196 protein-coding genes, 1 tRNA gene, 2 rRNA genes, 1 pseudogene and 1 CRISPR repeat array (2 of these 201 cut by a window edge) are annotated in these 230,686 nt (G+C 30.3%); of the genes and pseudogenes, 37 read left to right on the top strand and 163 right to left on the bottom strand.

Going from position 1 to position 230,686, the window contains the following annotated elements:
- From VJY38_RS08455 to VJY38_RS08350, 22 genes are all read right to left on the bottom strand, one after another.
- Positions 1 to 19, bottom strand: the start of a protein-coding gene (locus VJY38_RS08455; RefSeq protein ID WP_353680256.1) for an NADH-quinone oxidoreductase subunit M. 1,508 nt of this gene lie to the left of the window's left edge; 19 of the gene's 1,527 nt are visible here — the first part of the coding sequence; it begins with the start codon at positions 17 to 19; the stop codon falls past the left edge of the window.
- 37 nt (positions 20 to 56) lie between these two features.
- Entirely contained in the window at positions 57 to 2,003 is a 1,947-nt protein-coding gene (gene nuoL, locus VJY38_RS08450; RefSeq protein WP_353680255.1) for an NADH-quinone oxidoreductase subunit L, read from the bottom strand.
- A 6-nt stretch (positions 2,004 to 2,009) separates the two neighbouring features.
- Positions 2,010 to 2,318, bottom strand: coding sequence for an NADH-quinone oxidoreductase subunit NuoK (gene nuoK, locus VJY38_RS08445; protein WP_353680254.1), 309 nt, complete (start codon positions 2,316 to 2,318; stop codon positions 2,010 to 2,012).
- Positions 2,319 to 2,333: 15 nt separating this feature from the next.
- The gene (locus tag VJY38_RS08440; protein ID WP_353680253.1) at positions 2,334 to 2,849 is read right to left on the bottom strand and encodes an NADH-quinone oxidoreductase subunit J family protein; all 516 of its coding nucleotides are present in this window, start codon (positions 2,847 to 2,849) and stop codon (positions 2,334 to 2,336) included.
- A gap of 1 nt (position 2,850) precedes the next feature.
- Positions 2,851 to 4,149 carry an asparagine--tRNA ligase gene (gene asnS, locus VJY38_RS08435; RefSeq protein ID WP_353680252.1) on the bottom strand — a complete coding sequence of 433 codons (1,299 nt, stop codon included), beginning with the start codon at positions 4,147 to 4,149 and terminating at the stop codon, positions 2,851 to 2,853.
- A 128-nt stretch (positions 4,150 to 4,277) separates the two neighbouring features.
- Positions 4,278 to 5,828: a Ppx/GppA phosphatase family protein gene (locus VJY38_RS08430; RefSeq protein ID WP_353680251.1), complete on the bottom strand. Its 1,551-nt coding sequence runs from the start codon at positions 5,826 to 5,828 to the stop codon at positions 4,278 to 4,280.
- 2 nt (positions 5,829 to 5,830) lie between these two features.
- Positions 5,831 to 6,928, bottom strand: coding sequence for a glycosyltransferase family 9 protein (locus VJY38_RS08425; protein WP_353680250.1), 1,098 nt, complete (start codon positions 6,926 to 6,928; stop codon positions 5,831 to 5,833).
- Positions 6,928 to 7,131, bottom strand: coding sequence for a hypothetical protein (locus tag VJY38_RS08420; protein WP_353680249.1), 204 nt, complete (start codon positions 7,129 to 7,131; stop codon positions 6,928 to 6,930). Before VJY38_RS08420 ends, VJY38_RS08425 begins: the two co-directional genes overlap by 1 nt.
- Positions 7,132 to 7,133: 2 nt before the next feature.
- Positions 7,134 to 7,778, bottom strand: a complete 645-nt coding sequence (locus tag VJY38_RS08415) for a deoxynucleoside kinase (protein ID WP_353680248.1) — start codon at positions 7,776 to 7,778, stop codon at positions 7,134 to 7,136.
- Between the two features lie 8 nt (positions 7,779 to 7,786).
- Complete coding sequence (gene folK, locus VJY38_RS08410; protein ID WP_353680247.1) at positions 7,787 to 8,290, bottom strand: 2-amino-4-hydroxy-6-hydroxymethyldihydropteridine diphosphokinase; 504 nt, start codon at positions 8,288 to 8,290, stop codon at positions 7,787 to 7,789.
- On the bottom strand, positions 8,280 to 8,648 hold the full coding sequence (gene folB, locus VJY38_RS08405) for a dihydroneopterin aldolase (protein ID WP_353680246.1): 369 nt from the start codon (positions 8,646 to 8,648) through the stop codon (positions 8,280 to 8,282). Before folB ends, folK begins: the two co-directional genes overlap by 11 nt.
- A 2-nt stretch (positions 8,649 to 8,650) precedes the next feature.
- Positions 8,651 to 9,562, bottom strand: a complete 912-nt coding sequence (locus VJY38_RS08400; protein ID WP_353680245.1) for a DMT family transporter — start codon at positions 9,560 to 9,562, stop codon at positions 8,651 to 8,653.
- On the bottom strand, positions 9,562 to 10,302 hold the full coding sequence (gene pgeF, locus VJY38_RS08395) for a peptidoglycan editing factor PgeF (protein ID WP_353680244.1): 741 nt from the start codon (positions 10,300 to 10,302) through the stop codon (positions 9,562 to 9,564). The genes VJY38_RS08400 and pgeF overlap by 1 nt, the downstream gene beginning before the upstream one ends.
- Positions 10,303 to 10,335: 33 nt before the next feature.
- Positions 10,336 to 11,649 (bottom strand): trans-sulfuration enzyme family protein, encoded by a 1,314-nt coding sequence (locus tag VJY38_RS08390; RefSeq protein ID WP_353680243.1) that lies wholly within the window; start codon positions 11,647 to 11,649, stop codon positions 10,336 to 10,338.
- Between the two features lie 104 nt (positions 11,650 to 11,753).
- Complete coding sequence (locus VJY38_RS08385; protein WP_353680242.1) at positions 11,754 to 12,731, bottom strand: PLP-dependent cysteine synthase family protein; 978 nt, start codon at positions 12,729 to 12,731, stop codon at positions 11,754 to 11,756.
- A gap of 62 nt (positions 12,732 to 12,793) precedes the next feature.
- Positions 12,794 to 13,696, bottom strand: a complete 903-nt coding sequence (gene fmt, locus VJY38_RS08380; RefSeq protein ID WP_353680241.1) for a methionyl-tRNA formyltransferase — start codon at positions 13,694 to 13,696, stop codon at positions 12,794 to 12,796.
- A gap of 23 nt (positions 13,697 to 13,719) precedes the next feature.
- Positions 13,720 to 14,268, bottom strand: a complete 549-nt coding sequence (gene def / locus VJY38_RS08375; protein ID WP_353680240.1) for a peptide deformylase — start codon at positions 14,266 to 14,268, stop codon at positions 13,720 to 13,722.
- Between the two features lie 9 nt (positions 14,269 to 14,277).
- Positions 14,278 to 15,168, bottom strand: a complete 891-nt coding sequence (locus VJY38_RS08370) for a hypothetical protein (RefSeq protein WP_353680239.1) — start codon at positions 15,166 to 15,168, stop codon at positions 14,278 to 14,280.
- Positions 15,165 to 17,144, bottom strand: coding sequence for a M1 family metallopeptidase (locus VJY38_RS08365; protein WP_353680238.1), 1,980 nt, complete (start codon positions 17,142 to 17,144; stop codon positions 15,165 to 15,167). The genes VJY38_RS08370 and VJY38_RS08365 overlap by 4 nt, the downstream gene beginning before the upstream one ends.
- A gap of 108 nt (positions 17,145 to 17,252) precedes the next feature.
- Positions 17,253 to 17,645 (bottom strand): Hsp20/alpha crystallin family protein, encoded by a 393-nt coding sequence (locus VJY38_RS08360; RefSeq protein WP_353680237.1) that lies wholly within the window; start codon positions 17,643 to 17,645, stop codon positions 17,253 to 17,255.
- Positions 17,646 to 17,671: 26 nt separating this feature from the next.
- Entirely contained in the window at positions 17,672 to 19,585 is a 1,914-nt protein-coding gene (gene dnaK, locus VJY38_RS08355) for a molecular chaperone DnaK (RefSeq protein WP_353680236.1), read from the bottom strand.
- Between the two features lie 57 nt (positions 19,586 to 19,642).
- Positions 19,643 to 20,077 carry an Hsp20/alpha crystallin family protein gene (locus tag VJY38_RS08350; RefSeq protein WP_353680235.1) on the bottom strand — a complete coding sequence of 145 codons (435 nt, stop codon included), beginning with the start codon at positions 20,075 to 20,077 and terminating at the stop codon, positions 19,643 to 19,645.
- A gap of 259 nt (positions 20,078 to 20,336) precedes the next feature.
- On the opposite strand from VJY38_RS08350, the gene VJY38_RS08345 reads away from it, so the two are divergent.
- The gene (locus VJY38_RS08345; protein ID WP_353680234.1) at positions 20,337 to 21,104 is read left to right on the top strand and encodes a biotin--[acetyl-CoA-carboxylase] ligase; all 768 of its coding nucleotides are present in this window, start codon (positions 20,337 to 20,339) and stop codon (positions 21,102 to 21,104) included.
- Between the two features lie 12 nt (positions 21,105 to 21,116).
- Entirely contained in the window at positions 21,117 to 22,271 is a 1,155-nt protein-coding gene (locus VJY38_RS08340; RefSeq protein ID WP_353680233.1) for a cysteine desulfurase family protein, read from the top strand.
- Between the two features lie 204 nt (positions 22,272 to 22,475).
- Here VJY38_RS08340 and accD read toward each other — a convergent pair whose 3' ends face one another.
- The 7 genes from accD to VJY38_RS08305 form a co-directional block, all read right to left on the bottom strand.
- Positions 22,476 to 23,315: an acetyl-CoA carboxylase, carboxyltransferase subunit beta gene (accD, locus tag VJY38_RS08335; RefSeq protein ID WP_353680232.1), complete on the bottom strand. Its 840-nt coding sequence runs from the start codon at positions 23,313 to 23,315 to the stop codon at positions 22,476 to 22,478.
- 2 nt (positions 23,316 to 23,317) lie between these two features.
- Positions 23,318 to 24,049, bottom strand: a complete 732-nt coding sequence (locus VJY38_RS08330; protein ID WP_353680231.1) for a DUF1573 domain-containing protein — start codon at positions 24,047 to 24,049, stop codon at positions 23,318 to 23,320.
- Positions 24,042 to 24,695 carry a tRNA (adenosine(37)-N6)-threonylcarbamoyltransferase complex dimerization subunit type 1 TsaB gene (gene tsaB, locus VJY38_RS08325; RefSeq protein ID WP_353680230.1) on the bottom strand — a complete coding sequence of 218 codons (654 nt, stop codon included), beginning with the start codon at positions 24,693 to 24,695 and terminating at the stop codon, positions 24,042 to 24,044. Before tsaB ends, VJY38_RS08330 begins: the two co-directional genes overlap by 8 nt.
- Positions 24,688 to 25,116, bottom strand: a complete 429-nt coding sequence (gene tsaE / locus VJY38_RS08320; protein WP_353680229.1) for a tRNA (adenosine(37)-N6)-threonylcarbamoyltransferase complex ATPase subunit type 1 TsaE — start codon at positions 25,114 to 25,116, stop codon at positions 24,688 to 24,690. The genes tsaB and tsaE overlap by 8 nt, the downstream gene beginning before the upstream one ends.
- Entirely contained in the window at positions 25,116 to 26,690 is a 1,575-nt protein-coding gene (gene porX / locus VJY38_RS08315) for a T9SS response regulator signal transducer PorX (RefSeq protein ID WP_353680228.1), read from the bottom strand. Before porX ends, tsaE begins: the two co-directional genes overlap by 1 nt.
- Before the next feature lie 26 nt (positions 26,691 to 26,716).
- Positions 26,717 to 33,511, bottom strand: a complete 6,795-nt coding sequence (sov, locus tag VJY38_RS08310) for a T9SS outer membrane translocon Sov/SprA (RefSeq protein ID WP_353680227.1) — start codon at positions 33,509 to 33,511, stop codon at positions 26,717 to 26,719.
- Positions 33,512 to 34,052: 541 nt separating this feature from the next.
- A complete protein-coding gene (locus VJY38_RS08305; protein WP_353680226.1) occupies positions 34,053 to 34,445 on the bottom strand; it encodes a hypothetical protein in 393 nt (130 codons plus the stop codon).
- A gap of 195 nt (positions 34,446 to 34,640) precedes the next feature.
- On the opposite strand from VJY38_RS08305, the gene VJY38_RS08300 reads away from it, so the two are divergent.
- From VJY38_RS08300 to citF, 8 genes are all read left to right on the top strand, one after another.
- A complete protein-coding gene (locus VJY38_RS08300; protein WP_353680225.1) occupies positions 34,641 to 35,153 on the top strand; it encodes an O-acetyl-ADP-ribose deacetylase in 513 nt (170 codons plus the stop codon).
- A gap of 101 nt (positions 35,154 to 35,254) precedes the next feature.
- Positions 35,255 to 36,433, top strand: coding sequence for an isocitrate/isopropylmalate dehydrogenase family protein (locus VJY38_RS08295; RefSeq protein ID WP_353680224.1), 1,179 nt, complete (start codon positions 35,255 to 35,257; stop codon positions 36,431 to 36,433).
- Positions 36,434 to 36,519: 86 nt separating this feature from the next.
- On the top strand, positions 36,520 to 38,154 hold the full coding sequence (locus tag VJY38_RS08290; protein ID WP_353680223.1) for a carbon starvation CstA family protein: 1,635 nt from the start codon (positions 36,520 to 36,522) through the stop codon (positions 38,152 to 38,154).
- Positions 38,155 to 38,168: 14 nt separating this feature from the next.
- On the top strand, positions 38,169 to 38,699 hold the full coding sequence (locus tag VJY38_RS08285) for an HDIG domain-containing metalloprotein (RefSeq protein WP_353680222.1): 531 nt from the start codon (positions 38,169 to 38,171) through the stop codon (positions 38,697 to 38,699).
- A gap of 32 nt (positions 38,700 to 38,731) precedes the next feature.
- The gene (gene lysF / locus VJY38_RS08280; protein WP_353680221.1) at positions 38,732 to 40,711 is read left to right on the top strand and encodes a homoaconitase; all 1,980 of its coding nucleotides are present in this window, start codon (positions 38,732 to 38,734) and stop codon (positions 40,709 to 40,711) included.
- 200 nt (positions 40,712 to 40,911) lie between these two features.
- Positions 40,912 to 42,345 carry an MmgE/PrpD family protein gene (locus VJY38_RS08275; RefSeq protein ID WP_353680220.1) on the top strand — a complete coding sequence of 478 codons (1,434 nt, stop codon included), beginning with the start codon at positions 40,912 to 40,914 and terminating at the stop codon, positions 42,343 to 42,345.
- A 45-nt stretch (positions 42,346 to 42,390) separates the two neighbouring features.
- Positions 42,391 to 43,620 (top strand): aldolase/citrate lyase family protein, encoded by a 1,230-nt coding sequence (locus VJY38_RS08270; protein WP_353680219.1) that lies wholly within the window; start codon positions 42,391 to 42,393, stop codon positions 43,618 to 43,620.
- 41 nt (positions 43,621 to 43,661) lie between these two features.
- A complete protein-coding gene (citF, locus tag VJY38_RS08265; RefSeq protein ID WP_353680218.1) occupies positions 43,662 to 45,218 on the top strand; it encodes a citrate lyase subunit alpha in 1,557 nt (518 codons plus the stop codon).
- Positions 45,219 to 45,264: 46 nt separating this feature from the next.
- On the opposite strand, the gene VJY38_RS08260 is transcribed toward citF, so the two are convergent.
- From VJY38_RS08260 to glgP, 4 genes are all read right to left on the bottom strand, one after another.
- Positions 45,265 to 46,182, bottom strand: coding sequence for a Gfo/Idh/MocA family protein (locus tag VJY38_RS08260; protein ID WP_353680217.1), 918 nt, complete (start codon positions 46,180 to 46,182; stop codon positions 45,265 to 45,267).
- A gap of 53 nt (positions 46,183 to 46,235) precedes the next feature.
- Entirely contained in the window at positions 46,236 to 47,612 is a 1,377-nt protein-coding gene (locus VJY38_RS08255; protein WP_353680216.1) for a nucleotide sugar dehydrogenase, read from the bottom strand.
- Between the two features lie 210 nt (positions 47,613 to 47,822).
- Positions 47,823 to 48,713: a hypothetical protein gene (locus VJY38_RS08250; protein ID WP_353680215.1), complete on the bottom strand. Its 891-nt coding sequence runs from the start codon at positions 48,711 to 48,713 to the stop codon at positions 47,823 to 47,825.
- 13 nt (positions 48,714 to 48,726) lie between these two features.
- Positions 48,727 to 51,294 (bottom strand): alpha-glucan family phosphorylase, encoded by a 2,568-nt coding sequence (gene glgP, locus VJY38_RS08245; RefSeq protein WP_353680214.1) that lies wholly within the window; start codon positions 51,292 to 51,294, stop codon positions 48,727 to 48,729.
- A 187-nt stretch (positions 51,295 to 51,481) separates the two neighbouring features.
- Here glgP and VJY38_RS08240 point away from each other — a divergent pair, with 187 nt between their 5' ends.
- The 5 genes from VJY38_RS08240 (at position 51,482) to groL (ending at position 56,907) form a co-directional block, all read left to right on the top strand.
- Positions 51,482 to 52,120 (top strand): glycerol-3-phosphate acyltransferase, encoded by a 639-nt coding sequence (locus tag VJY38_RS08240; RefSeq protein ID WP_353680213.1) that lies wholly within the window; start codon positions 51,482 to 51,484, stop codon positions 52,118 to 52,120.
- A complete protein-coding gene (locus VJY38_RS08235) occupies positions 52,113 to 53,297 on the top strand; it encodes a S1C family serine protease (protein WP_353680212.1) in 1,185 nt (394 codons plus the stop codon). The genes VJY38_RS08240 and VJY38_RS08235 overlap by 8 nt, the downstream gene beginning before the upstream one ends.
- Positions 53,294 to 54,598, top strand: coding sequence for an adenylosuccinate lyase (gene purB / locus VJY38_RS08230; protein ID WP_353680211.1), 1,305 nt, complete (start codon positions 53,294 to 53,296; stop codon positions 54,596 to 54,598). The genes VJY38_RS08235 and purB overlap by 4 nt, the downstream gene beginning before the upstream one ends.
- A gap of 336 nt (positions 54,599 to 54,934) precedes the next feature.
- On the top strand, positions 54,935 to 55,234 hold the full coding sequence (gene groES, locus VJY38_RS08225; protein WP_353680210.1) for a co-chaperone GroES: 300 nt from the start codon (positions 54,935 to 54,937) through the stop codon (positions 55,232 to 55,234).
- A 44-nt stretch (positions 55,235 to 55,278) separates the two neighbouring features.
- The gene (groL, locus tag VJY38_RS08220; protein ID WP_353680209.1) at positions 55,279 to 56,907 is read left to right on the top strand and encodes a chaperonin GroEL; all 1,629 of its coding nucleotides are present in this window, start codon (positions 55,279 to 55,281) and stop codon (positions 56,905 to 56,907) included.
- A gap of 252 nt (positions 56,908 to 57,159) precedes the next feature.
- Here the strand turns inward: groL and VJY38_RS08215 are convergent, their stop codons facing one another.
- From VJY38_RS08215 to VJY38_RS08175, 9 genes are read right to left on the bottom strand one after another with little or no spacing between them, the layout of a single operon-like run.
- Positions 57,160 to 58,107: a UDP-glucuronic acid decarboxylase family protein gene (locus VJY38_RS08215; RefSeq protein ID WP_353680208.1), complete on the bottom strand. Its 948-nt coding sequence runs from the start codon at positions 58,105 to 58,107 to the stop codon at positions 57,160 to 57,162.
- Between the two features lie 3 nt (positions 58,108 to 58,110).
- Positions 58,111 to 60,339 (bottom strand): GumC family protein, encoded by a 2,229-nt coding sequence (locus VJY38_RS08210; protein WP_353680207.1) that lies wholly within the window; start codon positions 60,337 to 60,339, stop codon positions 58,111 to 58,113.
- Positions 60,340 to 60,349: 10 nt separating this feature from the next.
- Positions 60,350 to 60,877 (bottom strand): SLBB domain-containing protein, encoded by a 528-nt coding sequence (locus VJY38_RS08205; RefSeq protein WP_353680206.1) that lies wholly within the window; start codon positions 60,875 to 60,877, stop codon positions 60,350 to 60,352.
- Positions 60,878 to 60,900: 23 nt separating this feature from the next.
- The gene (locus VJY38_RS08200) at positions 60,901 to 61,761 is read right to left on the bottom strand and encodes a cell division protein FtsX (protein ID WP_353680205.1); all 861 of its coding nucleotides are present in this window, start codon (positions 61,759 to 61,761) and stop codon (positions 60,901 to 60,903) included.
- 5 nt (positions 61,762 to 61,766) lie between these two features.
- Entirely contained in the window at positions 61,767 to 62,240 is a 474-nt protein-coding gene (locus VJY38_RS08195) for a nuclear transport factor 2 family protein (protein WP_353680204.1), read from the bottom strand.
- Positions 62,241 to 62,256: 16 nt separating this feature from the next.
- Entirely contained in the window at positions 62,257 to 62,817 is a 561-nt protein-coding gene (locus tag VJY38_RS08190) for a hypothetical protein (protein WP_353680203.1), read from the bottom strand.
- A gap of 20 nt (positions 62,818 to 62,837) precedes the next feature.
- Positions 62,838 to 63,572: a class I SAM-dependent methyltransferase gene (locus tag VJY38_RS08185; protein ID WP_353680202.1), complete on the bottom strand. Its 735-nt coding sequence runs from the start codon at positions 63,570 to 63,572 to the stop codon at positions 62,838 to 62,840.
- Entirely contained in the window at positions 63,572 to 64,168 is a 597-nt protein-coding gene (gene recR / locus VJY38_RS08180) for a recombination mediator RecR (protein ID WP_353680201.1), read from the bottom strand. The genes VJY38_RS08185 and recR overlap by 1 nt, the downstream gene beginning before the upstream one ends.
- 2 nt (positions 64,169 to 64,170) lie before the next feature.
- Positions 64,171 to 64,497 carry a YbaB/EbfC family nucleoid-associated protein gene (locus VJY38_RS08175; RefSeq protein WP_353680200.1) on the bottom strand — a complete coding sequence of 109 codons (327 nt, stop codon included), beginning with the start codon at positions 64,495 to 64,497 and terminating at the stop codon, positions 64,171 to 64,173.
- A gap of 120 nt (positions 64,498 to 64,617) precedes the next feature.
- Here VJY38_RS08175 and VJY38_RS08170 point away from each other — a divergent pair, with 120 nt between their 5' ends.
- From VJY38_RS08170 to gatA, 6 genes are read left to right on the top strand one after another with little or no spacing between them, the layout of a single operon-like run.
- The gene (locus VJY38_RS08170; protein ID WP_353680199.1) at positions 64,618 to 65,271 is read left to right on the top strand and encodes a phosphatidylserine decarboxylase family protein; all 654 of its coding nucleotides are present in this window, start codon (positions 64,618 to 64,620) and stop codon (positions 65,269 to 65,271) included.
- Positions 65,264 to 65,983 carry a CDP-diacylglycerol--serine O-phosphatidyltransferase gene (gene pssA / locus VJY38_RS08165; RefSeq protein WP_353680198.1) on the top strand — a complete coding sequence of 240 codons (720 nt, stop codon included), beginning with the start codon at positions 65,264 to 65,266 and terminating at the stop codon, positions 65,981 to 65,983. The genes VJY38_RS08170 and pssA overlap by 8 nt, the downstream gene beginning before the upstream one ends.
- 17 nt (positions 65,984 to 66,000) lie before the next feature.
- The gene (gene purS / locus VJY38_RS08160) at positions 66,001 to 66,252 is read left to right on the top strand and encodes a phosphoribosylformylglycinamidine synthase subunit PurS (protein ID WP_353680197.1); all 252 of its coding nucleotides are present in this window, start codon (positions 66,001 to 66,003) and stop codon (positions 66,250 to 66,252) included.
- Positions 66,249 to 66,953, top strand: coding sequence for a phosphoribosylformylglycinamidine synthase subunit PurQ (purQ, locus tag VJY38_RS08155; RefSeq protein WP_353680196.1), 705 nt, complete (start codon positions 66,249 to 66,251; stop codon positions 66,951 to 66,953). Before purS ends, purQ begins: the two co-directional genes overlap by 4 nt.
- Positions 66,954 to 66,968: 15 nt before the next feature.
- Positions 66,969 to 67,172 carry a twin-arginine translocase TatA/TatE family subunit gene (gene tatA / locus VJY38_RS08150; protein WP_353680195.1) on the top strand — a complete coding sequence of 68 codons (204 nt, stop codon included), beginning with the start codon at positions 66,969 to 66,971 and terminating at the stop codon, positions 67,170 to 67,172.
- Complete coding sequence (gene gatA, locus VJY38_RS08145) at positions 67,169 to 68,587, top strand: Asp-tRNA(Asn)/Glu-tRNA(Gln) amidotransferase subunit GatA (RefSeq protein WP_353680194.1); 1,419 nt, start codon at positions 67,169 to 67,171, stop codon at positions 68,585 to 68,587. Before tatA ends, gatA begins: the two co-directional genes overlap by 4 nt.
- Before the next feature lie 94 nt (positions 68,588 to 68,681).
- Here the strand turns inward: gatA and VJY38_RS08140 are convergent, their stop codons facing one another.
- The 4 genes from VJY38_RS08140 to VJY38_RS08125 are packed head-to-tail and all read right to left on the bottom strand — an operon-like array spanning position 68,682 to position 71,709.
- Entirely contained in the window at positions 68,682 to 69,344 is a 663-nt protein-coding gene (locus VJY38_RS08140) for an SGNH/GDSL hydrolase family protein (protein ID WP_353680193.1), read from the bottom strand.
- Between the two features lie 7 nt (positions 69,345 to 69,351).
- Entirely contained in the window at positions 69,352 to 70,509 is a 1,158-nt protein-coding gene (gene pelA / locus VJY38_RS08135; protein WP_353680192.1) for a pectate lyase, read from the bottom strand.
- Positions 70,510 to 70,522: 13 nt separating this feature from the next.
- Positions 70,523 to 71,329 (bottom strand): alpha/beta hydrolase, encoded by an 807-nt coding sequence (locus VJY38_RS08130; protein ID WP_353680191.1) that lies wholly within the window; start codon positions 71,327 to 71,329, stop codon positions 70,523 to 70,525.
- Between the two features lie 26 nt (positions 71,330 to 71,355).
- On the bottom strand, positions 71,356 to 71,709 hold the full coding sequence (locus VJY38_RS08125) for a cupin domain-containing protein (RefSeq protein WP_353680190.1): 354 nt from the start codon (positions 71,707 to 71,709) through the stop codon (positions 71,356 to 71,358).
- A gap of 132 nt (positions 71,710 to 71,841) precedes the next feature.
- On the opposite strand from VJY38_RS08125, the gene sucD reads away from it, so the two are divergent.
- Genes sucD through VJY38_RS08110 form a run of 3 tightly spaced genes read left to right on the top strand, consistent with a single transcriptional unit; the run spans position 71,842 to position 74,335 of the window.
- Complete coding sequence (gene sucD, locus VJY38_RS08120; RefSeq protein WP_353680189.1) at positions 71,842 to 72,813, top strand: succinate--CoA ligase subunit alpha; 972 nt, start codon at positions 71,842 to 71,844, stop codon at positions 72,811 to 72,813.
- Positions 72,814 to 72,838: 25 nt separating this feature from the next.
- Positions 72,839 to 73,273 carry a nucleoside-diphosphate kinase gene (gene ndk / locus VJY38_RS08115; RefSeq protein ID WP_353680188.1) on the top strand — a complete coding sequence of 145 codons (435 nt, stop codon included), beginning with the start codon at positions 72,839 to 72,841 and terminating at the stop codon, positions 73,271 to 73,273.
- Positions 73,274 to 73,309: 36 nt separating this feature from the next.
- Entirely contained in the window at positions 73,310 to 74,335 is a 1,026-nt protein-coding gene (locus VJY38_RS08110) for a DUF6263 family protein (protein ID WP_353680187.1), read from the top strand.
- 68 nt (positions 74,336 to 74,403) lie between these two features.
- Here VJY38_RS08110 and VJY38_RS08105 read toward each other — a convergent pair whose 3' ends face one another.
- The 50 genes from VJY38_RS08105 to pduL form a co-directional block, all read right to left on the bottom strand.
- A complete protein-coding gene (locus tag VJY38_RS08105; RefSeq protein ID WP_353680186.1) occupies positions 74,404 to 75,714 on the bottom strand; it encodes an NfeD family protein in 1,311 nt (436 codons plus the stop codon).
- A gap of 173 nt (positions 75,715 to 75,887) precedes the next feature.
- A complete protein-coding gene (locus VJY38_RS08100; protein ID WP_353680185.1) occupies positions 75,888 to 76,484 on the bottom strand; it encodes an HNH endonuclease in 597 nt (198 codons plus the stop codon).
- Positions 76,485 to 77,285 carry a DNA-methyltransferase gene (locus tag VJY38_RS08095; RefSeq protein ID WP_353680184.1) on the bottom strand — a complete coding sequence of 267 codons (801 nt, stop codon included), beginning with the start codon at positions 77,283 to 77,285 and terminating at the stop codon, positions 76,485 to 76,487.
- A 32-nt stretch (positions 77,286 to 77,317) separates the two neighbouring features.
- On the bottom strand, positions 77,318 to 78,208 hold the full coding sequence (speB, locus tag VJY38_RS08090) for an agmatinase (RefSeq protein ID WP_353680183.1): 891 nt from the start codon (positions 78,206 to 78,208) through the stop codon (positions 77,318 to 77,320).
- A 67-nt stretch (positions 78,209 to 78,275) separates the two neighbouring features.
- Complete coding sequence (yajC, locus tag VJY38_RS08085) at positions 78,276 to 78,587, bottom strand: preprotein translocase subunit YajC (protein ID WP_353680182.1); 312 nt, start codon at positions 78,585 to 78,587, stop codon at positions 78,276 to 78,278.
- 3 nt (positions 78,588 to 78,590) lie between these two features.
- Positions 78,591 to 79,739 (bottom strand): tRNA guanosine(34) transglycosylase Tgt, encoded by a 1,149-nt coding sequence (gene tgt / locus VJY38_RS08080; RefSeq protein WP_353680181.1) that lies wholly within the window; start codon positions 79,737 to 79,739, stop codon positions 78,591 to 78,593.
- Positions 79,740 to 79,807: 68 nt separating this feature from the next.
- Positions 79,808 to 81,043: a hemolysin family protein gene (locus VJY38_RS08075; RefSeq protein ID WP_353680180.1), complete on the bottom strand. Its 1,236-nt coding sequence runs from the start codon at positions 81,041 to 81,043 to the stop codon at positions 79,808 to 79,810.
- Between the two features lie 5 nt (positions 81,044 to 81,048).
- Complete coding sequence (locus VJY38_RS08070; protein ID WP_353680179.1) at positions 81,049 to 81,921, bottom strand: decaprenyl-phosphate phosphoribosyltransferase; 873 nt, start codon at positions 81,919 to 81,921, stop codon at positions 81,049 to 81,051.
- 20 nt (positions 81,922 to 81,941) lie between these two features.
- Positions 81,942 to 83,783: a DNA mismatch repair endonuclease MutL gene (gene mutL / locus VJY38_RS08065; protein WP_353680178.1), complete on the bottom strand. Its 1,842-nt coding sequence runs from the start codon at positions 83,781 to 83,783 to the stop codon at positions 81,942 to 81,944.
- A 12-nt stretch (positions 83,784 to 83,795) separates the two neighbouring features.
- Positions 83,796 to 84,275 carry a dihydrofolate reductase gene (locus VJY38_RS08060; RefSeq protein ID WP_353680177.1) on the bottom strand — a complete coding sequence of 160 codons (480 nt, stop codon included), beginning with the start codon at positions 84,273 to 84,275 and terminating at the stop codon, positions 83,796 to 83,798.
- Positions 84,276 to 84,449: 174 nt separating this feature from the next.
- Positions 84,450 to 85,370: an FAD-dependent thymidylate synthase gene (gene thyX, locus VJY38_RS08055; RefSeq protein WP_353680176.1), complete on the bottom strand. Its 921-nt coding sequence runs from the start codon at positions 85,368 to 85,370 to the stop codon at positions 84,450 to 84,452.
- A gap of 14 nt (positions 85,371 to 85,384) precedes the next feature.
- The gene (locus VJY38_RS08050) at positions 85,385 to 86,542 is read right to left on the bottom strand and encodes a glycerate kinase (RefSeq protein ID WP_353680175.1); all 1,158 of its coding nucleotides are present in this window, start codon (positions 86,540 to 86,542) and stop codon (positions 85,385 to 85,387) included.
- A complete protein-coding gene (locus VJY38_RS08045; RefSeq protein WP_353680174.1) occupies positions 86,532 to 87,050 on the bottom strand; it encodes an HIT family protein in 519 nt (172 codons plus the stop codon). Before VJY38_RS08045 ends, VJY38_RS08050 begins: the two co-directional genes overlap by 11 nt.
- A gap of 60 nt (positions 87,051 to 87,110) precedes the next feature.
- Positions 87,111 to 89,207 carry an elongation factor G gene (fusA, locus tag VJY38_RS08040; protein ID WP_353680173.1) on the bottom strand — a complete coding sequence of 699 codons (2,097 nt, stop codon included), beginning with the start codon at positions 89,205 to 89,207 and terminating at the stop codon, positions 87,111 to 87,113.
- A gap of 29 nt (positions 89,208 to 89,236) precedes the next feature.
- Entirely contained in the window at positions 89,237 to 89,620 is a 384-nt protein-coding gene (locus VJY38_RS08035; protein ID WP_353680172.1) for a DUF948 domain-containing protein, read from the bottom strand.
- A gap of 3 nt (positions 89,621 to 89,623) precedes the next feature.
- On the bottom strand, positions 89,624 to 90,043 hold the full coding sequence (locus tag VJY38_RS08030; protein ID WP_353680171.1) for a YtxH domain-containing protein: 420 nt from the start codon (positions 90,041 to 90,043) through the stop codon (positions 89,624 to 89,626).
- Positions 90,044 to 90,308: 265 nt separating this feature from the next.
- Positions 90,309 to 92,159, bottom strand: a complete 1,851-nt coding sequence (locus tag VJY38_RS08025; protein ID WP_353680170.1) for a glycoside hydrolase family 2 protein — start codon at positions 92,157 to 92,159, stop codon at positions 90,309 to 90,311.
- Positions 92,160 to 92,255: 96 nt separating this feature from the next.
- The gene (locus VJY38_RS08020) at positions 92,256 to 93,380 is read right to left on the bottom strand and encodes a PKD domain-containing protein (protein ID WP_353680169.1); all 1,125 of its coding nucleotides are present in this window, start codon (positions 93,378 to 93,380) and stop codon (positions 92,256 to 92,258) included.
- An 11-nt stretch (positions 93,381 to 93,391) separates the two neighbouring features.
- Positions 93,392 to 94,789 (bottom strand): glycoside hydrolase family 28 protein, encoded by a 1,398-nt coding sequence (locus tag VJY38_RS08015; protein ID WP_353680168.1) that lies wholly within the window; start codon positions 94,787 to 94,789, stop codon positions 93,392 to 93,394.
- A 149-nt stretch (positions 94,790 to 94,938) separates the two neighbouring features.
- On the bottom strand, positions 94,939 to 96,210 hold the full coding sequence (locus VJY38_RS08010) for an L-rhamnose isomerase (RefSeq protein WP_353680167.1): 1,272 nt from the start codon (positions 96,208 to 96,210) through the stop codon (positions 94,939 to 94,941).
- Between the two features lie 24 nt (positions 96,211 to 96,234).
- On the bottom strand, positions 96,235 to 97,275 hold the full coding sequence (locus VJY38_RS08005) for an L-rhamnose/proton symporter RhaT (protein WP_353680166.1): 1,041 nt from the start codon (positions 97,273 to 97,275) through the stop codon (positions 96,235 to 96,237).
- 18 nt (positions 97,276 to 97,293) lie between these two features.
- Positions 97,294 to 97,608: an L-rhamnose mutarotase gene (rhaM, locus tag VJY38_RS08000; RefSeq protein WP_353680165.1), complete on the bottom strand. Its 315-nt coding sequence runs from the start codon at positions 97,606 to 97,608 to the stop codon at positions 97,294 to 97,296.
- 63 nt (positions 97,609 to 97,671) lie between these two features.
- Positions 97,672 to 98,916 carry a glycoside hydrolase family 88/105 protein gene (locus VJY38_RS07995; RefSeq protein WP_353680164.1) on the bottom strand — a complete coding sequence of 415 codons (1,245 nt, stop codon included), beginning with the start codon at positions 98,914 to 98,916 and terminating at the stop codon, positions 97,672 to 97,674.
- 29 nt (positions 98,917 to 98,945) lie between these two features.
- Positions 98,946 to 100,292, bottom strand: a complete 1,347-nt coding sequence (locus tag VJY38_RS07990) for a TolB family protein (protein ID WP_353680163.1) — start codon at positions 100,290 to 100,292, stop codon at positions 98,946 to 98,948.
- A gap of 107 nt (positions 100,293 to 100,399) precedes the next feature.
- Complete coding sequence (locus tag VJY38_RS07985) at positions 100,400 to 103,762, bottom strand: exo-rhamnogalacturonan lyase family protein (RefSeq protein ID WP_353680162.1); 3,363 nt, start codon at positions 103,760 to 103,762, stop codon at positions 100,400 to 100,402.
- Positions 103,763 to 103,846: 84 nt separating this feature from the next.
- Positions 103,847 to 105,952, bottom strand: a complete 2,106-nt coding sequence (locus VJY38_RS07980) for a T9SS type A sorting domain-containing protein (RefSeq protein ID WP_353680161.1) — start codon at positions 105,950 to 105,952, stop codon at positions 103,847 to 103,849.
- Between the two features lie 198 nt (positions 105,953 to 106,150).
- A complete protein-coding gene (locus VJY38_RS07975) occupies positions 106,151 to 109,054 on the bottom strand; it encodes an exo-beta-1,4-galactosidase (protein ID WP_353680160.1) in 2,904 nt (967 codons plus the stop codon).
- A gap of 126 nt (positions 109,055 to 109,180) precedes the next feature.
- Positions 109,181 to 112,090, bottom strand: a complete 2,910-nt coding sequence (locus VJY38_RS07970) for a glycosyl hydrolase (RefSeq protein WP_353680159.1) — start codon at positions 112,088 to 112,090, stop codon at positions 109,181 to 109,183.
- A 32-nt stretch (positions 112,091 to 112,122) separates the two neighbouring features.
- Entirely contained in the window at positions 112,123 to 113,412 is a 1,290-nt protein-coding gene (locus tag VJY38_RS07965; protein ID WP_353680158.1) for an oligogalacturonate lyase family protein, read from the bottom strand.
- Positions 113,413 to 113,503: 91 nt separating this feature from the next.
- The gene (locus VJY38_RS07960) at positions 113,504 to 115,132 is read right to left on the bottom strand and encodes a right-handed parallel beta-helix repeat-containing protein (RefSeq protein WP_353680157.1); all 1,629 of its coding nucleotides are present in this window, start codon (positions 115,130 to 115,132) and stop codon (positions 113,504 to 113,506) included.
- A gap of 154 nt (positions 115,133 to 115,286) precedes the next feature.
- Positions 115,287 to 117,392, bottom strand: a complete 2,106-nt coding sequence (locus tag VJY38_RS07955; RefSeq protein ID WP_353680156.1) for a TIM-barrel domain-containing protein — start codon at positions 117,390 to 117,392, stop codon at positions 115,287 to 115,289.
- Between the two features lie 148 nt (positions 117,393 to 117,540).
- Positions 117,541 to 120,582 carry a rhamnogalacturonan lyase family protein gene (locus VJY38_RS07950; RefSeq protein WP_434968562.1) on the bottom strand — a complete coding sequence of 1,014 codons (3,042 nt, stop codon included), beginning with the start codon at positions 120,580 to 120,582 and terminating at the stop codon, positions 117,541 to 117,543.
- Positions 120,583 to 120,659: 77 nt separating this feature from the next.
- Entirely contained in the window at positions 120,660 to 121,487 is an 828-nt protein-coding gene (locus VJY38_RS07945; RefSeq protein ID WP_353680155.1) for an alpha/beta hydrolase, read from the bottom strand.
- Positions 121,488 to 121,672: 185 nt separating this feature from the next.
- Entirely contained in the window at positions 121,673 to 123,373 is a 1,701-nt protein-coding gene (locus VJY38_RS07940) for a T9SS type A sorting domain-containing protein (RefSeq protein ID WP_353680154.1), read from the bottom strand.
- A gap of 93 nt (positions 123,374 to 123,466) precedes the next feature.
- Entirely contained in the window at positions 123,467 to 126,424 is a 2,958-nt protein-coding gene (locus VJY38_RS07935; RefSeq protein ID WP_353680153.1) for a TonB-dependent receptor, read from the bottom strand.
- A gap of 332 nt (positions 126,425 to 126,756) precedes the next feature.
- Positions 126,757 to 128,247 carry a rhamnulokinase gene (locus VJY38_RS07930; protein ID WP_353680152.1) on the bottom strand — a complete coding sequence of 497 codons (1,491 nt, stop codon included), beginning with the start codon at positions 128,245 to 128,247 and terminating at the stop codon, positions 126,757 to 126,759.
- A gap of 257 nt (positions 128,248 to 128,504) precedes the next feature.
- The gene (locus VJY38_RS07925) at positions 128,505 to 129,515 is read right to left on the bottom strand and encodes a LacI family DNA-binding transcriptional regulator (RefSeq protein ID WP_353680151.1); all 1,011 of its coding nucleotides are present in this window, start codon (positions 129,513 to 129,515) and stop codon (positions 128,505 to 128,507) included.
- A gap of 305 nt (positions 129,516 to 129,820) precedes the next feature.
- Positions 129,821 to 132,034 (bottom strand): LUD domain-containing protein, encoded by a 2,214-nt coding sequence (locus tag VJY38_RS07920; protein WP_353680150.1) that lies wholly within the window; start codon positions 132,032 to 132,034, stop codon positions 129,821 to 129,823.
- Between the two features lie 2 nt (positions 132,035 to 132,036).
- Complete coding sequence (locus VJY38_RS07915; protein WP_353680149.1) at positions 132,037 to 132,567, bottom strand: LUD domain-containing protein; 531 nt, start codon at positions 132,565 to 132,567, stop codon at positions 132,037 to 132,039.
- Positions 132,560 to 133,735 carry an acetate/propionate family kinase gene (locus VJY38_RS07910; protein ID WP_353680148.1) on the bottom strand — a complete coding sequence of 392 codons (1,176 nt, stop codon included), beginning with the start codon at positions 133,733 to 133,735 and terminating at the stop codon, positions 132,560 to 132,562. The genes VJY38_RS07915 and VJY38_RS07910 overlap by 8 nt, the downstream gene beginning before the upstream one ends.
- A 2-nt stretch (positions 133,736 to 133,737) precedes the next feature.
- The gene (locus tag VJY38_RS07905) at positions 133,738 to 134,526 is read right to left on the bottom strand and encodes a class II aldolase/adducin family protein (protein ID WP_353680147.1); all 789 of its coding nucleotides are present in this window, start codon (positions 134,524 to 134,526) and stop codon (positions 133,738 to 133,740) included.
- A 44-nt stretch (positions 134,527 to 134,570) separates the two neighbouring features.
- On the bottom strand, positions 134,571 to 134,846 hold the full coding sequence (locus VJY38_RS07900) for a EutN/CcmL family microcompartment protein (RefSeq protein WP_353680146.1): 276 nt from the start codon (positions 134,844 to 134,846) through the stop codon (positions 134,571 to 134,573).
- A complete protein-coding gene (locus VJY38_RS07895) occupies positions 134,846 to 135,109 on the bottom strand; it encodes a EutN/CcmL family microcompartment protein (protein ID WP_353680145.1) in 264 nt (87 codons plus the stop codon). Before VJY38_RS07895 ends, VJY38_RS07900 begins: the two co-directional genes overlap by 1 nt.
- On the bottom strand, positions 135,106 to 135,390 hold the full coding sequence (locus VJY38_RS07890; protein ID WP_353680144.1) for a EutN/CcmL family microcompartment protein: 285 nt from the start codon (positions 135,388 to 135,390) through the stop codon (positions 135,106 to 135,108). The genes VJY38_RS07895 and VJY38_RS07890 overlap by 4 nt, the downstream gene beginning before the upstream one ends.
- A 2-nt stretch (positions 135,391 to 135,392) precedes the next feature.
- On the bottom strand, positions 135,393 to 135,668 hold the full coding sequence (locus tag VJY38_RS07885) for a BMC domain-containing protein (RefSeq protein WP_353680143.1): 276 nt from the start codon (positions 135,666 to 135,668) through the stop codon (positions 135,393 to 135,395).
- A 24-nt stretch (positions 135,669 to 135,692) separates the two neighbouring features.
- The gene (locus VJY38_RS07880; protein WP_353680142.1) at positions 135,693 to 137,108 is read right to left on the bottom strand and encodes an aldehyde dehydrogenase family protein; all 1,416 of its coding nucleotides are present in this window, start codon (positions 137,106 to 137,108) and stop codon (positions 135,693 to 135,695) included.
- Positions 137,109 to 137,118: 10 nt separating this feature from the next.
- Entirely contained in the window at positions 137,119 to 137,415 is a 297-nt protein-coding gene (locus tag VJY38_RS07875; RefSeq protein WP_353680141.1) for a BMC domain-containing protein, read from the bottom strand.
- Between the two features lie 9 nt (positions 137,416 to 137,424).
- Entirely contained in the window at positions 137,425 to 137,706 is a 282-nt protein-coding gene (locus tag VJY38_RS07870) for a BMC domain-containing protein (protein ID WP_353680140.1), read from the bottom strand.
- Positions 137,707 to 137,748: 42 nt separating this feature from the next.
- The gene (locus VJY38_RS07865) at positions 137,749 to 138,042 is read right to left on the bottom strand and encodes a EutN/CcmL family microcompartment protein (protein ID WP_353680139.1); all 294 of its coding nucleotides are present in this window, start codon (positions 138,040 to 138,042) and stop codon (positions 137,749 to 137,751) included.
- Positions 138,043 to 138,044: 2 nt separating this feature from the next.
- Positions 138,045 to 138,743, bottom strand: coding sequence for a phosphate propanoyltransferase (gene pduL / locus VJY38_RS07860; RefSeq protein ID WP_353680138.1), 699 nt, complete (start codon positions 138,741 to 138,743; stop codon positions 138,045 to 138,047).
- 309 nt (positions 138,744 to 139,052) lie between these two features.
- Between pduL and VJY38_RS07855 the strand changes: the two genes are divergently transcribed.
- The 6 genes and pseudogenes from VJY38_RS07855 to VJY38_RS07830 form a co-directional block, all read left to right on the top strand.
- On the top strand, positions 139,053 to 140,093 hold the full coding sequence (locus VJY38_RS07855) for an NAD-dependent epimerase/dehydratase family protein (protein WP_353680137.1): 1,041 nt from the start codon (positions 139,053 to 139,055) through the stop codon (positions 140,091 to 140,093).
- 64 nt (positions 140,094 to 140,157) lie between these two features.
- Complete coding sequence (locus VJY38_RS07850; protein WP_353680136.1) at positions 140,158 to 141,201, top strand: 1,9-bis(guanidino)-5-aza-nonane synthase; 1,044 nt, start codon at positions 140,158 to 140,160, stop codon at positions 141,199 to 141,201.
- Positions 141,202 to 141,316: 115 nt separating this feature from the next.
- On the top strand, positions 141,317 to 141,517 hold the full coding sequence (locus VJY38_RS07845) for a hypothetical protein (RefSeq protein ID WP_353680135.1): 201 nt from the start codon (positions 141,317 to 141,319) through the stop codon (positions 141,515 to 141,517).
- Between the two features lie 57 nt (positions 141,518 to 141,574).
- Entirely contained in the window at positions 141,575 to 142,165 is a 591-nt protein-coding gene (locus VJY38_RS07840) for an HNH endonuclease (RefSeq protein ID WP_353680134.1), read from the top strand.
- Positions 142,162 to 142,389, top strand: coding sequence for a hypothetical protein (locus VJY38_RS07835; RefSeq protein WP_353680133.1), 228 nt, complete (start codon positions 142,162 to 142,164; stop codon positions 142,387 to 142,389). Before VJY38_RS07840 ends, VJY38_RS07835 begins: the two co-directional genes overlap by 4 nt.
- A 10-nt stretch (positions 142,390 to 142,399) precedes the next feature.
- A pseudogene (locus VJY38_RS07830) lies at positions 142,400 to 142,654 on the top strand (hypothetical protein); the annotation flags it as partial.
- A gap of 326 nt (positions 142,655 to 142,980) precedes the next feature.
- Here the strand turns inward: VJY38_RS07830 and mdh are convergent.
- The 6 genes from mdh to VJY38_RS07800 all read right to left on the bottom strand — a co-directional run bounded on the left by mdh (position 142,981) and on the right by VJY38_RS07800 (position 149,923).
- Entirely contained in the window at positions 142,981 to 143,946 is a 966-nt protein-coding gene (mdh, locus tag VJY38_RS07825; protein WP_353680132.1) for a malate dehydrogenase, read from the bottom strand.
- An 81-nt stretch (positions 143,947 to 144,027) separates the two neighbouring features.
- Complete coding sequence (locus VJY38_RS07820; RefSeq protein WP_353680131.1) at positions 144,028 to 144,441, bottom strand: ATP-binding protein; 414 nt, start codon at positions 144,439 to 144,441, stop codon at positions 144,028 to 144,030.
- A gap of 58 nt (positions 144,442 to 144,499) precedes the next feature.
- Positions 144,500 to 146,434 (bottom strand): hypothetical protein, encoded by a 1,935-nt coding sequence (locus tag VJY38_RS07815; RefSeq protein WP_353680130.1) that lies wholly within the window; start codon positions 146,432 to 146,434, stop codon positions 144,500 to 144,502.
- Between the two features lie 3 nt (positions 146,435 to 146,437).
- Positions 146,438 to 147,433, bottom strand: coding sequence for a fibronectin type III domain-containing protein (locus VJY38_RS07810; protein ID WP_353680129.1), 996 nt, complete (start codon positions 147,431 to 147,433; stop codon positions 146,438 to 146,440).
- Positions 147,420 to 148,817, bottom strand: coding sequence for an MBL fold metallo-hydrolase RNA specificity domain-containing protein (locus VJY38_RS07805; RefSeq protein ID WP_353680128.1), 1,398 nt, complete (start codon positions 148,815 to 148,817; stop codon positions 147,420 to 147,422). The genes VJY38_RS07810 and VJY38_RS07805 overlap by 14 nt, the downstream gene beginning before the upstream one ends.
- A 47-nt stretch (positions 148,818 to 148,864) precedes the next feature.
- Entirely contained in the window at positions 148,865 to 149,923 is a 1,059-nt protein-coding gene (locus VJY38_RS07800; protein ID WP_353680127.1) for an AI-2E family transporter, read from the bottom strand.
- 150 nt (positions 149,924 to 150,073) lie between these two features.
- Here VJY38_RS07800 and pta point away from each other — a divergent pair, with 150 nt between their 5' ends.
- Entirely contained in the window at positions 150,074 to 151,057 is a 984-nt protein-coding gene (gene pta / locus VJY38_RS07795; protein WP_353680126.1) for a phosphate acetyltransferase, read from the top strand.
- A 45-nt stretch (positions 151,058 to 151,102) separates the two neighbouring features.
- On the opposite strand, the gene VJY38_RS07790 is transcribed toward pta, so the two are convergent.
- The 7 genes from VJY38_RS07790 to VJY38_RS07760 form a co-directional block, all read right to left on the bottom strand.
- Positions 151,103 to 152,437: an asparagine synthase-related protein gene (locus tag VJY38_RS07790; protein ID WP_353680125.1), complete on the bottom strand. Its 1,335-nt coding sequence runs from the start codon at positions 152,435 to 152,437 to the stop codon at positions 151,103 to 151,105.
- 51 nt (positions 152,438 to 152,488) lie between these two features.
- Complete coding sequence (locus VJY38_RS07785; RefSeq protein ID WP_353680124.1) at positions 152,489 to 154,120, bottom strand: cobalamin-dependent protein; 1,632 nt, start codon at positions 154,118 to 154,120, stop codon at positions 152,489 to 152,491.
- Positions 154,121 to 154,132: 12 nt separating this feature from the next.
- Entirely contained in the window at positions 154,133 to 155,233 is a 1,101-nt protein-coding gene (locus VJY38_RS07780; protein ID WP_353680123.1) for an NAD/NADP octopine/nopaline dehydrogenase family protein, read from the bottom strand.
- 221 nt (positions 155,234 to 155,454) lie between these two features.
- Positions 155,455 to 156,189 (bottom strand): 23S rRNA (guanosine(2251)-2'-O)-methyltransferase RlmB, encoded by a 735-nt coding sequence (rlmB, locus tag VJY38_RS07775; protein ID WP_353680122.1) that lies wholly within the window; start codon positions 156,187 to 156,189, stop codon positions 155,455 to 155,457.
- Positions 156,190 to 156,207: 18 nt separating this feature from the next.
- Positions 156,208 to 156,726: a hypothetical protein gene (locus VJY38_RS07770; RefSeq protein WP_353680121.1), complete on the bottom strand. Its 519-nt coding sequence runs from the start codon at positions 156,724 to 156,726 to the stop codon at positions 156,208 to 156,210.
- Positions 156,727 to 157,989: a histidine--tRNA ligase gene (gene hisS, locus VJY38_RS07765; protein WP_353680120.1), complete on the bottom strand. Its 1,263-nt coding sequence runs from the start codon at positions 157,987 to 157,989 to the stop codon at positions 156,727 to 156,729.
- 19 nt (positions 157,990 to 158,008) lie between these two features.
- Positions 158,009 to 158,482: a PTS sugar transporter subunit IIA gene (locus tag VJY38_RS07760; RefSeq protein WP_353680119.1), complete on the bottom strand. Its 474-nt coding sequence runs from the start codon at positions 158,480 to 158,482 to the stop codon at positions 158,009 to 158,011.
- A gap of 143 nt (positions 158,483 to 158,625) precedes the next feature.
- On the opposite strand from VJY38_RS07760, the gene VJY38_RS07755 reads away from it, so the two are divergent.
- Complete coding sequence (locus VJY38_RS07755) at positions 158,626 to 160,326, top strand: short-chain dehydrogenase (protein ID WP_353680118.1); 1,701 nt, start codon at positions 158,626 to 158,628, stop codon at positions 160,324 to 160,326.
- A gap of 412 nt (positions 160,327 to 160,738) precedes the next feature.
- On the opposite strand, the gene VJY38_RS07750 is transcribed toward VJY38_RS07755, so the two are convergent.
- The 45 genes from VJY38_RS07750 to hisG all read right to left on the bottom strand — a co-directional run bounded on the left by VJY38_RS07750 (position 160,739) and on the right by hisG (position 213,409).
- A complete protein-coding gene (locus VJY38_RS07750) occupies positions 160,739 to 161,122 on the bottom strand; it encodes a NifB/NifX family molybdenum-iron cluster-binding protein (protein WP_353680117.1) in 384 nt (127 codons plus the stop codon).
- Between the two features lie 16 nt (positions 161,123 to 161,138).
- Entirely contained in the window at positions 161,139 to 161,420 is a 282-nt protein-coding gene (locus tag VJY38_RS07745; protein WP_353680116.1) for a DUF5320 domain-containing protein, read from the bottom strand.
- A gap of 274 nt (positions 161,421 to 161,694) precedes the next feature.
- Positions 161,695 to 161,973: a DUF134 domain-containing protein gene (locus tag VJY38_RS07740; protein WP_353680115.1), complete on the bottom strand. Its 279-nt coding sequence runs from the start codon at positions 161,971 to 161,973 to the stop codon at positions 161,695 to 161,697.
- A 671-nt stretch (positions 161,974 to 162,644) separates the two neighbouring features.
- On the bottom strand, positions 162,645 to 162,737 hold the full coding sequence (locus tag VJY38_RS07735) for a T9SS type A sorting domain-containing protein (protein WP_353680622.1): 93 nt from the start codon (positions 162,735 to 162,737) through the stop codon (positions 162,645 to 162,647).
- A 107-nt stretch (positions 162,738 to 162,844) separates the two neighbouring features.
- On the bottom strand, positions 162,845 to 164,590 hold the full coding sequence (locus VJY38_RS07730; RefSeq protein WP_353680114.1) for an adenine nucleotide alpha hydrolase family protein: 1,746 nt from the start codon (positions 164,588 to 164,590) through the stop codon (positions 162,845 to 162,847).
- A 1,406-nt stretch (positions 164,591 to 165,996) separates the two neighbouring features.
- Positions 165,997 to 166,152 (bottom strand): SDR family oxidoreductase, encoded by a 156-nt coding sequence (locus VJY38_RS07725; RefSeq protein ID WP_353680113.1) that lies wholly within the window; start codon positions 166,150 to 166,152, stop codon positions 165,997 to 165,999.
- Positions 166,142 to 166,546 (bottom strand): SDR family NAD(P)-dependent oxidoreductase, encoded by a 405-nt coding sequence (locus VJY38_RS07720; RefSeq protein WP_353680621.1) that lies wholly within the window; start codon positions 166,544 to 166,546, stop codon positions 166,142 to 166,144. Before VJY38_RS07720 ends, VJY38_RS07725 begins: the two co-directional genes overlap by 11 nt.
- A gap of 299 nt (positions 166,547 to 166,845) precedes the next feature.
- Positions 166,846 to 167,340 (bottom strand): c-type cytochrome, encoded by a 495-nt coding sequence (locus VJY38_RS07715; RefSeq protein WP_353680112.1) that lies wholly within the window; start codon positions 167,338 to 167,340, stop codon positions 166,846 to 166,848.
- Between the two features lie 946 nt (positions 167,341 to 168,286).
- Positions 168,287 to 168,787 (bottom strand): GNAT family N-acetyltransferase, encoded by a 501-nt coding sequence (locus tag VJY38_RS07710; RefSeq protein WP_353680111.1) that lies wholly within the window; start codon positions 168,785 to 168,787, stop codon positions 168,287 to 168,289.
- 79 nt (positions 168,788 to 168,866) lie between these two features.
- Positions 168,867 to 169,688: a CPBP family intramembrane glutamic endopeptidase gene (locus tag VJY38_RS07705; protein ID WP_434968568.1), complete on the bottom strand. Its 822-nt coding sequence runs from the start codon at positions 169,686 to 169,688 to the stop codon at positions 168,867 to 168,869.
- 98 nt (positions 169,689 to 169,786) lie between these two features.
- Positions 169,787 to 170,359 (bottom strand): GNAT family N-acetyltransferase, encoded by a 573-nt coding sequence (locus tag VJY38_RS07700; RefSeq protein WP_353680109.1) that lies wholly within the window; start codon positions 170,357 to 170,359, stop codon positions 169,787 to 169,789.
- 125 nt (positions 170,360 to 170,484) lie between these two features.
- On the bottom strand, positions 170,485 to 172,002 hold the full coding sequence (locus VJY38_RS07695; RefSeq protein WP_353680108.1) for a M1 family metallopeptidase: 1,518 nt from the start codon (positions 172,000 to 172,002) through the stop codon (positions 170,485 to 170,487).
- 647 nt (positions 172,003 to 172,649) lie between these two features.
- Entirely contained in the window at positions 172,650 to 173,954 is a 1,305-nt protein-coding gene (locus VJY38_RS07690; RefSeq protein ID WP_353680107.1) for a hypothetical protein, read from the bottom strand.
- Positions 173,955 to 175,955 carry an ATP-binding protein gene (locus VJY38_RS07685; protein ID WP_353680106.1) on the bottom strand — a complete coding sequence of 667 codons (2,001 nt, stop codon included), beginning with the start codon at positions 175,953 to 175,955 and terminating at the stop codon, positions 173,955 to 173,957.
- Complete coding sequence (locus VJY38_RS07680; protein ID WP_353680105.1) at positions 175,952 to 176,779, bottom strand: DNA adenine methylase; 828 nt, start codon at positions 176,777 to 176,779, stop codon at positions 175,952 to 175,954. The genes VJY38_RS07685 and VJY38_RS07680 overlap by 4 nt, the downstream gene beginning before the upstream one ends.
- Before the next feature lie 111 nt (positions 176,780 to 176,890).
- Positions 176,891 to 177,454, bottom strand: coding sequence for an HNH endonuclease (locus tag VJY38_RS07675; protein ID WP_353680104.1), 564 nt, complete (start codon positions 177,452 to 177,454; stop codon positions 176,891 to 176,893).
- A gap of 175 nt (positions 177,455 to 177,629) precedes the next feature.
- A complete protein-coding gene (locus tag VJY38_RS07670; RefSeq protein ID WP_353680103.1) occupies positions 177,630 to 178,118 on the bottom strand; it encodes a tyrosine-type recombinase/integrase in 489 nt (162 codons plus the stop codon).
- Positions 178,119 to 178,275: 157 nt separating this feature from the next.
- Positions 178,276 to 179,202 (bottom strand): M28 family peptidase, encoded by a 927-nt coding sequence (locus VJY38_RS07665; protein ID WP_353680102.1) that lies wholly within the window; start codon positions 179,200 to 179,202, stop codon positions 178,276 to 178,278.
- 724 nt (positions 179,203 to 179,926) lie between these two features.
- Positions 179,927 to 184,160: a CRISPR direct-repeat array (repeat unit 30 nt; unit sequence GTTTCAATTCTACTATAGTTCGATTAACAC).
- A 100-nt stretch (positions 184,161 to 184,260) separates the two neighbouring features.
- Positions 184,261 to 184,524 carry a CRISPR-associated endonuclease Cas2 gene (gene cas2, locus VJY38_RS07660; RefSeq protein ID WP_353680101.1) on the bottom strand — a complete coding sequence of 88 codons (264 nt, stop codon included), beginning with the start codon at positions 184,522 to 184,524 and terminating at the stop codon, positions 184,261 to 184,263.
- A gap of 60 nt (positions 184,525 to 184,584) precedes the next feature.
- Entirely contained in the window at positions 184,585 to 185,676 is a 1,092-nt protein-coding gene (gene cas1b / locus VJY38_RS07655) for a type I-B CRISPR-associated endonuclease Cas1b (protein ID WP_353680100.1), read from the bottom strand.
- A gap of 400 nt (positions 185,677 to 186,076) precedes the next feature.
- Entirely contained in the window at positions 186,077 to 186,577 is a 501-nt protein-coding gene (gene cas4 / locus VJY38_RS07650) for a CRISPR-associated protein Cas4 (protein WP_353680099.1), read from the bottom strand.
- Positions 186,577 to 189,252, bottom strand: a complete 2,676-nt coding sequence (gene cas3, locus VJY38_RS07645) for a CRISPR-associated helicase Cas3' (RefSeq protein ID WP_353680098.1) — start codon at positions 189,250 to 189,252, stop codon at positions 186,577 to 186,579. The genes cas4 and cas3 overlap by 1 nt, the downstream gene beginning before the upstream one ends.
- On the bottom strand, positions 189,249 to 190,049 hold the full coding sequence (gene cas5 / locus VJY38_RS07640; protein WP_353680097.1) for a CRISPR-associated protein Cas5: 801 nt from the start codon (positions 190,047 to 190,049) through the stop codon (positions 189,249 to 189,251). Before cas5 ends, cas3 begins: the two co-directional genes overlap by 4 nt.
- 86 nt (positions 190,050 to 190,135) lie before the next feature.
- Entirely contained in the window at positions 190,136 to 191,209 is a 1,074-nt protein-coding gene (cas7i, locus tag VJY38_RS07635) for a type I-B CRISPR-associated protein Cas7/Cst2/DevR (RefSeq protein WP_353680096.1), read from the bottom strand.
- Positions 191,210 to 191,212: 3 nt separating this feature from the next.
- On the bottom strand, positions 191,213 to 191,707 hold the full coding sequence (locus tag VJY38_RS07630) for a hypothetical protein (RefSeq protein ID WP_353680095.1): 495 nt from the start codon (positions 191,705 to 191,707) through the stop codon (positions 191,213 to 191,215).
- A complete protein-coding gene (locus tag VJY38_RS07625; RefSeq protein ID WP_353680094.1) occupies positions 191,704 to 192,777 on the bottom strand; it encodes a hypothetical protein in 1,074 nt (357 codons plus the stop codon). Before VJY38_RS07625 ends, VJY38_RS07630 begins: the two co-directional genes overlap by 4 nt.
- Positions 192,774 to 193,481 (bottom strand): CRISPR-associated endoribonuclease Cas6, encoded by a 708-nt coding sequence (gene cas6, locus VJY38_RS07620; RefSeq protein WP_353680093.1) that lies wholly within the window; start codon positions 193,479 to 193,481, stop codon positions 192,774 to 192,776. The genes VJY38_RS07625 and cas6 overlap by 4 nt, the downstream gene beginning before the upstream one ends.
- Before the next feature lie 501 nt (positions 193,482 to 193,982).
- Entirely contained in the window at positions 193,983 to 195,869 is a 1,887-nt protein-coding gene (locus tag VJY38_RS07615; protein WP_353680092.1) for a pectate lyase family protein, read from the bottom strand.
- Positions 195,870 to 195,886: 17 nt separating this feature from the next.
- The gene (locus VJY38_RS07610; RefSeq protein ID WP_353680091.1) at positions 195,887 to 197,425 is read right to left on the bottom strand and encodes a right-handed parallel beta-helix repeat-containing protein; all 1,539 of its coding nucleotides are present in this window, start codon (positions 197,423 to 197,425) and stop codon (positions 195,887 to 195,889) included.
- An 86-nt stretch (positions 197,426 to 197,511) separates the two neighbouring features.
- Entirely contained in the window at positions 197,512 to 198,366 is an 855-nt protein-coding gene (locus VJY38_RS07605) for a T9SS type A sorting domain-containing protein (protein WP_353680090.1), read from the bottom strand.
- Positions 198,367 to 198,412: 46 nt separating this feature from the next.
- Complete coding sequence (locus VJY38_RS07600) at positions 198,413 to 198,565, bottom strand: hypothetical protein (protein WP_353680089.1); 153 nt, start codon at positions 198,563 to 198,565, stop codon at positions 198,413 to 198,415.
- Positions 198,566 to 198,873: 308 nt separating this feature from the next.
- On the bottom strand, positions 198,874 to 199,461 hold the full coding sequence (locus VJY38_RS07595; RefSeq protein WP_353680088.1) for an HAD family hydrolase: 588 nt from the start codon (positions 199,459 to 199,461) through the stop codon (positions 198,874 to 198,876).
- On the bottom strand, positions 199,458 to 200,954 hold the full coding sequence (gene araA, locus VJY38_RS07590) for an L-arabinose isomerase (RefSeq protein WP_353680087.1): 1,497 nt from the start codon (positions 200,952 to 200,954) through the stop codon (positions 199,458 to 199,460). The genes VJY38_RS07595 and araA overlap by 4 nt, the downstream gene beginning before the upstream one ends.
- 9 nt (positions 200,955 to 200,963) lie before the next feature.
- Complete coding sequence (locus tag VJY38_RS07585) at positions 200,964 to 201,665, bottom strand: L-ribulose-5-phosphate 4-epimerase (RefSeq protein ID WP_353680086.1); 702 nt, start codon at positions 201,663 to 201,665, stop codon at positions 200,964 to 200,966.
- Positions 201,666 to 201,669: 4 nt separating this feature from the next.
- Positions 201,670 to 203,373 carry a ribulokinase gene (locus VJY38_RS07580; protein ID WP_353680085.1) on the bottom strand — a complete coding sequence of 568 codons (1,704 nt, stop codon included), beginning with the start codon at positions 203,371 to 203,373 and terminating at the stop codon, positions 201,670 to 201,672.
- Positions 203,374 to 203,387: 14 nt separating this feature from the next.
- Positions 203,388 to 205,142 carry a sodium:solute symporter gene (locus VJY38_RS07575; protein ID WP_353680084.1) on the bottom strand — a complete coding sequence of 585 codons (1,755 nt, stop codon included), beginning with the start codon at positions 205,140 to 205,142 and terminating at the stop codon, positions 203,388 to 203,390.
- A 24-nt stretch (positions 205,143 to 205,166) separates the two neighbouring features.
- Entirely contained in the window at positions 205,167 to 206,222 is a 1,056-nt protein-coding gene (locus VJY38_RS07570) for an aldose epimerase family protein (protein WP_353680083.1), read from the bottom strand.
- A gap of 454 nt (positions 206,223 to 206,676) precedes the next feature.
- Positions 206,677 to 207,294: a bifunctional phosphoribosyl-AMP cyclohydrolase/phosphoribosyl-ATP diphosphatase HisIE gene (hisIE, locus tag VJY38_RS07565; RefSeq protein WP_353680082.1), complete on the bottom strand. Its 618-nt coding sequence runs from the start codon at positions 207,292 to 207,294 to the stop codon at positions 206,677 to 206,679.
- Positions 207,291 to 208,046, bottom strand: a complete 756-nt coding sequence (gene hisF / locus VJY38_RS07560; RefSeq protein WP_353680081.1) for an imidazole glycerol phosphate synthase subunit HisF — start codon at positions 208,044 to 208,046, stop codon at positions 207,291 to 207,293. Before hisF ends, hisIE begins: the two co-directional genes overlap by 4 nt.
- Positions 208,036 to 208,755: a 1-(5-phosphoribosyl)-5-[(5-phosphoribosylamino)methylideneamino]imidazole-4-carboxamide isomerase gene (hisA, locus tag VJY38_RS07555; RefSeq protein ID WP_353680080.1), complete on the bottom strand. Its 720-nt coding sequence runs from the start codon at positions 208,753 to 208,755 to the stop codon at positions 208,036 to 208,038. Before hisA ends, hisF begins: the two co-directional genes overlap by 11 nt.
- Positions 208,749 to 209,336, bottom strand: coding sequence for an imidazole glycerol phosphate synthase subunit HisH (gene hisH / locus VJY38_RS07550; protein ID WP_353680079.1), 588 nt, complete (start codon positions 209,334 to 209,336; stop codon positions 208,749 to 208,751). The genes hisA and hisH overlap by 7 nt, the downstream gene beginning before the upstream one ends.
- Entirely contained in the window at positions 209,333 to 210,217 is an 885-nt protein-coding gene (gene hisB, locus VJY38_RS07545; protein WP_353680078.1) for an imidazoleglycerol-phosphate dehydratase HisB, read from the bottom strand. The genes hisH and hisB overlap by 4 nt, the downstream gene beginning before the upstream one ends.
- Positions 210,214 to 211,260, bottom strand: a complete 1,047-nt coding sequence (gene hisC, locus VJY38_RS07540) for a histidinol-phosphate transaminase (protein WP_353680077.1) — start codon at positions 211,258 to 211,260, stop codon at positions 210,214 to 210,216. The genes hisB and hisC overlap by 4 nt, the downstream gene beginning before the upstream one ends.
- Positions 211,257 to 212,543 (bottom strand): histidinol dehydrogenase, encoded by a 1,287-nt coding sequence (gene hisD, locus VJY38_RS07535; protein ID WP_353680076.1) that lies wholly within the window; start codon positions 212,541 to 212,543, stop codon positions 211,257 to 211,259. Before hisD ends, hisC begins: the two co-directional genes overlap by 4 nt.
- On the bottom strand, positions 212,540 to 213,409 hold the full coding sequence (gene hisG, locus VJY38_RS07530; protein WP_353680075.1) for an ATP phosphoribosyltransferase: 870 nt from the start codon (positions 213,407 to 213,409) through the stop codon (positions 212,540 to 212,542). Before hisG ends, hisD begins: the two co-directional genes overlap by 4 nt.
- 197 nt (positions 213,410 to 213,606) lie before the next feature.
- Here hisG and VJY38_RS07525 point away from each other — a divergent pair, with 197 nt between their 5' ends.
- Positions 213,607 to 214,419 (top strand): metallophosphoesterase family protein, encoded by an 813-nt coding sequence (locus VJY38_RS07525; protein WP_353680074.1) that lies wholly within the window; start codon positions 213,607 to 213,609, stop codon positions 214,417 to 214,419.
- Here the strand turns inward: VJY38_RS07525 and VJY38_RS07520 are convergent.
- Positions 214,411 to 217,611, bottom strand: coding sequence for a PEP/pyruvate-binding domain-containing protein (locus VJY38_RS07520; protein ID WP_353680073.1), 3,201 nt, complete (start codon positions 217,609 to 217,611; stop codon positions 214,411 to 214,413). The genes VJY38_RS07525 and VJY38_RS07520 overlap by 9 nt on opposite strands.
- 128 nt (positions 217,612 to 217,739) lie before the next feature.
- Positions 217,740 to 219,026, bottom strand: a complete 1,287-nt coding sequence (locus VJY38_RS07515; protein ID WP_353680072.1) for a Glu/Leu/Phe/Val family dehydrogenase — start codon at positions 219,024 to 219,026, stop codon at positions 217,740 to 217,742.
- Positions 219,027 to 219,399: 373 nt separating this feature from the next.
- On the opposite strand from VJY38_RS07515, the gene VJY38_RS07510 reads away from it, so the two are divergent.
- From VJY38_RS07510 to VJY38_RS07500, 3 genes are all read left to right on the top strand, one after another.
- On the top strand, positions 219,400 to 221,505 hold the full coding sequence (locus VJY38_RS07510; RefSeq protein WP_353680071.1) for a prolyl oligopeptidase family serine peptidase: 2,106 nt from the start codon (positions 219,400 to 219,402) through the stop codon (positions 221,503 to 221,505).
- A gap of 44 nt (positions 221,506 to 221,549) precedes the next feature.
- Positions 221,550 to 221,759, top strand: a complete 210-nt coding sequence (locus VJY38_RS07505; RefSeq protein ID WP_353680070.1) for a PGPGW domain-containing protein — start codon at positions 221,550 to 221,552, stop codon at positions 221,757 to 221,759.
- Between the two features lie 146 nt (positions 221,760 to 221,905).
- Positions 221,906 to 221,979: transfer RNA gene (locus tag VJY38_RS07500), tRNA-Ile, on the top strand.
- A gap of 196 nt (positions 221,980 to 222,175) precedes the next feature.
- On the opposite strand, the gene VJY38_RS07495 is transcribed toward VJY38_RS07500, so the two are convergent.
- The 4 genes from VJY38_RS07495 to lon are packed head-to-tail and all read right to left on the bottom strand — an operon-like array spanning position 222,176 to position 227,457.
- A complete protein-coding gene (locus VJY38_RS07495) occupies positions 222,176 to 222,874 on the bottom strand; it encodes a LamG domain-containing protein (RefSeq protein WP_353680069.1) in 699 nt (232 codons plus the stop codon).
- A gap of 2 nt (positions 222,875 to 222,876) precedes the next feature.
- Positions 222,877 to 224,493, bottom strand: coding sequence for a DNA polymerase III subunit gamma/tau (gene dnaX / locus VJY38_RS07490; protein ID WP_353680068.1), 1,617 nt, complete (start codon positions 224,491 to 224,493; stop codon positions 222,877 to 222,879).
- A 4-nt stretch (positions 224,494 to 224,497) separates the two neighbouring features.
- On the bottom strand, positions 224,498 to 225,013 hold the full coding sequence (locus tag VJY38_RS07485; RefSeq protein WP_353680067.1) for a GAF domain-containing protein: 516 nt from the start codon (positions 225,011 to 225,013) through the stop codon (positions 224,498 to 224,500).
- A 41-nt stretch (positions 225,014 to 225,054) separates the two neighbouring features.
- Positions 225,055 to 227,457 (bottom strand): endopeptidase La, encoded by a 2,403-nt coding sequence (gene lon, locus VJY38_RS07480; protein ID WP_353680066.1) that lies wholly within the window; start codon positions 227,455 to 227,457, stop codon positions 225,055 to 225,057.
- Between the two features lie 328 nt (positions 227,458 to 227,785).
- Here lon and VJY38_RS07475 point away from each other — a divergent pair, with 328 nt between their 5' ends.
- Positions 227,786 to 228,562 (top strand): inositol monophosphatase family protein, encoded by a 777-nt coding sequence (locus VJY38_RS07475; RefSeq protein WP_353680065.1) that lies wholly within the window; start codon positions 227,786 to 227,788, stop codon positions 228,560 to 228,562.
- On the opposite strand, the gene VJY38_RS07470 is transcribed toward VJY38_RS07475, so the two are convergent.
- From VJY38_RS07470 to VJY38_RS07460, 3 genes are all read right to left on the bottom strand, one after another.
- Positions 228,559 to 229,593 (bottom strand): homoserine dehydrogenase, encoded by a 1,035-nt coding sequence (locus VJY38_RS07470; protein WP_353680064.1) that lies wholly within the window; start codon positions 229,591 to 229,593, stop codon positions 228,559 to 228,561. The genes VJY38_RS07475 and VJY38_RS07470 overlap by 4 nt on opposite strands.
- 99 nt (positions 229,594 to 229,692) lie before the next feature.
- Positions 229,693 to 229,809, bottom strand: a 5S ribosomal RNA gene (gene rrf / locus VJY38_RS07465).
- An 88-nt stretch (positions 229,810 to 229,897) separates the two neighbouring features.
- Positions 229,898 to 230,686 (bottom strand): 23S ribosomal RNA (locus VJY38_RS07460) (it continues 2,225 nt past the right edge of the window).

The following is a 230,686-nucleotide window of genomic DNA, read 5'->3' as shown; positions in this document are numbered from 1 at the left end:
GAATTAAATTTTCCTGCATATAATTTTAATGTTCAAAAATTTATGAATAAATACATTTAATTAATACTCAATATTACCCAGAAAAGAATTAATGCAATGCCTGCAACGATTACAAGAGCATAAAATTGAGCAACTCCAGTTTGAATTTTTCTAATAAATCCAGAAACTAATCCAATAATTCTGGCAACGCCATTTACTATTCCATCAATTATAAATGCATCAGTAAATTTCCATAAAACTTTTTCTGAACCTATTTTAATTGGATTTACAATTGCTGCATCATAAATTTCATCTACATAGTATTTATTTAATAATAGATTATAAAGCTTTTTAAAATTGTTTGATAAGTTTTCTGCTATTGTTCTATTCTTTGTATAAACATGAATAGCAAAATAGATTGCACTTAAAGCAAGTACTACAGACACAAACATTAAAATAATTTCCAGTGTATGAGAATAAGTTTCTGAATGCATTAATAATAATCTTTCTGCAGGCTCATAAATTGGAGCCAGCCAGCTTTCGAATAAATTTCCATTTTCACCAGAAAATACTTCAGGGATTCCAACATAACCACCAATAACAGATAAAACTGCAAGTATAATTAATGGAATTGTCATAACAGATGGCGATTCGTGTGGATGAATTTTATGATGATCAAATCTTTCTTGACCAAGAAATGTAAGAGAAAATAATCTAAAAATATAAAATGCAGTTAGCATAGCAGTAAAAGCACCAACCAACCATAAAACAAATCCACCATTTATAAACGAATACCATAAAATTTCATCTTTGCTAAAAAATCCTGATAAACCTGGAAAACCTGAAATAGCAAGTGCGGCAATTAAAAATGTCAAATAAGTTTTTGGCATATACTTTTTAAGGCCACCATAATTTTGAATATTTTGTTCTTCGTGCATGCTATGAATTACAGAACCAGCACCTAAAAAAAGAAGAGCTTTGAAAAAAGCATGAGTCATAACATGAAAAATAGATGCACTAAAAGCTCCCACACCTGCAGCCAAAAACATATAACCAAGTTGGCTTATTGTTGAATAAGCTAAAATCTTTTTAATATCGTTTTGAACAAGACCAATTGTTGCTGCAAATAAAGCTGTGAATACTCCTATTATGGCGACTATCAACATTACTACTGGTGCAGAAGCAAATAATATAGAAGCTCTCGAAACCATGTAAACACCAGCAGTAACCATTGTTGCTGCATGAATTAAAGCAGAGACTGGTGTTGGACCTGCCATTGCATCTGGTAACCAGACATACAAAGGAATTTGTGCAGATTTTCCAGTGGCTCCAATAAATAAAAATAATGCAATAAAACTATAAGTAGCTTCACTTATTGAAAGTGTTTGAGCTTTAGAAAATACTTCATTGAAATTAAGTGAATCAAATGTATAATAAATCAAAAACATTCCAAGTAAGAAACCAAAATCACCAATTCTATTGACTATAAAAGCTTTCTTAGCTGCATCTGCTGTAGTACTTTTTTCAAATTTCTTATCGTACCAGAATCCAATTAATAAATATGAACAAAGACCAACGCCTTCCCATCCTAAAAACAAAACAACAAAATTATCTCCTAATACTAAATTCATCATTGCAAAGATGAATAAATTTAAGTATGCAAAAAATTTCCAGAAACCTTTATCACCATGCATATATCCAATTGAATAAACATGAATTAAAAATCCAACTCCAGTAACTATTAAAGACATAGTTAGCGAAAGCTGATCAACGAGATAACCAAATTTTATATTTAATCCAGCAACAGAAAGCCAGGTAAATAATTCAACTACATTTGATCTTTGATTTACTGGAAGTGATATAGTTTCTACAAATGCCAGCAAAGAAATTATAAATGAAAATCCTACTGTTAAACTTCCAATTAATCCAATTATTAATTCACTTTTAATTTTTCTACCAAATAGACCATTAATTAAAAAACCAGCTAAAGGTAGAATTATAGCTAAATAGATATAATTAATCATTCTTAATTACCACTTAAAAATATTTATTTCGTCAATGTTAACAGTAAGTTTATTTCTAAAAATTGCAATAATAATGGCTAAACCAACTGCTGCTTCGGCAGCAGCTACAGTCATAACAAAAAATACAAATACCTGACCTATTGGATTTCCAATGTATGACGAAAAAGTTACCAGTGCCAGATTTGCTGAGTTTAACATTAATTCTATACACATAAAAACAACTATTGCATTCCTTCTGATTAACACACCTGTTACACCTACTATAAACATAAATGCACTGAGTATTAGATAATATTCAATTGGTATTGACGACATAGTTTTAAAAATCCTTTATTCAAATTTTTTCTTAGCAAGAATTATTGCCCCAATTGTAGCTGCCAGTAATAAAAATCCAGCAACTTCAAATGGGATGATATAATCTGTGTACAATTTTTCACCAATAGATTGAATGGTTCCAATTTTATTAGCTACATCTTCTTGTAGATTCAAATTTTTTGATGGTCTACCATAGAAAATTAAAAACGCAATTTGAAAAAATACCAGTGCACCTATAGCAACTGATAAATATTTTAAAACTTTATTACCACTAAAGATTGTCGATTCATTGTCTGTTCTGAGAAGCATAATTACAAACAAAAATAAAACCATAATTGCTCCTGCGTACACTATAATCTGAACCACTGCTATAAATTGTGCATTCAATAGTAAATAAAGACCTGCAAGAGCAAAGAAATTAAGAATAAGAAAAAGAGCACTTATAACTGCATTTTTCCTTGTAATCATCATTATAGATGATATTGCAGAAATTAAAGAAAGGATTATAAAAAGAATAATTTCTAAACTCATATTAAGGTGTATTCCTGTAAATCATTCTAGGGAATGGGATTGCTTCTCTCAAATGTTCCAATCCACAAATCCAGCTTACTGTTCTTTCAAGACCGAGTCCAAAGCCTGAGTGAGGAACTGAACCATATCTTCTTAAATCAAGATACCATTCAAAATATTGTTGAGGTAAGTTATGTTCTTTAATTCTTTCGATTAAAAGATTCAGATCATCTTCACGTTGACTACCACCAATTATTTCACCATAACCTTCTGGAGCCAGCACATCGACTGCAAGAGCAAGTTTAGGATTTTCGGGATCGCGTTTCATATAAAAAGCTTTAACTTCTGCAGGATAATGATGTACCATTACAGGTCTATCAAATTGTTCCGAAATTATTGTTTCATCTGCACCACCAAAATCGTTACCCCATTGAAAATCAACACCATTTTTTCTTAATATTTCTACTGCTTCATCGTATGTAATTCTTGGAAATGGGCGAACTACTTTTTCAAGTTTAGATGTATCTCTTTCAAGTTCTTTTAATTCTTCTTTTTTATCTTCAAGAACAGTTTGAACAACATATTCGAGAAATTCTTCTGCTAAATCCATATTATCATTCAAATCATAAAAAGCCATTTCTGGTTCAACCATCCAGAATTCTGTAAGATGTCTTCTTGTTTTTGATTTTTCTGCACGAAAAGTTGGACCAAACGAATATACTTTTCCGAGAGCCATTGCACCACTTTCTGCATACAATTGACCTGATTGAGTTAAATAAGCTTTACCCAGATCAAAATAATCCATTTCAAAAAGTGTTGATGTACCTTCGCAAGCATTCGGTGTAATTATTGGTGGATCGAATAAAGTGAATCCATGAGAATCAAAAAAATCGCGAATTGCTTTTACAATTCTATGACGAATCTTAAGAATTGCAACCTGTTTTTTTGATCGCACCCAGAGATGTCGGTTATCCATTAAGAATTCGATACCATGCTCTTTAGGTGTAATTGGATAATCATGGGAAAGTGAAATTAACTTAAGGTCTGTTACATCAAGTTCGTAACCACCAATAGCTCTACTTTCAGCTCTTACTTTTCCTTTAACTTCAAATGAAGATTCTTGAGTTATTTTGTCGGCTATTTCAAAAACTTCATCGCTAACATTATTCTTCACAACAACACATTGAACATATCCTGAACCATCACGTAAAATTAAAAATTTAATTTTACCACTCGATCTTTTATTATAGAGCCAACCTTTAAGTGTTACTTCTTCCCCGTTATGTTTGGATAAGTCTTTAATATAAACAGTAGGTCTCATTATCTGGAAATTCTCGAAATTTATTTTTTCAAATATAAGTAAGTGGTTATCTATTATGCAAAATAAAATCTGAATACAAAAGTAAATTTGTTATGAAAACATTTAGTTATTCAAAGATCAAAAACAAATTATAATTCGACTTTAATTTTCTTTTTAAAAACTTCTTCGAACAATCCTTTTCTTCTTTCCAAATTCCATAATTCAATATCGGGCATTATATTTTTATCGTGCTCAATTTTTATAATAACAGAATTCCCCTTTAACTCTGACTTTATTGATTTAATTATCTGCTTATGAGTTCTATCAAGTGAATCAGCAATTCTTAAAATAGATGATAATTTTTTTATTACCTGTTTTGTTTTATCTGATAATTCTTCAAATTCAGAATGAGATGGTTTTGGATGACTTTTTCGATGATATCTTGCAGTATGAGCAATGATATCAATTTCATTTTCGTTAAATCCAAGTAACTCACTATTTTTTATAAGATAATAACTATGATGATGATGATTTGCATAAGAGATATTATAGCCAACATCGTGAAGAATTGCTGCTGCTTCTAGAAGTTCTCGATATTCAGTATCAAGCTTATGAAGGTTGATTAAATCATCATAAATCTGTAGTGATAATTTTGCTACATGTTCAGAATGCTTTTTATCGTAATTACATTTTTCAGCTAAATGGAAAATTGATTCTTTTCTAATATCCGAAAGTACTGGTTTATTAATTTCAGAAGCATGTTTCTGTAGAGTATCGATAACAATACCTTCTCTTAAAGCATAGTTAGAAATTGTCATCTCATTAATATCAAGTAAATCAAAAATTGTTTGTAATATTATTATTCCAGCTGGAATTATATCCGCTCTCTTCTCGTCCATTGCAGGAATTTTTTTACGATCACCTGGTGTTTTTCTTTTAAGTATCTCTTCAGAAATTTTTTCTAATTCTTTTTTATTAAAAACAAAATTATTCAATGGTGTGATTGAGTTTGTTGTGCCCTTTTTTATTGCATTAATCATTTGTCCAGTAGACATAATTGTTCCAGAAGAGCCAACAGAAATTTCAAATCCTTCTTTCTTTATATGTTCTACTATTGGAAAAATTTCTCCTTCGACCCATCTCCTACATTCTTCAAGTCTTGATTTTGTAATAATATAATCAGGGAAAAATTTTTGTGATAATCTTACTGCACCAATTTTAAGACTTACCGAATAAATTGGATTTCCTTTTTTCCCTATTAAAAATTCTGTACTACCACCACCAATATCAATAATCAATGCTTTTTTATTATAAATAGGTAGAGCTTTTAAAACTCCAAGATAAATTAATCTCGCTTCTTCAAAACCACTAACCACTTCCACATTAATTCCAGTTTCATTATATACTTTTTGAATGAAATCATTTTTGTTGTGTGCTTCTCTTACAGCACTGGTAGCAACAGCTCGAATTTTTGCATTATGTGCTTCGGCTATTCCCTTAAATCTTTTTAGACAGCTTAATGCACGTTCGATAGCATCTGGAAGAATTAATTTTATATCACCAGCACTTCCTTCTCCTAATCTTATAACTTCTTTCTCTCTATCAATAATTTCAAATCCACCATTATTTTTTATTTTGACAATTATTAAATGAAACGAATTAGTACCTAAATCTATAGCAGCTAAATTTTTCCCGTTCATAATCAGTTCTTCTTATGTTTTTCAAATATTGAACAACATAAATTAAATACTTCATCTTCAGTAATATCAGAAATTAATTCAGATTTTCTGATGAAATATTTTTCTTCTCCTATTGGAGCCCAATTATATGGATTTGTGGGACCAAATAAAGAAATTTGTGGAGTTTTTGTTGTGCCTGCAACATGCATTACACCTGTGTCGTTAGTTATAAATAAATCACTTTTAGAAATTAAAGCTGCCAGTGTAGAAATTGGTTGATTAATAAAATAAGCAGCCTGAAAGTTTAAATTCTTTTTCATATAGTCAATCTCATCTTTATCTGATGAACTTCCAGTAAAGTATATTTTTATTTTATAATGTTCTTTTAATTTCATAATCAGATTAATATACTTTTCTAATGACCATCTATTTTGAGGTTTTCCAGCTCCAACATGAAATCCAACTAAATAATCATCTTTCGCTAAATTAATTGAATTAATAAATTCTTCTGCAGCTTTCTCATCTTCTTGATCATATTCTATAGATGAACTAAAATTTTTGGTTGATAAACCAAATGGACGAACTATATCCATTATAAAATCTGAAACATGAGCATCTGGATTCTTTTTCCAGTTAAGTTCAATTCTGTAATGAAACAAAAATGAAATATCATTTTTTTGACCATTCAAAGATTCTGGACCAATTTTAATTTCTGAATTTGACAGTGCAGCCAATATGCAGCTTGTTTTAGAAATTGCAACAGTAGCTGGCACAATTGCTACATCATATTTTTTTCTTAATACTTGCTTCAATTTTTTTAAATAGACAAAATTGAAAAACTTCTTTTTATTAAATATGAATAGCTCATCTATATATTTATTCTTTGTAATAGCATAATAATTTTCGGGACTTGCAATCAAAGTAATTTTTGAATTCGGATATTTCTCTTTTATAGCTCTGAACAATGGAACACTTGCAAGCATATCTCCAAATTGATTATGCTGACGTATTATCAAAAATCTTTCAGGATTGTTCAGTGAATATTCCGTTTTCTCTTTAACTGAAAAATATTTTTTAAGAAGATTTATAATAACTTTTGATAAAATATTTTGATGGGACATTACTTCTTTGAATTATCTTTAGGAATTATATCTTCGAATTTAGCTTCAATTATATCTTCATCTTTAATCTGGTATTTTGAGTTATTTCTTTTCTTACGAATACTATTTTCAGATTTATCGACTGTTGCTAATGCTTTTTTAACCAGTCTATAAGTTTTATAAATTATAAATAACAACAGAAACCAGATTAACAAACGAATCATCCTTATTTCCTCACCTCTGGATTAAAATATTCAATAAAGCCTCTATCGTCTCGAAAGATTTGATTATAAAGTTCATCAAAATCTTCCTGACGATTAATAAAATCAATTTCAGTAGTATTAACAATTAATAACGGAGTATCATTATACTTGAAGAAAAAGTCATTATAAGCTTCAGAAAGTTCAACAAGATAAGCTCTTGTAAGATTTTTTTCGAATGAACGTGCACGAAGTTTTATGTTATGCATTAATCTATCGATACTTGCCTGTAAATAAATAACTAAATCTGGTTTGGGAATATCTCTTTCGAGCAATGGAAAGATTGCATCATAAAGTTTTAATTCCTCTCCCGAAAGATTTAGATATGCAAATATTTTATCTTTATCAAAAATGTAATCAGAAACAATATATTTACTAAACAAATCCTGTTGATTCAATAATTGGAGTTGTTTATAACGACTGATGAGAAAAAAGATCTGAGTTTGAAATGCATATTTGCGACGGTCTTCGTAAAATTTTTCGAGAAAAGGATTTTCCTGAAATTCTTCGAGAATTAGATTGGCACCTATTTTTTCGGAAAGTTTTTTTGCAAGACTTGTCTTCCCGGCACCAATTACTCCTTCAATTGCAATGTATCTTAGTTCTTTCACTGTTATTATTAAATTAGTGAGTAATCTAATTTTCCAATTATATGTTTTTCGATATTTGATAAATCAAATTCACGTATTTTTTTCTTTTGACCTGGTGGAATAAAATCTGGTGCAATTTCTATTAATGGTATCAATGCAAAATCTCTTTTATACACTTCGGGATGTGGAATAATTAAATCATCTGTTTCATAAATTAAAGTATTCAGGAAAAGAATATCAATATCAATTTCTCTTGGTCCCCATTTTTCTGAAGTTTCTTTTCTGCCCAATTCCTTTTCAATATTTTTCAGAAATTTAAATAATCCAATCACACCAAGACCTGTATCAATTTCAATTACTGCATTATAAAAATTTTCTTGATTCAAATTACCATAAGGAGTAGATTCATAAATTGAAGAAGCAGCAAGTACTTTACAGCTTTCAAAACCATTAATTTTTTTAACAGCGGCTCGAAGATAATATAAACGATCACCTTTATTTGAGCCAAGACCAAGGAAAATGTTATTCACCATTTTCTTTAATTACCTCCGCTTCTACATAATCCAGAACACCTCCGACAGGTACATTATGTTTTCGTACTCTGACGGCAATTTTCTGAATTGCAGGATAGCGATTAAGTAATTCATTTGCAATTGTTGTTGCAAGTGTTTCTATTAAATATAATTTTTTTTGATGAACTATTTCTTTAATGAATTTATATACTTCATCGTAATTAATTGTTAATCTCAAATCATCTTTTTCTGCTGCCTTAGAAAAATCCGTGTAAATATCTACATCAGCTTCAAATCTGCCGCCAATATTTTGTTCTTCTTTTAATGCACCATGATATGCATAAAAACTTGCATTTTTTATTCTAATTACATTTATCATATTTACAAAATTTTTTTTGCTTCAAAATATTTTATTAACCCTCTAAAATTAGCAAATAATATTCCTATTAGCACTAATGAACTACCAAGAATTGTATATTCAGTTAATTTTTCATTTAAAACTAAACCACCTAAAATTACTGCAACAATAGGAGTAATAAATGATGATAAAGAAAGAATTACTACATTCATCCTTTTTAGAAGCCAGTAATAAGTAGTAAAAGTAATAACCGTTCCAAAAAAAGATAGAAAAAGTATAGAACCAATTGCTTTATAATCAAATTTCCAGGTAGATGAATTTTCTAATAGAGCTCCCATTAAAATCATAATAAAACCTGAAATAAGAAGTGGTAAAAAATTCATTGATAATGGATTTAAATGCTCTCCATGTTTTTTAATTATAACAGCAATTGATGCTTGCATAAAAGAACTTAACAAAACAGCAAGTATTCCCCAGAAATATCCTTCTATATCAATTAAAAGATTTTCAGAAAAGATAATTATGATACCAATAAAACCTAAAATAACACCTATTAATTGATGATAAGATATTTTATAATTTGGAAAAGCTAAAAATGAAAAAATGATTACACCAAAAGGGAGTGTTGCAAATAAAATCGAAGCCAATCCAGATGGTATAAATTGTTCAGCCCAATAAACCAAACCAAAAGGAATTGAAAATGAAAAGAATGCAAGAATAAAATATAATTTTAATGAAAGCTTATCCTTCTGAAGTTTTATATGTTGAATTCTCATCAAAATATAGATATAAATAGATGCTAAAATAAATCTTATACCTGCAGAAAAAATTGGAGTTAATGAATCAAGTCCAATACGAATAGCAAGCCAAGTTGAACCCCAGATTAAACAAATTAAAATATAGCCAAGAATTATTTTCAAATTTTCTGAAAACATTAAATCTCCCTCATTGCAATTAAGCCTAATGCTCTACCAGAAATTTTTCCATCACGACGATATGAATGTAATAAATCTTTTTCCTCAAAAGTGCATAATTCAGAAATTTCGATCTGTGTTTCAGGAATTCCATTTTTAATTAGCATATCTACATTAGCTGTTTTAAGATCTAAATAAATTTTATCGTGATCAAATTTCAAATATTTTTCATCAAAAAGAGAAGCAACATCTTTCTTAACTTCATAATTTTTTTGTGATATTGCAGGTCCAATATAAACATATAAATTTTCTGGTCTGGAATTAAATTCATTAAATAATAAGTGCAAAGTCTTTTCTAAAATTTTTTTGTATGTCCCCTGCCAGCCAGAATGAATTGCAGATATTATATGATTCTTTACATCGTAAATAAAAATAGTAACACAATCTGCAGACGAAACAATTAATCCAATATTAGGTTTAGTTGTAATCATTGCATCACTAATACCTGCGTAGCCACTGTGGTTTACAATTTTAATTATATCACTATGTATTTGTTTCTGATATGCAATGCTGGATGAATCAATTCCAAGTTCTTTAAAAAATTTCTCTCTATTTTCTTTTACGTTTTCTATTTTATCTCCAACAGAAAAAGACATATTAAAATAATAAGGTTCTTTTCTGTTTAATCCTATTTTTGTAGAGAATCCAAAAATAATTTCTGGAAATTTTTTAAATAAGTTACTCTGAATAATCTTTATCATTTTTAATAATCAGCAAAAGTACTGGATTTAATGCTAAATTATTTCAAGACATTTTTCCAGGTCATAAATTATATCATCAGGATTTTCAAGACCAATAGCCAATCTAATTCCTCCTGGATCAATTCCTCTATCTTCAAGTTCATCAGGAGGAACAACTGAATGTGTCATCGATGCAGGATGTTCAATAAGAGTTCGAGTATGACCAAGACTTACTGCCAGAGTCATTGTATAAGCAAAATCTGCTGCATAATCCATAAACTTTCTTCCATTTTCTTTACTTTCAATTGCTGTATTCCCTTTAATAACAAAGTAGATTAAACTACCTGGAGCAAATTTGCCATTAAAATCTCTCATTTGTTTTTTAGCAAGTTCATAAAACTTGAAATTTGGTAATCCTGGATAGTTAACAAATGCAATTTTAGGATGAGAATTAAGATATTCAGCAATTTTTGTTGCAGTATTAATTTGTTGTTTTAGACGAATCGGCAAAGTAGGTAATCCATAAGTTAATATTGACCACGCACTTTTGGGATTTAGCACTCCACCAAAATCTTTGCGATATAAATAAAGTAAATCCTGATACTTCTTTTTTCCAATAACAATTCCTCCCATATCGGTACCAAATCCACCAATCCCTTTAGTAAGAGAATGAACTACAAAATCAGCTCCAAACTCAATTGGACGCTGGCAGAAAGGAGTTGCAAATGTGTTATCAATTACAATATGAATTTTGTTTTCTTCGGAACGAGTATTGTTTACGTCGTCAACTATTTTTCTTACCTGTTCAATGTCAATCAATTCAAGGTTTGGATTGGAAGGGGTTTCAAAATAAACTACTCTGGTTTTGGGTGTAATAAAATTATATAAATTCTGAGCTACAGTTAAATCTATAGGTATCCATTTTATATTGTAGCGAGGATACCAGTTACTCAAAAGAGATAAGGTACAGCCATAGAGAGTATTATGAGTAATAATTTCATCGCCAGATTTTGTTAGAATACCAAGCACAGCTGAAATTGCTCCCATACCACTAGCAAAACTTACAGCCATTTCACCTTTTTCAACATAAGCTAAATTTTCTTCGAGCATATCTTTGTTTGGTTCGCCAAGTCGATCATAAATAAAAATAGGAGCTTTATCACCAAACTCCTGAGTATGAGCAAATCTCATAAAACCTTCTGCACCTCTTTCAACAGAATCCAGACGGAATGTTGTGGAAGAAGAAATTGGAGCTGTAACGTGGTGCGTATAATCCCATTTATCAGTAATATACTTTCCATAAATTAAATGGGTATCCATAGAATACTTAGATTCGTCATACTTATTATTTCTGGCATTATTTGCCATAAATCCTCCAAATTTTCTAAACGAAAATTAAAGAAAAGAATTCTGGAAAACTATTTATTAGTTAAAGGGATGAAATATTATAATTAGGTAGTTAACAAAAGTAGTTAACAAAGATTATTTTCTCTTAACCAATCATCATTATAAATAGTTGAAAAATATTTATAGCCACTATCGTTTATAATTGTTACTATATTTGCTTCTCTATCGATTTCTTTGGCAAGTTTTACTGCACCCCAAACATTTGCACCAGAAGAACCTCCAGCAATTATGCCCTCTTCATAAGCTAATTTTTTTGTCCACCCAATTGCTTTTTTATCATCAATCTGATACATATCATCCAGTAAATCGAGTTGAGCTGTTTTGATTAAAAATTCATCACCCATTCCTTCAATTAAATAACGGGATGGTTTAATAAGTCGTTTATTCTTAAAATATTCATAAAAGATAGAACCAACTGGATCAATACCAATTACTTTTATATCTGGATTTTTTTCTTTTAAGAATTTTCCTGCACCTGTAATTGTTCCTCCAGTACCAATTGCACCAATTAAATAATCTACTTTTCCTTCCATCTGTTCCCAGATTTCTGGACCTGTAGTCATATAGTGAGCTTCGTTATTATCAAGATTGTTATGTTGATCAATATAATAAATTGTAGGATCGTTCTTAGCTAAATTATAAGCATAATTATTATAAGATTCAGGATGTTCTGGTGGTAAAGATGCATCAACTTTTATAACATCAACACCAAGTATTTCAAGCATCTTTATTTTTTCTTTACTTGTTGTATCACGAATTACAATTTTTAATTTATAACCTTTCTGTCTGCATACAATTGCAAGTCCCATTGCAGTATTACCAGATGAATTTTCAATTATTGTATCACCTGGTTTAATCTTTCCCTCTCGTTCTGCTTTTTCAATCATATATTTTGCAATTCTATCTTTAATGCTTCCTCCAGGATTCATAAATTCAAGCTTTGCATATATTTTTGCTTTTAATCCTTTAGAAATGTTTCCTAATTTGACGATTGGAGTTCTTCCAATTGCATCAAGAATATTGTCATAACAAAAATTTCTCATTATTTACTCTTATTTATTTTGATTTTGTTAATTATTTCAGAATAAAAAACTCATTAATTTTTTTAATTAAGATTATATCCTCTTAAGAATTCATCTGCTCTCATTCTTTTTCTTCCTTCCATCTGAAGTTCTAAAATTTGAATTGTACCTTTAGATGTTCCAATAAAAATTTCATTTTTTGTTTGATAAATTTTTCCCTGCTCTAAATTTAGATTATCAACAACTTTTGTTTTAAATACTTTGAAGATTTTACCATTTCTTTCAAAAAAAGCACATGGAGAAGGAGATAATCCTCTAACAAGATTATGAATTTCTATCGCACTCTTTGACCAATCAATTTTACAAATCTCCTTTGTTATTTTAGGAGCTGGAGTAGATAATGATTCATCCTGCTTTATTAATTGATAATTCCCTTTTTCGATAAGTTCCAGAGTTTTTATTACTGCATCTGCTCCAATTATCATTAATTTATTGTGTAAACTTCCATAATCATCATCATCATTGATTTCAATTTTTTCTTGTAGAATTATATTACCTGTATCAACTTTTTCTTCAATAAAAAATGTTGTTACACCAGTTTCTTTTTCTCCATTTATTAATGCCCATTGAATTGGTGCAGCTCCCCGATATTTTGGTAATAAAGATGCATGAAGATTGAAAGCTCCTTTAGAAGGTAGTGTATAAATTTCCTTTGGTAAAATTCTAAAAGCCACAACTATGAATAAATCAGCATTTATTTCTTTTAATTGATGAATAAAATTTTCATCTTTCAAAGAAGCAGGTGATAAAACATTTAAACCTTTTGCAATTGCAAATTCTTTTACTGGTGTAGGTAGTACTTTTTTTCCTCTGCCACGTTCTTTGTCTGGTGCTGTAACAACTAATTCAATAGAATGTTTTGTGTTTAATAATTTTTCTAATGAAGGGATAGCAAATTCTGGAGAACCCATAAAAACAATTTTCAATTTATGCTCCACTCAAAATAATATTAATCTTCAACGATAGGATAGTCAATTTTTATTTCTCTTCTTTTAATCTTTTTTAATTCTTCTTGAAGTTTTTTCTTAATTTCATCATTAACTCTGTCTGGAATAAGTTTTCCAATTAGATGATCGTATTCATGTAATATAACACGGGCAAATAAATCATCTGCTTCAAGTTCAACTTCATTTTCGTCTGGATCAACAAATCGCACTTTGACATGTTTTGGTCGTTCGACATCTGCTCTTAAATTTGGTAGACTCAAGCATCCTTCTTCCATAATTTCAGTTTCTTCTGATTGAAGAACTATTACAGGATTTATCATTACTACCGGCTTGAATTTTTCATAGCCATCGACACCTTTAAGATCCACAATAAACAATGAATCATTGAATCCTACCTGATTTGCTGCTAAACCAATTCCATTAGCATTTCTCATAGTGTCGAACATATCTTTAATTTTTTTTATTAATTCATCAGATACAGCATTAACCGGTCTGGTTTTCTGTCGTAATATTTTATTACCATAAATTGTTATAGGTAAAATAGCCATCATAATTCCTTTCTATTCTTCTGTAGTCACAATATCTGCAGCGAGGTCTTTATAAATGATTACTTCGCTCGAGCAGAATAACATTCGAATTAATAGTCGAAAAATAATTAACATTTGTTGAATAATAAAGGAAAGTATTAAAAAGTAGTATGGTGTTCTGGGAATTTCTATTACAATTAAATTATACATTAGAGAGCCAATTGCTGAAAATATTGCAATAAGTAGAAAAACATAAAAAATTAGAGTAAAATTATTTTTAATAAACACGGTCGTGGAAATAATTTCTTTAATTACCTTTGTTTTATCTTTAAGAGCTAATGATACTTTTGTATAATCAGAAATTAATGTAATTATTCCAATAAAAAATAATAATAAAACATATCTCAAAAAGCGGATAAAAAATTCAGTCTTAATAAATTCTGTATTTGAAAAAATAAGATTGATAGCATCACCAAATAAATCATTTATAAAAAAAGCAACGATGTAAAAAATTAGTGAAATCAAAAGTACTTTGAAGAATCTAAAAAAGTATTTTACACCACCATAGAAAAAATCTACATAATGATTTTTTTTAAACTGATTGAAGATAGATATAAGTCCCCCAAGATAAAAAGTTTGAATTATAGTATAAATACCTGCAACTGTATAAATAGCCCATGGGATTTGATCTAAAGGAATTTTATATAGATGTCTAAATTGCAAATACCAGAAGTAATTAAAGCCAGAGCTAAGTTCATCACTTAATAGAGAATATTTTAGACTATTGAGTAATAAATTATAAATGGGAATACTTAATACCAATGCAAAAACTGAATTTGTAAACCAGAATAGTATAACAAATTTTACATTATAAAATACTGTTCTTATTGAATTATTTAATATTTCCCTGATATTTGATATCATCCTATACTTCCAAGAATCATTAATGCATTTTGAACCCAGAAGAACCAGCGTAGAGCTATTGATATCGATGCAGCATATCTTGGTTCTAATGTATATGAATTATTTGCAAAATTTATATCCAGCATATTTTTACGAAGCGGATCTATTTCTGCAGCAATAACTTTATTTATAGTAGTGAACTCAAAAATTTTCCACTTTTCTTTTCCATCCCATTTTTGATAAAGTGTATCCTTATCTGTATAGAGTGCTATATCACATTTAAAAATTCCATCACCTAATCTTTCGACTAATATTTGATATTTATTAGTAGATATTTTTTTAATCCAGGATATTTGATAATCAAAAACTCTTGAATTATATAATATATTCTCCCAGAACCAGCTCATATCTTCATTTTGTATTGAATTAACTTCATCAATAAAATTCTGTGCTTTTGGATGTTTATATTTATACTTTTCATAATAATTACGAAGTACCAACATCATTTTATCAAATCCAATATATCTTTCAAGCGAAAGCAACATTAATTCAGGTTTATCATAAGAATTGACAATGTACGAAAGTCTGGATGGAAGTTTGTATGAAGTATCTGAGATAGAACCAACATTAAGGTTTTGATAATAATTTTTAATACTTGTTACACCTTCTGTAACTGGAATATCGGCTACAGTATAAATTAAGGGAATATCATAAAGTGATAGAAAATTCAATCCATAAACAGGAATATATTTGAGTATTTTAAAATTTTCGAGAATATCTGGATAATACTTATACATTATTTTTGTTGATAAATAAGAAGCAAAACCTTCATCAAGCCAGGCTTCATAAACTTCGTTATTAGCAATTAAACCATAAAAATATTGATGTGCAAATTCGTGTGTTACAAGATATTCAGGAGAACCTGTTTTTACTGGTGAAAACAATCCAACATTTACAGTAAATAAAGTTGGATATTCCATTCCACCAGAAGCACTTGAGTGTGGAACATCTATTAGTGAAATGTTCTGGTAAGGATAAATTCCAATATAATTTTCAAAATACTCAAGACAATTCTTCACACACTTAATATATCTTTTTACATATCTTTCATTTTCTGGTTGAACAAAAGCATTAATAGTTATAATCGATCCATCTTTACGAGAATAAAAATCTTTTACAAACAAAATTTTGTCTGTAGCCATCCAGACGAAATCGTGTACACCTGCTTGAGTTATTTTATAAGTAGAAAAGTTTTTATCTGAAATTTTTTCTTTTATTGTTCCTGTTGAAGCAACAACATAATTAGAAGGAACTTTAATATTCACATTATAATTACCAAAATCAGAATAAAAATTAAGATATGGATGATATTGACTGCATATCCACTTACCATTTTCAAAAACACCAACTTTAGGAAACCATTGAGATATGAAGTAAAAATTTCTGTTTGCAGCTCTACCAAATCTTTTTACTGATACTGGAATTTTCAATGAATACTCAAAATATATTTTTACAGTATCGTATGGATAAACAATTCTATCTAAAATTACTTTTGCAACAGTACTATCGTGTGGATTTTTAATTTCTGGCTGGAAATAAATTAATTGGTTTGGTTTCCCATCAATTTTGAAATTTTTTATTTGAATTTCGGTTCTATTTTCATCACTTAATTGAAAAGCTTTTGCGAACAAAGTTTTATTACTTTTATACGCATTAGCATAAAAATGAAAATGAATTTCATTGGTGGGGACATTGGTTTTATTAATCCATTGAATTTCTTCTTTTGCGATTATTAAATGTTTTGATGGAATAAGTTCGACATCAATATTGTAATTTGCAATATGATCAACTTTATTAAATTCCGATTTAAGAATTCCATTAATATAATGAAAGGTATCCTGTTTGTTAATTCGTTGATAATAATCAGCATCAGTTTCATAAAGATAAAGGATACCACAAAATAGAATAAAAAAAATCAGAAGAAATAAATTTTTCATATACAGGAAACTTAAGAACAACAGGATATTATTTCAATTTTAAAATCAAAAAGGCTATCCAGAATTATTTCCGCATTAGAATATTATTCTGGATAGCCTATTCAGGAATTACTTAATTTCGATTGTCTTTGGTTTTACTCTTTCGTGTTTAGGTAATTTTACTTCGAGAACACCGTTTTCAAAACGGGCATCGATTTTTGATTCATCAATGCTATCAGATATTTTGAAGCGACGATAAAAGTTACCTGTTTCGGTTTCTTTAAGAACATATTTACGATTAATAGCTTCATCATAATCGATTCTGCCCATAATTACAAGATGATCGTCTTCAAGTTTAATTTTTAGATTTTCTTTTTTTACACCAGGTAAATAAGCATTCAAGATAAAATCATTATCAGTTTCATAGATATCAACCAGGGGAGCAATCCAGCACTCTGTTTCGAGTGCTTCGTCCCAGCTTTTTTGTGTTTTAACTTCTTGAACATCTTTAACTTCTGTCATATTCACCTCCATATTTTTATTAAACTTTATTTTTTATCATCATCAACAACTTCATAGGAAGCATCCTGGATTTCACCATCATCTTTACCAGGACGTTCGGATTTAGATTTAGTTTCTGTGCCAGCTTGAGAGTAAGCACCTTGTTGAGAATATAGTTGTTGAGCAATTTCATTCCAGACTCTGGTTAATGCATCAGCAGAACTTTTAATTCTATCGGTATCATTTGTTTTAAGAGCATCTTCTACTTTTTGAATTTCACTTTCTAATCTATTTCTTTGTTCAGATGTTAATTTATCTTTAAGTTCTTGAATTTGTTTCTTAGTCTGGAATACAAGATTATCAGCATTATTTCTAATTTCAGCAGCTTCTTTCTTTTTCCTGTCCTCTGCTGCATGTTCCTTAGCTTCCTGTTTCATTCTTTCAATTTCTTCTTTAGTCAAGCCACTTGAAGAAGTTATTCTTATGCTTTGTTCTCTATTAGTAGCTTTATCTCTTGCAGATACATGAAGTATTCCATTAGCATCGATATCAAAAGTAACTTCAATTTGAGGAACACCGCGAGGAGCAGGTGGTATTCCATCAAGATGAAATCTACCAAGTGTTCTATTATCAGCTGCCATTGGTCTTTCACCCTGTAGAACATGAATTTCTACAGAGGGTTGATTATCTGTAGCTGTCGAGAAGATTTCACTTTTTCTTGTTGGAATTGTTGTATTAGCCGGAATAAGAACAGTCATTACACCACCTAAAGTTTCAATACCGAGAGAAAGTGGTGTAACATCAAGCAACAATACATCTTTAACATCACCAGCCAGTACACCACCCTGAATAGCAGCTCCAATTGCAACTACTTCATCCGGGTTTACTCCTTTGTGTGGTTCTTTACCAAATATTTGTCTTACAATTTCTTGAACTTTAGGAACACGAGTAGAACCACCAACAAGAATTACTTCATCAATTTGAGAAGGAGTAACACCGGCATCTTTCATAGCTTTTTCGCAGGGTGGAATTGTTCTCTGGATTAAATCATCTATTAATTGTTCAAATTTTGCTCGAGTTATAGTAAAGTTTAAGTGTTTGGGTCCATCTTGAGTAGCAGTAATAAATGGAAGATTAACATCAGTTTGCATTGAAGAAGATAATTCAATTTTTGCTTTTTCAGCAGCTTCTTTTAATCTTTGAAGAGCCATTGGATCTTTTCTTAAATCTATACCTTCTTGTTTTTGAAATTCATCTGCTAAATAATCAATCAATCTCTGATCGAAATCATCACCACCTAAGTGTGTATCGCCATTAGTAGATTTAACTTCGAACACGCCTTCACCAATTTGAAGAATAGAAATATCGAAGGTACCACCACCTAAATCATAAACAGCTACAATCTGGTCTTTATGTTTTTTATCAAGTCCATATGCAAGAGCAGCAGCAGTAGGTTCATTTATAATTCTTCTTACATGCAAACCTGCTATTTCTCCTGCATCTTTAGTTGCCTGTCGTTGAGCATCATTAAAATATGCAGGAACAGTAATAACAGCTTCTGTAACTTCGTGACCAAGATAATCTTCTGCTGTCTTCTTCATTTTTTGAAGAATCATAGCAGAAATTTCTGGTGGTGAATATAATCTATCTCCAATCTTAACTCTTGCCGAACCATTTTCGCCAGCAACGACTTCATATGGAACTTCTTTAGTTTCTTCATCAACTTCATCAAGTCTTCTACCCATAAATCTCTTAATAGAAAATATTGTATTTTTAGGATTGGTAACCGCCTGTCGTTTAGCAGGTTGACCAACCAATCTTTCACCTGTTTTTGTGAAAGCAACAACAGATGGGGTAGTACGTCCACCTTCTGAATTTGGAATAACTACAGGTTCATTTCCTTCCATAACAGCAACGCATGAGTTTGTAGTTCCTAAATCAATGCCAATAATTTTTCCCATATTTCTTTCTCCTTTTTTAATTAACTTTTAAAAAAATTAAGATAGAGTTGAAGTAAATTACTTCAACTCTATTACTTTTTCATTTTTAGGTTTTGGATTTAATTTTTTCATATTAATTCTAAGCGTACCGTCTTCAAACTTAGCTTCAATATTATCTGCATCAACTTCTGTAGGTAATGTGAAGCTACGTTTGAAGCTTCCAAAAACTCTTTCTGAACGGTAATAATTTCTTCCTTTCTTTTCTTCTTCTTTTTTCTTTTCACCTTCTATTGTTAAAATATTATCTTGCAATGTGATTTTTAAATCTTCTTTTTTTACGCCTGGAATTTCAGCAACAACATTTATATTATTGTCGTCTTCCGAGATATCAATTCTCGGATTAAAATTATCGGTAAAGGGGAAACCAAAATTTGCAAAATCTTCGAAGTATCTTTGAATTCTGTCATGTAAGGTTTCGAGTTCTTTCAAAGGTTCAAATTTTATGAGTGTCATGGCTACCTCCTTTTTTTGTTCTTTGCCTAATTATAAACAAATGGTATGCCAGATAATTTATATTTCTATAACTTATTGATTTACAATAAATTATAGAAATTATGACTTTATCTTAACTTTTTACAAACTTGACAAACGTTTGTCAACTATTGACAAAACATATGTAAACTTGACAAAGATTTGTCAACTAATTACAAAGTTTGGCATAATTGCAATAAAATTTTTAGAGTTTTATAAAATTTTAATTCAGGAGGTAAATGTGTTCAATATTGAAGAATTTGACATCAAACTCGATACTGAATTTATTGGTCGCAATTTTATTTATTGCGATGAAGTGGATTCAACAAATACAATGTTGTTAACAAATAATGAATTTAATCGTGATGGAACAGTTCTATTAGCAGAATATCAAAGTAAAGGTAGAGGCAGAAAAAACAGAACCTGGGTAAGTAATGCAGGTCAGAATTTAACATTTTCAATTTTATTGAAAGGTGATTTTAAAGAAAAGAAAATTAATTTAATTAATCTGGCAAGTTCTCTATCGGTTGCACAATCACTTGAAACTTTATATCAATTTGATGTTGAACTTAAATGGCCTAACGATGTTTTAGTTAATAAGAAAAAAATTGCAGGTATATTAATCGAATCATCTTCAAAAGGTAACAAAATAAACAAAATAGTTATTGGAATTGGGATTAATGTTAATCAACCAAATTTTCCAGGCAAATATGATATTCAACCAACTTCTGTTAGAAAAGAATTTAAAGCTATTGTAAGTAGAGAAAAATTATTGAGTGATGTATTAAATAACTTTGAGAATAATTTGCAACTGGTAAAAGATGCTCCAGATAAAATATTAAACGATTGGCGTAATAGATGCAAAATGATTGGTGGAAAAGTAAAAATTGTTATGGATGATAAAGTAAAAGTTGGATTATTTGATGATATAGATGAAAGTGGTTTTTTAATTTTAAAAATTGGAGACAAAGTAGAAAAAATTCACTATGGCGATGTAAGCTTAAGATAGAAAGGCATATACATGAAAGTTTATTTTGACAATGCTGCTACAACTCCTCTTCATCCAAAAGTATTTGAAAAAATGAAACCATTTCTTACAGAACATTATGGTAACCCATCTTCAATTCATTCATTTGGAAGAAAAGTAAGAGTAGCAATTGAAGAAGCAAGAGAAATAATAGCTGATTTCATTAATGCTAAACCTGGCGAAATATATTTTACAAGCGGTGGTACCGAAGCAAATAATTTTGTTATCTCCGGGATTGTTAAAACTGAATTCAAAGAATCAGGGAAAAGAAAAATTTTAACCTCGAGCGCAGAACATCACAGTGTTTTAGATACATTTTATCAATTAAAAGAAGATGGCTTTTTAGTTCAAATGTTTGATATAGATAAAAATTTTAAAATACAATTAGATGATATTAGCAAAAAGATTGATGATGAAAGTTCTTTTATTTCAATAATTCATATCAATAACGAAACTGGAAGCATTAACCCAATTAAAGAAATCTCTGATATTATAAAAAATAAAAACATTTATTTTCATACAGATGCTGTTCAAAGTTTTGGGAAAATACATATTGATGTTAATTCATTGGGTATACATGCTCTAACTGCATCAGCTCATAAAATTAATGGGCCAAAAGGGATTGGCTTTGCATATGTAAAAAGTGGTACTCCTCTATCGCCACTTATCCATGGTGGTTCACAGGAAAGAAACAGACGTGGTGGAACAGAGAATGTCGCCGGTATTATAGGTTTTGCAGAAGCTATAAAAATTGCTAAAGAAACCATGAATGAAACAGGTGAACATGTAAAAAAATTAAAAGATGAATTTATAAATGGTATAAAAAATCTAGATAAAGATTATATTCTAATTAATAGTGAAAAAGATAGTTCTCCTTATATTTTGAATATTACATTTCTTTCTGAAAAATATAAAAACGATGCAGAAGCAATGTTGATGTTTTTAGATATCAATGGCATAGCTGCATCAAATGGAGCAGCATGCACATCAGGCACACTAAAACCATCGCATGTAATATTGAACTCAGGTTATAAAGAAGAAGATGCAGCTGGTACTATAAGATTTTCATTTGGAAGTCAAAATACTCTTGAAGAAGTTGAATATACACTCGAAGTAATTAAAAAAATGATACAAAAATTCAGAAAATAATTAAAACTAATATTCCCTGAATTGACTTTTTAAGTAGAACACTTTAGAATTATTTCTACTCCAAATAATTCTAAAGTCTTATTAAAAAACTACTAACCAAAATTTTTCAAATTCAGTTAAGTATGATTCATTAATTCTGATACTTTTGATATATCTTTTACGCTTTCAAAAATTTGATATCAAAAAAATAATCGTTATTAACAATTATGTTAAATAATCTATAACTAAAGATAATTTTTCTTTCAATTGTTGTCTGGGTACTATAAAATCAATAAAGCCATTTTCAAGTAAGAATTCTGATCTTTGAAAACCTTCTGGTAGATCTTTACCAATTGTTTGTTTTATAACGCGAGGTCCAGCAAAACCAATTAATGCTTTCGGTTCAGCAATTATAATATCACCAAGCATAGCAAAGCTTGCAGTAACTCCACCTGTAGTAGGATCTGTTAATACTGATATGTATGGTACTTTAGCATCTGCAAGTCGTGCAAGACGAGCACTGGTTTTAGCCATTTGCATTAAAGAATAAGCACCTTCCATCATTCTTGCGCCACCACTTTGACTTATAATTATCAATGGAATTTTTTCTTCATAAGCAACATCAATAATACGAGCAATTTTTTCTCCAACAACAGAACCCATACTACCACCAATAAAATTAAAATCCATACATGCAAATGCTACTTTCTTACCATCTATTTTGCCAGTACCAGTTTTTACTGCATCATTTAATCCAGTCTTTTTAATTGTTGAATTAACTCTGTCTATATATTTTTTAGTATCTTCAAATTCAAGAGGATCAGCCGAACGCATTTTCTTATCATGCTCTTTAAATGTTCCTTTATCAAGAACCAATGAAATATACTGGTCACTTCCAATTCGAAAATGATAGTTACATTTTGGACATGTCCATAAATTAACTTCTAATTGTTTATTGTGAATAATTTCACCACAATCCTCACACTTTGACCATTGTCCATCTGGTAATTCAGATTTTTTGCTATCAGGTGAAATATTTTCTTTTTTTCTTTTGAACCATGCCATAATTATTTTCTCTTTTTAATATTTGCTGAAAGTGTTATTACTTTAACAGATTCTTCAGGATCATTTGAAAATATTGAAACTGTTCGAACTAATTGTCCCTCTCTGTTAGAAGTATCAAGACTAATTTTTAATGTTCCACTTTCTTTTGGATGAAGTTTTTTATTGCTTAACAAAACAGCCGTACAACCGCATGTTGTTTTGACTTCTTTAATTTCAAGAATATCATTTCCTTCATTTTTTATATCAATAAGCGCCTGAACTACTTTTCCCTCTTCTACTTCACCAAAATTATATTCATTTTTACTTAAAACTAATTTTGGTTTTTTATTCGGGAAAGCACTGGATATCTTTTCCACTACATTTGCATCAAAAGATAATTGATATCTGGGATTTTCAAGATCATTGGTTAAAACATATACATACTTTTTCTGTGGACCAATTCTACCACGTGAATCAAACTCAACTTTAATTTTTGTTTTTTCTTTTGGTTTTAAAACTCTCTTTGAAGGTTGAACTGCAGTGCAACCACACGAAGCTCTTACATCTTTAATAATTAAATCATCATCTCCATTATTAATTATCTCAAATTCGTGTTCTACTATTTGTCCTTCAATTATCTCTCCAAAGCTATATGAAGGTTCTGGTGAATAAATTTTAGGTGATTTCTTTTGCGCACTTAAACTTGTAATAAATATTGTACATAAAAAAATTAAAAATAAGTATCTGTTATTCATTTCCTCTTACCTTAAATTGTTTTAAGTAATAAGGTTCTAAATAATCATAATCATAAGTTAATAATTCTTGACCAAATAAATAAGACCATTTAGCAATGTATATTGCACGTGGTCCTGAAATTATTCTTACATTCGATACAAATTCTTTATCTGCAAATATAATATCAAATCCTTTTATTTTTTCTTCTAAACTTTCTTTCTTAATTAATGATGCATCATCAAGTTTTTTATAAAATTTATTTTGAGATTCAAATGTTGCATAATATAAATCTTCTAAGCTTGCAGATTTTAAGATCCCGAATTTTTTATTGATTAAAAAATCAGAAATTTCCAGAGCCAGAGCATCAATTGATGGAACTGGAACTATTGGTAAATTACTACCAAGAGCAAGACCTTTTGCAACAGATAATCCTATTCTCAATCCAGTAAAAGAACCAGGTCCAATTGAAACAGCTATTTGTGAAAAGTTTTTCAGTTCTGTTTTTGAAATTGATATGACATAATCTATCATATCAATAATTTTTTCTGAATGAATATGTTTTTGATTGATATTTATTTCAAAAAAACATTTTTCATCCATCATTGCTGCAACACTGCATAAATCTCCCGAAGTTTCGATTGCAAGTATAGGAAAAATTTTATTCATATTTTTTTATAGATATTAGTCGTGAATTATCATTTAGAAATTCAAAATTTATTTCATAAAAATGCTCGGGCAATATTTCTTTCCATAAATTTGCCCATTCGATAAATATGATAGCATCTTTCTCAATTAAATAATCTTCAAAACCAAGATCATATAGTTCTGTAATTTTTTTTATACGATAAAAATCGAAATGATAAATTTTCTTTTGCCCCATGTATTCATTTACTATTGTAAAGCTGGGACTTGATACATTTTCAATTCCAAAAAAACTACAAAATGCTTTAACAAAAAAAGTTTTGCCTGTTCCAAGCTCTCCATTTAAAGCAACAACATCACCTTCTTTTATTATATCTGTTAATTTTTTTACAAGTTCAATTGTTTCAGATTCTGATTTAACAATTAATTCATATGGGAATTCCATTAGTATTTACTCTCCATAGTAACAACTGGCAAGATCATTTCTTCGAGTGAAATACCACCATGCTGGAAGCTATCTTTATAATAACTCAAGTATTTATGATATTCGGTAGGATAAACAAAATAATAATCTTCTTTTGCAATTATATAACTTATCGCAACTCCACGTTTAGGTAATTTATATTCCAGTGGATTCTTAATAAACAAAGCATGTTTATCATCCACTTTAAGATTACGACCAAATTTAAACCGAAGATTTGTCGAAGCTTCTCGATCGCCAAGAACTTTAGCACCTCTAAGAGTTCGTATGCTACCGTGATCTGTTGTTACAAAAATTTTAGCTCCAGGAATTTTTGAGATTAATTTAAATGCATTTAAAAGATAAGAATGTTGAAACCAGCTATTTGTTAACGAACGATAAGCTGATTCATCTGGAGCAATTTCTTTAAGAATTTGTGAATCTGATCTACCATGAGCAATCATATCAAGAAAATTGATAACAACAGCTATAAAGTGATTATTCTTAAATGATAATACGTTTTGTTCAAAAGAACGACCATATTCAGGATCAATAATTTTAATATACTTTAATTCATTATTTAGTTTAATCTTCTTTCTATCTAAATAAAGTTGTAATAATTCTTTCTCATATTTATTCATTGTGTTTTCATCATCTTCTGGTGATGAGCTCCATAGGTTAGGATAATATTTTTCTATCTCTGATGGAAATAAACCTGCAAACAATGAATTTCTTGCATATGGTGTTGCGGTTGGAAGTATTGAAATGTAGTAATCTCTTTTTATATTAAAATAGTCTTTCAAATGTTTTTCCATTACCAGCCACTGATCTAACCTAAGACAATCAATTACAAATAAAAAGAATGGTCCTGCCTCATTTTTTAAATAAGGTAAAATAAATTTATTGAGAACAGAAACTGTCAATGTGGGATTATTTTCGTCGTTAAGATTTTCAATCCAGTTTTTATATTCAACTTCAACATATTTTGAAAATTCCTGATTGCATTCACGTTTCTGATCAATTAAAGTCTGGCGAAAATCAATTTCTGGATGAATATCAAATTCAAGATCCCAGTAAACTAATTTTTGATAAATTTCAATCCAATCACTGTAGTCTGGATTCAATAATAATCTTCTGGAAATTTCATTAAAATCACTCATATAATCTCTTGCAACATATTCACTCGAAATTTTTTTGCTTTCCAGAATTTTTTTACAAACCATTAATACTTGTGAAGGAACAATAGGTTTAATCAAGTAATCACTAATTTTACTTCCAATAGCTTCGTGCATTAAAGATTCTTCTTCACTTTTGGTAATCATAACAACTGGAATATCGGGATTAATTTCTTTTATACGTGCAAGAGTTTCGAGTCCACCTAATCCAGCCATCATTTCATCAAGAAAAATAAGATCGTATTGTTTCGACTTAACTTCGTCTATAGCATCCTCGCCATTAGTTACAGTATCGACTTCATAACCTTTTTCATTCAAAAAAATTATATGCGAGCGAAGAAGCTCTATCTCGTCGTCTACCCAGAGTATTTTGTTTTTCTTCATAGCTTTTTAATAATTGATATTTAATTTTACTGAATAGCTATATGAACATCAACACCTGCTTCGTTCGTAGTTGTTGGTGGAATTCTTGATGCTCCTTGTGGTTGAATTGTAGTTCTTCTATAAAAAATTGACATTGTAACACGTGAACTCATTACATATCTTATTTTTGGTTCAATCGTAATATTGGTTTTACCATCCTGTGGAGTTCCCCCTTCTTTGAAATTTTCCATATCATAAATTACACTTGAAGTTTGACCATTTGTGTAAGAAAATGAAATTTCAATATCGTTCTTTAATGAAATTCCAAACATTGGAAGTTCAAATCCACTTTTCGAATAACTTGCAGATATATTAATATCTCTCGAAAAACTTTCTGTAATATTTCTTGTTGAAGCACTCAAACTATAAGATGTTCTTGCAGTATATCTAATAGTACTTTGAAATGAACCACCAAATAATTTATCGAATTGAAATGTAATTCCCAGCAGAGGAGAAAATGCATAATCAATTTTTTGAGATTGAATTTCCTGAAATCCATCGGGATTAATTTTCCAGCCTTCACTATATGTAGATGTATACGTGTGACTTATCGATACTCTTTTTGCGAAAGAAAAGATTTCATATTTCTCCAGACCAGACCAGTTAAAGTTCCAGTTTGGTCTTGGAATATATTTAGCAAATTTTGAAAGAATCGGGATTTTTGATAAAAATGATGTAGTCTCGAAACCTTTTACAAAAGCATCTGATAAACTTTGATTTGGATTTGGTGATCTCCTGTCATACAATTCACTTACTTTTTTTATTCCATTTCCAAAGAAAGAGAAAATAAATGAAGATGGTAATGTTAAGAAAGATCGATCGATAGTACCAGTTGAATTAACAGTTGTCGAATAAATATTTCCAACAGAATCAGTTCTGAATGTAATTGATTTATTTACTCCCCAGCCTACTTTCCAGTACAAATCAAGTTGAGCACCTTCCCATAATGGTCGTGAAGTTTTTAAATCAATATCATTTTTATGAGAATAATTATCGGATAAATTTCCATTTGCAGCACGAGGACCAATATCGTTAGAAAATCCAAGCATAAACAATCTGGAAGGACCATTTAATGGAGATTGTTTATAACCCCAGAAATTATTAAAACCTGTACCTTCACCTAAAAGTCCACCACCAGTATAACTACTTGATTGGGAGAAATTTATAGTTATTTGATCATAATCAAAGAATAACCATCTAATTCCGAGTTTAAGATATTCGAGTGCAACAGTCAAATTACCTGGACCTTTAAGTGTATCTTTTTCTGTATCTTCGATTTCATTTGTAATTTTTTTTCTTTGAGAAGTATCTGCAATAGCAACACTGTCTTTAGAAATTTTTTCTTGCTGACTTCCAATTTTTTCGTCTACATTAGTAGCTCTTTGACCTCTTCTTCCACCCCTTCCGCCTTCAGGTCTTGTTTGTGGTTGAGTTGGTTGCTGAGTTTTTGGAGCTGCTTGAAACAAAGGAGCAAATAATGATTTTATTCTAAAAGTAATTCCACTTGAAATTCTATTTGAGTAACCTGCACTTCTTCCAAGTTCTGCCTGTTGAAAATTATTTTGCCAGCTATATGCTACACCATAAGAAAAATTAATATTAATATATCGATTAATATCCCACAACGAAGGAAGTTTTGGATTAATTCTGAAATCTAAGTTTTGTCGATAATTAAAGTCCTTTCCAAAAAGATTTTTTCTAAATATATCTCGCCAGATATCGCTTTCATTTCTTTCAACTTCATCTACAACCCATAAATAAGTTAAAGTTGATTGAACATCAAAGTTATATGCTAAAGATAAATTAAGTAAACCGCCTTCTGTTATACTCCAATTAAATCCAGCACTTCTCGAAGCAGTAAAATCTCTTTGAATATTTGGTTTATTAGCAAGAGTTCTGTTAAGAATAAAATTTCTTCTTCGCTGTGCATTAATTGAAGCATTGAATGATTGTGGTAAGAAATATACTTTCACATCTCTGTAGTCTTTAAATAAATCAACAATATCACCAATTAATGGGATATCAACTGGTTTGAAATAAAGATCTCTACTTAAATTCACAGAATAACCAATACTTGCATTCCATACCCATCCGTTACTTTGAAGTACAGTAGGAGAACTACCAGAAGTTCTATTATAATTAAATCCGAAAGTCAGGTTATTAATTATGTCTCTGATATACCATTTTTCTGTAGGTATTTTAATTCTAACATTTGGTATTGCCCAGGTTTCACTAAAATTAAGTGTTTGAGCTTCTCTTTTAATACTTTGTACTGAATCTTCAATGAAAGCTGGATCATAATTATTTTCGGTTAAAAATTTTCTTAATTGATTTTGAGCTTCGGTTACTTTTATATCTGTACCTGGTTTAAATAATGGATCGATAGTTTGTTCATTACGGGAATACGAAATTCTAAAATTACTACCGGCAAGATTTAATGGAATAAGTTTCAACAAATCAAGATCAACAGATAAACCCCAGCTAAGTTTTTCATCTCGAGTTCCAAATCGATCATTTAATCTATGAAAAAACGGATTTGATCTGCTGATATTAAAATTAACTCTCATCAAATCAGCAAAAGCTAATGAACCAGATGCATTATAAGCCCATCCTGGTGTATCATCAGCTTCAAGAACTCGAAGTTCATTAATCCAGACCGTTCCAGAAATTTTTTGTCCAGGTGTTCCTTTATTACTTGGATTAATAATTCCAATAATAAAGAATGTAATTCTTGTTAAAGAAGGATTACCTCTTATACCATAAGTATGTCCTTCTTTTCCTTCAACCGGAACAGTATACAATTGTTTTAATTGAGATGTATCTCTGCGTTGTTTAATTGCAGTTAGTTCAGAAAAAACAATTTTAACTTCGTTCCAGTTACGATATTCAGGTTTTTCACTCGGTCTTAATGGTTGCCGATATTCATAAAAATTCGATGTATCTGAACCAAATCTAATATAAACTTCTGCTGCATAATCATTATTATCTTTATAGTATGAAACACTTCCTGGAAAAACATTTTCATCTGTATGAACAAAAAGTTTCATCTGTTTATAATTAAAAACATCAAGTGGTTTATATAAGTAACGCACTACTTCTCTCTTATCGCCATCTTCAAGGTTTTTGAGTATAAGTTCAAGTGATTGTTCATTTTTATAAATCTGATAATCTGGTTGACTTCGATCTCTTTCTCGATGAACTCCAGGTGGTGAATGATATTCAGGATTATCTTCAATATTAACAACTGAAACAGTAAGGACTGTATCGTCAATTGTTACTTTATTGATTTTAGTGCTTGTTGGAGGATCGAGAACTTTTTGCCATTGGTTACCAACAAGATTCATTTCTGCAAATCTTAAATGTACAGGCTGATTTGAACCCGAAATCCAGAATCTTATAAATTCAACTACAGAAAAGCTTGGATCACCTACTTTTTTTATAAAATCTTTTAATGGCACTCTAAAAAGATACCAACCAGAGTTACCACCACCTCCCTGAACAAATGGATTAACCTGTTTATTTGTATCAACAGGGACTTCATAATGAAAATAACTATTTACTTTATCCAGTGTAAAATTGTGATTAAGATCTTCTGTGTCTGGCAATCTTCCTAAATCAATCGATACTGCATTCCCTTCTGTTCCATTTATTTTTGAATAATCTGCATTAGCTGTTAATTTAAAATCATAATTATCGTGACTTGGATCTGGATTATTAATTGCATCATATCCTGGCTCTTCGCTGTCTTTAAGTCCATCCATACCAGTATCTTCACCCTGATCTACAAGATCATTAAAATTTTTGTCTTCGGTATCAAGCTTTCCATTAGGAATAACATCTTCGCTAATCTGTCCTAAATCAATATTTAATTTCAAATCTGGAGGAGCATTTTCAACTTTTAGCCAGAATTCGATGAATTGAATATTTTCTTCAATTAGATTATTTGCTGTTGAAGAAAGAACTTTCATTATTCCAGCCCAGTTCTTTTTTGTATCGCTTAAATCAGGATACCAGTTATAATAACCTGGTTGATCTGGTAAATAAACTAAATCGAGTGCAGTAATAAGATTTTGATCTGGAGGTGCTTGTTTTCTATCTCCATATAAATCTCTAATTGTTACATCAGAAGGAAGTCGATTAAACCAATAAGCTTTTGCTTTATAATTTATTTTTTGCAATTCCGACATACCTTCGAGATAAGGAATATTTACAGGTACGCTAATATCTTTCCAAGAACCATATTGCATTCCAAGTGGTATAGTTCTTTTAGCACCTTCAAAGTCATCGATATAAGCGATGCTCTTGCCTTCGTCACTTTCTATTGTACTTTTCTTTGTATTGGGATCTGGACTTATATAAGCATATTCAGCATTTAAATTCAGTGATGATGCGGCACTCGTAGAAATTACTTTATCGAGTGCTTTGGTAAGAAAAGGTAATTGCATATTAGTTTTAAAATCTATTCCAAACATCGAATTATTTAGTGGTTCTTCTCCAATTCGAACTTTATCACTAAGTGTTTGTTGATTTAAATTAAAGAATGAGAAACCAAGAGTAGTTTCGCGATTAAATTCATAAAGACCACGCAAACCAACAAGAGTTTTAGATGCAAGTTGGAATAAATCATTTTGTTCGTAAGTAATTCTTAAGTCTGCTCCCGGTACAAGTGCTTCAGGTTTTCTAATTATTACCTGTCCAATGTTATAATCTACTGTGTAATCGATCCCTTCTTTTAGTTGATTCCCATTTAAGATTACTTTTACTGAATTTTCTACAACATTAAAACCAATATTATAAGATGAAGTAACAGCTGCTGAATATTCACCGGTTATTATAAATTTATCTTTAGCTCTATCCTGCTTTGCAAATGTAACTGTAGTATCATATACAGCCTGATACTTCAATGAATCAGGTAAGTTTTTAGGGAAATCTCTTCCAAAAGGTTCAAGGACAGGAAAAACTATTTCACCAGTCTGAGGGAAAATTGTTCTACCTGGTAAAAAGTCGAAAGCACCATCTGGTCCTCCAGTTCCACTTTTGTCTGTATTATCCAAGCCAAAAGCCTGGATTAATTTAATACCAGAATAATCGCTTTGTGGTTCACTCCCTTCAAACTGATATCTAATATCCAGAGTAAAACCTTCTTCTTTAACATCTCTTCCACCAATTGGATAAATATTTCTCAGTTGTAATTTCCAGGCTTTTTTAAATTGTGGTTGTAAGTTTGGTGGTTTAATTAATTTCAGTACAATTCTTGCACTTGAATCTGCAGCTACATCCTGAATAAATTCACCATAATAAATATCATCATCAGGAGAAGAAGTTGGACCTTCAATTCTATATGCAACTGCAATAGCATCCTGATCTTGAATTTGGGTCTTAAAGCTGATAAAACCAGTTTCTTTATGAATAACATAATCAACATCCTGTTGAAGCAAAATCCATCGTCTATCAATTTCCTTAATGCCGGGCACAGTTTGTTCATCTGTATTTCTTAAATTATCATATCGTTGATTCTTTGTTCTTCGAGGTAAATCTATATATGCATTGCCTTTTCTTTCGTTTGGATTGACAAGTCCAGTTATTGTTTTCCATACTTCAATATCTTTCACACGAATTGAGTCAATAACAATTGGAACTGAATTGCCATAATAATTATTAAAAACATTCAATCTGGGATCTGCATAAATTTCATGAATGAAAAAATGATTGGGCGAATAATCATATGCACGAATTTGAAATTGTTGTGATTTTGCTCCACCAGTCACAGCTACTTCCTGTACTTCTCCCTTTTTTTGAGAAGCAAGTGCAGTTAAACTAAATGGACCCATTTTCATTTGTGCTTTGATTCCAAAAAGAGCTTCGCTACCACCAACAAGTGGTGATGTCTGTAACGAAACATTACCTGCTTCTATACTTTGAATTATTTCATCTTCGTAACCTGTATATTTTATTTTAAGTTGATTTTCATACTGAAAAGTTCTTTCGGTATTCCAATCTGCAGAAAGATTTAATTTATCTCCTATTGTACCATTAAGATTAATTTGTACTTGTTGTTTAAAATCAGGTTCATTCCTTGTGTTACCAAGAGCAGAAGTAGTTATACCTTCAGTAGTTTCGTTACGCCATGCACCATGTATATCAACAGCTCCTGCAATCTTGATATTAATTTTGGGAGGACCAAAAATGCTGAACAAAGATGTACTTGGTAAAGGAATTTCTATGTTCGTAATATCTGTTATTAATTGACTTAAATCTTTTTTTGTGTCTTTAAGTTTGTACTGATATCCTAATTGTTCCCAGTTATCTCTTGTAATTACATCGAGACGTAATTTAATATATTCTTCAAGAGGCATTTCCAGAAATATTTTAGCTTCCTGACCACCAATTTTTTCTTTGATTATAACTTTTGTACCGGTCGAATCAAGTTCTACTGTTCTAATTAATGTCGCAGACGAAGGATAGACAAAAAATGGAGATTGTCTTTTGGGTCTAAATGGTACTACATAATAATCTTCTCTTGCTGCTCTAAAATACTTTAATCTTGCTGTTGAATCCGCCGATAACGAATCAATTCTTCTTATTGAATCCTGCTTTGCTTTATACTTGATTGAATCGGCTTTAGAAAGTTTTAATTGCAAAGTGTCTTTACCAATTACAGGTTTTGTAGCCGTCGTTGAATCGGGCATCAATAATTTAGAATTAATAAAACTAAGATATTGATTAAATAATTCTTCTTCAGGTTTTGCAGGTAAATTATATATTGGGCTATTTGAAGCCACGAGATTAAAGATAGCATCAAATAAAATCAGGTTGGAGTACTGATTATTTGAAACGCTGGTAAAACCAACAACTATTAGAAAGCTTATTAGAATAACTGGAATTAAAATAGTCTTAAATACAAATCCGGATATATTTTTTTTAAAGGGAGAAATAGTAAACCTTCAAATTATTTGAATAATGGTAAAAAGAAAGTTATAAATCCTCCTTTAATTTTTCGGGTTCAAATTTAATAAAAAAAATTCTTTTAGCAATTCTTATCAAAACAAAATGTAAATATACTTAATAACATCTTTCAATGTAACCATGACTTTTTAAATCAATAAAAATTTTATTAAAACACTTTTTCACCTAACTTAACCACCAATTAATTGGTATGACAATTCAACCTAAGTTGATACTCTTAAATAAACATTCAAAAAAATAAATATAAAGAACAACTTAAAATTATAAATGATAATTTTCTAAAATTATAATAAAAAATCAGGAAATAAACTCTAAATTTTAGAATTGATGACAGAAAGAAGTGGAAATAAATTCTGATTAATAAAAATTGATTATTGATTTACTTCTACTTTTTAATTCTTCATTGATAATTGTATATCGTGCTTTAGTTCTGGAATATGATGAGTTATTTTCATAAATGTTATTCTTTTTTATTATAACAGGTTTGTTAGTGATATATCTTAAATTAAAATCTGAATAATCAGGTTTTTCATACTTAATTTCATGTGGCTTAAATTGGTCAACTTTATAATGTAAATAAATTTTATTGTAGTCAGGTAACGGATCAGTATTTTTTATCTTATTACCAGATATGTTCTCATTATTCTTTTCTTTTTTTAGCTTTGAAATGAAATAAGAAATAATTATCACCATTATGAGCAGTGCGGTAAGTATCTTCAAACCATAAAATATGATATCTATTATTTCCATATAAAAGAGAATTCATTATAGAAATTATCATTCTAACATTATGCCAGAATCGGAATATAAAAATGGATTAATTTCAAATCGATGAATTGCTATCTTAGTTTCATCTTGAGAATTTGACTATTTTTTATACATATCAAAGTTTACAAAATTTTTTTATTTCATTATTTTTTTAATGGAATAAAAAATTATATGATTATGAATTCCAGAATTGAAATAATCAAAGAAGATATTACAAAACTAAAAGTTGACGCAATAGTTAATGCAGCGAATACCACATTATTAGGTGGTGGTGGAGTAGATGGAGCTATACATCGTGCAGCAGGTCCACAATTACTCGAAGAATGTAAAAAGTTGAATGGATGTCCTACAGGTCAGGCAAAAATCACTAAAGGATATAATCTTCCTGCCAAATTTGTTATTCACACAGTTGGACCTGTATGGACAGGAGGAAATAATAATGAGGATGAGTTACTATCAAGCTGTTATAAAAATTCATTAAAATTGGCAATCGAAAATGGAATAAAAACAATAGCTTTCCCATCAATAAGTACAGGTGCTTACCGATTTCCTGTAGAAAGAGCATCTAAAATAGCTTATACAACAGTAAAAGAATTTTTATCTGCTCACCCCGAAATAGAAAAAGTGATCTTTTGTTGTTTTGATGATAAAACTTATAACATTTATAAACAATTAGAAAAATCTTTATAAATACTTTATAAATAAAAGATCTCCAATATAAACTTTTCGTTTGCCAAATAGAATTTACATCAATAAGTTAAGTATCAGGTTTTACATTTTTTGGAGTATTAATGAGAACAATAGTTGCACTTCCTGGAGATGGCATAGGTAAAATTGTATTGCCAGAAGCTATAAGGTTATTAAATGCTGCTGGATTCAAAGCCGAATATGTTTGGGGTGATATTGGCTGGGAATTCTGGTGTAAAGAAGGAAATGCTCTTCCACAAAGAACAATTGATTTAATCGCAAAACATAAAATAGCTTTATTTGGAGCAATCACAAGTAAACCCAAAGATGCTGCAGATAAAGAATTAGATCCATCATTACAGGGTAAAGGGTATGTTTATTTTTCACCAATTGTTTCTTTAAGACAAATTTTTAATCTTGATATTTGTATACGTCCATGTATTTCATTTAAAGGAAATCCACTGAATTTTATTAGAAAAAAAATTGATGGTACTTACGAAGAACCTTTTATAAATGTAGTTATATTCAGACAGAATACTGAAGGACTCTATTCAGGAGTTGAGTGGACAAATCCACCAAAGCAAGTTAGAGAAGCACTCGAAACACATCCCAAAATGAAAGCTTTTGCACATGTACCCAGCGAAGAAATGGCTATCTCAACAAGAATAGTAACAAAAAAAGCTACTGAAAGAATTATAAAAGCAGCATTTGAATATGCACGTAAACATGGATACAAAAGTGTTACTTTGTGCGAAAAACCTAATGTGTTACGAGAAACTTCTGGAATGATGCTTAAAATTGCCAGAGATATTGCAAAGGAATATCCAGAAATTGAATTATGGGATACAAATATAGATGCTCAAATGATGTGGCTTACCAAAAATCCAGAAGATTATGGAGTGATTGTTGCAGAAAATATGTTTGGTGATATAATAAGTGATGGCTTTGCTGGTTTAGTAGGTGGTCTTGGTTTTGCATGCAGTGCTAATATTGGAGAAGATGTCGCTATATTCGAACCAACTCATGGTTCGGCACCTAAATACGAAAAATTAAATCCATCCATAGTTAATCCAATTGCTATGTTTATGAGTGCTGTAATGATGTTAGAACATATTGGTGAAAATGAAATAGCTACAAAAATTAGAAATGCTATTTCAAAAGTTATAGAAGAAGGAAAAGTAAGAACATATGATATGTTAAAATTAAAAGGTGGCCCGGATGTTTTTGAAAAAGGAGCTGCTTCTACTCAACAGATGACAGATGCAGTAATTGAAAATTTATAATTAGAAAAAAATTGATAGTATCCATAAAAGAATTTTTTCAAATTATTACTTGATTATATTTTTTGATCTAATTTATTGAGGTAGTTATGAGCGGAGTATTTATTTTATTATTTGCAATTTTATCTTTTATTACTGCATATAATTTTTATGGTAAATACATTGCTAAAAAATTAAATGTATCCAACTCTAATATAACCCCAGCCCACTCACTGTATGATGGTGTAGATTACTGCCCAGCTAAATCACCTGTTCTGCTGGGACATCATTTTGCTTCTATAGCTGGAGCTGGACCAATAGTTGGTCCCATTATTGCAGCAAGTTTTGGATGGATTCCTGTTTATATCTGGATTCTCGCTGGTTCAGTCTTCATAGGTGGAGTTCATGATTACACAACAATAATAGCTTCTATTCGTCACAAAGGAAAATCAATTGGACAAATAATTGAAAATTACATCGGCATAAGTGGGAAAAAACTTTTTTTAATTTTTACATGGTCTACTCTAATTCTTGTTATTGCAGTATTTACTCTAATAGTAGCAGATACATTTACACATATCCCAAGTTCCGGAACTTCATCTACACTATTTATCTTCTTAGCAATAATATTTGGATTAAGTGTCTATCGATTCAAAGCACCTTTAGGATTATCGAGCTTAATAGGAATTATTTTTCTTTCTGTATGCATATATCTTGGATATATCTTCCCCATCTCTTTAGATAAAAATACATGGATTATAATTTTATTAATCTACATTTTTCTTGCATCTGTTACACCAGTCTGGATATTACTTCAACCACGAGATTACCTGAATTCATTTTTCTTATATGGATTGATGATTGCAGGAATTATTGGTCTATTTTTCACTCTTCCAGAAATTCACTTAGCACCTGTTACAAATTTTAATATAGACAAAATTGGTTATCTCTTCCCTGCTCTTTTTGTAACTGTTGCCTGTGGAGCTATCAGCGGTTTCCATTCAATTGTTGGAAGTGGAACAACTGCAAAACAACTTGATAAAGAAACCGATGCAAGAATTATTGGCTATGGTGGAATGTTGATTGAAGGATTGTTAGCTGTATTATCACTACTTTCAGTTGCTTCCTTAAATCAAGAACAATTTTTAGAAACATTAAATACCAAAGGAGCTGTTGCTGCTTTTTCAGAAGGAATAGCAAACTTCATGCATAATATTCCTTTTTTGAATATATCAACAGATTTCGCTAAAAGTTTTGCAGCTTTAGCAGTATCTGCTTTTGCATTAACTTCTCTCGATACAGCAACTCGATTGGCTCGATATTCCTTCCAGGAATTTTTCGAACGGAATGAAACACAAAAACAAAGTATTCTTGTTAATAATAGATATGTTGCAACTGGAGTTACTGTTTTATTTGGTGCTGCTTTGACTTTTAGTGGTCAATCTATGAGTATCTGGCCTGTATTTGGTAGTGCAAATCAACTACTGGCTGCTATAGCTTTATTAGCTTTAACTGTTTGGGTTTCTTATCTTAAAGTTGATACAAAATTTACTATGATTCCAATGATTTTCATGTTCGCTGTTACACTTACTTCGTTGCTAATGCTTTTTTATAATAATTTAGTTTCACTAAACATTACACTTTCATTTGTTTCATTTTTATTATTCATATTATCAATCATACTTGCAATTCAAGCTTCAAAAGTATTAAGAAAAAATCAAAAGGAATTTGCAATAGATAAATAATTTGAAAATTCTTTATGAAAGAGAAAATTTTAGAACTCTGGCCAGAAATTAACTGGATTAAAGATATAAGTCTTCAAGAAAAAGTTATTGCATGCTGGGAGTTTGCTTTAAATAACTCAAATATCAATCCAGAAGATTTAAAAACTATACCTTTTACATTACTTATAAAAGATTGTAAAATTTCATTCATTAACCATAAAAGAACCTGCGTTCAATTAGCTGTTGAAATTGCCAGAATTATGCAAAACAATTTTGGCGAATCTATTAATATTAATATGGATTATTTAATTGCAGGTGCAATATTAATTGATGTTGGTAAATTAATTGAATACGAAAAAGTTGATGGAAAAATTCAAACAAGTAAAGCTGGAGATTTAATTCGTCATCCATTTAGTGGGTTAGCAATTGCATCAAGATTTAATTTACCTTACGAAGTTCAACACATAATTGCCACACATTCAAAAGAAGGTGATTTAGGTAAAAGAACCATTGAATCAATTATTGTTCATCATGCAGATTTTGTCTCTTTCGACATTTTTAAATAAATTATTTATCAGAAAATTACTTATTAATTTTTATGCCACAAACATTAATTGAAAAGATTGTACAGAAACATGCTATTGGTTTAAATCCCAATCAAACTATTCATAGTGGAGATTATATTTCTATACAGCCTGCTTATGTAATGACACATGATAATACCGGTGCTGTAATCCCAAAGTTTAAAAGCATTGGTGCAAAAAAATTAGCCAATCCTCGTCAGGTTGTTATAGCACTTGATCACGATATTCAAAATAAAAGCGAAAAGAATTTAGAGAAGTATAGAAAAATCGAAGAATTTGCAAAACAAATGGGAGCAGATTTTTATCCAGCTGGAAGAGGAATTGGACATCAAATTATGATTGAAGAAGGTTATGCATGGCCCGGAACAATGGTTGTTGCTTCAGACAGTCACTCAAATATGTATGGTGGAGTAGGATGCCTTGGAACTCCAATTGTACGAACCGATGCTGCTGCAATCTGGGCTACTGGTAGAACATGGTGGCAAGTTCCTCCCATTGTAAAAGTAGAATTAAGAGGAAATCTACAAAATGGTGTTACAGGCAAAGATGTTATAATTGTCCTTTGTGGTTACTTTAATAATGATGAAGTCCTCAATCATGCTATTGAGTTCACTGGCGAAGGAGTCCAATATCTTGATATTAATGATAGATTAACAATTGCAAATATGTCTACTGAATGGGGTGCGCTTGCAGCTGTTTTCCCTGTTGATAATGTGTTAATGAATTGGTTAGAAAATCGTTCTAATTTTATAAAAAATAGAGGCTTAGAAGGAGTAACTTCAGATATTGATGGGAATGGTTTTCATCCTCGTTTTAATGAAAAAAGAATTAAAAAATTAGAAGAAGAATTAGAAAATTTAAAAGCTGACAAAGATGCACACTATTCAAAAGAATTAATCCTGGATTTATCTTCTATTGAACCTTATGTATCTGGTCCAAATACAGTCAAACAAATGCTCCCGATTTCTGAAATTAAAAAAGAAAAAATAAAAATTGATAAAGCATATCTGGTTTCCTGTGTTAACTCAAGATTAGAAGATATAGCAACTGCAGCAAATATAATACGTGGCAAGAAAGTAGCTGAACATGTGAAATTTTATATAAGTCCAGCTTCAAGTGAAGTACAAAAAGAAAGTGAAAGACTTGGTTACTGGCAAACTTTAATTGAAGCTGGTGCAATTCCCTTACCTCCTGGTTGTGGTCCTTGCATTGGATTAGGTGAAGGTTTACTTCAAGATGGCGAAGTAGGTATTTCTGCTACGAATAGAAATTTTAAAGGAAGAATGGGTTCACCGAATGCAATTGCATATCTTGCTTCGCCTGCAGTTGTAGCTTATTCTGCTATTAGTGGATATATAAATTATGAATGGAATGAACCAAGAAAAAATATTATAGGAGAAATAAAAACTAATTTCAAAAATGATTCAGACACTTCTACTATTCATATTATTGAAGGATTCCCCCGCACAATATCAGGAGAATTAATCTTTTGTCCACAAAACAATCTTAATACTGATGGCATTTATCCAGGCAAATACACTTATAATGATGATATGACTCCAGAAGAACAGGCAAATGTAGTAATGGAAAATTATGATCCTGAATTTAAGAACATAGTTAAAAAAGGGGACATTTTAGTTGGAGCCTATAATTTTGGAACAGGTAGTTCACGTGAACAAGCAGCTACAGCACTTAAGTATAAAGGTATACAACTTGTTATTGCTGGCTCTTTTAATGAAACATATAAAAGAAATGCTATTAACAATGGCTTTTTAACAATTGAATGCCCACAACTTGTAGAAGATTTAAAAAAGAAATTTGGTTCAGATAAGTTAACAATCAAGACGGGATTAAATGCTATAATTAATTTTGAAAAATCTATAATTCAAGTTAACGAAAAAATATATTCGATAAGTCCAATTGGAAAAGCTGCACAAGAATTAATAATAGCTGGAGGTTTAGAAAACTGGGTTAAATTAAACTTGATTACTTAAAAAATTTAGATTGCTTTATAAGCAATAAAGAAATAATTTCATAATAGAAATTTTGAACATTATAATACATGCTAAAAAATCCAATAAACATTTCTAAAAACTTTTTCCCATTCCTCAATTTCCCTAAAATATACGAAACCAACTGGCAGAACAAATAGCTACTTAAATAACTACTTTTATCAATAACAAGGATTAACACTATGGAAAAATCCATATCACGTGTTATCTCCGAATTTGCAATTAATCTTAGGTATAATGATTTACCTCAACCTGTTATAGAAACAACAAAACGATTTTTGTATGATTCTATTGGATGTGCTTTTGGTGCATACAATACAAAAGATGTTAACATAGTGCACAATGTTTTAGTAAATATGGGAGGGAAAGAAGAATCAACAATAATTGCATTTGGTGAAAAAATTCCTGCTATAAATGCAACTCTTATTAATTCTCTTATGATTCGTTCGCTCGATTTTAATGATATATACTGGAAAGAAGATCCTTCGCATCCTTCTGATTTAATTCCAGCTGCACTTTCTGCTGGTGAAATTATTAATGCAACAATGCAAAATATTTTAACAGCAATAGTAATTGGCTACGAAATTGAACAAAGATTATGCGAATTTGCAATACCTGGTATAAGGGAAAGGAAATGGCATCATGCAACACTTACACAATTTGTATCGCCAATAGTCGCTGGTAAAGTTTTAGGATTAAGTTTAGAACAAATGATAAATGCAATAGGAATAAGTGCATCACATAATTTTACAATTGGAGCTCCTGCATCAGGAAAATTAACTATGATGAAAAACTTTGTTGACCCCATTGCAGTCCAAAGTGGTGTTTTTGCAGCTCTTCTTGCCAGGCAGGGTTTTACAGGACCAGAACTAATTTTCGAAGGTAAAGAAGGATTAATGGATTGTTTATTTGGATGGGATTATTTAAACCAAAACGTAAAACCAGTTATGATTCCAGGTAGAGAAAAATATGGCGAATGGAAATGGGATTTAAACAAATTAACAAATAATCTTGGAGAAAATTTCAAAATTTTAGAATGCAGCATGAAAGCTTTTCCAACAGAAGCTTTAACGCATACACCAATATCTGCTACATTAAATGCTGTAATAAAAAATAACATTGATTACAATGAAATCGAATCAGTAACAATTAAAACAATAGCAAGAGTTTGTGATATTCTTTTCGATAAAAATAAATATCGACCAACTTCGAGAGAAACTGCTGACCATTCTCTTCCCTACTGTATTGCAGCAGCAATTGTAGATAGAAAAATTACAACCAGCACTTTTTCAGAAGAAAAATTGAAAGATGAAAGAATATGGAAAATTATTGATAAAATTAAAGGCATCCCTTCAGAAGATTTTGAAAAAATGTTTCCTGAAAAACAACCTGCTGAAGTAATTATAAAAACAATTAGTGGAAAAGAATTTCACGAATATCTTGAATATCCAAAAGGTCATCCAAAACAACCTATGACTATTAGTGAACTGGAACTAAAATTTAATTCTTTAACTGATGGTTTATTAAATTCAGAAAGACAAAATGAAATTAAAGAGATGATACTTAATTGTGACAATATGCTTGTAAAAGATTTTATGAACAAGTTGGTTTTGTAAAAATAAATCAACAAATTAATAACAATAAATTTTACAACAAATACAATGAAACAAAAAAAAGCTAATATTGGATTTGCAGGTAAACATGGTGAAAATATTCGTTCAGATTGCTACATAGAAATTAAACCTACCATTAGAAGCGGTTTAAATTTATCGATAAAAAGCAAAGTTCTATCTCTGTACGGAGAAAGCATAAGAAATTTAATTTATGAAATGTGCGAATTCTTTGATTTGAAACATGCAGATATATTTGTTGATGATTATGGTGCACTTCCATTTACAATTGCAGCTCGATTCGAAGCAGCGTATAAAAGTTTATTCCCTGATGATACTCGAGAATTTTTATTCCCTATGAATAAAAACAACTTATATAAAACCGAAAAGGATAGTATAAGAAGAAGTAGACTTTATTTACCAGGCAACGAACCAAAATTTTTTATAAATGCTGGCTTACATAAACCTGATGCAATTATTCTTGACCTTGAAGATAGTGTAGCTCCTTCAGAAAAAAACAATGCAAGATATCTTGTAAGAAATGCACTTCGCTCAGTTGATTTTTATGGTGCAGAACGTATGGTTCGTATAAATCAATTACCTGAAGGCTTGGATGATTTACATTTTGTAATTCCTCATAATGTTCATGTTATATTAATCCCTAAATGCGAATCATCTGTTACAGTAAAAGATGTAGAAGAAGAAATCAATATTATAAAAACTCAGCATAATATTTCTGATACTATTTACCTTCTTCCAATAATTGAAAGTGCAATGGGAATTGAAAATCTTCAAGAAATAGCAACAGCATCAGATTTAATTTGTGCATTAACAATAGGATTAGAAGATTATACTGCAGATATAGGAGTAGAAAGAACTCTTGAAGGCAAAGAAAGTTTTTATGCAAGATGTGCAATTGTAAACGCAGCAAAATCTATAGGCATTCAGGCAATTGATTCTGTTTTTTCTGATGTAAATGATATGGAAAGTTTACGAAAAAGTACATTAGAAGCAAAATCACTTGGTTTTGAAGGTAAAGGTTGTATACACCCTCGCCAAATAAAAATTATTCACGAAGCTTTTGCTCCTACTCAAAATGAAATTGAAAAAGCAAAAAAAATTACACTTGCATTTGAAGAAGCAAAAAAGAAAGGCTCTGGTGTAACAACTTTAGGAAGTAAAATGATTGATGCTCCAGTAGTAAAACGGGCACAAAAAACTATTGAATTCGCAATTCAATATGGATTGCTTGAACCGAAATGGTTACAAAAAAATAATTAGCCTTTTTAAGAAAATTAGTAATCAATAAATTTTAGAAAATTATGAAACTTATTAAAAATGAAATAGGAAGATTGGTCCCCGATAAAGTTAATGGAGTATCACAAATCCCTTTTAAAGGTGTAAATAAATATAAACCATCTGGTAAAAAAGCAGCTCCTCAAATTAGTAGTTGTATAGATTATCCTGCAAATGGAAATAAAGTAGTTAAAAACTTAAAAGAAGCTTTAAAGAAGTGTGGATTAAAAGATGGGATGACAATATCAACACACCACCATTTAAGAGATGGCGATACTTTAACTAACTATTTATTCGATGTCATTCATTCAATGGGAATAAAAAATCTAAGATGGTTCCCCAGTGCATCATTTCCTGTTCATTCTCATTTAATACCTTATCTTGAAGATGGAACTATTCATCACATAGAAGGAAGTATGAATGGACCTCTTGGAAAATTTGTAAGTGAAGGAAAAATGAAAGGTATTGGTGTTTTAAGATCACATGGTGGAAGATATCAAGCAATTCAAGATGGCGAAGTTCACATCGACATTGCTGTAATTGCTGCTCCAACAGCAGATGAATTTGGTAATGCTAATGGACTTTATGGAAAATCTGCGTTTGGTGGATTGGGTTTTGCATTAGCTGATTCACTTTATGCTGATAAAGTAATAGTAGTTACTGATAATCTTGTACCTTTCCCGTGTATACCTTGGCAGATTCAAGGTAATAATGTTGATTATGTTGTTGAAGTTGAATCGCTCGGAGATCCTTCAAAAATTGTGAGTGGTACAACTGAAATAACAAAAAGTCCAGATAGATTACTTATTGCTGAATACATAGCAGAGTTTTTAGATGTTGCAGGAATAATTAAAGATGGATTTTCTTTTCAAGCTGGAGCTGGGGGCACAAGCCTTGCATTCATTCCTTTCTTAAAAGAAAAGATGAAATCAAAAGGTATTAAAGCTCGATTCGTGCGTGGAGGTTCTACAAAATATCTTGTAGTGTTACTCGAAGAAGGATTAACAGATTATATTCTCGATGGTCAAACTTTTGATCTTGAAGGTGTTCGTTCGATGAGAGAAAATCCAAATCATATTATGACATCCCCCTTCACAAGCTACAATTTCCACACAAAAGGAAATTTTTCAACTTTAGTGGATGCAGTAGTTCTTGGTGCAACCGAAGTTGATATTAATTTCAATGCTAATGTTGTTACACATTCAGATGGATATTTGCTTCATGGTATTGGTGGATGGCAAAATTGTTTATTTGCTAAATGCACAATTCTTGCAGTTCCATCATTTCGAGATAGAATACCGATCATAGTTGATGAAGTTACTACATTATGTGGTCCTGGAGAATTAATTGATGTTATTATAACAGAACGTGGAATTGCTATAAATCCAAGAAGAAAAGATTTAATAAATAAAGTAAAAAAATCTTCGCTACCTCTCCGCACTATTAAAGAAATCCAAAAAGAAGTTTATGAAATTTGTGGTGGAAAACCAGAGAAACCAAAATTCGATAAATCAAAAGTTGTTGCAATTGTTAAATGGGTGGATGGGACAGTTCTTGATTCAATTTTTAAAGTAGAAACTTAGTATAAATTTTTAATCGTGTGTATTAACAAATAAAATTCGATATCAATCAAAAATTTATATTATTCCTGATTTTATATACAAGTTCTATAGAAGGACGAGCATCATTAATTGAAAATCCTTTTCCATCAAGTGTGTTTTTATAAACGAGCGTATGAAGATTTGTAAAACCTTCTGTAAACTCAAATTCTTCATCATTAATTTTAATTGAACGAAATGTTCTTTTATTATTTCTCTTAGCAATTTCTGGTAAATCTTCATAATTAATAGATAAATGCCATTTAACATTAGCATTTTTTAATTCCAGTTCTCCTCGCATCGATCTTTTTTGATTTTGAATTACAGAACTATGAAGTGGTTCACCAAAAATCCATATAAGCATATCAAAGAAATGAATACCAATATTTGTTGCAAGTCCACCTGATTTTTCTAACACTCCTTTCCACGAAAAATCATACCACAATCCTCTTGAAGTTATATAATCAAGTGTGATATTAAATTTAAAAGCAGGATTTTTTCTAATTTCATTTTCAACTTTATTTTTTAATTCCAGTATTGAAGGATGTAATCTTAATTGCAATACAGTAAAAACTTTTCTACCAGTTTCATTTTCAATTTTTTCAAGAGCATCAAGATTCCATGGATTAAGAACAATTGGTTTTTCACATATTGCATTTGCACCAATTCTTAGAGCCAATCTAATATGAGAATCGTGAAGAAAATTTGGTGAACAAATGCTGAGATAATGAACTCTTTCGGAATCAGATTTTCTTCTTAATAAATCAAGATGTCTTTCGAATCTTTCAAACTCAACAAAAAAACTTGCATCTGGGAAATACTGATCTAAAATTCCAACTGAATCATGTGGATCTAATGCAGCAACAAGATTGTTTCCAGTTTCTTTGATTGCCTGTAGATGTTTTGGGGCAATGTAACCTGCAACTCCAGTTATAGCAAAATTATACATATCTTTTCTTGATTATTAGTTTTATAATTTCGTGATTATATAAATCTCCATTTTCAAGCTTTATAAATATTGTCTTCTTTCAATCCCTTGATTTTAAATGCATTACGAGTATCAAGTATAAGTTTAGCATGTTTTCGAATAAAATCATAATCATAATCATCATGATCTGTAGCTAAGATTAATAAATCATACAACCTGATTAAATCCTTTCTTAATTCAACAGAAATTAAATCATATTTGTATTTTCTTGTAGGCGGTAGTTTAGGTAAATATGGATCGTTGTAATCAACTTCTGCCCCTTTATCTCTTAGTATTTCAATTAATTTCAAAGAAGGAGATTCACGCATATCATCTATATTTTTTTTATAGGCAACTCCGAGTATTAAAATCTTACTCCCTTTCAATGTTTTATGATGTTCATTTAATACTTCAATTGCTTTTTCAACAACATGATAAGGTTGAAATGTATTAATTTCTCCAGCCAATTCAATAAATTTAGTATTAACTTCATATTCTCGAGCTTTCCATGTAAGATAAAATGGATCGATAGGAATACAATGTCCCCCAAGACCAGGTCCAGGATAAAATGCCTGAAATCCAAATGGTTTTGTTTTAGCAGCATCTATTACTTCCCATATATCAATATTCATTTTTTCGAAGACCATTTTTAATTCATTAACTAATGCAATATTAACGGATCGATAAATGTTTTCCAGTAGCTTAGCTGCTTCTGCAACTCTTGGTGATGATACAGGTACTGTTTTAGTAACAATCTGATTATAAAGAGAAACTGCAACTTCCTGACATGCTTTTGTAACGCCACCAACAATTTTAGGAATTGTACTGGTTGAAAAATCTTTATTTCCAGGGTCTTCTCGCTCTGGACTAAATGCAAGAAAGAAATCTTTACCAACAATTAATTTTTGATTGTTTGTAATAAACTCGCTCGAGTTTGTTATTGGTAATCTAACATTTGGAGCAGATTCAAATAATGGTAATAGCAATTCTTCTGTTGTACCAGGATAGGTTGTACTTTCAAGTGAAATTAATTGACCTTTTCTTAAATATTTTTGAATGGTTTTTGCTGTATTTTCTACAAATGTCATGTCTGGTTCACGATGTTCGTTTAATGGAGTTGGTACACAAATAATAATAGCATCGCATTCTGGTAATCTTGTAAAATCGCTTGTTGCTTCAAATTTCTTTTTATCTACTAATTCTTTAATAATTTTTGCATCTATGTGTTTTATGTAACTCTTTCCTGAATTTAATAAGACAGTTTTATTGTCATCTATATCGAAACCAAGAACAAAAAAATCTTTTTTTGCAAATGTCAATCCTAATGGTAAACCAACATATCCCATTCCAATAATTCCTATTACTGCTTTCTTTGATTTGATTTTCTCAAGTAATTCTTTTTTATAGTTCATTTATTTGCCCCACTTTTTAATAAATAAAAAAATTATTATAGACTTTTGTAATTTATAAAAGACATACCACATTATTAGGCATACAAAAATACTTATCGATAATATAATTTTTTAAAAGAATATTTTGTTTTGTGTAGAAATGAATATGCCCTTCTGCAAAAATGTATTAAAACTTATTCCAATTATAAAAAAAATATGAAAATAAAAAAACTATGATTTACTTAATTTTAGTATAATATTTTCCCTTTGTAATTTATCAAGATTCAATGTTCTTGATGTTTTGAATAAATCCAATAAATTATTTCCATGATGAATTTCATCTTTCTTAATATCCACTTCTTTTTTATTTGTCAAATTTGATGTTGTATGGTTTTCTGGTAATGCTAAAGCCTGTTTAAGAAGTGATATAATTTCTTCTCTCAAAATTTGAAATTCATTTGATGATGGAGTATTAGGTTTACTAAAATTATCAAGATTTCTTTTCGATATCTCACTATCTTCTTTTACAATATTGAGACCACCATTATCAGCGGTATCATCGATTACAGAATTAGTTTTCGATTTTACTGAAAAATCTGTGTTATTATATTCTTCATCATTATAAGTTTCATCGAAAGCGAAAATTGCATCAACAAAAATTTTATCGTTTTGTGTTTGTGTTTCAACTGCAGTTAAATCGAAGCTATAAATTTCTGCAAAGTTTGGTTCTTTTTCCCAGCGAGTTATAGAAGTCAATCCAATCTGCTGAATTCTAAAACGAAATAGCTCTGGATCAAAATTAAACTTAAGATGGTGCAAGTCTTTAATTGCAAAAACAGGATCAAAGTATACGAGCTCAATTTCATCATTAATCTTAATAAAATATCCATACTTGGTCGTATATGCATTTAAATCATTAACATTTGTTAATAATCTATAGACAATTAAATTTTTGGGAGATGGATCTTTAATATAATTGCACACTTCAAAGTAGTTAATTGGATAGGGTCTTTTTATTTTTTCATTTTTATAAATGATTTTAAAATTATCATGAAAGTTAAATTGATTTTTCGAATAAATTATAACATCATTAATTCTTAAATCAAGAGTTTCTAAAAACATATCCACCTTAAATTTATTGAGCCCAACGAATAAGTCCTAATTCAAAATTACTAATCATCAATTCGTGTTTTGGCAAAATGCGTAATGTAAATCCGAATTGTCCAGTATGTTTACAATCAATTTCGCCACGATAAAAATAAACATTTGATTTTTGTTTTTTAGGAACGTATACCATATTCACATAATTTGTTAACTGGTCTGAGCCATTATCAACTTTACCATAATAAATTTGAACATCAACATCATTTGGAGTCAAATCTCCAAGTTCAACTTCAGCATATATTTGATATTTATTACCAACTTTTAAATCAACTCCTTTTTGTTCTTCAGAAATACTAACAAATTTAACTTTATCCCAGTTTTGAATAACTTTTTGTTTCCATGCAGTAAATTCTTTTGCCTTTTTCCAGTTATTGTTCATCAAATACAGTCTTTTTTCGTATGCTTTAAAATAGAATTTTTGAGCATATTCTTGAACCATTCTGTGTGTATTATAAATTGGTCCTAATTTTTTCATAGAATTTTTCATCATACTAATCCAGCCCCGAGGTAATTTATCTTCGCCGCGAGTATAAAATAATGGAACAATTTCTTTTTCAAGTATTTCATAAATTAATCTCGATTCAATTTCGTCTTGATAGCCGGGATTATCGTATTCTTCACCATTCCCAATTTTCCAGCCCACATCGTGGTCATATGCTTCGTCCCACCAACCATCGAGGACACTAAAATTTAATCCACCATTTGCAATTACTTTCATTCCAGAAGTTCCACTTGCTTCGAGTGGTCGACGTGGAGTATTAAGCCATACATCACATCCTTCTACCATATATCTTGCAATATTCATATCATAGTTTTCAATAAATACTATCTTTTTTCTTAAGTGAGGTTCTTTACTTAGTGCAATTACTTCTTGAATGATCTTTTTTCCTTCTTCATCTCTTGGATGAGCTTTCCCGGCAAAAATTATTTGAACTGGATAATTTGGATTACATAAAATACTTGCTAATCGTTCTATATCGCGAAATATAAGGGTTGCTCTTTTATAAGCAACAAATCTTCTTGCAAATCCAATAGTTAAAGCCTGTGCATCAAGAACTTCTTTAGCAGCATTAATTTCTGAAACAGAACCACCTTTTTCGATTATCTGTTTTCTTAGTCTATTTCTGGCAAAAGCAACGAGACGTTCTCTTCTTCTTTCGTGTGTACGCCATAATTCTTCATCAGGTATATCATCAATTCGATTCCATATTTCTTTATCAGATGGATCACGCATAAATTTTTCACCTAAATATCTATATAACAATTCTTGCATGTCATTCGATAAATGTGAATGCGTATGAACACCATTAGTTACGTAGTCAATAGGTATTTCATCAAACGGAATATCAATAAAACCTGCTTGCCACATTTTTTTTGATACTTTACCATGTAGTTTACTTACACCATTTACAAAACCTGCCATATTCATTGCAAGATGAGCCATATTATAACTACTTGGTGGTTTATCTTTTATAATAGTACCAAGACTATAAAAAGTTTTATCACTAATTTTTAATTCATTACGGTAATAGTTACCAAAATATTTTTCAATCAATTCATTGGGGAATATATCAATTCCTGCAGGAACTGGAGTATGAGTAGTAAATACATTTGAGTAAAAATTAATATCTCTGGCTTCTTCAAAAGAAAGATTATATTGTTGCATTAAAAGACGAATTCTTTCCAGTGCAAGAAAAGCTGAGTGTCCTTCATTCATATGACAAACAAGTGGTTTAATTCCCATAGCATATAATGCACGAATTCCACCTATTCCTAAAACAATTTCCTGTTGAATTCTTGTTTCAATTGTACCACCATAAAGAGTGCGAGTAATTTTTCTATCTTCTTCATTGTTTTCGGGAACATTTGTATCCAATAAATAAAGCGGAACTCTACCTACCATTATTTTCCATACTTGAACATAAACATTTCTTCCTGGAAAATTTAATTCAATTTTTAGAGGTGTTTTATCGTTGTTCATTACAAGTGTCATTGGCTGATTATAAAAATCTGTAATTTCATACTTTTCTTGCTGCCAGCCATCAGATGTTAAATATTGTTGTAAATAACCTTCTTTGTAACACAAACCAACACCAACTAAAGGTAATCCTAAATCACTCGAAGATTTTAAATGATCACCAGCAAGTACTCCAAGTCCCCCTGAATAAATTTGTAATGATTCTGTTAATCCATACTCAGCAGAAAAATAAGCTATTACATTTTCCTTATCATAACCATAATTTTTTTGATACCATGTTTTTTCTTCTTTATAAATTTTCAATTGATCAAAAACTCGTTTCATATGAGAAATAAAGCTATCATCATTAGCTACTTCATTTAATCTTTCCTGGCTAATCCTGCCAAGCATTAAAACAGGATTGTGATAAGTTTCTTCCCATAACTTAGGATCTAATCTTCTTAAAAGATCTATAGCATCATAATGCCATGTCCAGTATAAATTATAAACTATCTCTCGTAATGGTTCCAGTTTAGGTGGCAGTGATGGAACTACATTAAATCTGCCAATATATTTAATCATTTATTTACTCCGTTAATATTTTTTATAAAATCAAATTTAATAATTTTATTTGAACTGCAAACAAATGATTTAAGTTTTTTGTTGGATTAAAATAAATTTATACTTTCAGAAAATATCATTATAAAGCACTATAAAAATTAATAAATGATTTTTTATTAAATTTGCTTACAAACTTTTGAGATAAATTATGTCATACATTTTTAGCGCTCTAATAGGTATAATCATTGGTTCATTCCCAACAGCATATTTAATTCTTAAAAAGATTAAAAATATTGATATAACAAAAGCAGGCACTGGTAACGTTGGAGCAATGAACTCATTTGAAGTAACTCAATCCAGAACACTTGGTTTACTGGTATTTATTATTGATTTTCTTAAGGGCTTTTTAACTGTGTATATTGTGAAAAATTTATTTGGAAATGAATTCTCAATAATTATGATAAGTTTAATTGGGGCAGTATTTAGCCATTGTTTTTCATTCTGGATAAAGTTTAGAGGTGGTAGAGGTCTGGCTACTGCAGCAGGTGGAGCATCTTTATTATCGCTACCAATTTTAGGAATATGGATTTTGTTGTGGTTAATTTCGTATGCATTTAGAAGAAATATTCATTTCGGAAATTTCAGTGCAACTTTATTAACTGGAGCTCTTTCATTTTCTTCTTCAGAAATAATGAATAAATATACCAATCCTTCCGCAAATTCAAATTTAGAATTTAGTATACTGGTTTCGTTAATGTTATTAATTATTTTAATAAAGCACATTAAACCAATTAAAGAATATTTTGCCAGGCAAAATTTAAAGACGAGGGAAAAAGAAAATGAATAAATGGAAAATTGTTATATTATCATCTGCAACGACACTAATTATTACGTCTGCACTTTTTGCTTTTTTAATAACTAAACACGGCTCTCATGATAATTATTTTAGTTCATTATTCAATGATGATAATTTTACAGTAATTAATACTTTACAAAGACAACAAATAAATCAAAATATTTCCAATGAAAGAGAAACCATAATAACAAAAACAGTAGCTCAGGTAAGTCCTGCTGTTGTAGGAATCAATGTTATAGAAATAAGACAGTATCGAGATATTTTTTCAATAGATCCATTCTTTAGACAATTTTTTGGTGATCGTGTTTATAATCAGCAAATTAGAAGTCTTGGTTCAGGTGCAATTATTTCTCCAGATGGATACATATTAACAAACGATCATGTAGCAGGAAATGCTGTAGAAATTATTGTAACATTAACAGATGGTTCACAATACGAAGCAAAAATTGTTGGAACAGATCAGGCATCAGATATATGTCTATTAAAAATTGATGCACATAATCTTCCATATATTAAACTGGGAAATTCCGATGATATTTTAATTGGCGAGTGGGTAATTGCTTTAGGCAATCCATTTGGTTTATTCGATATTAACGATCAACCTACTGTTACAGTTGGAGTTATTTCTGCTAAAGGAATGAATCTTGGCGCTGCAAATAATAGATACTATGTTGATATGTTACAAACAGATGCTGCAATTAACTCAGGAAATAGTGGAGGACCACTTGTCAATTCAAACGGAGAATTAATTGGTATGAACACTTTAATTTATACTACTCAGGGTTCCGCTGGAAATATAGGTGTGGGTTTTGCTATTCCTGTTAATAAAATCAAAAGAATAATAAATGAACTCAAATCTAATGGTAAAATCGATAGAAATTTCTGGACTGGATTAAGTGTACAGACAATTGATCCATCAATTGCAAAAGCTTATAATCTGAAAAGCTCACACGGAGTTATTATAACACAAGTAGCAAAAAATTCACCCGCTCAAAAAGCTGGCCTTCAAGTTTATGATATAATACTTGGGATAAATAATTTTAAAGTTAATAATGAAAATACATTGATTGGGATTCTTCAAGAATTTAGACCAAATGATGTAATCGAAGTAAAAATATTAAGAGACAATAAATATCTTACAAAAAAAATGAAACTGGAGCGCAGATGATTCCTCGTTATACTCGTCCCCAAATGGGTAAAATCTGGGAAGATCAATTTAAATACGAAACCTGGCTTAAAATTGAAATTTTAGCCTGCGAAGCAAGATATAATCTTGACCAAATTCCAAAAGAAGATTTAGACGAAATTAAATCCAGAGCTAAATTCGACATAAATCGTATTTTAGAAATCGAAGAAACAACCAAACACGATGTAATTGCTTTCTTAACAAATGTAGCAGAAAATGTTGGACCTTCATCACGTCACATCCATTATGGAATGACTTCTTCAGATATTTTAGATACAGCACTTGCCTATCAAATGAAAAAAGCTGGTGAAATTTTACTTGATGATTTAGAACAACTTAAAAATGTATTAAAAAGAAGGGCTTTAGAACATAAAAGAACTCTTTGCGTTGGAAGAAGTCATGGAGTTCATGCAGAAGCATACTCAATGGGATTAAAATTTGCATTGTGGTACGAAGAAGCAAAAAGAAATATTGAAAGAATGAACAAAGCTATTGAATCTATAAGTGTTGGAAAAATATCCGGTGCAGTTGGTACATTTGAACATCTATCGCCTGAAGTTGAAGAATATGTTTGTAAAAATTTAGGATTAAAACCTGAGCCAGTTGCAACTCAAGTTGTGCAAAGAGATAGACACGCAGAATTTTTAACAACTCTTTCAATTATAGGAACATCATTAGAAAAAATTGCTATTGAGATTCGTCATCTTCAAAGAACAGAAGTTCTTGAAGCAGAAGAATATTTTTCTAAGGGACAGAAAGGCTCTTCTGCAATGCCACATAAAAGAAATCCGATTATTAGCGAAAGAATAACTGGCATTGCTCGTCTATTGAGAGCAAACTCTATAGCTGCACTTGAAAATGTTGCTTTGTGGCACGAAAGGGATATTTCACATTCATCAGTAGAAAGAATAATAATTCCTGATAGTTGTATTGCTCTTGATTATGCACTTAATTTAGCTATAAATCTAATAGATAAATTAATTATCTATCCCGAAAACATGTTAAAAAATCTTAACTTAACAAGAGGATTAATCTTTTCCCAAACAGTATTATTAAAGCTAGTCGAAAAAGGGATGACACGCGAAGAAGCTTATCAATTAGTTCAGAACTCAGCTATGAATGTTTGGCAGGATAAATCAAAGAATCTGAAGGATGAACTACAAAATACTGATACAATAAAAAAATATCTCTCTAATAAAGAACTTGATGAAATTTTTAATCCGGAATTAATGCTAAAAAATATAGACTATATTTTTGCAAGAAGTGTTGAAAAGGAAAATTGAGACTTTCACAATATTAATTATTAAAATAACACTAAAATATCTCTGTCTATAAGTGACTTTAAAAAATTTATAAAACATATAAACTTTTTTGACATAACTAATGAAATAGATTATAAGAGGGATAATTTTTGAAATTTAGATAAATAACTTACCTTAAAATTATCTATCTTTCATACCTACTTATAAAATTTAATTTATTATAATTTTTTATACTAATCATAAAATATAGCTAAAATTCAACAATTTTATGGTTATAACTTGACAAAAATGAACAAAAAATATATTTTAGCACTCGCTTAATAAGAGTGCTAATTAAAATTAAAAAGGAGGTAACTTATGGCAGAATTCAAAATTAAACCTTTGGCAGATAGAGTAATTGTAAAGCCAAAAGAAGCAGAAGAGACCACAAAAGGTGGTATAATTCTTCCCGATACAGCAAAAGAAAAACCAATTGAGGGCACAGTAGTCGCAGTTGGCGAAGGTAGAATTACTGAAGACGGAAAATTAATTGCTATGAATGTAAAAGTAGGTGATACCGTTTTATATGGTAAATATTCCGGTACCGAAGTAAAAATTGATGGCGAAGAATATTTAATTATGCGTGAAAGTGATATTTATGGTATTATTAAAAAATAAATTATTAATAAATCAAAAAGTTTGAATAAAAAAGGAGGATTTCTATGGCAGCAAAAATAATTGAATTTAGCAGTGAAGCTAGGAATGCACTTAAATTAGGCGTTGACAAATTAGCCAATGCAGTAAAAGTTACTCTAGGTCCAAAAGGAAGAAATGTAATTTTAGATAAAAAATTTGGTGCACCAACAGTTACAAAAGATGGCGTTACAGTAGCAAAAGAAATTGAACTCGAAGATCCTATCGAAAATATGGGTGCACAAATGGTACGCGAAGTTGCATCCAAAACAAGTGATGTTGCTGGTGATGGTACAACTACAGCTACAGTTTTAGCTCAGGCTATCTTTCGTGAAGGATTAAAAAATGTTACTGCTGGTGCTAACCCAATGGATTTAAAAAGAGGTATTGATTTAGCAGTTAGTAAAGTAGTAGAATATCTAAAATCAATCAGTAAAGAAGTTGGTGGAAGAGATGAAATCGCTCAGGTTGGAGCTATTTCAGCTAATAACGATAAAGCTATTGGTGATTTAATTGCAGATGCAATGGAAAAAGTTGGTAAAGATGGTGTAATTACTGTAGAAGAAAGCAAATCTGCAGAAACTACTCTTGAAGTTGTTGAAGGTATGCAATTTGACCGTGGTTATATTTCCCCATACTTTGTAACTAATTCCGAGACAATGGAAGCTGTTCTCGAAGACGCTTATATTTTAATTCACGACAAAAAAATCTCAGCAATGAAAGATTTACTTCCAGTTCTTGAAAAAGTTGCTCAAGCTGGTCGTGCTCTTTTAATTATCGCAGAAGATTTAGAAGGTGAAGCTTTAGCTACACTTGTTGTTAATAAATTACGTGGTACTTTGAAAGTTTGCGCTGTTAAAGCTCCTGGCTTTGGTGATAGAAGAAAAGCTATGCTCGAAGATATTGCTATATTAACAGATGGCACAGTTATTTCTGAAGAAAGAGGTTTCAAATTAGAAAATGCTACTCTTGAATATTTAGGTAGAGCTAAAAAGATAACGGTTGATAAAGATAATACTACAATTGTTGAAGGTGCTGGTAAACCAGATGAAATAAAGAAGAGAATTAATGAAATCAAAGCTCAAATTGAAAAAACAACTTCTGATTATGACAGAGAAAAATTACAGGAAAGACTTGCAAAACTTTCTGGTGGTGTTGCTGTATTGAAGATTGGTGCAGCTACAGAAATTGAAATGAAAGAAAAGAAAGCCCGTGTTGAAGATGCTTTACATGCTACTCGAGCTGCTGTTGAAGAAGGAATTATTCCTGGCGGTGGCGTTGCATTAGTAAGAGCCATAAGTTCTCTTGATAATCTTAAAGTAGAAAATGAAGATCAAGCTACCGGTGTTAAAATAGTTCAAAAAGCACTTGAAGAGCCATTAAAACAAATTGCTGCAAATGCTGGTCTTGAAGGTGCTGTTGTTCTCAATAAAGTTCTTGAAGGAAAAGATGACTACGGTTTCAATGCACAAACCGAAACCTATGAACATTTGATGAAATCTGGTGTAATTGACCCAACTAAAGTTACAAGAACAGCACTTGAAAATGCTGCTTCGGTTGCCTCCTTGTTAATTACTACTGAAGCTGTTGTTTATGAAAAGAAAGAAGAAGAAAAAACTCCTCCTATGCCTCATGGTGGAATGGGTGATATGTATTAATCATAACTTCCCTCCTTCCGAAAGTCCCGCAACATTATGCGGGACTTTTTATTTTAAATAAATTTGATATGCTTTTTAATAACTTATTTACTTTGAGAATTCATACCAGTTATAATTGAAATATTTTTTGAAATTTTACTTATTTTTTTAATTCTTACTAATTTATCAGTTGACTTTAATATAAATTTTTAAAAATTACTTATAGAATTGGTATAAAAGATAAGACATAACTGGCAGGATACGTTTATTCAATTACTCTTTAAATAACATTTTCTTAAAATATTCTAAAGTTAACTTCAAACCTTCAGCTCTACTAATTTTTGGTTCCCAATTAAGAATCTTTTTCGCACGTGTAATATCAGGCTGACGAACTTTAGGATCATCTTGAGGTAACTCTTTAAATACAATTTTACTTTTCGAATTACAAAGTTTAATAACTTCTTCTGCAAATTCTTTTAATGTTATTTCCTCTGGATTACCTATGTTAACAGGATAAACTTCATTTGACATCAATAATCTAAAGATTCCCTCTATTAAATCATCCACATAACAAAAGCTTCGAGTTTGACTACCATCACCATAAACAGTAACATCTTCCCCTTTTAAAGCCTGTGAAAAAAAAGTTGGTAATGCTCTCCCATCATCAATACGCATACGAGGTCCATAAGTATTAAATATTCTTACAATTCTTGTTTGAAGGCCATGGTAACGATGATAAGCCATTGTCATAGCTTCAGCAAATCTTTTTGCTTCGTCATACACTCCACGTGGACCAACTGGATTTACATTGCCCCAGTAGTCTTCACTTTGTGGATGAACAAGTGGATCACCATAAACCTCTGAAGTAGATGCCAATAAAAAAATTGCATTCTTTTCTTTGGCAAGTCCAAGTGCTTTATGAGTTCCAAGTGAACCAACTTTTAATGTTTGAATTGGTAATTTTAAATAATCAATTGGACTAGCTGGAGAAGCAAAATGTAATACATAATCTACTTTAGAAGGTACATGAATGTAATTTGTAACATCCAGTTTTATAAATTGAAAATTCTCGTTACCAAATAAATGCTCTATGTTCTCTATTCTGCCAGTTAAAAGGTTATCAAGACAGATAACTTTCATACCTTCATTAATAAGTCGATCGCATAAATGAGAGCCAAGGAAACCTGCTCCACCAGTAACTACAGCAACTTTTTTATGCATAAATTAAGCTTTTACCTTGCTTTTCTTTGAACCATTGGTAGGATTTGCATAATAATAATAGTATTTATAATATGAACTATATCCACTTCTGTAAGTAAAATTATTCAAGACAACACCTAAGAAACTAATAGAATCTCGTTTTAAAATATCTACAGATTTTTCTAACAAATCAATCTCCGTATTATTAGCAGATACCACTAAAATTGTCCCATCAACATATTGAGCTAAAATTTCTGAATCAGTTACAGCAATTAATGGGGCAGAATCGAGAATAATATAATCAAAATCTTTTTTGAGTTTCTCGAGAAATGATTCCATTTGTGTAGAACCAAGTATTTCCGATGGATTCGGAGGTATCGTCCCTGCACTTATGTAGTACAAATTATTTATACCTGATGATCGCAAGATTTGCTCATATGTTGATTGACCAAAGAAATAATCAGTAAGACCAGGAAATCTCTTTTCATTAAATATTGAATGTACTCTCGGTTTTCTTAAGTCAGCATCCAGTATTAAAGTTTTGAAGTTAGCAAGAGCAAGACTACCTGCAAGGTTAATTGATGTAGTAGTTTTCCCTTCAAGTGCTCTTGAGGATGTAACAAGAATAGTTTTCAAATTTTCTTTATCAATTTTAGAAAATTTAATTCTGGTTCTTAAAGCTCTATATGCTTCGCTAGCACTTGCATCTGGCTTTTTTGCAACAATAAATTCAAGCTCTTTATTTGTATTGTTCAATCCTTCAATTTGAGGAATCCAGGCAAGAATATTAATATTTCTATTTTGAATATCTTCTGGTGTTTTGACAGTATTATCAAAACGACTCCTTACAAATGCAATTCCAAAACCAATCCCAAAACCTAAAAATAATCCTATTGCAACTATTAGAGGTCTATTAGGTTTGGATGGAATAATAGGAACTAATGCAGGATCAATAATCAATACATTGCCTGGAACAGATTGTTCATTAATTATTGCTTCCTGATATTTTTCTTCTACCTGCAAATATAATTTTTCATATGCAGATTGTTGTCTGGTTAATCGAGCAAGATCTATTGAACTTGTTGGTAGACGACTTAATCTCTTGTCATAATCATCTACAATTTCTTTTAATTTTTTATACGAAGCCAGCATTGATTGATATTTAACTTCTTCATCAAGAACTTTTTTTGTCAATTCTTTTATCTCATCAGGACTTGCAGCTAAAATTCCAGCACGATAGACAGATAATTGACTATTCAGTCTTTCTTTTAAATCACTAATTTTTGCATCAAACTCTTTAATAATTTCATCTTTTTTACGAGAATCTTTACTTGATGATATTGCTCTATCTTTTTGTGTCATCAAATCTGCAATCTGCAATTGTAAATTTTTTATGTAAGGTTCTGTGGCAAAGCTTTCAATATAGTCATTAATATTAGGATCTTTTTTAGCAAGTTCTGATTTATATTGATTAAGAGTTTTTTCTGCAATAGTTAAATCAATTTTTGTAGCATTCATTTTTGATTCAAAATCTGCGGTTTGTTCAATCAAAGTTCGAGCTTGTTCTGGTAATTGCACAATACCTTTTTGTTCTTGATAATTTCGTAAGGCTTCTTCTACTTGTGCTAGTTCAGAAAGTTTTTCTTCCCTTTGTTGAGCTAAAAAATTCTTTATGGCTGTCAATTGTTTGCGATTATATTCAAGATTCAACTCAAGATATGCTGTAGCATAACTTTGTGCTATTATTGCAGCTTCTTTTGGTGATGGTGATTCTGCATTAATTACAACAATATCAAGTCCTCGCTTTTGTTCAATATCTACTACTTTTCCTAATTTTTCTATAATTTCTTCATTCGGTAATAGTACAGTAAATTTTTTTTGGCCCGCCCTATCAACTATAATATGGAAAGTATCTTTAGTTCTTGAAATTTTAAAACTATCTACTAAAGCATTAGCTACTTTTTCTCTTAGTTTATAGCTTTTAAGAACTTCAATTTCGTTTGCAATAAAACGATCACTTCCATAATCTTGAAATTCTGGAATTAAAGGTGAGTTTAATATACTTCCCTGTGGTTTTGTTATTTTAATTGTAGTAGTAGATTTATAAATATTTGGAGCATTAATTGCATATACTATACCAATAATCAACCCGGTTAAGCCTATAGTCAATATTATACCAACATTAAGTCTAATTAAATTAATAATTTCCCGGAAAGAGTTTAATTCCTGATATTCTTTATTATTAGATTCCACATTGCCCTCTCTAATTTCTTGTAATGTTAAGTATAAGAATTGATAAAGAAATTAAAGCACTCATTATAGAAACCCAGATGCTAACTTTATCACGTGCATACAAGCGTGGTGAACCTGGAACAACCAGAATATCTCCTGCTTCAAGACTTGGTGGTTTTTTATAAGCTTTAGTTAATTTATTCTCATACATGATATCGTTATAATCAACTTTTATTAGTACTTGTGTTGAATCTTCATTAACACGATATATTCTTAAATCATCAAGATGTGCAGCATCTGTGGGACCACCAGCATAAGATAATAAATCAATAACAGTTGTATAAATTGGCACTACATATTTCCCTGGATATCTAACAAAGCCCCATACAGAAACTTTAATATTTACAGATTCTGGATCAGAAAAATCAAAAAAACCTGATTGTTGAGTATATCTATTCGGTAAAACTGAAGCTCCAAGTTCATAATCTTTAACCTGTCCTAAAACCACAGTAAATAAAAGGAAGTAAAAAAAGAGAATTAGAAATTTGTTTCTGCTCATATAAGCCCTCGTGCTAAAAAACTTCAGTTAAAGAAATTAATTGTTTTAAATGATAAATAACTACCTAATATTCCTAATATTATCCCGCCTGAAAAAGAAATCAAATAAGCGCCCTTAATTACCAAATCAAATTTAATATTATTAATTAAACTAATCAATAATATTTGTATAATATAATTTATTCCAATGCACAATATACTTGAAATTAAACCTATTATTACTCCATTTAGAACAATTGGAATTTTTATTGTAGAAAGTTTAGCTCCAACTAATTTCATTGTTTGATACAGATTTTTATTTGCTTCTATTTGAATTCTGCTATGCGTGTAAACTAAATAAATAGAAAGTAAAATTAGTAATATCGAAAATATATATACCAGAATTTGACCTGATTTCAGGTATCTCAAAATTTTTACTATAAAATCATAATCATAAATTACTTCTGAAACTCCAGCAATGCTTCTAATTCTGTTTATCTCGTAGTTAATGTTCTCATAGGATATTTTTTCTGGTTTAAATTTTATTATAAATGATGGTGGTAAAGGATTTTCTGTTAGAACATCTCTAAAATCTTCACCTGTATCTTTAATAAATTCTTGAATTGCATCTTCTTTGCTAATAAACTTAACAGTCATAATATTCGGTTGTGCTAATAATTCATTTTGAATTGCACTTATTCGAGAAGAATCAATTGTATTGTTCAGGAAAGCAGTAATTTCAATACTCTTTTTAATTTTTTGTGATAATATATTGGATAATTGCAGAACTATTATAGAAAAACTTGTCATTAAAATTGCTATTGTAGTAATAGAAATTATTACAATTGATGCAAATGGTGAACGTTTCAATATCCTGAATGCTTCTTTGAAATAAAAAGTAATCATTTTGTTTAGAAATTTGATTCATCAATCCAGTGAACTATTTTCCATTTATTATTAATATCTTTCTTTAATTCAAGATTTACTTTACCATCTATGTAAACTATATCAGTTGGATTAAAAGTAATAGTTAAATTAAAACTTCTTACTACATGTGTGGAATCACCACTGATCATTATTACATTATTCCACACTAAGTCAAGTCTCTGTGTATTCTGGAACAATCCATAAGTAACTCTCATTTCTTCATCTCTTCCCCAGCTAACATCAGCACCAATATTATAATCTCTATAAGTAAAAGTAAAGTCCTTATCTAAAAGTTGACTATAAATAAGTGTATCTTTAAAAGTATACGCATACTGAAAATTTTTAAATACTCCCTCTACATTCGACAAATCACTTATCAAACTTTGAGAACTGCTTAATTCTTCATCAATTTTAGGTGCGAATGGATTAATACAGCTACTTAATAAAATTGCTAACAATATGAATAAATATTTTTTAATAGGAAGTCCTCCCCTTTAAATCACTCCAGCATAAATAATTTTCTTTTTTAATATCCTGCCACTCTACAATTGACCATTGTTCTCTATTATCTGAAAATATTTTGAATTGTGCAGTCCCCTTAAATGTTCCACCGATTAGCTGGTTATTAGAATTTATAATTAACTCATAATCAAAATAATAAATTGCACTATCACCAAAAATATTTTTCTGTGTATTTGTAAGTTTAAGTTCAATATTTTTCCCCTGTTGTAATTTAGAAACAAGATTTAAAAAGTATTGTTTTTCTTCATTTATTGACCAATTATTTAAGATTGGATACAATGCAGTTGAACCAACAGCAGGTATAAAATTATATTTCTTTTTTAGATAAGACGTATCGACAAAACAGGCTATATAATTTTCTACAACTTTTTCTTCAATTGAAGATTTGAAATTATTAAAAAGAATTTCGGGAGAAGTAGCTGCTAAAAAATTTGAACTCGGTCTATCAGGTACTTCAGGTGATCTGGTTGTAAATATATCACATGAAATTAGTATTATAGTTAATAAGTTCACTATATAAAAATTTTTATATCTCATTTTTGAAAAAATAAAATTATCCTTGGAGAAACATTTTTACTAAAATCATGACCGTCATAATCTCCCCACATTTTAAATAATCTATAACCAGTAGTTTTAAATTCATTAATAATCCTCTCAGGTTCATATAATTTGACAGATTCAAAATATCTTTTCTCAGATTCATTGCTTTTAATAATTATCTCTTTTATTACTCTATCTTCTACAATTTTTCTTTTTTCTATAATCTTTGTATCATCAATCATTTTTTCTGATTGTGGTACTAAATTATTTTCCAGATATGTTTTATTAAAATAATCAATTACATAATAACCATTTTTATTTAAAAAATTATAAGCTCTTCTTATAAAACTAAAATTTTCTTCATCAGTTTCAAAGTAGCCAAAACTTGTAAATAAATTAAGAATTAAATCGAAATTACTATTAAAACAAATTTTTCTTATATCAGCTAAAATCAAATTTAATTTTGTATTAAAAAGCATCGAATTTTCTTTTGCTATATTCAATAAATTTCTACTCAAATCAAATCCATACACATCATAACCTTTGAGTGCAAAATAAATTGCATGTCTACCAGAACCACATGCTGCATCAAGTATTCTTGAACCTTTTTTAATATTTGTTACGGACAGAATTAGATCGGAGAACTTTTGAGCTTCTTCAAAATCACGATGGTTATAAACTTTAAGATAATCCTGTGATTCAAACCATTCTTTATACCAGCTTTTCATCACAATGTAATTCTTCCAATAAATGCTCTGCCTATTGTTGCTGGATCAGCAAATTCAAGATCACCACCGATTGGTAAACCTCGAGCTATTCGTGAAATTTTGATTGGATATTCTTTTAATAACTTAATTAAATAAAGTGAAGTTGTGTCTCCTTCAGTATCAGGATTTAAGGCAAGTATTACTTCTTGAATGCCTCCCTTTTCAACTCTGGAAATTAATTCTTTAATATGAAGTTGTTCTTCAGTTACATTTGCAAGGGGATTAAGTACACCTCCTAACACGTGATATAATCCATTATACTCATTGGTTTTTTCTATTGCTATAATATCACTTGCTTCTTCAACTACACATATAATTGAGTGATCTCGTTTTGGACTTAGACATATATCACATTTTTCAGCTACTGAGATATTAAAACATTCTTCACAGAAACGAATTTTTGTTTTCAAATCGGATAATGATTGAATAAGTGCATTTACACTACTTTCATCACTCTTCAAAATATGAAGAGCTAATCTCTGAGCAGTTTTTTTACCAATTGAAGGGAGTTTGCTCAGTTCTTCTATTGCTCTTTGTAAAGGTTCAGCTATTAACAATGTTATAATCCGGGGATATTAAAACCTGGTGGTAATATTCCTTTTGTAATATTTCCAATTTCTTCTTCAGCTAATTTACCAGCAGATTGCAAAGCTTTATTAACAGCAGCAACAATTAAATCCTCAAGCATTTCTTTATCGCCACTTTTAAGAATCTCTTCATCTATAGTAATAGATATAATTTCTTTTTTACCATTGGCTACAACTTTTACCATTCCCCCACCACTTTCTTCAGTAACAGTTTTATTCTCAAGTTCAGCTTGAACTTTAGCCATTTCTTCCTGCATCTTCTGAATTTGCTTTAACATACTCTGCATATTAAAATTCATTTAACCTCCACAATCATTTATTTAATTTTTCACAACAAAATTACCAAAAAAAATTATTACAAGAAATTAAAGTAAGAAAATATTAGATTTGCAATCGATATTCATAAATTCAAGTGACTAATGATTACTAAGTATGGCATCAATACTTTTGTTATTCTTGCTTCAATTTCTCTGGTAATTATTATTGCCTCTTTTTTTATTAACAATAATTATATAAAATTCACACTACTTATTGTTGGAATTTTATTCTTACTATTTAATATAAATTTTTTTAGAGATCCTGAAAGGAATACACCAGCTCAGGAAAATATTATTGTTTCTTCTGCTGATGGTAAAATTATTAGTATTAGAGAAGTTTTTGAAAAAAGATTTTTAAATGATAATGCTATTCAAGTATCAATTTTTATGTCGCCATTAGATGTTCACGTAAATAGAATTCCAATAAGTGGTACAATTGATTATTTAAATTATGTCAAAGGTAATTACTTAGTAGCATTCCACGATAAAGCAGATTTAAGAAACGAAAGAACTGAAATTGGTATTACAAGCAAATATGGCAAAGTTTTATTTACTCAAATTGCAGGATATATTGCTCGAAGAATTGTATTCAATATAAGACCGGGAGATACAGTAAAAGCAGGTGAAAGATTTGGGATGATTAAATTTGGAAGCCGTTCTGATATAATTGTTCCGAAGAAATGGATTCTAAAAGTAAAAGTTGGTGATAGAGTCAAAGCAGGCGAAACAATTATTTTCGAGTATCCTAATGAATAAATTACTTACAAAATCAATTATTGCAAATTTCATCACTTCTTTAAATATTTTTTGCGGATTCATCTCTATTATTTACACTTCTCAAGAAAATTATAAATTAGCTGCTATATTTATAATAACAGCTGCTATTTTCGACACAATTGATGGTTTAATAGCAAGACTGCTCGATACCTCAAGTAGATTTGGTGTCGAACTCGATTCTCTTTCTGATATTGTAAGTTTTGGTGCTGCTCCTTCTTTCCTTGTTTATAAGGCTTATGCTTTTCAATTCGATTTTGTTGGAATTATTCTAAGTTCATTTTTATTAATTGCTGGTGCAATGCGACTTGCAAGATTTAATATATTAATCGAAGATTTAAAAACAAAAAGTGACTTCACTGGACTCCCAATTCCTCTTGCAGCATTAACTATCTCTACTTTAATTTATTCTTACTATATAGATAACGAAGTGATTAAACCTTATAGCTATATAATTTTTCCACTTATAATAATTTTATCTTTATTAATGGTAAGCAAAATTAAATATAGAGCTTTACCTAAATTGAGTAATAAAAAATTTATTGAAAAATTATTAATCTCTCTTATTCTAATTTTAATTTTATTTTCTGCTATACTTACTAATGGTAAATTTCTTTTCTTTGTCTTTTTAACAATTGTTCTATTTGGTATTTTTAATCATCTTTATTTATTATTAAATAAAATTAGAAACTAAATCTATGGAGTATAAAATTGTTTAAAGCAGTTGTAATTGTTAAACGAAGACCAACTATTCTTGACCCTGAAGGGAAAGCAGTTGAACAAGGTGCAAAATTACTTGGCTTTAATAATGTTAAAAATACAAGAATTGGTAAGTATATAGAATTTTTTGTTGATACAAACGACAGAGAAGCTGCTGAAAAAGAAGTACTTGAATATAGCCAGAAATTATTATCTAACCCAATAATGGAAGATTTCGAATATACAATTGAAGAAGTAAAATGAAACCTAAATTTGGTGTTATAATATTCCCCGGTGCTAATTGCGATCACGATGCCTATTATGCAACTAAAAAAGTATTAGGCTACAATGCAGAATTTATATGGCATAAAGAAAGAGATCTCAAAGATTGCGATGTGATAATTTTACCCGGAGGATTTTCTTATGGAGATTATTTAAGAACAGGAGCTATTGCAAAATTTTCTCCTGTTATGGAAGAAGTAATAAAATTTGCAAACAATGGAGGTATTGTTTTAGGAATTTGTAATGGATTTCAAATTCTGCTTGAAACGGGATTACTACCTGGAGCCATGCAAAAAAATCGCTCACTTAAATTCATTTGTAAAGATGTTTATTTAAAAGTTGAAAACAAGAATACAATATTTACAAGCTCGATTAAACAGGATGTAATTAAAATTCCAATAGCACATGGCGAAGGTAACTATTATGCCGATGATGAAACTATTAAATCTCTTGAAGAAAATAATCAAATTGTATTTAAATATTCTTCAAAAGAAGGGAAAGTCTCCAGTGAGTTTAATCCAAACGGTTCAATTAAGAACATAGCCGGAATAATAAACAAAAATGGGAATGTACTTGGAATGATGCCGCATCCCGAACGAGCTTGCGACCCTATTCTCAAAAGAACTGATGGTTCTTTAATCTTTAAATCTATAGCTGAAAATATTTTTGTGAATCAAAAGTAATAATAGGAGGAATTTATGTTTGGTAATTTAGGAGCTTCTGAGATATTGATAATTGTTCTTGTTGTTCTTTTACTTTTCGGTGCCAAGAAAATACCAGAATTAGCACAAGGAATTGGCAAAGGAATGCGTGAATTCAAAAAAGCACTTCGTGAAGTCGAAGATGATATCAAATCAATAGATAACATTGAAGACAAAGATAATAAGGGTGATAAATCTTGAAAGAATATAAAAATCATTTTGAAAAATTATCTCAAATTAGAGAAGGTAAATTATCTCTTATTGAAAATGTTAACTATTTCTTAAAAAGAATTGAAGAAAATTCAAAACTCAATTGCTATAATTTTGTATTTAATGATTGCATCCAGCAAGCTGAATTAATAGAAAATAAAATTAAAAATGGAAATGCTGGAAAACTTGCTGGAATGGTTATAGCAATTAAAGATGTTCTTGCTCTAAAAAATAAACCAATGACCTGTTCATCTAATATTTTAAGGAACTTCATTTCAATTTATACTGCAACAGCTGTTCAAAAATTAATCGACGAAGATGCCATTATTATTGGCAAAACTAATTGTGATGAGTTTGCAATGGGTTCATCGAACGAAAATTCTGCATTTGGTCCTGTATTAAATCCACATGATAATTCACGTGTTTCTGGAGGATCAAGTGGAGGTTCGGCTGTTGCAGTTGCAGCCGATTTATGCGATGTTTCACTTGGTACCGATACAGGTGGTTCAATACGTCAACCTGCAGCTTTTTGTGGTATTCTTGGTCTAAAACCAACTTATGGTAGAGTATCAAGATATGGATTAACTGCTTTTGCATCTTCGTTCGATACAATTGGTCCCTTTGCAAAATCTATTGAAGATATCGCTCTTGTATTGGAAGTAATTTCTGGAAAAGATGAAAAAGATTCTACAAGTTATGATTTACCTGTACCCGATTTCTCTAAAAACCTTTTTACAGATAAAAAATTTAAGATTGGAATTCCCAATGAATATTTTGGGGAAGGTCTCGATAACGAAATTAAAAATGCAATTGAAGAACAAATTGAAAAATTAAAATCGAATGGTCATCAAATTTTTCAAATATCTCTTCCCCATACTGAATATGCTATTGCTACATACTACATATTAACAACAGCGGAGGCTTCATCAAATTTATCACGCTACGAAGGTGCTCATTATGGATTTAGAGCTGAACAATCAAGTAATTTAATTGAGATGTATACAGAATCTCGAAGTCAGGGATTTGGCAAAGAAGTGAAAAGAAGAATTATGCTGGGAACATACGTTCTTTCTGCTGGATATTACGATGCTTATTATCGAAAAGCTCAAAAAGTTAGAAGATTATTAAAGAATGATTTCATTGAAGCTTTTAAATCAGTCGATATAATTCTTACACCAACAACTCCAACAGTAGCTTTTAAGATTGGAGAAAAATCATCTGATCCACTTGAAATGTATTTGAGTGATATATATACAACTTCTGCAAATCTTGCTGGTATTCCTGGTATAAACATTCCTATTGCTAAAAATAAAGACGGATTACCAATAGGAATGCAACTAATGGCAAATCAATTTGAAGAACTGAAACTACTCCAGTTAACAAAATTAATCATGAACTATAACTAAAAAATATTACGATTAATTTTTGATACCACAATTAAAATGAACATCACAAATTTTAGCCGATCTTTTTTATAACTTTGTGATGTCCATAATCAATCTAATCAATTTTTAATTCTAAAATGGAACTAATTTTCTCAGAAACTTTTTCTGCTATTTCTTTATGACCAGCTAAATCTGGATGAACTCCATCATAAAAATTTTTTAATGATACAACATTAAATAAACTCATAAAATAGATATTCTCTTCGTTAGCTAATTTTTCATACTCTTTTTCGAGTTTGATTAATGATTGATATGTGTTCTCATTATATTTCTTTTGTTTATTTAAATCAGTCATGGTTTCCAAGCTAATACTGCAGGGGGAGAGCAATAAAATTTTTGTATCTGGAAGCTTATTTTTAATCTGTGTGATCATCCATTTCATATTTAATACACAGGAATTAACAAGACTGTCATTACCATTTTTTAAATCATTCACTCCAAGTAAAATTAAAATTAAATCAACATCTTTATGTTTTTCTAAAATAGGAAGTAATTCTTCTTTATCTGCTGTCTTTCTTCCTTTCCTGCCTTCATTTATCATAATAAGATTATCATATTTATTAGCTATTTGCTCAACCCATCCATTCCCTTCTACACCTGCACCATAAGTGATAGAATCTCCAAAGCATAAAATCCTGTATTTTGATTTTTGATTAATTAACATAAATCCACTCAATGTAATAATTGACAGTAATAACAAAATAAATTTTGTTTTCATTATTAACTCATTTTTTATTTAGAACATTTTCATTAGGTGCATATTTTTTTTGCCATTCAGGATATTTATTCAATACTTCTTGAGGTGCATATGTATACCATGTGTAGCCTGCTCTTCGTTCATGTTCAACTTCTGCTAACGAGTAAACAACTTTTCTATCACGATTGCAAAACAAAGGGCGATGCGTTTTTAATTCATAATATCTTGTCCAGATTGGTGGAGCTGTAGAATCGTTAATCACAATGCGATCATAATCAAAAGTACTATAATAGTATTTTTTTGGTTCAATCTTTTTTTCAACAATTCTTATCCCATTAATTTTAGATTCATCAAACCATTTAACAGCACTTTGAACTGCATTAATAATTTCTTTCGAAGGATTCTCGATACTCATTAAAAATAAGACCACTTCTGCACTTTCTGCATTACAGATTGAGGGAGGTTCAAAATTTCTTGCCCACTGCGGAAATAAGCCTACATTATCAGCTTGTTGTGGCCACGCAGTAAGTTTTCCATTATCATTAATCTGAGTTTTTAAAATACAATCGAGACCTTTTTCAAAAGCTTTTTTTACTTTTTCTTTTCTTACAGAATCTACAAAAGCATATTGTGGTTTATTCATTACAATATTATAAAGTACTTTCATTATTCCACTCATTACACCATCATTAAAAGTAATATATTTTCTATATCCACTTGTATCTGGATAAAACTGTGGCCATCCACCATTTGGATATTGTGCAGAAAGGATGAAATCAATTCCTTTAAGACAAGCTTCTTTATATCTATCATCACCAATTAAAAGATAGGCTTGAGCTAAATATTCAATCTGTGTATGTGTAGTCCAGTTATCGAATGTAGTATTCAATTGATTCTTTGCTTTTCTTAAAGAATCTTTTTGCTCTTCAGTTAATATTGCAAGCATATCATAATTTTTAGGCCAGCCACCATTTTCTTTTTGATAAAGCAAAATATTATCTGCAATTTCTTTTACATTTTCAGGTTTATATCGAGGATGACCAGGACGAGGATTAATTACATTTTCGTCAGAATAAATATCGTACCAGTGATGTGCACTATTTTGAAATCCAGAAACATCAGGATAATTTGTTTGTGCAAATAATAAGTTGGAATAAATGAATAAAAGACAAATTAATTTTTTCATAAATAATCCTTATTTAATACTCAATTGAATTTAACCATTCAAGAAAAATATTTCCCCAGGAAGCTGATCTTCCTCTTTCTTTTTCCATTCCAAAACCATGTCCACCTTTGTTGTAAATATGCATTTCAACATTTGTATTCTTTTTAATCAATTCATTATAAAAATTTATACTCTGCTCAACAGGAACTCGTGTATCGTCCGAAGCATGAATAAAAAAAGTTGGTGGGAAAGTATTTTTAACTTCTTTGTATAGATTCTGAAGCCATGGATAAATAAGTACAACAAAATTGGGGATATGATTCATGGAATCAATATTATCATTGATATAATTTTTATTTTCACTAATAATCATATTTGCTGCTAAATGTCCTCCAGCAGAAAAACCCATAATTCCAATTTTATCTGGATTAATATTAAATTCTCTTGCCTTTGCTCTTATAAATTTAACTGCTCTTTGTGCATCAATAAGTGCAAGATTTTCATTAAGCCTGTACTTAAGTATGAAAGCATTTATTCCATTACTATTAAGGAATTTTGCAACTTTTAATCCTTCCTTTTCATATGCAAGATGAGTATAGCCTCCTCCAGGGAAAATAATAATTGTAGGAGTATTTATTGTTCTATTATCTAATAGAAAAGCTGTTAATTCTGGTTGATAAATATTTCTGAAGCGACCATCAACATAAGTTTCGTTATTTAATGTATCTCCTGTACCCGGAGCTAAACCATTCCATATTTTTATTTTATTTTCCTGTGCATAAAAGTTAGTTACAAACACAATTATAAAAATTGTGAACAGAATTTTTTTAATATAAATCATGGCTTATTCTTTTTTGAATTTGTGATTTACTTTTTAATAAAATCTTCACGGTATGGATTAAATACATCAATTAATAGGCTATCTTCTTCAAGAGATACAACACCATGTTCAACATTTGAAGGAATAAAAAATACATCACCAGCTTTCTGGATTTTCTTTTGATTTTCGATGGTAACTTCAAAAGCTCCTTTAACTATATAAGTTACTTGTTTATGTGGATGTTTATGAACATATCCTATAGCACCTTTTTTGAATTCAACTGCAGTAAGCATCAAGTCTTTATCATAAGCCATTATTTTTCTTCTAACTCCATCTCCAACATTTTCCCATTGAATATCATCATTAAAAATAAAACCAGTTATACCAAAACTATTTTCCATTAAAACCTCCTTTTTTAAAAAACAAATTTACATTAAATGAATAAGATCAAAAAGAAATTTTATAAAGTTTATTTAAAAGGTTTTCTTAATTTTGTAAATAAAAAATTAAACAAATACACTAAGGATAAAACCATGAGTATTTTGCTGGATAAAAAAACAAAAGTAATAGTTCAAGGAATAACTGGCAGCGAAGGTTCTTTTCATACTCGACAGATGTTAGAATATGGAACAAAAGTAGTAGCTGGTGTAACTCCTGGAAAAGGTGGACAAAAATTTGAGGACACAGATATTCCGATATTCAATACTGTATCAGAAGCAGTGAAAGCTACAAAAGCCAATGCTTCTGCAATATTTGTACCCCCAGCTTTTGCAGCCGATGCAATTTTAGAAGCAGCAAATGCTGGTATTAAACTTATAGTTTGCATTACAGAAGGCATTCCAATTAAAGATATGATTTCTGTATATCATTCATTAAATGGTAAAGATGTACGATTAATTGGTCCAAATTGCCCTGGTATAATTTCTCCAGGTAAAGCTAAAATCGGAATTATGCCTGGATATATTCATAAAAAAGGAAAAGTTGGAATAGTTTCAAGAAGTGGAACTCTAACTTATGAAGCAGTTAAACAACTTACAGATTTAGGTATTGGTCAATCTACTTGTGTAGGCATTGGTGGCGATCCAATTATTGGTTCACGATTTATTGATATTATAAAATTATTTAATGAAGATCCTGATACTGAAGCTATAATAATGATTGGCGAAATTGGAGGGAATGCAGAAGAAGAAGCTGCCGAATTCATTAAAAAGTATGTTAAAAAACCTGTAGTTGGTTTTATTGCTGGTAGAACTGCCCCTCCGGGACGTAGGATGGGACATGCAGGCGCAATAATTTCTGGTGGCAAAGGAACTGCTGCTGAAAAAATGGCAGCAATGAAAAGAGCAGGCATTCATGTTGTTGAAAGTCCTGCTGAAATTGGTATTACAATGAAAAGAGTACTTGATAAAATTAAATCAACAAAAAAATTAAATAAAAAAATTAGTCTTAAAAATTCTTCTAATAAAAAGAAGTCAAATAAAAAATTAAAAAGCAAAGTAAAATAATTTAATAACAAATAAGGAGAGAAAATTGAGTAACAAAACTTTAGCTATTCTTAAACCTGATTGTGTAAGAAAAAATTTAATTGGAAAAGTTATTTCACATATACAGGACGCTGGCTTTAAAATACTTGCAATGAAAATGGTAAGACTAACACCTGATTCTGCAAAAGGATTTTATGAAATCCATAAAGAAAGACCTTTCTTTAATGACTTAATTGCATATATGACTTCAGGTCCATGTGTTCCAATTGTACTTGAAAAAGAAAATGCAGTTGAAGAGTTTAGAAAATTAATTGGGGCTACCGATCCAGCAAAAGCTGAAGAAGGAACAATAAGAAAACTTTATGCAGATAATATTCAGGAAAATATTGTTCACGGTTCCGATTCAAATGAAAATGCATTAAAAGAAATAGCTCATTTTTTCTCAAGAAAAGAACTTCTTGAAATCAATGGATGGAATTAACAAAAATATTTTAATCAAACAATAAAAAGAGATAATATGAAAAATGTATATTTATTAGTTCTATTAATTTCTATTCTTCTTATCACTTCTTGTAGTAAAAAAGAAGAAAAGTACAGTGGAGATATTTCAAAGGCTAAACTGGAAAGTATTGATCTAAAAGGCGAAAAAGTTTCTCTTCGCTACAAATTTGAAAAGGGCGATAAACTTAAATACAAGCTTACTGCTATCACATCAACATTTGAAAGTATTCAAGCCGATTCTTTAATGCAATCGAAATCTAATCAAACTACTACTTACATATTTGATATTGAAGTTCTTGATGTTGATGATGACAAAACTGCAGAATTATCTTTAAATATTTCTTCATTAAAAATTAATGCAGATATAAATGGTCAAAAAATTACTTTTGATTCCAATGTAAAATTAACTCCAGAAGAACAACAAAAGTATTTTGAATATTTATCCATTCATAACACTCCATATCGTGCAAGAGTAAGTGAAAAAGGAGAAGTAATTGAAGTATCAAGACTTGATAAGATTATCGATAAAATGAATTCTTTGCAGCCTCAAAAACAAAATTTAACTGCAGAACAAAAATCACAATTTGCTAAAAATCTTGGGGATGCATTAATAAAACCAATCACTCAATTACTTTTTAGAGAATTACCAAAAAAATCTTTAGCTAAAGATTCTACCTGGCAAAAAAATTATCCAGGTCAATTAAGTATCTTTAAAATTGATAATACAATTACTTACAAAGTAGAAGATTTCTTTAAAATAAATAATGATAAAGCTGCAAAATTAAGTGCTAATTTATCGTGCACCTGGACAGGCAATAAAAAAGGTGAAGATAATGGGATTAAATATAATTTCAATGATCCTAAAATATCAGGTTCAGGAAATATTCTATTTAATATCGATAAAGGAATTTTAATTAAAGCAGAAACAGAAACAAGTGTAGAAATTGTAGCAACTCTGGAAGTAAGAGATGAAACACAAAAATTAAGAAAAGCTGTTCGTAAAGATTATACTTTGAATAAAAATATAATCGAGTTACTTTAATAAGAGAGAACACAGACAATCATAAAACAAAAAATCAATTAAGATAAATATTACGATTGTCTGTGTTCTTATTTTTTTCCAACAACAATTTTTGAACCTTCAACTTTTTTAACAATAATAACTGAATTATTGGTAATAAAATCTCCTTCGGTTACAACATCTATTCTTTCTCCATCTATCAGAGCAGTTCCCGCAGGACGTAAGTCAGTTAAAGCAATCCCTTCTTTACCAATGAGATTTACAAATTTTTCTTTTAATGCGTAACCCGATTTTTCTTTTACACTTTCCTGTAATATTAATTTATTAAACATACTGGCTTTAGGTAAATATTTTATTAATGCTAAAATTATAATGCCTGTACCAATAAAAGTTATAGCAAGTTGTATAATTGCATATGAGATTAAATTCCAATCAACAAAAGAAAAGTCAGAAAGTAATCCCAGAAATAAACCAGCAATCATTAAAATAATTCCGATTATACCAAAAATTCCAAAGCCAGGTATCACAAATATTTCAACCAAAAGTAGAATAACTCCAAGAGCAAATATCAATATTTCTATAATTGAAGCAATTTGTAAAATATAACCTGAACCAAAAAAGAGAGCTAAACATACAATGCCTAAGGTGCCCGGTAATCCCCAACCTGGAGTTTTAATTTCAGTATACAAGCCTATCAGACCAAGCATAATAAGTAAAGACGAAACAATGGGATTATTTAAGAATCTTACCAAATCTTCTGCCCAGTTTGAAGTTACATTAATAACCTCTGCATTATTATATCCAAAAGCCTTTTTTAATTCTTCAAACGATGCAACAACTGTATCTGCCATTTTATATTTGAGAGCTTCTTCTGAAGTTAAAGTTATTAGTTTTGTGCTATCATCCTGCAAGTCTGGAACAACAATACTTTCATCAACCATACCTTGAGCAATATCAGTTCTTCTACCATTTTTTTCGGCAGTAGAACGCATTTCTGAGCGCATATATGATTGATATTTTTCAGATTGCTTTTGACCTGAAACATCAACAACAGTTGTAGCTCCCATAGATGCACCAGGAACCATTACTATTTTTTCGCAAGAAAGTGCAATTAAAGCACCAGCAGATATTGCTCTTTTATCAACAAAAGCAATAGTTTTTACTTTGCTATTTAGAATAGCATCTTTAATTTGAGTTGCTGCATCAATTCTACCACCAAATGTATTGATTCTAAAAACTACAGCATTTGCGTTGTTCTTTTCTGCTTCGGATATAACTCTTTTTACATACGGAGCTATACCTAAATCTATTTCTCCTTCAATATTTCCATAATAAATTTTTTGAGCAGAAATATTTATAAAGGAGAATAATATTAGTAGAATTAAAAGTAATTTTTTCAATTTTCCCTCAGTCATAATAAGCTTTTTGAAAATTCTATTTATAAACAACTTTAAGAAATATTGTTCTTAATTTATATTTAAATATTATTCTCTGAATTATTATTAGTAGTTAATACAAAGTTTTAAATAATTATTTTTTCTTTATCCTCATCGTGTTTAATTAATAAAAAGTTTTAATTTTTCTTTTTACCATTAGGTCTACTAATATGTCCATTTATTTCATATTTATCATAGATATCAAAAACATCTTTACAAAATTTTACCATACGTTCGTCTTTATTTTTTAATGCTTGTTTGTAAATTTTAATAAAATATCTTTTTCCTGCTTCTGTCTGAGAATAATTTTTTTTCAATAAATTATGTTCCATACATAATGTTTGACCATTTGATAATATATTTTTCCCACCTTTATCTTTTGGTATTATATGATCAACACATATTTCAACCCCATCATTAATACCTCTTCCACAAACAACACATTTGTAGTTATCTCTTTTAAATATTTTTTCTTTCATTTTTTGTGAAAAATCATAAATATTTTTATTTTGAACATAATCGGGGTCATATCTATATATACCTTTTTTAACCTTAATTAATTTACCTAATTGATGAAGCATTCTTATTTGTCTCCATACATCTCGTGGTTTTTTATTATATATTTTTTTATACTCTTCTTCTACCCAATCTACTACTGGTCCATGTGGTAAATCTTGCTTGGGATGATTTTTAAAAAACTCCATTACAAGATCGTTTATACTTTTATTTTTCATTTATATCTCCAAAATAGAATTTAAAGTAAGTTGATAAGACATAGATTCTTTCAAAATTCTTTTTTTAGCCAATTCACAATAATTTTTATCAACTTCAATACCTATCCCTTTTCTATTTGTTAAATTACATGCAATCAATGTAGTACCACTTCCTAAAAATGGATCCAAAATAATATCACCTACATAACTGAATAATTTTATACATCTTTTTGGTAATTCTAACGGAAATGGAGCAGGATGCCCAATTCTTTTTTTACTTTCACCCATAAAATTCCAGACTCCATTAGTCCATTCAATAAATTCACTTTTTGTTATATCAGACTTTTTACTACCGCTTATTTTTTTCCACTTTTTCTTATATAACACTACAATCATTTCAACAGGAGCAATTACATACGGTGCACTAGCAGATAGCCACGAACCCCATGCAGTTCTTCTTGATATATTTTGTTCGTTCCAGACTATAGTTGAATGATATTTAAAACCAACTTCTTTTGCTATAGTAACAATATCTGCATAAACACTCTGTTGCCCACCTTTATTTTTATCAAGTGGAATATTTAGGCAAAACCTTCCATCACTTTTTAACAGTTGATATGTCTTCTCAAGCCATTTATGTGTAAATTCTAAATATTTTTTATAATCAATATCATCTGTATAAGAATTATATTTTATATCTACATTGTAAGGTGGTGATGTGATAACCAAGTCTATTGATTCATCATTTATCAAATCAGTAGTTAAATAATCATCATTAATTATTTCAATATTTCCTGTTTTGAAGTAAATTTTACTTTTCATTTCATAACCTTACAAATCATTATCAATATTTTTTATCTTCCAATAAATGCATAATTCAACATTTTATAAGTAAGTTTCGCAGCAACAAAATTTGATGATGGATGAAATTTTGTTGGTGCTAATTCAACTACATCAAAACCCACAATATTTTTTTCTGATCCAACTATTTTAAGAAGATTCATTGTTTCATCCCAGAATAAACCACCAGGTTCTGGAGTTCCAGTAGCTGGAATTAGAGAGGGATCCAGACCATCAACATCAAATGTAATATAAACATTTTCTGTTAAGTTGTTTGCAACAATCTCCTGCCAATTTTCTCCGTACATTCCCATTTTAATTTCTCGAGCATAAAAAGTTTTAATTCCTTTTTTTCTTTTTAAATCCAACTCTTCAATGCATTGTGCACGTATTCCAACCTGAACAATATTAGAATTAAATTCCGCAACACGAGCCATAACACTTGCATGAGAATATTTTGAACCTTCATAGCTATCTCTTAAATCAGAATGTGCATCAATCTGAAGAATTGATAAATTCGGAAATCTTTCATTATATGCCATAATAGGTGCAGCTGACAAAGAATGCTCACCTCCGAGTGTTACAACAAATTTTCCTTCGTCAATATGTTTTGCTACTTCTTTATGGATTTTTTGTAACGATTTTTCAATAGATAATTTCTGTAGATTCATTAATTCCAGTGTACAAATCCCTTTCTCGAAACATAATTCTCTTTTCATCTCTTCATCATAAAATTCTACATAGTGAGAAGCTTTTAGTATTTCAATAGGTCCTTTACCTGTACCTTTCCCATAACTAACAGTTTTTTCCAATGGGACTGGCAAAATTACAATTTGAGAATTTTCATAATTAGAATACTTTTTTTCTATTCCAAGAAAATTTTGTTTGATACTAAGTTCTTTCATATTCCTCCTTTGAAATTATAAGACTGCCTTAATCAAAGAGATTAAGGCAATCTTTATGAATACAAGATTAATCTTTAAGAATTGTTACAATAGCTGAACGATCAAATTTCATTTTAACATTATTACCTACATCTATTAAAACAGTTTTTTCATCTAACTGGGCAACTGTTCCATAGAGTCCACTACTAAGAATTACTTTATCGCCCTTTTGCACTGATGCTAAAAGCTTTTCTCTTTCTTTTGCTCTTTTTTGTTGTGGTCGTATAATCATAAAATAGAATATCAAGAAGATTGCACCAAACATTATTAATGTGCTTATTAAACTACCTGCACCACCCTGTCCATTTGGTGGAGGTGCCATTGCAAATAATAGGTTCATTTTTTACTCCTCTTTTAATTGAACATTTACTGATATTTTTTTAATTACTTCATTTTTCCATTCTACAAATGTACCTTCTAATATCTTTTCTCGAGCTTTACGAACAAGATTAAGATAAAAAGTTAAATTGTGAATAGTTGCTAATTCCAAAGCTAATATTTCTTTAGCATTAAATAAATGCCTTAAATATGCTTTTGAAAAATTTTTGCATGTATAACAATCACATTCCGGATCAAGTGGACTGAAATCATCTTTATATATAGAATTTCTCATAGTAACAATTCCACAAGAAGTAAATAGATAAGCATTACGAGCATTACGAGTTGGCATTACACAATCAAACATATCAATTCCCAGTGCAATAGCTTCTAAAATATTTTCTGGTCTACCTACTCCCATCAAATATCTTGGTTTATTCTCTGGTAAAAAATCTGTTGTAAAATTCACTATATCGTACATAATTTCAGTTGGTTCTCCTACTGCTAAACCACCAATTGCATAACCATCAAAATCTAATCTTGTTAAATCTTTTGCTGAACTTTCACGCAAGTCTTTATAAACACTTCCCTGAACAATGCCAAATAAATATTGTTCATAACCATAAAGAGAAGTTGTTGAATGAAAAGCTTCTTTATTAAGTATTGCCCATTGCGATGTAAGTTCTTTAGATTTCTTTGCATATTCATATTCACATGGAAAAGGTGTACATTCATCTAATGGCATCATAATATCAGAACCAATACTCCTCTGAATTTCAATTACTTTTTGTGGAGTGAAAAAATGCATTGAACCATCGAGATGCGAACGAAATTCTACTCCATCCTTTTTTAATTTTCTAAGTTCAGATAAACTATAAATCTGGAAACCACCACTATCGGTTAAAATCGGTCTATCCCAGCTTATAAATTTATGTAAACCTCCAGCAGCTTCAAGAATTTTAGTACCAGGTCGTAGATACAAATGATAGGTATTCGAAAGAATAATTTCTGCTTTAACTTCTTCTTTCAAAACTCTTTGTGTAATAGCTTTGACCGTTCCCTGTGTTCCGACTGGCATAAATATCGGAGTTTTTACAATTCCATGTGCTGTATGGAATTCTCCTGCTCTGGCTTTTGAATTTTTATCTCTACAGTAAACTTTAAAATTTAGCAATTCATTTCAATTATTTATTTTCAAAGATAAAGAATTTTTGATTTATCCACCTGTAAGATAAATGAAGGTTAACTTTCTCTGGTTTCGAGTTCAACAATAACTTTCATTAAATCAATTTTTGTTTTGCTTGATTTAAGAATAAGAATAGTAAAGTGGTCTATTTTGAATGATTCCCCTTTAAGCGGGATTCTTCCTAATTTTGTAGTTACATAACCAGCTATTGTTTCATATTCACCTTCTTCAATTCCAAAATTTAATTCTTCATTAAGATAATCTATTTCAACTTTACCACTTAATATAAAAGTATTATTATTAATTTTTTTCACTATTTTCTCTTCAACATCATATTCATCTCTAATTTCACCAAATAATTCTTCTATCAAATCTTCCATTGTTACAATTCCAGCGGTGCCACCAAACTCATCAACAACTACAGCAATAGAAAATTGTTTTTCAAGAAATTCATTCAGCATTTCAAGACTTTTTTTGGTTTCTGGAACAAAAACAACTTCTCGCATTATTGACCTTAAGTTATCTGGCATATTGAATAGATCTTTAATCAAAACCATCCCTTTGATGTTATCAAGATTTTCTTCATATACAATAAGTTTTGAATAACCAGATTCTATAAACTTTTCAATTACTTCTTCAATTGTGCTATTGATGTCTACTCCTACTATATCAGTTCTTGGAGTCATTGCTTCGTAAACTTTTTGTTCTTTAATTTCGATTACTTTATAAATTATATCAGATTGTTCTTCGTCAATTTTTTTTGCTTTAGTACTCTCTTCGATTAAATTCTGTATATCTTCTCTATCAACAACAGTTAATATATTTTCTTCTTCAATTTTTCCCATTTTATTTATTATTAAAGAAATGTTACTCGTAATTTTTGATAAAGGATAAAGCAATAATGAAATTATTCTAAGTGGTATTGATGAAATTAAAATGAGTAAATCTGCAAGTTCAGTCCCAAGATATTTTGGTATCAACTCTCCAAATAGTAGAATTAGAAATGAAGATAATAAAAGTATCTCAAATTCTTCCAGATTAAAATATGTAATCAAAAAGAATGAGATTATTGAAGCAAATGCAATGTTTACTATATTATTTGAGATTAGAATTGTTGAAAAGAAGTTATCAGGATTTTTTACAAAATAGTAGGCATTTTTAGCATAAATATTTCCTTTTCTTGCTCGCAACTCTATTTTTATTTTATTTGCTATAATGTAAGCTATTTCAGAAGATGAAAAAAATGCACTAAGAAATAGTAATATTATTAATCCAAGTATCTCATCAATCATATTATTTAGAAGTAAATTATTAATAATGTAGTAACGATATAAAGTAATAAATTAAAAATCATTGGTTTATCTATTAATAATACTTCAATAACATTTTCCCCTTTATTTTCTTTAAAAGCTATATACATATAACGAAAAATTCCAAACAAAACAAAGATTGTTGTATAAATTAATTTTTCTGTACCAAATAATAAAATAGTTCTCGATGCAACTGTATACAAAGCATATGATATAACAACTCCTGCCGATGTAAGAGAAACCATTTGATCAATAAAATTAAGTGTATATTTATTCAGCACTTCTCGCTGCATTTCAATTTTTTGATAACTAATAAATTCTAACCTTCTTTTCATTATTGCTAAGAACAAAGATAAAAATAGTGTAGTAAGTATAAGCCAGTTAGAAATATAAACTGAGATTATTAATGCACCACCAATAACACGTAGCATAAAACCTGCAGCTATACAAAAAACATCAACAATAACTATATTTTTCAAGTACAATGAATAAAAAATATTAATAAGGATATATATAAAAACAACATATACAAATTCATTCCAGATAGTAATACATAAAGTAATAGTAAGAAGAGATAAAATAATTAATATAATCTTTGCTTCCTGTAAGCTTAACAAATTAGCTGCAAGAGGTCTATTTTTTTTGACAGGATGAACTCGATCTCTTTCAACATCGACTATGTCATTAAAAACATAAACAAGACTTGATGCAAAAGAAAAAATAAGAAAAGCAATTACTGCTTTATAAAAATAATCTAAGTTGAATAGATGTTTTGAAAAAACAAGTGGTACAAATACAAAAATATTTTTCAGCCAGTTAGTAATCCGTATTAATCTCAGATACAAAATTATTTTTTTCAAAGAGTCCATCTAAATATTATTTATGTTCTTCCAAAACGTTTATCAAATTCTTCTATAGGTATTTTTATTATAATTGGTCTACCGTGTGGACAAACATAAGGCATTGAAGTTGCAAATAATTTATCGACAAGTATTCTCATTTCTCTTTCATTTAATTTATCACCTGCTTTGATTGCTGCTTTACACGAATATGATTTTGCAAGATTATCTTTAATATCGAGCCTTTTTTCCTGTTGATTTTTACGAAATTCGTGAAGTATATCAAGTAAAATATCAATTTCGTGTTGAGCTTTTATGTCTGATGGAATCCCGATCACATCAATTACATTTTTTGCTTTGAATTTTATAACAAAGCCAAGATTAGTTAAGTATGGTTCGAGATCTTTTGCTAATTGATAATCAGCTGGATCAAGTTGAATTGATTGTGGAAAAAGTAATTGTTGTGAAAAAGGTATATTTGCATCAAAAGACTGTAATGCTTGTTCGTATAAGATTCTTTCGTGAGCAACGTGAGCATCAATAATCATCAAACCACTTTTAATTTGAGATAAAATATATTTATTATGTAGCATTACAATAAAAGGAGAATCCGCTTCTGAATTTGTAGTGCCATCGAATTGATGAGTAATTTCAATTTGTTTTGATTCAAATGGATGAGGAACTTCTGAAGGTGATGCAGCAGCTTTTATATCTTTGTTTAAATTTCCGAATAAACGTTCAATATCATCTTCACTAAAGATTGGTGTTCTTTTTGATTCAAATTGTTTACTAAATGGTCTATCGCTAAAATCTTCCTTTTCAATTGATTTGAAATTCTGAAATTTCATAGTTACATCAGTAGTATTCCCTTCAAGTGAAACATTTGGCACTAAATCATAACTACCAAGTGTTTTTTTAATTACAGCGTGTACAAATGCATAAATTTCTCTTTCATCATCAAATTTAACTTCGAGTTTCGAAGGATGCACATTAACATCTACTTTATGAGGATCGATTGTCATAAATAAAACAAAGAATGGATAATCACCTTTTTCAAGAATATTTTCATAGGCACTATAGACAGCATGATTAATTATTTTATTTGTTACATATCTTTTATTCAAAAAGAAATATTGTTCGCCTTTACTCTTTTGTAAATAAGCAGGTTTAGTAACGAAGCCAGTTAAACTTATATAATCTGTTAACTCTTTAACTTCGAGGAGAGCATCAATTATATTTTCTGCAAAGATTGCTTTCATTCGTTCATGAATTGAGCAAGCAGGGAAATCGAATATTAAGTCATCTTCATTGTAAAATTTAAAACTTATTTCTGGATGACTTAGTGCAGATCTTTTAAACGCATCAATAATATGTTTTAATTCTGTTGCGTTACTTTTTAAAAAATTTCTTCTTGCTGGAACATTAAAAAATAAATTCTTAACAGATACTGAAGTCCCACGAGGGAAAGATCCTTTTTCAACAAGAAGATTTCCATCTCCTTCAATTTTAATTATGGTACCTAATTCATCTTCTTCTCTTTTAGTTTTCAACTCAAACTGGCTTACTGCTGCAATTGAAGCTAAGGCTTCGCCCCTGAAACCAAAAGTTGAAATTGCTTCGAGATCTTCTATTGTAGAAATTTTACTTGTTGCGTGTCGTTGAACACAAAGCACAGCATCTTCTTCGCTCATACCAATACCATCATCAACCACCTGAATTAAAGATTTACCTGCATTTTTTATAATCACATCAATTTTATTTGCTCCTGCATCTATTGAATTTTCGAGTAATTCTTTAACAACAGATTCGGGACGATTAACAACTTCGCCAGCTGCTATTTTGTTTGCAACATTTTCTGGTAATATTTTTATTTTATTATTCAATGTGATTCTCAACTAATTTTGTTTTTTAATATAATGATAAATTGTAAAATCTTTAAAATCTTCAACAGAACTTAATTCCCATTGATTTAGTTCAAAATATGGAAAGTGTGCATCTCCATCAATATTGAATTTCATTTTCGATAATATAATTTCATCAGCTATTAAAATTGTTTGATTAAAAATACTTTCTCCACCAATTATAAAAACTTTTTCAAATTTTTTTTCACAATATTCTAAAGCACTGGTAATTGAATCAAAAACAAGTACTTGTGGAAATTGTTGATTATAAAATTTATTGTGAGTTATGACAATATTAATTCTATCTTTTAATGGATTTCCAATCGATTCAAAAGTTTTTCTTCCCATTAAAACTGGAAATCCAGTGGTAGTTTTACGAAAATGTGCGATTTCTTCTTTATTATGCCAGGGAATTCTACCATTCTTACCTATCACAAAATTTTCTGATACAGCCGCTATTATTATCTTTTTCAAATTACTTCTAAAAAATTTTTTAATATTATTTTATTCTCCTGAGTAACAATTATAATAAACTTTACTTTATTATATTCTTACCATTAATCGCATAGTTAATTTAATCGGTAATTTCATGAAGTGTATCACACTACGAGAATCTTAATATTTAGTCGATTAATTGAAAAAATTAACTCACCATGGTTTTTGCAATCCCAGGCGTTCCAATTTTTCTTCAAATTCATTTCTTTCTCTGTTACGCACCAGTCTATTTTCAATTTTATTTAACCAGCCTAATTCTTTAGCAATTTTTAAAGCATCATCAATTTTATTATGAATTATTGCATTAACAATTTTAATTTCATTAGCAGAGAGTGAAAGTGAGTTCATCTGATAATCCTGAAATGCTTCCCATGTTATTGGACACCAGCGAGAAACAATTTCGTTCCCTATTACATTTGCATAACTACGAATTTCATATTGTGCATGAGAATCCATTCTAAGAGATAAAAAATGCAAAAGGTTATGAAGATCAATTTTCCAGTAAGCTTCTGTGTAAGTTGAAAGTGGCAAATCTTTTCTTGCCTGTTCACGAGCAACACCAAGTTCAAGTCTTTCCTGGTATATTTCTCGTGCAAAATTTTGAAGTTCTTCTTCGCGTTGAGAAAGTTTTTTACCAATTTCTTCATTTAAAAAACCATCACTCCCCTGTTTATTATCTTTAGCTTGAATACGCCATTGAGTTGGACTGGTTTTTTGTGTAGCATCTATTGCAATTGAGTATCGTGTTGAATATTCATTAACATTTGCAGTGCGATGTCTAATCCATTGACGCCATGTATCCATTGGTACTCGAACATGAAATTTAATTTCACACATTTCAAATGGTGTTGTATGTCTATTACGTAATAAATATCTTATTAAAGCTCTATCTTCGCTAACTTTTTTTGTTCCTTTTCCATAAGAAACTCTTGCAGCCTGAACAATCGATTCATCTGAACCCATATAGTCAATTACTCGAATAAAACCATCATCAAGGACAGGAAATTTTTTACCAAGAATTTCATCAAGTGCTGCTACTTTTACCCTTTCTATTTTCTCAAATTCATTTTCCATTTTTGTCACTTTATTTATTCAATAAGTTTTGTAATAAATTTAATTATTTGTTTACATGCTATTTCAATACCAAGGTCGATATTTTTAATTGATTCTTCTGTAGTATCAAAATATTCAGCTAATTCTATAACACGAATATTTTCATCATCAGGTAAATTTACATTTGCTTCGCCACAAACAATAAAAACAGGAATATTCTTTTTTGTAAATTCATTTGCAATTATCATAGAACCTTTATTCATCTGGCTCTGGAAATCAAATTTTCCTTCTCCTGTTATAACAAGATTATAGATACTACTTTCAGAATTTATATTGAGATTATTTTTGATAAAATCAGTTGCATACATTTCTTCGGCATTAAAAAATATTTTAAATCCTGCTGCTAATCCTCCACCTGCTCCACTTAGTTTAGAAATAAATTCATTATCAAGTTCAAGCTCTTTTAGAATGTTTTGAAAACCTTTTTCAAGATGAATTATATCTTCTTCTTTTGCTCCTTTTTGACGAGCAAAAGCTTTGATTGCACCTTTATTACCGAGTAAAGGATTTTGAACATCTATTATAGTTTCTATTTTAAAAGGCAGTTGAATTTCTGGTACAACAATTTTTTGAGCTAATTCAAAATTTTTTGGAATTACTTCTAATTTATTATTTTCTTTATCATATAATTCCAGTCCAAATACTTCCATCATTCCGAGACCGAGGTCATTTGTTCCTGTTCCTCCAATTCCTATTAATATCTTTTCAATATCAATTAAACCATTTTCGCATCCATCAAGTATCTGGAGTAAAAGTTCTCCCATTCCTTTTGAAGAGAGCACCATTGGATTACGAAATTCTTCTGGTATTTTTTTAAATCCCAGAACCTCTGCAGATTCAATAAATAATAATTTTTTTTCTTCCCAATAACCGACAGGGCATAAAAATTTTTCATTGTTATGTGGATTAGAAATTTCAAAATGAAGTTTTTCTAAACCGAAATGGTATTTACATACTTCTAAAAATCCATCTCCTCCATCGGAGATTGGTTTATAAATAAAATCAACATATGGTTTAATATTGCTTTTAAGAATTTTATCAAAAGAGATTTCAAATAATTTTACAAGTTCAACAGAATCTGCACATTCTTTAAAACTATTTGGAGCTACGAGAACATTAATTTTATTTTTCATTTTTTTTATTAATTATCTTTTCAAATGCGTTAATTAAATTTTTTTTTGTTTGAAGTAAATCCTGAGATATTACTTTTACTTCTCCAAGAACAGGAATAAAGTTTGTATCGCCATCCCATCTCGGCACAACATGAAAATGGATGTGGTCATCTATACCAGCTCCAGCTGCTTTTCCAAGATTTGCACCGTAGTTATAACCATGTGGTTTCATTGTAATATCAAGTGCTTCCAGTGTCAATTTAACAGTTTCCATTATTTCAATCATCTCTTCTGAAGTTAATTGACTGAATGAAGAAATATGACGATGTGGAATAACCATTACATGACCACTATTGTATGGATATAAATTTAACATCACATAACATAATTTACCTTCGAATACTTTCAAGCAATTATCATCATTGATATTTTCGTTAACTGCATTACAAAAAATGCATTCGTTATTATTCTTTTTTCTTATAAAAGATTCAATATATTGTGATCGCCAGGGAGACCAGAGTCTTTTCATATATCTCCTATAAATAAAAAAGGCGGAAATAATTCCGCCTCAAAATTAAATAGAAATAATTTATTCTGCTTCTTCTTCTTTTTGTTTTTGATATTCTTCAATAATTTTTGCTTCGATTTCTTTTGGTACTTCTTCGTAATGAGAAAAGCTCATTGTGAACATTCCTCTTCCAGAAGTTAAACTACGCAATTGAGTTGAATATTTATGCAATTCTGCAAGTGGAATTTTTGCTTTAATTATCTGGAAAGGACTTTCTGAATCCATACCCTGAATTTTACCACGTCTACTTGATATATCGCCCATTACATCACCCATAAATTCTTCTGGAATTTTGATGGTTACGTCATAAATTGGTTCAAGGAGAACTGGTTTAGCTTCAAGGAAACCTTTTTTAAAGGCTTGAGATGCAGCAATTTTAAATGAAATTTCATCAGAATCGACCGGATGATGTGTACCATCAAATAAGGTTACTCTAATATCAACAACTTTACTTCCAGTTAGAATCCCTTTTGCCATAGTTTCTCTGAGTCCCTTTTCAACCGCAGGTACAAATCGTCCAGGTACAACACCACCAACAATTGCATCAACAAATTCAAAACCGGCACCACGTGGAAGTGGTTCCAATTTCAAATGTACATGACCATATTGACCACGTCCACCTGATTGTTTTTTGTGTTTATATTCTGCATCTTCACAAACACCTTTAATTGTCTCGCGATATGGAATTTTTGGTTCAACTAAATCCACATCAACTCCATATCGATCTTTAAGAAGTTTTATAGCAAGATTTAATTGAAGTTCTCCCTGTCCTGCAATTACTGTCTGAGAAATTTCTGGATCATACTTTGATATTAATGTAGGTTCTTCTTCGTGTGCAGTATGCAATGCAGCGGAAATTTTATCTTCGTCACCTTTAGCTTTTGGTTTTACAGCAAAACGAATTACAGGTTCTGGATATTCAATTTCTGGAAGAACAACTGTAAAGTTCTTTGAGCAAAGAGTATCGCCAGTGTGACTATCTTTCAATTTAACTACTGCACCTATATCACCTGCATATAGTTTACTTACTTCAGTTCTATTTCTACCATTTAGTGTAAATAGCTGACCTAATCTTTCAACTTTATTTTTATGTGTATTAATTAAATCTATTCCAGGTGTTAACGTTCCTGAATAAATTTTAAAGATAGATAATTCGCCAACATGTTGTTCTGAAAGAGATTTAAAGATAAACAAAACTGGTTCACCGTTTGCGTCACAATTTACTTTTACTTTTGTATTTCCTTCTTTCATTAAAGCTTCGATAGGTTCTCTTTCATTTGGTGCCGGGAAGTAATGAACAATAAAATCAAGGAAAGTATTAGCACCAACACCTTTTGTAGCTGCAAATGGAAATACAGGAATTAATCCTTTTTTAATAATTGCAGCTTTAATACCTTTATTTAAATCATCTTCGCTTAATGTGCCTTCTTCAAAAAACTTGTTCATCAACTCTTCATCAGATTCCGCAACTTTTTCAATCAGTTCTTCTCTTAATTTTTTAGCTTTATCCATCAATTCAGCTGGTATTTCACTTTCGCTAATCTTTTTAGTACCAGGAGCATCGTAAGTCACCATTTTCATTTTTATTAAATCAATAATGGAATTAAAATTAACTCCTTCTTTAACTGGAAAAGCAACAACAGTTACATCTGGACTCAATCGGTTTTTTGCCATTTGTACGGTATCAAAAAACTTGGAATGTTCATTATCAACTTTGTTGATAATTATTGCAGCAGGAAGCTTATATTTTTTTACATAATCCCAGGTTAATTCTGTACCTACTTCAACACCTTCTGCACTTTTAATTACAGAGACAGCAACATCAACTACATATAAACTAGAAATTACCTGACCAATAAAATCCGGGAATCCCGGAGTATCAATTAAATTAACTTTAGTACTATTCCATTCCATATTTAAGGTAGAAGCGGCTATGGAAATTTGTCTTTCAATCTCATTTTGATTAAAGTCAGATACAGTATTTCCTTCTTCAATTTTTCCTATTCTGTTAATTTGTCCCGTTGTAAATAATAATAATTCAGAAATAGAAGTTTTGCCACTTCCACCATGACCGATTAATGCTAAGTTTCTTATTGATTCTGCATTGAACTCTTTCAAGATTATTTCTCCTTACTTTAGAACCAAAATTATTTTTTCTTAAATGTTTGCCAAAAAGTTGATATGCCTTTGAAAAGAGCACGTAGATTTTTTATAAAATCCTTTGCAGGATTATCATTCCCTTGAAATGTTTTTAGTGAAGTGAAGTTAGCAATTTTCTCTTTAATTTTTTTTATTGAACTATCAACCTCTTCCCAGTAATTTTCTATATCACTTACAACTCTCGATGCACGATTCGAAACATCATTCAAGTTCTCCAGCACTGGAAGAGCTTTTTCAACAATATCATGCACATCTTTTCTAATTGCCTCTGCTTCTCGTATAAGACTTTTAAGTGTAAATATTAAATATATACATAATACAGAAGCAGAAATAATAAGAATAACTAATAAAATATTAATGACAATATCCATTTATCAAGCTTCTTTTTCGGTTCGATATGTATCAACCCCGGCTTTTATTGCAGTTTTTAATCTCTCCCCTTCTTTTTCAACTTTTTCTTTTGTTGATTGTACAACATTTCCTGCCTTATCTTTTGCTTCGCTTAAAATTTTTTCTGCTTCACTTAAAAGGGCATCTACTTTCTCTTTAGCTTCAGCAACAAGTTTTTCAGATTTTTTTTTACCCTCATTAATTAATTGTGTAGCTTTTTCTTTTGCAGAAGATAAATAAGTTTCGGCATCTTCCATAAAATCCTGAGACTTTTTCTTAATATCTTCTCTTAATTCTTTGCCAGATTTAGGTGCAAATAATAATGCAATTATAGAACCAACAGCTGCACCAGTTAAAAAACCAATTAATAAACCTTTTCCCAAGCCATTATCTTCCGAAGCCATAATAACCTCCGTTTTCTAAGTTTTATGTTATACCAAAATAATAAGCATAGGTTCTAAAATCAAGAAGTGAAATAAAGGATGTGTAATAGAGATGATTAATTATTGATAGGGAAATTCTTAAGAAACGCAGAGTTCTGTTAATTTCAATGAAATAAGCTGTATAAATTGATTTTAAAGAATAAAAAAATTAAATGTTCTTCTTTGAATAAAATTTAGCTTGATTATATTTTCGTTGATTTTCTTACCTTGTTCCCATTTTTAGTTCTCAATGCTTACTGGTATTTTCAATTTCATCATAATATTTTTTCAAAACATAAAAAGCTTTTTTCTTAATGCCTGAACTTGAAATTAATCCTTTACGATTCCAGTAGTTTTGATAAACTGGATGTTGTCTTCTTGGCGATCTAAAATCCACAAGTATCCATGGAGTTAATCCTTTAATTTGCTTTTGATTTTTAATCATATTCAATTGCTTCTTGAAAAAATATTCCTGATAATCTTCTGACCACACAGTTACACTATCTGCATAAAATCCCTGAAGAGCACCTGCTCCTGTTTCACTTATCAAAACTGGTTTATTGTATTTGAATTGCCATTTTAATTTATCGCATTTATCTGGTTTGCCATCATACCATCCTATATATTCATTAAATGATAAAACATCAAGATATTCTCCCAGTGGATCATCGATAACATAAGTTGTGGGATCTTCTTTTAGTGAATGAACTTCAAGTGCTGCGGAGATTAATCTTGTGCTATCTAATTGACGTGCTTTTTCTGCAAGAGTTCTCATAAAATTTATTCTTTGTTCTGTCACTGGTGTTTCGTTGCCAATAGACCATATAATAACATTTGCTCTATTTCTATCTCGAATAATCATGTCTGTTAACTGATTAATAGCATTTTGTAAAGTTTCCTTATTCTCCCATTGAATTGTCCAATAGACTGGAATTTCTTCCCAGACCAGCAATCCCAATTTTTCAGCTGTTCTTATCATATATTCATTGTGTGGATAATGTGCCAATCGAACGTAATTACAATTTAATTCCTTTGCCCAGTTTAATAACATAAATGCTTCTCCTTCTGAGTAAGCTCTACCTGTCTTTAAAGGATTTTCTTCATGTATACAAATTCCTCTTAGATAAATTGGTTTTCCATTCAATAAAATATCTGTTCCACTTACTGCAATTGTACGGAATCCAATTTGATCTTTTAAAGTATCTGTTTCTGCAATGATATTTACATCGTAAAGAAAAGGAGTTTCGGGAGACCAGAGTTTTAAATTCTTTACAGGGATATTGAATTTTGCAAAACCATTTTCATCAGTATTAAATTTATATTGAACTCCAGCTAATGGAATTGTGATATTTATTTTTTGTTTTTTATTAATGCCATCTAATTGTACAAAACCTTCTATTAATTTGTTGTTATCTTTTTTCAATTGAATTAAGAAATCTTTAATGAATGTTTGATTTGTTTCGATCAATAATACATCTCGTGTAATACCACCATAATTCCACCAATCTGTATTTACAGTTGGAACTCCATCCAATCTTCTTGTATTATCAACTTTTACTATAATAAAATTATCTCCATTTTTAAGGTATTGTGTCACCTCAAAATTAAATGGAGTAAAACCACCAACATGGACACCAAGTTTTTTCCCATTTAAGTAAACATGTGCTTCATAGTTAACAGCACCAAAATAAAGGAAATATCTTTTATCATCCTTTTTATTTATAACAAAATTTCTTTTAAACCAGATTGTACCTTCATAAAATTTTAATTCATTAACCTGAGAATTCCAATCACCAGGTATTGTCATTGCAGGTGACAAATCGAAATCATATTCTACTCTTTCTGTTTTATCTTTTGGTTTATAATTTGCATAGAATCCTCTTAGATCTTCTCCTGTAGCATCATATGGCTGGCGTCTGTAATTATAGTAACCATTTTCATATGGATCAATTATATAATTCCATCTACCATTTAATGATATAAATTTTCGATTAAGTATGTTGGTAATTAAATCAGTTTTTTCACTAATTAAATTTTGGGAATAAATTGAAGAAAAAAGAAAGAGAAATATTAAATTCACCACAATTTTTCTTAACATATTAACCTCTAAAATTCATTTATGGTAATAGATCTTTACACATTATTTTTTTTATTCCAATATAAGTTAGTTTAATAAATTATTCACATTTTAAAATTACTTAAAACTAACATCCCAAACTTTAGTTAATTGATCTTTGCCATCAGGACCTTCGATATAAAGTGTAACATTATAATCACCACCTTTTTTGTATTGATAAACAGGATTCTGTTCATAAGAATAATTTCCATCTCCAAAATCCCATTTCCATTTTTTTATATTACCGATTGAGAGATCTTTAAAAGCAACAATTCTCTTTTCAAAGTCAATAACTTTAAAACTCCAGTTTGCTTTCAATTTTGGTAAAAATTCTGGTAAGAGTGGCATTAATTTGAATAAACATAGATAAGATGCATTTCCATACATTGTATGATGACGTGATAGATTCCAGAATCCATTGTGGCTTGTTGAAGTAGAATCATCATAATCAATCACCGCCCATGATAAACCAATTAATTTATTCTCTTCAAATTTTGATTCGACTGCTCTGGCAGGTCCATCAGCAGGGGCATAATCAAAGACAGTTATATAAAATTCTAAAATTAATTTACCAGATTGGCCTGTCCTTGTGAAATTATATTTGCAAGCAGAAAGAGCATAAGGAAATTCTTTAATCCAGGGCTGAATACCCCAGACCATACACCAATCTTTTTTCCCTGGTGGAGTAAAAATATGATAATTCTGTGCATGAACTCCGTGAATCAACCAGTGTTCATCTTCTGGAGTAATTCGTGGATCTAATTTAACACGATCAGTTCCAACAGCTTCTGGAGTCCATACTTTATAATGTGCATGGTCAACAAGGGGACCACCTGACAAATCGCCATCAACCACAACTTCAAAAATATCATTATGATGATCGTTGCGACAAAAATTCCAGAAATCATCGTAAGCTTCGTATAAAAAATAAAGTCTATTTAATCCTTTTACCCATCCAACTTTTACTTTAAAATCAAGATTTTTTTTATTAATAGAATCCTGTTTACCAGAATCTTCCCAGGCTTGTTCAATACCTATTGTATATGATTCTGGAACTATTGCCCAATCATCAGGATTACCATCAATAACTGGAATGCGATCATGCGGAAATTGAAATACCGGAAATGTTACATCTTCTCTATCAAGATAAAATCCTGAAAAAGAGAAAAGGAAAACAAATATACATGCTAACAATTTTTTCATAAATTACACTCCTATAGAAAAACTATATCTTCATATAAATTCGGATTAGCAGATTTGCCAGTAAACGATTTTATTTTGACACCTTGAGAATTTTCAACTTTAATTGCATTACTAAAATATTCAGGAATATTATTACCCCAATTAATTGAACTATTTACTATCATGATATCTTTTGCATACCTGATACTTATTCCCGGATTATCACAATATTCAATAGGTTCATAAACTGTAGTGGGACGGTTATCGAATAGTCCTCCTTTGTATTTTGTCCATCTATTAAACTCAACAGATACATTTTCTAAAAGAACATTTTCAATAATACTTTCTTTAGTACCATTAATTCTTATGCTATTTTCAGCTTTGCCACTTACATTCTTTACAATAACATTTTTAATTTTTCCACATTTTGTATCTTTATTTCTTGGAATAGCAGTAAACGAAATAGCCTCACCACGTCCCCACCATGGATCAGAATGATATTTAGACACAAATTCTATATTACTAAAAACAATATCACTTACAACTCCATTATCTCGCAGCTGGATATTTAATCCTCTGCAACTGGATTTAATCTTACAATTTTCAAAAGTAATTTTGTTAATATCAGAAGTTGTTTCTGTACCAATTTTTACACCTGAGTCCTGAGTTTCAAGTACACAATCATGGACATAAATATTTGATGAAGGGCCATAATCAATTTCCTGTTTTGTTGCTTTAATAACTATTGCATCATCACCACAAACAATATCACAATTTTTGATTTCAACATTTCTACAATGGTCTGGATCTATTCCATCACAATTAGGGACATTAAGAAGATTTCTTATTTTAATGCCATCAACTAATACATTTTCACATCCAAGCATATGTAAACCCCATTCAGGAGCATTGCCAAATGTAAATTCTTTTGTGGTTAGATTTCTACAGGATTTAAGAATGAACATTTTAGGTCGCCATTCTTTAGGGATCCACCATTCATTTGCTTCTTCGTAATGAGACATAAATTCAACTGCACGACCGTTTATATTGCCATAACCTGAAATAATAAGTTCTTCTGCACCATCTGCATAAAATGCAGTTGAATTTTTATAATGCGATTGTTCTGTACTGATAATTAATTCAGCTCCCTGATCAATAAAAAATTCTATACCACTTTTAAGTTCAATTGTGCCAATTAAGAATTTATATCCTTCAGGAACTATTACTTTTCCTCCAGAAGCATGTGCATTATCAATTGCTTTTTGAATCGCAGGAGAATCAAGAGTTTTACCATCTCCTCTGGCTCCAAATTTCAAAACATTAAATTCCTTTTTTGATTTACTGCTAAAAATTAATGGTGTAACTGCTGGTGATAAAGCTGTTAATGCTATAACACCAACAGTTTTTTTAATTGCTTCACGACGATTCATAGTAATTTCCTTATTGAAAATTATTATCAAATCATTACAAATTAATTTTACTTTTATTTAATGTAAAATATTATTATGGGGAATATCGGCGAAAAAAGAATTGTAATGATCAAAAGCTTATAAATACAAATGAATGCAATAAATTAATATTAGCTCCTTTTACTTAAAACTTCTTTTTCATATTTCTGAATTTCATTAATGTAATAATCTCCAACAGGTACATTATTGATGAGACAATAATAATCATAAATTGCCCCGAATGGCTTTGTTTTCATTATTTCGATATAAGCAAGTCTTTCAAAATACTTCCCTTTTTCTTCGAGTTCTTTTAATAAATGTGTTGGTTCAAGTAGTGCATATAATAATGCTAATTGAGTAGCTCTTGTGCCAATTACATATGCACCAATCCGATTTATACTTGCATCAAAAAAATCAAGAGCAATATTTACTCTATTTAAAGCATTAGCACGAACAATTTCCTGAGCTAAAAATTGTACTTCATCATTAAAAATAACAACATGATCACTATCCCAGCGAATACCACGACTTACATGTAATAACAATTCATCAACAAAAAGAAGGAGAGCTGAAATTTTATCTCCAATTTGTTCTGTAGGATGAAAATGTCCACTATCAATGCAAATCATCTTATTGTTTTTAATTGCATAACCTAAATAAAATTCATGAGAGCCAACAACCATTGATTCTGAACCAATTCCAAATAATTTACTTTCAAGTGAATCTTTTAAATAATCTTTTGGATATTCGACTTTGAAAATTTCATCGAGTGAATCTTTTAATAATGCACGATGTGTGTAGCGGTCAACAGAAATATCTTTTGAACCATCTGGAATCCAGATATTATTAATACAAGGTTTACCAAGTTGTTTGCCTATTTCTGCAGCTATTTCTCTGGTTCGTTTAACATGTTCAATCCAGAATTTACGATGTTTTTCATTTTTACATGAAAGAGTAAACCCATCATCTGCATATGGATGCGAAAAACAGGTTGGATTAAAATCCATACCAATATTTAATTTTTTTGCCCAATCAATCCAGCTTTGAAAATGTTCAATTGTTATCTGATCACGATCAACTTTTTTACCTTTAAAATCTCCATATATTGCATGAAGATTCAAACGTTGTTTGCCAGGTAGTAAACTCATAACTTTTTCGATATCCGAACGCAACTCTTCTACATTTCTTGCTTTACCTGGATAATTACCTGTTACCTGAAGACCTCCTCCACTTAACTCTGCATCGGGAGTTTCAAATCCACCGACATCATCAGCTTGCCAGCAATGTAAACTTATCTCAATTTCATCAAGCTTTTTTAATACAAGATCTGTATCAATACCCAAGTCTGCATATAATTGTTTAGCATTTTGATATGCCTGTTCTATATTTTTTTGATTTTTCATTTAGACCTCCAAAGATTCTGTAAGTTATAATTTGATTACAAATGTTGAAAGAATAAGAACTATTAAACCAAAAAATAAAGTTGCCATAGTTTTAGCTCCAGCACCTTTCCACTCTTTTAAAATCAATCCCCATACATTACTGAAAAGAATATTAAGAGCCATCAAAATACTCCAGCCAAAAACAAACATTGCCTGTGGAAGTTTGCTTTGTCCCATACCAAAGAAAAAGAATTGTAAGTACCAGAGTGTACCACCTAATAAACAGAACAATAAATTATTAAATAGAACTTTTTTATTAACAGAATAATAATCACTAAAAGTTTTATTCTTAAAATTCAGGTACATGCAGTAAACAAAGTTTGTTAAAAATCCTCCAAACATTACAAGAATATATGCTGGATTAACAACAAACAATGGATCAGTATTATACTCAGCTGCTACTTTCTGAATAACATAACCTGCATCGACAACACCTGGTATTCCATTAATACCATAATTAAAGCAAGCACTCATCAATCCCGATAGTACTGCTATTAATAATCCTTTTTTCAAAGCAAAATCTTTTATTGCTTTTTTTCTATCTTCTTCTGGCATATTACGAGATCTTAAAACACCAGCATAACCAACAATAGCTATTCCTGTTACACAAACGGCAACACCTAAGAGAATTAATCTTCCTTCGTGTGTTAAAAATAAATTTCTACCCGAGACAAAAGGCGGGATTAAAGTTCCAAGAGCTGCAGTAAAACCAAGAGCAACAGATTGACCGAGTCCAACACCTAAATATCGCATACTTAAACCAAATGTAAGTCCACCAACTCCCCACAATGCACCAAAAATAATTGCTCCCCATATTGCATTAGCAGGTGAATTAGCAAGTACATTTCCAAGTTCAGGTACTGTAAAGTATGCAAAGACCCATGGTGCAATTATCCATGAAACAATTCCCTGAACAATCCAATAAGATTCCCATGACCATTCTTTAATTTTCTTTATTGGTACATAAAAACTGGCAGCACATATACTGCCGATTGCAATAAGAATAATACTCATAAATGATTCCATAAATTCACCTTTTATTTATTAATCCATGTGAAATACCATTTCTAATGGTATTGTTATCGGGGAGAAATCGGGATTTGTCTCCATAATATCTGCCATGTACTTCCACCATTTTTGTACTACAGGATTAAGACCTAAATCCTGAGAAGACGAATCCCCTTCTACTTTTTGAACAGCAAAAAGTGTATTTGTTTCTTCATCTAAAAAGATTGAGTAATCACTAATTCCACTATTTTTTAGCAATTCTTTTAATTCTGGCCATATCTGGTCGTGTCTACGTTTATATTCTTCTTTATAACCAGGTTTTAATTTCATCTTAAATGCAATTTTTTTCATATACAACTCCATACAAGTTTATTAATAAATTTTAATAACTCTTATCATATTAGAAAGTATCAACTATTTTTGATTCAAAGTTTTCTTTAATTTAATTATTTCGATTCCTGCATCAATTACTGCTCCTAAACCATGTTTTTCATTCAAACGTGCAGGGCGTTCATAGTAAAAAACTAAATTGTCTTCGATTCCTGTTCCAACACAAATATCTTTAACCTGGCCATCGAGTTGTATTTTATGTGCTTTTAATCCTTCCCATCCTTTAATTGCAATTGAAGCATAGCGTTTATCTATCCATCCTTGATTTACAGCTCTTGCAATTGAATAAACAAACATTGCTGTGCAAGAAGACTCTAAGTAAGAATCTTCTTTATCAAGCAACTGATGCCATAATCCTTCTTTGCTTTGATATTTTGCAATACCTAAAATTTGTCTTTCGAGATCTTTAATTACTTCTTCTCTACCTGGATAATTTTCTGGTAAGAAGTTTAAAAGATGCACTTTAGCCATCATCACCCAACCATTACATCTACCCCAATGTGCAACACCATTACGTTTCAAATCGGAATAATAACAATGCCAGTATAGTTCTTTATTTTCATCCCATAGATATTTTGAAAAATTTTTGATTTGGAGAATTGCATCGTCCCAATATTTTTTATCACCTGAAAATTTTCCCATTCTTGCAAGAAATGGAACACTCATATATAAATCATCTGCCCATAAAGTCATTTTGTAGGGGAATGTTCGAACCAATGTTCCATCATCCAAACGTTCCTGTCTTTCTGTAATATGTTTAGCAGCATTTTCAATATATTCTTTATAATCTTTACGTTTAACAAATTCGTAAACATCCATCATGCTGGCTCCCATAGCACCACAGTCATCCAGTTCACGCATAGTCCAGAGTTGACCAAATGGGAACATGTAATGTGGTCCATCTTTTTCTTTATTATAACGAGCTTGAAAATATTTATAATTATCCATTCCAAAAGCTATGTGCGATGCTGCATAGTCTGCATATTTCTTATCACCCATAAGATTAGATAAGTTTATTAATGCCATATTCAAAACACCATTTGTATAATGCCACTCACCAAATGGATTTAAGAATCTAAGCTGTGCCCCATCTGGTACTTCTTTAGTTGATTTATAGATTTTTCCAGTATTAATATCTTTGAAACCTAACTCTCCATGTTCAAGAATATAATCAGCTACTCTTCTTACTACAATTTCATCAATATCATTTTGTGCAAAAGAAATTAAGTTCAAAAAGAAAATAATTATGAGAAAAACAATTTGTTTCACGGTTAATCCTCCTTATTCTATTTTATAATTTATTTTTTGTAATTCCGTTTTAAACATTCATCAGGAACAGGGATAATGCAAAGATTCATTGATCTTCCATCTTCAGAAAGCATTGCAGATTGGATTAAAATTTTAGTGCCATCTGGACTAAAAGAAGGATGGGGATGATCTCTTGCAGTAGTTTTATGACCAGCAGAAAGTAAAATCATTTCATGAGTTTGTCTGTCTATTAAATAAATTTCTCTTTCAAAATTATCGCCTGCTAAAAATCGTCCATCGGAAGAACCAGCAACATGCCAGAAACCACTACCGTATGTTATTTGACCTGCTATAAACATTTCTTTTGTTTTAATATTTACTACAGCAAGTCCTGTTGGTTTTTCTCTTGTTCCTGTATTTCCCCATTCTTTTTCCTGTCCTAAGTTAGACACATCATTTATGATTGTTGTATCATTATAATTACCAGGAATTTTTCTATGACCCATAATAGCGAAAGCAACTTCATCTGGAGTAATAACAACTTCGTGAGTAACCCATTCATAAGGTGCTTCAGGATAGAGTGGTCTCAATCCAGTTCCATCTGAATTTACTATCCAGGTTCGTTGCGGTGATTTACCTCCAGTTTCCCAGCAAAAAATTATTTGTCCAGCAACCCATGGATTACTTTGTATGTGACCTATCTGAAAAGGAACAGAAATAACATATTTAATCTCTCCAGTATTGACATTAAATCCTGCAATTCCAGACGGACCAGCACCCATATTTCGAGGACCAAAGTTTCCTTCTATTTTAGTTCCTTCTGGTAAATACTTCATTGCATAATTACGACCAACTCGAAACCATATCCATTCTTCGTTTGCATCTAAAGCTAAATCACCATAGGCTTCAAATTCCGATGGTATAACTCCGCAAACGTGTTGATATTCTGATGCACCTTTTAAATTATTTGTTTTTATATCATTAAAAAGCTTCTCTAAATTAGTCTCAACAATTTCTCGAGAACCTGGATTTTCTTTTGAATCTCGCATATAATATAGTTTCATAGATTTTCTGGAAACAAGTGGAGTTCCCGTATAGCCTCCTTCAGTAACCTGAACAATTTCACCTGAGTTCTCATTTACTGCCATTAATTCATGCCGAACCCGATTAGATCTAAAAACTATCCAGTTGCCATCTGAAGTCCATTGAGTATGAGTTGGATATATTTTTGAATCCCCTGCCTGTGTGCTTGTTAAGAATATTAATTTAGAACCAGTAACTGGATCGGTTATAACTTTTTTTTCTGATGGAAACCTTCTACCAATTTGAGCAATTATTGTTGAATAAAATAATAATAAAATTATTTCAACAATTAACAAAGTGTGCTTAGTTCTCATGAATAAATACTCGCATAATTTTTTAATTTATAATTACGAGCTAAAAGAAATTATGTTAGCAAGCAAATTTCCTTGAATTAAACTAATCAGGAATTATCATCAAATATTTACTTAAGTCGATATACCTTAAAATTGTCAATCACTTGATGTGATTTCACAGTTCTAAAACCAAAATAACCTTCGGTTAGTGGATCGCTGTCTGTAAAAGTAAAATATTCTTTGCCATCAACAAATAATTTTGTTGTATTGTTATAAACAACTATTTGAATGAAATATGTTTTGTTAGGTTGTAATAGATGTTCTTTATCCTGAAAATCGATTAACAAAGTGCGTTCACCATTTCCCTGATATTTTCTAAAACGTGTGGTAGTATTATTATTTCCACCTATACCAGCATAATAAAGTCTAAGAGAATCATACTCAGAAAAACTTCCTTTTCGTGTAAATAAATTTTCATTACGTGGATCAGTAGCCATCCAGAATTGATTAAGGTCAGACAATCGATCGTTGTAACCATTATTTACAATAACTTTTCGAGTATATTCAATCAAGATATTACCAGATAATTTTTTATTGAACCAGACAGTCGTTCCATGTTCAACATCAATAACCAGTTCACCATTTTTTATTTCAACTTTAGAGTGTGGAGAACTTTTAGTTTCTATAATCCAATTACTCAAATCTTTATCAAAATTATCTTCGTAAAGTAATTCACTTTTTTCATATTGATTAACAGAATTCTTAGTTTGAATTTTATCATCAGGTAAAGGAATATTTTCAGGAATATCATCACCAATCATATCAAGTAATTCAATTGCATTTAAACACCATTGTGCAGTATTATTGGTGGATATCCATTTAATTTCATAAAGTGGTTGTAAGGTTTGAATCTCATCAAATTTTTCCATTTCAAAATTTGTTTGGAATCGTGATCCAGAGTTAAAAAATTCTTTCCATGCTCTTTCAGCATAAGATTTATCTCCTGTAACTTTTGCATAATAGGCAGGTAATCTTGCATACCATGAACCTGGTTTACCCAATTCAGCTTCAACACCAAATTCTTTTTGAATTTCTTCTTTTGGTGCTGCATATAATTTACAGAATTGAAGCCATAGTTTATTCCACTTTTCATTTTTTAGTAAATGAGTTAATTCAAAAGCAACTTCGGGACCTCCCATTAACACTGAAAGATGAGCTGAACCAATTGAATTATCATTCAAGCGATATAATTTGTAAGTCTTGGGATCATAACCGAATGCAGCATCTTTACCAGAAAAAAATCCATAAGGCATTTCATACAAACTATTCACACCAATTAAAATTCTATCACGATAACGAGTATCATTTGTTCGCTCCCATTCAGTCATCCAGTTCCCAACAAGTGCAAGCCAATCTGGTCCAACTCGTGCATGAGTTGGATATTTACTTTTTTCAAGTATCATACGTAATGGATCATACTTACCTATAGCTTCGTTTGCAGCTTCAACAACTTCGTGCATTAAATCTCCTGTTCGTTCATCTGTAGTTAAGTAATAGTAGAAACGTTTAAGAGCTGCTTGAGAAATACGAACTTCTTTTGCACCGCATCCCCAATGAATCACATTGTGTCGTGAACCGAGACCTTTAAAATCACCAAGATGATAAACATCTACTTCACTATTATGACGTGTCATAGCTTCTGCCATTCTAAATATATCCTGTCGACCTGTTCGTAAATAACTATACCATAACCACATATTAGGCATAAGTTCAGTATTATCCCACGCATAGCCACCTATATCATATTTCCATGTGTGTCTCTTAGCATCATAGCTATGTTGTATATCGCCATAATTCCAGAAGCCATACCAGTGACGTTGTTCTACTTCCAGTTTATAATATTCAAAAGCTTTTTCGAGTTGATCTTCTAACCAGCTTTTTATTTTTGAACTACGATCAGGTAAACTCCATATGCCGAATACTGGAATATTATGCATATATTCTGGAGAAACAGTAAGTAAAGGTGGATTATTTCCTTTTAAAGCAATTTTATTCAATATTTCATAAGAAGGAACATTCAAAGATGCGTATAGTAATAATTCAGAAGTGCGTGCAACACCAGTTGCTGTACTGAATCCAGGTTGAACATCTTCGTAACTTGCAATTAAATTATGTCCCCATGCAAGAGTATCATAATGTCTCATATCCATTTTTTCAGCATCGGGAGACCAGAGCCATACTTTCAATTGTGCAGTATCTTTTTTAATATTCGAAATTTCTAAAGCTGAAGGGAAAGACTGCCAGAAATCACGAAGACAAATAGCCAATCCACCAGATACATCTCCAACAAAAGCCAAACCTGTTGATCGTTTACCGTAACCAGCATCAATCCATGCACTTTTATCATTTGTTCTTTTTAATATTCTGAATCCATCTGCATTCAGTTGAATTAATTTAAAATCGTTCCAGCTTGCCCAGTTATTAATTAAAAATTGTTGTCTTTCAGAAAAAGTTTTGATTTCGGCAATGCGTTCTCCAGTTAACTGAATTGAATAAATACTATCATTTCTATCAAGTGGAAATCGACCTGTTAAAGGTTGACATGGTTCAGCCCATAGCCTTCCATCGTCTCCAGAAAAACGAATATGACGATTATATAATTGTTCATTTAGTGGGACATTAAAAACTAATCCCAAACCACGAATAAAATCATATTGTTGATTACCATCATAAATAAATGTATGAATAATCCTGATCGTTTGTAATCCTGCATAAAAATAGAGTCGAACAATAAAAGATAACCAGCGTCTATTTCCAGATTCTGATACATGTTTGCCTTCAATTTTGATTACTGATCTTACTGGCCCATTTTGTTCAACTGTTACTTTTTCAATTTCTCCAATAAATTTTTCTTTTGAAGGTTGCGTACCAATTTCTGAATCGTCTCCATTCTGCAAAATGCACACTAAACTTCCACCCGATGAAATTATGTTACCATCGATTTTAATAAAATCAAAAAGATTATAACCATTTTTTGGAATACTACATTCCAGAATTCCAGTATTAATAAGAATATTTTTATCAGTTTCTTTTATCTCAATCTTTTTATTTAAAGAAATATTGTTCGACTTTTTTATAATACTTAATTCAAATTCTTTATCAGAATTACCATCAACAACTGTACTCAGTCCAATCCATTTTATAGAGCCATCTGGCCAATATGCTAATGGCCATGATTGTAAAGGAAGAATTTCTCCTCTGGAATTTTTTAGTTGAAACTGATTAATTGTTTTAATCTTTCCTTCTGGGAGAGGTACACCCCAGCTAATTCCAGAAGGTAATGATGGGGGCGTACCTCCCAGCCAGGATAATTTAATCGGTTTGAGATCCTGTGCAGATACAGTATTACAAAATAAAATTATATTCAAACTAAAAATTGAAATCAAAGTATACCAGATTTGATTTACAAGATTAAGCACAGATCGTTTCATAATCTTTTATCTCTCTGAAAAGTTTCTGTGAAATTAATATTCAGTATTACTTAATTACTTACAGCATTTTATCTATAATGATAATCATTTGATTAACATTAGCTTTTTAACTTTTACAAAATTACCAGCTTCAATTTTATAGAAATAAACACCAGAAGTAAGATTCGAAGCATTGAATGTTACTTTATGATAACCAGCATTCAGGTTTTTATCTAATAGTGTAGTAACCAATCTCCCAAGAATATCATAAACAGAAATTTTTACATTGCTTTTCTCAGGTAATCCAAATTCAATAGTTGTAGTGGGATTGAAAGGATTAGGATAATTTTGCAATAAAACATATTTAGACGGAATATTATTTTTAGCATCTGACACAGAAACTGGTTCTTCAACTTTACCTAATTGAACCATACGAGCAACTTCGTTCAGATAAATACGTTTAGACTCCTGAGTGAAATTATAATAGTTTACTGGACTTCCCAGTGTTGCATTAGCATGATCATTCCCATTTCCTATTAAAGTACGATAACCTGCTGGTCGATCAATAGAACCATTATAAAATTCTTTCCAGGGCTCCCATCTTACAAATAAAACATTCAAACTATTAACTTCGCGTGCCAGCACAACACCATTACCACCATCAGTTGTTCCCATAAAATCATAAGGAGTAGTACACCAATTAATTGTACTATCAACACCAATGTTAACGCCTGTGAAAACTGGATCATCAGGTAATTCAATTTTTGCTTTTATAATTTCACCACCTGTATCATAAGAAGTTGTTGTACCTGTAGGTAACCAGTTTAATCTATTGTTACGAGCTGCCCATAGTTGAAGTAGCAATAAAGGAGATCTAATATTGTTCCATGCTACTTTATGTGTACCACCAAAATCGCCACTAAAACCTGAACGTCCAATTATTACCAGATCTGCTGAATTCAAACTATCAATAAAACTCTGCTGTGCCGTTTCAAGTGAAGTATGATATAAAGTATAAACTTCATAACCTTCAGCTATTAAATCATCAATAAATGGTTTGTCTAAATGTTCACCTGTAGCAGGATCAACTTTACCAGGTAAGCTAACAAATGCTATAACTTTAGGTTTCCATTCTTTATTTACATTAGGATCGAAATTAGGATTCGGTGTAATAATGATATGGTCTAAAAGTGCATTTGGCTCACGTCCAAAGAAATCAATTGAATGGACACCAGGTGTATCAATTTCAAAGGTTGCAGTTCCTTTATGCCATGACCATACACCACGTGGTTGTCCTGAAACCTGTCCTACAACTTTACCATCAATTCCAAAGAAATATGAATCGCTGTTTCCATCAGGGAAAAATACATTTGCCCACAAATAGTGAGTTCCTGTTTTAACAAAATCTACAATATATGATAGCTTAATATTTACTGTTTCTGCATTTGTAATATTCCCATCACCTTTTGCCATTCTTGCTTTCATATAACCCTGTCCAATAAAGCCTGCAACTGAATCTTCCATTGTAAAAGTATCACCAGTCTTAATACCCAGACCTGGACGATAGAAATCATATTTTTCTGCTGGCATTATTACTAAACCAAGTGTATCAGATTTTTGTGTGAAACTTGGTAATCCCCAGCTTTCCCATTCTTTATTTACATTTGGATCAAAAGTAGCACTTGCAGTAATAATAATGTGATCTAAAAGTGCATTAGGTTCACGACCAAAGAAATCAAGAGAATGAACACCTGTTGAATCAATATGAATGGTTTTATCTCCTTTATGCCATGACCATACACCACGTGGTTGTCCAGCAACCTGTCCAACTACTTTTCCATCGGTACCAAAGAAGTATGAATCACTTTTATCATTCGGGAAATATACAAATGCCCATATATAATAAACTCCTGTATCAACAAACTCTACATTATAAGAAAGTTTAATATTAATGGTCTCTGCATTTGTTATACTACCATCTCCTTTTGCCATATTGGCTCTCATATAGCCTTTCCCAATAAAGCCTGCAATAGAATCTTCCATTGTAAAAGTATCGCCAGTTTTTGATTCTAATCCAGGACGATATGCATGATATTTTTCTGCTGGGATTACTACTAATTTTAGTGAATCATACTTTTGCGGATATTGGGCTAATAAATTGTAAAAAGATAATACTAAAATTAAAATGAAAAAGTGAAATCTTGATTTCATACTCCCCTCCATTTTTTATTGAATAAAAATTAGAAATGAATTAAAAATTGTCAGGATTAGATTCTTAGATTTAATTGCCCTAAGGGAAAAAGATGATAAATAATTTTTTGTCTTTCTGGAAATGAAAAATACTTTATAGTTGCAGATAAATTTAAGCTACTATTCTTTTTGAGATATTAAAATTTGTTATTCACTTTTTTATTTAATATTTGGTTTTAAATCATCTGTACTTTGTTTTGTATAAAAATTTATTGCAGGTGGTCTTTCTTTCTTTTCAAAGAGTTCTTCGATAATAGAATAATCAACTTTATATTCAGGATTGAATTTATCTGATAACATATATTGCGTGATACTATATAATAATTGTTTTGCTACAGGTCTTTCTTCATTATTTTGAAGATCTGAACTACAAACTATAATTTTACCATTCAATACTTTTGCTTCGAATAAAACTGCAAGACGGCGATTTAGAAACCATGTATCAATTGGCTGGATAAGTGGTTTAAATTCGGGCGGGAAGAGTTCAAGATTCATAACCTGCTGTCGATTCAATATTTCCCACCATTGTAAATTGCTATGAAATTCTGTAGGGAAATAATTAAAAATTGGATGTTCTGGATTACATAAAATTCCTAATGTATGTGGTGGTCTCATCTTAAACCAGGATGTATTCCAGAATACAGGATTTAAATATTGAACTACATCTTTTCCATTTTCAACAATACCCGCAGCATTTAGAAAAACTTTACCACCATTTTCTAATATAGATTTTGTTTTATCATCAAGTTTATTTGTAAAATAAATATCACCATAATTAATATTAAGATCTGCAGGATAAACCCAGAACTCCCATTGATTTTTAAAATTAGCAACAGATACAATAAGATTTAGTTTTATTGCATTTCTGAATTGAGAAAGCGGGAAATTAATTTCACCTAAAGGGATACAATTGCCAATAGGTATATCTTTTACTATAAAAGAACCTTTTGCAATTATATTATTTTTAGAATCAGTTATTTCCCATTCAGGTATAACTTTATAAAGTGGTTGTTTCCCAAAATGAAAGATTTCAATATCAGCATGAAAAGTTTCGTTATTTTTAAAAACAAATTTTGGTAAACGAGCTAATGGGACAGTCTCACCAAAAAATTGTCTAAACTCATTTGCAGTTACATATCCTTTTTCATCCCAGAAAGCATCAAGTACACCAACAAGAGCAGTCCCCTGTCCTGGATAATCATTAAGACTTAGAAGTTGAATACCAGCTAATCCTTTTGTACGCAGTGCAGCTTCAATTTCAGATTTATAACATAAAACCTGTAATTTACCTGAAGCCATTAAAAAGTCTTCTGCCTGGTCTCCCATATTATTTTTTTCTAATTCTTCTTTGAACAATTCAAAATTTTTAGCTTTGTAAAGACCAGTATATTTTTTTATTTCTTTAAAATTTGGGAAGACACAATGTTGCCCCATTTCATGAACAACGTATGGGGCAGTATATTTTTCAATTCTATCGTAGTAATCAAAAATACTCTGAGGCCGCTTATCCCAGGGTAAGCCACGAGGTTCTGATCGAACAATAAATTGACTTTCGGGTACCAATGGCCAGCTTCTACCAATCGAAGCACTTGTATAAACTCTTCGATTATCTTTAGCTTTCCAGTAATTAACAAATTCGGTAAGATATTTAACCTGATTCTTACCTGCTGGCTCGTTACCGTATGCCATCATGCAAAAGGATGGATGATTACCATAAGCATCAACAATACGATTCATTTCATCAAAAAGATATTGATCTACAGGTAATCCATCACCAAGAGTTACTCCATGATTTGCCCAGCTTGGTCCCTCAACTTGTAGATAAAAGCCCAATTTATCGGCTGCCTGGAAAGCGGCCTCTGGAGGACACCATGAGTGAAAACGCATATGATTCAATCCATAATTTTTACATATCTTGAATATTCTTTCCCAAGATTCTACATCCGTAGGAGGATAACCAGTTAATGGGAAAACACAATTTTCAACTGTCCCTCTTAAAAATACTTGACGATTATTTACTTCAAAACGAGTTCCATTAATTGTAAACGAACGCATCCCAAATTGTACTTCACGTTTATCAATATTTCCTGATTCATCATTTAAAATAGCAGTCAACTTATAAAGTGCAGGATTAAATTCATCCCATAGTTGAACTTCTTCTCCCATTGGATAATTAATTTCAAAAGAAGATTTACCAGCTTTAAATTTTATTTCTTCAATATACGGTTCAACTTTATGAACTTTATCTGAATTAAATGATTCTGCTTCAACTTTTAATCTGATAGTTTTATTTTCTTCTGTAATATTATTAACTACAAATACTATTCGAACTGATTTATTATTTATATCTGGATAAAGTTTTATGTCATCAAAATTTACTGGAGAAGTTGCTCTCAGGTAAAGATCGCCTACAATACCATTCCAATTTCCTTGTGTTTGATCTGTAATGCTGTGCGAATCCGGACCAACATTAATTTCCTTTATGCGATTATCTACTCTTATTGTAATTGTATGTTTCCCAGGTTTTAAAATTTTTGATAAATCATATCGATGCGGTGTTGAAAGACTATTTTGCATTCCAATTTTAATGGAATCAATCCATACCGTTGTTTCCCAGTGTGGACGTTCAAGGAATAATTCAATCTTTCTTCCTTCCCAATTACCGGGAATTTCAATTTCCTTTTGATACCAGGCAACTCCAATATAATGTTTATTTGGTGTAAGCCAGAATGGAAATTTTAAATTATCTTTTTGCCTGTACTTTGCCATATCAGGTCGAAAGAACCATGAGCTATCGTAAATACTTCCAGTCCATTTAGTATCAAGAGATGGATCATATCCTTTATTGTTATCTAACATAGAACCTGGTAATCTTACAACATCATTTAATTTTGATATATACCATTTTTGTTCTACTCCTTTATCATCAGGATCAATTTGAAATAACCATTTTCCCTTTAATGAAATTTTATTCTCACTAATTTTTTGTGGAAAGCTTTCAAATGAAAAAACTAATAATAACAGAAAGACTATAATTGATTTGTTAACTATACAAACTTTCATATGACCACCTTAATTAAAAATTTATTCTTAATTAAATTTTATATCAGTTTCAGGAATAACTTATTGAAAATATTTTTTTGGTGTGAAGAAATGAGTTGTGAATTTATAATGATTATATAAAATTATTTAATCTAAAAATTGTAATCCAATTAGCTTAACAGGACCCAACAATCCCGAGTCAAGTGGTTCCCAATTCTTCGCAGTAAAAAGACCATTTTCATCAAGATTTTTTCTTTCTTTAGCAGCAAAATTGATATTATAAAATTTTTTATAGTTAGTACCATTTTTATCCATATAAATAATTCTATTTGCCATCAAATTAGTTACATGTATTTCAAGTACATTATTCTCTTTCAAATTTTCTTTTTGAATAATTAATTGATACTTCGGTCCAATCAATGTTCCTAATTTTTCACCATTTAAATAGACTACAGCCGATTCACATACTTTACCAAGATCTAACATAAAGGCATCTGCAGTAAAATCAGGTTTACGAAAAATTGTTTTATAGCTCGCAGTTCCAGAAAACCATTTTAAATCTTCTGAATGTTTTGTCCAGGATTCCAGATTTTTAGTTGAATATGAATCTGGTAAAGTTGGACCACCTTTCAAAAATTTAATTTCCCATTCATTGTCGAAATTCATAACATTATCAGTTTCTTTATAGAATCTATATCTTTCAACATTTTGTTTAGATGAATACCATTGCAAAATTAAAGTTTCTCCTTTGCTTAATTTCACAAAAACTTCTGCATATCCATCTTTAAGATTTCTTATATCTGCTCTTCCAACCTGATTATTCATTGGATCAAACCACAATGCATCATTTCCGGTTGAACGTACTTTAATCCATTGTTCAATATCTTTATCACTCCAGTTAGTAAAAAAATAGCAGATCCCTTCTTTGCGATTTACTCTATTAAACCAGATTCCGTTTTCAGTGATTGTTTCAGGCATTATGCCTGCAATGTTTAAGATTGTTTCAACATCTTCTCCTTTTATTAATTTCCCTTTACCAAGATTACATATTTCATAATTAGCAAATGAAACAAACTTTATTTCACTTTTTAATTTTTGATATTGCTTTTGTCGATTTTCTAAATTAAATAGACCCGGTACATCGTAAGGAAAATTTTTATGAAATATTATTGTTGCTCCTTCTTTAGCCAGTTCTAAAATTTTTTGAAATGTTTCAAGTGGAATATAATTGCATTCAGGTATTACTAATGTTTTATATTCAGAATAATTGTTTGATATAATATTTTTATTTTTTACTGATAATTGTTGAATTTGCTTATCCGAAATGAAATCAAATAAATATCCTTCATTTAAAAACTTATTACTAATGAATTTTAAATCTTCAGGCAATTCATCATTATTAGTTCCAAAATGTTTAAGCATGATACTATTTCTATTAGACCAGATATCATAAATCGGGTAATACAATAAAATATCATTTGCTGGTTTTGAATTTTGTAAGAAAGATTGGCATTTGGTTACATAAGAATTAAGAGCTTTAAGATCTTCCCACCATGTATTTGTAGGTGCAAAGTGAACTGAAGCATAAAATAGACGACCTGGCCATTCTTCATTAAAAGGTGAATAAGGTGTACCATGATAGACAAGATGATTAACACCATTTGCAAAGTATCTATCAAAATTTTTTTTAACTTCTGAAAGTGTTGAAAGAAAATGTTCATTAAGCCATGTCGCAGCTTCTGCAGAAATTAATTGTTTACCAGAAACATTTGCGGCAGAAGTTGCTAATTTAATTCGAGTTATTGAAGTTCCTTCTGTTTCTGGAATATCACTTGCAGCATATAAATCAAGAATATTTGCGGGTGAACCATGAGCCTGATTTCGAATTAATGCATTATACTTGCGTGCCCACTTTTTCCAGACCAATGTAAATCTATTCAGTAATAAATCAGAAATTGTTTCTCTATAATCACATATTACTCTATTGCAAATTTCTTCTTTATCATCTCCAAGTAATGCAGGTAAATAATTTTTTAAATCATATTTTCTATATCTTTTGAATTCTTCAAATAGTAATGGAGTCCAATCTGCCTGTCCCTGTGCGTCATCAACTTCATATGAATCGTTGAAAAATGCTCTTATTCCATTTAAATGAAATTTAGATACATTTTTATCAAAGTGTTTTAGATAATTTTTAAGTGCACTTTCTGAAAAATGATCAATAACATTACCTTCGCCACCTCTGCTTGCCCGTTCAACCATTTTACCGTGCCATCCAATAAAGATTGCATAAAGTTTCCAGTTTCCATATGGTGCAATCCAATTTAATTGACCATCTTTATCTACATTTTTAGTAAGATCAATTTTATCTCCTTTTTCATTATAAGCCATAAGTAATTGAAGTGGTAATTCTCTTTCAAAGCGAATCTGATCTAAAGCTAATTCCTGTAAATTAGTATTGCTACTGATAGGATATTTAACTTCTGAAATATCAACTTTACGATTTACTGCTCTTACAAGTGGTGGTTCGATAAACTTTATTTTTTCATTTAATTTTTCGCCAGTTTTTAATGTATAAACTTTATATCTCAAATTTTTGCAAGCATCATTGTCTGAAACCCATGGACCTCCAAATGGCCAGCCTGATGCATTAGCCACATCAATTCCCAAACCTATCTGTTTTCCTAAATCTAAAGTATATTCAAGAATATTCATCCACTCTGGTGATTGAAATTTTATATCTTCTTTTTCATGACCTTTCACTCCATATATTGCAGTAATTTCAACTCCACCAAATCCAGCATTTTTAAGTTCCTGCATATTTAGTTTCAAATCTTCTTTACTCACAGCACTACCATGCCACCACCATCTTGTCCATGGACGAGTAACATTATTAACAGAAGGCCATAAAGTCTTCAGATCTTTAGAGTAATTCTCTGAAAAAGTAAAAGCTAAAACAAGAATTATTAAATTAAATAACCATCTTGATATTACAGGCATAACATTGAATAATTGAAAATTATTTCTTGTTAAGTGTAATGTGAAATTTTCTCTCATAAAAATTTTTATATGTAGATTAAATCCCAGAATTAATTTTTATACTTTTTTATTTCAACAGCGTAAATATCTGGATGACCTTCGAAGTTTGCTCTAAATATTACAAACTTACCATCTGGTGAGAAATGAACATTGGGTTCTAATTTATAATCATGATGTTTCATATTTACCAATTTTTCTGATCTTAAACTATCGCCAACTGGTTTATAAAGATAAATCCACATACCATTTTTAGCTTTTGCCACCTGTCCAGAATCTCCTCCATCTCCAGCAAATAATTTTTGATCGGGAGAAATATTAAAATGAATTGACCATTCATCTCTTTTTAAACCATATTTAATGCTTTTATCACTCTTAATATTTACTGATGCAAGATAAAATGTTTCACCTCTCGGTATTTGTAAATCATACCATATATTTTCACCATCTGGACTAAAAAATTCATGTCCAGCTATTTCTCTTTCGATAGTCCTTTTGTGCATTAATTTGGGTTTAGCATCATTTATGTTCATCAACCAAATTCTATCAACTTTATGCCATGGACCTTCGTGACAGAACATCAATAATTCTGGATCGACAGGAGAAAATTGTATGTGATTAAGCCATGCATTTTCTGTATATATTTTTTTGAATTCACCAGTTTTAATATTAATCGTAAAAAGTGTGCGTGGTAATTTTGCTTCGAATATACGTTCAAAATAATCAGCTTTATTCGAATATTTATTTAATATTTCAAGTTCATCTTTTGTTATTAAAGCACCAGCTAATAGAGTTTCATCAGCATTTAATGTAGATATAGTTCCAACTATGCCTTTCGGGAAAACATAAATTAACTTTGTAATGTGATCTTCAATCCCTGTAGAAAAAACACTATCACCACATTGATAAAAAACTCTTCTAATTTTTTTACCAACTATTTCTCCTCTTACATTATTCTTAAACGTAAGTTGTTCAATCTCTCTTGTTTTAAGGTCTATTGAAAATAATTGATAGTTATTATTTACTTTTCTATAAAAAATCATTTTATCGTTGTTTTTCCCATCAGAAGGGACAAAAGGATTATTATGAAAATAAAAACTTCTATTATCTCCATTACCTGGAATAAGACGAATAACTCTATGACCAGTAACATTATCAATCCATACGTCTGGCATTGGTTTTAAAGAACCTGTTTCCAAGAATTGAATTTTTCTTCCATAATCTTCTTTGCAGGATATACTACCAAATAAAAGCAGAAGAAAAATTAAATTTCTGTAACTTAGAGTTAATTGAAAGTGAATTAATTTTCTCAAAATTAAATTAGAAATCTTTTGTTTACTCATTACATTAATTATATGCTATGTTTCATTTAATAATTCAATCATCTGTAGATTTAAAATTAGAAAATAAAAATAAATCTTAGTTGTTGTATTTTCATTTCAATAAAACCATCTGTTTTACTTTAGAACTTCTGCCTGCAGCAACTTTACAAAAATAAACACCACTTGGCAAATGATTTCCATTAAAGTGAACTGTATAACTACCTTTATCTTTAAATTCATCCAAGAGCGTATATACTGCCTGTCCCAATGAATTATAAATTAAAATCTTTACATGTGTTGAATAAGGAATATTAAAAATTATGTTTGTAGCATCATTAAAAGGATTTGGATAATTCTGATATAATTCAAACTCATCTGGAATTTTATTTTCATAATTTTTTATATCTGTTACCTCTTTCGATTCTAAAGCTCCAAGATCTGGTGCTATACCATAAAATTCAAAACCTAAATCTACTCCTGCATCAATTAAACTACTACCTTTAACTGGACGCATAAAATCAATATCAGGTAAACTGCCATCTTGTTTTCGTGGTGATGTTAATTGAGAAACATCAAGACTAACAAAATCATCATCTGTAATTTTTAATCCAAGATCAAATGAATTATGTGAAAGTGTATTTTTTTTATTATCAATATAAGCAGTATCTGTATTTCTTGGTTTGTAACTTAGATTATTCTTTAAAACATGATTATATCCATTAAACCAGATATTATCTATTTGAGCACTTTCTCGATTCACCATATTAAAATTAATATCGTTCTGGTAAGCTGTGTTATTATACCATTCATTACCTTCCAGGTGATGATTAGAATAAAATCCATTTGCTTTATTTCCCACAGCTATACAAAATTTAATTGTATGTTTTGGAACTGGAGAAGGAATTTTATCTGCAGTATCGTGTGCGAATCCTCCAGCTTTAAAACCATTACCATCTCCCAGGCTTTGAAATGATGTAGAATAACCATTGTAAAACGACCAGCAACTATCAAAAACGACAGATTCTTTAGCTCTTATTATATCAAAACCATCATCACTATTAAACCATGCACGACAACCTTTAAAAATATTTCCTTTACCTCCAGCATCGGGATGGCATCCAAAACCATCAGTGTTTGAACCAAGTTTATCTTCAGAAACATTATCCCAGTTTCTATATGCATCGCAATTCAAAAATAAATTGTAACCACCTTTATAATGTCTTAATCCAGTTCCAATATTATCATGCATACTAATTTGCTCAAAAATGTTATGACTGCCTCTACTGTAAATACAATATGATTCTGTATGTGAAGTAATTGTAACCTGAATGCCAGTCATTTCCAAGCCTTTCAAATGAATGTAATTCCCAATAACATAAATTCCAACAACTCTTTGATTTGGTGGTTTAAAATCAGAAAAATCAAATACTGGGGTTTCGCCAGGATAAGCCCAGTATTTTATTGTTTTTCCTTCAATACCATTTTTATCTAAATAAGTTACACAGGCAAATAAATTTGAAACCACTCTCGAAATTTGATTCGGTCGAATTTTATAAATGCCACCTCTTATATAAACAGTATCACCAGGTTTTGCAAGTTCTTGAGCTTTCTGAAGTGTTCCGAGTGGTTTATCTATTGTCCCGGGATTTGAATCGTTACCATCTGGAGCAACAAAAATTTGTGAATATATATTATTGAGCGTTATAAAACCAATAAACAAAAATGTAATTATTTTTTTCATAATATTGTTTTTAATGAGTATTAACAATTAAATCAACTCCTAAAAATGATATTTTGATTTTTATTTGATAAATATTTATTCAACATAAATAAACATTCAGCTTAAGTGAGTAAGAATCAATGGTATGATTATAATTCAAAGAGAAGGAAATATTTTACCAATTTTCTTTTGCTTCTAATTCGTTAATATTGTATTTGATTGAAGTTTTTTCGACTGACTCTTGATATAATTTATTTAAATCAGGTAATATCAAACTGGAACCTTTACGTAGAAAAACTGGAGTTTTATAATCTGGAGCATCTACTTCAATATATTGTCCACCTTTATATTCTTTATTATCCCAGATATCAATCCATACTTCGCCTGCTGGGAGGTATAAAGATTTCTTAGTTTTTCCTTCTTCCCAAATAATTGAGACTAAAAGATCATCACCAAATTTATAAGTTGTCCAATCATCCCAGCATTCTTTTCGTTCAGGATATTCGAGAAACAATGGTCTAATAATCGGCATACCAGTTTTACTTGCAACTTCTGCAAAGTGATAAATATAATCGATTAGATACATTCTTAATTTTGCATAAAATCTCCAGACGGCAAGTAATTCATGATCGAATGATGGTTCATAATCCATATCCCAGAAAACTCTATTGTTGGTTGGACCAACTTCCATAATTGGAGAGAAACAAGAAAATCCTAACCATCTTTTAGTAACTTCACGATTAATTTTTCTTGGATATCCTCCTGTATCTGAACCCCAGATTGGATAACCCATAATTGCACATCTTTGAGCTCCAATAATTACAGAACGAAGTCCTTCTGGTGGATTTCCAGTATCGCCAGCCCACATACCTCCATATTTAGCACAACCTGTATATTGAGCTCTTGGAAATAAAATAAAATCATTACCAAGTACAGGTTTTATTGCATCATAAGTTGCTTTAACATATTGACGTGGATAGTCATTATAATTTTCACGGTAAGTTGTACCAATAAAAGTTTTGAGATTAAGTGAATCCAAAAGTTTTTCACCATCAGCACGATCAAGTTTAAAACCTTTTATACCCAGTTTTGCTAACTTGGCAGGTCCAAGTTCTCCCCACCATTTACATGCATCGGGATTAGTAAAATCAATTTTAATCTGACGTAAATTTTTTCTGGTTCTACTTTTTAAATCATATCCTCTTGCTTCGGCAGTATCTGCCATTTTGCCCATTACATGTGGTCCAATCCATAACATTGTTTTGATATTTTTTGATTCGAGCCATTTTATCATCTTTTCAAAGTTAGGCAATCTTTTATAATCAAATTCAAAATCATCATATCCATCAATTCCTGGTCCCCAAGGTCTATCAATCCAGTATGCTGTACAGGGAATATCATATGCCTGCATTAAAAGAATTTCTTCGACTATCTGTGAATTATATGGAGCATTAACTTTACTACCATCATAGTATTTTTCATTATTGAAATGTTCATCTCTCCATCGCCATGGTCCAAAAGCCCATTTTGGTGGAACAAAAGATGGTCCGGTAAGTAGTGCATGTCTTTTTACTAATTCAGCTGGATTTTTATCCATCATTAAAGTAAACGAAAGTTCAGGACCTTCAAAGAATATTTGAACCATATCTTCTCGATTTTTACAGAAATCTACAACACCAGGCCATGTGCCATGAATGAAAAATGCATAATTCCCAGAAGAAATATAAAAAGGAGCATAAGCCGAAACAGTTGGTTTTAATTTAACTTCAATTCTCTGTCCCCTTAAATTAAGTCCTTCTTTAATTCCTTTTTCCCATGATTTACTCTGATCTCCATCAACTACTCGTTCGAATATACCAGAAAAATATTCATCAGAATTTACTTTTGTATTTATCACCCAACCAGATGGATTTAAGCTACTATTTTCCAACCTAAGATTAAAAACTAAATCGTTATTTACTTTTTCTGTTTCGAGAACAATTATTAATTCGTTACCTTTCCATTTATATAATGATTTGCTTTCTGAAATTTGTGTTACTTCTGGAATTCCTTTCAACCAATTAATTTTTTCATTTAATACATATCCAATACTTCCAATCGTATCAACTGATTCAATTAAAACATCATAACCATATGAATTATGAATTCGAAAAGAAACAAACGAATTTTTTGGATTTAATGAAACTGTTAATTCTCCATGATTCTTCATTAAACCAGCATTACTTGTTACTGTAAATAATACTAACAAAATAATGGAACTGTAGATTAAGGCTTTCTTCATTTTGATATACCTTTATAAATAATTACCAGGAATTTCCTAACAATTTATAAGGAATACAACAATTACAAAAATTATCTATAAAATTTAATTCTGCATCACATTCAGCAAAGTTTGATATTTAATTTAATAAGCAACTGTTCAAAATTTTTTATCTGAGTAATATCATTTTCTTAATCAAAATATTATTACCAGCTTTCAAACTATAAAAATAGATTCCAGAAGCAACTGATTTCCCATTCATATCCTTAGCATTCCACTTTACTGAATAGAAACCTGCTGATTGAAATTCGTTATTAACTAATTTAATTATTTCCTGACCAAGAGAATTATAAATCGTCAATGTTACACTCGATGCTTCAGGTAATTCATATTGAATAATTGTAGAAGGATTAAATGGGTTCGGATAATTTTGATAAAGTTGATATTCAGTAGGTAAATTTATTAAAGTCTCAATAGCTGTTACTGATTTAGATGAAATAGTAATTTCATCAAGATTACCAAAATCTGAACCAGTTGCAGAAAAACGAATAGTGTTATTAAATCCTTCATTAAGACTTACAACAACACTGTCAATTACATAATTAGTCCATGCACCAGTTCCTTTCATGGTTAAACTCTTAGACTCTCCATTAACAATTAAACTACCAGTTCTATCAACATTACCAAGAGCATATCTGTAGTAAAGCATTTTTTGCCCACCACCAAAACCTGGCATATAAGTAAATTCAACTGCACTATTGTTAGCATCAAAATTTGTAAATCCAGTACCATTAAAACCTATATGATTATTATCAAGAAAAACTGTCCCGATTATGTTAGCATCTTCAGCCTGAAATGTGAAAGAATTGTTTGGTGTAATACTCAAAACTTTTGAATGTAGAGATTCTACCTGTCTAGTGTCTGTAACAGTAAGTGTATAATAATAAGTTTTTCCAGTAGTTAGATTCTTATCTATAAATGTATTGAGAGTTTTATCCACAGAAAAAATTTGAGCTGAAGACATATCTTCCTTTTCAGAACGATATATATTGGTCTTTATAATATTCTCGTTATTCTTGATATCCCAGATTAAAAATATCGAATTCGAATCATATCGATAAGAAATATTAGCAGGTGGCTCAGGTCTAACTGTTGGAGTTATTTCAATTATATTCGATAAATCAGATTTGTTACCATCAATGTCATAAGCAACTACAGCATAATAGTAAGTTACATCAAGTGAAACATTTGTGTCGATATAAGAAGTATTATTTCCAACATTAATAGAATCAGTAAAATTATTTTGAGAAGTTCCACGATAAAGAATATAACCAGCTAAATCTGTTTCAGTATTTGCATCCCATTGAATAATCACAGTATCTCCTGAAAAAGTTCCTCTAAGGTTCTTTGGAGTTGCTGGTGGTTTGAGACTATCAGGAATAAATGTATTTTTACCAATAAAAAATCTTGGATGAGGTGGTTGATTATATCCAACATTCTGCCATGCAATAGCAAGACGATATTGTCTATCCTGCATAAGAGTGATTAAACGATATGGAGTTTCAATATTTGTTGTATAAATTCTGAGTGAAGAATTATCACTTGTTCGCCAGATTACTTCTTCTCTCCAGTCTCCAAATAAATCAGCCTGTAAAGTAGGAGTTGCTTTAGTTCCATTATTAGATGCACACCCTTGTGCTGATAATAAAATTGGATTAGTACTACCATTATATTTTTGAATATAAATATTATCTAATAATTCTCTTTCGGGATCGCCATCCCACCAGATTACAAAATTTGAAGAAGGAGGATTAGGACCAACTCTTACATTTTTAGCACTTCGTAAACCATCAGTTCCACCCCAGCATTCCATACCTTCATAATCATCAACAAGATTAGCTGCAACACCACGTCCAACATCTCCGGGTCCAGTTCCCCAGATAACCTCACCAGTTTTTCCGTCCAATAAGGCTGAACCTACTGCAGCTTTTTCATGTATGCCCCAGACTTCCAATCCAGGACGATCAGGATCAATATCGGATACATGTAACGCATCACCATGACCTAACTTAGAGTTCCATAGACCCTTGCCATCATCATCTACTGCCATTGCACCATAAACAATTTCATCTTTACCATCGCCATCAAGATCAGCTACACTTAAATTATGATTTCCCTGACCAGTATAATCAGAATATCCTTTGTCTGTATCAAATATCCATCTTAATTTTAATTGATTATCTTTCCAATCCCAGGCAACAAGAACAGTTCTTGTGTAATAGCCACGACACATAACAACACTTGGATGTTCACCATCAAGGTAAGCAACACATGCTAAAAAACGATCTACCCTATTACCATAAGAATCGCCCCATGCACTAACATTACCACGTGGTGGTAAGTAATCTGTTGTAAATAAAGCTTCTCCTGTTAATCCATCAAAAACTGTCAAATATTCTGGACCTGAAAGAATATATCCACTTGAGTTTCTATAATCTGCATTAGCATTGCCAATCACGTTACCTTTACCATCAACAGTTCCATCTGCTGTTTTACAAATAACTTCAGCACGTCCATCTCCATCCAGATCATAAACCATAAATTGTGTATAGTGAGCACCAGCTCTAATATTCTTACCTAAATCAATTCGCCAAAGCAATGTACCATCAAGCTCAAGACCATCAAGATATACATTACCAGTATAACCACTTTGTGAATTATCTTTCGAGTTCGAAGGATCCCATTTGAGAACAATTTCATATTCACCATCACCATCTAAATCAGCTGCACTTGCATCATTTGGACTATAAGTATAACTAACTCCATCGGGAGTTTGTCCTCCTGCAGGTCTTTGTAATGGAATAGTTTTATAAATTTGTGCCCAGGGAGTAACTTCTTCAGAAGCCTGTAGTTCAACACCATTTACAATTGGGACAACAAAATATTTATCATTTAATGTTCCTGCAGTATCAATATAATTAGTTGAATTTAGAATTGGTTCATCATTTATTTTTGCATTATTACGATAAACATTAAACTTCACATTAGATTGATCAGATACAAGCAAGCGCCAGCTTAAAAATATTCCTTTCTGTTTTGCAGGAACTGCAACTAACCCTCTATTTAATCTTTCAATTTGTTGAATTTGAGACCAGCTTTTATTTCCAAATAAAATAATGATAGCTATAAATAATATCATTGCTCGTTTCATAACTTATCCCTCAAAAAATTTTAATAAAAAATATGCTAATTAATTGGAAGACGATGTAAATTTTAGTGGATAAACATTCAGGGTATGATTGAAATTTCTTTAAGCCACAATTCTGCTAATGTACTCCATGTATTTGTAGAAGGAGGATTATCTCTTAAGCCAATATTATGTTTACCCCCGGAATATATATGAAGAGAAGATTTATTTTCTTTTCCATTTTTCTTTAAAGCAGTGAAATAAAAAATACTATTTAAGCAATTGACTCCAGAATCATCCATAGCATGAACAAGAAAAGCAGGTGGTGTTGTTGAATCAACTTGTTGTTCGCATGAAAATTTTTTTACTAATGATTCGGATGGATTGTCACCCAGTAAATTATCTCTACTCCCTTTATGTGCATATGGTAATTCCATAGTAATTACAGGAGAAATTAAAATTGTAAAGTTCGGTCTAAAAGAATATGCATCAAGAGAGTCATTCCCTTTTGACCAATCGTCCTTAATAGTAGAAATACAGGCAGCTAAATGTCCACCCGCAGAACCTCCCATTACACCTATTTTATTAGTATCAATATTATATTCATTTGCATGAGCACGAATAAATCTAATTGCTCTTTGCGCATCCTGTAATGGTGCTTTAAAACTTTCTATTACATCAGGTGATTGTGGTAGTCTATGAATTAATACAAAAGCATTTATCCCTAATGTATTAAGCCATTTAGCCAGTTGAAATCCACCAACTTCATAAGCTAATCTAACATATCCACCTCCTGGTATAATAAGAACTGCAGCCTGTTTATTAACAGAAGCTGGTACCTTAAATTCATAAATACCCGGTGTTCCAACTTTGTAAATACGTTCATTTGCAATACTATCTTTGATTGTAATACCTTTACTATTAGGCATATTGTTATTCCAGATAGGAATAAATCTTTGAGCATTAGTGTTAATGCTTATAAGAATAAAAAATAAAATTAGTAAATGAATTCTAAGTTTTATCATGATAAATAAATTTACTTAATAAAAATTCTGGAATAAAAAAAGTGGCCAACCAAGAACTTAATTCTGGTTGACCACTCACATAATGATAATTATTTCATTAAAATCATCTTTTTAGAAGCAACATAATTTTTCCCGTTTACACCAGCTGCTTTAATGTTATAAATATAAATTCCGCTGCTTAAGTTAGAAGCATCAAAATCAAATGAATAAACTCCTGCAGCCAGATTCTTTTCGGTTGTTTCTAAAATTTTTTGTCCCAATATATTATAAATAGTAATTGTAACCGTTGACTGTTCAGGTAAACCAAATTCAAATTTTGTAGTTGGGTTAAATGGGTTAGGATAATTATTACTCAAGTAATATTGAGTTGGAACTCCAGAATTATAAGCTTCAACAGAGGTATAGTTTTTCCAGGTAATCAATGCTGATGCACTATCACCCGGGATATAAACATACTTAGCATTAGTCATTGAATCTCGTAATGCTGCAATGATTTGTTCTCTATTGGCAAGGTAAATAGCTTTTTTATCCGGGAACCAGTTTAAATCACCAAGTGGCAATCCATCTGTACCGCCTGTTAATAAAGTATCATTAGTATATTTCAAATTAAATTTTGGAGGCCAGCGTAAAATTGGTTGTCCATTTGCATCATAAATTACGGGTGGATCTATACGCCAATCACGGTAAACTGGACCTTTAAACCAATGATATTCGAGCCATGCTAACATACTATCCAAGTTATTTGGTGGTTGAATAAATTTAGGATCGATTTGCCAATAGTTTTTACCAATTCTAAAATTATTATCTGCTAATATTGTTGAGTCGACATCCAGATTCCACAATAAACATTGTTTTAATGTATCGGCAAATCTTGTTTTATAAAATTCCAGGAATCTTGGGTCTAAATACATTGCATTAAAACCATGATACAAAGAAATTGAATCGAGTTTTTCCTTTACTTGTGAAAAATATTCCCATGTAGTAAAATAACTCTCATAGCCATTCGTGTTTGGCATACGACCTCGCCAGCTCCAGTTATAGAATATATTATTTGCCTGTATAGCTTCATACCAGTGTAGTTCATGAGCATTAATTTGCATATTTACATAAGTATTGTGTAGTACATACATTTTTGATGTAAAGAAATTTCCACCATTACCAAATTCTCTGGCTTGATTAACAGAAGTGTTATTCTCAAAAGTAAATTTTTTGCATGCAGCATCTATTCGTATTGGCATTCCACCAAAAGGAGAGCTACTTCTTCTAACACCATTGATAAACACACAGTTTGTAATTGTGATTTCTTCGGTTGGAGCAGTTGTTCTACTGCAATGGTCTACATAATCAGTAAAAGCACAATTATCCCAGACTATTTTATAACCACCATAATTACGTACAAACGATGAAATATTAACATCATTTCCATGAAGTCCACTTAGAAGAATATTTTTAAGAGTTATACTTCCTCCAGCCCTAAGATTGAACATATCTCTTGCAGCACCTGAACTTGAAGGGGTTTGTAAAAATACAGGTGGATTGGGATCATTAAGAATCCAGCCATTGTAAGGTCCTTCGATTACTAAATCGAAATCAACTTCAAGAGAACCATCAAAAGCATAAAATTTACCACTTTCTACTTTGTAAACTTTATGTGCTTGTGAACCATCCGGTAAGGTATCTGCAGCTATTTGTGCATTAACATATTGATTTGGGTCAAGTACCATCTCTTGAGCCCAAATAATGGGTGCTAACACCATAAAAAATGCTGCTAAGAGTATTGCATGTTTCATTGTTCCCTCCTCATTTGTTTTGTTAGGATTAGTTATTTGTGATTTGTTTTATACTGAATAAAGGTATGAATCTCATTTAGTGAATTGAATTAATTAAAATGAATAGCGTATACCAAGATCTGCGGTAGTGCCATAGTACTCAACACCAGATAATTTTTTAAGTACACTACTATAACGACGATCCGGTGTGTTTGTAATATTATTTATATTAAGGAATAATTGAAGGCCTTTAAGCCATGGAAGTTTTTGATAAGCTGTAAAGTCCCACCTTTTATATGCAGCAGTATATGAATCGAGTTCTTGATAAACCGGGTCTGCACTTCTTAAAACATTATCCTGATATAAGAAAGATAAACGTGCAGAGAAACCACCTATATCAAAACCTATTGTTAAATTCAAAATATCATTTGGTTGATTTACTAATCTACCAGTTCTGGTTGTATCTATATAATTATACTTTTTAAAAGGACCTGTTCCAATTGCCACACTTTTGAAATATGGATAACGTGTAATAGAATTTATGTGAGTATAATTAATATTAAGTACAATACCATGAAGGAAAGATGGTAAGTACCAAAAGTTAGTTTGCCAATCTAACTCAATTCCTCTAACATAAGAGGTTTCCTTTAGATTAGTCCAAGTATTTATTGTTGTATACATTGCCTGAGTTAATTTGTATCGATAATTAATTTTAGATGCATCTTTAGTATAATATCTTATAGGTACAATTAAATTGTCTATTTCTTTATAAAAGAATCCAGCTGTAAATAGCCCAATATGGTTTTCATAAATTGAAGCATAAACATCATAATTTTGAGTTAGAGCAGGTTTTAAGTAAGGATTGCCCAGACTTAATGTAGGAGCACTATAAGTATCAACATAAAGATATGGTGAAACAGCACGATAGTCTGGATAAATTATACTCTTTGTACTTGCTAAACGAATGTCTAACCAATTTGTTGGTTTAATACGCAATTGAATCTGAGGGAACCAATTTTCACCTTTTGTTGAATCCCAGCGAACTTTTTTATGATCATAATAATATTCACCTGGAGTTGTTAATCTTCCAAAAACATAAGTAGAATCAGCTTCGTAATCGAATCCAAATTTTTCAAATCTAATTCCTGGCAAAAATGTTACATACCTACCTAAATTAAATTCAGCCATAATATAAAAAGCACCAAAATTTCTTACATAATTATAGTCATATTGAGTTGATTCGAGTGGAGAAGGAAGATAATATCCATATTGTTTTGCTAACTCTTCCATATGATGCATTTTCCAGATAGATATTTTATTATAGAATACATTAGCCCCCACTCCTTCTTTACCTGAGAGAAAACTACCAATATCATAATCGGGATCAGCAAATAAAGCAGCTCTTAATCCATTATCTTGCTTAGTAATTCCAAGATCCTTCCATATTGAATCTCTTAAAAGCGTGTTAAAATCCCCTGCAAGTCCACCTCTATCAGTATCTATATACCACATGGTTTCATCATTAGCTCTTGTATTACGTTCATACTTACCACCAAATTTTAAATTTCCTGAAAGATATTTCGTAAAGTTAAAAGGTACATTAAAATTCATTAATGCTGATTGTGCTGATTCATCTACATCTCTCATAAGTGTAGATGTACCAGTTACAATTTTATCTTTTTCTAATACTGTAACTGAATTTAAGAATGTACTTGGTGTCATATTTCTTTGATTGGTAACTGGACTAGTCCATCCCTGTACACCACCTGATCTTGTTCTTACGTCCATTCTTAAGTCACCAGGATTACGTTGTTTGGTAATTGAATTTGAAATTGAAAAATCCATTTTAACATTATGTAAGATTTCAAATTCACCCTGTAATGCGTTACTAATCACTGTATTTGTAAATTCTCTTTCTGCTGCAAATCCTCTCCAGTCATAATCAGTAGAATAATAATTTTGCTGTTCAATTTGATGTTCATTTAGACTTCCAATAAAATTATTAAGAATTAATGAACCACTGGAAAATTGATAGTCAAACACAAGACTACCACCTGCTCTTCTTCTATCTCTTACGAGATCATTTATTGTAACACTTGCCAGATATGTAGGAAGCATCCCATTTATTCTTACATCTTCTTCGTTTGTAAAATAAGAAGCAGTTAACTCATCAGAATTTCTATTGAATTTATCCAGATAACCAGAAATTTGAACTCCTAACTTTCCATCAAAATAACGATTACTAACAAGACCTGTAATTCTATAATTTCCAAAAGGTTGAGTATTAGCCAATGATGCATAACTATCCTGGATAGAAAAATTACTATGCAGTCCTTCTCTGGCTTTACTAATTCTGAGATTTACAACTCCACCAACAGCATCTGCATCCATATCTGCAGTTAATACTTTTGTTACTTCAATACCAGAGAGTATATTAGGTGCAATCATGTTTAAGTCAACACTTCGATCGTCACGGTCTGTTGATTGCATTCGAACACCATTAACCATCATTACATTATATTTAGGAGAAAGGCCACGTATTGTTACTTTTTGTCCTTCACCACCACTTCTAATCAGAGAGATTCCAGGAAGTCTGGCTACAGATTCTGCAGCATTAACATCTGGAATATCTTTTATTCTATCTGACGATACAATATTCTTTATTGTATTTGAAGATAATTGCTGGTTAATGGCTTCCATTTGTCCTTCTGCCTGTGCAGTTATAATTATTTCTCCAGTTTCCAATGCTACATATTCAAGCTCTACATCAACTTCAACAGTCATTCTTGGTCTAACTGTTATAGGAATAATTTTATCTTTGTAACCAATATATTTTACAATCATATTATAATTGCCCGGCGGAACACTTGGAATATAAAACTCACCATCCTGCGATGTTGCTGCACCGAAACTAGTTCCTTCAAGCAATATATTAGCTCCGGGTAATACTTCCCGAGTACCTTTGTCAAAAACTTTGCCTCTTACTTTGCCAGATTGCTGTCCATAAACACTAAAATTCATTGATATAAGAAACAAAATCATGTAGACCAAAATCATTTTAGTTATTTTCATAGGCTTTCCCCCCTTTTAGATATTAATGTAATTTGATTAATCAAAACTTCTAAATTGATAATACATTAAAGAGAAAAAAAATCTTTAGATAATTAAAACCTCAGGGAATGGAAATAGGAGTAAAGAAATTTAAGGAATAACACTTATGTGATAACATAATTTTACTTGCTAATTGGGAATAAAAAATTGATTAATGTTTGACATTAATTCTTTACAATCTAACAGTAAACAAATTTCTCTAAATATGTTCATAATGATTGGCAATCAGAAGAAATTCTATCAGTGAAAGATTATTTGGTATTTTAATAACGCTGTTCAAGATTTTAAAATAATTAGTTTTTGTGTTTCAAAATATTATTGTATTTGTGTTCATTTTCATCAAAGTAGTCTGTATGTTGTGGTTTATAAACTTTCAGCTCAAATGAATTTGCTACTAACTTTCTCCACTCACTAAGATTTTTTATTATGCCTTTTGAAATAGCCTGTACACCAATATTTCCTATTACTGCTCCTTCAACTGGACCTGCAACTACTTCACAATTCAAAGCATCAGCTGTTAATTGAGTTAGAAGTTCATTTTGAATACCACCACCAACAATATGGAGTCTTTTCAATTTTTTACCTGTTATAGATTCAATTTTTCTAAAAGTATCTCTATAAGAAAAAGCTAAGCTTTCTATAATAACTCTAATTATAAATCCAAAATCTGTTTTAATTTCTTGCTCAGTTTCATTTAAGTAAGCTATAACTTTTTCTGGCATTTCCCCTGCTTTTAGAAATCGTGGATCGTTTAAATCAACCCAGGAATTTGCTGGACCATTTTCTCTTGCCATTGAAATTAATTCGGAATAATTGAAGTTGCTATTTAATTTTTCAGTCCAGTATCTTCTACATTCTTGAATAGGCCATAATCCAATTATATTTTTAAGAAACCGAATAGTATTTTCAAAACCACCTTCATTTGTAAAATTATTAATCAATGCTTCTTGAGTTGTGATTGGATTATGAACTTCAATACCCATTAATGACCATGTGCCAGAACTTAAATAAGCCCAGTCGTTGTCTAATGCAGGTACAGATACTACAGCCGAAGCAGTATCGTGACATGTTGTAGCAATAATTGAAATATCTTTACTTAAATCTGTAGCCTGTGCAACCGAAGGTAAAATATTTCCTAATACAGTACCAGGTTCTACAATTTCAGGAAATATTTTTTTTGGTAATCCAAAAGCATCGATTAGTTTCCATGACCAATTTCTCTGGAAAGGATCAACAAGACTTGAAGTAGATGCAATAGAATATTCTGATAATTTTTTACCTGACAATAAAAAATTTAGAAAATCTGGTACGAATAAAATTTTATCGGCAACATTTAGCAAATTTAATTTTCTCTTTTTCTCTGAAAGCAATTGATATAAAGTATTAATTTGTAAAAACTGTATCCCGGCATTCTGATATATTTCTTCTTTTGTAACAATCTTAAATGCTTCTTCCATCATATTATCTGTTCGAACGTCTCGATAATGATATGGATAACCAAGTATTCTATCATCTGGATCAAGAAGAACATAATCTACTCCCCATGTATCAATTCCAATACTTACAAAATCATTACTAAAATATTTTTTTGCTTTTTTTAATCCTTCTAAAATTTCTTTATAGATTGCAAGAATATCCCAGTGAAATCCATTATTTAATTTAATATTAGGTGTTTCAAATCGATGTATTTCATGCAGGGATAACTTTTCGTTGGCTAATACCCCCACCATACATCGACCACTTTCTGCACCTAAATCAAAAGCAATAAATTTTTTTTCTTCCATAAATTGACCACTTATTTATTGAATAAAATTAAAGTTAGACAATAAAATCATAACTATAGGTGAAATTAATTAATCTGGAGAGGATAGACATTGATAAAGCTAAAAAATTTATGACTGAATTTATTAGTTTAATATTTCGACAGTCAATTTTTATCAAACTTTAGTAGATATGAAGAATTTATATATATTAAAAATTCTTAATTTATCGAGAGTGGGAATATTATAAGAAGTATGAGAAAAGAAAATCAGTAAAGGAATTATCTTTTAACTATTTTATATTGAACAAACACATCAGAAAAATCTTCGTAACTTTTTTTATTTTCTAAAATATCAATTAACATATCAGTGGCTGTCTTACCAATTAAGTAAGGATTCTGATCAACAGTATAATATGGAACACCTAATCTTGCTACAATTGTATTATCACCAAATTCACCAAGTAAAATATCATCTGGTATGGATAAGTTTTTATCAAGTATAGCTTTTCCTGCACCATAAGTTATAAGACCACCAATACTAATTACTGCATCTATTTTAATTCCAGATTCAAGCAAGTCAGTCATTTTTTTATAACTATCTTCAATACTTCTGAAGGTTTGCAATACAAGGTCAGGATTAAATTCAATGCCAAAATCTTTTAATGCTTTTTGATAACCAATAAATCTATCTCTACAGACAGGTATAAGAGTATTTGGTCCAAGGAACAGAATATTTCTTCTACCCTCTTTAATCATTTCGGAAGTTAATTCGTAAGCAGCATCAACATCATCAATTTTAACTGAAATGAAGGGCAGTTCATCAATTTTTCGATCCCAGCAAACAATTTTAATTCCTTCTTCATCTAAATTTTTATATAATTGATAATTTTCATCTCCACCAGCTGCATTAAGTAAAAGTCCATCTACACCAATATCAGATAAAAATTCAATTTTTTTTCTTTCTTTTATGCTATCTTCATCATGCACCATCAATAAACATTCATAACCTTTATTGCTTGCTTCTTCGTACATACCTCTTACAGCCTCTGAAAAGAATGAAATCCTTAAGTCTGGAATTAAAACTCCTAAAATTTTACTTTTATTAGTGATTAAAGAGCGTGCTAAAATATTTGGGCGATAACCCATTTCTTTACATTTTTCTTTGACACGTAACTTTGTCTCTTCAGAGATATCATTAAAATCACGAAGTGCTTTAGAAACTGTTGCTGGCGTGAGAGATAATTCACGAGCAATGTCTTTTAATGTTACTTTCCTTTTTCTATTATTCACAGTTTTTAAATTATGTTATCAGGTATGTCAATATTATAATTTTGATACATTAAATTCAAGAAATGTGTAAAAATGAATGATTAGATACAGCTCCGCCACGTCACTTACATGGGATTGTTTTTAATAAAACCATACTTAATATCCGTAATGGTTTTCGAAAACCTTTAAGTTTTTATGGATTAAAAAAGAGCTTTTTCTTTAGCTCTATGTCAAAATCTTAAAGGTTTTCGCAATCGATTACAATATATTATTTAAAATAAATTATGTCAAGTTATTTTTTTAGTCATGAACTAAAAAAATCGAGTCTACACTTTAAGTATTCTGTTTAAAAATACAACTGGATGATATACATCTTTCACTTTACTGAAACTACTTAATTGTTCTCTGCACGAAATTCCATTTGCAAGTATAACAACATCATCTAAATTATTATAATGAAGTTTTAGCTGGTCAATTAATTGCAATCCTAAATTCTTACTTATATCATAAAAATGTTTTTTATATCCAAAACTTCCTGCCATTCCACAACATTCCTGAGTAGAGATCTGCATATTAATACCAGTTCTATTAAAAAATTCTATTACCGAACTTTTCTCGTATAATGATCTCATTTGACAGTGTTCATGATAAAATATTTTTTTCTTATTTATTACAATATGATTTTGAATTTGCTCTACCAAGATTTCTCTTCTATCAATTAACATATTAAGATATTCAAAAATGTCATAGCATCTGGAATTAATTAGACCAAACAAGTTATCATCTTTTATAAATTTTTTATAATCATATTTTATCATTGTTAAAACACTTGGTTCTATAAAAAGAATATCATAACCTTCATCAATTAATTTCTTTAGATACTGCGATGTTCTCGATGCAAATTTTTCTGTAAGTTTAATTAGACCCTGTGAATAAGAAGCTCGACCGTCATCCATTACTTTGCTTATCACAGGATTCAATCCTAATTTTTCTAATAATTCACAAGTCTCTAATCCAACTTGTGGATTGTTATAGTTAGTATAAACATCAGCAAAAACTATTATCTTTTTTGATTTGAGTTCAGGATGATCAATTATTGCATGAACATTTATTCTTCTTTTGAATAATTCACTGAAGGTATTTTTTGAAAATTGTGGGATAGTTCTTTCCTTTGCTAAATTCATTAAATCGGTTATTAAATTTTTTATCAAATTCAAATTGATAATACGATTTATGAATGAAGGTGCTATTGATGCAATCTTAGCAAGATATGAATAATTAGCAAAGAAAAATTTTTGTAAAGAGAAGAGATTCTTTTTATATAATCTATCTTTTATTATTGAATTTAATTTTGGAATATCTATTTTCACTGGACAATTTGGAATGCATCTGCTACAACCCGTGCACAATTCAGCAAATCTGGCTTTTTCCAGGTTGTGTGTTGTAAGATAAGTCCATGCAGCACCAATACCACCAGTATAAACTTCTCCACCAAAAGCATGTCCACCAACAGTTTGAAAATTAGCACACACATTCATACATGCACTGCATCTTATGCAATATAAAGCTTCTTTTAATTCTTCATCTTTCATTAAATCTGTTCTACCATTATCAATTAATACCAAATAAAATTCTCTTTTTACATCATTCCTTCCATTAAAATTTCTAAGTGGTAAATCAATTGGCGGTTCTAATATATTTGTGTAACTTGTTAATAATTGTCCCGTTCCGCTTGCTGCCAGAAGTTGAATAAAAACACCAAAATCTTTTTTACTTTTAATTATTTTTTCAATACCAGCAATAGCAATATGAACAGCAGGAAGTTGTGTAGTTAGCCTGATGTTCCCTTCACTTTCTACTAATAAAATTGCTCCTTCTTCTGCTGCAATAAGATTAGCTCCAGAAATACCTATATCAGCAGATAAAAATTTGTTTCTTAAAATATCACGAGCAAATTGAGTTAATTCTTCTCCTGTGTTTAATGGTTTATCTGTAACAAAATGGTTTTTAAATAATTCAGAAATGCGTTCTCTTGATCTATGGATTGCTGGAGCAACAATATGCGAAGGTTGTTCCTTTGATACTTGAAGAATAAATTCTGCTAAATCTGTCTCAGCTACTTCAATATTACTTTTTTCTAAAACTGAGTTTAATCCAATTTCTTCTGATGTAATTGATTTTGATTTAACAATTAATTTTGCATTATGCTTCAAACAAATATCTTTGATAAATTCTGTAGCTTCATCTGGATTTTTTGCAATAAAAACTTTTCCACCTCTTGATTCTATAACATTCTTTAATGTTTGCAATAATTCCTGCGAGTGTTCAATAGACCATTCTTTAATCTGTCTTGCTTTTGTTTTAAGTTCTTCGTAATCACTTATTTTTTTAATTGCTAAATATCTTTTGCTATTAAAAGATTGAGTATTTCTCCTGATTGCATCGCTCTCAATATTCAAAGCCATTTCAATAGCTTTGAATAAATTTTCTTTGGAAGATTTATCAGCAACTTCTCGGGGATGAATAAAATAATCTTTCATTTTTATATTATAATTATATGCAAAATTCCAGGTCCATGAACTCCTCTTACAAGAGGACCCATATCTGCAGTAGCACTGCTACCAGTTATAATTGAACAACTACTTGTAATTTTTTTATCAAATAATTCATTATTAAAAAGATAATCGATACCAGGAATAATGTTTGTATTTTTAATTATTACAATATGATTTCTACACAGCATACTTATATAATTAGCTAAATGATTTTTAGTTGAAATACAAATAGAGCCCGTTGATGCAATTCCACAAAAAGCTGATGTTATACCAGTTCTTACAGATTTCAATTGGTCATCGGTGGGATTTAAAATAAAATTCTTTTTAGGAATCAAAGCACTAAATAAATCTTCATACAATTCATTTTCTACAGAGATTAAAACATCATCTTCATCTTTTAATATATTCAAAATTACTTCTGAAAATTTTGATTTCTCGTTTGATAAATTAGTTACAATTGCACTTGCAGCTTCAGCTTCTTTTATAAATTGATTTAATATATCTGAATGATTACTCATTTATGTTGTTACTCAAATAATTTTTTATTTCGCTTGCAACTATCAACTCTTCGTTTGTTGGAATTACTGCTATTTTAATTTTAGAAGATGAGTGCGATATGAGTCCTTCCTGTGGATTTTTAGCATTTTCATTATCATCAAGAAAAATTCCGATATTTTCCATATTAGAAATTATTTCTTTTCGTAGTGCAGGAGAATTTTGTCCAGCTCCACCTGTAAATACAATGCAATCTGCTCCATTTAAAATAGCAATGTATTCACCTATATATCTTTTAACATAATAAGCAAATGTTTTGAATGCTAATCTTGCTCTTTCATTCCCTTCGTTCATACTTTTTTCAATATCTCTAAAATCGCCACTAAAACCTGAAATTCCATACAAACCACTTTTTGACATCAAAATTTCTGAAACCTGATTTATCGATAATTTTTCTTTCTCCATTAAATACAGTAATGCAAATGGATCTATATCACCTGTTCTTTTTGCATTTAATAAACCTGATTGTGGACTCATTCCCATTGAAGTATCAATTGACCAGCCATCTTTAATTGCACATACTGAAGAACTTCCACCTAAATGACATGAAATAATTTTATTGCTGCCAAACAACTCATTGGCTCTTTTCCCAATATATCTATGTGATGCACCATGAAAACCATATTTTCTAATTCCATATTTTTCATAATATTCATAAGGGATACCATAGAGATATGCTTCGGGAGGAATATTTTTATGAAAATGAGTTTCAAATAATCCAATTAAAGGAATTGTCTTCAATAACTTTTGAAAAATTTCAATTGCTGTTATGTACACGTCGGTATGCAAAGGAGCAAGAAATCGATACTCTTTCATTGCATTAATAACATTATCATCTAATCTAACACATCCAGTAACACCTTTAGCAAGAACAGTTTTAAAGCCTACTGCAGAAATATCATTGAAGGGATAAACATTTTTTAATGTTTCAAGTGTTAGATTAATTGCATCATAATAATTTTTAATTTCTTTCGTTTCTACAACTTTATCATTGCCATTAAATCTATAAGTAAAAATACTTTCTTTATCCCCTATTCTTTCAACAGATGCTTGATAAATAATTTTAAAATTATCATCAAACAATTTACACTTATAAGAAGTACTGCCGGGATTGGCAATTAATATTTTCATTATTATTTCTCACCCTGTGATTTTAATTTATTTATAACTTTTTCTGTTACTTCTTTTATCAATTCATCTAAATCTTTATCCTGCTGTGACTGACTTTTAGGATTTAAATTAAATGGTGTAACATCACAACTTGCTACTCTTCCACTGAGTTTAAATTTTTCTCTTAAGCTTAATAATCGATCTCGTTCATATTCTGGCAAAACATTTAAATTACCTAATTGAATTGCTTTCCACACAATACTAGCTGTATGTTCTAAAGTTTCCATTTTATAATATGCATTTAATAAATCCGTACCCAATGATAATGCACCATGATTTTCAAGTAGAACAACATCTGATGTTTGTATATGTTCTCGAATTGATTCAGGAATTTCCATTGTTGATGGAAGACCATATTTTGCAATTGGAACTGCACCAATTACTATAACTGCTTCTGGTAAAACACATTTATTTAGCGGGATACCTGCTACTGCAAAACTTGTAGCATATTGTGGATGTGCATGAACTACAGCTTTAATATCTGGTCTTTCTTTATAAACTTCGAGATGCATTTTAATTTCGCTTGAAGGTTTATAGTTCGAACTACTGGAAATAACTTTTCCTGTATTATCAATTTTTATTATCATTTCTGTTGTCATAAAACCTTTACTTACACCTGTCGGAGTAGTAAGGATTTCGTTATCATTTAATTTAACTGTAATATTTCCATCGTTAGCTGCTACAAATCCTCTTGTCCAGATTCTTTTACCAATTTCTACAATTAATTTTTTTAATTCCCATTCACTTGCCATTTAAGTTCTCCTTAAAATTCTTTATCGTGATTATAAAAAATATTTTAATAATCTTTATAATCTATTTTATCAACAACAGCAATAATTAATGTTCTGATTGGAGCCAGATCAATTTTAAAAACACTTTTAGCTACGCCTGGAGCTCCACCACAAACAACAATATCATTTATACCGGCACCAATATAATCAACAGCAACCCATTCATTCCCATATTCAGTTCCATCTGGCATTACAGGTTGAACAACATAGACAATTTTTCCGTCATAAGCTTCATGTTTTATTGTAGATACCACTCTTTTCTTTACTTTAGCAAGAAACATTATGCAATCACATCTACTAATTCAACTATACTTGCATTAACAGGTGCAAAGCCACTATCAAAAGCTTGAGATGCATCTGTACTTGTAACATAAACAACTTTATCGCCAGGTGCTGCAATTCGTTTGGGATCGGCTACTACAAGTGGTTCATCAACAATTCTATCATCTGAAGAGACTGGTTGAACCAGATACATTCTACATCCATCAATTTCTTTTACTTTTCTTGTAGCCCACACAACACCGAATACAATACCAATTTTCATTTATTTTCAATTTTATTTGTTAACTGGATATTATCAATAATAGCTATAACCACAGCATCAATAGGTGCATTTTTGGTTTCTTCTGTCATTCGAGCAGAAGAGCCATAGGTTAATAAAACAGTACTTCCTTCGCCAGCTTGAACTGCATCGACTGCAACATGATAATTTTTTAATGGATTACCATAATGATCAATTTCTTTGCACAAAAGTAATTTTTTACCTTCCAGATTAGGATCCTTTTGTGTTGATACAATTGTTCCTATAACTTTTGCTATAATCATAATTATTGATTAAAAGATTTTCCTATTTCATCTACGGGTCTTGGTATTACAAGATGAGAAATTACTTCTCCAACTCTAGAAGCTGCACTAATGCCGGCATCAATAGCAGAGCGAACTGCTGCAACATCTCCTTCAATAACGAATGAGACATAACCGCTACCAATTTGTCTCCATTCTACAAGTTCAACATTAGCAGCTTTAACTGCTGCATCGGCTCCAATGATTAATGGAGCAATTCCTTTTGTTTCTAAAATTCCGATTGCATTTTTAGTGTTCATTTATTACCTCGTTTAATTTTCTTTTTAAATAAATCGAAAAGCACCGTGAGTCATAATTCTTCTTTTTCGTACAAAATCTAATGGAGTACAGATTCCTTCTCCAGTAGGAGTTGCAATTGTATGTGAAAAATAAGCCTCTCCCAAATCGCCACCATCACCTCGAAGTGTACCTCCATTAATTACCTGAACATCGCAATCAAGCATTCTTGTATAAATTGTTGCTCTATTCATATCTTTAGTAAATATACTGGCAGTATGTTTAAATCCATGTTCAGCTTCCAGAGCAGCTTTAAGACCATCATCAAAATTTTTTACTCTTACTACTGGAATACAACATGTCATTTGTTCAGTAACAACCCAGGGGTGATTTCTATCTGTCTCACCAAACAGTAAAGGTACACTTTCAGAAATTTCTAAGTTAATAGCTTTTGCCAAAAACTTAGCAGTTTTACCAACATAATCTCGTTTTATTATCCAGTGTTTACCATAAAGTTCTAAAGTTTTATTTGCAAGTTCATCCATCTGGCGTGTTGTTAATCTATAATTTCCAGCTTTTTCCATTTCATCCATAAAATTTTCGAAGACAGACTCGACTACAAAAATTTCTTTTTCGGCAATACATAAAATATTATTATCATAACTTGCACTCATTGTAATTTCTCTTGCTGCTAAGTTTAAATCTGCGGTTTCATCAATTAATACGGGTGGATTGCCTGGTCCAGCAGCAACTACTTTTTTGGGATAAGTCATAGCTAATTCAACAACCTGTGGGCCTCCGGTTACAGATAAAAGTTCAACATGTTTATGCCCGAAGAGAATTTTAGCTGTCTCTAAAGTTGGTTCAGATACACAGGTAACTAAATTTTCTGGTGCACCAGCCTCAATCATATATTTGTTGGCTAATTGAATTACTTTTGCACTTACTTTTTTTGCAGAAGGATGTGGATTAAATACAATTGTATTTCCGCCTGCAAGTTGAATAATAATATTATTAATAATTGTAGGTCCTGGATGAGTGCTTGGTGTAATATTTCCAATTACTCCAAAAGGGGCATATTCATCAAGTGCCAAACCATTTTTACCAGACCAAGCTTTTGGTTGCAAGAATTCCACTCCAGGACTATTTTTAGCCGCATTAATAAACTTTTGAATTTTATGATCAACTCTTCCCATTTTAGTTTCTTCAACAGTCATCTTAGCAAGTTCTTCTTTATGATCATAAGCCATCTGTCTTACTGCATCTATAAATTTTTTTCTGCATTGAATACTTCTTTCTTTATATTTCAAAAATGCATTATATGCAGCTTCAATAGCATCATTCATGTCTGAAAATACACCCAATTCACCTTTACTTTTAATAGATGAACTCTCCGTTTGAGTAAGAACACTTCTAACTACAGATTCAACTATTTGTCTTAATTGAGCTTCGTTTAGATCCATTTATAAACCATTATTGTTTTTTACTTTTTTCAATTGGTTGTAAAGGGAACTTTGGAATAAGTTTTTCTGAAGGTCTTGGAATTACAATTTCTGATTCTACTTTGCCTATTTGGGAAGCAGCTTGAACACCAGATTCCACTGCAGCCTTGACTGCAGCCACATCCCCTCTAATTATAATTCCTACTCTACCCCCACCCACTTTTATCCATTTACCAAGTTTAACGTTTGCCGCTTTTACAGCAGCATCTGCGGCCTGTATAGCAGCAGTAAAACCAATAGTTTCTATTATTCCCAATGCTGTTTCCATTTTATTCTCCTATTTTTCTAATCCAATAATTTCATAAACATCATCGTGAGCAGCAGGAATTACATTTGTGCAAAATAATTCGCCAACCTTAGCTGCTGCACTGGCTCCTGCTTCTACTGATGAGCGGACCGCCCCAACTTCTCCACGAACCATTATAGTTACATATGCACTTCCTATTTCTACTCTCTTTACAAATTCTACATTAGCAGCTTTAATCATAGCGTCCAGAGCTTGAATGGCTCCTGTATTGCCCCTGGTTTCAACAAAACCGAGTGCTACACCTTTTGACATTGTTTACTCCTTTATAAATTATAAAATAATTTTCAAAATAATCTAGTTAGATTTTTTATAAATAAATTCGTTATTAACACTAACAAGATCTACTATTCCAACAATCGAATAATCTGTTGCAACATTTTTTGTTAATTCAGTCATACGTGCAGAAGATGAAGAACAAATAATCACTACATCTCCTTCGCCTGCATTAACAGTATCAACACATACTACACTTTTATCTGTATCTTTTAATTCTTCGTTTAAAAGACTCACGATTAATAATTTTAGTCCTTTCAAATTTCCATTTTTCCTTGTTGAAACAATATTTCCTTTTACAATCCCTAATTTCATTTTTACATTTTTCCTAAAAATTCCGCATATGCTTCTCCACGAATATAAGCTGCATTTGCATCATCTGTATCCAGATGAACCTGCAATAACCAGTTTTCATGAGTTCTAATTAAAACATTTTCAAAAATAGTACTTTTTTCACTCTGAACACGAATTCTGCAATAATCCCCATTTTTAACTCCAAGATTTTCAGCATCTTTATTATTCATATGTATATGTCGATTAGCAATAATTGCACATTTCTCTAAATATATTGAACCATTTGGACCTACTAAAGTTAATGGTGCAGCATTCTTTAAGTCACCTGAATTAGTAATGGGGGGATCAATTCCCAGTGTAATTGCATCTGTAAAAGAAACTTCGACCTGATCATATTTTCTAAATGGTCCTAAAATTCTAACATTTGTAATACATTTTTGCTTTGGACCAATGATAGTTAAAGTACTCTTTGAAGCAAACTCTCCTGGTTGATAAAGTGGACGTAATACTTCAAATTTTTCATCAGCTCCAAAGAGTTTTTGGAATGTTTCTTTTGTTAAATGTATATGTCGGTTCGATACGCCTACCGGAATGTAGATATTTTGTGCGGTATATTTTCTCTTAAAACTTTTTTCTTTTTCCGAAATAATCTGTGAAATTTCATCAGCAATTAATTCGGCAATTTTACCTTTATAACTGTAATCTTTGACTAAATTTTGCATTAAAATAAATGATTTTTTTAATACTAAAAATTATTATAAAAACTATAAATAAAATATATGATATCGTTTTCGAAATCCTTTAAGTAAAATAAACTTTTCATTTTTATTTGTCAAGAAAATTTTAATTTTACTTCACACGAAACATAAAATTAGATTATTTTCATAGAATAAAATTTAATGTAAAATCCTTTTATTCTTACTTTTAGAATAAATCTTTTTCTAATAATTTATTTTGTCTTTAATATTTATCAATGCTAATTAGCTAATATTAATTACCATTTTATAAATTAAGAGAAAAAAATATTTACTATGCATTATTTAATTACAGGCGGCTCAGGATTTCTGGGAATAAATTTAATCAGGTATCTTCTGAGTAAAAATAATATCAAAATCACTTCGATTGATATTTCCGATTTTGTTTATAGTGATGTAAAATCAAAAATTAATATTATTAAAGGAGATATTAGAAATTCAGTATTAGTGGATAAAATATTAAGTGATGTCGATATAGTTATTCACGCTGCAGCAGCTCTTCCATTGTATGACAAAACCGAAATTTTCTCTACTGAAATTGAAGGAACAAAAATTCTTCTTGATAATGCCAAAAAACACAGAGTTAAAAAATTCATTTACATCTCTTCAACTGCTGTTTATGGTATACCCGATCATCATCCTTTAAATGAAAATGATAAATTATCTGGAGTGGGATATTATGGTCAGGCAAAAATAGAAGCAGAAAAAGTCTGCTCTGATTATCGCAATCAGGGAATGTGCATTCCAGTTTTAAGACCAAAGACTTTTATAGGTCCAGAAAGACTTGGTGTTTTTGCAATTTTATATGATTGGGCAAATTCTGGTAAAAATTTCCCGATAATTGGCAGTGGTAACAATAAATACCAGTTACTTGATGTAGAAGATTTATGTGATGCAATTTATAGTTGTTGTACTTTATCTTCTGAAATAGTAAATGATACTTTTAATATCGGAGCTAAAGAATTTTCTACTATCAAAGAAGATTTTCAATCTGTACTTGATTATGCTGGTTATGGAAAAAGAATTATAACATTACCTGAATTCCCTTCTAAAACTTTATTAAAATTTTTTGAACTTTTGAATATTTCTCCTCTTTATAAATGGGTTTATGAAACCATATCAAAAGATTCATATGTTTCGATAGAGAAATCGGAAAAAATTTTGGGATTCCAGCCAAAATATTCAAACAAAGATGCTTTAATAAGAAATTATAAATGGTATTTAAAAAATTATTATAAAATAAAAAATAAAAAGGGCATAAATCATACCTCAAGCTGGAATGAAGGTATATTAAAATTTATTAAGTTTTTCTTTTAATAATAACCATAAGTTTTATTGATAATTAATTATATTTGCAAACAAAAATAAAAAAGGAATAACTATGGCAACTAAAAAAGATTATCTACAGCAGGTAATTAAACATATAGACATTAAAGAGCACAACGTTGTAAAATTAGTTGATGCAATGGAGCACATGGCTTTCAGTGCAAGAGATTTAAATCGTGCAGCCAAAATTTATGATATGATGCTCAGAGATAATGACTGCACAGTAATTCTAACATTAGCTGGAAGTCTTTTTAGTGCTGGATTAAAAAAGGTTGTCTACGATTTAGTTTCTAATAATATGGTTGATGTAATTGTTTCTACCGGTGCAATTATGGTAGATCAGGATTTCTTTGAAGCACTTGGATTCAAACATTATATTGGTAGTCCCTTTGTTGATGATAATGAATTAAGAGAATTACATATCGATAGAATTTATGATACATTTATTGATGAAGATGAACTTAGAATTTGTGATGAAACAACTGCAAAAATTTTTGATAGTCTTGAACCACGTCCATATTCTTCAAGAGAACTTTTATGGCACTTTGGGAAATATCTTGATGAAAATGGCGGACCAAAAGTTGATGACTGTGTAATCTATGCAGCTTATAAAAATAATGTACCGATTTTTGTACCTGCATTTTCAGATTGCTCGGCTGGATTCGGAATTGTTATACATCAACACAACCATCCTGATAAACATGTTTCCTTTGATTCTGGGAAAGATTTTTATGAATTAACACAAATTAAACTACAAAGTAAAGAAACCGGTATTTTTATGGTTGGTGGTGGTGTCCCTAAGAATTTTACACAGGATATTGTTGTAGCTGCAGATATATTACAAGAGAATGTTCCAATGCATAAATATGCAATTCAAATTACTGTAGCAGATGTTCGAGATGGTGCTTTATCAAGTTCTACACTAAAAGAAGCAAGTTCATGGGGAAAAGTAGAAACAACTTATGAGCAAATGGTTTATTCAGAAGCCACTCTGGCAATGCCTTTAATTGCAGGATATGCATATCACAAAGGTGCATGGAAAAATAGAGAAAAAAGAGAATTACAAAAATTATTTACTAAAAAAGAAGTAACGGCGTAAATAATACTTTTGTTATTTTTCGTAAGACGTAAGCTGAGTACAACAATCCAGATTTAATATTATAAGGATTTTGAGTTTAGAAAAAGAAACAATATTTATCTGAAAAGATTTACAAATGGTTAGAACTAATAAAAATAAGTTTTTCAATTACAATTTCCCTAAAGAACATTGTGTTTTCAAAGATGAAGAGACAGGGGTTTTGCTTTATCAGGCAGATTGCTTAACATTAATGGATCTTCTTATAAAAAAATATCCAGAGGGTATCTTTGATAAGATATTTGTCGACTCACCCTATGGAGGTGTTCATTTGTTTTAGTATCAAAAATTTTAATTGAGCTCAATTTTAAGTGAGTTCAATAATAGAGAAAGAGCTATGACTTGGAAAGAATTTGTATATCAACAAATTATCGAATATTGTAATAGAATTGGTTCGCGAACTTTCTCCTTAAGGGATTTCTATACAGACAAAAAAGATCAATTTAGAGAATTCAGACCTAATAATTTTCATATACTGGAAAAAGTCAGGCAACAATTGCAGTTTTTGAGGAATGATGGATTAATTAGTTTTCTTGATAATTCTGGTCATTATACATTAAGAGGCATTGAATTGCTTGAAGTTGAGAAACAGGAAATAAAATCAATTGACATCTCAAAAGAAACACCTGAAAAAAAGGAATACATTATTGAGACTTATGTTAGGAATGTTAATTGGGCTAAAAAAGCAAAGGAAGTATTGGGTGATTTATGTTTATTTAAAAATTGCAACAATACTTTTATTAGAGACGATGGGACACGATATATCGAAGTTCATCATATAATTCCATTGTGTAAGGGTGGTGAGGATGGATTATGGAACCTTTCTGTACTATGTGCTCATCACCATAAGATGGCTCATTTTGCTGATATCAAAACAAGAATATCCATTGAAAAATTTTTATTAAAAGAAGTTAAATTAAGATTATGAAGAAAATGTTTATCACATATTTTGCTAAAAAGCAGGATAAGCTAAAAAAATATGTATCACTATTTAAAGAAACACATCCAGAAATTAAACAAAATATTTATCCCGAAAAGTTAATCATCCTTTTTGAGAAATATCTCGAGGTTTATGCCCATGCCTATTGTATGGATGTAAAAAAGGAAAGAAAAAAGACCGCAAGAATTTGTATAACCTTCTATGTGAATTAAAAGAATAAAAATAGCTACAAAATATCAACAAGTATCTGGCTCAGTTGATGAAAAACTACAAACCTGTGATTTTAAGAGAAAACAATACTTAAAATTAGTGACACCTTTAGACTTGAGAGTAGAATATGTTTATGTTTTAAGTGACTGGTTTAAAAAGCCTGAATATAAGGACGTGCTTGATTACATTCAGAGTGTTAACTGCCATTATAAGTTTAATGAGTTACCATTATCTTGGTTAGGATTACCAACCAAAAAAATAAATTAGCAGATTTTCAGTGCTCAAAATGGCTATAAGCCATTAAAAACAGTTCATAGCTGATAATCGTCGTGTGCAATATCTCGAAAATGCTTCTCCTTCTTTTAGTTGGGTTTAGCACAAAATGATAAAATTGACAAATTCGTTAGAAAGGAATCCGATAAGGTCACATTAACTGTAGAATTTTTAATACTTATTTTTATTTGAAGAATGTTATTAAGTATTAATATAAATAATTTCTGCAGGAGTCTCTCTTCATAAACTCCTGCAGAATTAAAATCAATTTACTTATCAGTTACCAATGAACTTCGAATTCTCAAATAATGATAAATTTTTTAGAAACCTAATCTTTCCATATCTGCTACAAGAGATTTAACAGCATTAACCGAATTATTTAACATTGCTTTTTCTTCTTCGTTCAAAGAAAGTTCAACTACTTTTTCAACTCCATTTTTTCCTAATACTGCAGGTACCCCAACATAATAACCATTAATACCATATTCACCATTTAGATAGGCACAGGTTGGAAGTACTCTATTTTCATCATTCAAAATTGATTTAGCCATTGCAATTGCTGCAGCTGCTGGTGAATAAAATGCAGAGCCAGTTTTCAACAATTTTACAATTTCGCCACCAGCCATTTTAGTTCTTTGAACAATTGCATCCATTACTTCTTTAGCTTTTGAAGCATCATTATATTTTCTTTCTAACAATTCCATTACAGGAATACCATTAACATTAGCATATCGAACAAGTGGAACCATTGTATCTCCATGTCCACCTAAAACAATAGCATTAACATTTTTAACTGAAACACCTAATTCCCAGGCAATAAAAGTTGCAAAGCGAGATGAATCAAGAACTCCAGATTGACCCATTACACGATAAGTTGGGAAACCACTAATTTTCTGGAATAAAGTTACCATCGCATCCAGAGGATTAGAAATAACAATGACAATCGAATTGGGTGCATGAGTTTTAACATTTTCTGCAACAGTTTTCATAATATTAGCATTGGTAACAAGTAAGTCATCACGACTCATACCTGGTTTGCGAGGTAATCCTGCAGTGATAATTACTAAATCTGCTCCTTCAATATCTTTGTAATCATTCGTTCCTTTAACAGAAACATCAAATAAATCAATACCTGCTGCCTCAGCAATATCAAGTGCTTTACCTTGTGGTAAGTCCTCAACGATATCATAAAGTACAACATCACCTAATTCTCTCTGTGCTATTAATTGAGTTAAAACTCCACCGATTTGACCCCCTCCTATTAAAGCAATTTTTTTTCTTGCCATTTTTACCTCTCGAATAATTAGATTTTTAGATACAAAATATAAATTTAATTTAGAATTTCATAGTTAAGAAATTCTCAGATATTATTTCAGATTTAATACTAAAACAGTCTCTGTTCCATCTTCTGAAAAATTATAATACAAATCATCAAGAAATGATTTCATGATATGAATTCCGCGTCCACTTTCTTTCAATATATTTTCATCTTTAGTTGGGTCAGGAACAGATTTTAAGTCAAAACCTTTCCCTTCATCTTTTATTTTAATTATCATCTTTTGTTCATTTACATCAATTGTAATTTTGATTTTCTTTTGTGGATCGCATTTGTTACCATGTATTATGCTATTAGAAAGAGCTTCTGAAAACGAAAGAGAAAGGTTATTAAACTTTTCTGGATTCATTCCTGATCTTTTGGCAATGTCAATAACAAAATTATCCAGTTCAGGAACAATTTCTGGAATGCTTTGAATCTCTTTATAATAGGTTTTTATAGACAAATAACTATCTCCTTATTCTTCAACAAAATTATTATTAGTTATATTTTATAGCAATTATTTAATACAATGTATAATACAATTTCATATTGAAATTAGCTATTTCTCGTTTTGAAAAGTTTTCTGTATTTACGAATTCATACCAGCCATATAATTTGAAATAAATATCTTTTGAAACTTCATAGTTAATATCAACTACAGGACCAACACTTTTATAGTTTGATAATTTATTCTTTTCCATTCCTTTTTTGAAATTATAAGTAGTTAATGAAAAATATCTTATCCCAGTTCCAAAAACAAAACTGTTATAATTAAAAATTATTTTTGGTTCAATATGTTGTTCACTTAAATAACGAAGTGGTTTACTTGAAAAACTTGACCATTGAAAATCTCCCTGTTCAGAAAGCTTTGTATATCCATATATTAAAAGAAAAAGATTTTTCTTTAACATTATCGAAGTTGAATCACGAAAAATAAATTGTCTGAAAGAATAACTTCTATAATTTGGATTGAGTTCTTCAAAATCAAAGACAGTATAATTTGCAGATACTTCAGCAATATTGGATGATGTAAATTTATCTGTATTTATTAAACCCCCAGATGAAAATTTTATAATTCTCTGAACATTATTATTTGAGCTTCTGGCAGAATAGATATAAACAATTTTATTAAAACTTCCTTCGAGATTTATAAAAGCCTTAAAGAGATGATTAAATTTTCTTTCAAATAAAATTCTACCCATAGTTAATAACTCATCACGGTCGTCATAATTTTCTTTTGATGGTGTATCATATTTTAATTTTCGATGAAATAAACTGATTATTAATTTATTGTTTGTTGTAATATTAAAAACTGAATTAAGCGATATATTTGCTATTTGAGAAATATTATTTTTCAATGCTTCCTGTCTTTCTCTTTCATTAAATGTAATCTCACTTAATCCTTCTATTTTTCTTGGCAAATGTTTTTCTTCTCTTTCTGAAAAAGAAAATTTTAAAGAAACATTTGCATCATCAAATTTATATTCTGCTGACGAAGTAAAATCAAGTTTTAATTCTTTTATTTTTGAATCGAACGATGTACTCGATAAACTTTTTAAGCTAACATACTTAGTATTTCTTTCAATATTTCTCCAGTATGTTCTTCCAAGTATTTCTATGGATAATTTAGAATTTTGTGGTGCTAATTTAATTTTGTCCTGCAGTAAATAAATAGTTTCATCACGAGTTTGAATATTATTGACTATATTAAATTCCTGCGTAGTAATTTCGTCTGCTACAAAATAAAAATCCTTTTTCAAATCTGTCATCAAAATAGATATTGTATTATTAAAACCTTCTTCAAATTTATTTTCAACATCAAGATTGAAATATCTAAGCAGATTTTTTCTTGGTGAAATATCTTCATTCTGAAATTTTAATAACGAATAAAAATTGAAATCGTGAAGTATTAAATTATCTATTAATAATTCCGAACCGTAGATAAATCCATCATCTTTTTCACCAATTTGATTATTTGATGAGAAACCACCATATGGAACAAAAGCAAAATTATTCGAAGGTTGATATTTAAGATACAATAAAGTATTCAGTGCGGTTGTTTTATTTATTGCTACCTGACGATTATCTGAATAATAATTATTCTTAAAAAATATTCCAGTCTGAATATTATCATTAATAAAATATTGACTAAGTAATCTCAGGTATTGTTCGTCTTTTATATTTTTTTGAATTGTAGAAATTACTGTTGAATTAAAATTCTCATTTATTCCCAAAAAATATCTGGGATTTTTTAAAAAGTATTTAACCTGAGTGTTAAATGAATAAGTATTCAATTGTTTGTCAACATTGTTATTCCAGATTCTGTAATTATAATTAGATGTAGAAAATTCTGAGCTATCTCGTTCTATTTGAGAAGATATAGAACGTGGAATAAATAAGGTGAGAATAAAGAAACCAGCAAAAAGAAGCTGAGTATTTTCTACATAGAACTTCATTAATCAAAAATTATATTTAGAATTATATGTAAATGTAAAAATATCACTCATACTATTTGGTTCACTATTTTGAGTAAATGTAAATATTCGCCAGTAATAGGTTCTATACGGTTGTAAATAAATATCAGATAATTTTATTGAAATAATTGTATCAACTTTTTCTGTATAAAAATCATATTCGTACACAATTCCATAAGCAGGATCACTTTGAATTACCAATTTATAATTTGTAGGTCTCGATACACCAATAAACTCAAATTTATTTATTGAATCTAAAATAGAATTATCAGGTGGATAAATTAATACAGGTTTATTCAATATTATATCAGATACTGGATTAGTAGGTTGACTCTTTAATCCACCTTTATCTATAGCAACAATAGAATAAGAATATTTTGTAAGTATATTTAATTGTTTATTATCAATGTAAAAATTTCTTGATACAGTATCTATCAAATTTTCAGGTATAATTTTCACTGTATCTGCTGTACTTCTATAAATCTCATAATGATGAATATCATTATCAGGCGATGGGCTCCAATTAATAAGAATGTACTTATCACTATCCAAATTTCTTGCATTAATTTTTACATATTGTGGTCTTAAAGGTTTATAAATATTTTTTGGTTGTGCTGAAACCATAATACTAAAACTACTTTCGCGATTAAATTTATCAACAGAAGTTATTTTATAATAGTACATAAAATAGTACATAATATCATAATCTAAGTTTTGATCAATATAGTAATTTTGAGTAACGAAATTAATTAATTGAAAATGTAGAGAATCATTCACACTCCTGTAAATATTATAACCATAAATATCTGGTTCATTATTTTTTTGCCAGGATAGACCAATCTGTCCATCAAATGCTGCATAAATTAATAAACCAATAGGTGCAGATGGGGGCATTCCATCATCTGATGATGTAATTTCTTCTCTATGACAACCAGACAAAATTATGAATAACAAAATCATTAACAATTTATAATTTAACACTCTCACCCCGTTCTGGTATTGAAATTGACATAAAACCAATTTCTTCGAGGTTAGATTTTAAAGATAATTGTTGATCATACTCACCATGAACAAGAAAAATATTTTGCATTCTACTTCTATCCAATTGCGAACAGTATTCAACTAATTCTTTTGCATCTGCATGGGCACTATATGAATCCATAACTATTACTTCTGCATTTAAATTATATTCGTCACCAAATATTTTTATTGTCTTTTCTCTATCTACAAGTTTTCGACCAAGAGTATTAACTGCCATATAACCAACAATTAAAATTATATTTTTCGGATTTTCTACATTATTAGCCAGATGATGAAGAATCCTGCCAGATTCACACATCCCAGAACTTGATATAATTATGCAGGGATCATTAATTGCATTTAAATTTTTTGAATCTTCGGTTTCAGTTATATATTTCAACTTATTAAAACCAAATGGATCTTCATGTTTTAAAACAAAATCACTAATTTCAAAATCAAAACATTCTGTATGTAAACGATAAATATTAGTTGCATTTACAGATAAAGGACTATCAACATAGACAGGTATTTCAGGAGCAATACCATTTTCAAAAATTTTATGTAATGAATATACAAGTTCTTGTGTTCTTCCGACACTGAAAGCTGGAATAATTATTTTCCCTTTTTGATTAATTGCTTTATTAATTACACTTGCTAATTCTTTTTCTGAATCTTCAATGCTTTTATAATATTTACCACCATAAGTACTTTCACAAATTAAAAAGTCAACATCTGGCATTTTCTCTGGATCTCTAAGTATAGGCATATTTTTTCTTCCTAAATCACCTGTAAAACCAAGATTAATTATAGTACCATTTTCATTTATTTTTAGAAACACCACCGATGAACCAAGAATATGACCAGCATCAAAAAAAGTTAGAAATATTCCGGGTGCAATTTCAAATTCTCGATGGTAATTAATCCCAACAAAATGGCTAATTGTATTAATTGCATCAGACTGTGTATAAAGTGGTTCAAAAGGATTTTGTCCCTTCTTTTTTCTCTTTTTATTTACAAATTCAACATCTTTTTCTTGAATGTGTGCAGAATCCAGAAGCATAATCGAAGCGAGATCTCGCGTGGCAAAGGTTGAAATAATTTTTCCATTAAAACCTTTTTTGATAAGATTTGGCAAATTTCCTGAATGGTCGATATGGGCATGGGATAAGATCACAAAATCAATTTCTGCTGGATTAAAAAATTCAAAATTTCTGTTAAGCTCAAAAGCTTCTTTTCTTTTTCCCTGAAATAGCCCGCAGTCCAATAAAATTTTTTTACCATTAGTTTTTATTAAATGCATTGAACCAGTTACAGTTTGAGTTGCACCAATAAATTGTATTTCCATAATAACTCCATTGAGGGAATAAAATGATTTTTTAATTGATAAGCTAATTATGTATGTATGATTTTATAATTTTTATATCCATAATAAAACTCTTTTGCTGCGGTCTTAATTACTGTTGCAGCAGGAACCATTAATAACATTCCAAAAACACCAAATAATTTACCTCCAATAAGAATTAATATTATAATGATTAATGGATGAAGATCAGTACTTTTTGAAAACACTTTTGGTTGTATAAAACCATTATCAATTGTATAAATAATTATAAACATAATAATAATTTCCGGTAGCATTGAGAAATTACCCAGTTGTACAATTGAAATAATAATTGCTGGAATGCCGCCTATAATTGGACCGAAATAAGGAATCAAATGACCAACCCCGGCAATAAAACCAATTGATGCTGCATTATTAATACCTAAAAAAGCCAGACCTATTGCTACTAATGTTCCTACAATTGAAGCATCCAATATCCAGCCACGAACAAATCTCCCAAGTTGTATTGAGATTTTTTTTATTACCCAGTATGAAACTTCAAAATATTTATTGGGCATAACATTAATAATGCCTTTGATTATTTTTCTATTATCTTTTAATAAAAAAAATGTAACAAATGGAACTATAACCAAAATTGCTATTACAGAAAAAATACTATATAAAACATCGCTTAAATTATTAACCCACCCAAACAAAAGATTTTGAAATTCATTTGAAATGCGATTAATAATTTTTCCTGTATCAAGGAAAGGAAATATTCTTTTCAATGTTACATTAACATTATTAAAAGCAGCTGATAAATTCTCAGCAGTAATTATTTGTGCTAAAGAATTTAATTGAGTAAATATTTTAGGAAGAATATGAATTGCAAAAAGCAATAATAATAAACCAATAGAGAAATACACAATTAAAACTGCCAGCAATCTATCGAATACTCTTCTTTCAATAAAGTCAACTAAAGGATTGAATATCATTGCAATAAGCAGTGATGTTATCATAATTGTCATTATATCAATAAATACAATAAAAAATAACAAAACAAGTATTAGAGAGATTATAATTAGAAAATATTTTTTTAATTGTAATTGTTGTGATATAGAGCTTAGCATAAATGAATTATGTATAAATTTTCACAAATATAATCATTACTTAATAAAATTATTATAAATTAATTACACTAAAAATCCTTTAAGGATATTAATATAATTTTATTTAAATCTATATTTGTATATTAAAAAATTTACAAATGGGATAATTTTATGGCAGAAATTGAATTACTAAAACAAATTAGAGAAAAAGCTTCTCAAAGAAAAAAAACAATAATCTTACCAGAATCGCATGACGAACGAGTATTACGTGCTGCAGAAATTTTAACTAAAGAAAAAATTGCATCAATTATTACTTTAGGTAACGAAGAAAAAATTAGAAGTGATGCAAAAAATCTCAAAATTGATTTACAGGGAATTAGAATTATTGACCCTGAAAAATCTGATAAGTTAAGCGATTTTGCCAATATTTTTTACAATTTAAGAAAGCACAAAGGTGTTACCATCGAACAGGCAAGAGAGACAGTAAAAAGAGATATCTTTTTTGCTGGTATGATGGTACGAGAAGGAATGGCACACGGAAGTGTATCTGGTTCAGTAGCTACAACTGCTGATGTTACACGTGCTGCTATTTTTTGCGTTGGATTAAAAGAAGGTATTTCTATTCTTTCAAGTTTCTTTTTAATGGTTTATCCAGATAAAGTTTATAGTTTTGCTGATTGTGCTGTTAATCCAAATCCAGATGCCAATCAATTAGCTGATATAGCTATTTCAACAGCAGATAATCACAAAAAATTAACTGGTGAAGAACCATATATTGCTATGCTTTCATTTTCGACAAAAGGTAGTGCAGAACATGAAATGGTTGATAAAGTTCGCCAGGCTACTTCTATAGTAAAAGAAAAAAGACCAGATTTAAATGTAGATGGTGAACTTCAATTCGATGCTGCAATTGTTGAATCTGTTGGAAAGAAAAAAGCTCCAGGTAGTAATGTAGCAGGTAGAGCAAATGTATTGATATTTCCAGATTTAAATTCAGGCAATATAGGTTATAAAATTGCACAGCGACTCGGCAAAGCAGAAGCAATTGGACCAATCAATCAAGGTTTGAAACATCCATTTTTTGATCTTTCAAGAGGTTGTAGTGTTGAGGATATAGTTAATACAGCATCAATTGCTTGCTTAATGGCTGAATAAAAATTGCTGTCCTCTTAAGTTTGGAGGACAGCATACTATTTATCTCTAAATAATTTTTGTTTTTCCCATCCAATCTAAATTATCCAGGTCACCAAAGTGTTCCTTAAATATTCTATAATACAAAAGTTCTTCTTTAGAATTTAATTCCCAGCCATTTTTTAATTTTCTTTCTTTTTGAAAATCTGAATCAGAAATTTTTTTATTTGCATATTCAGCAAGAATTTCTCCAACACCAGCTCCTTCCCAGAATTTTGCTTTGGCTCTATCAAATATTTCTTTTGGAAGTTTATCTTTCATCGATAATCTCAAAATCCATTTTTCTTTACCATTCATAATCTTAAGTTGTGGAGAAATCTTAAATGCAAATTCCACTACATCAGGATTAGCAAAAATTACACTTGCAGTAGTTCCAAAAGCAGCAGCACTTCTATCAACTCTTTGTAATGCTGTATTATGCAGTCTATATGTAATATCAATTAATTCATCATTTAGTTTTTTCAAGGGGATTTTTTTTAAGTAATCATACCCACCAAACAATTCATCACCACCTTCACCAGAGAATACATGTTCAACATAATTTGATGCTTCTTTTGACACAATAAAATTTGTTATACTGGATCTTATAAGCAACGCATCAAAAGTTTCGAGATGATAAATAACATCAGGTAATATTTTTATCATCTCTTCAGGAGTAACAATAATTTCATGATGAATAGATTTCAGATAATCACTCATTATCTTTGAGTATTCAAGATCTTGTGCACCTTTTACACCTGCAGAAAAAGTATATAATTTATCAACATATTGAGATAACAAAGATGCCATTATACTTGAATCAAGTCCACCTGATAACCAGCAACATGCCTTATTATCAGATACACTTTTTTTAATTTTATCATCAAGTAAATTAAATAATTGTTGTGCAATTATATTCTGTTCATAGTTCAAAGAGTGATCTGCTTTTACTTTAAAATACTGAACTGGTTTATTATCTATTAAAATAGTTCCCGGTAAAAGTTCTTTTATGTCTTTTGTAACTTCGAGCATAGCTTTAAATTCTGATGCAAAACATAAAGTACCTTCAACATTATATCCATAATATAACGGAGCTACACCTAATACATCTCTTTTTAATTGTAAAGTACCATCAATTTCTTTTGCTTCTGCTAAATGTTCTTCTCCAAAGTAATCTTTAACACAATTTTCTTTAATAAATGAATCAACATCTTTAGATTGTATACCGTTAGTAATTATTCCCATTGTAGAATATTTTGAAGAGAATATAATTTTTTTTGCATTGCCTCGATAAGAAATTTTATCAAGCATTTTATCGATTAACTTATTTTGATCTGGTTTATTTATTCCTGCTATACCTGCCATAATATCAACTCCTATACTATGAAGTAAAAATTTAGTCTTTAAAGAAATATTTTAATCTAAATATTCTTTCAATCTTTCTTTCTCTTTTAAAATGTTTCCATCATTATCTATTGCATACCACGCCCCATTGATTAAATTGGTTTTTATTTTACCACACAAATGAGGATTACCAATAAAATGAGGTGTATCTAGTATTCCTATTTTAATCGCCGAAGCTAATACTTTTGGATCGGACCAGGGATCGTTACTTAAATTCGCTCCAAAATTTTTTATTGCTCGCAGTAGAGTTCCTGCTTCTTCTTTTAGTTGATTTTTTCGCTCAATAATTTTTTCATCATTTGATACATCTGGCAAACCATGGAGTGAATTTTGAATTACACCATGAACTATATTACAACTTTCAATAAGTTCTTCTGGATATACTGCATGGTCTCCTTCGCAATATGCCACAACATGAAGTATATGTGGTTTAAGAGATAAACTAATCAATGCAGAAGCTGCAAGCTGACCTTTTGCAATTTGTGGATCAGGTGAAAAATGTGCGATACCAGCACGAACTTCTCGAATTATATTGAAATTATCATCTCTTAATTCTTCAATTAATTCATTCTTTGCCATCATTTTTGCTAAATCCATTTGTGGAGATGTTCCTGGTGGAGTGTTAAACATAAATTGAGCTACATAATTTTTAACTCCAACTTTTTTAGCATTGTATGCAGCAAGAAATGCCATAGCAACTGCAAGAGAATCGTGAGCATCACGTAAACTCCATTGATGCGATTCATTTACTTCAACCGGAATATTACGTTCTGCATACCAGCGCATTGCTTTTTGATTCTCTGCAATAGAAACTTCAAGTGGTCTTTTAGATCTTCCATCCATTACACTATACCAGGTTAATGGGATTGCTGCCCATGCATTACGAATTGTTTCGACACTCATTTCTGCCCATTTAATTAAATCATTTGTACCACTGTAACAACGCATTAATGGATAATTCCCACATCTTGATGCTTGATATAATGCAATCAAATCTTCTTTTTTTCTAACAGGCACACCACCTGCTCCGTTTAATTCTGGTTTCATTAATTCTGGATTGAAAAAGAATTCCTGTGCATTTTGATCTGTACCAAGTGATATAACATCAAGTACCTGAGCTTCAGATATTTTTTTAATCCCTTCAATTGTTTCTTCGAGTGAAGGTCTTCCAAAATGATGTCTTAAAATTGGGTATGGATATTTCTGATTTATTCTTTCCAAGAGTGTTTGAGGATAAATTTCGTTAAGATTTTTTTTCTGTGTCCCTCTTAAATAAGCTCTAACATCATCAAAACTTTCCGTTCCATCAAATATTTTTTCAAAAATATTTTTTTTACGAGCTATCTCGGCAACAGATGGAGTTCCTCCAAATATAAATTTAATATTTTGTGCTCTTTGATTGATTAATTCTTTCAACTCATCAAAAAGTTTATCTGCTACTTCAGGTGTAAGACGATAACTAACAGCAACAATATCAGGAGATAATCTATTAATCTCACTGAATAATCTTTCGAGTGGAACTGCAGGACCAAGAGAATAAGTTTTATAACCTTCCAGTTCCGCAATTCGAAGAAAATGATTTAGACCTCCAATGTGAACACAATTTCCAATTGCAGAACCAAGAATTAATTTTTTATTATTCATAAAATATTCCTTTTATTTTTCACCAATAGCCAGTAAACGAAGTTGTTTTAATGACATATCTTTAATATTTAGTTTTTCGACAGTTCTTCCTTGCTGCCAGTAATCTGTTTGTGTTAATATTGATGCAAGATGAATGATTGAATTAATAGTTGGTGTTTCAACTCCAAACTTTTTCCCAACAGAAGCTATTGGAACAAGGCTTGTAGGAACATCTTCAGTGATATATCTCATATTTAGTCTATTTGGAGCTTTAATACCACGATAACCTGGATTTGCTTTCATAGATTCATATAAATTATTTCCAACAGCGCTATAAGCAAGATATAGCCATTCACGAGCGGTTATTGATCGAATGCCCAGAGCTTCTGCAACTTTAACTCTTTCATAATCGACTTGTTCAAGAACTTTTGCAACAGACTGAGTAACTCCCTGATAATAAAATTCAAATTCTTCATCATCTTCTATCCAGCCTGCATTTAAAACACATAACGATGGATGGAAAACTGCACCAATATTATCAAAACTTGTTTTGAATATATTGTCACCCGGAACAAATTGAGGATATGCAACACGAATTCTTTTTATTACTTCTGGAATTAGATAAGCTCGAATTGAAGCCAGTGGTATGGAGTTTTTAATTCTAAAAATTCTAACCTGTCCTGGATTCATTGCACGTGATGCATAAATAAAAGTTTGTGCTTCTGCAATTATTACATCCTTTGTAACATTCAAACTATTTAATACCTGTCTAAATTCGAGAGCTCCAAATGTTCTTCCAGGATTCAAGATAATTATTTGACCATCTTTTAAGTATGGAGCCGAGATTTCAGCAATGTATCTGTGTGCAGTAGCAGGAACTACCACCATAATTATATCAACATCACTTATTGCTTCTTCGATATTAGTTGTAGCTATATTAACTTTTCCAAAACCATTTAGACCAAAATCACTTTCTATTCGAATACCTCCTGTTGTTTTGACTCCCCACAATCTTTCTTCTGATCGATTAAATAAATTAACCTGAAAGCCCATCAGAGAAAGATGTCCAGCCATTGCAAGTCCACCATGACCAGCACCAATTACAGCAAACTTTGGTTTTTCAACTGCTTCCATATATGTTCTCCAGTTAGTTTTATATTTCAAAATCAAAAAATGAATGATAAGAAAATCAGTAAATGAGAATAATATTTATTCTTCTCTCACTTACTCGAGGATATGTTATACTTTGTGATTAATAATAAAATTTTTTCTTAAATGCAAGAAAGGTGGGAATTATTAATGCCTCCTCTTCGTTAACAAAATCTCTTCTCAAAACATAATTATGTATTAAAAATCTACTGTAAATTTCTTTGTCTATTTATTTCGAACAATAGAATTCCTGTTGCAACAGAAACATTTAAAGAATTTATTTTCCCTCTCATTGGTATTTTAACTAAAAAATCACAGTTCTCTGCAACTAATTTATGAATTCCCTTCTCTTCATTTCCTACAATTAAAGCTACAGGCATTTTGTAATCTACTTCATTATAAAGTTTTGAATTTTCAGTTAATGATGAACCAACAATCCAGAATCCTTCTTCTTTGAGTAATTTAATTACACTATTAATACTATTCACTTTACAAATTTTTACATAAGAGAGAGCTCCAGCTGATGATTTTTCTACAGTTTCGTTTATCGGTGCTGTTTTGTTACTTGTAAGAATAATTCCATCCACACCTGCACATTCAGCACTTCTAATTATTGCTCCAACATTATGAGTATCCTGAATAGAATCGATTAAAAGAAGAAGTGGATATTTAGATTTTTTCGATTCATCAATTAATTCATGAATATCATAAAATTGATAACTTCTTTTTATTGCAATTACGCCCTGAGTATTTTTATTCCCGGCAAGTTTATCAAATTTTTCTTTTGTTAATTGAGAGATTTTTATTTTTCGTTTTTTTGCTGCAGTATAAATTTGATTAATTATCTCTCCGTGCTGTCCATAAGCAATATATATAACTTCAATATCAGCATCAGCATTAATTGCTTCGAGGACTGGTTTACGCCCATAAATTTTTAGCAATTTTATTCCTCGTTTTAATTAATAAGATTCGGGGAATGTAAAGTTTTCTTTGGCTACTTCAAATTTACAAAAGAAACGGTTGTTTTTCTTTTTAGGAATAAATTCTTTAATTAATTGAATTTTTTTATTAATTATATCAAAATCAAATTCTGCAGAATTTATTGCTCCATCTTGCTTAACAACATTAATAGTATATATGCCGCTTAATACATCAAGTAATATTTCTTTTCTTGCTGGAGAAACTTCTGGCACTTTATCCATTCTCGCAACCAATCCTGTTATAACAATATATAGAACATTTTTTTCCTGAACTAATTCAGCAGAAACTTCATAGAAAAAATTTGTAAACTCAATACTTGTTTCTATTAAAAATGCTGTAAACTGTTTTTTAAGTTTAGGATCGTATTTAAAATAAGCTCTACAATAAAATTCGAGTTTATCTGGCTTCTTCAATGGAATCGAAGCAATAATAGTAGCAGGTTTCTTTTTCCTTGTTTTTGGGATCTTCGGGATATTTTTTAATTTTCTTAAAGACAATTACTTCACCTTTATGTATGATATTAATTTATTGATATCATCCGCAGGAACATTTATCTGTTGACCATTAGACATATCTTTAAGTACAAGAAGATTATTCTTAAATTCTTCTCCACCTACAATTAAAGTAAATCTTGAATTTAATTTATTTGCTTCTCTCATTTGAGCTTTCAGGCTTCTATCAAGATAATCTAATTCTACAGAAACATTTAGTTCTCTTAGTCTATAAGCAAGATTGAAAGCAAAATCGTTTAAATCTTTTTCAAGAGTTACAATAAATAGATCAATTTTTTCTTCTTCTATATTTAATGTTTTTTCATTTTCACATGCAAGAAGAATTCTTTCGATACCAGCAGCAAATCCCACACCAGGTAAATCAGGTCCTTCAAGTTCTTTAGACAATCCATTATATCTTCCACCACCGCAAAGTGCACTCTGAGCACCAACACTTGCACTTGTAATTTCAAAAGTAGTATGAGTATAATAATCCAATCCACGTACTAATTTAGCATCTATTTCAAAAGGGACTTGAGCCTTAAGTAAAGCTTTTTTAACATTCTCAAAATGCTCAAGACTTTCATCATCAAGATATTCAATAAGTAATGGAGCATTTGCCATTATTTTTTGATCCTGTTCTTCTTTACTATCAAAAATTCTAAGAATATTTGATTCAAATCTTTTCTTACTTTCATTAGACAAATTATTAAAATGTTTATTTAAATAATCTCGTAATATTTTCTTATAATTTTCTCTTGATTGCGGAATACCGAGTGAATTTATTTTAACAGTAAGATTTCGCAAACCAAGCTTTTTCAAAATGCTATAGGCAATAATAATCATTTCTGCATCAAGGTATGGACTATTACTACCAATAGCTTCTGCACCAAATTGATGAAATTGACGCAACCTTCCAGCCTGTGGTCTTTCCTGTCGAAACATTGGTGAAATATAAAAAAACTTATTCAAGCTTTGCTTTTTGTAAAGTGAATGTTCGATTAATGCTCGAACAACAGATGCTGTCATTTCTGGTTTAAGAGTTATACTTGTTCCACTTCTATCAAGGAATGTATACATTTCTTTACTAACTATATCAGTCGATTCACCAATACCTCTTGCAAAAAGTTTTGTCTCTTCAAATATTGGTGTTCGAATTTCTCTGTAATTATAATTACGAAAAGTATCAATTACAATTTTTTCTAATTCTCTCCATCTATAAATTTCTTCTGGAAGGATATCTTTCGTTCCAGTGATTGCTTTTATCATTAAGCAGGGTTCCTAAAGATTAGTTTATTTCGAAATATTGTTTTTCTTCGTTTTCAAATAATTCATAAATCTCATCAGCAGTTTTAGCTTTAGCAAGACTTTCCCTAAATTCATCTCGATTCATCATACGTGAAATGCGACTTAAAAGTTTAATGTGTGGGCCCACCAAATTTTCTTTACCTACCAATAAAAATATTAAATTTACTGGTTGTCCATCAAGAGCTTGAAAGTCAACGGGTTCATCAAGTTTACCAAATGCAGCAACAATATCATTCACACTATTAGATTTAGAGTGAGGTATTGCAAAACCTTTTCCAACACCTGTAGACATAATTTTTTCTCTCTCATGTACCGATTGACGCATTCCTTCAAGATCTTTTACACGCTCATCATCTTTAAATAAATCTACAAGCTCATTTATTAAATCATATTTGTTTCTTCCCTTCATCGAAGGAATAATTTTATCTTTTTTTAGAATATCACAAATTTTCATAAGTCTACCAGATTTTTGAATTTACAAATGCAAATTTAAGAAAGGCTATCCCCTTAAGCAATTAAATTAAAATTGTAATTTTCTTGCAGACTGCATTAACAAACTGTAATTTTTCTTACAAAAAAAATGTTAATGGAGCCTTTATGGATATTCAAAACAAAACTGTTTTAGTATTAGGGGGATGGGGATTAGTTGGCAATGCTGTTATAAGAAAACTTATCCCAGAAAAACCAAAAAAAATAATTGTTACTTCTCTTAAAAAAGAAGAAGCCGAAGAGGAAGTTGAAAAGTTGAAAAAAGATTTTCCTCAACTTCCAGATGATTATTTCATTCCATGGTGGGGCAATATTTTTATACGTTATGACTACAAGGATATGAATCGTAATGAATTATTAGATAATCCTGTTACAAGAAAAATTATTATGCAAGATATTATGGAAGAATTAAATGATGAGATATTGCAAAGTTCATCAATCTATCATCTATTAATGGAATTTAAACCAGAAATAATTATTGATTGTGTTAACTCTGCCACTGCAATTGCTTATCAAGATGTATATTCAAGATATTATAGAATTAAAAAGTTACTGGAGAAAAAACCATCTGCTGAAATATTAGCAGAAGAGACAGAAAAAATTTTTTGTACAGAGTATGTACCTCAACTAATTCGTCATGTTCAGATACTCTATAATTCAATGAATAAAGCTGGTACTAAAATTTACGTTAAAATTGGAACCAGTGGTACTGGAGGAATGGGATTAAATATTCCATACACACACAGCGAGGAAAAACCTTCAAGAGTATTATTAAGTAAATCTGCTGTTGCAGGTGCACATACTCTATTACTATTTTTAATGGGAAGAACTCCCGAGGGACCAATCACAAAAGAAATAAAACCAACTGCTGCAATAGCATGGAAAAAAATAGAATATGGAGAAATTAAAAAAGGTGGAAAACCAATTGAATTATTAAACATATCAATAGAAGACGCTATTCCATTAAATGGAAAATTAAAATTAGATCTGGATAAAAAATTTAAATCTACGGGTGAACATTTAAAATCTGTTTTTATTGATACTGGTGAAAATGGTACTTTTTCTCTTGGAGAATTTGAATCCATTACAACTCAAGGTCAAATGGAATATGTAACACCAGAAGAAATTGCTGATGATGTCATCTATGAAATAAAAGGTGGCAACACAGGCCACGATATTATCAATGCTCTCGATAATGCAACATTAGAACCTACATATCGTGCTGGATTTTTACAACATTCAGCAATTGAAAAATTAAAAGAACTTGAGAAAATACATAATGTAAATAGTGTTGCATTTGAGTTATTAGGACCTCCAAGACTGTCAAAACTTTTACACGAAATCAATTTGCTTAAAATTATTTGTGGTACAATGAAGCAAATATTAAATGAGACACCAGAAAGTTTATCTCAAAAAGCATTTGAATACATAAAGAAAGATTCAAAACTTCGCAATGAAATAATATCAATTGGAATTCCAATTCTTTTACCAGATGGTCACTCACTTCTTAGAGGTAATGAAATTAAAATTCCACCATATCGGGGTGAAAATGAACTTGAAATTACACAAGATAAAATTGATTTATGGGCACACGATGGATGGGTAGACTTACGACCTCAAAGCATGAAAATATGGCAATCAAGAATAAAAACTATTATTGAAGAAACAGAACAAATACCTCCAGATGATACAAGTTCGATGTTTGTAAGAACAAAAAAATACTGGAATAATTTTGAAACAATTGATATTGGCAAAGTAGTTGGCTGGATCTTCAGTAAAGAAGAAAAAGGCGAAAGAATGAAAGCATAAAAAAGGGGCTTTAATTGCCCCTTTTAGTTTTAAATACATAATTCACAAAAAAATTTTCATACATCTTACTGACTAAGTTTTATTCAAGAAAAATTTTTGATGTAATTCTAAATGAATATTAAAAATTCTTCTGTTTCCAGACTTAACCAAAATTTTTCTGTTGAATAATTTCATTATACTTATCCAGAACAAAATTAATTCTCCATTACTTAGAGAATTAGATATGATTTTTTGTAATCCTGGGTAATTGCATAATTTAATTAATTTCTGTCTGGCATAAGAATCTTATTTACATTAAGTAAAGCTACTTACAGATATGTCACTTTTATATTATTAACTGTTTTAAGTATGTAATATTATTCTTCTAAGAAATTAAACTATTTCCAAACTCACTTTAATAAGTCTGCATTTGTTAGTTTTGATGTTTATGCATACATCCTATTTCTGGTCTATCAATAAGTTTACCATTAAGGTAAAGTTCTAATGCTTTATTGACTTCCATTTCTTCTGTAATAAAAACTTCAATGCCAAATTCTTTTAGATCATTATATATTCTCATTCCCATACCACGTGAAATAACCGTTTTACAATCTTTAAGTGCATTTAGAATTGGGGCATGTCTATCTATTTCATGACCTGCCCCTTCCAATCCTCTTGCGTGACCTGTAAAGTTGTTAGTACGGTATTCCTGCTTCCTTATCTCTTTATCTTCAACATCAAATATTATAAATCCTCTTGTTCTGCCCAGATGGGACGATATGGTATTACCATCATCAGATGCAATTGCAATCTTCATATTTTACCTCTGTTGTTTATTCATTTTCTTTAATCTGTTTTTCTAATATCTCTATTTGTTTTTCCAGTTGTTCTTTTTCTTGTTTCAGTGCTTCAAGTTGAACTTTCGGATCTTCTTTTGTATGTCCCCAGGATAATCTCTGTCTGTATAGTTCTTTTGCATGAACAATTCTACCACTTGAATCCTGATAGAATGCATGAGGTCCTTTTCCACATCTGCAGGGACCTATGTATGAATAGCCTTGAGGAGTAATTATTCCTTTTTCCCAATGATGCCAGCCTTTTCCATAACCATACATATTAATCACCTCCTTTTTTGTTAATAAATTTATTTATAAGAATCTTTTATTATCATTAAATAAACTTAATCTCATAATATTATTTTTGTTAATATGATTTTTATCCTCATAATTTGAAGTGATATAAAATCCATCTAATTTAATCATTTACTATAATTAACTTATGAAAAGTGTTTGACATAATTTTTTAAATTAATGATTAATTATTAATTGATATAATAATTCAGATATTTTTCCCACCAGGGGATAGACATATCATCATTATTTTATCACATTATTTACTATTTATTTTTAATACTTTTTTATTTAATAATGCATCAACAATTTTAAATCTTCCTGATTCTAACAATCGCTGAACAGTTCCTCTTGAAATTTTCATTTTTTCTGAGGCTTCGATTTGACTAAGTTTTTCATAATCACATAGTCTTACTGCTTCAAATTCATCAATAAATATTTCTACTATTTGCAATTCTTTTAAAGGGATTGCGATTGGTTTATAAATTCTTTCAGAATCTAAAAATCTACAGCATCTATTTTTTTTGCATCTGGGCATTTATAAATATTTATTTGTGCATATGCACAAAATATTAATTAATAATTTTCTTGTCAATACTTTAAATGAGTTGTAAAATATTTTGATTTTCTTCTATGTTAATAAATATATAGGGATTAAATTATTATGAAGGAAGTGAGTGGATAGCAATTTCTTTTTCACTTTTATATAGCTTTAAAGTTTAAATTCTGAAATACGTTACATATTTAGGTTCGAGCATTTTAATTCTGATAACAAATAATATTTTGTTTTCGGTTTGCAATTTAAAATCAGGAAAAGTCAGTAAATATTTCCAAAAAATTTCTATTTAATAAACCAAAGAACTCCCGATAACCATATATAAATAAGAACTTAAATAAAAAGAAACTATGATAAAATTCATAATTTTTCTATAATTATAATAATTTTCATCTCTCCACCATAAAAGAGTAATTATAAATATTGTGCTACCTACTTCTTCAGAGTAAACTTTTCCACTTCATAACTTAATTTACTTATGACCATACAAAACAAATTAGATGTAAATTACTACACAAATATCAATTGTTGTTTAATACTAATTTACATATAAACACTACTTAGTATCATAAACTAAAGAATACTTAATCCATTAATTATATCACAAAATTCGAATTGATTCATTCAGATAGGATAAACCATTGTTCACACAACTACCGTAATAATACCATCTTTTTTGTTTGCTGGTATTCTCCTGTCTTTAATTGATAAAAATAAATTCCACTGGGCAAATTTTTTGTATCAATTATAAAATAAATTTCTTTTCTAATTAAAATAAACTTACGCTAAATTTAGCATATACAATTTATATTGAGTTCTGATTTTTGATTTCTTCTTTTTTTGATAATAAACATTACTTATCAAATATTATTTCCCTGAATACCTCGAATGAGAGAAGCCAATCTAACTCATAAATTTTCGTATTTGAGTTAGTGTTGAAATCATCAAGAATGTTTTCAATTTTTTTGTAATTATAAAAACCAGATTCTTTTGCATTTTTTGATTGAAAAGTATCATTTATGAATTCTTTAAGGTAATTCAAAAACATAACACTGGTATTATCGTGGTATTGATTAATGTTTAGCTTTTTACATAATGAATTCCATAGTCTTGATTGTAATGTTGTCAACGTAAAAGGATAATATGTAGAACCTTTGACTAACCAAAATTTCGATAATTGATTGAAGTTCTTATGGATCAATTCTCTAAAAAGCTTTCCATTTTTTCTAAGTTTGATTGGTGTTATGAATAAATAATTTAATAATGGAAGCTGAATGAATGGCATATAGGATTTAATTATGGAATCCAATCTTGTCTGTTCGTGTCCACAATAATTCAGGAATTTCGTTTTTAAAGCAAAAAGATCAAGCCAATTTTCTATACCTAATTTTTCAATATTCGGAAGTACCTCAATGATATTTTCAAGTTGTTCTTTGCATCCTTTATACATTGAATTATTAATTTCATCAGTAAAAATATCTGCACGATGTAATTTCAAATGCTTCAAAATATTTTCATAATCTCTTCTTAAAAGCGATGATTTTCCTTTCAAATACAATCTGTTAAAAAATTCTCTTCGCCATAGTTCACCATATCCTCCATCAATGATTGTTCTATTTCCCCAATTTCTTAAAAGCTGATAGTTATTTAATTGAAGGATTGATGATGCAGAATTATTTACTATAGTTTGACCACAGTACTCAGTTAATTCATTTATGCAATCATTTACCGAAGGAATTCCTCTATCAATTTTATGATGAGTAATATTTAGTTGTCTTGTAATTTTATCGGAAATTATCGAGTCTGGATGATTAATGTTTCCAAATGTATGTGTATCCCATAAGTTATTTCTTCCATCTTTAAGCAAAAATGATAAAAGAACTCTTGAATCCAGTCCACCAGATAAACTCAAAGACAGATTATTGTTATTATTAAAAGGAGCTCCGATAATTCCATTTAATCTTTCAGAAAATTCTTTGACAGAAATATACGAATGCTCTTTTGGGTAAATAGGTACAAATTCATTTTTACTCTGTTTCCATTCCAGTTTTTTGATGTCAATATTGAGTGATGAACCACCCACAATTCTTAAAGTATTAGTGAGTACACTCTCGGGAGAAATTTGGGTGAACAACAACCAGCGGCTTCCAAATACTTTAAAATCAATTGTAGTATCAATAAACTTTGCCAGCCAATCTATTCGTGTTGAAAAAAATATTTTATTATGGAATCTTGAAATGTAGATGTCTCTTAAACCTAACATATCTGTATAGATATTCAGGTTGTTTTCGTCCCAGCGTAGAATTACATAATGACCATAAATATCTTTGGTATTAAAAGAATCTTTTTCAAGAATAGATTTCCAATCAGCTTTATCGAGGAGTTTATATCCGGAGTTATATTCAATAATACCAACACCAACAACTGCCCAACCTTTTTTTGTTCTAATATCATTGTCAAAAAAACATGTATGTAAATTACCGCCAACATAAACTGAAATTGGCAGTTCATTTGTTGAATAGATAATATTATTCTTAGTCAATTCATTAAGTTTCTTTAAGCAATCATTAGCATTTATCGATCCAAATATCCAGCTCATTTAAGACTCCTATTTTTATAAGTAATAATAAAATGAGATCAAAACAATTCAAGAAAGGAAGTGTAACTATTAATTAACTTTATCGTAAATATCATTCTCTATAATAATATCATTTTAAGGTGTACAAGTCTATCGGTTTTTTATTTTTTTTTTGTATTCCATAATTATATTTCTGAGCATAGCATTGTCCTAAATTTTGCTGTTAATTAATAATAATTTTAGAATTTAAGACCCCTCAGAAGAAATTTATAACACATTGTTGAATCCGAAAATAACTTATATTTTTATAATCTCTATGTCAATAATTTTTTTATTAATAAAACTTTTTAGCGAGCTTATTTTTATATCAGAAAAGAGTTATAACAAGAACCAATCCATTAAAAACGGATAGTAAATTTCAGTTATTTATTTACTACTTATTAATTAAAAATAAAGATGAGAACTATACCAAAATGAAAATTCCGCCCTAAAGATTGATAGAAAAAGGAGATCGTAATCAACCAATAGCATCTTTTGTTTAATTAGAAAAATTATTTACCAACTTCCATTGTCTTAATTAACTTTGAACTTAATCATAAATTCCCAGTTACAAATATTGTATTATATCCACGCATCATTCTGTTCCAGATACATTTATGCTTTTTCTGGAGATACTTACACTTATATGAAAACCTTGTTTTGTATTGCTAATTTCTAACCAAGAATAAATAAAAGTTTAGATTATTTGGTGTGCATGTCCCAACTGAAACTATTGTTGATACAATTTAAATTTCATTAATTGCGACCTGTGAACAACATAATCTTATAGGTAAGAAAAATAATACGAAAAAAGCTATCTGTTTTTCATTTCACTCCCATGTTAAGTTATTTATCATTACCTAAGGTTAATTTATATTTATGCCGCCATAATTCTTTAAAAAGTTTAGATTCCCGTAGAAACCCATTCCAATTCCGATTTCATTTTCTACTCTGAATAATAATTGTATATCGGTTTCTAATCCTATTGTATGATATTTCTCATTTTCGTTTTGCGAAACACGTTTTTTCTCCTAATGTATAAGAGGACCCTCCAAAAACAGAAGCCTACAACCATTCTGAATGTAGCCTTTTGCCAATTGAAATATCAATAAAGAATTAAATAAATATTCATCCTCTCCTACGCTCGGATTTTAATAGAAGCCTCCTCTAACAAAATATCCAACTTTATAAAAGTTGTTGACTAAGGAAAAATTATAATTGAAATTCAGACTAATATCTTTGTTAATCCAACCTCCAATAGTCATCTATTTATATATAGTTTCTTCCATTTGAGCATATAATTAGTAAGAATAACGCTCCAGTTCAGTGACAAGTCATACAACGAATAGCTCACCACAAACAATTGTGGTGACAAATGCTTCATCATTCTAACTCATATATAAACCACCATTAACATTAATTGTCTGACCAGTAATGTAGCCGTTACAAACTAACATTGTTACAACATTAGCGACTTCTTTAGGTGTTCCCAGACGACCAACAGGAATTCGGTCGGGCTTAGCCTGCGGGTTATCAGCAATCATTTCTGTTTCGATTAGCAGGTGCTATGGCATTTACAGTTATACCTTCACTGGCTAACTGTGAAGCATAAGAATGCGTCAATCCCCAAATCCCTGCCTTAGATGCTGCATAGTGTGGACAAACTATGCCACCCAACTGAATTGCTACAGACGTCATATTGATAATTCGCCCCCATTTCTGTAAACGCATATACGGAAGTACAGCTTGAGTAACCAAAAACACAGATTTGAGATTAACAGCAATAATTTTATCCCAATCATCTTCGGTGATAGTTTCTATAGATCTAGGATTTGACATCCCGGCATTGTTAACAAGTATACTTACCCCTCCTAGAGATACTCCTATTGACTCAATCAGTCGGTATACGTCTGCAGCAATAGAGACATCTGCTTGCACAATAATACAACGATGCTCGCTCTTCTCCAATTCCGATTAAACCTGCAAAGCTTCGATCTCCCGAACACGATAACTAAGATCTATATCAGCTCCGGCTTCTGCTAATGCCAAAGCGTTAGTTCTCCCAATTCCACGATTGCCTCCCGTAATAAGTGCAACCCTACCGGCAAGATTTCCTGCATTCTCAAACATTTTTGTACTACCTCCATTAATAAATGCCGCTTAACACTAAAATAAACGACGAACAACAAACTTCACACTTCTGTATTAAGCGGCTATATTAGACACTAATAGTAAAATTACTTCGGTGGTTCAGGAAATAAAACGTATGGACCTTTAGGCTTCTGACCAGGTGGAACGAAAACCGGTGCAAGTTCACCTGCAGCTCCTAAGTATTTAATGAATCTATAGATAGCACGAAGGTCTTGTGTGGTCATTTCGTGAAGAGCAAACCAAGGCATTGGCGGTCGATATTGTGCAGTTTTTGCTACCTTAACCCATTGGTCTTCAGAAAGATTTTGCATATATAACCTCAGATTGCTCGGATAGGTTGTTCCCCAGGGACCACGCCACCCGAGTTGATCGCCTATCAACCATTGTTTCTCTGGAATCTTACCACTTGCCTGGATGTAACCGGGTGTATGACAATCATTACAACCAGTTATTTTTACAAGATACCTTCCACGCTCAACAGATTTCGAATTGAATGTCTTTGGTGCTTGTGCAAAATTATGTTGAGTTATCACAGTTGAAAGTAAGGCAATGCCTATAATAAAATTACGTAGTACAAACATAGTTATTTCCTTTCTATTATAGTTAATGGTTAGGTTTAGCCACGTTGCAGAACGCATTTGAACGACGTCGACTGTAACCCGTGGTAATGCAAAAGTAAGTGAGAAAATGAATCATCTATCGTTACAATATTTATTTAGGAATGATATTTTACAAGCTGTTGCAGGATATCATTCTGATTTGTTGATTTATTGTCCACGTATGCAATATTGAAAATAATAACAGTATAAAATCATTTAATTCGTTTTCCTTTCTTATATAGACTATTAAATCTTAATCCTCAACTTAGAACATGTAGATAAAACATTTCTATTAAACTATGTGGATGTTTATATTAATATATAATTATACATCAAATATAAGCTTCTTTAGCTATTATGTTTTGGTTTCTTATTCTTTATTCATTACGAATTATGAAAAGTAATTGTAGTTTGTCTTTTTATATCCATAATTCCCTCAATAATTTTAGAGCCTAAGACCCCTCAGAAGAAATTTATACCACATGGTATATCCTATAGTAACTTATATTTTTATAATCTCTTTGTCAATAATTATTTTTATCAATAAAACTTTTTTAATAAGCATATTTCAATTATAAATATGGTGTTATATTAAAGATCAACTCACCAATTAGGAGAGAGGTAAACATATTTTTCTGTTTTTTTAAAGTAACTATAAATGATTAAAAACATTTTTAATTTTTCAGCAATGACGTACATTAAGAAAGTTTTTGTACTAAATCTTTACCTCTATAGCCAATCTGTGTTCTTATTAATGTCTACACAACGAAAAAACTTTACTTTTAAAACAAGAAAGGAATTTTCATTTTTCTGCTTATCAATTTCTTCAACCATTTTATGAATAAAAGAATTTGCCAAACTATAACAAGTAAAGATAAAGTAAAACAACTTAGATAAAACTAGTCTTTGTTATTATTGTTTATTTCATTCAAATCAACAATTTAGCCATGTAATATTCATCAACATAAAAACCATTTATAAAAAGAGAATGTTTTTTCATCCCTTCAATTACAAATCCCATTTTCTTATATAGTGCAAATGCTTTTTCATTATGAACCATAACAGTTAGTTCCAGTCGATAAATTTTATTTTGTATAGCCCATTTTTCTAATTCTTTTAATAACATAGTTCCAATACCCTGTCCCGTAAAGGATTGAAGAATACCCATCACAATATAAACACAATGTTTATTTCTTTTGTATTTTCCACCATCTGCACTAACATATCCAACCAATTGATTATTATGTTCTGCAACAAGTATTGTTTGATTATCTCTTAATTTCAAGTTTTCTATTTGAGTGATTATCTCATCAACAGTAGCTATTCTTTCATCTGGCTCAAGGAGCATGAATTGAGTTTCTTCATCCAGTTTATGACAGAGATTCAAAAATGCTTCGGCATCACTTGTTTGAATTTCTCTAATAACCATATTAAGTTCCTTTTAGTACTATTAATAATATTGATAAAAATAATGTTGACATCCAAAGTTTAAGCACTGATTGAGTATTTCAATTTAGCACTTCCTTAGAAAAAAACATTTCTTTATCATATTTCAAAATTATAATTGCTACAAGTAGCAGTAATCCTGTTTGAATAACTTTACTATCTGGATGTGTTGCAAATATTTCATTGGAAATATTTGCATTTAAATGAAAAATAATAGCAGTAAAAATATTACGCTTTGTTTTATAATAAAGCCAATTCATTAAGATTACAAAAACAAATAAACTGAAAATAAAATTTAGAGAATACACCAATCCCTCTGCAACAACATTGCTATGATAATATCCCTTGATAAATGACAAAGGCAAATGCCATATTACCCAGTAAAATGAAAATATAAGTGAAGTTGTAAATAAATTATATTTTCGTCGTAATGTATCTGTACCATAACTATGCCAGGCTAATTCTTCAACTATTGGTGCAAAAATAAGTATAAACCATGGAGAATATACAAGAGAGGTAAATGTTGGTTTGCCAGAAATGTAAAACTGAGAAAGGCTATGCCCAAATATGACCGAAATCAATTGAGCAATGACAATTGAAAAAGGTATTAATAAAAATGTTATTACAAGATAGAATGCATTGAATCTTTGTATATTAAAAATCCTGTTTTTCAAGTCCTTCATAAGATCTTTATCAATGAGAAATAAATAGCTTGCTACGAGAGCAGGTGCAATTAATCCCAGAATACCCAATACAGACATTAAAAAGTTAATTGACGAATCATAACTTTCAAGATGACTAAAGTATGCAACTATGAACCAAAGTATCCATGGAATTATCAATGATAATCCATAAAAGAAAAATGTTTTGTTATATCTTTCCAGCATTTATACTTTCCTCTATGATGACAAATTAAATACGGCACATACAACAATTGGTTATATTGAATGTGAGTGACTCTCATTGGTTATATCATTCATCTTTAAAGACTTATCCAATAAACACATACAATTTTATCATTCGAATTTTCTACTTCTAATGAATAATCCTTTAATTCAGAAAGAGTAAATTCTTTCTCTAATATTCCACCACACTTTTCAATTGTTTTTCTCGATACAATATTGTCTTTATAACAAGCAAGCATAACTCTATTTAAACCAATTTCTTTACAGTAAATCAAAGCTTTCATCAATATTTTAATTGCATATCCCTTTCTCCTTTCTGTAGGTCGAATTCCAAATCCAATATGTCCACCATAAGATTTTAAAAAATCATTTAATTCGTGACGAATATCGACAAAACCAATTAATCTTTTATCTGTTTTTCTTATCACCAGGAAAGTTGAAGAAACAACCCAATTTTTATTAACGGTTTCCTTTTTTGAGTTATCAGCAATCTGTTTTAGCCAAACATCGAAATCTAACTTTTCAACAAGAGCTCCTCCGTGAATTTCAAATTCATTATTATCCTGATGTTCTTTTATGAAATCAATAATAATTTCTTTGTGCTTTCTTTCTGGTTTTACCAGTTCGATATCATCAATATCATTCCACATAGTTTATTTATTAAATTTTATAAATGTTTACCAATTACAGTTAGTAGCATTTACTATTTCAATAACATATTATTGTAATAAATAGTCGAAAAAAGTATTTAAGAAAATTCCAGTCATTCATCTTTTTATTCCAAATATATTACTTTCAATAAAAGCCAGTCATTTGGATCAACAGTAATCTTGATAGGTTTTTCTTTCGATTCAAAAGTAAATATTGTCTGTTCCTCAGTAACATTCACTCTTTTTATATCTATTCCCTTCTTGGTTTCAATCCCAATTTCTATTGGTAAATGGTAAAGGTTTTCGATTTGTGTGAGAGTACATTTAATTAGATACGAATCATTATTTTTTTGAACTTCCGATTTAAAAGTTATTACTGGAACACCTTTTCTTTCGAGCCATTCCTGTTTCCACCATTGAAGCGATTGTCCACTTCCTTCTTCCAGAACAGCAATGAACTCTTCCATACTAAATGTTCGAAATCGAAATTTATTGAAAATCAATTTCATTGTTTCTCTAAATTTTTCATCACCTATTTTATAACGGATAAGATGCATGAGCCAGGGATATTTTCCGTGAATAATTTTTTGTGGTGTATTTCCTGTAAAGTCATAGTATAATACATCTTGGTGTGGAGACATTGTCAGATATTCATTCCGAAAATTCTGAAAAATTTCTGGTATTGGTTTTTGATATTTTTCATCATAAAGAAATTCTGCGTAGTCTCCAAAACCTTCTGTCCATTGAAAACTACCAGCTCCCTCACCACGTATTGTATAGAACCACCACAGCAGTGCAGTTTCGTGTGCATCAAATCCAGTTGTTGCGAACTCTTTTTCCAGATAGTTTGAACTATATCCAACAAAGCCAGGGAAAGCCAGTCTTGCATAAATTCCTTCAAGATTAATAAAACTAAACTGATCAAATGGATAAGCACAATAAGTTTCTGAATAGAATTTCAATACTTCACTACTTGTTTTAAAAATCTGTTCTGAAAATTTTTGACTTTCTGGATAAAGGAGCGTTTGCATTTGTATTCCATTGATTTTTCTTTTTGTTACAATCCACCTTGAATCTGCAAACACTGAGAAGCACACAGCAGGATTAGTCGTTAAGAACGTATGCTCAATCATTTTATTATGCTTTTTAGTACGTATCAATTTTCCAGGAGCAATTACATGAAAATTATCAGGAAGTAAAATTTTGGTTTTAAATTTTGCCCAGTGATTATAATCGATGGGATAAAATCGATCAGACCATAATAAAAATAAGCTGGAATCTGTGATTACCTGTCTATTCTCACCATCACTTTTTCCGATTATTCCTTCAGTTTCAATAACCATTGTGAAATATTTAGTAGGTTTTTGTAAGACGATAACAACCCATCCATTTCCTCTTTGTATCGAAACTGGTGATGAATTAGATCTAATAGATAACTTTTCATACCGTTCATTAAGTCCAAAATAAAAAGTATCTCGCAGGAATGGATTGTTAATAGTAATTGTTGTAGATATAAAAAGACTTTTAGTTACAAAGTGAGGTTTGATATACAAATCATATTGTTTGATATTGTAAGATTTATCCTGAGCGAAGATATTTGTTGTGATAATTACAATGGTAAAAATGAATAATCCAAAATTCAAATGAAACCCTTTAATAATCTTAGAGAATATTTTATAAGGCACTATAAAATCTCCTTGATAGGTAATAGATTATAATAGTGTTAACATAAAAGAAGTCTTATTTATATCAGCATTTGAGTGGACTTGCAAGACAAATTTTTTATAATGTATAAAATTACATGCCAAGCTTTTACTACTCCAATATTTTTTAATGATAACATTAGACGAGTACTTTATAAAGAAGTTTTATTGGGTAGAATTTGAGTGACTTTTGCACTGGTAATGCAAAATAATTTATGCTGAATATTAAATAATATTTGTTACTAAATTTATGCCCTTCATAAATCAAGTTGAATAACTTATTAACTAAATCCAAATCAATATCTTTAAGAATTTTATACTAATTAAGTGTAGAATCATGTTCTCCAACAATTTAAAAAATCAATTTCATCTTGAAGTGTACCGCATGTTAATTATATTTAATACAAATTGCTTGCTTTGATTCAGGCATTTCATATAATGTTCCCAGCATAAAATAGTTCCGCCGAAGGCGGAATTTGGGTGAGTCCGCCTTTGCCGGACAAACCTTTTATGCTGTGTTATACACACGTGCTGTGCCAACTTTCTTTTTAATGTAGAGTCTAAAATCTTTATAATTCATCCAATAGCTATGCTCCTCCTGCTTCTGCAAAAATTTTGAGAATTTGTGCCGACGGATAAGTTGAAAGAGAAGCAATACCATTGGCAAGTTCAACAGGTAAAAGAGCCCCTTCATATCGGTTGCTCAAAATGGTTGGTAGTGTGGCAAAAATGTTATTTGCACCAATCAAATCAGATAACTTCGGATTCTCAACAAATTCACCCGTTGGAATATTTAATACCATCTTATGATAATTATTGATTTTAATAAAAATCTTGGCTCCATAATTTGTGTCTTTACCATAAGGAGCTCCTGTGCTAGGTCTATGTTGAATTTCTTCCTTTATATATTGATCACCTGGTATGAAGATATATCCCTCGGGGGCATTTCTCCCTATGAGTTCTAAGTGATCGTAAAACTTTCCTGATTTTTCTTGCCCAATTATATGTATTGGATAACCTTGATCCCTTGCAAACGATAAAAATCGTCGTATAGGAGCCACAAGTTTGGAATACTGAGCACGAATAGCGAGCGGGCCATCTTTTACAAAAAGGCATTTAGAAAGAACTTCTCTCTTTCTCTCCCAATAGTATCGAATGCCAGTAAATAGTAATAAAACTTCATGAATGCTCATATAAGCAGTTGCAATAGTATCCGGCGCTGAATCTGGGGCCATTTCCTGATGAAAACCAAGCATATCTGTTAAAAATAAATCTCCATTACATTCAGGGCATTTACCCGTTTCAGCATTATATGGAAGCGTAGCCACGGTTTTTTCACAATAAGGGCATTCAAAAAGTGGTAATTGTTTTTGTTTCCCATCCCACTTTTCAAAGGCAATCCATTTAAGGGTTTCCATTGGTTCACCATCTAAAGATTTGTCCTTAAGGGATTCAAAAATAATCTGTCGTATTGCGTGGTATGTGTTTTGCCCTGGAATAGAAACATGTCTCAGTGGAAAAACTGTTGCATGATATAATGCTGAATCTGCAAGTATATCGCGCAATGCTAGCGGATGTGGAGAGTCCCTGTCTATTTTAGAAAGTGCAAATTGGTCAATTCTCAATAGAGCTGTTTTTACAAATGCAAGCCTTTTATGAGGTGGGGTCTCAGACTCAATTGGCTGCATTGACCCGTCAATACCAAAGACCAAAGGTAGATGTTCCCCACCGGGGGGTAAAGGTTCCCATAAAGAATTACTGGTAGTTGCTGGTGAGTTACTATCCTCAAAATTCTTTACCAATTTATTTACAAGTTCACTTTTAAGAACTTCAAGATGCCCCAGACGACTCGCTCTTTCGCCGGGTAATCGGTCTCCAGCTTTATAAGGCATTTATTTTCCCTCCGGATTTGAATTGGGTAATGTAAACTTCCTTGCTTGAACAGATATAACGAAACGATGGGAGCGTGTAAGCATCCTTATATACCCAACTGTTTTTGCCTGAAGAATATCATCTTTTAGAGTTTCGTATGCGATGTTCACTTTAGCAAGTGTATTAACATCATCTTGAGACGCAAGATGAGCAACAAAAAAATTCTCAGTTTGTGCTAATAAGTCTTTATTGATTGTCGTTGGTGATTGGGTGGAATATACCATTCCAATATGATATTTTGCCCCTTCTTTTGCTAAACGGCTGTAAATTGTGGTGACATCTCCTGAATGAGGGAATAGATTGTGGGCTTCTTCAAAATATAGCTGTATGAAGTGATTACCTAATTGATTGTTAGAAAATTTATCAACTTGATGTCTTAAAACAGCCAGTGATAGCTCATCAGAGAAGTAATTCATCACTTCTGGATTGGCATTCCCCAGATCCAGAATTACCGTTACTCCAGAATCTAAATACTTGATAATTTCATTTATAAAATCACCCGCTCTTCGATCATGATAAATCCGATAAGGTTGAATAAGAGATACTCCGCTTCTACCAGGTTGGGGTTCTAAAAATTCTAACAAGGCAACATCATCAGCATCAAATAGAGGATTCCCTGACCCAGTAGTAAGACTTTGATGATTTAGGTTTGCACGCCTAAAGCGATTTATTATTTCTAATTCTCTAACCAATTCATCTAAAGTACTAGGATGTTGTGGAGTAGGTGTTATGTTCTCAGAGGAATAAGCTGCGCTTCTTAGATTTACATTAAACCCGGGGTTAAACCTGCTGGCTGGATTGCCTGTTGGAGCAACCGAGAAAAGTTGCCGTTCATCAACAGAATATCCGGCTTTTTTGAGAATAGCCCAAAAAATTTGAATCTTTCTAAGTGCTCTTGCTTGGTCGCCACCGGACGGAAGACTCCTGATTTCGTCAAGTGAAGGTAATTCCACGCTAGTAAAACTTCTTACATATCCTGATGCCCTTCCATCCTGTTCAAGTAAACTCCTTATTATTGATTTAGACTTCTCAGGATGTTCATAGAAATTTATCTTTAAAGGATTTGATGGTGTTGCTGACTTTGGTGTTAAGGCATAAACAACACACCGTTCTGGATATGCACTTCTTAATGATTGGCTGTTATCCTGTGGATTATCATTCGCATACTCCCCGTTGATGTCAAATATGAGTTGTCCAACATTTTTTGTATCCTTTGTTGTCTCAATTAAACTTTGTGCAATTAATTTCACTACATTGCTTTTACCAAGTCGTGTTTTGCCAAACATTGCAGTGCGGGTACCCATAAAATCCTTTGTTGAAACATATACTGTAACCTTTGGGTGAGGTTTGTTTTGAAGAGGTAATCTACACTCAGTTAGTCGTAAATCGCCTATGGGAAAACGATTTTCATTGGGTACCATGGAATTAGTTATAAGGTTCAATAAATCATCATCAGGAGCATAAACACGATACTTATGCGCGCTAACAAAATTATTTAAATCTCCTGAAAATTCTACCTCATCCATTCTTTCAGGGTGTGGATAAAACATACCAAGGACTGCGGTTTTAAGTGCTCCCCATTGCAACTCGCTTTGAGTGAAAATATCGAGTTCCGGCATCGATTTTTTTTGCAATTCAAAGTATGTCTGTTGAACTTCTTTTGAGAGAGGAGTAGGTGCTGATTCAAGGACCCGTAACAATGTGAAATGTGGGGGTAAAGTATCATAACTAGACGGCACCATTATAAGTAGTGAATTTCGAGGCACTCCACCCACGGCGATCTTGAAAGGGTCAGAAGTAATAATTGTGACTGTGTCATATCCAATTTCCAGAACATACCCAACAAAACGCATTTTATCGTATTGCTTTGCCTGTTCGTTTGCCTTTTCTTGGTCAAGAAATCTTTGTAAAATTCTGAGAGGATGATTTAACATTGCCGCTTGCTCAAAGAATTCTTTCATAGAAGTACCTCCTCGTAATTACAAATTATAACTTCTCCTGAGTTATTTGTTAAAATTCCAGGTTTTTTCCCGGTACCCCTTGGTATAAGTATGATATGAAAACCATCAAACAGAGCTAAAATATCAGGATGGGCGGAGATGGTCATTGCCCATGTAACACCTCTATTTGATGCTCTTTTCAATGCTTTTCCCAGCCTTTGATAATCGGAATAACTAAATTTTCCATATACATAATGACTGTGAAGCAATTCACGCTCGGCAGGTCGATATGGTGGATCGACAAATATAAAATCTTCTTTTGTGCTTTCTTCGATTATTTCTTCAAAATCACTACATTTTAAAATAGCGCGTTTTAATCTACTAGAAATCTCTTTTAAAGTTTCCTTATTAATTACCCATCGTCTATCCTGTCCTCCATAGCCAACATTAAATTCTCCATTTGAATTGTGTCGCCACATCCCCTTAAAACAAGTCCTGTTTAAATAAAGGGTTCTGGCTGCTCTGAATGCCAAGTCCATTCCATCAACCTTAGTTGCCCTAATCTCGTAGTATGCTTTTTTTGTTTTCGGGAAACTCTTATATATTTCCCAAACTTTCAAGGGATAACGGCGTATTCCACGGTATAAATCAATAAGTTCTGGATTAATATCTGCTAATAAGGCGCGTTTAGGGTTCAATGCAAAAAAAACCGCACCGCTTCCTACAAATGGTTCTATAAATCTCCCTTTTATAAGTTCTCTCGGAGGTAAGTGAGGGATTATGTAATTTAAAACCCTTTGTTTTCCACCGGGATAACGGATAAAACTAACTTTTTTGTATTTCATTAAGCACCTTGATGCTTTCATATGGCACGGCATTGCTTATAACGTTTTGCGAATAAACGAAGTTGTCGAAAGTAATTTGCGCGAAGCATTTTATCCGCTGTTAGGCAAAGTTCAATGAAGTATAAAATCAATCTCAAGTACAGATATTTCCCCATCGCTATCTATATCTCCTTTATCAAGCGTCCCTGCGCATTCGTGACAGTTGTAAATTGTCTTCAAATACTTCTTTTCCAGCAATGGTGGAATATAGTCATAAAATTTCTTTTTATTAGTGTACAATGCTTTGAAAAATTCATAAACTCCTTTGTTCCCTTTTGAAGAATTACACTGACGGCATGCCCAAATTTGGTTATGAATAGCTTGAATTTTATCACAAGTCCTACATTCAGGCTTAATTTTTAATGACTTTGGCACTATATGTTCTTTATTGAGATTGTTTGTTGAACCACAATATATACATTTTTCTTCTGACTCCACAAGCTGCCAATCTTCACGAGTAATGTCTGACCAAGACTTAACACCGTTTTTTAATTCTTGAAATGTCTCTTTTATAAATCCATAATGTTTTTTCTTTACTTCTTCCCCATTAGGAATATTAAAAGCGCGTTTAGCTATGATTTTTGCATATTGGTAGTATATAAGATCTCTTATAGTTTTTACGTCTTTATCAGGCATTTTAAAACCTCCTCCCTCATTCGAATCTCGCCTAACTCGTTTACATCAACACTCCGAGTGCATATATATTACTCCCGAAGGGATGGATTCCTACAATCTGGGATAATATCAGCACCTTGGTGCAGATGTTCTAACTCTGGCTGAATAGCCGGAATCTCTAACCCAACAAATAATATCATTCACCACAACCTCTTTTTAAAAGTAGTGAATCCAAAGGACTCCTTATTTTTCCCAAGTTTTTTGTGCTTATATGGGTGTAAATCTCGGTCGTTTTGCTGTTTGCATGTCCCAAAAGCTCCTGTATGTATTTCAAATCAGATCCGCCTTCCAAAAGATGAGTTGCAAAGCTATGTCTTAATCTATGAACTGTTATAGGTTTTAATATCTTAGCAGACTCACAGGCTTTTAGAAATATTTTTTCAACCGTTCGCGTTGTTATATATCTTTCTTTATCCTGACCAGAAAATAACCATTTATTTGGCCTATATTCTTTCCACAAAATCTTTTGCAGAGTTCCATCAGTATTGGGAAACAACCAATATTTACCTTCGGGATACCAGCGATTACCTTTGACAGTCTTTATCTTTTCTACAAGAGTAGGATTGTAAGGAAAAGAGACCCAAATCTCGTTTGAATTGCCTTTTTTAATACGGATTTGTAACATTATAATATTTACTTTTACAAGTTCAATATATAAAATGCTTTTAAAAATTCAAACAATTTGTTAGAAAATGCGTTAGGATAATCTGTGATATTCTTATGCGTTCTATTATTTTTATTAATTACTATTTTCAACAACTGATAGAATTACATTACTTCATCTAGCTATACTGTGTAGTAGTATATGTTTTTATGTATTCAATAAGAGATTCAACTATTAATTTAATATTATCTTTTGAAATTTCTTTATCTCGATATGAATGTATATTCTTTATATAATAACCTCCTGGAATAATAGTTTTGTACATCATGTTAATGTTGACTGCGCCAGTAGTCCAGAAATTGTATGCATCAGATAAAGGGACTAAACACATGTTAATACATTTAGCTCGAATTTTATTTTTTTCAAAAACTTTAATTAGCTCTTTTGCAATACTGTTTACAAAATTATATGAAATTATTACATGCTCCCCCCGTCCGATACAATCAACGCTAATTATCTTTGCATTTTTATAATTAAGTCCATTCTTTTCCCATATCTTACGTAATTGATATGAACCAATTAGTATTTTTTCTTCATTATCAGTAAAAACAATTTTTACTCTCTTTTTTAATGAATCGTCAACAGCAATTTTTTCTGCTAATAAAAGTAATGCCATTACTCCACTTGTATTGTCATTCATTGTATGTTGATTTTTAATAAAAAGCGCAGGTATAAAAAAAGATAATCCAACAGTAATTGTAAAAATATTTATTATTATTTCATTATAGGTTAATGATACTAACTTAAAAACTAATAAAACTATCAAGGCTGTTAAAATAGATCTTGTATGACCGGTGAGACGAATAAGCCATTCATACCAGCATGGTAATATGGTTCCGGTATCATAATGTGCCATTAATATAATATCTGGATTATCATCTGAAACAGTTTCAAAATGTACACTATTAATAAGTTTTGTTTTAACTACATTAAATTCAAATCCTAGTTTGTTAAATTTTTGTTTTAAGTAATCAATGAAATCATTCTTTTCTTTGCGAGAATTTCTTTTTTGGTATCTCTGTAATTCCAGCAATAATTCATCCATGTTTTTACTTCAACTATGTCTTAAACTAACTTCTAAATTTAATAAACCTTCGATTAAACTTTTCTCTGTTGTTATGCAAATTTTATGAATTACAAGTAGAAATAAAATAGATTTTTTATGTATTTACTTTGTTTTTATTTATTAAATGGATTAAAAATTCTATGGTATCATTTTATTTAATTAAAATATGAGTTTGAATTTTTAGTTTTATATATAGAAATAAAACATTTCTTAATTCTACACATAAAAACTACAAAGCACTAAAATTCAATTCATAATTATTATAAAAAATCAGATAATTATGATAGATTCTTCAATATCTTTGTTTCCTCCATGTTTAAACTCTTTCATAGATTATTCTTATTTGATGTAACAAGTATTTCTTTTTGCAAAATAAATCATACTTTGATTTAATTTTTCAGAGACAGGTTAGTCTACCGAAGGCAGATAAACCTACCGCAGGCAGATTCGATTAACACTTGAATATTATTGCAATTTATCACATTCATTAAAGTTTTTTCGAAGTGACTTAAGTCACTGAGATCTCGATAGGCTTTTAAGCCTATCGGACGTAGTGGCTTTAGCCACGAAGATCTCAATAGGCTGCAAAGCCTATCGGACAATTCTACTATAGCCTGCTCGTCTACGACGGAGTTAAAACCTGCCGCAGGCAGGTTCGATTAACACTAAAATATTTTTTCAGCAAGATGAAAAAAGAAGTAATGTTTCAATTCTACTATAGTTCGATTAACACGAATATCAATTGAGCAATATTGGGAGTCTTCAATATACGTTTCAATTCTACTATAGTTCGATTAACACAATTAGAATTGAAAACTGATTAAAAAATAAAAAAGGGGTTCAATTCTACTATAGTTCGATTAACACATATAAATGGTATAGATGAACTTCTTGCAATGATAATGTTACAATTCTACTATAGTTCGATTAACACCTCTCCCGAAGAGGGAATTGCTGCTATTTTTGTTTTAGTTTCAATTCTACTATAGTTCGATTAACACAAATAAAAATCGGTGAAAGAAAATTAATATTGACTGAGTTTCAATTCTACTATAGTTCGATTAACACTATGACCGGCGAAGAAGAATTTATAAGAGATTTACAATGTTTCAATTCTACTATAGTTCGATTAACACCCTTAAGACAGGAATGTTATATGGTTGCGTAAATGTAGTTTCAATTCTACTATAGTTCGATTAACACAAATAGTAAAATGAATTTTGATAAAAATATTAAAAAATGTTTCAATTCTACTATAGTTCGATTAACACATGGTATTGTGTGTCCATATTGTGGAGAAGAATTATAGTTTCAATTCTACTATAGTTCGATTAACACTATTTTAATTGATAAGGTTGAAGTAAAAGTACCTGAGTTTCAATTCTACTATAGTTCGATTAACACATTCTTTGCTGTCATTTCTTGGTTTACGAAAGATATAGTTTCAATTCTACTATAGTTCGATTAACACATGAACGCAATGTATATTTTTATATTGGTGAGCCTTAGTTTCAATTCTACTATAGTTCGATTAACACTTGAAAAAAAAATTTTATAAAAAATAAAAATACACTGTTTCAATTCTACTATAGTTCGATTAACACTTATTGGATTAATTCCACGAAAAATTCTCGAACATTTGTTTCAATTCTACTATAGTTCGATTAACACCTGAATAACCTAAAGCTTCTCTAAAGTCAATTAATTCTGTTTCAATTCTACTATAGTTCGATTAACACCAATTTCGATGTTGACAGTCCACTTCAGATTTTAAAGTTTCAATTCTACTATAGTTCGATTAACACGGCAAATTGCTTTAATGAGCAGCCAACCCCAAAATCGTTTCAATTCTACTATAGTTCGATTAACACAGGGCGCGCCAAAAAAGGCGCAATTGCTGGGTGTATTTAGTTTCAATTCTACTATAGTTCGATTAACACAAAGACACAGCATTTGTATCAGACACATATTCTAAGTTTCAATTCTACTATAGTTCGATTAACACTGTTCTCACCCCAGAAAAGATCGCTATCCCTCCTATGTTTCAATTCTACTATAGTTCGATTAACACTGTTATTGATTAATTTACACTGTAAATATAATAGATGTTTCAATTCTACTATAGTTCGATTAACACACTGCCATTTTTGAATTTTGCCGATGGAGAAAATTAGTTTCAATTCTACTATAGTTCGATTAACACGCCTCTATTCTCGCATTTATGAAATTTCTGTAATCAGTTTCAATTCTACTATAGTTCGATTAACACTAAGAACGCACAAAGATAAACAATATAGATATATAAGTTTCAATTCTACTATAGTTCGATTAACACCCGTAACAACCTCCGTTACGGCATCTGGACGGATCATAATTGTTTCAATTCTACTATAGTTCGATTAACACCGTGCACTAAGACAGCAAACAAATAACAATAGCAAGATTGTTTCAATTCTACTATAGTTCGATTAACACTCTCATAAATGCTGTATCTTGATCGCCCCCTAAAAAAGTTTCAATTCTACTATAGTTCGATTAACACAATACACGTATAAACAGTATAAGAAGCAGATAATGAAGTTTCAATTCTACTATAGTTCGATTAACACGACTTGTATCAATACCAAGTGTTTTAGCTAAACTTGAAGTTTCAATTCTACTATAGTTCGATTAACACTCAGACTGATTCCAAACGCACCGATAGAATGATTTATGTTTCAATTCTACTATAGTTCGATTAACACGGTTACCCCCACTGCGGAAACGCTTGGCGAATTAGTTGTTTCAATTCTACTATAGTTCGATTAACACTCTTCATTGAATTTTTGCTTAAAATAGTCTTTATCTTCGTTTCAATTCTACTATAGTTCGATTAACACAACAAGAATTTCACAACCATGACTGCTACCAGCACGTGTTTCAATTCTACTATAGTTCGATTAACACTGGCATAAGTTCTCCCATCCACATAATAATACTTAGTTTCAATTCTACTATAGTTCGATTAACACCTGGATATGATGAAACCGGTAAGCCTCTTTTTACTAAGTTTCAATTCTACTATAGTTCGATTAACACCATCACTAAAATCTTTTGACGCAAAAGGTATGTCAAAGTTTCAATTCTACTATAGTTCGATTAACACTCAGGAATACGCAGAAATTGCAAAAAAACATTTTAAGTTTCAATTCTACTATAGTTCGATTAACACGTTAATTTTTTAACAAAACAAAATGGCGATTTTCACCAGTTTCAATTCTACTATAGTTCGATTAACACCAAAGACAAAAAAAGAGGTATAATATGAAAAAGCAGTTTCAATTCTACTATAGTTCGATTAACACGTAGAAAATATCGATGAAGCTGTTAAAGCGTTAAGCGGGTTTCAATTCTACTATAGTTCGATTAACACTATTATTCAATATTTCGAATCATAGCTCAGAAAAGTGTTTCAATTCTACTATAGTTCGATTAACACTTTTTCAACGAAATTTCGGTGGTGCGGGGGATAAAAAAGTTTCAATTCTACTATAGTTCGATTAACACGGAAATATGGTTAAAAGAAGTTAAACTTCTTAAAAAAGTTTCAATTCTACTATAGTTCGATTAACACATAATAATTTAGATAAATGGTGCTATGATGCACCTGAGTTTCAATTCTACTATAGTTCGATTAACACCTAACGTGGTTTAAACGAGATCCCTTCCCATTTTAGTTTCAATTCTACTATAGTTCGATTAACACATAAATATAAAGACCGCATTATTGTCATTGATAATAAGTTTCAATTCTACTATAGTTCGATTAACACGAAGCAGCTAATGAATTCTTAAAGTGGACAAAAGCGGTTTCAATTCTACTATAGTTCGATTAACACATGAGTGAATTAAATTATGATGCAACAACAAAAACATGTTTCAATTCTACTATAGTTCGATTAACACCAAGGGTGGATTGTAAAATATACAGGAAGTTATAAGTTTCAATTCTACTATAGTTCGATTAACACAATGCATATAGTGCATATGGGAAATTAATAGAAGAGTTTCAATTCTACTATAGTTCGATTAACACTTTTTCAACGAAAAAGCGAGCCGGCGGGGGATAAAAAAGTTTCAATTCTACTATAGTTCGATTAACACAAGAAGCTATTGGGAATTATCTTATTAATTTAGAAAAGTTTCAATTCTACTATAGTTCGATTAACACCCCAAATTTGGAATCTTCTATATTTCTGAAAGCAAAGTTTCAATTCTACTATAGTTCGATTAACACAATTGGTATGTCCCAATATGTTTGCGTTGTGTAAAAAGTTTCAATTCTACTATAGTTCGATTAACACGCTAATTTATTATTATTGTTTAGCAATGCTTTAAAGTGTTTCAATTCTACTATAGTTCGATTAACACTTTGCGATTTGCAATGCATCGCTTAGAATTTTTATAGTTTCAATTCTACTATAGTTCGATTAACACTAATCACGTTTGTTAAGAACTAAACTTTTTTTTTATGTTTCAATTCTACTATAGTTCGATTAACACCTCTGGGAGGTACACGGGAACAGTTGCTCTGCTAATGTTTCAATTCTACTATAGTTCGATTAACACCAAATGGGGAGATATTCCGAAAATCCTATGTACCCCGTTTCAATTCTACTATAGTTCGATTAACACAAATGATGCTTTTTTAACTGATTATGGATTGGCATTGTTTCAATTCTACTATAGTTCGATTAACACTGTAAAACAGGCTTTCAAGAGCTTTTTAGACAGTCTGTTTCAATTCTACTATAGTTCGATTAACACTGTTCAGGAATTTGCACATAATTTCTCAAATTCAGGTTTCAATTCTACTATAGTTCGATTAACACCTCTATCCAGTTGAGCTACGGGCGCATAGTTAAAATGTTTCAATTCTACTATAGTTCGATTAACACCGCCCCAAAATATGCATTTTTTTATTATAATCAAATAATTTTTTTGTTTATCTGTCGTCGACCCTTAATAATGTATTTCCCCCTGTACATCGACGACTTTTTATATGAATGTGTCAATCTCATTCCTTTCAATCCCTATTATTCCTCTTTCATGATAATTCTGCGAATCAAATACATAATAAATTACACTGTCTTGCTTCTCGTTTACTATCTCTTTTATCCCGTGTTTTATTCTTTCAAATTCACTTTCTGTTAGTTCTCCCTCAAATACTGAATTTTGTACCCAGTTTAAATGCTGCCTTAAGTATTTTAATAATTTTAATCCTCTCTTGGGTACCGCATCATATACTATGATAACATACATATTTAATACCTTATTTATCAAAGATAATTTTTAAAATATATTACACATTACTTGTTTCTTTTACCACCATATTATGAATGGTTTATATTCTTTTTCTCCTAAAAGGTGTTTTATTATTTTATAGCATTCAAGTCTTATTAAATGTCTATAGCTCACAGATTTTTTTAATTGTCTATGTTTTATTGTTGTTTTTAGTTTATCATCAAATTCTTTTAGAAATATTTTCCTCCCTTCTTCTGTTAAGTAACATTTATTTAATTCGCTACTAAAATGCTTTTCATTTATTTGATTTTTATTTAATAAACTAAATATTATTCTATCTGATAAAAGTGGTTTGAATATTTCTGCTACATCCAACGATAATGAAAATCTTCTTTCTCCAGGTTCGTGCAAAAAACTTATTAGTGGATTTAATTGCGTTTTATAAATTTCACTTAAGACCGTTGTATAAACAAGAGAATTTCCAAATGATATTAAGGCATTAACTGGATTTGTTGGAGGATGTTTTTCTCGTTTTTCAAAATTTATTTCTTTATTTATTATAAGATTCCAGGCAATATAATAATTTGACCTTATATTGCCCTCAATGCCCATTAATTCCTGTACATCTTTAGAATTGGATATTTTTGTTATTTGTTCTTCTATCGTATTAATGAAATATGATAAATCTTTTTCTCTTACATTATAGTATTGTAAGTTTTTTTTAATATTTTCAGCAGCTCCTAAAATAAATTTTTGTGCGATATTTATTCTTTTTTCTGGATCGAGGTAATTCTTAACCTGTTCTATTAATAGTTTACCAGATACATAAGGTTCTCTTGGATAAAATGAAGAGGTATAATAACCATAATAATTAAACAGATGAAGTATTATTTCTTTTTGTGCAAGATAGTTCAGAAATTTTGTATTAAATCTTAACTCCCCAAAACAATAAATTGAATCGATATCTTCCACAGGAATTGGTTTACGAGGCAATCGTTTAGGCTCAGAATTATCATTATCGCTTTCACTTATTGTTTGATCTTCTACTTCAATTGATTCTTCAGAGGTTTGAATTTCTTGTGGCTCACAGCTTTCTCCTGGTTCGAAGTAGAGTGTGTTTTCTTTGCGAATAAGTTTTCCACTACTAAATATGTAATAATTTTGTTTCATAGTTATTTTATATGATTTTCACGTAAACTACTTAACTGTAATTCTAATTTTAATATTGACCCCGTATTTGTTCACTCTTAAAATAATTTTATAATAACTTTTTAAAATTTTTATGGCTTTCAATTAATGCAATTAATCAAATTTATGTGAATTACATAAAAATATCTCGTATTTGATTTAAACAGAGTTGTAATTATTTAATGAATTAGCATTTCAAATGTTAATCTGATCATAGTTTACTTTTACTGATTGTGAAATTTATATTCCACTAATTTAGTTTATTAAAAATTATAAAAAACAATTTGTTTTATATTATTTAGTTGGCAAGGTCTTTTATTTGTGAAGTTTATTTTTTAATGTCCCCTTTTTTATTTTTTCTTTATGTGAATAATTAAATTAATCAAACATAGCACAATTCATAATAGGAACAATTTTTACAGTAAGATTTATTTATTACAGAAGGAGGTATATCGTTAGAGATTATTTTAGGTATTTCTTCTTTAATTTCTTCTATTCTTTTTCTATCATTATCATCTAAAATAACATCAATTTTTTGACGAAGCTTGGGATAATCAATTTCGCCAGTAACACCTTTAATTCCCATTTTCTCAAGCACATAAATGTAAAATTTAACCTGCCAGATATGAGTTTCTTCCATTTTATTGGACTTTTTAACCTCATGAATTCTTTTATTTTTAGGATCGTAAAAGTCGATAATTATTTCATCTTCTCCATAAATTAAATGCAGTTCATGTTTCTCTCTCTGATATGTAGATTCTGAAATAAACTTACCGAGTGCAACAAGTTCGCTAGTATGCTCCATAAATATATGATGTGCAAAAAACCACAGATGCCTTTTGCAATGGTTATAATAATTTATATGAGTACCGCTAATTATCATTAAATTATATTCGTAAGATTTGACAGTTGTTCGTTTATACTTTTATCCAGTCCTTTTTTAGAATCATAATTTGAATCAACAAAATAGATATTCTCAGTCCAACTAATCAATTTAGTAAATTTTTCATCTGGTAAAGCTAATTCATTTTGAATCCAGAAAGCAACAGAATTTACTTTACCAATTCGCTTTAAACCAACAACACTTGTAACATATTCAGAGATAATTTTTTCTTTAAACATTGTGTAAGGTCTTTTAGAATTAAGATATAAGTGAGAAAAATGTAAAATAGTTTCTTTAAGTTTTTCTTTTAAGTCTTGACTTATAACATAGGTGCTTACAATTGGTCTGAATTTTAGTTGTGCTTCTGCTTTTCTATCAGCCATATAACCATCATCTAATAATTTAAGAGTAGAATAAAACTCATCTAAAAAAGTAGATTCACTCTTAAATTTTTTTAGTTCATCAAAAAGTAGATTTACAAGTTCATATTTCTGGTATTCAGATATTAAAGTATCACTTAAAATTGGCATATTAAGAGAAAATAATTTTCTCCTATTTTTTATTTGTTCAAAATATAAACTTATTTGAGTATCAATTTCGTCATAATTTATACTTCCACTGTTTTGCATAAGATTATTTAAAATTATAGTTGTTAAATCTATTAATTCCTTTTTATATACTCGCCCATTTCCTGATTCGGTCCCATTATTAAAGAAAATAATATTCACATTAGGCTCGTCATCATAGACATAATTTTCTCTATATCGTCTTAAGACTCTACCCATCCTCTGGATTAAAGAATCTAATGGAGCGATTTCTGTAAAAAGATAATCAGCATCAATATCAACCGCAGCTTCAATTACCTGTGTTGCAATTAATATTTTCCCATTGTTTTCGTTCACTGTTTTTGGATTCTTAAATTCATTTTCAATTTCATTTTGAATTTTTTTTCTATCATTAAAAGTAAATCGGGAATGTAACAAGTAAAGTTCTATAGATTCACTATGGCAAATGTCACAGAATTTTTCATAAATAGTTTGTGCAAAAGAAATAGTATTTACAATAATTAGTACTCTATTTTTTCTTCCGAGTTGAATAATTTTATCTACTAATTGTGAATCAAAATAAAAAGTAGAAGAATTATCAGGTTTTGAATTGTCAATTTGTATCAAACGGATTTTATGTTTTTTTAGATTTTTTAATTGCTGATTATTCTCTTCGTATAAATTCAGAATCTCAGGTGAAGTGAATTGTAAGTTATTTTCAAACCTACTCTGAATTTCATCTTTTATAAATGATGGAAAAGTAGCAGTCATTAATAAAGCTTTTCCACCCATTCTTGCAACTTCTTGAACAAATTTAACAACAATAGCTGCAGAAACAGGGTCATAAGCTTGAATTTCATCCACTACTAATTTTGAATAAGAAAATAAAGAATAAATTTTTTCATATCCTGGAGGTCTCAAGGAGTATGGGAAAAACTGATCACCAGTAGAAATTGTTACTGGAAATGCAAGTTGCTTTGCAGTATCATATTGTCTTATTGAATATTCTTCGTCATGTTCATCAATTAAAAAAAGATCAGCATCGGAATGCAATATACCAACTTTTTCCTCTTTAATTGCATTCAATTGTTTTATATCCTCGTCATTTTTTTGATCAGAGTTGAAAATTCTTTTAGCTCTTTCATAGATCTGTTCTACAGCAGCTCTTATAGGTAAAGTATAGAAAAATTTCTCATTCCCAGCCCATAAAAAAGCAAATTCCGTTTTCCCAAATCCAGTAGGAGCAATAAGAATTGTATTTTTATTTTGAAAAGAATCGATTTTTTCTATTTGCCAGATATTATGTCCATCTTTTAAATTTGCCCTGTTTATAATTTCATTAACTATACTATATTTAGTTCTATGAAATTGAGGTAATTCAATTTCAAAAGGGAAATCAAAATTTTCTTCTTCACAAAAAGAAGCAAAATGATCACATCTAATTAAAAAACCGGAAATTAAAATCCAATCAATATTCTTCTCTTCATTTACATCAATTCTCTGGGGAAGATAATATAATTGATACGGTGGTAAAACATATTCATAAAATGGAATTGATTTTTCTCCCGATAATCCTTCGAGCATGTTTTCATCTAATTCAATAAGATTAATATTAAAATCATTAACCTTTTGCATCTCTTCTTTAAGATTTTTAATTAATTCTTCTTTAAAGGAAATGGATTTTTGTTTTAGTAGACTAAAGTTTTTATTTCCATATCTAAATAAATCCTCAAACTTATCTTTCCAGTGATGGAAAGCCACTGCAGATAGTATAAATTTTTCTATTTCATCATCGTTAATGTTATTTTTTGAAAGTTCACTTTTAAGTTCCATTTTATTTATTAGAAGAACTGAAAGAATGGAATGATAAATATCAATAGAAACATCAAAAGGTTTGTAATTCAAATTACCTAAATTTTTTCTCTGGAATCTTGGTAGAACTTTACCAATATCATGTAATTGAATTGCGAGTTTTATTGGATAGTGAAGTTCGGGCTTTAATCTATGTTTAATCTCATCAAATTTTTGTAGGAGGTGATTAGTATGGTCACTTAATGTTATAAATATTTCTCTTTGACTAACAGCATCAAGTTTTTTTCTTTTTGCCCAAATAGAGTTATCACTATTCATTGAAAATCTCCAAGAAATATTGGGAGACATAATTTTTTATCAAGAAGCAAATTAACATTAAGAATTTTACCGTCATTTAATTTTGTTCTCATATATTTAATAAATGTTCTTTTCCCATTTCGATTAAAAGTTTGATGATAATTTTCAATTTTTGAAAAGACAGGGATATTAAAAAGTAATCCATCGAGGTTGTTAAAGTCGATTGTATAAGAATCAAAAGAATAAATTTTTTCAGGGATCCAGAAAAAATAACCATAATTACGATCAAGTCGTTTAAAGCTAAGGTCTGATTCATTAAGAAATACAGGCTTATCTTTTAATATTATCCAGTCTTCTGCTCTTCCAAGATGTAGAATTTCAAGCCGGTTCTTTGGTTCTAATAGGTTTTCATAAATTTTCATTAAAACACTTTCATCTTCATGATACATATAAATAATAATTTCAACATTATTAAGGATATCTATCCACATTTGAGATTGACCACCAAAATGTTCGATATGCCCACCTAAAAATCTATTCTGAGGATGCTTAAATCGATCTTTGTGAGCACTTTTTAACAAATTCCTAAACCAAATCATCTCAGTTGATTTTGATTCAAACTTACCTGCAATTGAAAGTTTGAGTTTATTAAGTTGTTTATAATCGTTTGATTCTTGATCATAAATACCAATTAAATTAATTAAAAATCCAAACACTGTTGAATAAGGTGGTATTGGATAGGTGTGTCTTCTCTGATATGTGAAAGGGATTCTGTAATGTGCTTGTGGTTGATAAATAATAACTCTAAGTATTTTCATTGTATTTTAAATAATTATTTTAGTTGATATCAATGAGTTTTTGAATTAGATTTAAAAACATTCTTAAAATCCTATAATAAAATTTTTTACACATTAGAATCTGTACCATTATCTAATCCAACATCTTTAAGAAATTCATTCCAATCCCTTGTTATTCTGCTATCATCTACAAAAGTTTTTAATCGCTCACAATTAAAAAGATAAATTTTATCTGAATTAATCCAAAAATTATTTAATCCATCCTTTATTCCTAAAACCTTAAAACCAGAATCCTCTTTAACGATATCTATATAAGGATGAAAAACAGGAGATGGGATTTTCACACCACTTGCAATTAAAAACAATGGGATAATAGAATTTGATTCACCACTAGACTGAGCATAAAATCCAGATTTAATAGCTTCAAGTATAGATTTAATTCGTTGTTTTTTAATATCATCCTTAAGTTCAAATATGATTTCAAATATATTTCTATTCAGTTGGTTAACAGAAACTTTACCATTGTTTAAATAAAATTTTTTTGCTTCAGAATTAGTTCTTTCGACTGTAATTGTTTTAACGTTTTCATTACCAAAATAGATCTCCAATGTATCAGAACCATTAAATTTAGGTTCAGCATTTACAATCCATGTATCTTTACCCAAAATAGCTGAATCTATTGTGAAAGAAAGTTTATAAAAAGAATTGTGTTCTTCTTTACTGTAAGGATCAGGGGTCAATGAAAAACCTTGATAATTCCCTCTTTTTACTAGGTCGTGGTTAGCATAAAAAGCTAAATCTTGATTATATGGAGTAAGTGAAATTGCTTTTGTAATTCCGATTGGAGATTTTCTTGTGATTGAATTTTCTCCACTAATTGTATACATATAACCAAATGCATCAAGTTCAGCGTTTGTTAAAATATCTTCAATTAAAAGGTCAAATTGAATTACATTTCCCTGATCAGTCACAATTGCAGTTTTCCATATATCAGGATAAGCTTTTGAAAGAGTTTCAAATAAATAATGCCTGATTGCAACTTTACTGATAAAAGATCTTACTTCTCCATTAACATTCAATTTTTTTATTGAGAGAATATTACCACCAATTTTTTCATCTCTGTTAAGAGCTGAACCTTCAAAAATAATTGTAAGTGTTATGTTTTTAATTTGATTTGCCATAATTTAATTCTCCTTATTATATGATTCTTCTTCTTGACCGAGTATTCCACTTAAAAAAGAAAAGATAAATATTTTAAATAATGCATCAGAATAATATGACTTAAATGCTTCTACCAGGATGAGAGGAAAATTTTCTTTAGCTGAAATAAATATCCTTAACAGACTATAATAAACATCGTCTCTTTTACAAGCCCTTGTTTGTTCAAGTAATCGATAACCCATATTTGAAAAAGCTTCTTGAAGTATCTGATTCTTGCCTTTACGATATTTATAACCAAGTTTTTTTAAGCTCTCAATTATCTCTGAAGAGTTTTTTCCTGATACTATTCTCAACAATCTCTGAAAATTTGTTTTATCATTACGAGTGATATTGAAAGCTTCTTCAAGAGTCTTTTGAAATTCCCCAAATTCATTTTGTAAATTTTTGTAATAAGTTTCAAAATCATGGTATGAAAATTCACCAGTAGAAACTTTTTGATTAAGTTCTTCTAGGGTCATACTCCTACTCCTTTTAATTTTTCTACTATTATAGAATAAAGTTTGAGTAATTTGTTTGCAAACTCCAAAGGTCTATTTAGATTTCTTTCAATCTTTATAAAATCTCTCAGAATATTTCTATCATTTTTCAAAAACTTTTCTGGATTTTTTAGACAAACTCTAAAAATTTTATGTGCAATATCAATTAATTCATTATATCTCTGCTCTAAAATGATTGTTAAAATGTTAGTCTCCCCAATATCTCTTAAAAGATTTGCAATATCTCTATCAGATATAATAACTGCTACATTATACGGGAATGTATAATAATTTATATCATCCGATTTTTTTGATATAATTTCAATATTCATTGAAGTCCATTTACTGAAAGTAAATGATATTTTATGAGCATATTCGATTATTGAATTCGCAACAATTTCTCTCCGTTTTTTAGGTGCATCGTTTGGTTCTGATTGATAAAGTGCTTTAACAATACGATTAAGCTCATACATCAACTTAAATGAAGGAGCGTTAATAAATAATTGTGTTTTATCCGATAGATTTGTAAATGCAAGATGGTGATGAATTAAAATAAAACTACATAAATGACAGACTTCAAGACTCTCATTCATATTCCAGAAACCATTTGGAAATTTGGATTTTGAAGGTCCTAACAATTTGTTAAAATACATATCGAAGTATTTTATCTTGTTCAAAAACATTTTTGCTGCATTACCCATTTTTTCAATTTCAAAATATTTCTCATCATTTAAATAATATGGATTAGCACAAATATGACAGCAACCAGAATTTTCTAAATAATTAAATCTTGTAATAAATTCACTGAAAATATTTTTCTGATTTCCTTTAGAATCAATGAAATTGGGATAATAAAGATTATTTCCAGTTAAATTAATGACTTTGTTCTTTTCAAAGTAATTATCAAACGAAATATTTGTGAAAAGATTTTTATCTATACAAATCATACAGTTTTCAAAAGAAATGTAGTCTGGATAATATGATGCAATCCCTATCACCCCAGCATTGTAAAGCCAGTTTGATGGATAAAGTGTAATTGTATTTGTATTCATTTTATCACCTCCAGCATTCCAAATCCTTGTGAACGATGAACTCCCAATCCAATGTCATATATCATTTGTAAAATTTCCGGGAGTGATTTTATAACAAAAATTCCATTGACAGATGGCATTTTTTGATAAACATATACTACTTCTCTACCCCATTTACCTATTTCGAATTCTAATGGGAATTTCTCTTCGTAATTCAAAAATTCTTTTGCACATTGACGAACCGCAAATTCAAGTCCCTCTATAAAGCCGTCTTCGCCTGGTAATAAAAATTTGTGTGAATCCCCAATGTTATTTATAAGTACTGGCGAAAGTGTTTTAAATGTTGCAATATCTTTATTGATTTTTTTGTGAGGATTTAATTTCACTTTGATAGGCTTAAAGTATATTTCATTACCATTCTGTTGCCACCTGTGCTCTTTAATTTCTCTAAAACTATTGTAAATAGAAGATAAAAGGAATAAATCAGAAGAGGAAAAGTTTAGATATGCAATGTTACCAGCATTAATTTTATCGCTATCCATTCCATTTAATTGCGGGAAATATACACTAAATGTAAATGGCTTTAATCTTTTTTTATCATAATAGTAATGATAAAGTAATTCGCTTTTACTTTGAATTAAATATTTTATTAATGAAATAAAGCCCCGATTGTAGTTTTTGGGAATTGTAGTGGGACTTATTTCAAAATCGAAAGTGAGTCTCACATTGCCCCCATATTGTTTGTAATAAAATTTATAAACTCAAGAACCTTATTCTTAAATATCTGGCAGGATTTACAATTTTATTACATATTATTTAGCAATTATCTGATATTGATATGATTGCTAAAAAGTTATTGCACCCTCTGAAATTCATTATAGTTTAAGAACTATCAATAATAATTTTAGAAGGAAAATAATAATTCGTTAAGCTTTTGTAAAGAAAATTTTTTTGATATTAATATTATTCGTCTGGATAATTAAATAATAAAACGTAGTAAAGTTAGAATAATTATTAGTAAGCTAAACTTACTTGACAAACAGAAATGATTGCAAAATTTTCTTTTACTGAATTTTTAATCAGTTGAATAAAGTTGACTGAAATAAAAAAAATATAAAAACAATTGCAGACTTAAGACACGTAAATAAAAAACTAAAAACAAATTGACTTTAGTTACAGTCAATGAATTAAAGTAAACTAATATTTTCTTTACGTGAATTTTATTACTATTTCATTAATATCATTTTACCTGTTTTAATTGTATTGTTTGTAATTAATTGATAAAAATAAATTCCAGATGTCATGTTCACAGCATTCCATTTAAAATCATAATTTCCTTCATTTAATTTTTGATCAATCAATGTGATTAATTTTTGTCCCAGCAAATTATAAACTATTAATTTAACATCTGAAGTTACTGGCAGTTTTAAAATAATTTTTGTTTCTGAATTAAAAGGATTAGGATAATTCCCAATAAAAAATTCCTGTGGCAATACATTGTTTTCAACTTTTGTTTTAACATTAGCAGGAATTAATTCTGGCAATATTTCTGGTTCGTCTAAAAATTTCTGGTAATCATATGGAACATCAAGATTGCAACCTGCAACTGGATAAATACTGCTACTACCAAGATAGTTATTCAATAAGAATCCTGCACCAGGTATTGAACTATAATCTGAGAAAACTGCTTTCCCGACATTTTCAAAATAATTGTTTTCAACACGAACACATGCACCCATTCTGGTATTAATTGCAGTGTTACAATTTTTATAATAATTATTAAAAATGTGTGCTTTACCAAATCTTATACTTGGAAGTCGTGATTCACAGTTATAAAAATAATTATGATGAAATGTAACACGAATAACAGTATCAGCATATTGTTCGTCGCCAGAGCTAATAAGTATTGTTTTGTAATGATCATGAAAGTTACACCATGAAACTGTTATAAACGAAGATGCATTTTTAATATCGAGCAAGCCATCATAATAATCAACACCATGTTCTCTATCGGAGAAAAATTCACAATGATCAATCCAGATATTTTTTGATTTACCATTGATTTCAACTGCATCTTGTGGAGTTACATGAGAAACAGTTATGTTTTTTATTATTACATTTCTTGCATTATTAATGGATAATTCAATTCCTTTCAAGTAAGCTTGATTTCCATAACCCAGCAAAGTTTTATCTGAATTTATCTGGATAACATCACTACCTTCAATTTTTCCACTAAATTTTACAACATAAGGTTTTTCACTACTTAAATAGTTTTTTAAATCTTCTAAATTATTTGCAATAACTGTATCGCCCAGTGCTCCACCAATAACCATAAATGGAGTACCTTTATCATCCTGAATTGTTGCATATCCAATTAAATTAGTATCTGCTTTTATTCCCAGTGGTAAAAATCTTGCAACAGCATTTACATTACTTTTTATTACAAATGTAAAAATTGAATCTGCACTTGTTTCTTCGCCCAGCCAGCTTTCAAAAAAATATCCTGGTTTTGGATGAGCTTTAAGTGTTACAATTGTTCCTTCATCATAATAATTTTGAACAGGAGAATATTCAACAGTACCCCAATCATCATTATTACTTTTAACAGTTAGAATATAAGAAGGCGTACATTGAGCAGGTTCAATTCCATCTCCAATAATTTTAAAGTAATCATAATTACCCAAACCATTTGGAGAATATGATTCTAATCTTATTTTATGATAGCCAGTTTTTAAATTAACCTGGACTGGATTAGATTCTTTCCACGAATTCCATTGATCACCTGTTCTGGGAAAATAAACTGTATCAACAACAACGTTACCATTAATCAATAACTTTGCATTTCTTTCTTGAGTGTTACCACTTACAGCATATCTCCATATAAATGAAAAAGTTCCTTCTTTAAGAACATTAATTTGCCAGCTAATACTTTTACCAATTCCTAAATCTGTATCTGCATAACCCTTCCCTGTATAACCAGTAACACTTGTAGCTATTGTTCCATCAACAGAACAAAAGCCTAATTCATTTTCTTGAATTATGACTTCATTTTGAGCTAATAAATTATATGAAATAAAAATTGAAATAAGTATTAGAGATTTGAATTTGGTCATAATTCTATTCCAAATATTTATTTTAAAAATAAAGCCTTTACTATTTTTGATGAGTTATAAGAATTCATTTTAATAAAATAAACACCGCTTTGTAAACTTTCGTCAGCATTCCAAGTAATTGAATATTGACCAGCATCATAAAATGAATCAATTAGTGAAGCAACTTTTTCTCCCAGGATATTATAAACATCAATTTTTACATTAGAAGATGATGACAAATAAAAAGTAATTGTAGTTGATGGATTAAATGGATTGGGAAAATTTTGATAAAGATAAAATTCTTTTTCAATAGTTTGATTTGATTCAGAAATATTTGAAAGTGGTTGCCATTCAAAAGCACCTAAGTCAGGAGCATTTCCATAATACTGTAATCCTACATCCACTCCTGCATCTATAAATTGGCTATTAGAATTCAAATGCAAAAAATCAATGTCAGGTAAGCTACCATCAGGTTTACGTGGTGCTGTAGCAGGTGATGCATCTAAACTAATAAAATCTGCTTCAGAAATTTTAAATGGACTAAGCCAGCTATTTTTTTCCTGAATAGCAAAACTTCCAAGTTCTACAGAACCATTTAATGATATACAATTTTTCACAATGAGTTGTTGACCAGCATTAATTTGTCGAGTTATGCGATAGTTAGCAGATTTATTACCATAACCAGTGCAATTTAATAAAGTCATCGAACCTGCATTATTATTCTGATCAAAACCTTTGACTTTGTTATTAAAAGCAAGACAATTTTTTAAGATAAAATGATGCATAAGATTTAGACTATTACTATTATCGCCTCCGCCCATTTTAAAACCATTACCATTTCCTGAACCTATAGTACCATCTTTTCTGTAACCATTAAGGAATGTCCAGCAATTTTCTAAGATAGTTGTAACATTATCAGCCCCTCTCAAATAACCATCCCAGCCGTCATCAGAATTTTGCCAGGCACGACATCCATAAAAATAATTGTTTGAACCAACAGTAAGTTTAGGAGCAAAACCATCTGCATTGCCTTCACCAGGATCTGCATTGTAATATGAATCGCAATTTATAATTTTATTATTCGAAGCTCCGTTACTCAGTTGCAAACCAGAGTCTCGATTTTCATAAAAAGAACAATTTTCTATAATATTATATGAACCACCACTTATTTCCATTCCATTATCGCCAGCACCTTTAATATCAATTCCTTTTACATACCAGTAATTTGCTCTAAGACTTATTCCTCTATTACTACTACTAACACTCATAGAAGAAAAATCCAGAACAGGTCGTTCTCCTGGATAAGCAAACAGATAATATCTTTTTGATTCAGTTCCAGATTTTGAAGAACCAATACTTATAGTAGATGTTAATTTATAATTACCACCCCTAACATAAATAGTATCTCCAGGTTGAGCCACACTTATTGCTTTAGTTATAGTTTTAAATGGCTGGGATATAGTTCCAGGATTATTATCATCACCATTTAATGCTACATAGTATTGAGCATTAATATTAATTAAACAAATGAATACAAATATAAAAGTAGATTTCAGGATTTTATTAAATGAACTCATTAATTTCCTCATTCTTAAATAGACAAATAAAAAAATAGACCAGCTTACAAAACATTAAGCTGGTCTATTAAATGGTTAATGAAAAGTTATTTGGCAAGAATCATCTTTTTAACACTTACAAAGTTATCTGCAGTAAGTTTATAGAAGTAAACTCCAGAAGTTAAATTTGAAGCATCAAGGAGTATGCTATGATAGCCAGCATTCATTTCTTTAGAAATTAATGTAGATACTTTCTGACCAAGTGAGTTATAAATCGATAAATTTACAAAACTTGATTTTGGTATAGAAAATGAGATTGTAGTAGATGGATTAAATGGATTTGGATAATTTTGTTCCAGATAAAATTCTGATGGTATTAAAACTGTCTCATTTAAATCTGTTCCTGTTGCTTTTGTTATTGTAACTTCATCGATATCAACATCTCCTGTTTCAGAAACATTTGCAAATTTTATTCTATTTGTATTGGCATCATTTACTTCAAAAACATTATCTTCACATTTTACAGTACCTTGCTCAGTTTTCCCAACTAACTCCCATGTTTGACCATCATCATTAGATTTATAAACTGCAACGATTCTCTTAGAGTCACCTCTTCCTTCTTTGAATATAACTTTCCCAACACCACTATTCAGCTTTGGTGTAATCGCATAACAAGGTGGTTCAATACCAGCACTTTGAACAGTAGTAGTTTTAGGCATTCTCAACGTTCGTGGATTCTGAGCTGATGTTGAACACATATACGAAGAAGACCCTCCTAAATATACACCAAGAAAAATCCACTCTCCCGAATATGTTAATGTATATGGAGTAGGAGTTAATGGTCCAGGAGAGCTTCGTACTACATCAGTAGGTGCATCATCAAAATTTTCCGTCCAATATGCTTCTTGTGCAAAAAGAGTTATAGAAAATAAAATTATAAAAATAATTAAAAGTTTTTTCATTGTGTCCTCCATTTAGTTTTATGATTAGTAAATTATTATGTTTTTCTTAAAAAGCAATGCTTAGAGAAAAACGGTTCACTCCATCAAAATATTCTGTTGCTGAATAAGAATAATTAATGTCGAATTTAATACCACCAATAGATTGTTTAATACCATAATAGCCCAAGGTAAAAACATAACATAGTATGTTTTTAGCCATGCTTACTCCTTATTATTTTTTCAAAGAGATTATAATTAAAGCATATTACTATGATATAATCTATTAAAAAGTGGGAATCTATTAATAAGATTTTTATTTACGATTGATAGTTTAGATAAAACCCTGCAAGGTGAATTTTTTAAATCAATTATGTTATTAATTTTCATGTCAATTAAATTATTATCAATAAAGTAAGTGTTTACTTAATTGCTAACTTAACTTGTCAAAAATTGTTAAAAATGTCAAGTTAAATTTATGGTTATTAATTAATTATTTTTGAAATAAGAAATCATGGGGAAGACAGTAAATTAGTTTATATAATTTCTTATATCGGTTACAATCATATTAGCTTTTAATGCCGCCTGAATTCCAGAATCGCCATCTTCAAATACCTGACAATTCTGAGCTTTAACATTTAATAATTGCGAGGCTGAAAGGAATAAATCTGGGGCTGGTTTTGGCTTAATGTTATCATCAGCTGTTAAAATAACATTAAAATAATTTTTTATACCAATTAGATTTAATTCTTCATAAACTATTTTTCTCATTCCACCTGATACAACTGCCATCGGTAATTTATTTTTATGTTCTAACACTATTTTAACAACTTCGTCTATTGGTTTTACTTCATAAATATTTTCCATAAAATATCTATGTTTTGCTTTTAGTATTTCGTGAGTATCAAGAGGTATTCTTAACTTTTCACTCAGTATATTTATGATGTCGGTTTCTTTCATACCTTTCTTAGAAAAGAAAAAATCGTAATCAAATTCCAGATTAAATATATTCATTGCATATTCCCACGATTTCATATGAAGTGGCATAGAATCAACAAGAGTTCCATCACAATCAAATATTAATGCTTTTGCATCAGGATGAATTTCTATTTGTTTCATAATTGTGAATAATAGAATTCGTTCCAGCGAAGTTCTTTTTTAAATTCAGAAATTTTTGTTGAATCGTTAATCAACAGGAATTCAATTCCAGCTATTTCAGAAAAGTCTTCCAGATATTCAGAAGTAATAGCTTTTGTAAAAGCAGTATGATGAGCTCCACCTGCTAAGATCCATGTAGTTGCAGAAACTTCGAGATCTGGTTTAGGAATCCACAAAGCTCGAGCAACAGGTAATTTAGGTAGTTGTTTTGGAGGATTTATAACTTTTACTTCGTTGACAATCATTCTAAATCTATTTCCCATATCAATAAGAGATGCATTCAATGCTTCACCTTCTTTTACATTAAATACTAATCTTGGTGGGTCATCTTTTCCACCTATGCTTAATGGATGAATTTCCAGTTTAGGTTTTTCATCTGCTAGCGATTCACAAATCTCAAGCATATGTGCCCCTAAAACCATCATATTACCTGGTTCTAAGTGATAAGTGTAATCTTCCATAAAAGAAGTTCCACCACTTAAACCTGTGGACATAACTTTTACAGCTCTAACAAGAGCAGCAGTTTTCCAATCACCTTCTGCACCAAAGCCAAATCCTTCTGCCATAAGTCTTTGAACTGCCAAGCCTGGTAATTGTTTTAGACCATGTAAATTTTCAAATGTAGTTGTGAAAGCTTTATAATTGCCATCATACAAAAAATTTCTAAGACCAATTTCAATTTTTGCTGCATCTCTCAAGTTCGAATATTTATCTCCATCTTTCAATGCATTTTGAGCAATTTCATACTTATCTGAATATTCTTTCAAAAGTTTATCAATCTCATTATCAGTAACATTATTAACATAATTTACAAGATCTCCAAGTCCATATCCATTAACTGAATAACCAAATTTCATCTGTGCTTCGACTTTATCTCCTTCTGTTACAGCTACATCTCTCATATTATCACCGAATCGAACTATTTTAGCACCTTGAGCATCCTGCCATGCAATAGCAGCTCGCAACCATATATTTAATCTGGTTTGAACTTTATCATCCTGCCAGTGTCCAACAACCACCTTCCTTTGTTTTTTCATTCTTGTGCATATAAAACCAAATTCTCTATCTCCATGTGCTGATTGATTAAGATTCATAAAATCCATATCAATAGTATCCCATGGAATATCTCTATTAAATTGAGTATGGAGATGAACAAATGGTTTTTTAAGAATATTTAAGCCATTGATCCACATTTTAGCAGGAGAAAATGTATGCATCCAGAAAATTAAGCCAACACAATTTTTATTTGAATTAGCTTCAAGACATAAATTATAAATAGCATCTGGAGTTGTAAGAACTGGTTTAAAGATAATTTTAACAGGAAGTTTATTTGAATTATTCAGACCTTCAACAATTAATTGAGAATCAGCAGCAACCTGTTTTAATGTTTGTTCTCCATATAAATGCTGACTCCCTGTAACAAACCATGCTTCGTAATTTTTTATATCAATCATGTTAATTCCCTATTTATTAAAATTTTGTTGTCCATAATATGCATCTGGACCATGTTTTCTTTGAAAATGTTTTTTAATTATATACTTGGGAAGAATTTTTAACTGTGGATTTATAATAAGTGTACCAAAAGCAAGTTGAGCAACATATTCAAGAGTCTGTGCATTTTTAACTGATTCAATAGGATCTTTTCCCCAGGTAAATGGTGCATGACCTGCTACAAGAACTGCAGGCATTTCTAAAGGATTCAAGGTTTTAAATCTCTCAATAATAACTTTGCCAGTATTTTTTTCATAATCCACTTCTACTTCTTCTCTACGCAAATAGCGAGTAATAGGAACTGGACCATTAAAAGTATCTGCATGAGTTGTTCCAAAGCATTGAATTTGTCTGCATGCCTGTGCAAACATTGTAGCATATAAACTATGAGTATGAGTAATTCCACCTATACCAGAAAAAGCTTTATACAATTCAATATGAGTTGGAGTATCTGATGAAGGACGTTTGTCACCTTCAACAATATTACCTTGAAGATCAACAACAACCATATCATCAATTTTCAATTTATTATAATCAACACCACTTGGTTTAATAACAATAAGACCATTTGAACGGTCTATTCCACTAACATTACCAAATGACTGGATTATTAATCCAGACTTAAATAATTCTAAATTTGCTTCGAGTACCTGTTGTTTTAATTGTTCTAACATAGGCTTACGATTTTTTTGTTCTTATTTCATCACGAATATTTAATAAATCTTTCATAACATTATAAAGTGAACCATGCCATTCTTTTGTTCCAAATGAATCATGAAGTTGAGAATATAGTGCATATAATTTTTTATAAGTTTCATGATATTCATGATTGGGATAATAAATTTTGTTTATACCTGTCATAGCAGATTGAGCTTCTTTAACAGAATCGTAGCCACCGTTTTTCTTGCCTGCTGCAACCGATGCAAAGATTGCAGCTCCTAATGCAGGTGTTTGTTCACTACGAGAGATTTTCATAGGTCGTCCAATAACATCGGCATAGATTTGCATCATAAGTGAATTTTTAACTGCAAGACCACCACAATTAACAACATCTTTAATTTTAACACCATACTCTTCAATTCGATCGATAATTTTCAAAGCTCCGAAGGCAGTAGCTTCAATTAATGCTCTATAAATTTCATGAGGTGTTGTATGTAAAGTTTGACCAATTAATAAACCTGATAGTCGAACATCTACAAGAATAGTTCTATTTCCATTATTCCAGTCAAGTGCAAGTAAGCCAGATTCACCTGGAATTAATTCAGAAGCAGCTTTTTCGAGGTTTAAGAATTTTTCTTCTGTAGTAGAACCATATTTTTCTGGAGTAAGATAATTAACAAACCATAGTAATATATCTCCAACTGCTGATTGTCCAGCTTCAATACCATAATAACCATTCATAACCGAGCCATCAACAATTCCACATACACCAACGATATCATTAAGAGGTTTATTATTTTGCCACACCATTATATCACAAGTGCTTGTCCCAATAATCTTGACCATTGTTTCTTCTGTTATTCCAGCACCAACAGCCCCCATATGAGCATCGAAGGCACCGACAGCCACAGCAACATTTTCTGTCAATCCAAGTTTCTCAGCCCATTCTTTCGACAGATAACCTGCTAAATTTTCTGATGTATAAGCTTTGTCATACAATCGTTCAAGTAAGCTACCCAGGCCATTTGAGAGCTTTTCTAAAAATTCTCTATCTGGTAAACCTCCCCACTGTAAATTATAAATTGCTTTGTGCCCCGCTGCACAAATACTTCTTTTAATCTCTTCTGGTTTTGTTTTACCAATTAACACTGCTGGTATCCAATCGCAAATTTCTACCCAGCTATAAGTTTCGTTATAAAGTTCAGGATCTACATTTTTGCAATGAAGTATTTTACTCCAGAACCATTCAGAAGAATATTTACCACCAATCTTAGATAAATATTGTGGACGAATTTTAGAAGCCAGTTCCGTAATTTGTTCAGCTTCGAGATAACTTGTATGATCTTTCCATAACCATACATAAGCATTAGGATTATCTTTATATTTTTCTTTAAAACACATTGGAATACCATTTTCATCAACTGGCATTGGACTACTACCTGTAGTATCTATACCTATTCCAATTACATCTTCATTACGAAAATCTGGTTCAACATCTTTAGCTTTTAATAACACATTTTTAATAGTATACTCAATTCCAAGTAAATAATCATTTGGATTTTGTCTTGCAAGATTTGGATTTTCTGGATCTAAAATTACTCCATCAGTACCTGATGGATATGGGAACACAGAACTTGCCAGTTCTCTGCCATCAGAAACACCAACAATAACAGAGCGGCAGGAATTAGTTCCAAAATCCAGTCCAATAACATATTTATTCATATGAACCTCTAACATCAGCCTGTAAAGTACAAGTAAGCACCAAGAATACAGAGCAATACAATTATCGATGCAATAACATCCCATTTATTCCAGCTTGCTCTTGATTCTTTTCGATGTTCCTCTGTTACAGTTCCGTATGTCAATCCATATAGATTTTCATATGATGGTTCTTCAGTAGCATAACTTACCACTACCATTACAATAAGACTAATAATGAATATCAGTAAACTATAATACTGGAAGAAAATATTGTTTACAATCCATAAAAATGAACCTTCGGGATAGTGGAAACCTTTAATTAATTTTACAGGTGTATCAACTGCCAATCTAAAAATTCCAAGAATAAAACCAGTATAAAGAGCAGCAAGGCATCCTTTTGCATTCAATCTTTTATGAAAAACACCTGCAAAGAAAACAACAAAAATTGGAGGTGCTAAATAAGCTTGAATACCTTGTAAATAATCATATAAGCCTTTACCACCACGAATTACAGGCAACCATAATAAACCAATAATAACCATAACAGTAGTAGCAATTCTACCAACCCACACCAATCTTTCTTGAGATACATTTGGATGAAGTCGAGAATAGAAATCCATAGTAAATAAAGTTGAACTTGCATTAAATGCACCTGCGAGAGAGCTCATTAAAGCAGCCAGTAAACCTGCAACAACAATACCTCTAACGCCAATTGGTAAAACATTAGCAACCATTAATGGGAAAGCTTGTTGTGCATTATCACGAATTATATTTCCATTTGCATCAAGTAAAGTATTTTGAATAACTGGAACTTTTCCGCTTACTGCAAGAGCATAGCAAATTATACCAGGTATAATAAATATAAAAACAGGGAGTAATTTAAAAAAAGCAGCAGCTATAGTACCACGACGGGCTTGAGTTTCGTTAGGAGCAGCTAAAACTCTCTGAACGATATATTGATCTGTTGTCCAGTACCACAAACCAATAATAGGTGCACAGAAAAGCATTCCAAGCCATGGATAATTATCATTAAAATACCATGCCATTCTACCTGCTTCTTTAACAGGTTCCCATGTCCCTTCAACTCCATGTGGTACAAGTGGTTTCCATAGGTTGAACATTTCAGGACCTACAATTGCTTTAAGTTCGCTCCATCCTCCAACAGCTTGAAGGCCAAAAAATGTAACAAGTGCAGAACCAATTATCAAAATTATTGTTTGAAGTGCTTCTGTATAAGCAACTGCACTCATACCACCGAGTATAGTGTAAATTCCAGTAATAACAATAACAAGTATGGAACCAATCCAGAAGCTATCCATTCCAAGAAAATTTATATCAGGCAAAAGAACAGAAAACACAACGCCACCAGCAAAAACACCAACAGCAATTTTAGTTAATATATATGCAACTAATGAAATACCAGACAAAACAATTCTTGCTTTTTGTGAAAATCTTTTTTCAAGAAATTCTGGCATAGTAAAAACTTTAGATCGTAAATAAAAAGGAACCATAACCCAACCCAAAACAAGAAGACACCATGCATGTAATTCATAATGTGCCATTGCAACGCCATCAGTTGCACCAGACCCTGCAAGTCCAACCAGATGCTCAGAACCTATATTTGAAGCAAATATTGATGCACCAACTATAAACCATCCCAAACTTCTCCCTGCTAAAAAATATCCATCAGAAGTTTTCTTTTGTCTTTTTATAACCCACCATGCCAGTCCAAGAATAATTGCAAAATAGAAGGCAATAGCAAGCCAATCAAGTGTACTGAGTACTCCCATATGAACCTCAATTTATTTTTATTATTATTTTACTTTAAAATGATATATGGTTCTTTGAGTATATTTTTCTCCAGGCTTTAATACTGCCGATGGAAAATTCTTATGGTTTGGAGAATCGGGATAAAATTGAGTTTCGAGACACAGTCCTGTTCTGTAATTATAAACTGTTCCCTTCTTTCCTTTAATTGTTTCATTAAGGAAATTGCCAGAATAAAATTGCATTCCTGGTTGATCTGTTAATACTTCCATTAATCTGCCACTTGTTGGCTCATATAATTCTGCAACTTTTCTCACTTTGCCATTATAATTATTTAATACCCAGTTATGATCATATCCTTTACCAAAAATTAATTGTTCATGTTGTTCGTTTATCCTTTCTCCAATTTTATGGAAGGTTTTAAAATCGAATGGAGTTCCATCAACTTTCATTAATTCACCTGTTGGAATAAGTTGATTATTCACTGGAGTGATATAATCTGCATCAATAAATAATTCATGATCTAAAATTGTATTTTCAAATGAACCACTTAGATTGAAATATGAATGATGTGTTGGATTAACTATAGTAGGTTTATCTGTTGTTGCTGAATAATCAATTATAAGTTCATTGTCATCAGTTAAAGAATAAGTTACTTCAATATTTAAATTGCCAGGATAACCCTGCTCTCCATCTTTACTTAGATAAGTTAATTTGATTGCTTGCAACGTATCAGAATAAATTGGTTCCGCAGTCCATAAAACTTTATTAAAACCAATTGTTCCACCATGAAGATGATTTTCACCATCATTAATTGTTAATTGATATTCTTTGCCATCAAGCTGGAATTTACCTTTATTAATTCTATTACCATAACGCCCAACTATACATCCAAAATATGAGCTGCCATTAATATAATCTTCTAATTTATCATAGCCCATTACAACATCTTCGTATTTACCATTTTTATCTGGAGCGGTAAGTGATACAATTGTTGCTCCATAGTTAATAATTTTAACTTCCATTCCATTTTTGTTCTTTAAGGTATACATATAAACTTCTTCACCTGATGGAAGAACTCCAAATAGTTTTTTCTCAATCATTTTAGTCCTCGTATTGCTTGTTTGACATGTAATTAAAAGAGGTGCAAGAAAAATTAGTAATATAATTTTTTTAATCATATTGAAATTCCTTGTTATATTATTCATATTTTTTTACCAACAGGAATTTTTAAAAAATAATTTACAAAAATAATAGTTAATATTTTAGAACAATTTTAATGATAATTTAATTTTTGAGAAAAAACTAAAGAATATATCCATCAATTTAATATAACTTTAATAAAGAAAAATTATACCCCTCAATGTTGACAAAAATTAACCATATCAAGTCACACTTATATTAACCATTGGAGATTAAATATTTTATTTATTTTTATAAAATGGTAAAATTCAGAATGGTAAGTTTGATATTCTTAAATATTTTAAAATAATTTTTTCTAATAGGTTCAATTCAGTTAACTTTTCAAGAAACAGTAGAAATTGTTTTATAAAAAAATTATTTATTGGTTTTTTTGGAATGTCTTTCAATTAAATTATTAAGAATATCCTGCAACTCGATATTTTCTTCTACCAGCATAACCATAAGATGATAAAGTAAATCCGATACTTCATTAATAATTTCTTCTTTATTGTTATTCTTTGCTGCAATTATAGTTTCAATTGCTTCTTCACCTACTTTTTGGATGATTCTATTAAGACCACTTTTAAATAATTCAGTTGTGTAAGAACCTTCTGGTAATTTCTCTTTTCTATCTTTAATTAATTCAAATAAGTAATCAAAAAATTTTGTATTAGATTTTTCGTTACCAAAACAAGAATAATTACCGAGATGACAGGTTGGACCATCAGGTCTGGCAATAATTAAAAGAGTATCGTTATCACAATCTGTTTTTATATCAACTAAATGCAAATAATTTTTTGAAGTTTCTCCTTTTGTCCATAAAGTTTTTCTTGATCTGCTAAAGAATGTAACTAATTTAGTATCAATTGTTTTAGATAGAGCTTCCTGGTTCATATAACCAAGCATTAACACCTGATCTGTAAATTCATCAATAACAATTGCTGGTACAAGACCAGAATTTTTTGAAAAGTCTATTTTTGTGGTATCTATCATAATCTTATGTTCACATTATTTTCTTTTAGAAATTTTTTTAATTCAGATATACTTAATTCACCATAATGAAATAATCCTGCTGCAAGACAAGCATCAACATTGGCAATTTTAAATGCATCGAGAAAATGTTCTTTAGTACCAGCACCACCACTTGCTATCACAGGAATTGTAACTGCATCTACAACTTTTTTCAGAAACTCAATATCGTATCCTTTTCGTGTTCCATCATGATCCATTGAAGTCAAAAGAATTTCTCCAGCACCTAATTCACAAACACGTTTACACCATTCAAATCCTTCTAAATCAGTCTCTTCTTTTCCTCCTTTTATAAAAACTTTTTTTATTCCATTAACATTTTTTACATCGATAGCAGCAACAATAGCTTGAGAACCAAAACGTTTAGCAGCTTGAGTAATTAAATCTGGATTTCTTACAATTGAAGAATTTAGTGATACTTTATCTGCACCTGCTTTTAATAATTCTTCAATATTATCCAATGAAGAGATGCCTCCACCAACTGTAAAAGGAATTCTCAAAACTTTGGCAACATCACGAACAAGTTCGATTAAAGTTTTTCTTTTTTCTTCTGTAGCAGTAATATCGAGGAATACAAGTTCATCGGCTCCTTCTTCATAATATCTTTGTGAAAGTTCTACGGCAGAGCCTGCATCTTTAAGATTAATAAAATTAACTCCTTTTACTACTCTGCCATTTTTAACATCAAGACAGGGAATAATTCTTTTAGCTACCAATTTTTATTAAGTCCTTTAGTTTAATTTTATTTTCATAAATAGCTTTACCTACGATGACTGCATATAATTTAATATCATTCAAATTAATTATATCGTGTAAGGAACCTATGCCACCAGATGCAATTAATTTTATATCGGGAAACTTATCCATAATTTTTTTATATAAATCTTTATTTGAACCAACAAGCGTTCCATCTCTGCTAATATCTGTACACAGAAAAGTATTTATACCAAGTGATAAACAATAATCAATATGGTCATATATAGAAACACTGCTTTCTTCTGTCCAGCCTTTTATTAATATTTTTTCGTTATTTGAATCAATTGCAATTGCAAATTTTTCTTTATCGTAATGGCTAATAATTTTTTCGAATTTTTCTTTATTTGTAAGAGATAATGAACCAATAATTATTCTATCAACACCTTCTTCAAATAATTCTTTAACCTGTTCTTCTTTTCTAATTCCACCACCAAATTGAATTTTTAGATTGGTACTTTCTTTTATCTGTTTTATGATAGGGATTACATTTATTTTTTCATTACGTGTAGCAGATAGATCAATAATATGAACCCAATTGAATCCAGCATTAAAATAACTTTGTGCTACACTTTGGGGAGAAACATCGTAAAATGTTGCCTGATTAAAATCACCTTTTGTTAATCTGACAACTTTATTATCGAGTATGTCTATTGCTGGTATTATTAACATTTTTCAATAAAATTTTTTAGTACTTTTAATCCATTACTACCAGATTTTTCTGGATGAAATTGTATTCCATAAAAATTATCTTTTTCACACGCTGCTGAAAAGTCAACATCATAATTTGTTTTTGCAATAGTAAAATCATTCATAGGAACATAATATGAATGAGCAAAATAGAAATAAGAATTATTTTCTATACCATCAAATAATTTATTTTCTTTGATTATTTCAACTTTATTCCAGCCCATATGAGGAACTTTAACTTTCGATGAATCAAACATTTCAGTTGTTGTATTTATAATTCCAAGACAAGTAACATTTCCTTCAATCGATTTATCGCACAAGATTTGCATACCCAGACAAATACCAAGTAAAGGTTTTTTTATTATACGAAGCATTGTAAATAAATTTAATAGATGAAGTTTTTTAACAGCAAAAGATGCTTCGCCAACACCTGGAAAAATTATTTTTTCACATTTCAACAAATCACTTTCTTTATTTGTAATTATAAAATCTACGTTTAAATCAGTTAAAGCATTAGCTACTGATTGAATATTTCCTGCTCCATAATCAATTACGGCAATCATAATTTCCCTTTTGTTGTTGGTAATAAATTCTGAGCTCTTGAATCAATTCTACAAGCTTCGTTTAATGCTTTTGCAAAAGCTTTAAAGATTGATTCAATTTTATGATGATCATTTTTACCTTCAGCTTTTATAAAAATATTTGCCAATAAACCAGAAGCAAGACCTCTAAAAAATTCTTCTGTAAGTTCAGTTGGAAATTCACCAACTTTTTCTCTTTCAAATTTGCATTTGAAATTCAGAAAACTTCTTCCACTTAGATCAATTGCACACTCTGCTATCGAATCGTCCATTGGAAGCATAAAACCAAATCTCTTAATCCCTTTCTTATCACCCAGAGCTTTTCTAATTGCTTCTCCAAGTGCTATACCTGTATCTTCAATTGTATGATGCTCATCAACTTTTAAATCACCTTTAACTAAAATAGTAAGATTAAGATTTGCATGACGTGCAATTTGTTCGAGCATATGGTCAAAAAAACCTATTCCAGTTTTAATCTTCGATTTACCTTCTCCATCAAGTTCAAGTTTTATTTTAATATCCGTTTCTTTTGTAGTTCTTTTTACTTCTGCAGAACGAGAATTTTTAATTATTATATCTACTGCCTGTTTAATATTTTTTATTTTATTATTAATGACTATTACATTTTCTGATTTTTTCCCTCTGGTAACAATTTTCAAAATATCTTTATTTATATCCTTTTTGAATAGATTAATTTTTATTCCTTCCAGATTGAAAATATTTTTTAAAACAGGATTAATGTTATCATTATCAGTAAAAATATCGTAAGAATATTCTGATAATTTCTTTAAAGCAGAAATTAAACCTTCAGATTTTTTGCTGTTGAGTTCAAAAAGTTCTGAACTTATTAAAATACTCTTCATAATATTTCGCTCAATTTTTGTAGAAATAAATTATTTTCTTCTGGTGTACCAATTGTTACTCTCAAATAGCCACTAAAGTTGAATTGATTACTTCGGTCTCGAATAATAATCTTATGTTTTTCGAGATAATTATAAACTTCTTTTGGATTTTCAACTTTAAAGGAAATGAAATTTGAATCGGAAGGCAATACATTCAAAATTTTTTTATTTGCTTTAAGTTCTCTGCTAACTCTCTCTCGTTCATTGATTATCATTTTGACATATTCATTTCTTTTATCAATATTTTTTAGAGCAAGTACAACTGCCTGTGCAGTGAGTTTACTTATATTGTAAGGTAATTTTACTTTGAAAAAAATATCTATAATTTCTTTTGAAGCTGCACAAAATCCACAACGAACACCAGCCATTCCCCATGCTTTTGAAAAAGTACGCATAACAATTAAATTAGGAAATTCAAGAGTGTATTTTAATAAACCTTCATCCTGTGCAAAGTCAATATAAGCTTCGTCAACAACTACAATCAAATTCAACTTTTTTGTTAGTTCGATTATTTTCTTTTTATCGAGTAGATTAGCTGTTGGATTATTCGGCGAGCATAAAAATAAAATTTTTGTTTTTTCATTTACTGCTCTTTCAATAGCATCCACATCAAGATCAAAATTTTGATTTAATGGAACATTAATCACTTCTACTTCATTTACATCACATGCAACTTTATACATACCATAAGTTGGCTCGCACACAATAATATTATCCTGAGATGGGCGACAAAATATTCTTATTGTTAAATCAATTATTTCATCTGAACCAACACCAAAAAACAAATTTTCAACTGGTATATTAAGTAAGTTACTCACACCTTCTCGCATTTGTCTTTGATAAGGATCTGGATAACGATTAATGTTATCATAATTTTCTGGTAAAACAGTTCCATAGCAATTCTCATTTGCATCAAGTAAAATTCCCTCGCTATGTGATTGACGAGCAGATGTATAAGGTTTTAATTCAAGAATATTTTTTCTTACCAGTTCTTTTATATTCATTTCTGTAACCTGATTTTTATTGCATTAGCATGAGCTTGTAGTTTTTCTTCTTCAGCAAGTTTAATTACAGTATCAGAAATATTTTTTAATCCATCTTTAGTCAATTGCTGAAATGTAATTGATTTCATAAATGCTTCTACACTTACACCACTAAATGATTTTGCATATCCATATGTTGGCAACGAATGATTTGTTCCAGAAGCATAATCACCAGCACTTTCAGGTGAATAATTCCCGATAAACACAGAACCAGCATTTATTATTTTGTTAATTAAACGTCTGGGATTTCTTACAGATAAAATCAAATGTTCTGGTGCATAACTATTACTTAAATTTATTGCTTGCTCAATATCTTCAATCAAAATAATTAGAGAATTTTTTAATGATTGTTCTGCAATAAATTTTCTGGGTAATAATTTTAATTGTTCATTAATATTAAGGAATACTTCTTCTGCAAATTTTTTATCTGTAGTAATTAAAATAACCTGTGAATCTTCGCCGTGTTCAGCTTGTGATAATAAATCAGCTGCTACAAAGGAACTGTTAGCAGAATTGTCTGCAATTATTAAAACTTCACTTGGTCCAGCTGGCATATCAATAGCACATCCATCGGGATCAATGCTAACAAGAGATTTTGCAGCAGTTACATATTGATTTCCAGGTCCAAAAATTTTATCTACTTTTTTGAAATCTTCAATTCCATAAGCCATCATAGCAATTGAATGAGCCCCACCAATTTTATAGAATTCATCTACTTCGCAAATTCTTGCTGTAAAAGCAAGAGCTGGATTTATCTCATTTCCTTTAACTGGAGAACAAACTACCACTCTTTTACAACCAGCAATTTTAGCAGGTATTCCGAGCATCAACATTGTAGAAAATAAAACAGCAGTACCTCCAGGAATATAAAGTCCAACATTTTCAATTGGTATCGATTTACGCCAGCATTTAACACCTTTCATTGTTTCAATCTCATATTCAGATTTTTTTTGTTTTTCATGAAATCGAGTTATGTTTTTAAAAGCTGTTAGGATTGCTTTACGTAAATCTTTTGATAATTTTTTTTCTGCAGCAATTAATTCCTTTTTCTCAATAAGAATCTCATCATTTTTTAAACCATCATACTTTTTTGCATAACGAATTACTGCCTTCCTGCCATTTTTCTTGACATCCTGAAGAATTAATTGTACTGCTTCAAACACATCTGATGTTTTAATAGCAGGACGTCTCAGTAATTGTTGTATTTGTTTTTCTGTTAAGTTTTTTAATTCAATTATTTTCATATTATCATATTCTCAATTGGTAATAGTAAAATTCCAGACGCACCAGCATTTTTAAGTTTCTGATAGATTTCCCAGAATTGTTCTGCTGGTATTACAGCATGAACTGCTACCATTGATGGATCTGCAAGTGGTAATATTGTAGGACTTTTTAGTGATGGGATAATTTTTTCAATTTCTTCTAATGAATCTTTTGGAGCATTCATCATTAAATATTTAGAAGTTTTTGCTGTCAAAGCTGAATCAATTCGTACCAGTAAATTTTTTAGTAATGTACTTTTAATCTGATCATTATCAATATTTTTATTTTTTATAAGTACTGCTTCCGAAGTAAATACATCAAAAGATTTTTTAAGCTTATTTAATTTCAATGTATTCCCTGTCGAAACGAGATCACAAATAAAATCAGCTACTCCAAGCGATGGTGCAATTTCAACCGAGCCACTGATTTCAACAATTGTAGCAGAAATATGATTTTCGTCCAAAAATTTTTTAAGAAGATTAGGATACGAAGTTGCTATCCTTTTACCTTCAAGTTCAGAGATATCATCCAAAGAATTATTTTCTGGAATGGCAAGAGAAAGAGTACATTTACCATAGCCTAATTTTCTTATAACTTCCACATCAGCCTTTCTTTCATATAAAACATCTTCGCCAACTATTCCAATATCAGCCACACCATCGCTAACATATTCCGGGATGTCATCATCTCTAAGGAATAAAATATCGAGATCGAAATTGCGGGTTGTTATTATTAATCTTTCAGAATAATCTTCTATATCAAGTCCACAATTTCTAAGCAGCTGTAATGATTTATCTGTTAATCTACCTCGTTTTTGTAAAGCTAATTTTAAGTTTCCATTTATCATAATTTACTCCATATAACAAAAAACCCCGACATGCGCCGGGGTTCATTAATTAATTATTTTATTTTATTTAAAATTTACCGGCGCTCTTCTTCAGAAGCAAATGATGATTAAAATGAAGTACTTTTACTTTCATTTAATTTTCCTAATTTTGTTTACAAATGTAAAAAAATAGTTTTAGAAACAAAAGTTTAAAAAAAATGCGTTGTTTTTTTGTATCTGATTTACACGGGAATCTTAATAAATATGAAAAATTGTTTCGTACAATTTATGATGAAAAACCAGATGTAGTTTTATTGGGAGGGGATTTACTTCCTCGTAACAACCCAAATTATTTCCTTTTTAATTTTCTGGAATCATCTTTAATTAAATTAAAAAATGAATTAAAAGATGCTTACCCAGAGATTTTATTAATCCTTGGCAACAACGACCCCAAAACAGAAGAAAAATATTTTATAGAAATTTCCAATAAAAATTTATGGCACTATATACACAATAAACAAATTGAGTATCACAATTATAAATTCATTGGATATTCATATTCGCCACCATCTCCCTTTATGTTAAAGGATTGGGAGAAATATGATATTTCAACAAATGTTGAAGAAGGTTGTATTTCTCCTGAAAATGGAATAACAACAACCCCTGTTGATGATAAAGAAAAATTTTCTACCATCAAGAATGATCTTGACGCAATTAATTCTGAAGACATAAAAAAATCTATATTTTTATTTCATGCACCACCATTTAAAACAAATCTTGATGTAATTTACGATTATAACAAAAAAATGAATAAACATACTGGAAGCAAAGCAATAAGAAAATTCATAGAGAATAAGCAACCGTATATAACATTACATGGACACATTCATGAATCCTCTCGATTAAGTGGAAGCTGGAAAGATAAAATTGGAAATACTTACTGTTTTAGTGCTGCATACGATGGCAACGAATTGGCAATTATTAATTTTGAATTAGATAAACCTGAAAATGCAACAAGAGTTTTAATTTGACTTTGATTTCAATTTAAGCGGATGAGCAGCTTCTGTGATAGCATTAATTTTAATTGCATAACTTGTTTTATTTTCAATATCATCATCAGTAATGTAATGAATATCGAGTAAACCCTGAGTATGAATACCTGTACGAAGATAATTAATTTCACTCAAGCATAAACTCCAGCCTTCGAACCACAGGTCTAATTCGTAACGTTTACATTTATCTTTATCAATATGAACAAGAAGATCTATATCGCTACCCGGTCCACAAGCGGCATCTTTTGTACTTCCAAAAATATAAATGCCTTTAACACCAAATCTTTCTCCATCAAGTTCAGATGCAATTTTTTCAGCAATCTTCATTCTCCATCGCCAGTGTTCACTCGGATGATAATCAAAAGTTTCTTTTATTTCTTTTTCTAATTGAATATCAATTGAAGGTTGAACAAACATTGCAAGTGCCTCATCACGTTCTGCATTCATAAAAACTCTTAAAACCATGCCGCCTGTAGTTTTTACAATATCAATAACTCTTATTGTATCTTGCAAATAATAAAACTCAGGAAGAATATTTTCAAAAATATTTTCTGATTCAGTTAAAAACTTCTCATTAAAAATTATTCCTTCATCATCGGGATATAATGGTAGATATCTGATGTTTGCCTCTACAAGATCTTGAAAGAAATGTGTACCAAATGAAACTTCTGGAACATAATTTCCTTTTTTACGAGCAATTTCAATTAACATTGCAGTATTATTAATATCTGAATAAGTAACACTTACACCAAGTTTAATATCTCCACGACTCCCCCATCTTCCTGGACCCATTAAAATAAATTTTCTTTTCGGTAATAGTTTATTGAGTTTACTTACTGCTTTCCCTACCTGTAATAATTTATTTCGTTCATTTAATTCATTATACTTAACAGGATCTACATAAACAATATGAGTAATCTCAGGTACTTTACCATTGGATACAAACTTCTTTGCAGTAAATAAAATTTTTTCCAGCGGAACATCTTTAGGTATTATATCTGCTGCTACTTCATGACTGCGACTCTGTGGTCTGCATTGTAACAAATAAAAATCCTTTCCATCAGATGCAAATTCTATATCAACTGGAGTTTTCATTTTCTCTTGCAAAATCTTTAATATCAGATCAACCTTTTTCAGGAAATCGGTTTTGGTAAATAAACCATCAAATGTTACAACATGTTCGCTGGCTGGATCATTAAATTCAAAAGCCATCGGTTGTCTTATCATATTACCATATATTATTGAAAAAACAAGTTCGTATACTGGATATTGATAATTGGTTTCTTCTAATAATTTTTTAATTGGTACAGTTTCGAATTCATTAGTCTTTAAATTAATCACATCAATTTTTTTAGGTGAATATCTCAATATTTCATCCAGAGAAACATTGACACGTATATTTGGTTGAGCTGGTGAAATTAAAACAGGATAGTCATCACTTAATCTATCAACTGCTCTTGTGCCCAGACCTGGTACTATTCTAACAAGTCCATCTTCTCTCTTAATTCTTGGCGACCATCTAAATTCATTTTGACTAAAAGCAACTCCAGCAAATGCAGGAAGATAATAATTACCCACTTGAGTACCAACAACTTCTTGAATCATTATTCCCATCTCTTCATGGAAATCAAGCAAACCTCTTTCCGCACGATACTCAATTGGATCCGGGCCAAATGTAGAAGCATAAACTTCTGCAATTGCATCCATCAATGCTTCCAGACGTTGTTGCTTAGTGCCTCGATTTGCTAAAAATAAACTTTTATATTTACCAGAAAAAGTGGCATCAACCTGGTCTTCTAAAAGACTTGAACTTCTGACTATCAAAGGTTTATCACCAAAATCATCCAGTGCCATCGATAAGCCTTTTACAATATCCTGTGGGAATTCAGAATTTTTGAATAATTGAATAATATGAGGATACTCGAGTCTAACTTCATCTAATTCTTTATATTTTTGCTCAAGAACTTCTTCTAAGTTATTATGCTGCATAAAATTAAGAATACCATCTGAAGCTATATACCATGTTTTAGGGACTTTAACATTTTTCAACAGGTCATTATTTTCTGCTTCTTTTTGAATTATGTGAGAAGAAATAAACAATCCTGCACTTTTACCTCCAAGTTTGCCATGGCTTCCAGGAGGGAAAATCATTTTATCAATAAGCCTATAAAAATCCGTAAGTTTTACATATTCCTTTGCTATAGATATAAAGTTTAACTGATCGGTGAAAAAACGTCGGAGCAAGGATACTCTAAGTCCTTTAATAGTTGATGGAGGAAGTTCAAATTTTTCTGGAGCAAGATGATAATATTTACGAAGTGCTTCCGAAATTTCTGTAAGTGAAGTATCCTGATTATCAACTACTTTAATTAATGCACTGGATTTATCTTCCTGAATCCACTTTTGTATTTTACTTAATATAACTTCATCAGGTAAATTATCGTCAGCCAGTCTTTGTATTGTTTCGACATATTCATCATAATTTACAATTTTTTCAATTTTACTTGGTTTATTTTCATCAGTTGTTTCTTCATCACCGAAACTTAATCTAACTTTTCTTGAAATGTTGGAATGCTTCATTAAAATTTCTGCTTCTTCAACTCCTTTCCAGCAAAGTAGATTAAGTAGTTTTCTCATTAAACTCATAAATAAGTTTGGATCAGTTTTTCTTATCATATCTAAAACAATTTTCCACTCACCTCTTATGCTTTTACCTATTTCCTGTCTTGCAGTTTGTAATTCCTCGAAAACATTTTTTAATTTTTGATGAAGTATAAAGTGTCCCAATCTTTCTGCAATTGTTTTTAATAATTTTTCTTCGTCTTTCAAGAAAGGACTACCATCAACAAGAGGAAATTCTTTCAAGTAATAGACAAGAATTTTACCAACTACTTTATCCTGAACAATTATATTTGTGCTTAAAACCCAGGGAGTTTCTGAAAAGTCGCTAGTTTGATAAACAATATCTCCATAGATCAATTTCACTCTACAATCTTCTGAATATTGAAAACCTTGAGGAAGAGTATTAATTACAGTATGAAAAGCCTGACGTAAGGAAATTTCTGAACGATTTAGTGTATCTTCAATTGTATAAAGACAATTTAATTCTTTAGTTCTCTCTTGCAATTTCAATATTAAATCATCTTTTATATTTCTATTCTCATCACTCATTGAAATTTCCTCTTCATTAGCATATTAATCATTAATTGTTATTAATAATTTATTGAAAAATAAATTCTTTTGATACACTTATTTTATTCACAAAAAAGCCTTGCTAAGGTTTTTAGCAAGGCTTAATTCTAAACCCAACCCCGATCTTTACAAGCTTGTGCAACTCGACTTACAGAAATTATATATGCTGCATCTCTCATATATAAATTTCTTTTTCTTGCAAGTTCACTAACAGATTGATAAGCTGATGTCATCTTCACATCAAGCTTACTTAATACTTCATCTTTTTCCCAGTAATAATTCATATTTGATTGAACCTGTTCAAAGTAGCTACATGTAACTCCACCAGCATTTGCAAGAAAATCTGGTATCAAGAAAATTCCTCTTTCTTGAATTACTTTATCTGCTTCAGGAGTAGTAGGACCATTGGCTCCTTCGACTATAATTCTGACTTTATTACTTATTCTGGAAACATTATCTCCATGAATTTGATTTTCTAAGGCAGCTGGCAATAAAATATCAACATCTTGAGAAATCCACTCATCACCATTTAAAACTTCATAACCAAGATCTTTTGCTTTCTCTTTATCGATGCCGCCAAATTTATCTGTTATTTTCAGAAGTTCATCTTTATCAATTCCATCTTTTTTTCTAAAGGTATAAGAACACTGATCCTGTTCATCCCAGCTTGCAACTGCAATTACTTTACCACCTAATTTTTGATATAATTCAATAGCATATTGAGCAACATTACCAAATCCCTGAACAGACATTGTTGTTTCTTTGATATCAATTCCCAATTCTTTTAATGCTTCTCGCAAAGTAAAAATAACACCATAACCAGTTGCTTCTGTTCTTCCAAGAGAGCCTCCCATACCGACAGGTTTTCCAGTTATAAATCCAGGATATTTTCCACCATATATAGTTTCATACTCATCAAGCATCCAGAGCATATGTTGTGCATTTGTCATAACATCTGGTGCAGGTATATCATTTACAGGTCCAACATTTTTTGCCATCTGACGAACCCAACCACGACAGATCTGTTCCTGTTCTTTCATGCTTAGATGATGTGGATCGCATATTACTCCTCCTTTTCCTCCTCCCAACGGAATATTTACAACAGCACACTTCCATGTCATCCACATTGCAAGTGCTCTTACTGTATCAATTGTTTCGTGTGGATGAAAGCGGATACCCCCTTTTGATGGACCTCTTGCATCATTGTGTTGAACTCTGAAGCCTCTAAATATTTTTGTTGTACCATCATCCATTTTAACAGGGATACTAAAATGATATTCCCTTAATGGATATCTTAAAAGTTGACGAGTTGCTTCGTCAAGGTTTAGCATATCTGCTATCTTATCAAATTGGGCTTGTGCCATTTCAAATGGATTGAATTCTTTTGATTTCATAAAATCCTCAATAAAATTTTTTTTGAATTTTTGCCTTCAGCTTATGCTTTATGGCAAATTAGCTTTTTCTTATGAACGAAAAATAGAGAGTGTTGTTTAGATAGCAAAATCAATATAACATTCAAATAAACCAATTATTTTTCTTTTTCTTAGTAATTGCTAATACAATACCTTAATAATTTATTTCATTACTTTATATTGTTAATAAGCTAATGTTTTTACGTTAATAAACTTTATTTTTTAAAAAAAAATAAAAATAACTCAACCCTGTAATATTCGATAAATTATGTTTATAAGATTTCCTTTGGATATTTATGTGATGAATTCTATATTAAATTGTCATAATTCAGCCATAACTAAAAATTGGTATAATATGAAAAATCTAATAACAATAATTCTAATTGTTTTTCTACAATTACAGGTTTTCTGCCAGCAACTTCATTATCCACCAGCGAAAAAAATTTCACACATTGATAATTACCATGGAACAAATGTAGAAGATCCTTATAGATGGCTTGAAGATTTAAACTCAGAAGAAACTAAAGAGTGGATTAAAGCACAGAATGAACTGACAAACAGCTACTTTTCAAATATTCCTTTCAGAGAAAAAATAAAAAAAAGATTGACTGATTTATGGAATTATGAAAGATATACTAATCCCATAAAAATTGGTGAATATTATATTTACTCAAAAAATGATGGGCTACAGGAACAAAATGTATATTATATTCAAAAAGGAATTAATGGAACTCCTGAAGTCTTAATTGATCCAAACAAATTATCAGAAGATGGATCAATTTCTCTTTCTGGAATTTATTTTTCTAAAGATAATAAATATCTAAGCTATGGTATTTCACGAGGAGGTTCAGACTGGCGAGAATTCTATGTGATGGATTTGTCTACAAAAAAATTACTAAGTGATAAAATACTCTGGTCTAAATTTACAGGTAACGCCTGGTATAAAAATGGATTCTTTTATGGAAGATATGATGAACCTAAAAAGGGAGAAGAATTAAAACAATCAAATCAGTTTCAAAAAGTATTCTATCACAAAATTGGTACTTCTCAATCAGAAGATGAACTTGTAATCGAAGATCGTCAACATCCTAAACGATTATTTGAAGCAACTGTTTCAGATGATGAAAAATATTTGATTATCTATGTAGCGGAAGGCTCTTCTTCATACAATTTATTGTGGTATAAAAATCTCTCGAATAATAGTTCTATTATAAAATTAATTGATCAATTTGAAGCAGAATATAATTTCATTGACAATATTAATGATAAATTTTTAGTCCTTACAAATTATGAAGCTCCAAATAACAAATTAGTATTAATTGATTTAAAGAATCCAGAAAAAGAAAATTGGAAGACACTGATTCCAGAATCTAAAAATGTAATTCAAAATGTTGCACATGTTGGAGACAAATTAATAGTAACATATTTAGAAGATGCTCACAGTAAAATATCTATATTTAATGAAGAAGGAAATTATCTTTATGATATCAAGTTACCAACAATAGGTACTGTTTATGGTTTTTCTGGAAAAAATAATGATACAGAAACATTTTATACATTTACATCTTTTACTTACCCACCTACAATCTATAGATATGATGTTATAAACAATAAGTCAGAATTATTTAAGAAAAGCAAGGTTAATTTTGAATCTGAGAATTATGAAGTTCATCAAGTTTTTTATGAAAGTAAAGATGAAACAAAAATCCCAATGTTTTTAATACACAAAAAAGATTTAGAACTAAACGGGAAAAATCCTGCATTGTTATACGCTTATGGTGGCTTTAAAATATCACAATTGCCATCATTCGCAATTCCAAGATTATCTTTATTAGAAAATGGTTTTGTGTATGCATTAGCTTGCATACGTGGTGGTGGTGAATATGGTGAAACATGGCACAAAGCAGGCATGTTTGAAAAGAAACAAAATGTATTTGATGATTTTATTTCTGCTGCTGAGTGGTTAATAAAAAATAATTATACATCTCCTCAAATGTTAGCTATACAGGGCGGTTCTAATGGTGGATTATTAGTTGGTGCTGTTATAAATCAAAGACCGGATTTATTTAAAGTTGCATTCCCCATGGTAGGAGTTATGGATATGTTACGCTTTCATAAATTTACAATTGGTTGGGCATGGATATCAGAATATGGTTCAAGTGATAATCCAGAACAATTTAAATACTTAATAAAATATTCACCGCTACATAATATCAAAAATGTTGAGTATCCAGCAACATTAGTAACCACTGCAGATCATGATGATCGAGTATTTCCAGCTCATTCATTTAAATATATTGCTACACTGCAAGAAAAAAATTCTGGCAACAATCCTGCTTTAATTCGTATAGAAACAAAAGTAGGACACGGTGCTGGAACAAGTACTTCCAAATCGATTGAGTTATACACAGATTTATGGTCATTTATGTTTTATAATTTAGGAATAACACCAATATATTAATAATAAATTAAAACTCATTAACGAAAATTAGTCTTATGAGAAAAATGAAAATTAAAAAGTTATTCATAAGTATAATTGGAGGAATTTTATTAATTATTGGAATAATCATGATAATTGTACCTGGTCCAGCCTATTTAATAATTCCAGCTGGACTTGGAATTTTAGGGACTGAATATATCTGGGCAAGAAGAATGCATGATAAATTTAAAAATGGATTACAAAAATTTTTAAAATTAAAAAAATTGAAAAGATGATTTAAACTGATGAATTAACTAATTGTAATAAAAATCGTATTAGTGATAACATTAAATTATCTTTTGATTTAATAAAAATTGATATACTTTTTGTTAAAAAATTTGCATTCATTTTTACAAAGCATTATTTTTGCATCACTTTTTTAGGGCCCATAGCTCAGTTGGTTAGAGCAGCTGACTCATAATCAGCGGGTCGGAGGTTCAAGTCCTTCTGGGCCCACAAGTTTTAACCTTCAATGTTTGTTTTTCTATATTTGTTTTCTTTCATGATATTTATACTTGCATTGTAAAACCTACAAATTAGATTATTTACTTTTATTCGTATTAAAATTATTGATCGTAAATAACTCCAATAAATATTAAAGAAATGAAAAAGTTCATTCCCGGAAGGTTTTTATTAATAATGTTAAGAATAATTAATAGTGAATTTTCCTTAAGAGTAAAAACTCTTCGGGATTTAATGATTTATTTGTAAAACTAATATAACTTATCGTTCCTTTAAACCAGGATTTCATATTTTGCCTAACGCCAATTGATATTTTAGCTTCGCTATCTATTGGTTGATAATCTACCTTACCTTCAAGTTCTTTATTACCATTAACATAATGTTTCATCAAACCATCACTGTATGTTAATGCTACATGATACCATTGATTTGTTGGATGTTGAAGAGAGGTATCGATAAGTGTACATCGAGAATTTTCTGATTTAATAAATGTATCAAGTGACCATTTGTTATTTCTAACTAATCTTAATTCAATAAGAATTCTTCTACTATCATCCGAATTTTTAATGTGTAAAAATCTTTGCTCATAATTATCCAAGTTTGAAGAAGAATCTGGCATAAATAAAATTTCGATTGTAAAATTAGTGAAACCTGCAACTGGATTGTGATTAATCAATAAGCCATCATTAATTCCATCAAAATATAAAGATTCGCCAAATTGTGTTTTAATTTTATCTGGTTTATCAATAAGGAATGTTGTCTTAAATCCTGCAATAGAATCCTGGTTGTTTAATTGCCAGACTCTATAATAAAAATCTTCTTGAGAAAAAGATTGAATTGTGAAAAGAATAACGAAACTAAAACTTACAATACAATTATAAAAGTTCATTATTATTTTTTAATTTCTTTAGCACCGAGCTTTTCGATTATAGCATTTATAAGAGGGTTTTCATCTTTCAAATTGCTCTTATGAATATTTTGTGTGTCTGTATTTTTTGCTATATCGAATTCAATTTTTTTTCCAAAAAAATCTTTTGTTTTTTTATCAAGGTAGCTTTTATTATCACAAATTATATCCCAGTCTTCTGGCTTTTCAACTTCGATTTTTAGTTTATTATCAATAAAGTTTACTGGATTAGAATTTATTAATACCGAGCCAAAAAATATTTTTTCGGTTTTTACCTGTTCAACAAATTCGTGCCATTTTGCAATTATATTTTTAAAATCATCTGAATCATTAGCTGTAGGCGGAATAAATTCTTTTACTTCTGGAATTTTGACTTCTGATTTGAAGGCTGGTCTTACGTTAGATAGTTCTTTTTTTTTAATATTATCGCTGGAATAACCTGTCTCTTTTTCCTTAAGTTCTGAATTTAGATTACCTGCATTAATTTTAGAAATCAATTCATTAATTGTTTCTGATTTTTCAATACCTATTAATTGGCATAGTGCTATTTCAATTTTTAATTTTGGATTAGAAGAGGCTTTTAATTCATATTGTGTTTTATTAATAAATGTAAGAATTCTTAATAAATCACTTTCTGAAAATTTATCTAAATAAGATAGATATTTGTTTTTATAGATATCAGCAGTTTCAACTAATTTAGCATCTTTTCTTATAACAACTGTTAAGATATTTCTAAAATGTTCATTTAAGCCATTTAAGAAATCAATATAATTCCATCCATTGTCATAAATTTTTTGAGAGATTTCAAAAGCTGATTTATAATTTTTATCAAGAATTGCATCAGAAATTTCAAAATAAATTTCCTCATCAATCAAATTGAACATTTTAGAAAGAAGAGTAGAATCAACTTTATTTCCACTAAAAGAAATTGCCTGATCGAAAAGACTTTGTGCATCTCTTAAAGCACCATCTGCTTTCTTTGCAATTATTGTTAAAGCTGTATCATCAATTTCAATTCCTTCAGCATCAGCTATATTTTTAAGAAGTTTTTTAATTGTATTTAATTCAATTCTTCTGAAATCAAATCTCTGGCATCTTGAAATTATTGTTAGCGGAACTTTATGAACATCTGTGGTTGCAAAAATGAAAAGTGTATGTTCTGGGGGCTCTTCAAGAGTTTTAAGTAGAGCATTGAAGGATTCTGTTGTAAGCATGTGAACTTCATCAATAATATAGATTTTATATTTTCCTTTGGTAGGTGCATATTTAACAGATTCTCTTAATGTTCTTATCTCTTCTATTCTTCTATTAGATGCTCCATCAATTTCAATTATATCAAGTGTTTGAGAATTAAGAAAATCTTTGCACATTTCACATTCATTGCAAGGTTCTCCATCCTGAGGATTAAGACAATTCAATACCTTTGCTAATATACGAGCAGTAGTAGTTTTCCCAACACCTCGAGGTCCAGCAAATAAATATGCATGAGCAACTCTATTATTACGAATGGCATTTTTTAATGTTGTGGTTATATGTTCTTGACCAACCACTTCATCAAATTTTTGTGGTCTCCATTTACGAGCTGTTACTATATAGTTCATATTATTAAACGATTAGATTGTGTAATTGATTCAAACGAATTTTTTTCATTAACAAGTTACAAAGATTTTCTAAATAAATTTTATCAATTTCATTAAATGCAGAATATTCATAACTATCCAAATCAAGTACTCCAATGACATTATTATCTTTCAATAAAGGAATTACAATTTCGGATTTTGATTCTGAATCACATACAATATGCCCTGGAAATTCATTAACATTTTCTACAATTATAGTTTCTTTTTTTAAAGCAGATGTTCCACATACACCTTTACCAAGTTCAATTTCTGTACATGCAATTTTCCCCTGGAATGGACCAAGAACTAATTTGTTATCTTTCAAAAAATAAAAACCTATCCAGCTAATTTTATCAAATGCTTCTTTTAATGCAGCTGTAAAATTTGCAAATGAAGATATTAAAGCATCATCAGCATTAATTAAATTTTCTATTTGTGGAATTATGGTCTTATAAATTTCTTCGTCTGATAAATTTTTATTTACAATTATTTGTTCTGCCATTAATTATCAAAAAGTTATAATAAATTAATTATTAAATAAGATTATTTTTTCTTCTTCTTGCTCTTAATATCACCAAATACATAAGGAATAGCTTCTTTTATAGTTGAGATGGGAATTATTTTTAATCCCTCTTTAACTTCTGGTTTAATCTCGTTCAAATCTTTTTCATTTTCTTTAGGTATAAGTACAATTGAAATATCATTTCTTCTTGCAGCCAGAAGTTTTTCGTTTAATCCTCCTATTGGAAGAACATTTCCACGAAGAGTTATTTCACCTGTCATAGCAACATCATTTCTTGCTGGTTTTCCACTGAAAGCAGAATATAATGCCATTGCCATAGTAATTCCTGCAGAAGGACCATCTTTTGGTATAGCACCTTCAGGTAAATGAATATGAATTTCTTTCCCTTTATTAAAATGTGGAGGTAATCCAAATTCTTTTGCATTAGAACGCAAATAACTTAATGCTGCCATAGCAGATTCTTTCATTACATCACCAATCTGACCGGTAAGAGTTAATTTTTCAGAACCGGGCATTACTGTTGCATCAACCTGTAAGATTTCTCCACCTACACTTGTCCATGCTAAACCAGTTACACTACCAACTCTCAATTCTTTATTTGCTTTTTGCGTTCTATATTTTGGAACACCAAGAAATTTCTCGATTGTTTCACAATCAATCACAAAATTCTTTTTTGATTTTTTCTTACCATTACCATAATTAGCAAGAACAATTTCTCGAGCTGTTTTTCTAAGTACAGAAGCAATTTCACGTTCTAAGTTTCTTACTCCAGCTTCTCTTGTATATTCAGTAATAATTTTATTTATAGCTTCATCCTTAAACTCGATTTTAAATTTTTCAAGTCCATGTGCTTTAATTTGTTTGGGAATAATATGACGTTTTGCTATTTCAAACTTTTCGAATTCAAGATAACCTGGTAATTCTATTATTTCCATTCTATCCTGTAAAGGGAGTGGAATATTATATCTTACATTAGCAGTTGTAATAAACATTACCTGCGATAAATCATAATCTACTTCAAGATAGTGATCATTAAAAGTATGATTTTGTTCGGGGTCGAGTACTTCAAGCATTGCAGATGAAGGATCGCCACGGAAATCCATACTCATTTTATCAATTTCATCAAGCAACATAACTGGATTGATTGTTTTTGCTCGTTTCATGGATTGAATTATTTTGCCTGGCATTGAACCAATATATGTTCTTCTATGCCCACGAATTTCTGCTTCGTCTTTTACACCACCTAATGAAATCCTAACAAAATTTCTTCCCAGTGCTCTGGCTATTGATTTACCTAATGAAGTTTTTCCAACTCCAGGAGGTCCTACAAAACATAATATCTGTCCACGCATACTTTTAACAAGATTTAAAACTGCAATATGTTCAACAATTCTTTCTTTTGGTTTATCAAGTCCATAATGATCTTCATCTAAAATTTTTCTTACATTTTTTATATCGAGATTATCTTTTGTTTTCTTATACCATGGAACATCGATTAACCAATCCAGATAATTTCGAATAACTGTTGCTTCGGGAGAACTTGGTGGAGTTTTCTTAAGTTTATTTAATTCTTCCATAGCTTTTTCGTGTGCCTGTTTAGGCATTTTAGCTTTAATTATCTGCTCTTTTAACTTAACAAACTCTGGCGAAACATCTTCTTCTTCTCCAAGTTCTTCTTGCAATATCCTTATCTGTTCTTGAATAATAAATTTTCTCTGCGTCTTAGCTATATTTTCCTGAACTTTATTTTCAATTTCTTTCTCTATTTTCAATATCTCAATCTCAGAATTCAGAATCCTTATCACTTCATACATTTGTTCTTTGAGCGAGTATTTTTGAAGTATTTTCTGTTTTACTTCAATAGACTGGTTAATATTTGCAGCTACATAAAAAAGTTTTCTATCAGGTTCTTCAATATTTTCGAATGCAGTCAATGCTTCGGGTGGCAATGCTTTATTAATCTTAACATACTCTTTGAAAAGATTCGACATCTGCCGAATCAAAGCTTTCATTTCGCGTGGATCTTCTTCTGCTGGTGATATGACTTCAATTTCAGCTTCAAAAAAATTTGTTCTCTCAGTAAAGCGAGAAATCCTTCCCTGTATTACACCATCTACTAAAATTTTTAATAATCCATTAGGGAGTTTCAATATCTGAATAATTTTTGCAATAGTTCCATCAGTATAAATATCATCTCTTGTAGGTTCATCAATATTTGAACGTTTTTGAGCTGCAAGAAATATGTATTTAGAGTTATCCAGAGCATAGTTCGCAGCTCTAATTGATTGTTCCCTTCCAACTAAAATTGGAAATATCATATATGGAAAAATTACATTATCTCTTAAAGGCAAGACAGGTAATATTTTGGGAATATCTTCAATCATCGAGTATTCAGAAGTTTGAGCAAATAATTTTTCTTCCATTATAATCCTTTTTGTAACATTGAAAATTGTTTTTCACATCAAAATATACCAAAATGTTGAGGTGCTATCAAGATAATGAAATGTACACTCTATTATTTATGAAATATTTATAAATAATTTAATCTCTCATAAGATCAGATTAACTGACAAGTAAGATATATCATTGTTCATTTAAATTTCTTATCGAATAGTTTTGTTCTAAAAGTTTATGTAATATTTTTTTATAACCATGGAATTCAAATTTCTTGATACTTTACAGAAACACTCTAATGATTAACTAAAAAAATATGATTAATTTTGTACTTCAAAAAAATTCATTGGGTTATAAATGATTGATAAAGTGATTAACATTGCAAAAGAAGCTGGTGAAGTAATCCGTGAAGGATTCAGAAAAAATTTTTTAATTGAATACAAAACAAATTCTTCAAATCTTGTTACAGAAATCGATAAAAAATCTGAGCAATTAATTATTGATTTTATAAGAAAAGAATTTCCCACTCATTCAATAATTGCTGAAGAAAGCGGAACACAAAATTATTCATCAGAATATATATGGGTTATTGATCCCTTGGATGGCACTACAAATTTTGCTCATGGTCTTCCTATTTTTTCTGTATCGATAGGAGTTCAAAAAAATAATGAAACTATTTATGGTGTTGTTTATGACATAATGAGAAATGTTTTATACACTGCAGAAAAAGGAAATGGCTCTTATTGTGATAATAGAAAACTTCATGTAAATGACAATGATGATTTAGAAAAAAGTGTACTTGTAACTGGTTTCCCATATAATATTAAAGAAAATCCAGATCATGCTATAGAAAGATTTGTAGCATTTCTTAAATGTAGTCGTGCTGTACGTAGATTAGGTTCAGCAGCTATTGACATGTGCTATGTAGCAGAAGGTGTTTTTGATGGTTTCTGGGAAGTTTTCTTAAATCCATGGGATGTTTGTGCTGCTAAGTTAATTGTTGAAGAAGCTGGTGGAATTGTAACTGATTTTAATGGAAACAAAGCAACTATTTTTAGTAAACAATTCTTAGCAAGTAATCCTTACATACATAAAAACATGCTGAATGTTTTACAATTAAGTTATAATAACTAATAAAGATTTTTATTTTTTGAAAGATGAATAGATAATAAATCACTTAAAATGGCAAAGCCAGTTTCGGTTTTGCCTGCTCCTTTTCCAATCACTGTTAATTCACCAAGTAAATCTGTATCAAAAGTTATTGCATTTGTTGACCCCATTACCTGAGCAAGTGGATGAGTTAACGGGATTAACTCTGGTTTAACAGATGCTTTTATTTCATCTCCATTTTTTTCTATTGATGCAATAAGTTTCCATCTTGAATTTTTTCTTTTTGCTTCTTCTATATCATTTAAAGTTAATTTTGTAATTCCTTCACATTGAACATTATCAAATTTTAAGTTTATACCCATTAAAACATTTGCCAGAATTGTAACTTTAGCTTTTGCATCAAGTCCTTCAACATCGTTGGTTGGATCTGCTTCTGCATAACCCAGCTTTTTTGCTTCTTCTAATGCATTCTGATAACTCAAACCTTCTTCCATCTTTGTTAATATAAAGTTTGTTGTACCATTCAATATTCCTTTTACAGAATTAATTCTACATCCAGCTAATGGTCCTCTTGCAAGATTCAATACTGGAGTACCACTCATTACAGTTCCTTCGATTAAAAATTTAACACCATTTTTTTTAGCTAGACTGGATAATTTTTTATATGCAAATACAGCAGGACCTTTATTGCTTGTAACAACATGCTTTTTCAAACTAAGTGCAGTTTTGCAATGATTAATAGCAGGTTGACCATTTACTAAATTTGTATAAGCTAATTCACATACTACATTTGCATTAGATTTTTTTATAGTTTCAATTGCGTCCCACTCATATGTATTTTTAGTAAACTTCCCATTTTTTTGAATATCATTTAATACATTTCTTATATTCAAACCCGAAGGATTAAACACTGTACCATATTTTATGTCACTAATTGCAACTATATCAAATTCATAGTTATAATTTTTCTTTAATTCATTTCTTTTTGATAATAGTATTTCGCACAAGCCCTGTGCTACTGTACCAAAACCAATGAGTGTTATTTTTTGTTTCATAACAAAATTTATTTTTTTAAAGTTATAATATAAAAAAGTAATTATTATTTAAACAAAAAAACCCGCTTAGAAAAATATAAGCGGGTTTCAATTATTAAATCCTGGCAGCTACCTACTCTCCCACGCACTTGCGCGCGCAGTACCATCGGCGTTTACGGGCTTAACTTCTCTGTTCGGAATGGGAAGAGGTGTTTCCCCGTAGCTATAGCCACCAGAAAAAATTTTTAAGAACAAGATTTGAAAAACATTAAAATGATAGATTGAAAGAGAGAGTCGTTTTAGCATCTATCTTGAAATAAAATTTATGGCTAAGTCTCACGACTTATTAGTACTGCTCGGCTCAACCCATTACTGGGCTTACACCTGCAGCCTATCAACCTCGTAATCTCCGAGGAGTCTTCAGTGACGCCTTTAAGCGCCAAGGGATACCTCATCTTGAAGTGTGCTTCGCACTTAGATGCTTTCAGTGCTTATCACATCCGTTCATAGCTACCCAGCGCTGCCGCTGGCGCGACAACTGGTACACTAGAGGAACGTTCGCTTCGGTCCTCTCGTACTAGAAGCGACTCTTCTCAGGTATCCTGCGCCCGCATAGGATAGGGACCGAACTGTCTCACGACGTTCTGAACCCAGTTCACGTACCGCTTTAATTGGCGAACAGCCAAACCCTTGGGACCTTCTTCAGCCCCAGGATGCGATGAACCGACATCGAGGTGCCAAACCTTGCCGTCGATATGAACTCTTGGGCAAGATCAGCCTGTTATCCCCGGCGTACCTTTTATCCTTTGAGCGATGGCCCTTCCACTCGGAACCACCGGATCACTAAGCCCTGCTTTCGCATCTGCTCGACCTGTGTGTCTCGCAGTCAAGCTCTCTTATGCCTTTGCACTCAACGCATGATTACCGACCATGCTGAGAGAACCTTTGGGAGCCTCCGTTACCATTTAGGAGGCGACCGCCCCAGTCAAACTACCCGCCTAACACTGTCCCTGACCCTGATTCAAGGGTCGAGGTTAGAATCCAATTAAAGCAAGGGTGGTATTTCACCGTCGACTCCACCGAAGCTAGCGCCCCGGCTTCATAGTCTCCCACC

This window comes from Rosettibacter firmus (genome assembly GCF_036860695.1).
In the GTDB taxonomy this organism is placed as follows: Bacteria; Bacteroidota; Ignavibacteria; order Ignavibacteriales; family Melioribacteraceae; genus Rosettibacter; species Rosettibacter firmus.
This window is presented reverse-complemented; position numbering and strand designations above follow the sequence as displayed.

What these genes read in the sequence shown, in the direction of transcription:
- VJY38_RS07615 (WP_353680092.1), bottom strand. Translation starts at nt 195,869, where the DNA reads ATGACCAAATTCAAATCTCTAATACTTATTTCAATTTTTATTTCATAT.
- VJY38_RS08175 (WP_353680200.1), bottom strand. Translation starts at nt 64,497, where the DNA reads ATGAATTTTAATATGCAGAGTATGTTAAAGCAAATTCAGAAGATGCAG.
- tatA (WP_353680195.1), top strand. Translation starts at nt 66,969, where the DNA reads ATGTTTGGTAATTTAGGAGCTTCTGAGATATTGATAATTGTTCTTGTT.
- VJY38_RS08235 (WP_353680212.1), top strand. Translation starts at nt 52,113, where the DNA reads ATGAATAAATGGAAAATTGTTATATTATCATCTGCAACGACACTAATT.
- VJY38_RS08425 (WP_353680250.1), bottom strand. Translation starts at nt 6,928, where the DNA reads ATGTCCCATCAAAATATTTTATCAAAAGTTATTATAAATCTTCTTAAA.
- hisA (WP_353680080.1), bottom strand. Translation starts at nt 208,755, where the DNA reads ATGTTAATAATACCAGCAATAGACATACTCGATAATAAAGTTGTCAGA.
- VJY38_RS08350 (WP_353680235.1), bottom strand. Translation starts at nt 20,077, where the DNA reads ATGACACTCATAAAATTTGAACCTTTGAAAGAACTCGAAACCTTACAT.
- VJY38_RS07605 (WP_353680090.1), bottom strand. Translation starts at nt 198,366, where the DNA reads ATGAAAAAACTTTTAATTATTTTTATAATTTTATTTTCTATAACTCTT.
- tsaE (WP_353680229.1), bottom strand. Translation starts at nt 25,116, where the DNA reads ATGGAATTCCCATATGAATTAATTGTTAAATCAGAATCTGAAACAATT.
- VJY38_RS07900 (WP_353680146.1), bottom strand. Translation starts at nt 134,846, where the DNA reads ATGTTTCTTGCTAAAGTAAAGAAAAGAGTGGTATCTACAATAAAACAT.
- VJY38_RS08370 (WP_353680239.1), bottom strand. Translation starts at nt 15,168, where the DNA reads ATGATATCAAATATCAGGGAAATATTAAATAATTCAATAAGAACAGTA.
- VJY38_RS07845 (WP_353680135.1), top strand. Translation starts at nt 141,317, where the DNA reads ATGGTTAGAACTAATAAAAATAAGTTTTTCAATTACAATTTCCCTAAA.
- VJY38_RS07850 (WP_353680136.1), top strand. Translation starts at nt 140,158, where the DNA reads ATGGCAACTAAAAAAGATTATCTACAGCAGGTAATTAAACATATAGAC.
- porX (WP_353680228.1), bottom strand. Translation starts at nt 26,690, where the DNA reads ATGAAGAAAAACAAAATACTCTGGGTAGACGACGAGATAGAGCTTCTT.
- VJY38_RS07855 (WP_353680137.1), top strand. Translation starts at nt 139,053, where the DNA reads ATGCATTATTTAATTACAGGCGGCTCAGGATTTCTGGGAATAAATTTA.
- VJY38_RS08430 (WP_353680251.1), bottom strand. Translation starts at nt 5,828, where the DNA reads ATGAACGGGAAAAATTTAGCTGCTATAGATTTAGGTACTAATTCGTTT.
- VJY38_RS07965 (WP_353680158.1), bottom strand. Translation starts at nt 113,412, where the DNA reads ATGAGTAAACAAAAGATTTCTAATTTAATTTTGAGAAAATTAATTCAC.
- VJY38_RS07945 (WP_353680155.1), bottom strand. Translation starts at nt 121,487, where the DNA reads ATGCCTAATAGTAAAGGTATTACAATCAAAGATAGTATTGCAAATGAA.
- VJY38_RS07760 (WP_353680119.1), bottom strand. Translation starts at nt 158,482, where the DNA reads ATGAAAATTTGTGATATTCTAAAAAAAGATAAAATTATTCCTTCGATG.
- VJY38_RS08100 (WP_353680185.1), bottom strand. Translation starts at nt 76,484, where the DNA reads ATGAAAAATAAAAGTATAAACGATCTTGTAATGGAGTTTTTTAAAAAT.
- pduL (WP_353680138.1), bottom strand. Translation starts at nt 138,743, where the DNA reads ATGCAAAATTTAGTCAAAGATTACAGTTATAAAGGTAAAATTGCCGAA.
- sucD (WP_353680189.1), top strand. Translation starts at nt 71,842, where the DNA reads ATGAGTATTTTGCTGGATAAAAAAACAAAAGTAATAGTTCAAGGAATA.
- VJY38_RS08255 (WP_353680216.1), bottom strand. Translation starts at nt 47,612, where the DNA reads ATGAACTATAAAAAAGAATTACTTGAGAAAATCAAATCAAAGAAAGCA.
- mdh (WP_353680132.1), bottom strand. Translation starts at nt 143,946, where the DNA reads ATGGCAAGAAAAAAAATTGCTTTAATAGGAGGGGGTCAAATCGGTGGA.
- nuoK (WP_353680254.1), bottom strand. Translation starts at nt 2,318, where the DNA reads ATGTCGTCAATACCAATTGAATATTATCTAATACTCAGTGCATTTATG.
- VJY38_RS08420 (WP_353680249.1), bottom strand. Translation starts at nt 7,131, where the DNA reads ATGATTCGTTTGTTAATCTGGTTTCTGTTGTTATTTATAATTTATAAA.
- yajC (WP_353680182.1), bottom strand. Translation starts at nt 78,587, where the DNA reads ATGAACCTATTATTTGCAATGGCACCTCCACCAAATGGACAGGGTGGT.
- VJY38_RS08305 (WP_353680226.1), bottom strand. Translation starts at nt 34,445, where the DNA reads ATGGAAATAATAGATATCATATTTTATGGTTTGAAGATACTTACCGCA.
- VJY38_RS07520 (WP_353680073.1), bottom strand. Translation starts at nt 217,611, where the DNA reads ATGAGTGATGAGAATAGAAATATAAAAGATGATTTAATATTGAAATTG.
- VJY38_RS08010 (WP_353680167.1), bottom strand. Translation starts at nt 96,210, where the DNA reads ATGAAAAATCAAAAAAATATAGAACAGGCATATCAAAATGCTAAACAA.
- VJY38_RS07800 (WP_353680127.1), bottom strand. Translation starts at nt 149,923, where the DNA reads ATGCTAAGCTCTATATCACAACAATTACAATTAAAAAAATATTTTCTA.
- VJY38_RS07610 (WP_353680091.1), bottom strand. Translation starts at nt 197,425, where the DNA reads ATGAGTTCATTTAATAAAATCCTGAAATCTACTTTTATATTTGTATTC.
- VJY38_RS08340 (WP_353680233.1), top strand. Translation starts at nt 21,117, where the DNA reads ATGAAAGTTTATTTTGACAATGCTGCTACAACTCCTCTTCATCCAAAA.
- VJY38_RS07665 (WP_353680102.1), bottom strand. Translation starts at nt 179,202, where the DNA reads ATGGATGAATTATTGCTGGAATTACAGAGATACCAAAAAAGAAATTCT.
- VJY38_RS07790 (WP_353680125.1), bottom strand. Translation starts at nt 152,437, where the DNA reads ATGGCAGGTATAGCAGGAATAAATAAACCAGATCAAAATAAGTTAATC.
- VJY38_RS07895 (WP_353680145.1), bottom strand. Translation starts at nt 135,109, where the DNA reads ATGAAAATTGGTATTGTATTCGGTGTTGTGTGGGCTACAAGAAAAGTA.
- VJY38_RS08020 (WP_353680169.1), bottom strand. Translation starts at nt 93,380, where the DNA reads ATGAAAAAATTGTTAGCATGTATATTTGTTTTCCTTTTCTCTTTTTCA.
- hisG (WP_353680075.1), bottom strand. Translation starts at nt 213,409, where the DNA reads ATGATAAATGGAAACTTAAAATTAGCTTTACAAAAACGAGGTAGATTA.
- hisIE (WP_353680082.1), bottom strand. Translation starts at nt 207,294, where the DNA reads ATGATAGATACCACAAAAATAGACTTTTCAAAAAATTCTGGTCTTGTA.
- tsaB (WP_353680230.1), bottom strand. Translation starts at nt 24,695, where the DNA reads ATGAATAAAATTTTTCCTATACTTGCAATCGAAACTTCGGGAGATTTA.
- VJY38_RS07470 (WP_353680064.1), bottom strand. Translation starts at nt 229,593, where the DNA reads ATGAAACAAAAAATAACACTCATTGGTTTTGGTACAGTAGCACAGGGC.
- VJY38_RS07755 (WP_353680118.1), top strand. Translation starts at nt 158,626, where the DNA reads ATGGATATTCAAAACAAAACTGTTTTAGTATTAGGGGGATGGGGATTA.
- VJY38_RS07840 (WP_353680134.1), top strand. Translation starts at nt 141,575, where the DNA reads ATGACTTGGAAAGAATTTGTATATCAACAAATTATCGAATATTGTAAT.
- VJY38_RS07710 (WP_353680111.1), bottom strand. Translation starts at nt 168,787, where the DNA reads ATGGTTATTAGAGAAATTCAAACAAGTGATGCCGAAGCATTTTTGAAT.
- VJY38_RS08300 (WP_353680225.1), top strand. Translation starts at nt 34,641, where the DNA reads ATGAATTCCAGAATTGAAATAATCAAAGAAGATATTACAAAACTAAAA.
- VJY38_RS07975 (WP_353680160.1), bottom strand. Translation starts at nt 109,054, where the DNA reads ATGAAAGTTTGTATAGTTAACAAATCAATTATAGTCTTTCTGTTATTA.
- pelA (WP_353680192.1), bottom strand. Translation starts at nt 70,509, where the DNA reads ATGAAAAAATTAATTTGTCTTTTATTCATTTATTCCAACTTATTATTT.
- VJY38_RS07495 (WP_353680069.1), bottom strand. Translation starts at nt 222,874, where the DNA reads ATGAACTTTTATAATTGTATTGTAAGTTTTAGTTTCGTTATTCTTTTC.
- cas4 (WP_353680099.1), bottom strand. Translation starts at nt 186,577, where the DNA reads ATGATAATTAGCGGTACTCATATAAATTATTATAACCATTGCAAAAGG.
- VJY38_RS08075 (WP_353680180.1), bottom strand. Translation starts at nt 81,043, where the DNA reads ATGATTGATGAGATACTTGGATTAATAATATTACTATTTCTTAGTGCA.
- VJY38_RS07880 (WP_353680142.1), bottom strand. Translation starts at nt 137,108, where the DNA reads ATGGATCTAAACGAAGCTCAATTAAGACAAATAGTTGAATCTGTAGTT.
- VJY38_RS08365 (WP_353680238.1), bottom strand. Translation starts at nt 17,144, where the DNA reads ATGAAAAATTTATTTCTTCTGATTTTTTTTATTCTATTTTGTGGTATC.
- cas7i (WP_353680096.1), bottom strand. Translation starts at nt 191,209, where the DNA reads ATGGCAAATCAAATTAAAAACATAACACTTACAATTATTTTTGAAGGT.
- VJY38_RS07505 (WP_353680070.1), top strand. Translation starts at nt 221,550, where the DNA reads ATGAAAATTAAAAAGTTATTCATAAGTATAATTGGAGGAATTTTATTA.
- VJY38_RS08035 (WP_353680172.1), bottom strand. Translation starts at nt 89,620, where the DNA reads ATGGATATTGTCATTAATATTTTATTAGTTATTCTTATTATTTCTGCT.
- VJY38_RS08170 (WP_353680199.1), top strand. Translation starts at nt 64,618, where the DNA reads ATGATTACTAAGTATGGCATCAATACTTTTGTTATTCTTGCTTCAATT.
- VJY38_RS08185 (WP_353680202.1), bottom strand. Translation starts at nt 63,572, where the DNA reads ATGAAAAGCTGGTATAAAGAATGGTTTGAATCACAGGATTATCTTAAA.
- thyX (WP_353680176.1), bottom strand. Translation starts at nt 85,370, where the DNA reads ATGGAAAATGAATTTGAGAAAATAGAAAGGGTAAAAGTAGCAGCACTT.
- hisD (WP_353680076.1), bottom strand. Translation starts at nt 212,543, where the DNA reads ATGAAAATAATTGAATTAAAAAACTTAACAGAAAAACAAATACAACAA.
- rhaM (WP_353680165.1), bottom strand. Translation starts at nt 97,608, where the DNA reads ATGAAAAAAATTGCATTTAAGATGAAATTAAAACCTGGTTATAAAGAA.
- VJY38_RS08240 (WP_353680213.1), top strand. Translation starts at nt 51,482, where the DNA reads ATGTCATACATTTTTAGCGCTCTAATAGGTATAATCATTGGTTCATTC.
- VJY38_RS07970 (WP_353680159.1), bottom strand. Translation starts at nt 112,090, where the DNA reads ATGAGAGAAAATTTCACATTACACTTAACAAGAAATAATTTTCAATTA.
- VJY38_RS08250 (WP_353680215.1), bottom strand. Translation starts at nt 48,713, where the DNA reads ATGTTTTTAGAAACTCTTGATTTAAGAATTAATGATGTTATAATTTAT.
- VJY38_RS07960 (WP_353680157.1), bottom strand. Translation starts at nt 115,132, where the DNA reads ATGAAAAAAATAATTACATTTTTGTTTATTGGTTTTATAACGCTCAAT.
- pgeF (WP_353680244.1), bottom strand. Translation starts at nt 10,302, where the DNA reads ATGATAAAGATTATTCAGAGTAACTTATTTAAAAAATTTCCAGAAATT.
- purB (WP_353680211.1), top strand. Translation starts at nt 53,294, where the DNA reads ATGATTCCTCGTTATACTCGTCCCCAAATGGGTAAAATCTGGGAAGAT.
- VJY38_RS07725 (WP_353680113.1), bottom strand. Translation starts at nt 166,152, where the DNA reads ATGATTGCTGATAACCCGCAGGCTAAGCCCGACCGAATTCCTGTTGGT.
- VJY38_RS08130 (WP_353680191.1), bottom strand. Translation starts at nt 71,329, where the DNA reads ATGATTTATATTAAAAAAATTCTGTTCACAATTTTTATAATTGTGTTT.
- VJY38_RS07570 (WP_353680083.1), bottom strand. Translation starts at nt 206,222, where the DNA reads ATGATTGAGAAAAAACTATTTGGAGTTCTTCCATCAGGTGAAGAAGTT.
- cas1b (WP_353680100.1), bottom strand. Translation starts at nt 185,676, where the DNA reads ATGAAACAAAATTATTACATATTTAGTAGTGGAAAACTTATTCGCAAA.
- purQ (WP_353680196.1), top strand. Translation starts at nt 66,249, where the DNA reads ATGAAACCTAAATTTGGTGTTATAATATTCCCCGGTGCTAATTGCGAT.
- glgP (WP_353680214.1), bottom strand. Translation starts at nt 51,294, where the DNA reads ATGATTAAATATATTGGCAGATTTAATGTAGTTCCATCACTGCCACCT.
- VJY38_RS07600 (WP_353680089.1), bottom strand. Translation starts at nt 198,565, where the DNA reads ATGGCTAAAAACATACTATGTTATGTTTTTACCTTGGGCTATTATGGT.
- VJY38_RS07905 (WP_353680147.1), bottom strand. Translation starts at nt 134,526, where the DNA reads ATGGCAAGTGAATGGGAATTAAAAAAATTAATTGTAGAAATTGGTAAA.
- VJY38_RS08400 (WP_353680245.1), bottom strand. Translation starts at nt 9,562, where the DNA reads ATGTTTTCAGAAAATTTGAAAATAATTCTTGGCTATATTTTAATTTGT.
- VJY38_RS08295 (WP_353680224.1), top strand. Translation starts at nt 35,255, where the DNA reads ATGAGAACAATAGTTGCACTTCCTGGAGATGGCATAGGTAAAATTGTA.
- hisC (WP_353680077.1), bottom strand. Translation starts at nt 211,260, where the DNA reads ATGAATATAAAAGAACTGGTAAGAAAAAATATTCTTGAATTAAAACCT.
- VJY38_RS07990 (WP_353680163.1), bottom strand. Translation starts at nt 100,292, where the DNA reads ATGAGAACTAAGCACACTTTGTTAATTGTTGAAATAATTTTATTATTA.
- VJY38_RS07865 (WP_353680139.1), bottom strand. Translation starts at nt 138,042, where the DNA reads ATGAAATTAGGGATTGTAAAAGGAAATATTGTTTCAACAAGGAAAAAT.
- groES (WP_353680210.1), top strand. Translation starts at nt 54,935, where the DNA reads ATGGCAGAATTCAAAATTAAACCTTTGGCAGATAGAGTAATTGTAAAG.
- VJY38_RS07935 (WP_353680153.1), bottom strand. Translation starts at nt 126,424, where the DNA reads ATGAAAATAACTAAAATGATTTTGGTCTACATGATTTTGTTTCTTATA.
- VJY38_RS07690 (WP_353680107.1), bottom strand. Translation starts at nt 173,954, where the DNA reads ATGCCTTATAAAGCTGGAGACCGATTACCCGGCGAAAGAGCGAGTCGT.
- VJY38_RS07745 (WP_353680116.1), bottom strand. Translation starts at nt 161,420, where the DNA reads ATGTATGGTTATGGAAAAGGCTGGCATCATTGGGAAAAAGGAATAATT.
- VJY38_RS07940 (WP_353680154.1), bottom strand. Translation starts at nt 123,373, where the DNA reads ATGAAACATGCAATACTCTTAGCAGCATTTTTTATGGTGTTAGCACCC.
- groL (WP_353680209.1), top strand. Translation starts at nt 55,279, where the DNA reads ATGGCAGCAAAAATAATTGAATTTAGCAGTGAAGCTAGGAATGCACTT.
- VJY38_RS07870 (WP_353680140.1), bottom strand. Translation starts at nt 137,706, where the DNA reads ATGTCAAAAGGTGTAGCACTCGGTTTTGTTGAAACCAGGGGCAATACA.
- hisB (WP_353680078.1), bottom strand. Translation starts at nt 210,217, where the DNA reads ATGAAGAGTATTTTAATAAGTTCAGAACTTTTTGAACTCAACAGCAAA.
- def (WP_353680240.1), bottom strand. Translation starts at nt 14,268, where the DNA reads ATGATGGCTATTTTACCTATAACAATTTATGGTAATAAAATATTACGA.
- VJY38_RS08215 (WP_353680208.1), bottom strand. Translation starts at nt 58,107, where the DNA reads ATGCATAAAAAAGTTGCTGTAGTTACTGGTGGAGCAGGTTTCCTTGGC.
- cas5 (WP_353680097.1), bottom strand. Translation starts at nt 190,049, where the DNA reads ATGAAAATACTTAGAGTTATTATTTATCAACCACAAGCACATTACAGA.
- VJY38_RS07585 (WP_353680086.1), bottom strand. Translation starts at nt 201,665, where the DNA reads ATGTTAGAACAATTAAAACAACAGGTACTCGAAGCAAATTTAGAATTA.
- VJY38_RS07715 (WP_353680112.1), bottom strand. Translation starts at nt 167,340, where the DNA reads ATGTTTGTACTACGTAATTTTATTATAGGCATTGCCTTACTTTCAACT.
- VJY38_RS07890 (WP_353680144.1), bottom strand. Translation starts at nt 135,390, where the DNA reads ATGATTATAGCAAAAGTTATAGGAACAATTGTATCAACACAAAAGGAT.
- VJY38_RS07575 (WP_353680084.1), bottom strand. Translation starts at nt 205,142, where the DNA reads ATGGGAGTACTCAGTACACTTGATTGGCTTGCTATTGCCTTCTATTTT.
- VJY38_RS08030 (WP_353680171.1), bottom strand. Translation starts at nt 90,043, where the DNA reads ATGGCTTCGGAAGATAATGGCTTGGGAAAAGGTTTATTAATTGGTTTT.
- VJY38_RS07875 (WP_353680141.1), bottom strand. Translation starts at nt 137,415, where the DNA reads ATGGAAACAGCATTGGGAATAATAGAAACTATTGGTTTTACTGCTGCT.
- VJY38_RS07955 (WP_353680156.1), bottom strand. Translation starts at nt 117,392, where the DNA reads ATGAAGAAAGCCTTAATCTACAGTTCCATTATTTTGTTAGTATTATTT.
- VJY38_RS07510 (WP_353680071.1), top strand. Translation starts at nt 219,400, where the DNA reads ATGAAAAATCTAATAACAATAATTCTAATTGTTTTTCTACAATTACAG.
- dnaX (WP_353680068.1), bottom strand. Translation starts at nt 224,493, where the DNA reads ATGAACTATATAGTAACAGCTCGTAAATGGAGACCACAAAAATTTGAT.
- VJY38_RS08270 (WP_353680219.1), top strand. Translation starts at nt 42,391, where the DNA reads ATGAAACAAAAAAAAGCTAATATTGGATTTGCAGGTAAACATGGTGAA.
- VJY38_RS07625 (WP_353680094.1), bottom strand. Translation starts at nt 192,777, where the DNA reads ATGAATACAAATACAATTACACTTTATCCATCAAACTGGCTTTACAAT.
- VJY38_RS07750 (WP_353680117.1), bottom strand. Translation starts at nt 161,122, where the DNA reads ATGAAGATTGCAATTGCATCTGATGATGGTAATACCATATCGTCCCAT.
- VJY38_RS07910 (WP_353680148.1), bottom strand. Translation starts at nt 133,735, where the DNA reads ATGAAAATATTAATTGCCAATCCCGGCAGTACTTCTTATAAGTGTAAA.
- VJY38_RS08050 (WP_353680175.1), bottom strand. Translation starts at nt 86,542, where the DNA reads ATGAAAAATAAAATTAATGTTCTCGTAGCTCCAAATAGTTTTAAAGAA.
- VJY38_RS08140 (WP_353680193.1), bottom strand. Translation starts at nt 69,344, where the DNA reads ATGAAAACAAAATTTATTTTGTTATTACTGTCAATTATTACATTGAGT.
- VJY38_RS08110 (WP_353680187.1), top strand. Translation starts at nt 73,310, where the DNA reads ATGAAAAATGTATATTTATTAGTTCTATTAATTTCTATTCTTCTTATC.
- VJY38_RS07920 (WP_353680150.1), bottom strand. Translation starts at nt 132,034, where the DNA reads ATGAAAGATTATTTTATTCATCCCCGAGAAGTTGCTGATAAATCTTCC.
- VJY38_RS08260 (WP_353680217.1), bottom strand. Translation starts at nt 46,182, where the DNA reads ATGTATAATTTTGCTATAACTGGAGTTGCAGGTTACATTGCCCCAAAA.
- accD (WP_353680232.1), bottom strand. Translation starts at nt 23,315, where the DNA reads ATGGCATGGTTCAAAAGAAAAAAAGAAAATATTTCACCTGATAGCAAA.
- VJY38_RS08385 (WP_353680242.1), bottom strand. Translation starts at nt 12,731, where the DNA reads ATGAGAAATTTTTGTTATGACAATATTCTTGATGCAATTGGAAGAACT.
- VJY38_RS08045 (WP_353680174.1), bottom strand. Translation starts at nt 87,050, where the DNA reads ATGAAAAGACTCTGGTCTCCCTGGCGATCACAATATATTGAATCTTTT.
- VJY38_RS08125 (WP_353680190.1), bottom strand. Translation starts at nt 71,709, where the DNA reads ATGGAAAATAGTTTTGGTATAACTGGTTTTATTTTTAATGATGATATT.
- hisH (WP_353680079.1), bottom strand. Translation starts at nt 209,336, where the DNA reads ATGATTGCCGTAATTGATTATGGAGCAGGAAATATTCAATCAGTAGCT.
- VJY38_RS07525 (WP_353680074.1), top strand. Translation starts at nt 213,607, where the DNA reads ATGCGTTGTTTTTTTGTATCTGATTTACACGGGAATCTTAATAAATAT.
- VJY38_RS07835 (WP_353680133.1), top strand. Translation starts at nt 142,162, where the DNA reads ATGAAGAAAATGTTTATCACATATTTTGCTAAAAAGCAGGATAAGCTA.
- folK (WP_353680247.1), bottom strand. Translation starts at nt 8,290, where the DNA reads ATGGTGAATAACATTTTCCTTGGTCTTGGCTCAAATAAAGGTGATCGT.
- VJY38_RS07595 (WP_353680088.1), bottom strand. Translation starts at nt 199,461, where the DNA reads ATGAAACAAATAGAAATTCATCCTGATGCAAAAGCATTAATATTTGAT.
- VJY38_RS08005 (WP_353680166.1), bottom strand. Translation starts at nt 97,275, where the DNA reads ATGGAATCATTTATGAGTATTATTCTTATTGCAATCGGCAGTATATGT.
- VJY38_RS07515 (WP_353680072.1), bottom strand. Translation starts at nt 219,026, where the DNA reads ATGAAATCAAAAGAATTCAATCCATTTGAAATGGCACAAGCCCAATTT.
- VJY38_RS07815 (WP_353680130.1), bottom strand. Translation starts at nt 146,434, where the DNA reads ATGAAGTTCTATGTAGAAAATACTCAGCTTCTTTTTGCTGGTTTCTTT.
- VJY38_RS07630 (WP_353680095.1), bottom strand. Translation starts at nt 191,707, where the DNA reads ATGACCCTAGAAGAACTTAATCAAAAAGTTTCTACTGGTGAATTTTCA.
- VJY38_RS07475 (WP_353680065.1), top strand. Translation starts at nt 227,786, where the DNA reads ATGATTGATAAAGTGATTAACATTGCAAAAGAAGCTGGTGAAGTAATC.
- VJY38_RS07885 (WP_353680143.1), bottom strand. Translation starts at nt 135,668, where the DNA reads ATGAACACTAAAAATGCAATCGGAATTTTAGAAACAAAAGGAATTGCT.
- VJY38_RS07930 (WP_353680152.1), bottom strand. Translation starts at nt 128,247, where the DNA reads ATGGAAGAAAAAAAATTTATTGCTTTTGATTTAGGTGCAGAAAGTGGT.
- VJY38_RS08015 (WP_353680168.1), bottom strand. Translation starts at nt 94,789, where the DNA reads ATGAATCGTCGTGAAGCAATTAAAAAAACTGTTGGTGTTATAGCATTA.
- VJY38_RS07680 (WP_353680105.1), bottom strand. Translation starts at nt 176,779, where the DNA reads ATGAAATACAAAAAAGTTAGTTTTATCCGTTATCCCGGTGGAAAACAA.
- VJY38_RS08360 (WP_353680237.1), bottom strand. Translation starts at nt 17,645, where the DNA reads ATGACAGAAGTTAAAGATGTTCAAGAAGTTAAAACACAAAAAAGCTGG.
- VJY38_RS07675 (WP_353680104.1), bottom strand. Translation starts at nt 177,454, where the DNA reads ATGCCTGATAAAGACGTAAAAACTATAAGAGATCTTATATACTACCAA.
- asnS (WP_353680252.1), bottom strand. Translation starts at nt 4,149, where the DNA reads ATGAGACCTACTGTTTATATTAAAGACTTATCCAAACATAACGGGGAA.
- VJY38_RS08390 (WP_353680243.1), bottom strand. Translation starts at nt 11,649, where the DNA reads ATGGCAAATAATGCCAGAAATAATAAGTATGACGAATCTAAGTATTCT.
- pta (WP_353680126.1), top strand. Translation starts at nt 150,074, where the DNA reads ATGGCAGAAATTGAATTACTAAAACAAATTAGAGAAAAAGCTTCTCAA.
- cas3 (WP_353680098.1), bottom strand. Translation starts at nt 189,252, where the DNA reads ATGAATAGTGATAACTCTATTTGGGCAAAAAGAAAAAAACTTGATGCT.
- dnaK (WP_353680236.1), bottom strand. Translation starts at nt 19,585, where the DNA reads ATGGGAAAAATTATTGGCATTGATTTAGGAACTACAAACTCATGCGTT.
- nuoL (WP_353680255.1), bottom strand. Translation starts at nt 2,003, where the DNA reads ATGATTAATTATATCTATTTAGCTATAATTCTACCTTTAGCTGGTTTT.
- VJY38_RS08330 (WP_353680231.1), bottom strand. Translation starts at nt 24,049, where the DNA reads ATGAATAACAGATACTTATTTTTAATTTTTTTATGTACAATATTTATT.
- pssA (WP_353680198.1), top strand. Translation starts at nt 65,264, where the DNA reads ATGAATAAATTACTTACAAAATCAATTATTGCAAATTTCATCACTTCT.
- araA (WP_353680087.1), bottom strand. Translation starts at nt 200,954, where the DNA reads ATGATTGATATAAAAAATTACGAAGCATGGTTTGTTACAGGGAGTCAG.
- VJY38_RS07915 (WP_353680149.1), bottom strand. Translation starts at nt 132,567, where the DNA reads ATGAGTAATCATTCAGATATATTAAATCAATTTATAAAAGAAGCTGAA.
- VJY38_RS08095 (WP_353680184.1), bottom strand. Translation starts at nt 77,285, where the DNA reads ATGAAAAGTAAAATTTACTTCAAAACAGGAAATATTGAAATAATTAAT.
- VJY38_RS07950 (WP_434968562.1), bottom strand. Translation starts at nt 120,582, where the DNA reads ATGAAACGAGCAATGATATTATTTATAGCTATCATTATTTTATTTGGA.
- speB (WP_353680183.1), bottom strand. Translation starts at nt 78,208, where the DNA reads ATGAAAGAACTTAGTATCAAACAAAATTTTCTTGGAATAGAAAAAAAG.
- VJY38_RS07580 (WP_353680085.1), bottom strand. Translation starts at nt 203,373, where the DNA reads ATGAATAAATATGTTATTGGACTGGATTTTGGAACTAATTCCTGCCGC.
- VJY38_RS08025 (WP_353680170.1), bottom strand. Translation starts at nt 92,159, where the DNA reads ATGTTAAGAAAAATTGTGGTGAATTTAATATTTCTCTTTCTTTTTTCT.
- VJY38_RS07685 (WP_353680106.1), bottom strand. Translation starts at nt 175,955, where the DNA reads ATGAAAGAATTCTTTGAGCAAGCGGCAATGTTAAATCATCCTCTCAGA.
- VJY38_RS07670 (WP_353680103.1), bottom strand. Translation starts at nt 178,118, where the DNA reads ATGTTACAAATCCGTATTAAAAAAGGCAATTCAAACGAGATTTGGGTC.
- VJY38_RS07730 (WP_353680114.1), bottom strand. Translation starts at nt 164,590, where the DNA reads ATGAGCTGGATATTTGGATCGATAAATGCTAATGATTGCTTAAAGAAA.
- VJY38_RS07980 (WP_353680161.1), bottom strand. Translation starts at nt 105,952, where the DNA reads ATGAAATCAAGATTTCACTTTTTCATTTTAATTTTAGTATTATCTTTT.
- VJY38_RS07985 (WP_353680162.1), bottom strand. Translation starts at nt 103,762, where the DNA reads ATGAAACGATCTGTGCTTAATCTTGTAAATCAAATCTGGTATACTTTG.
- VJY38_RS07785 (WP_353680124.1), bottom strand. Translation starts at nt 154,120, where the DNA reads ATGAATAATAAAAAATTAATTCTTGGTTCTGCAATTGGAAATTGTGTT.
- lon (WP_353680066.1), bottom strand. Translation starts at nt 227,457, where the DNA reads ATGGAAGAAAAATTATTTGCTCAAACTTCTGAATACTCGATGATTGAA.
- cas2 (WP_353680101.1), bottom strand. Translation starts at nt 184,524, where the DNA reads ATGTATGTTATCATAGTATATGATGCGGTACCCAAGAGAGGATTAAAA.
- folB (WP_353680246.1), bottom strand. Translation starts at nt 8,648, where the DNA reads ATGATAAATGTAATTAGAATAAAAAATGCAAGTTTTTATGCATATCAT.
- VJY38_RS08440 (WP_353680253.1), bottom strand. Translation starts at nt 2,849, where the DNA reads ATGAGTTTAGAAATTATTCTTTTTATAATCCTTTCTTTAATTTCTGCA.
- VJY38_RS07780 (WP_353680123.1), bottom strand. Translation starts at nt 155,233, where the DNA reads ATGGAAGCAGTTGAAAAACCAAAGTTTGCTGTAATTGGTGCTGGTCAT.
- VJY38_RS07700 (WP_353680109.1), bottom strand. Translation starts at nt 170,359, where the DNA reads ATGTGGAATGATATTGATGATATCGAACTGGTAAAACCAGAAAGAAAG.
- VJY38_RS08275 (WP_353680220.1), top strand. Translation starts at nt 40,912, where the DNA reads ATGGAAAAATCCATATCACGTGTTATCTCCGAATTTGCAATTAATCTT.
- citF (WP_353680218.1), top strand. Translation starts at nt 43,662, where the DNA reads ATGAAACTTATTAAAAATGAAATAGGAAGATTGGTCCCCGATAAAGTT.
- VJY38_RS07740 (WP_353680115.1), bottom strand. Translation starts at nt 161,973, where the DNA reads ATGCCCAGATGCAAAAAAAATAGATGCTGTAGATTTTTAGATTCTGAA.
- VJY38_RS07805 (WP_353680128.1), bottom strand. Translation starts at nt 148,817, where the DNA reads ATGGAAATACAATTTATTGGTGCAACTCAAACTGTAACTGGTTCAATG.
- lysF (WP_353680221.1), top strand. Translation starts at nt 38,732, where the DNA reads ATGCCACAAACATTAATTGAAAAGATTGTACAGAAACATGCTATTGGT.
- VJY38_RS08200 (WP_353680205.1), bottom strand. Translation starts at nt 61,761, where the DNA reads ATGATTACTTTTTATTTCAAAGAAGCATTCAGGATATTGAAACGTTCA.
- VJY38_RS07485 (WP_353680067.1), bottom strand. Translation starts at nt 225,013, where the DNA reads ATGGCAGAACAAATAATTGTAAATAAAAATTTATCAGACGAAGAAATT.
- VJY38_RS08290 (WP_353680223.1), top strand. Translation starts at nt 36,520, where the DNA reads ATGAGCGGAGTATTTATTTTATTATTTGCAATTTTATCTTTTATTACT.
- VJY38_RS08285 (WP_353680222.1), top strand. Translation starts at nt 38,169, where the DNA reads ATGAAAGAGAAAATTTTAGAACTCTGGCCAGAAATTAACTGGATTAAA.
- hisS (WP_353680120.1), bottom strand. Translation starts at nt 157,989, where the DNA reads ATGATAAAAGCAATCACTGGAACGAAAGATATCCTTCCAGAAGAAATT.
- VJY38_RS08205 (WP_353680206.1), bottom strand. Translation starts at nt 60,877, where the DNA reads ATGAGCAGAAACAAATTTCTAATTCTCTTTTTTTACTTCCTTTTATTT.